The organism is Trichocoleus sp. FACHB-90, from assembly GCF_014695505.1.
GTDB lineage: Bacteria > Cyanobacteriota > Cyanobacteriia > Cyanobacteriales > FACHB-T130 > Funiculus > Funiculus sociatus.
Genome location: NZ_JACJOK010000089.1, coordinates 1 through 186,773, shown reverse-complemented (window position 1 = coordinate 186,773; position 186,773 = coordinate 1). Strand labels below are relative to the sequence as shown.

Genomic DNA, 186,773 nt, shown 5'->3' with positions numbered 1-186,773 from the left:
ATTTACCTTTTGGAGACAAACAAGTATATCTTCAAGTAAACCGGCGTCAAATCAGGTGTGACGGCTGTGGCAGCAAGTTTAGTGAAGAATTAGAATTCGTAAAAAAGAAAAGAATCTACACGGAAAGATTTAAAAACAAAATTATTGAAGAAGTTTTAGAGAGTGATATCAAGAATGTAGCTAGAAGAAATGGAGTTAGTGAACAAGAAGTCGAGACAATGCTAAAAGAATTAGCTGCGGGATTCATTGAAGAGAAACCTCAAGAACTGAAGAAACTAGGAATTGATGAAATCGCCGTAGTCAAAGGTCAGAAAAACTATTATGTAGTGTTAGTAGACTTAGAGAAAAGAGCATTAGTAGGAATGGTGGAAAAAAGGACGACGGCTGAAGTAGAGCAATATGTGTCAAGCTGGGGTGAAGAGGTTTTGAGCCAGATTGAAGAAGTCAGTATCGACTTGTGGAAACCCTATAAAAAGGTAATTGAGAAACTCATGCCACAAGCCGAAATAGTAGCCGATAGATTTCATGTGATGAAGCAAGTCAATAAAGAGTTAGACACTAAAAGAAAGAAAATCAAGAAAGAAGTAGAGAAAGTTAAAGATAAAACTGAAAGAGAGAAAATGCTATTAGCATTAAAAAAAAGTAGATATGTGTTACTCAAGAATGAAGAAGATTTAAAAGAATCAGAAAAAGAAAAGCTCGAATTAATCAGAGATATGCTGCCAGAATTAGCGAGACCACACCGACTGAAAGAGGAATTTAGAAACATTTTTGAAAAAAGTAAAGATTGGGTAGAGGGGCTATTTAATTTAAGTGATTGGTTAAGGGAAGCCCAAAATTATTTTGCAGATAGCTGTGGCACGATCAAAAGATGGCTCGGAGAAATTATTGCTTATTTTGACCAGAGAACTACTCAAGGAGTTGTGGAAGGCATCAATAACAAGCTCAAACTAATTAAACGAAGAGGTTATGGGTTTAGAAACTTCAACAATTTCAAATTAAGAAGTTTTCTGACTTGGCATTTTGCCAGCTAATTTCAGTTTATTTTACATACCATGTTCGGTAGAGCCGTAGTTCTGTAGTTTTGAGCTTAAAAATGACAGCTATTAGTGCAAAAACTTCTGATAAAATAAAACGGTATATCGAAAGTTTTATTGATGGTGTTGTCGATGAATATAAAGGACGTGTGATTGTAAAACCAAGCACGGCAATAGAATACCTATCCCGCATTTCAAATAATGGAGAGTTAAAACCTTTTCAAGCAGCCTTTGTTCCACCAGAATTAATAAGAATAAATCAATTTGAGCGGGGTTTAAGCACCAGATTAGGAAACTCTCTTGAAGAATGCGCTCGGTTAATTGCCCTTGAATATCATCAAGATGCGCGTCGAGGATATGATATAAGAGCAGAAGTAAGTATTGCAGCTTTTGCAGAAGCAGAACGTCAGAAAGAATATTACGAATCAGCGGTTAACAAAGGACAAGATAAACCATCTTTTGAACAGATGATTACAGCCGTTCTTAATGCCCGTCGCTCAGATGATTTAGCAACAAAAAGTGTACGTGCTGACCTTTATATTCTCGCTGATGACGGCACAGAATACTTATTTGAAATTAAAGCTCCCAAGCCGAATAAAGGTCAATGCTTAGAAGTTATCCAGCGGCTGTTGAGATTTCACTTGCTAAGGGGTGCAAACCGTCCGGAAGTGCAAGCTTACTATGCAATGCCGTATAATCCATATGGTGTAACAAAAGCTGATTATAAGTGGTCACAGGCAATAAATTATCTGCCTTTTAATGAGGCTGTAGTTATTGGAGATGAATTTTGGAATATTGTAGGCGGAGCTACTGCTTACGCGGAATTATTAGAAATTTACCTGGAAGTTGGACGTGAAAAAGGTAAATATATGCTAGATGCGTTAGCTTTTGGATTTTAAACGCGATCGCATTCATCTTCACCCAAGCGCAATCGCATTCATCTTCACCAAAGCGCGATCGCATCCATCTTTCTGAGAGTGCGATCGCATCCACATTTGGGAGAGTGCGATCGCAATCTGAATAGAGCATGGTAGAGTATTTATTTCTATATAAGCACAGCAGCTAGTCTCAATATGAGTAGGCAAGATTCACAAACTACATTTCAGAATCAGTGGAATGCAGAACTCTACGATCGTAAACATTCTTTTGTCTCGCAACTAGGATCAGATGTGGTAGAAATGCTATCTCCAAAACATGGGGAATCTATTCTCGATCTCGGCTGTGGAACAGGTCATTTATCCGAAAAAATCACAACTTTTGGTGCTAAAGTAGTTGGCATTGATAGTGCAGCCACGATGATTGAGCAGGCACGAAAAAATTATCCTGCTTTACAGTTTGAGGTGATAGATGCAACTAATTTACAATTTACAGAACAGTTTGATGCTGTCTTTTCAAATGCGGCACTTCATTGGATAAAAGAGCCTGAAAAAGTTGTGTCTGGTATTTATCAAGCGTTAAAACCAAAAGGGCGTTTTGTGGCTGAATTTGGTGGTAAGGGAAATGTTAAAGCAATCGTTACAGCTCTCTATAATGCCCTTCAAGCTGCTGGTTATCCTGTTGAGGAAGCGCTCAATCCTTGGTATTTTCCTAGTATTGGGGAATATGGTGCTTTACTAGAAAAACATAGTTTAGAGTTAACTTTCGCAACCCTGTTTGACCGTCCAACACCTTTAGATGATGGAGAACAAGGGGTGCAAAATTGGATAAAAATGTTTGCAAATAACATTTTGACTGCATTTCCTGCTGAGCAACAAATGAGCATTATTGCTGATATCGAAAAGCAATTGCGTCCAACACTGTATAAAAATGGCACTTGGTTTGCAGATTACAGACGAATTCGAGTAATTGCCATTAAAAATTAGCTCGTTTTAGCTTCAAGTAAGCGATGGCGCTACCTTGGTGTATGTTTCCCAAGCTTGCGATCGCGCAGATTTTTCCCAAAATGCGATCGCATTTACCGAATTGGAGCTATATTAAGCGAATGCCCAAAAAATTGCTTAATTTAAAATTAAATTATATGAAAATTCGCAACTATATCAGTTTGTTAGTGCGGCGAACTTTACCGGAAGTCTACAACACTTATCACGGGTACCAAAAGCTTAAACTTCCCGAAAACATCCAACGCATTAACAATCTAATAATTCAAAAACACGGTTTAGTTGTTCAAAGTGGCCCTTTTGCTGGCATGGTTCATGTAGGGCGCAAGGGAGGTGCAGCATTAGTACCAACGCTTATAGGTTGTTACGAGGAAGAATTACATGAAATTTTAGACTCTGTAATTAAAACAAACTACGACAAAATTATCAATGTTGGTAGTGGCGAAGGTTACTATGCAGTTGGATTTGCTTTAAAGATACCTACCGCCAAAATTTATGCTTTCGAGATTAACCCCATTGCTCGGCGAATGTCTAAGGAAATGGCACGAGCCAATAGTGTTTTTGACCGTATGTTTTTTGCTGGAGAATGCGATATAAAAGCATTGAATGAGGCAATAAATAAAAAATCGCTGGTGTTTATGGATTGTGAAGGCGGTGAACTTGATTTGCTACAACCGGAACTGGCACCTAATCTTAGATACAGCGACGTCTTAGTTGAGTTACACGACTTTTTAAACCCAACCATTTCAGAAACTATTCTATCACGCTTCAAAGACACCCATGATATCACGCTAGTAAGTAGTACAAAGCGCGAGCCAGAAGCATATGCAGCTATTGGTTTCCTCAATGAAGAAGACCGTCAAATTGCTGTTAGCGAGTTTCGACCAGCAGTAATGCAGTGGGCGTTTATGACAGCTAAATCTTATCAAAAATAAGAGTAGATTCAGCAATACCAAGATGAATTATGCCAAAATCAGTACAGCTAAATAGTCTTTGTTGCTGATGAAACGGTTCACAATTTTTCGCTACGCAGCGACAGCATCCGTACTGGCTGTATTGGTATTGGCTTGCCGCGATCGCACTATTCCCGTATCCAGGGCCAATACACCTAGTCCAGATACTTTAAGCTTACTTCAGGTGGAGCCGCCCCCTGCGAAGGCATTTAAGAGCCCGTGGACACCTGAACTCGAAAAAGAATTTCAGCAACGAGCTAAAGAAGTTATTAAGTATTACGCAGGTAAAAAATATGGCAGCACCTATGGAGAGAATGAAAAAGCGTCTTATCCTAATGCCATGTTTGACCTTTTAGATGGAAATCGGGAGAAAGCGATCGCATTTCTTGAAAATGAAGATAACCAAGCCAAAGATAATGCCCACACTGAAGGTATTGACTATTACTATTCTTTCACTCTCAAAGGACAAATTCGCAAATACTTCTTCTTCGGTAAATTCCTAGATCCTACCTACAAACAACGAATGTTTTTAGGTGCAAAAAAGTGGACTCAGCAAGATCCCAATGGTCGTCCTCACCCGATTTATGGGAAAGGCCGTGGCGGTGACGGTTGGGGGCCAGAGGTGCGCGGTAGCTGGGTGGATGGACGCAACACAGATAATCTCAGGGCGATGCGAGAGACCTCCGTTTATCTGATGGCGGAGGAAACTGGAAATGAAGATGTGCGACAGCTATATAAAAAGAGAATTCAGCGGTATGTTTGGGCGCTTTATCATATTGGCATGGGCGAATGGGATTCGGAAAATTATCACGGTCATACCTTAGCTGCCTATCTTAATCTTTACGATTTTGCTAAAGATCCAGAAGTAAAAATATTAGGTAAAGCAGCTTTAGATTGGCTTTGTGCTGCGGGTGCATTGAAGTATTACCACGGCGGTTTCGGGGGGCCATCTAAACGAGATTATGGTAATAGTAATGTAGTTTATGGTTCATCCGCTGCACGTTTGCTATGGCTATATTTTGGTAATAATTCGCTACCTAATCCTAAACCTGAACGCGATTCAATTCACGTAGTTACTAGCAGTTACCGTCCTCCATTGGCAGTTGTGGCATTAGCCAGAAAACAGTTTAAAAAGCCGATTGAATTACTTAGTACCAAGCCAGTTTATGAAAATTGGAAACCTGGAGGTGAAGGTAAACCGGGTTATTGGGAAACTACATTTTTCGGTAATACTTATCAACTGGGTAGCGTTGTTGCAGAGTTTAGTGATGGTGATGTTGGAACTTTCAAATTGATGGCTGAAAATTCTCAGCGTGGGGTGGATTATTTTGTAGCCAATACTGGTGGCGACAGGCTAACGCCTGGAAAAAATAAAGGCGATCAAATAGGACAGTACCGCAATCTTTTGATTTGGCTACGGCCAGCCTCGAAGCAACCATTTTACTTTCAGATTCCTAAAACTGCCGTATCAGAAATTGAAGATGGAATTTGGTTCTTTAAGTTTGAAAAAACTTGGCTGGCTGTTCATCCAATAAACTTAAGTAATTACACAAAAATTGCCATTAAAGGAAAAAAAATAGAGGAATTATACCGCGATGAAGTAATGCTGAAAGCCACACCTAAAGGTAATCAATATGCTGGATTTACTGTGGAAGCGGGAGATAAAACTACAAGCAGTTATGCTAGTTTTAAAGACGCTGTGAAGAAAAAAAGTAAGTTGGACTTGAGCCAGATAGCAGCTGGTACAGTACAGATAAAAGGACTTAATGGCGATCATCTTAAAATAAGTCATAATTCTAAAAATGAGCTGCCAACTATTGTCCGCAATGGTGTCAATTATGATTGGTTTAAAAATTATGATTTATACAAGCCAACTGAAGGAAATAGCCCTATTTCTCTAGGTTGGAAACAAGGTAAACTTCGAGTAGAAGCTGGCGGTTTCGTATTTGAAGAGACAGTTTCAAGTGATGGAAAGGTGAGTTTTTAAACTTCTCATGTCACCTTTTACGTTCTGTAACTAAGGTGAGGCTAACCCATTCCCCTTTATTGTTATAGCTGCGAATTATCCGTTGGCGCAAATCTGGCTGCAATAACCATCCTGCTTCTAGAAAAAAGGCTTGACCACCTTTCACTTGTAGGGGACAGTTGGAAGAGGCACCATCTGGTAATAATAATACTTGAATTGGCTGGGTATTTTGGTCAAACTGAAGAATGGAACCATTAATTTTAGCGGTAGAAGTAATGGTTCTGTCGCCAAAAGTCAATTCCTGAAATAAGCGATCGCTTTCTTTTTGCTCTACCTTCAGCGTGCTAGAATAAGTATCAGAATTTTGATTATCCGGATAAATTGTCACCGCTTCTCCCTGCCATTCTCCCACCAAATCGTTAACAGTTAAGGCTGGGCGTTCTGGGGAGTCTGTTGCAGCTAATTTTTCTCGAATTAAGGTAATTCTATCTAACTTCCCTTCACGGTTAAATAGCTGCACCAAGCGCATCCTTCGGGTGCCATCAATCAAGCCTAATTCTGCCCCAAATTCTGAGAAAGGAGCCTGCTGAATCGAGCCTTGAGAAAATGCCCCATTCTCAAAAAATAAAACGCTTTTTCCTAGAGAACTATATTCTAAAACTTTCTCTTCTGCCTGTTGTCCGGGTGGTAAGCGGCGAATAACTTGGCGAATGGTTTGGTTATTGTTTAAACCTTCTAAGGAGACAACTGTAGGCGTGTCTTCCAGTAACTCTCCTTGGGGTGAAAGCCGGGTAAATGAGCCTTGCCATTCCCCTAGATTTTGTAGTAGAGATTCCCATTGCGATCGCATAATTTAATTTTAGATTTTGAATTGATTATCGTACAGCAAAGCGGCGGACAGCAAACAAACTTCCGATTAAGCCTACCGAACCGCCGAGACACAGGAGAATCACAGGTAACATAAAAATTTGTATTGGACTAAGTTGCAAACCGTTGACGAGAAATTGGATAAAATTCGGTTGAGAAGTAAGCAAGTTATTCAAAGTACGTCCAATGGTGCTGATGAGAAGCCAAGCGATCGCAGCCCCAACCAAACCAAAGGTAATTCCCTGTAAAATAAACGGCAGGTAAATCCATACCGTAGTTGCTCCCACCAGCTGCATTATCTCAATTTCCCGCCGTCGTGCCATCACAATTAGGCGAATTGTTGTTGTAATTACTGCAACTGCCGTCAAAGTAAGTAAGGTGGTGATAGTAAGGCTAACGTAGCTCAGACCTTTATTCAACTGACCTAATCGTTGCAAAGCTTCATCCATATACTGTACGCCATCCACACCTGGGATTTTTACCAGCTTTTGGGCTAAAACTGGCACTATCTCAGAGTTACGAACCTTGACTTTTAGCTCATCTACGAGGGGATTTCCCTGTAGCTGCTGGGTAGCACCATCGATATCGGAAATTAAGAGTTCTTTAACCAGAGATTTCCAAGCTTGCTCTTTAGAAATCGTTTTTATCTCAACCACTTCTGGTATTTTTTCCACAGCCGGGGCGACCATTTCTACTCGCGCCCCAGGATCTAAATATACAGATACTTCCAGTTGGCTGCCAAATTGAGTTAGCAGGCGTTCCATTTGCCAGGATGCTTGGAGACTCATGCCAAATAGAAACAGCAACACGGTGACTGTACTAACCGCCGCCCAGTTCATCCAACCGCCGCGTCGCAAGCCCCGCAAGGTTTCGCGCAGTAGGTAATCTAGTTTACTTAGGAATTTAAACACAAATTTCCTCCTCAACCACAGCCATCATCAGAGAGTTTATAGCACGGTCGTTCGATTCTTTGAAGAGTAGATTTTAGAGCTGCATTAGATTCTACTCTCCCGAACCGCTCCCCATTGCCTCTAATATGTTGTAGTATTTGTAGTATAAATAGCATTCTTAAATGATTCGTGAAGGTGAGATACCGAACTTCTTTAAGAAGTTTGGTATCTGAAGCGGTGGCAATAATTATGGTGAAGTTATGAATCAGTATCACTTTAAACGGTCATTCTCTGCTGACTCCAATTTAAGTAATAAGTTGTTTGACTTGGTTGAAGTCGTGTTTCCTGGATTGGGGGAATTAACAGAATGCGGCAGAAAATTAGGCGCATCGTGGGAAGATGCTTCAACTCCGTTTATTCGCTTCCACGATGACCTAGCTGTTACCCATGTAGGAGTGTTAGAAATTCCTATGCAAATTATGGGAGAAGCGGTCACGGTGGGGGGAGTACATGGAGTATGCACGCGGCCGGAATTTCGTAGGCGCGGCTACTACCGCGAAGTGATAAAGGAGGTGCTGGAATATTGCGATAAACACTATGAAACGCTGGTATTGACAACGCCGAATGCGAAATTTTATAAGCCTTTTGGCTTTCGCCAACTAGAAGAATACGTGTTTAAAATCAGATGGGGTTCCCAGAGTAGCAAGGATGGTTTTAGAATACTGAATTTTGATGATGCCAAAGATTTAAAATTGCTACACCGACTGTTGGAAACGCGGACACCTGTTTCTAATATTGTTGGAGTTGTGAAAGAAAAGGCAGTATTTTCCTTCAATGAAGGAAGTCGCCCTTTATACTATGCAGAAGATTTGGATTTAATCGCTTGCCTGGAGATAAAAGATACCCAACTCCACCTTTTTGATATAGTGGCAACCCAGATATGCCCGTTGAAAGAAATTATCGACAGAATACCCCAAACCATTGAAGAGGTGACGATATACTTTAGTCCTGAACTTTTGGATGCGGGAAATATCAGGGCATTTCCCCACCTATTTGATGAGACGGTGCTGATGGTGAGGGGTAAATTTGCAGCAGAGGGGGAAAAATTTATGCTACCGCGTTCGGCGCGTTGTTGATGGAAGTAGGTGTTGGGGGACGAAAGTAAGGGAGTTAAGTAGTAATTCAGCTAACAACTGAGAACTGTTAAGATATAAGAAAATCGCAATTAAAATTTAGCTGTCTTGCGAGTCACAATACCATGACCATGACGAGTGAAGTTGCCGTCGAAAAGAAAAAGTTAGAAAAACCGCCTTTAGAGATTCACTATATGGGCGATCGCGTCCTGCGTCACCCTGCCAAGCGTATTGCCAAGGTAGACAACGAAATTCGGCAACTCGTGCGGGAAATGCTGCAAACCATGTACAGCGCAGATGGCATCGGTTTGGCAGCCCCTCAAGTGGCAGTGCATAAACAGCTGATTGTCATTGACACCGAACCGGATAATGCCGCTAATCAGCCTTTAGTGTTGATTAACCCGACTATCAAGAAATTCGGGCGCGACTTGTGTATGTTTCAAGAAGGCTGTCTTTCTATTCCTGGCGTTTATATCGACGTGAAGCGCCCAGAAATGGTTGAAGTCACTTACAAAGACGAACAGGGCCGTCCGCGTAGTATGAAGGCAACTGGGCTGCTTTCCCGCGCCATTCAGCACGAGATGGATCACCTGAATGGGGTGCTATTTGTTGACCGCGTAGACAATGCTTTGGTGTTGAATGAAGAGTTGAAAAAGCACGGCTTCTCGGCTCAAGCTGTCAATCCCTCACCCAAGGGATGGTAGTATTCCGTCATGATGACTCCGAAAAGTGGTGTATTTTTGCTCGGTTCATGCGTAGCAGGGATAGCAGCTGTTGGTTCCGTCTTTGAACTTGCTTCTGGAGACCCCCGGCTGGGTAGTCTGACTACGGGAATTATTCTGGCTGCCAGCATTCCCTTAGTGGGATTTCTATTCTATGCCGCCGTTCGAGATGCAAACCAAAATTCATGAAAAGGTGTGGAGATTTTGTATACAGCGTCTCCACACCTTTTTATCGTTAGCCGCAATAGTCGCCCGGTAATTTTTGCCAGAACCCTACTCGATAATCAGCGGTAATTGCTAAGCTAATCGCTAACGCTTTCTCCCAATCTCTAAAAAATGACTGGTCAGAGTTACGCAAATGGGTTTCTCCGGCTACTGTCCAGCGGTGCCACTACTACGCCTTTGCCGCCTTACGCGCTACCTGTAAATCGGGAAGTAACGATAGGGCGCGAACCAAGTTGTCAAATTGTCTTAGATTCCAGCCAGCACGGTATTGTATCTCGTCGGCACGCCACTATTCGTCCTCTCTCGCAGTCGGGAGGCGCATCAGTAGGCTGGGAAATATGCGACATGAATAGTGCCAATGGCACCTATGTAAATGGGACACGCTTGCAGGGATGGCAAAAATTGCTGTCAGGCGATCGCATTATGTTAGGACAAAACGGTGCCGAATTCATGTTTGAGTACCAAGTTGCCTCCGTCAAAACTCAACTGTCCTCGCCACCAGTAACGCCGCCGCCACAACTTCAGACGAAAGCAGTAATTGCGTCAGTAACGCCGCCACCACCCCAGCCAGAGGGGGTAACTTTTACCCAGTTATTTCCCATCCTTTCCACAGGAAGAGATTTAACTAAAAAAGCTTACCTAGTACCAGGCATTCTCACAGTCGCATTTGTGATCTTGCTGTTCGCCGCTGTAGGGACACCAATAGTATTTAATCTGGTGCTGGCATCTTATCTGGCTGGGGCGGCTTATTACTTTGTCTACCAACTTTGCGGCAAACATAAGCCGTGGTGGGTGTTACTGTTTTCAGCTTCAACTACCGCTTTAATTCTCGTCAGTCCGCTGTTACTAGGATTTATCTATGTTTTTCGCGTTATCCTGCCTGGGGACGTAGATACAATACTTAGAGGTGCCCAACAGGTAAGCTTTAGCGAATTTCCCAGTTTACTTGTGCGAATGTTTTTCGGCGCCGGGTTGATGGAAGAATTGCTGAAGGCGTTGCCAGTGCTGGCATTGTATTTAATTGGACGCAGGCTTCCTTCTAAGAAGTGGCGCGATCGCATCGGAGTTTGGGAACCCCTGGATGGTATTCTGCTAGGAACGGCTTCCGCAGCTGGCTTCACACTGTTGGAAACCTTGGGACAATACGTTCCCAACATTATTCAAAACATAACCCTGCAAGCTGGGGAAGGGGCGGGAGAATTGCTAGGATTGCAACTTTTAATTCCCCGGATTTTAGGCTCAGTGGCAGGACACATGGCTTATAGTGGCTATTTTGGGTATTTCATTGGATTAAGTGCGCTCAAGCCAAGTAAGCGTTGGACAATTCTAGTAGTAGGTTATTTCACCGCATCTGGACTCCATGCCCTCTGGAACGCCACAGGATCTGTCAGTGGTTTGCTGTTAGCAGTCGTGGGAGTGCTTTCCTATGCCTTTTTAACAGCTGCAATTCTCAAAGCGCGTGCTTTGTCTCCAACACGAAATTCCAACTTTGCCACCCGCTTTGGTAACTTACCGTAACTTGTTAACGCCAAGGTTCGCAGTTCACCTTTGCGTTAAAAAACTCTAAAATTCGATTCCACGCCCACCAAGGATCAGGATCTTTTGCTTGACTCTGACATTCTCGACTGCTGATGTAGCCGACATGACCACCGTATTGAGTTAGCACTAAGTGGATGTGAGGATTGCGATCGCTTTCCTTCCTCAAATCTGCCACAATTGACGGATCGAACATTGGATCATCGGCAGCATATAAAATCAAAGTTGGTTTTTGCAGGTGAGGCAATATGTGTAAGGCACTGCTAGCGTCATAATACGCCTCCACCGAGGGAAAGCCCAAACGTCCGATTACCAGTTCGTTATCAAAACCCCAAATACTATTAGCCCGTTCTATTGCTGCGGGGTCTAATGCCCCAGGATGAGCATTATACATCCGAATCGCCAGTTTTTTCAATTCTCGTGCGATCGCTTGTTCTAAATATCTCCCCAAGGGATCTTTCACCAAATAGGACAGCGAACGGTTAGAATCCAAACTCGGACAAATAACTGCCGCGCCCCCAATTTCCTCTTCCTGCAACCCTAAATTCTGACCTTCCTTAGTTAACTCCTGTGCAGCTTTCACCGCCCACAGTGCCAGTTGTCCCCCTAGAGAATACCCCGTAAACCAAAACGGTGCCGGACAACCCATTCCCTTCGCCGTTGCCGCAATACGGACAAAATCTTCCCCCTCGTACAAACCATCAGAAGTCAAGGTAGGAGACAACTCTGCTGTTTTGCCGTGCGCCCTCCAGTCAAAAAGTACCACTGCATAACCTTGGGCAAATGCTTTGCGTCCCAGCAGTCTTAGAAACCACTGGTTATCCAAACTGCCCGTAATGCCATAAGTCCCAACAATTGTACTGTGCGCCTTTTCTGGAATCGCCACCCAGCCAAAAATTGGTACGTTATCCGCACCTATAAAAACTGTTTCTCGATAAGGTGGTTCCGGGTCTACAGTAGTCTTTTCCCATTCCTTACCTGCCTGTAAAGCAGTGTAGAGAGTCATCGACAAACCATTTCTTAGCAACCAAGGCGGAGTATAGGGAGGATTCTGCATGAATAAACGCATTTAAAGCCGATTCTTGCCAGCATTGCTTAATACATTTTAACAAAGTAATATTTATTTATTTTTATTTTCTACTGCTGAAAAAATTGTTGCATAAACAGACTAAACGCTTGCCAAAACGTGCCTGCAATGAATACAAAGAACAAAGTAATCGCCCCAGTTAACCCATAGCTGACGCACATCAAAAAACCATCAGCTTCTAAAGTGGCAACGACAAACAACAAAATGCCAACTGCGGGAATCGGATTAGTCAACGGGATGGGTGACATCAACAACACTGTCAACCAAGCAATACACAATCCATTCAATCGCCACGCTTGGGGATTCTCTGCCACCCTCCGAAAACGGGGACGAGTCAATTTTTCCAGCACACCTGTGACTCGTTGCAGGTTTTTCAACAGTTGCAGAATAAACCAGCGAGGAAATTTGAACTGACGAATCCGTTTCGGTAGCCAAGGAGAACGCCATCCAAAAGCCATCTGTAGCGATAAAAGTAAGCTACCGCTACCTAAAACTACGGTAAATCCAGGGGGCATTGGAAACAGAAACGGCAAAGTGAGTAAGCCGATAACCAAGCTAAACCCTCGTTCAGAGGTTTCTGCCAAAATGTCTGCTAGAGTTAGCGGCTGATTGGCTAACCTCTCAAGCAGAGACTTAATATCTTGAGAAAATCTCAGGCGCATTGGGTGTTAGGTATTGGGTGTTGGGTGCCTACTGCGGTTGTCTTGTACCAGCCGATAAATAGTTTTATCCCATTCAGTCCAAACAAACATCAAAGCACTCAAGCAGATGCTAGTAGCAATTTCAAATTTTAGATACGGCGGTTAGCCTTGTCTGTAGTCGGTATCCAAGAAATCTCGCAGCAGTGCCAGGTACATTATTTTCAGTTTTAACATAGTAGTCAAGGTAACAGATCCCACTAAGTAGGGATTTATGGTGGGGCTGGGGCTAGGAACTGGGTACAGGGGACTGGGGGCTAGGAAATAAAGTTCACTTAAAGCGAAAAATCCTCAACCTGTATAGGTTGAGGCGTATGGCGTTTGAGGAACCTCGCCCAACAAATGTTTATGCGTGTTGGGTGAGGTTCCAAAGACCCAACCTACAACTGGGGACTGAGTAAAAGAAGAATGCAACTCTTTCCTCTTCCCAGTCCCCAGTCCCCAGTTCCCAGTCCCCAATATGCCTTATTCCGTATGCTATTTGGCATTCATGTAGCGAATAATCCAATAACTAATTGAAAGAGATAAAAGGGCAATTCCCAACCCAATTATGTCAACTCCTGATGTTTTTTCCAAATCTAAAATAATAATTTTTCGAGCAACGGCGATTATAGAAGTAACAATGACTAACTCAACTTGAATAACGTGCTTTTTTAGATATGCGGTGATATTTTCTAGTATTTCAAGAGCAATTAAAACATTCAAAAATAATCCAAATATTTTGAACAATGTTTTAGTAAAAGGCTCATCTGGTTGACTAATCAGCATTTGTACCAAAGAAAGGCCTAGATTCCAAATTGCTACTAAGATAACTACGATCATAGCAACTGAAAGAACCTTGGAAACTATGCCTTCTATATTTTCCAACCCGTGCAGGAAATTTTCATCTCTGGAAGCGGCTCTGATTTGTTTTGTTAGCTTTTTGCCTATCCGCATTTTGCTAGTCTCTTTTTATAGACAAACCATTGAGATTGCTTGAAAAGCGTTAGTATTTTTTATAATTAACGCGGTAAAAGGCAAAAGGAAAAATAGGGGCGTTATTTATCCTTTTGCCTTGTGTTTTATTCGTCGTGGGCGAAGCGGTTGTAGAGAAAATCCAGAGCGTGATTCCGCAGCTTGTAGTATTGCGGATCTTCCATAATGCGAGCGCGATCGCGCGGACGCGGAAAAGGAATTTCCATCACTTCGCCAATTTTAGCATGAGGCCCATTCGTCATCATCACCAATCGATCTGCTAGAAATAGAGCCTCATCAATATCGTGAGTAATCATCAACACGGTTGCCCGGTTGTCGTTCCAAATTTTCAGCAGTTCTTCCTGTAATTCTTCCTTAGTAATCGCATCCAACGCCCCAAAAGGCTCATCCAAAATTAAGACTTGGGGACGAATCGCCAAAGCACGGGCAATACTTACCCGCTGTTTCATCCCGCCGGATAGTTGAGGTGGCTTTTTGTCCGCAGCGTCTGTGAGTCCCACCATTGCTAGATGATCTCTTACAATCGCCCTTTTTTCGGCTTCCGGCTTGTTGGGATAAACTGCGTTAACCGCCAGATAAATGTTTTCAAACGCAGTCCGCCAAGGCAACAAAGCGTAATTCTGGAATACTACCATGCGGTCTGGCCCCGGCTGAGTGATGCGCTTCGAGCCAACCCGAACCTCGCCGCTGCTGGGCATATTAAAACCCGACACCATGTTCAGCAGTGTCGATTTGCCACAGCCAGAGTGACCGATGAGACAGATAAACTCGCCTTGCTGTACGGTGAGATTAACGTCTTCCAGCACCGTGTAAGGGCCTTTTGGTGTTGGATAAACTTTGGAGACGTTCTCAATCACCAGGAAGGGTGAACTAGGGGACTTTTGAGTTTTGAGTTTTGAGTTTTGAGTTAAAGAAGTTGAGGTTTGAAAGTTGAAAGCTTGCATGACTGTTGAAGAGTTAGGAGTAGGGTGGGATTGTTTCGCTTATTTACTCAGCTTGTAGGCTTAAATTGCCAGAGAACGAACCGCAGAGGCACAGTGAACGCAGAGGAGAGATAGCTTTAACAGAAGCATTTGAGAGAATCAGATAGCTGTGGTTAAAAGGCAAGAGTAAAAACAGGAAATTTTTTTTTCTTGCCTTTTGCCTTTCGTTAAGCTGCTGTCTTCGTCCTTGAATCGATGACAACTTCCGCAACTGAAAAATCCTGTTTAATTGCCAGACTGTTGAGGTAGGCTATCGGGTCATCGGCGTTAAAAGGAGTGCCATCGAACAGTTGAATTGGGCCGCGAGTATAGCTAATATCAAGACCCAGTTCTCGCGCTGCTGTGCTAAACGCACCAACTCGACAGACTCGTTCCAGAATTTCTACCCAATTTCTGGGGAAAGGAGTATCGCCCCAACGAGCCAGTTGTGTCATAATCCAAAGTTGCTCAGTGCGACTGGGACGGTTGACTCCGCCTTCCCCGTAGAACTGGTGATGGGCATACTCGCGCATGGGATGCTCTAAGCTACAAGCAGAGTAGTTTGGTTCTCCCATCTGGATGTAAGCCAAATCGGTACTTACATACTCCCGCCGCGCCAAAATCTCCCGAATTTCTTGGGCATTAGCCGCATCTGCACAGTATTTGCAAGCTTCCAAGAGAGCTTTCACTAAGGCGATGTGGGTGTTAGGATAAGCTGCTGCCCAGTCTTCCCGCACCCCTAGAACTTTGCCTGGGTGTCCTAGCCAAATTTCTAAGTCTGTCGCAATAGTAAAGCCAATTTCTTCCTCGGCGGCGCGGAGGTTCCAAGGTTCCCCGACGCAGTAACCGTCAATCGTTCCGGCTTGCAAATCTACCACCATCTGGGCGGGAGGGATAGTTTTTAGGGATACGTCGCGGTCGGGGTCAATGCCACCAGCTGCCAGCCAGTAACGCAGCAGCAGGTTGTGCATGGAACTGGGATGCACCATTCCCATCCGGTGCTGACCAGGAGTGCGACGCAGATACGCTTTAAAATCTGACAAGCTGTACACGCCTTGGTCGTAGAAGCGCTTGGCGAGGGTGATGGCGTTGCCGTTGCGGGTCATGGTCAGGGAGGTGACGACCGGAACGGGACGGTTCTCATGACCTCCCAGAGTTAACCAGAGGGGCATTCCAGAGGGCATCTGGGCGGCATCCAAATATCCGCCAGTCATGCCGTCGGTGATTCCGCGCCAGCTGGTTTCACGCATCAAGTTAACTTCATCAAGTCCATGCTTGGTAAAGAAGCCTTTTTCTTTAGCGACAGCTAGAGGCGCACAAGCAGTTAGGGGTAAGAAGCCAATATCGAGATTAACTTTTTCTAGACCATGACGCGCGATCGCTGTCGTCTTCCTGGCGCGAATTTTCTTAATCCGTTTCTGCTGATTGAGGAAGTAAATCATCTCACTTCGCAAGCTGTAGTAGCTGGGATGTTCTACCACTTCCATCCGCTTGCGGGGTCGGGGAATATCAACTTCCAGAATTTGACCAATCTTGGATTCTGGCCCGTTGGTCAGCATTACAATTCGGTCAGATAACAGCACCGCTTCATCGACATCGTGAGTCACCATGACGGCGGTAACTTGGTTTTCTTCGCAAATTTTCATCAGCTGTTCTTGCAAGTTACCCCGCGTCAGTGCATCCAATGCACCAAACGGTTCATCTAGTAGCAGTAACTTGGGACGAATCGCGAGGGCGCGTGCGATCGCTACCCTTTGTTTCATTCCACCCGATAATTGACCTGGTGGTTTATCAGCAGCATGACCCAACCCTACCATCTCAATGTGCTGCTCTACAATTGCTTTGCGTTCTCCGGCAGGCAAATCTTTCATCACCGAGTTCACAGCTAACGCAATATTTTCCCGTACCGTGCGCCAAGGCAATAGTGAATAATTTTGAAATACTACCATCCGGTCAGGGCCAGGTTTAGTAATGCGTTGTCCTTCCAACGTCACTACACCTTCAGTTGGCAAATCTAAACCCGCCACCATGTTTAATAGGGTGGATTTACCACAACCGGAGTGACCAATTAGAGAAACAAATTCTCCCTTTTTTATCTGGAGATCAATTCCTTTGAGGGCGACATAGGTGCCACCTCCGGTTAACGAAAACACCTTATCAATTTGGTCAACAGCAACAATAACGCTCATCAACTTGTCCTTTATTCTTTGTCAGTTGTCAGTTTCTAATGGCTAATTGCAATTAGCCATTAGCCATTAGCCATTAGTTACTTCTGTTCTTCGGGTACAATCCGTCTTTCGATCCAAGCCATTGCTTTATCTAGCAGCAGACCAACAACACCGATGTAGATTAAAGCCAAGATAACTTCACTAACTGCGTTATTCTGATAAGCTTCCCAGATAAAGAAGCCAATCCCGACAATACCGGACATCACAATTTCTGCTGCGATAATTGCCAACCAAGCCAAACCGATTGCAATTCTCAAACCTGTGAAAATGTAGGGTAGAGCAGCAGGAATGAGAATATTGAAGAAGTATTCTTTCCGTGAAAGCTGCAAAACTTTGGCGACGTTGTTGTAATCTTGAGGGATTTGCTTCACTCCCACCGCTGTATTAATCAAGATAGGCCAGATAGCGGTGATAAAAATTACGAAAAGGGCGGCTGGTTCGTTTTGGCGCAATGCTGCCAAAGAAATTGGCACCCAAGCTAGAGGCGGTACAGTTCGCAATAACTGGAAGAGGGGATCTAAAGCTTTGGACATCAATTTATTCGTACCAATCAAGATGCCCAAGGCAATACCAATAATCGCTGCTAAGGAGTAACTAATAGCCACCCGTTGTAAACTAGCGAAAATCTGCCAAAACAAGCCTTTGTCCGTACCACCTTTGTCATAAAAGGGATACAGAATCAGTATCCAAGTGTCTTTGATAACCTGAATGGGGCCTGGTAGGGTCGCACCCGGAGTCCAAGAAAACAGCTGCCACACGAGGAGGAAGATAGCGAGCGCGATAAATGGCGGTATCAGGTCGGGAAATTGCTTGTTTAGGCGGGAGAACCAGGCGTTCTGGGAAGTTGAAGCGCGTCTTTGTAGCGTTGTCATTGACAGTCTTCTCCTAAAGCTGGGTAATTGGTCTACTGTTTTTGTCCGTTGTCTGCTATTTGTTATCAACTAACTGCTGATAACAGGCTAAGCTTTCACTTTCTTGATTTTCAGTTGTTTCAGGTAAGCTGTGGGATTTTCTGGGTCGAACTTAACACCATCAAAAAATTCCTCAACGCCACGAGATGTACTTGTCGGAATGTCAGCAGCAGAAATTCCTGCTTCTTTGGCAGCTTCTCTCCAAATATCCTCCCTGTTGACTTTATCAATAATGGTTTTAGCATTTGCCAATGTAGATTCAGGCAAAAAGCCCCAGCGGACGCTTTCTGTGATAAACCAAAGATCGTGGCTCTTGTAGGGATAAGAAACACTACCTTTTTCATCTTTCCAGTAATAAGGTGCCATTGATTTATCGTCAATGACGCGACCATCGCCCATATCGTATTTGCCCACCATTGGGTCTTCAAGAATTTCTGGTGCAAGGTTGAAGTAATTTCGCGAACCGAGAATTTGTACTGCTTCTTTCCGGTTATCAAAATTATCTAACCACTGTTGCGCTTCCATGATACCTTTCAAAATGGCTTTAGTTGCCTTGGGATTTTTATCAACCCAATCTCCTCTTAAAGCCAAGTATTCTTCAGGATGATTTTTCCAAATTTCTGCGGTTAATGCCGCCATGAAGCCAATCTTATCTTTAACAATTCGATAGGGCCAGGGGTCGCCTGTACTGAAAGCATCCATCGTCCCCGTCTTCATGTTGGCAACGGTTTGAGCAGATGGTACGGGAATTAATTTCATATCCGCATCTGGGTCAATGCCGCTTGCTGCTAACCAGTAGCGAATCCAGAAATCTTGGTTAACTTGGGGAAAAGTATGGGCGGCTGTAAACGGAGTGTTTGCTGATTTGAGTTGGTTGAATAATGCAGTTGCACCATCCATTTTTAATGACAGTCCTTTCCCTAGATGCTTGTTAGCAAGGGCAATTCCATTCCCATGAGTATTCAATTGAGCTAGTAAGTACATGGGAATTTTTTGATTACCTTTGGTGATAATACCTTCGGAAATCAAATGCGGCATTGGCATCTGATATTGACCGCCATCAACACCGCCGCCTGCTGAGCCAATCTCGGTGTTATCCCGCATAGAACCCCAGGAAGCTTGCTTGGAAAGTTCAACTTCCGCCATGCCATATTTAGCAAAGAAACCTTTTTCTTTAGCAATAATTAGGGGAGCCGATTCTACAATGGGAACAAATCCTAGTTTTACTTTAGAAGTTTCTGGCGCTTGTTCTGGGCTGATGTTAGCAGCAGGAGCAGCACCAGTATTTGTCTGTGCTTGCGTTGTGTTGCCCGGTTCGGGGGGATTTCCCAAACAGCCTTTTAGCAATACAGAACCTACAGCAGATGCTCCAACAGTTAAGAGAAATTTGCGGCGGGAAACTTGATTGGAAAACTGGCTCATAACATCTCCTCGGAATGGATTCCCTGTGATTTTGTAGGCAGCAGATACTTCTTAAAAAGATGCTTTTTAAACGCAAACAGCTATGCCAATTAGATACAGAAAAGCCCTATTTCCTGTAAGGGTTAAAGGTTTACTGCAATTGATAATTGGTCGCTATAAGCGAGCCGCCAACCTACTTATAGGTGTGCGGCAGTTAGCTTCAAAAAAGTTTGCTAAATTCAGTTGCGTTAACTGCTAGATGTCAGTCAACTCTGCTGTATCTCTGCGTTAAATGTAACTTTATCACCTTTGATAGAGGAATGGTTAACCTACAACCCTAGCTTATGAATGAAAAATCCAATGGTATGTATAGAATTTTTCTTGGGGAGACTAATTTATCAATAAAATTAAGATGCGGGTTAAGTTGGGCTTATCAAAACGATTGAATTATATCTCTTACTGTCTAGGGATCAACGCGATCGCGCAAACTTTCCTCTCTTACTAGACAACCACAAGGTTACGTGGTAATCGTAACCCATTGCTTAAAAGGGCGAACGTATGCCTCCCCACTACAACCTGAAATATAGCAATTCAAGGGTTGGGTGCTATACATCTGTAGGGATATGGCATTGCCATGTCTCTGCCAAAGTAGCCCGAAGGTCAGAACGGCAATATATTCCACCCAACTGAGAAACGCCATATCATGCCTTCTCCTTATCAAAGCCATCAAAATTCAAAATAGTATTTTTCATTTCCTTGAGGCGACAGGAAAAAAGTTACTCAAATTCTAAATATAAATTTTTCTAAAAAATATATAACCGGTGGTATTGATATACTCACCGGTCTTATGGAACGCGACGCACACCACACAGTAGCTAGAGGTGTAAAGTCCACATCACCCATCCTAAGCAAATTGCTCTATATGGTTTTTGTTGATTTAAAAACAAAAGGCAAGTTCCTGACGATCGCTTTTGCGGCTTAAGGCCAATCTCATATGTCAATTAGTCAACTTACTGTTCGCTTTGTGCAGTTAGCTTGTTGAATTCGTTTATTGCATCGTGAGCGATCGCTAAACTCAAACGCGCCTGTTCAGTCTGAGATAACTCACTCCAATCTACTTGGCGGACGTTTCTTACCTCAGCTTCTCGCATAGAGAATGCTAAAGGACGCGCCCATACCTGCAAAACATCTTCACCCCATTCAGGTAAAAGATCCTGAACGCACTGCACCATCTTATCTGTAAGTGACAATTGACTTGACACCACATCTTGGGCTTTTGAAAATATCGTATCCAGCCACTCTTGGGGAACACGAGCTGCAAACCGTTCGGCAATTTTAGCTCTAACCGAGACTGCGCCTGATTCGGTAGCAACTGCTACCGCGGTATCTCTAACCCAGCATTCGTCGAATTTAGCGTACAGCGATCGCGATCTAGCTGTAATTTCCTCATCCAACCAATCAAGCTCAAACCCTTGTTCCAACTCTGCCCAATACGCTTCCGTGTTTGGATCGGCAGGATTCCAGGCATAAGTAGACTCATCTGGCTGTAGGAGTGCTTCCAGTAGGTCGGCTTCCACTTGTGAGCGAGAATCTTCAAAACATTCAAATTCCATTGATTTTACCGCCATTTTGATGCTCCTGTGTGTATTGTTTTACCAACGTCGGCAGGGATAGCTACACTGGCACCTTAACCCGTTCCGTAAACATTAATCATTACTCAATATTGTCTTGAATAATAAATTCCCAGGTTTGTCCCTGGATACTTCCAAACTTTAGCTGGGTTCCAGATTGTAATGGTACTTCCTGATGGAATACTTTTTGCCAACCATTGGGGCCTAAAATAAACGTCCCAAATGTAGAATCATCACTTAAGAAATAAGTAGGTTTACCTCCCCCAAGAGAATCGCGGCAGAAGATTTCAGCGTGTTTGCGAGAAACCTCTTGTTTTTCAATTACCAAGTCATTCTCCCGGTGGCGTCCTACACGCATATGCCCGCCTTCAATTTGCTCAACTTTAGAAAGCCCTCCGATTAAACGCAAATAAGCCGATTGAGTGGTTGATTCAGGCGTTGGTAGAGAATCTACCGGGAATTGCGTGGGGTTCTCCTCAATAGGTCTAATCAGCTCACCATCAAACTGCGGGTGCATATATAGGACTGGCAAAGTCCAAGCTGGTTGATTGAATTTGTAAAGCGTTAACAGCTTCTGCCTTGCCACCGCCACCGCCTCATCAATTGAGTTTTGTGCTGCCAAAGCTTGGGCAAAAGCCTGAATAAAGGAGAGAGCTTCCTCGTCGGCAATTGGCTCCCGCATTCCCAACACTGCTGGGACACCGTGATGGATCAGCACCTCTGCCAAACTACTACGAGGTAGACTGTGCTGGTTGTACCGCTCTGGTTGAGCGCCCCAACAAGCATTAAACACTGCCAGCTTGACATGACAGCGAACTAAAACCTGCGCTAATTCTGTGCCATTAATTCGGGCATCTGATCGCAAAAATAGTAAGCCGCCATCTGGCGCTCGTTCGCCATGACCTGCATAAAACAAGATGTTATATTTTTCATTTTCCAGGCGGGAAATCAGTTCTGCTTTTGTGGGTTGCAGAAGTGTATCCACTTGGCACAGCACTGTGCGGCTGGAATTTTCACCTTCTTGAGAGTCATTTTTGCAACATTCCAGAATTTTAGCTAAAGCTTTTGCCTCTTGTTCAAGCTGCAAAGCGGAAGCTGTTTTATGTCCGCCATTATTCTGGTTTGGGTCAGGATCTCCCAGTATCAGCAGAATATTTAAAGACTGTTCTAAGCGCTGGGGTGGCAGGGGGTCAACATTGCTGGTGGTGCGACTAAAAAGAATTTGTTGCGATCGCGATATCGCTGGTTTCCCTGTCTCTGGTTGCATAATTTCCCAAGGCACAGCGATTAAATCCGGATCGCGAATTTCTAGCCGCAGCCGCAGCTGTTTTTTCTGCCCTCTAGCAAATCCTTCGCTTTGATCGAGACTTCTTTTAATCGCTCCATCAAACAGCCACTTCCAGAGGCTAATTCCTAAATCTTGCATCAACATTGCCGTATACGGAAGCACCTGACCGTTTGCAGAGGGGCTTGTGTTTACGGACTTAGGGGCTAGAGGAGGCAAGGAAGCTTGATGTATCTGGGGAACATCAGGCAGTTCCCGTGTGGAGAACATCTCTTGCCATGCCCGCCAGGACTGCGTTAAAGTCTCGGGCCAAACACACTCGTTGAGGACTTGCCCATTCGGAAAGGGAGCCTTCAGAACCCATATGGCAAAACGTTCTGCCCCAGTAGTGGTTCTGGAGAGAGGATCGATCGCTAAACTAAGGCAGGGATTCTCAGATTGGTGCATTCAAAGCCATCAACCTTAAAATTGGCAATTTATGGGGCTTTTTATTCAGTCTACCTGAACAGCAAGGAAATACTTATAGGATATATCTCTCCAGCTGTTATCGCTCAGCTTGAGAGCAAAGATTTTTATCTAGTGCAGTTCGATAGAAGTTGCTGACTATGATAATCTGCCAATGTTCTAAGGAGAAGGTGATGCTGTGGTGGCTGGCGTTGGTGAGGCAGTTTTAATGGCACATTCACCTAAATTACTAGACGTAGCTGTGAAATTTTGCACCAGTACAGGTGTAAATTCCGACTCTCTTATCCAGCCGAGATCTCCTTGTTTCACTGGACGATAGGTGATAACAGGTGACTTAGAACCAGTTGTCTGTGAGGGTTGCCAAACGACTCCTGGCGGTTGTTTTTTTGGCTCTGGGGCGGCTGGTGGTTTTTGGGTGTCAGCATTTACTTTGGGAGACGGAACTGGAGGTTCAGGGGTAGCAGGTGTTGAGCAAACCTGTACCTGTAGCCAGGTGTCTAGGTTTCCATTTCTTTGAATTGAGCTGACTTGCAAAACACTACCGGGCAAGATTATACCGTTTACTGATTCGTTTTGAGGTTGCTGAGTACCGCGTCTGAGTAAAACGGGAACTTCGTTATCTTGAGAGTTCCTGGTTGTGAAACTGTTAATTTGCACTATAGTTCCCGCTTCTATATCAGCAGCCGGGGTGGGGGAGGTGACTGGTGGTTCTGGTGACTGTGGTATGGTAGTCGGCGTTGTGGCAGTGGGGGTGGGAGTGGAATCCAAACCAATTAGGGGATTCACCCAAGCTTGGACTTCTGGAAGAAACCAGTAAGCGATCGCTCCCCCTACTGCCAAAATAATTAGCATCAGTAGGGGCACCCAGAGACTCCCAGAGGAAGATCGCTGCGGAATAATCTTCGTTTTAATTCTGGAAGAAGCAGCTTGGGGAGAAGCCAAATTTCGCGTTCCCCCAGCTTCAGGTTCTGGAATGGCTGCCATTTGTAGCGCGGTGGCATTTTGTCCAGCCTGAGCCTCTCTTACCTGGCAGTAAACTAGGCCAATAGTAGTATTATCGTGTCCATTTTGGGTATTAGCAATCTCCATTAGTCGCGATCCAGCTGTTGCTAAATCAATCTGACCTTCCAGAACTGGCAGAATCTCTGTTTCCCAATATTGTTCTACTCGGTCGTTGTCACTCAGACCATCCGAGCAGAGTAAAAATATAGAGTCTTCATCCAGAACAAAGCGCTGTACAGTGGGATGCAACATTAATGATGAACCCATACCCAAGGCTTGCACCAGAGAACCAGCGCCTGCTTGTTCCACAGCAGCTCGATAAAGAGAATATCCCAGGCGCACCTCTCGCGAAGCAATGTCATCATCCAGCGTTACCTGACGGCAACCAGTGCGAGTAATCCAGTAAGCTCGACTATCTCCTACATGGGAAATATACATTTCATGAGCGTGGGCTAGTGCCATCACTAACGTAGTTCCCATGCGTTGTCGGTCTTGGCGCTGTTCTAAGTCGTTGCGTTGGCTGATGACATCATTGGCAGCGCAGGCAAAGCTTTCTAATTCCAGATTGATAGTTGTCGGGTTTATATTGTTCGGGTTTTCCAGCAGATGCTCTACCCGCTCCCGGATGGTTTCAATCGCTAGATTCGAGGCTACTTCGCCGCCTTCGTGGCCGCCGATGCCGTCGCAAACAATCGCTAAGGGATGCTCTTGTGTCTCCTGACTACCTGGAGAAGGTGGGTAGCAGGAATCTTCGTTTTGCTTGCGGATGGGCCCGGTGTCGGTACGGGTGACAATTTGATAGCTGTGTGAAAGCGATCGCCCAATTTTAGCGAGTCCCGACTCCAAATGTATCACCAGTTGATCTGATGACGCTATTGTTCCTTGTACCAGCTCCTGAGAAACTTGTGATAAAAAGTTGGCAACTGTTGGGTGTGCGGAACTCACCCATTGCGACCAAAGTTGACCTAATTTTTGCAGCGTGACTGGTTGATTTTGGTCGTCGCGTAATTCCAACAATCTGAAGATTGAACCTTCTATTCGCAGCAGTTTTGGTGTCAGCAAAGTAGAAGCTACGCGGTTGCTTTGTAAAGGCGACCACAAAGAAGCCATCTGCCAGAGAAAGGAAAGTTGGCTCATGGCAGACGCATTTTTCCAGACGCTCACCAATTCTGGCATCAGCTGCCCTTCAACGTTACCAGTGGTGTAGATGGGTGAGTTTTCTAGCAGCCAAATTTCGCTGTTACGTCTTCCCTCGCCCGATGTTATTTGCCCGTATACTTGGGGAACGTGCAGTTGATAGGAAGAAAGCTTGAGATACGGTATGAGGCTATTCGGTATCTCCGGCGGCATCTGTGGCAATAGCCCTGGTCTAGTATCTAGAACAATGCGATCGCTCTTGTGGAAGTATCTCTCAGCAATCAGGGTTCCAGTTTTATAAGCTTCTATTCCTTCACCTATCGCCCACAGATAGCGTTTTGCAAGCGGCGTGCGGCATTGCTGGCAAAAGTTATGGCTCTCAAGGTTTGGAGCCTGACAGTTAGGATTTGAGCAGTGTAGCGTTGCCGCCGGATTTTTCATCAAGGTTATGCGCTCCTATCAGCCAGTTGCGATTTAGCTTGCCCTCAAGATTGGCTGCCCACAAAAAGCAGCTTTTCCTCAAATTGCCAAATCTGAGCGTTACTCTGGATTGTAGCGTCTGGCACCCTATAGATTAGTGATTTTTCAATTAAAATCATTCTTCCCTAATAGAATTTTGCGTTTGTTGGTAATAAAGCTTCATCAATCGGGGCCAGAATAACAAAAAGTATGACATCCAGATGAGGATAGGAATTGACACGCCAACCGTTACCCAAATACTTTTCCCCAGCACCCAAGATGCACCGATTATCGCGATACCAGTCAGCAGGATCGACCACGGCTGACACCACCAAGGTTTATATTTCCAAGGGCTTTCCGACGATTCTTTATACACTATAGTTACGAAATAATCAAGCTATTTATCAGTTTATCGACTCATGGGTAGACCGGGTGCGAGGAAATTTGCACGGTAGCGTTAGATTTGAATTAGGCTGTGTTCCCGGCACTAGCATTTTGGGAAATGCTTGCGGAGCCATCTTGCTTGATCCGTATATCCTCAATTGCAGCTTTCCGTTGATTTTTGTGCTGCTTAACTCTTGTCATACTATCTTCTTTGCGATCGCTATGCCGAAGCCTGAAACCAACACCTCTGGTGAACCGAACTTCACAGACCTTAACTCTCCTGCTAGTGCAGAGATTAAGCAATTAATTTCTAATTTACAGCAGTCTCACCACCTGCGTTCCAAGATGATGAATCTCGAAGCTTGGGCGCTTGCTGAAACGATGGATCATTTTCTTCCTGGGTTTTGGAGCCGCTTTTTGGACAATCGTCGCACGGCTATGAAGCAGTTTTTGGAGCGGAAGCGAACTGAGCGCTCGTCAGAGGCTGCTACAACTAATCCGCCTACGGACGGTATCGGTATTCCCCAAAACCCGCAGGATGCCCTTCCTAAATGAAGGAATTAATCAATACTTGACTTACGCCCGCAGAAAGATGCGATCGCATCTTCATTCTTCTAATCTAAAACAAGAAAACCATAAATTTTAAAATTTTCAGGAGTTTTATGGAAACCCCATCCAAAGATACAAAAAATAGAACTACCAATCCAGGCGATACTATCTCCGAAGAACCTCAAAGCATTGAAGAAAAAAGAGAGCAAATCGCTGTAGATGCACCGGATATCACTGGCGATCATATCGTTGTTCCTACTTACTTTGAAGTAGAAGAACCGGATGGCGAACACAAGGCTCTACACCACGTTAAAGATGCCGAAGAAATATCTGACGTGATTCGCCAATCTCGCGTGGACGAAAATGGCGAACGAGTTTGGTGGTAACTTATCTCAAGTAATTAGTTGTTAGAAGTTGTTTTAAATCCAATTTTATCTAACAACTAATTACTCTTATTACTCAGCGGTTTGAGCGCTTACCTGGGGTAGCCCCATACTGTAATTGAGAACCCGGCTGTTCAGGTTATAACTAATTTGGCCTTCTTGCAGCATGAATCTCATGAAATGCTCTAAATCAGAACCGATGCGGCGCAAATTATATTCTGTCAAGTCTGCACCATTGTAAGCTTCAACCAATTCATCAAACTTGCGATAAATTTTTTGCAGCGCGTCATCATTCCAATTAAATTCATTATCTGGGTCGATATCCAGAGTTAATACTTTATCACTTTCGACCAGTTCGTTGTTCTTAACCTCAGCAGTGTAGATACGGATGTGGCGGGTGGTACACTTCAGCAGCATAGTTGTAAATTCTTCTTAGAAGAAGGACACTTTAAGTATTGTAAATTATTGTAAAAACAATAGCTGTCAACTTTAAAAATTTTGAGTGTGGTATTTTGAGTTTTGAATTAAAAAAATCAACTCAAAACTCATAGCTCATAATTTTTTGACCGCTACCGGGAAATCATCCCTGTCTGACGAGCATAGGCAAAAATTCCGCCAGCATCAATCACCGGGCCTACTTCGCCCAAAGGTTTCAGCGAGTAGGTTTTGCCTAGCGTATGGTTAATCAGCTGATTTTGTTCAAAATCAATTGAAACTTCTTGTCCCGTCTCAAATTCATCGCACAGCCGTTCTACAGATTCCCAAGGGTAGAGTTCTCCGGTTGCTGCACAGTTACGGAAAAAGATCCGAGCGTAACTTAGAGCCACTACTGCTTTTACTCCGCTAGCACCAAGAGCTATCGGTGCGTGTTCCCGTGAAGAACCGCAACCAAAGTTTTCTCCAGCGATAATGATGGGATACTGTGTTTTTATTTCGCCCGGCTTCACAAACTCGCCGTAACGATCTGGCAACCCAACGAGAGCGTAACTACCCAGTTTTTCGTACTCGTCAGGCTTTGAGGGAACCAGAGTCAGGTATTCAGCTGGGATAATTTGATCGGTATCGATGTTGTCATCCAGAACAAAAATTGCGCCGCGAATCAATGCGCCCATGAGCAGTATCCCGGTTTTCCCAATCTTGGAGTTTAGCTATTTCACTTTATCATCCAAGAGCGACATCCGCCCTCTCAAAGAGAACGCAGGCTCTCAAGAACGCGATCGCGCACCACCTAGGGCAAAAATTCGGTTTCCCAGACGAGTACGGTTTTGTCTGACTAGCAGTAAAGTGGGCATGGGCAATCAAACAAAATTTATCTTCGGATCTTAAACAAAAACACTGATACTCTAATAAATAAAAAAAACTCAGGTTGAACTACCGCATCATTTGCTCAAATAAAAATGGTTGATCCGATGGATGACATCGCCAAACAGGCTCGCCAGGGCAGCGTCGCGGCGATTATTCAAATACTCAATGAAAAGCTGGCAGACTCTGGTGTCAGAACCAGAGCGATGTTTGTCGATGGTGTCTTGCAACTTTTGTGTGAGGCTGCTACTCCCCAGCAACTCGAACAATCTACCTTGGTGCAGCGAATTCGGCAAATTCTGGAGTCAATTGCTCCGCACAATATTCGGCGCGTCAATATCAACAGTCGGATTGTCCGAGAGCAACAATTACTCTGGTTAGAAGAAATTAGCCGAGATCCGGACGCTCAACTGCTCTGGTCAGAAGAAATTATCCTTGCCAAGCCAAACATTATCCGCCGTCTAGGGGAGGATTTAAAAAATCGCAAACCTGCCAAAAATAAGGCACCCCTTCCGCAGCCTTCTTCCCGTTCAGGGCGAGAAAAACGCCAATTCTGGCGCGGCATTGTTGGGGGTGCAAGTTTATCGTTATTTTTAGTGCTAGTTGGCTGGGCTATTTATGATTGGCTAGGGCCTTTTACGATCGCTAGGGTACCAACCGGATCGCCAAACTCTCCGGTGCAGCCGACTACACCGCCAGCAACATCCCCCACCCCATTGTCAGCGGCTACCACTACCCCTGTATCTGCCTCGTCTGATCCTTTTGCTGAAGCTGTCCGACTAGCTGAACAAACTGCTGGAGCTGGGAAAGATGCTCAAACTTCGGCTCAGTGGTTGGATTTAGCAGCTAGGTGGCAACGAGCGTCCGATCTGATGGCTGCTGTCCCCCAGACCGATCCCCGCTATCCAACAGCTCAGAATCGGGTCGCAGCCTATCGCCAAAAGAGCGAGATTGCACAACTGGAAGCGCAGAAAAGGCGTTCTTAGTTGGGGATTGGGGATTGGGGATTGGGAATTGGGGATTGGGAATGAGAATTCGGAAAAAGTCTTACCTAGTCCCTAGTCCCTAGCCTCTCGTCTTCAGTCCCCAGCCTCTCGTCCCTAGTCCCTAGTCCCCAGCCCCCAGTCCCCGTTAATTTCAGCCTTTAGGTAGAGGATAAATGCGATCGCGATCGCATTTATCCTCTTAACGTGTCACTGCAATAACTATAGCTATGACTTAAGGTATTTCTAGGTTTCTACCAGGTCAACGCAAGCCGCGATATCTGGTCAGCAAGCCCAAAAATCTCCCGTGCTTGGAGGCGGAGAAGATTCTACAATAATCAGCTCTTTCTGTGGAATGGTTGATAAAACAGTAATTTTCACTCCTTACACTTTGCATTTTGAATCACATCTATTTTGGGGGACTAGGGGTTGGGAAGTTAGATGTAGGTAGTCAAAGTATTTTAAATCACTTTTGACTAAGTGAAATCACGAAAAAATTGAATATGCCAGTTGAGGATGGGGAATATAAGTTCATAACTTTTAGAATTTCGCTAATCAAGCTGGTAGAAAACTGCAAATTCTGGGAATCCTAATCTAGAGAGGGGGAGCTTAGGATCTGGTTTACCCAGTCATAGTTGTTAGAAATTTGCTGCGGAAAGCTCTGTGGTAAACCGCTGCTTCTATTGCCGCTGTGTCGAAAGCCTTGCCCTCTATACAGAAAGAGTGTCTAAGCACTCACTTAACGATCCCCTATTTAAGCTCGGCGAAGATGAATGAGGCACAAGCGGATATGGATGTAGCCCGTGGCATACCGAAGCATATGCACGTTAGCGTTAGCGGATGCGAATCGGTTCCGGAGAATCTAGCGGCTCCGGAAGGGCGATCGCTACTGGCACCTCGGAGGGTAGATTCTTTTACCTCAAAGTTGTCTAGCCCTTCCAATCCAGTTTTCACGCAGGAACATAAGGGCGCAGTCATGAACTATAAGGGCGATCCGATTCAAATCGGGCAACAGATTACTCAAATCCTCCTCAATAGCCCCGATCCGGAAACGGTGTTGCTAAAGATAGCGGATGTTTTGGGCAAGAGTTTTCAGGCAGACACGTGCTTAATTTCATCTGTTGCTAGCCATCAGGCAACACCGCAGACAGCCGTGTGGTGTGCCGATGACCACACAGGTTTAGCGGGAAATTTGAGTGAGGTTCGCTCTAAGCTGTGGATGCTGTTGAACCCTTTGCTAGAAGATAACTTGAGCAATAGCGAGCCGCTAGCCATTTCGGATATTCATGCAATTGAAACTAGGTTTGCTGTAGAAGATCCGGTACGAGCAGTGCTGGTAATTCAAACCAAGTTTCAATCACGAGCCAATGGGTTGATTGTCATAGGGCGATCGCAACCCTTTGAGTGGACAGACGTTGAAAAAGGATTGCTCAAAGCCGTAGCAGATTCAGTAGCGATCGCTATTTCTCAAGTGCAACTCCAGCGCCAGTTACGCGCCGCCACTCAATACCAAATTCTAATTAGCCAGCTAACGATGGCAATCCGTAATGCCATTGAAGTAAATCAGATTCTTCAGATGGCGATCGCTGGTACAGCGCAAGCTCTTGGGGTTGAACGTGGCTTTATTCTGCTGTTGAAATACGTCGATCCCTTATTCAAAACTCGTTCTTTAACAAAAGCCCTTCCCAAAGCGAAGGTTACGGTTGCTTGTGAATACAAAACAGGGGAACAAGCCGCTATTTCGGAGCCGGGGAGCGCTCTAGGGGAGAGTGCTGACAATATCAGCAGCGAACAATCTTCGATAAACCCGCTCTCTTCAACTCTCCCAAGTTCCTTTTTGCTGTCAGACTGTTATCTGTGCCAACAAGCCTTGCAAAAGGCACCTGAGCCAGTCATTATTACCGATAAACAAGATATTCCCACCTCTAATGGTTTTGACCTTTTTGACCTGGAAACCATGCCAGCTTTGCTGATGGTTCCCCTAGAAAGTCAAGGCACTGTGCTGGGATTTCTGGTGCTACAGCATCATCAGCCTCGTTCCTGGCAGTCAGAAGAGTTAGAGCTGGTAAAATGGGTGAGCGCCCAAGCGAGTACGGCAATTATTCAACATCAATCAATACGAGTGAGGCAGGATCTCGTCGAGGAACGCACCGCTCAACTACAAAGGAGTTTAGAAGTCCAAGCGAAGTTGTATGACAAAATGCGCCAACAGGTTGAGCAGCTGCGGCAACTCAATCAAATTAAGGATGAGTTCATCAACGCTATCAATCACGAGTTGAAAACACCGCTCACTACTATGAGTGTAGCGATTCGGATGTTGCGTCAAGCGGAACTGCCGACCGAACGCCGTGCTAAGTACCTGGAAATCTTAGATCAGCAGTGTACTCAGGAAATTAATCTGATTACCGACTTACTGACGCTGCAAAAAGTAGAGTCTAAGAAATCTCCGATTGAGCTGCAAAAAATAGACCTCAAGCAAGTAATTCAGGATTTGGCTGAGCCGTTTGCCAAAAAATGGGCGGATAAGGGATTAACCTTGGAGATAGACTCTCCTACGCGATCGCTGATGCTGCAAACTGATTCTGACAGCCTGAACCGCATTCTAGAAGAACTATTGACCAATGCAGGAAAATTTTCCGAGCCTGATTCTATAGTTAGTTTGCGGGTCGCTCACCAGGTCAGTCAACAAGTTAATCAAATTGTGCTTTGCTTGACAAACACTGGTGCTTGCATTTCACCGACAGAAGTGGAGCATATCTTTGAAAAATTCCGTCGCGGTCAAGTTGCGATCCAAAATGCCATTCAAGGTACTGGGTTGGGCTTGGCTCTGGTAAAGTCTTTAGTACAGCATATAAATGGCGCGATCGCACTCACTAGCTGTTCTATTGAAGATACCCAATCTTGTGAAACCTGCTTTACTCTGACCTTACCTCTAGTTTTTGACCTCACCAAAATCTAAAGTCTAGAAGCCACAAAATTAAGAATTAAAGATGTTAAGTTACAAACTTTTAATTTTTAATTCTTTTCTGACTTCTGGCTTTAATCACCAATATTATGCTTAAAAAGGCGGAGCCTAAACCACTACGTTGGCAACGAAATAAATATTCTCCACTAGCACGACAACTAGACATTTTTGGCTCAGCAGCAGCATTGATGTTTTATTTGTGGTGGGATAGTATATTTAAAAACGATTCCACTTTACATAAGAAACGTCGCGCTCAGTGGTTAGTTAATACTCTGCTAGATTTAGGGCCGACATTTATTAAGATTGGACAGGCATTGTCCACTCGTGCTGATTTGCTACCCCTAGAATATGTGGAGGCGTTGGGACAGTTACAGGATCGGGTTCCTGAGTTTAGCGACATACAAGCGATCGCTTTAATTGAATCCGAACTCGGCAACTCTATTCATGCTTTGTATCGGGATTTCGATCGTTTTCCCATTGCTGCTGCGAGTTTAGGACAAGTACACAAAGCACGACTGCACACCGGGGAAGATGTAATAGTCAAAGTACAGCGTCCGGGATTAGAAAAGTTATTCAAATTAGATTTTCAAGCTTTAGGTAAACTTGTCCGGTTTTGTCGGCGCTATTTGGCTTGGACAAGAAAGTATGAATTAGAAGCAATTTATAGTGAGTTTTTTAACCTTCTTTATCAAGAAATTGACTATATCCAAGAAGGGAAAAACTCCGAACGCTTTGCTACCAACTTTAGCGATTATCCTCGGATTCTTGTCCCGAAAATTTATTGGCGTTACACCACAACCAAAATTTTAACAGCGGACTATTTACCGGGAATAAAGGTAAACGATCGCAAAACAATTGAAGCCTGTGGTTTAGATCCTAAGAAAATTAACCAGCTTGGTATTTGTTGTTACTTGAAACAATTATTACTAGATGGCTTTTTTCAGGCAGATCCCCATCCGGGAAATATGGCTGTCAGTCAAGATGGTAGCCTGATTTTTTATGATTTTGGCATGATGGCAGAGTTGAAGTCACTTGCTAAAGATCAGATGATTAGGACGTTTTTTGCAGTATTAAAAAAGGACACCGACGAGGTACTTGATACCTTAATTGACATGGGGTTAATTGTGCCAGTGGCAGATATGACCCCGGTACGAAGATTATTAACATTTATTTTAGATAAATTTACGGAAAAGCCTATAGATATAAAAGCTTTTAGTCAAATGAGTACAGAAGCTTATGCCATGTTTGAGCAGCAACCCTTTCGTTTGCCGGCTCAGATGACATTTATATTAAAATCGTTGACTACTCTGGATGGCATCGCTAGGTCGTTAGATCCTGAATATAACCCAGTAGCAGCTGCTCAACCTTTCATTAAAAGTATCACTATCTCTCAAGGAAAAGGAACGCTAATCGGGGAATTAGCCAGACAAGCTAGGGATTTCGTTAAATATAAATTGCGACAACCTAACCCAACCCAAATTGTAATCCGGCGTTTAGAAGAACGAATTGAACGAGGTGAATTGCAATTGCGGGTGCGAACAGTTGAGAGCGATCGCGTCCTCAAACGTATTAATCTAGCTATTAAAAGCCTAATTTATGCCTGTTGCACTGGCTTCAGTTTGATAGCTGGCGTGATGCTGCTGTCACTGCCTGGGTATAGTGGCTTGGGTGTAGCTATTATGACTTTATCTGGAATCTGGTTCTTGGTGCTGTTGCGATCGCTACTTCTTCTCGGCGTTAAAGAAAAAATTGACAAACTCACTGAAAAATAGCTTAGGGTGGACGCCTACCCTATATCTATCTAGTTTGTCTGGCATATTCCCTATTCGCCTTTATATAAATTACGTCCCTGTAAGGCTTTAAATTCTTACAGGGACGTGATTTAGATTATTTAGTTTTAGTACCCCCAGGGGAATTCGAATCCCCGTCGCCTCCGTGAAAGGGAGGTGTCCTAGGCCTCTAGACGATGGGGGCCTGTCCTTTGCACTTTTATTAAGATAGCCAATAAAAATGGTTATGTCAACATTTTTGTAGAATTTTTTTCTGGCGGGCGAGGGAAGGATGCGATCGCTACCCAGCAAGAGGTGATTTAAAGCAAGACATGATTTAATAAGACGATCCCTACAATTGCCCTCTCTAGAGCTGTTAGAACAGAAATAGTATTCTATCTCCTCACAGTCAATGCTGACCCATCACCGCAAACCAGTCTGTCTATCACTTGTATCTACCAATCTTCCGGTTTGGTCTACAGTTGAAACCTCTGCCACACTCTATCAAAAAGACAAAGAGCGGTTTCATCTACTGCTCACGGAACCCTCAATCGGAGAATGGGAACCTAGCGCCAAAAAGCCTGCGCCTGGTGACGACCAAACGACGGTAACTCCACGACTCTTGTGGCTAGAAATCTCGCCTTACCGGGTAATTATGACCATGCAGGGAAACGGCAAGTTGAGTTATCGTCACCTGTGGGAGCGGGGCATTTATGGACTGAGCCGCTATTGGTTGCACAGCGAGTCATTAAGCGGTTCTGGACAGCTACGTTTGAGGAATTTTACCCGGAGTTTGACGCTAGAAGGGCGTGTTTTACCGGAGCATCTGCGGCTGGAGTACGAGTTGTGGTCAGAGAAGGTTGAGTTGGGTAGCTATATTTTGAACCTGGAAATTCATCATTAGTTTTTGGCTAATGGCTAATGGCTGATAAACAATTAGCCATTAGCCACTAGCTAAAAACTAAACGTGGTGCGGAGGGTGCCAATAAAAATATCATCATTGGCAGCGTTATGGTCGGGAGCCGTCAGCCAAATTATTCCTGGTGTAAGGGAGATATTATCCGTCAGCTGGTATTGATAGAAAGCTTCCAGATGCAATGAGGTGTCCGGGTCTGTGATACCCAGCTGGCTGAGGCTTTCAGCCTGATTTGTGACTTTCGGCTCCATGCCAATAATTAAACCCGCCAGATTGCCTTTTTTCCCCAAGTCAGGAAAAGCCAGCGTTAAAGCCCAGTTCCAAATACTAGCATCCCCTCGCTCGATTACTCGCGCCGCTGTGTAACCAGCCCATCCCCCCACTACAAACTGGGGACTAATTTGAAAGGAAGCTTCTACGCCATAAGAATTGGTAACAACTGAGAAACCTAGTGGATTTAACAAATTAGCTAGGTTAGCATCATTGCTGCCCGTTTGCAGGTCGTTGTTATAAGCGTGAACATAGGTTAAGCCAATGCTTGCGCGATCGCTTGGCTTAAATAATACTTGTGCTAAGGCACCATAAGAGCTATTAAACAAACCACCGCCAGCAGCAGGATTGTCAGCGTCACCAGCTAAATAGCCTAAACTTAGTTCCAGTTTGTCGCTGAAGCTGTGCCTGACACCCACACCAGCACCTTCAACTTGATAATAAATGGAAGGGCGTGTCCCAAAGCGAGACAAAGCACCGCTGCCACCATCCCCGTCTAGATAAGGATTAACGGTATTGGTAAAATCTGCGGCATCAGCATTAGCAGCTACAACGACTTGCGTGTTGTTGTTAATTGGGAACTGGTACAGCAGCTCATCGATAACCACATCATTACTGGTATCGCCAGCAAAAGCCAAGTCGCCTTCGGGTGTCAGGGTGCGGTTGGAAAGAGAACCAAGTCCTTCTGCCTGAAGTCGCGTCAAGAGTAAGTCTCTACCTGTGAAGCTGGTTTCTAAGTTTAGGCGCGTCCGATGACCGAAAATCGTCGCGTCGTCGATATCTTTACCAATAGCATCTTCTCCTGTGGGAATAGTGGCAACTCCAAAGATGACTTCTCCGGCGAGTTTGGTGGTTTTGGAAAATGCAGTCAGTTCTAGTTCCACAGTCCGCGCAGTTACTGCATCGACTTTCCCGCGCAGGATAGCTAGTTCTAGGGTATATTCTCCTTCTAAGCGTTTTAAAATCGCTAAGTCTTCTTTGCGGATGGCATTCGGGCCTGGGACAGCCAGCACCTGAGTAATCCGATCTAAGGTGGCTTTTACGGCGGCGGCAAATTCATAACGGCTTAAGGATCTGTTGCCCCGAAATGTGCCATCTGGATAGCCGCTAATTATACCATATCTCTCTACTAAAGAGCGCAGCGCTTCATAAGCCCAGTCACCGGGTTGAACATCCCTAAGCTGGGAAATGTTAGTCACTTGACTCATAGGGTCAGTGTCTTGGTCAATTTCTTCCAAGCTTTGTTGGTCAATTTGTTCCAATACTGTTGGTGTTTCGTCGATTGGCTTATCTGAAGCCACCAGAGTCACTGATGTTTCTGCCTCTGGTGGGGTTTCCTCTGGAGGGGAGTATCCGAATGTAGATATATCGCCCCTCTCCCCTAGCGCCTCACGCAGAAAGGGAGAGGAGGCAGAAAATGTCACTTCCCCGTCAGGGGGTGTTGCTGCTAATACTGGATGGAAGATCAAGGTAGGGGAAAGGTAAAAAGGCAAAAGCCAAAATAAATTAGTTGTTACTTTTACTTTGTTGAGAGGATTAGGTAAGATTTGAGACATTTTTAACACCACTTCTCACACTATTCAACTTTCTCGTACATTGTCGATTTTCAGGCTGTTTGTGGCGTTGTGGAGAAATTAAAGAATTTTCTTAAGCGCAGAGACACAGGTACACGAGGCAAATAGGCGCTGTCCCAGCCAATACATCTTTTGATAACAATAAAAAACATCCTTAGAGATTATCCTTGGGAGGCGGGAAATATAAGCGCGATCGCTGCTAAAACAAAGAAAGAACCACCACCATAAAACAACTATGACACCAAAAACTACGCGCCGTGTTTTCTTGGCGACAAGTATGGCTGTGGCGGGGGGAATCGTCGGGGGTGCGGCGCTGAAACAACAATCTACACCAGCATCATCCGATGGGGTGCCAGCGACAGCAACAATGCCAGAACGGGTACTGGGTAGTACGGGGGTGCGCGTTCCTATTCTGGGTTTGGGTGGTGCGGGTCAGACACCGCTATCTTGGGAAGGGAAGGAAAAGGAAGCGATCGCTCTGATTCAACGTGCTTTAGACTTGGGTATTCGCTACTTTGATACGGCAGATAGCTATGGCCCTAGTGAAGACTATCTAGGCAAAGTGCTGCCAGCACATCGGGCGCGACTCTTCCTTGCTAGCAAGACGGCTCAAAGAGATAGAGATGGGGCTTGGCGTGCATTAGAGCGAAGTCTAAAACGTCTAAACACAGATTACCTTGACTTGTGGCAACTCCACCACGTCTCTTTTGAACAAGAACTAGATACAATCTTTGGGCGCAACGGTGCGGTTCAAGCTTTAGAAGAGGCAAAGCAGCAAAAACTGGTGCGTTTTGTGGGCATCACCGGACACCACGAAGGGGCAATTATTGCTGAAGGTTTGCGTCGCTATGCCTTTGATACAGCGCTCATCCCGGTGAATGCCGCCGATAAACACCACCCGCGTCCGTTTATACCTGCTGTGCTGCCCGTGGCGCGAAGCAAGCAGATGGGAGTAATTGCCATGAAGGTTCCAGCCTACGGGCGATTGTTTAAGCCTGGTGTGCTGGACGGAATGCACCAAGCGCTGGGGTATACGCTTTCAGTCCCCGATGTTCATTGTGCTGTTATCGCTGCTGAAGATATTTCACAGTTGGAGTCGAATGTCAAGGTGGCGCAGGCATTTGAACCACTGTCTGAGAATGCGATCGCCCAAATTGAGCAACGCACTGCGGCTGCTTGGGAAGATAACACTTTCTTTCGCGCCTGGACTTGAGTGTTTTTGAAGCATTCCAGGTGCTAAGAGTTGTCGCAATTGACTGATAACCTATTATGGGTTATTTTTTTCTAAGTTCGACAGGAACCTTGTCTTGGGCAAGTTAAAGGTAAGCGTGGCAGTAAAGGATGAGAGAAAAACTACCGCTGGATCGGATTTTTCTGGGAAATTGCATAGAGTTACTTGGCAGTTTGCCAGACGAATGTGTTGACTTGGTGGTATCCTCACCCCCATACAATCTTGGTAAAGAATACGAGGCAAAGCAGGCTCTTGAGATTTATCTAAAAGAACAAACCTTAGTGCTACAAGAGTGTAGCCGAATTCTCAAAAATACAGGGTCGCTGTTTTGGCAGGTCGGTGCTTTTTCGGAGCGAGGGATGTTAATTCCGCTTGATATTCGCTTTTTCCCCATTTTAGAATCATGTGGATTGATTCCAAGAAACCGAATCATCTGGGCTAGACAACATGGACTTCATGCCCAAAAGAAATTTTCCTGCCGGCATGAAACAATCCTCTGGTTCACAAAATCCAATGAATATACATTTAACTTAGACGCGATTAGGGTTCCTCAAAAGTATCAAAATAAAAAGCACTATCGGGGCGATCGCAAAGGACAATTATCATGCAACCCTGATGGAAAGAACCCCGGCGATATCTGGATGTTCCGAAACGTGAAACACAACCATGAGGAGCAAACGATACATCCCTGCCAATTCCCCGAAGACTTAATAGCCCGAATAGTTTTAGCTACCACTCGAAAAGGTGAAGTAGTTTTTGATCCCTATATAGGTTCAGGCACCGTAGCGGTTGTTGCTAGAAATTACGAACGACATTTCATGGGGGCAGAACTAGAGTCAAAATATCATCATGTGGCGCTTCGGCGTTTATGTGGGGAACCTGACGATAACAACTGTTTCCCGAACTTGAAAACTCTTCGGGATTATGTGGAAAAAACTAGCTTGCCAATCGAAAAATTCCGGTTTGATATGCAAGTAGGTAAAAAGCCATCGGAACGAAGCAAGGCAAAGATATACCCTGAAGAACACCACTTGCAGGAGATGCAAGAGCGATTGTTTTATGAAGAAGCTGCTTTCGCTGCCGATTTGCGGGAGCAAGAGCGTCCTATAGATTTAAAGCTAAATGGAAATGGTAAGAAGACACCAGATAAAACAACATTGGGAGAGCAAATTGAGCTGGAATTGTGGAGCTAACCTGTTATGGGTTATCTGAGTTGAAGAACACAACGTCTGCGTGCCGAAAGCCCTGAATTTATCAGGCATTGGCGATATCCCTGTGCCACAATCTTTCTGGAAGTAGGCTTCTCGTACACAGTCCATTTGACTGGTATATTTTCATTTTTTGCCTCGAATAAGCCGACTAGCCTGATTGGTACGTCAAATACTTTATTTTGGGCTAAGGCTGTTAACTGGTTAACAGCTTGTTCGTAGTAAAGACTGCTGTTTGAAGCTGGAAACATCTGGGATTTTGTGACAATAACTACAGCCTTTGTGGGCTGTCCTACAAAGTGCGTCCCAGCCTTAAAAAACAACTCAGATCGTAAGGTATTGTTTGGGAGAAACGCATAGTGGGAAAACTGAACCTCGACAATCGCACCAGTTTTGCCAAAGTCAATATCTTTGCCCAAGAAGTCATACTCTGCTGGAATCAGAATCTTCGACCAGCCAAGCTTGACCAAGGCAGATTTAATGTATTCATTTGTTCCTACTGGGTCGAAGATTGGATTTCCTTCAATTCCCGCCTGGCCGGAAGCTTTAAGATGTAGTGGCATAGTGGTGAGTACACTGTGCAGCTCGTTCCATGTAGCGTTACATTGGCTACTAATGACAGTGTTTGCAGCGTTGAAATCCGTAAACTGAATAAGAATTGCTACTCTCCCTGTTTGTGTCTTAGCAGTTTTTCGATGAAGACTGTCGGGTTGATCTGGAGTGCTTCGGCTACTTGCAAGAATTCGATTAAGTCCAAGCGACGTTCTCCGCGTTCATACTTGGAGACGTAAGATTGTGGGCGTTCTAGCTTTGCAGACAATTCCGTTTGAGTAAGTTTAGCAATTTTGCGAGCCTCGATGAGCATCTGACGAAAGCATTTGTATTCCTCACTGAAGACAGATTTAGGCACAAGTTTTGCCTTCTCTTTGGCTTCACCTAGTTGCTTGCGATCGCAATTAGTCTCGCTTTGCTGCCAGACTGGAAATAAAGCGAGACTATTTGCGCTTACGCAAGTGGTACGAATTAAATCCTAAAACCTGATATGGGATAAACCCAAAATAGGTTATTTCAGCCGAGTTAAAGGAAAACTAAGCGATCGCGTTTTGATTTACTTGACCTAATTTGATATTTCAATTGGATTGCGTAGGTAAATGGAGTTAATTGCTCTTGTGGCTAACAAGACCATCTACAAGGTCTACAACGGATGAGCTATTGACAATAATTGATAATAAATACTCGGAAACAATCGGTTCATGACAGACCGTCCGCACAACAATACTGAATGGAATCGTCGCACATTTCTTAAGGTGGGAATGGCAGGAATCGGTTTAACCGGAGCAGCGATCGCTTTCAAACAGTTATCCCAAGTGAACTCCAAAGCACGGGTAATAATACCGCCTTTGCCCAGCGATGCTGCGATGGCTAGTGGCATTAATCCAATGGCGGTGCTGCGGGATTTTGATTATGGCACGATAAAGCAGGAAAACGGACGGCAAATTCGGGAATTTCGCATTATTGCTGATAATTCCACGCTTCAGCTCAATAGTGCTGTTGCTTTCAACGCCTGGACTTTTAACAATCGCGTACCGGGGCCAACGTTAAGAGCAAAAGAAGGCGATCGCATTCGAGTTCTTTTCCTCAACCAAGGCGGACATTCCCACTCAATGCACTTTCACGGTTTCCATCCCTCAGAAATGGATGGGGTGAAACCCGTGCGACACGGTGCAGCAACAGTTTATGAGTTTGACGCGGAACCTTTTGGAGTACATTTGTACCACTGCCACACCAAACCAGTTACGCGGCATATTGGTAAAGGACTCTACGGGATGTTCATCATCGACCCGCCTAAAAGTCGTCCCCCGGCGGATGAAATGGTGCTGATGATGGCTGGCTATGACATTGACGACGATCGCCACAATGAACTCTACGCTTTCAATGGCCTGCCAGACTACTACATGATGCACCCAATCCCGATTTACCAAAATCAGCTGATTCGGCTATATTTGCTGAACATGATTGAATTTGATGTGGCAGCAACGTTTCATCTTCATGCAAATATGTTTCATGTGTATCCCACAGGAAGGACTCTCAAACCTACTGAGGAAACCGATGTAATTACGATGGGAACTGCTGAACGGCACATTCTGGAATTTAGCTTCCGGTATCCGGGGAAATATATGTTTCATCCCCATCAAGATTACATTGCCGAAGCAGGCTGCATGGGTGTCTTTGATGTCATTGAAAAAGGTAACGCCTAGTGCCTCTATGTTAGTCAGATATTTTTCAAAAACTGTTGACAAAATTATCAACAATTTGGCAATGATTCATACTTAGCTTTTGATAAGCTTTTATAAAAATCAGTGCTAGCACCTCCAAGTTTGATAAGAAATTGTGAAGAATTAATATGAAGTTTATCTTTCGTTTTTTCGCTCTTGCCTTTGCCGTCGTTAGTCTGCTAATTCTGAGCAGCTGTAGTCAGACACCTTCCACAAGTGACACCTCAAAGACAAACACGGCACCTGTTGCTAGTTCCAGTCCGGTCGCCACAACAACCCACAGCAATCATGGCGGACGGAAAATTAACATCAACAGTGCCATCCTGTCCGAGTTGGATAAGTTAGAAGCAAAATTAGGCGTTCCAGCGCTGTCGAATAAAGTTCAGGCGAGTCGTCCCTACGGTAGCACTGAAGAATTGGTTTCTAAAAAAGTGATTAGCCAAGAGCAATTTGACCAAGTTAAAGATATGGTCACAATTGAGGATGTGGTGCTGGCTGGAGAAGCAAAAGATGTTGATTATATGACAAAATTAGGTTTGATGAAAGGTCATCTTGTGGTTGCTAAAGAACTTCTAGATCAGCAAAAACCCGAACAGGCAGAACCTCACATCGGACACCCAGTAGAAGAGATTTATGTTGATGTGGAAGCCCAACTCCAAGAGCGAAATGTCAAAGAGTTTAAGACAACTTTGATCGGGTTGCAAGATTTGGTGAAGTCTAAGCCCAAGGATGCCCAAATAAAGAATAATTTTGAAGCTTCCATGCAGGCGGTTGATGGAGCAATTCAAGGTTTGCCCGAACAAGAGCGCCAGTCACCGGAATTTGTGCTACAGGTAGTTAACGGGTTGCTAGATGCGGCAAACTCGGAATATGGAGCAGCGATCGCTAACGGGAAAGTGTCCGCCGCAATTGAGTATCAGGACTCGCGGGGATTCGTGAACTATGCTGACCAATTGTTAAACAATGTCTCTGACCAAATGGCGAAAGAGAATCCGGAAGCTCAAAAAGCGATCGCATCCAGCATGACTGAACTCAAAACCGCGTGGCCCTCGGCTGTTCCTCCCACTGCACCAGTGAAAACTCCAGAGCAAGTTTCCCAATTGGTTAAAACAATTGAACAAAACGCGCAAAAAGTAATTAAATAAGTTGTAGAGACGCGATATATAGCAATTCAAGGATTGGGTGCGATACATCTGTAAGGTCATGGCAATGCCATGTCCCTACCAAGACCGCCCGAAGGCCCCAATTGCGATATACCTCACCCAACTGAGAAACGCTATATCGCGTCTCTATTCAAAACTCAGACGCGATGTATCACGTCTTTACTAAAAACTGATGAAAGAGCTTGACCAAAAAAAGACCACCGACCTGCTGAACTCAATCATGGAATTTGAGCTAGCTGGTGTCGTGCGCTATACTCACTATTCCCTAATGGTGACTGGCCCAAACCGGATTCCGATTGTAGACTTTTTTAAGTTGCAGGCAACAGAATCTTTAACCCACGCTCAGCAAGCTGGAGAAATTCTCACAGGCTTAGAAGGTCATCCCAGCCAGCGGATTGCTCCCATTGAGGAAACCTACAAACACTCAGTACAGGATATTTTGCGGGAAAGCCTGAACCACGAGAAAAAAGCTTTGGATCTGTATAAAGATTTACTCGAAACGGTTCAAGATGCCAGTATTTATCTGGAAGAATTTGCCCGCACTATGATCGGCACAGAAGAAATGCACAACATTGAAATTAAAAAGATGTTGCGTGATTTTAGTTAAAAGCTAATGGTTTATTGCTAATCGCTAATTGTAACTAGCCATTAGCAATAAACCATTAGCTTTTAACAATTAGGAATTAGCAAATTATGGATTTTACTTCTGCCTTCCCGACATTTTTAATTACCTTGAGAGAAGGTGTCGAAGCCGCTTTGGTGGTGGGAGTTGTGCTGGCTTGTCTGAGAAAAGCTAAACAGAGCCAGCTTAATTCTTGGGTTTATGCTGGGGTTGTGGTGGGACTTGTGGCGAGTGCTTTGGTGGGAGTGCTGCTTGGGGGCGTAAGTCAAGCCCTTTCGAAATCAAACAGCCCCTATGCGCCAGTTATGGAGACCTTGCTGGAGGGTATATTCAGCGTGATAGCGATCGCTATGCTTAGCTGGATGCTCATCTGGATGACGAAGCAAGCACGATTTCTGAAAGCTCAAGTTGAGGGATCTCTAACTGATGCCTTGAACCAAAATACTAATGCTGGTTGGGGTGTCTTCAGTTTAATCTTTATTGCAGTGTTGCGAGAAGGCTTTGAAACTGTTCTGTTTATTGTTGCCAAATTTGAACAAGGTTTGATTCCAGCCTTGGGAGCAATTAGCGGTATAGTTGTTGCTGTTCTTATTGGCGTAGGGTTATTTAAGTGGGGAGTTAAAATTAATATTCGTCTGTTTTTTCAGGTGATGGGCATATTATTACTTTTCATCGTAGCTGGTTTGGTTGTCTCAGCTATGGGACATTTTGACGCAACGGTTGCCACCCTTTCCAAGATGGATCGCAAATCAGCAAGTTTGTGTTTCTATTACGAAAGATTTGCCAAAGAAGCATCGTGTATTTTAGGGCCGATGGTTTGGAATACTACCAAAATATTGCCCCAAGAGAAGTTTCCTGGGTTGCTTCTTAATGCTTTGTTTGGTTATACAGATAGGCTTTATCGGGTGCAAGCGATCGCTTACGTTCTATTTTTAGTCAGCATCGGCGGCATTTATTTGAACAGTTTAAAAGGTCGCCCCAAGGTGGCAGCAGCGAAGCATGAATCAGTGCAAAACACAATCAGTTCCGGACAGGAATAAACTGTTGGTTTTTTGTTCGCCGCTTGCGTCAACCTATAGGTGTTTTTTTGAAAGGGTCGAGTTTTGTGGCTGAAACGCTTATCCCCTTTGAATTTGAGGCGGATGACACCATTCAAGGGGTTGCCGCAAACGCTGCCATCTACACTGTGGCTTGCTTTGAAGGGATTTATAAAAATGTCATCTTGACAACCCGATTCCTGAAACGGTACATTGACTCTAGGTTGACACAAACGAACCTTGAAAACTACATATATCAATACTTCCAGAACCCGGCAGCCGGAAAACCCTTGAATCCCTATCAGGGATTGAAACATCCTAGACCCTAACAACGATGATGAGTTAACGCCGGAAAACCCTTGAATCCCTATCAGGGATTGAAACAGCTCGCGTGGCGGTACGGGATTGTAAGAGTAAGGCCGGAAAACCCTTGAATCCCTATCAGGGATTGAAACCTTGAAAGGGAGAGTTGTTCAGCTCGAATCGGAGGCCGGAAAACCCTTGAATCCCTATCAGGGATTGAAACCAGAGATCAGCGGGTACTAAGGCTACCGGGAAAATAGGCCGGAAAACCCTTGAATCCCTATCAGGGATTGAAACACTCATTTCAGGATGGCGAAGTTATAAAAGTTGCGCCGGAAAACCCTTGAATCCCTATCAGGGATTGAAACTTTTGAGCATTCTGGAGGCGAGATTAGGAAGAGCCGGAAAACCCTTGAATCCCTATCAGGGATTGAAACAATGACAATTGCTTGTGTTTCGACAGTTACCCAGCGCCGGAAAACCCTTGAATCCCTATCAGGGATTGAAACTCAAAGAAACACTCGCCAACCAATGGGGCATTACGCCGGAAAACTCTTAAATCCCTATCAGGGATTGAAACCACGCGCTACAATCTTTTCTTGCTCTGACAATTTGCCGGAAAACTCTTAAATCCCTATCAGGGATTGAAACTGGTGTGTGGCTTATACCGATTGTACTAGGAGATGCCGGAAAACTCTTAAATCCCTATCAGGGATTGAAACAACGGTGAAACCACGGAGCAGCAAGGATTTTGAGCCGGAAAACTCTTAAATCCCTATCAGGGATTGAAACACCAAATCGCGATAGCAAACCGACAGAAGGTACAGCCGGAAAACTCTTAAATCCCTATCAGGGATTGAAACGAATTATTATTCGCTGACTTGCAAGAGGGGCTGCGCCGGAAAACTCTTAAATCCCTATCAGGGATTGAAACAGGGCGCGGTAGTCCATAGAAAATCCCTACAGTAAAAGCCGGAAAACTCTTAAATCCCTATCAGGGATTGAAACACAGCAAAAGGTACATAATGAGGAAATAGTTTTGCCGGAAAACTCTTAAATCCCTATCAGGGATTGAAACTGAAAAGGGTTTCAATCCTCCAGAGGCCTATAGCCGGAAAACTCTTAAATCCCTATCGGGGATTGAAACTCCTTTTGGTATTATTGGAACTATTCCCAGCGGTGAGCCGGAAAACTCTTAAATCCCTATCAGGGATTGAAACAACTTGTAAGAATGTCTACTTGATGTCTACTTGTCCAAGTCGGAAAACTCTTTTTGCCGACCTAGCGATGGAAATGATAGGGGCGCTCATCTTGTAGCGTGTAAGATTAACCATCGGAAATTTGGGGAATCAGTGCCAACATCTTCTCAAATGCCCAATTTGGCGGTAAGTTGACATTGCGGGGGATGGGATGAGACTTTGGCATGAATGCAAATCAAGATTTAATCAGAGCAGCTAAAAAGGGCGACATCAAGCGGATACAAGCATTACTCCACCAAGGCGCTGATGTCAATACTACCGATAGAGAAGGCACCACTGCTTTAATGTTTGCCGCCCAAAACGGCAACACCGAAATTGTACGGATGTTGCTAGACAAAGGCGCTAATATCAACCTTGCCAGAAAACAGTATGGTTTGACGACCTTGATGTTGGCAGCTGCGGCAAATCAGGTTGACGTGGTGCAAACTTTGGTGGCTAGAGGCGCTGACACGAATGCCAAAAACGAAGATGGGAGTACGGCGCTGATGGTAGCGGCGTTCAAAGGTCATGCTTCCGTGGTGCAAATTTTGCTGGATGCGGGTGCTGAAGTAAATGTTAAAGATAAAGTTGAGGATACCGCTTTAATCTTGGCTGTTCAAGAAGGTTATACAGCAATTGTGCAAGCTTTGCTAGATGCTGGTACTGAGGTTAATGCAAGTAGAAATGATGGTGTCTCTCCCTTGTTCCTCGCTGCTGGCTTGGGTCACGCTGACACGGTAAGAATTTTATTAGAACGAGGGGCGGATGCGAATTGTAGGAGAAATGACGGCAGAACTGCCTTAATGCAAGCTGCGGAATTTGGTCGTAAAGATATAGCCCAGTTGTTGTTAGCGAATGGTGCTAATGTCAATGCACAAAACCAAGACGGTGAGACAGCTTTAATCTTGGCAATAGATGAAGGTGACGCTGAAATAGTGCAAGCAATGCTTTGTGCTGGTGCGGATGTGAATGCTAAAAATCCGGATGGTTCAACAGCGTTGATGGCGGCGGCGGCGGTTGGCGATAGCGACATCGTATCAGCTTTGCTCGAAAAAGGCGCTGAAATCAACGCCCAAGATATAGATGGTGAAACAGCTTTAAACTTTGCGGTTGTCGAAGGTTATGACGAAGTTGTGGAGATTTTACTCAACCGGGGGGCTGATGTCCAAACGCGAAACAAGTTGGGGGATACGGCTTTATTAGTGGCGGCGTTGCATGGGAGAAACGCGATCGCATCCTCATTATTACAAAAAAAGGCTGATTTCAATGTCCGAAATTTTGGCGAAACTCCTTTAACGCTGGCAGCATTTCACGGACACAGCGAGACTGTCAAGGTGCTGCTGGATGCTGGTGCGAAGCCGAATACACGCGCCAATGATGGGAAAACAGCGCTGATGAAGGCAGCTATGGCAGGACATACGGGCGTGATGCAACAGCTGCTTTCCTTGGGTGCAGATATCAATCTTCAGGATGATGTCGGTGCGACTGCTTTGATGTGGGGTGTGCAGCGTCATCATGTTCAAGTTGTAAAAGTCTTGCTTGATGCTGGTGCAGATGTGAATTTAAAAAATCAAGGCGGCTACACAGCTTTGATGATGGCACAAATGAATCGATTTCGGGATATAGTGCGATCGCTTAAAGCAGCAGGCGCTGTGGATTAAAACAAAAATAGAGTGCTAGGTATTGCCTAACACTCTAACTGAACTCTAAAAATTTGCGATCGCTTAATCAGTGCTGAAAGCTACTGATTATAATCTTATTTGCGCTTCTTACCGTAGCGCAGTAATGCCAAACCACTCAGCACGATTGCACCCATTGTACCTGGCTCAGGCACTGGTTCCGGAGTTGGAGTTGGTTCCGGAGTTGGGGTTGGGGTTGGTTCCGGAGTTGGGGTTGGAGTTGGTTCCGGAGTTGGGGTTGGAGTTGGTTCCGGAGTTGGGGTTGGGGTTGGTTCCGGAGTTGGGGTTGGGGTTGGTTCCGGAGTTGGGGTTGGGGTTGGAGTTGGGGTTGGAGTTGGGGTTGGAGTTGGTCTTGGTGTACCCTGTCCCGTTCCGCTGTCACCGTTAAAACCATTACCATTAATACTTTGGTAGCGAACCCCGAAGTTACTTAGGGTAAAGCTATTAACGCTGCCGCTGAACGCCAGAATAGGAGAAAAAGTACCAGAATTACCAGTAGTAACACCGCCATTTGATCCCCCTTGACAGGTATTACCATCGGTGAAACATACATCAATATCACCGAAGCCATTAGGAAATGAGCCGCTTCTGTCGTTATCAAAAATTCCAGATACGCGGGTATTTCCAGAACCACTGGGCTGTCCGACTCCCAGCAGGGGCAGGTCAACGTCAAAACCTAAGGCAGAAGTTCTAGAAGTGATACCACCACTAGATGTATTCTTTAGCAATATATCAAAAGCCGCCTCGGTAGTATTTCCAACCGTTGTGAATCCTAGAAAGGTAAATACCGCTTCAGATGAAAGACCAGAAACATTGTTTCTCTCTACGTTGCCACCGAAGAAAACGTTAAAAGATTGATTAATATCACTACTATTAATTGTTACGCTACCCCCGCTGAAGGTAAACGCTGAAGCCGGGAGAGCTACTGCTAAAGAATAAACTCCAACTACAGACAGTGCAGATAGTAAATGTTTTTTGTGCAAGTTAAATATTGTCATCTCTTTTCCTTTGTTTCCGTGCAATCTCTTACTTATGGAACTTTATCCCACTCAAATTAGTCTGTCTATACTTTATCGGTGATTTCATCGTATCTTTACGTAATTCTTTCAGATTACTAACTTTTCATAAACTAATAGCTCTAAGTTTTTATCAGGTTCATTATAAGTTTATGTGAATGTCTGTATTTATGAAATTTCCGTAAAATCAATACGTATTTTGATGATTTGTTTATGAGAAAACATGGAAAGCCCTCGTAAAAACAACTTTTTTACGTAGATTTACGTATGATTTCATTAAGCCATGAAGAGGTAATGTAGTTTTTACTTAAAAAATATAGTCAAAAACTAGGAAAGTTCCGGCAAAGACCTTTCAGGCTAAGTGTATTTACATAACCTGTTAACAGCTACAGCAAAGGATAGTGAGCCAGAAGTAAGCTAGGCTAACCTTTGAGCCTCGCGGATGGTATCAAGCCTGCACAAGCTATAGCAATCCTCGCCAGAGTTGTGATCCAGCCCTTTAGATACGCAACTTCTCTAGGAAGTCGCGTATCTCGCCTTTACGAAACATTTAAGAATGCTATAGATACAGGTAGAAAATAATTAACAAGCTAAGATTTAATGAAAGTAGCCTATAAAATTGGCAATCAGCTAAGCCTTGGGCGTTATCCAGGCTTTCTTCCGGTTGTCTGATACACTATTTTTTCCAAGGCGGTTTTATGAATTTATCTAAAGAGCCTTCTCAGTCGTCTGTCCCCTGGTTCTGGATTGGGATGGCTGGGGTATTTTTGCTGTCAGCGTTTTTGAGGTTTTGGGGATTAAGCCGATTTAACACCCTGGTGTTTGACGAAGTTTATTTTGCTAAGTATGGCAATAACTACTTAACCAATACGCCCTTCTTTGATGTTCACCCGCCCTTGGGTAAATACTTAATCGCCGTTGGTATCTGGCTGAGTCGCCTGCTTCCCTTCGGAAACGATGCACGTAACGAGTTGACGGGTTCTTTGCTTTCTCCTTGGAGTTACCGTTGGCTAAACGCCTTTACTGGTTCTTTAATGCCGTTGGTAGTGGGAGCGATCGCTTATCAGTTGAGTCACCGCCGCAGTTATGCTTTGATTGCAGCCCTATTTATGGCAGCCGATGGTCTGTTCTTGGTAGAGTCCCGCTATGCTTTGATAAATGTCTACCTGATTATCTTTGGGCTACTGGGGCAATTATTGTTCCTGTTGGCGTTGAATAGCGGTGCTGGACGACGCAGGATTTGGTTGGCTTTATCTGGTATCTGCTTCGGTGCTTGCGTTTCTGTGAAGTGGAATGGTCTGGGATTTCTACTTGGTATCTATCTAGTTTGGATATCTGCTTGGGTAATTAGATGGGTAGAAAAGAATAAATATAAAAAATTAAATATTAAAGAAGAAAATTCTGTACTCAATACAGGCGAGGAAATACCCCTACAAGAGTCAGAAAATTTAACTTTCATCCAAAAGCTAACGCAGATTGATTTTAGGCATATGCTTTTTGAGTTGGGTGCTATTCCCGCGGTCATTTACCGCCTAGCTTGGATTCCCCACATACAACTAAATCCAGAACGTGGATTCTGGGAAATGCAAAAGCAAATCCTGGGCTATCATCAACGGGTTGGCGGAGATTTAAGTATACATCCTTACTGTTCTGCCTGGTACACTTGGCCCTGGATGATTCGCCCGGTCGGGTATTTCTTTGAAAAAGTTGGTAAGACTCCAGAACCAGTTTCATCTTTAGTTTCTCCTTTCCCCCCTAGCCCCCCAAAGGTGGTTTACTTGGATGTACACGCTATGGGGAATCCGGCTTTATGGTGGCTTTCAACGGTTGCGATCGCAATATTACTATTGATATTATCCCAGCGAATCATCAGGGCAACTACCAACCATAATCTTTCTTTAGTTCAATCAACGGAGTTTGGGGTTGCCCTATTTTTGATATTAAATTATGTTGCTAACCTGCTGCCTTGGGTAAAAGTGACTCGCTGCGCTTTTCTGTATCATTACATGGGTGCTGCTATTTTTGCCTTTTTGGCGATCGCGTGGATAGTCGATAGCTACCTGCAAAGTTATAATCTCTGGCTTCGGGCTGTAGGAGTCACTATTATCTTTGCGATTTTGCTAGCTTTTGTATACTGGATGCCACTATATTTGGGACTCCCATTGTCTCCAGAAAGCTTTGGAAGTCGTATGTGGTTCCGTTCTTGGATTTAATAGCTAGGGTGGGCATTATCCACCCTACTTATCTATTTATCTGGATTATGAAGTCATTACTGAAAATTTACCAATCTCATAAAAAAGCCCTTTTAGTTCTCTTTGCAACCTGGGCACTTTACTTTTTTCTCATATTTATTCGGATGATTGCATATGAACCGGATGGTTTATATGTTGGGCATAAAAATGTGTGGGGAGACTGGGCGCTACACATTGGCATGGTTTCAATTTTTGCTTACAAAGACCCGCAATATTGGTTTGCTTACCACCCCGTATATGCTGGAGGGAAATTAACTTATCCATTCCTGGTTAATTTTATTTCTGGAATGCTAGTAAGAGTTGGATTTTCGATGGAGATGGCATTTATTATTCCATCGTTGATTTATGTTTTCTTTTTGCTAACTGGTATGTATGCAGTATTTTATATAGTGTTGAAATCTAAAAAGCAAACTCTTGTTGCCATATTTATCTTCTTTCTTTCAGCCGGATTGGGTTTTATCAACTTCTTAAGAGATTTTTCCAACAATCCCAGCCTAAAGATGCTTCTGTATCCAGAACAGGAATACAGTAATGCCATTCCTTATGAAGTATATTCTGGAAATTTTGTTGTCGGGATGCTGATACCGCAACGAGCATTTTTGCTGGGAATGGCACTATCGCTTTGGATAATGACTGGTTTAGTTTATATTCTTTTAAATAGAAAACAAGCTATAGGTAATAGAAGAATCCTGTTTGTATTAGGAACATTAGCGGGATTATTGCCAATTATTCATATCCACAGCTTTATAGTCATTATTGTTGTTACAGGTTCTTTATGCCTTATATCCTATGAAAGATGGAAAGAATTGTTATTTTATGCCGTTCCCGCTATAATTATCTCAATTTTCCTCTATTTGATGTTTATTTCTGGAGGAATTGAGAACCCCCAATTTTTTCAATGGTTGCCAGGATGGACATCTACAGGTGGATTAATTGGTTGGTTAAAAATGTGGATACAGTTATGGGGAATAATGTTACCTATAGCGGTTTTCGGATTTTTCTTGCTGAGAAAGCAGCCTTTAATCATTAAAACCTTCTTTTTTAGCTTTTTCTTATTATTTATACTTGCCAACTTCTTTTTATTCCAGCCCATGCGATTTGATAATACTAAAATCTTTATGTGGGCATATTTAGGTTTTTCCGGTTTAGCCGCTGTTACTCTTTCCTGGGGCTGGAGAAGAGGTGGTAGAACTTTTAGCAGATTTGATGTTGTGTTGATGGCAATTGTACTCACCTTTACAGGTTCGCTGGAACTCATCCGCCTTCAGAGAATTGACCGCAATCAAGTTCAACTGGCTAGCGCTGAGGATATTAAGCTAGGAGCAGAAATCCGAGAAAAAACTGATCCTTTAGCTATATTCCTGACTTCAACAAACCATAATCATCCAGTAATGATGTGGGGTGCAAGATCAATCCTAATGGGCTACCCTGGATGGGTGTTCACCTATGGATTTTTGTATCAGCAAAGAGAAAAGGATGTAGCAGTCATGTTTAAAGGAGGTGCAGAGGCAGAGAAATTATTAAAGCAATATAAAATAAGTTATGTAGCTATTGGCCCTAGCGAGTTAAAAAATCTCCAGGCGAATGAATCTTACTACGCACAAAATTATCCCGTTGCGATTCAGAATCAAAACTATCGGATTTATGATGTGAGGAAATTAGGGCTAAATTCAAACGGCGAACAACAGCTAAATGCTAGGGGCAAAGATTGGAGGGGAAATTATTGAAAATTTTTGTTCCAGGTCGCTTGTGTTTGTTTGGCGAACACAGCGATTGGGCGGGTGGCTATCGCCGGATCAATCCTAATCTAGAAAAAGGCTACACGCTTCTGGTTGGTACAAATCAGGGACTTTATGCCGAAGTTAAGGCAAATCCAACCCAGCTGATTCTACACGCTTCTCTGAGTAACGGCACCCGAAAAACGTTGAATCTGCCGATGGAAACGGAGGTTTTACTTGCGGAAGCTCAAAAGGGCGGTTTTTGGAGTTATGCTGCTGGTGTTGCCTACCAATTTCTTAGTCACTACCAAGTTAAAGGACTTGAAATCGACAATTATCTGACAGATTTGCCGATTCAAAAAGGGCTGTCGTCGAGTGCAGCAATTTGTGTCTTGGTGGCGCGGGCCTTCAATCGCGTGTATGACTTAAAGATGACGGTTCGGGAAGAGATGGAGTTTGCCTATCTCGGTGAAATTACCACGCCTTCGGGATGCGGACGGATGGATCAGGCTTGTGCTTACGGAAATCAACCAATCCTGATGATCTTTGATGGCGATCGCGCTGATGTCATTGAGCTTAAAATACAAAAGAATCTGTTTTTTGTAATTGTGGATCTCGGCGCTGGCAAAAATACGCAGGAAATACTGAGTCAACTAAATCAGTGTTATCCCTTAGCCACCAACGCAGTGCAACAAGATGTACAGAAATATCTTGGTTCAATCAGTTCTCAAATTACCCTACAAGCAGTAGACGCGCTACAAAAAGGAGATGCTGAAGAAATTGGTACTTTGATGGCAATTGCCCAAACCCAATTTGACAAGCATTTAATTCCCGCCTGTCCTTCCCAATTAACCGCTCCTATCCTACATCAAATTCTCAATTATGAGCCACTTAAACCATACATTTTAGGAGGAAAAGGCGTTGGTTCGCAAGGGGATGGCACAGCACAGTTTATTGTGAAAGACGAAGAAAGCCAGCAACAAGTCATCGAAATAATTAACCGGGATTTTCCTCAAATGCAAGCTTTAAGTTTAACAGTTAATTCGGATAAAAAAATTCGCAAAGCCGTGATTCCGGCTGGTGGTTTCGGCACTCGTTTGTTTCCAGCTACCAAAGCGGTGAAAAAAGAACTTTTTCCAGTTATTGATAAAGATGGTCGTGCTAAGCCTGTAATTATGGCGATTGTTGAAGAAGCAATTAGCGGCGGTATAGAAGAAGTTGGGATAGTTGTGCAACCAAGCGATCGCGCACTTTTTGAAGAATTCTTTAAAGCACCACTCTCACCAGAACTTTACAAGAAGCTATCACCCCAAAATCAGGAATACAGCCAGTATCTCCAAGATTTAGGGAGCAGAATTACTATTTTAAATCAAGACGAACCGGAAGGCTACGGTTATGCTGTATTCTGTGCCAAAGAATGGGTAAAAGATGAGCCATTTCTGCTGATGCTGGGCGATCATGTTTACTCATCTGACACTGAAACATCGTGTACTGGTCAAATTTTAGATATTTACGAACAAGCCAATCAAAGTGTTGTTAGTTTGACTACCCTTCCCGCAGAAAGCCTTTATAAGTCTGGCTGTGTTACAGGAACTTGGCAGGAGTTAAACTCAATTCTTTCCGTGACCCAACTCTCCGAAAAGCCGACAATTGAGTATGCACTCCAGCATCTTCGTGTAGAGGGAATTGCAGAAGATCAGTTCTTATGTATATTTGGTTTGTATGTACTAACACCGAAAATTTTTGATTTTTTGGAAGAAAACATCAACAACAACAACCGCGACGTAAAAGGCGAATTTCAACTAACATCCTGTCTCGACAAATTATGTAAAGAGGAGGGAATGACAGGATATGTTGTCAAAGGGAAGTGTTATGACACTGGATTACCAGATCCCTATCGGCAGACGATGATTGATTTTAGAAATGTGTCGTAAATAAAGGATTTGTACTTTCACATGAAAAAGCGCCTGGGAGTCTTGCCGTGTTTCGACCCCAGGCGCTTTTTCTTTTAAACTTGCTCCTCACACAAGAAAAGCATATCGCTGTTCAATTCAAGAATAAGTCTGGAGAGTGACACTTTAGAAAGTGGACACCCTTAAAATTTCTGTCCCATGAAAAAGCGCCTGGGAGTCTTGCCGTGTTTCGACCCCAGGCGCTTTTTCCTTTAAGCTCGCTCCTCACACAAGAGAAGCATATCGCCGTTCAATCTAACAAAATGTATGGTACGTGACACTTTGATAACTGACACTCTTAATGCAAGAAATGACGCATACCAGTGAATACCATCACCAAACCCAATTCATTCGCTGCTTGAATCGAATCTTGATCGCGCATACTGCCGCCCGGCTGAACAATCGACACAATTCCCGCCTCTGCTGCTGTTCGCACCGAATCATCAAACGGAAAGAAGCCATCGCTGGCAAGGGTGGCACCTTGGGACTTTTCCCCAGCTTGTTCTAAGGCAATTTTAACCGAGCCGACGCGATTCATTTGTCCGGCACCAACTCCTAAGGTGGCGCGATCGCGTGTTACTACAATTGCATTAGACTTGACGTGCTTGCAAATCTTCCAGGCAAATAGCAATTCTTCGAGTTGATCTGGAGTCGGTTGCTTTTGGGTGACAACTTGCCACTGGGTGGGGGTTTCCACAACATCATCGGCAGCTTGAACCAGAAAACCACCAGCGATCGCTTTCACTGTATTTTCCGGCCCAGCACCCATATCTGGTAAAGTCAAAACCCGCACCTTAGACTTAGCTGCCAGAATTTCCTGCGCCTCTGGGGTACAACCCGGTGCTACCACACATTCTAAAAATGTTTTCGTTAGCGCTGTTGCTGTCGGTTCATCAATCGGCTTGTTTAGGGCTACAATTCCACCAAAAGCCGAAACTGCATCAGCATTGAAAGCCTTTTCATAAGCCTCAGACAAGCTATCTCCTACAGCCACACCGCAGGGATTCGTGTGCTTGAGAATCGCCGCCGCTGGCTTATCCGTAAATTCGGCAATAATTCGCCGCGCTGCTTCTAAATCGACTAAATTGTTGTAACTCAGTTCCTTTCCCTGGAGTTTTGTCGCCGCCGCCCATCCAGAGGCAACTGTTCCAGTTTGATACCACGCTGCCGCTTGATGGGGATTTTCGCCATAACGTAGAGATTGCAGCTGGTTTCCAGAAAGGGTAAAGCTTGTTCCTTCCCTTTCTTCCCCCTGTTTGCTGGTAAACAGGTGAAGGTAGGATGCGATCGCGCGATCGTAGTCCGCAGTGTGGGAGAATGCCTCGCAAGCACAAGCTTGCCGAAACTCTAAAGATGCCTCTCTACCATACTCTTTTAATTCTTGCAAGTAAGCATCGTACTGAGCTGGATTACACAAAACCGTTAGATGCTGGAAATTTTTTGCAGATGCCCTCAACATAGCAGGGCCACCGATGTCAATCTGCTCAATCGCCTCCGGCAAAGTTACACTCGGTTTAGCAATAGTCTGCTCAAAAGGATATAGATTCACCACCACTAAATCAATCGGACGAATTTGGTGATTTTCCAAATCTGCCACATCTTGCGGCAAATCCCGACGCGCTAAGATACCGCCATGAATCCGGGGATGCAGCGTTTTGACTCGTCCCCCCAAAATCTCTGGAAACCCCGTGTAATCAGAAACTTTCGTTACTTTTAGCCCAGCATCTTTTAGGGCTTTGGCTGTTCCACCACTGCTGATGATATCAAACTCAAATTCCACTAGCTGACGGGCGAAATTGATTAACCCGGTTTTATCAGATACACTCAGCAGCGCTAAACGTGGCATGACGGTAAAACTTTCCCTGTGTCCAACATCATTAAGGATAAATGCGATCGCTCTCCTTTTGCACAAAAAGGCGAACCCTGCCCTCACGGCATGGGCAGGGTTCATTTAGTAGTCTTTAATACTGGAAGGCTTTTGTTATAAAAGGCTTCCAGGCTACTGTTCGCTCTTTTACAGAATTACCCATTAAAGAGGTTCTGGAGGATTTCTACATTAGAAATCAACAGGTAGGCGAATGCCGCGCCGCCAATTCCACCAATCAGAAAACCACTGCCATACTCATTCCAACCTTCCTGTGTTTTCAGGGCAGCGTCGGGAGCAGGTGTTGTAATCGTTTGTGTGGGTTCGGGAGGATTACTAGAGGCATACAGAGATAGGGAAATTGTCAAAATGACAATCAAGCCCACCGTTGACATCAAACCAGCCAAATTCGCCACATCGGTGTCCCGCAGCGGGCCCAGCTTAGCAAACGGGCCAATCAGCCAATAACCATGAGCCATGCCAACTTCTAGTCCGCGGCGGAAGGGTGACAGACCTTTGCGATAGGCTGGCAAGTTATTGATGAAAGCTTTCGTGAAACCGGAAGCATTAATCGGTGTTGCTAAATTGCCATTTTGCGGGTCGCCAGCGATGTGAACAACTTCCCGATTTCTGATATCGCTGGGACGATTTTTTGATTCACTAATTGCTTGTACCATAATTTTCTTCACCTTTAGTGAGGGTAATTTCATTCTATTAGTCATTAGTCATTAAAAGCAGCTAATAACTAATGACTAATGACTAAAAAGCTTACGGCATTGGATGGAAAAGCAGGTCTGGCAAATAGTAGATAAAGAAAGCCAAAAGAGCCGCTTGAACGGATATCCAAACAATACCTAGAACCGGGGCTAGGGAAAGATACTTGATGAAATATTGCAACTGCATGAATTATTCTCCAAAACAAGTCAAAGATTTCAATGAAACCTAGCGAATTGAGACAGGAATCTCATCTTCTTTGGCAGTCAATTTACCAGTGAGTAATTCGTTGACTGCTGCCAAAGGCCAAGTGAAGCCGGAGAGCATCAAGCTTACTGCCCGTGGAACATCAATGATGATTTCTCTCATCTCTGGTGAAGCTTCTTTTTTCACCGATTGGATGTAAGAGCGACCAACCCAACCAATCCAACCTGCGATATATAGAAACAGAATGCCAGGAATGATAAAATCACCAGCACGATTTAGGCGACCATCTACAATTAAGTGGGGTAAACCCTCTGGGCCGCAGTATGCCTGAGCATAACGCTCAAAGCGCTTACGTCCGGAATCTGGGTCGAAGTTAGTCTTACGGGCGTTTTCAGCACGTTGCTGGAACGCTGGGGACTCACTACAAGGCACCAGTCCAGCCACTTCATCAGCAGATGCACTTGGGGCAAAGTTAGCCCAAATACAAATGGCAAAAATCAAAGCTAACAATCGTCTCATAGGATTGTTTCCTTTTGTTACAACTTGACAATGTTTGTGTACAAAACAGGGCGCTCGTTTGTACGAAAGCAATCATGTATCGATATATTAAAGTACCAGTGAATGGCGACCGTATTAGCGATTGAAACAAGTTGTGACGAAACAGCGGTAGCGTTTGTTAAAAATCGTCATATTTAAGTAGCAGTAAATGACAACAGTATTAGCGATTGAAACAAGTTGTGACGAAACAGCAGTAGCGATTGTTAAAAATCGTGAAGTTTGCAGTAGCGTCGTTTCCTCCCAAATCTCTGTCCATCAGCAGTATGGCGGCGTTGTACCGGAAGTAGCTTCGCGTCAGCACGTCGAAACTATTAACTTTTGTGTAGAACAAGCTCTCCAAGATGCTCAAGTTGAATGGGGGGCAATTGATGGAATTGCAGCAACCGCAGCACCGGGTTTGGTGGGAGCGTTGTTAGTAGGTTTGACTACTGCTAAAACTCTTGCTATCGTCCACCAGAAACCTTTTGTCGGCATCCATCATTTGGAGGGTCATATTTATGCTTCGTATCTAAGCGACCCAGCTTTACAACCGCCTTTTTTGTGTCTGTTGGTTTCTGGCGGACACACTAGCTTGATTTATGTCAAAGATTGTGGTGTGTACGAAACGCTGGGGGAAACCCGCGATGATGCTGCGGGGGAAGCTTTTGATAAGGTGGCGCGATTGTTAAATCTTGGTTATCCTGGGGGGCCAGTAATTGACCGACTGGCGCGAGAGGGAAATCCCCAAGCTTATCCTTTACCGGAGGGAAATGTGGGGTTGCCTGGTGGCGGTTATCATCCCTACGATTCTAGTTTTAGTGGCTTAAAGACGGCGGTGTTGCGGCTGGTGCAAAAGTTGCAGCAGCAGGGTGGATTGCTGCCAGTGAAAGATATTGCTGCGAGTTTCCAAGAGAGTGTATCGCGAAGTTTGACTAAAAGAGCGATCGCTTGCGCTGTTGACTACGGTCTTGACACTATCGTTATCGGTGGCGGTGTCGCGGCTAACAGCGGACTGAGAAGCCATCTAGCTGCCGCTGCTGCCACTCGCAACCTGCGGGTACTATTCCCGGATCTCAAGTTTTGCACCGACAACGCGGCAATGATTGGCTGTGCCGCCGCTGAACACCTTAATCGGGGTCATACCTCCCGGTTGACTTTGGGTGTTCAGTCCCGCCTTGCTATTACTGATGTCATGCAGCTTTACTAGGGATTGGGAATTGGGAATTGGGAATTGGGAATTGGGAATTGGGAATTGGGATCAGTAACTCTCTCATTCCCCCACTCTTCCCAGTCCCCAGCCCCCAGTCCCTAGTCCCTTCATCCAATAATGTTTTGTATAGTTTCCGAAAACGGAGACTAGCAGGCAACTTTGCTCAACGCGATCGCTCGATTTCTTTGGGACAGCTGTTGCAGATTTAGCTGATTATCCTCATCTATGAGGTTTTCTTTCTGTAAAAGCTCATAAATAGTTAAACACAGTAGCATTTCCATCTGACTAACCTGTTCGCTAAGCCAGTGATGAGTAGCAGCATTGTCCGGAAATTGGTCGATACATTCCTTGGTGTAGCGGCGAAATTCTCTTACCTGGTTCAAAATTTGTACCAAATAGCTAGGACACTCACAGGCGATCACATCCGCTGCCTCACAAATAGCCAGTAGCTGTTCGTCAGGAAACTCTGGTGAGATTTGGATTGTCTGGCTGGGATCGCTCATAATGCTTAAATCTTTGTAAACTTTTCTTGTTTAACAATTTTAGCTTGATAAAATATAAAGCTGACTTTATTTATGGGTTATATATCTTAAGTCTGAAAGCTAAACAAACCAAAAAGCCCAGAATCCTTGATAAAAGCATAAGAGGCAGTCTTGTCCCAAGGATAGGATTAGCGAGCGCTACACCTACCCTATCTTTGAGATAGTTTATCCTTTCTACGAAGAATGAGCCGCTAGAATGTTGCGAATTTGGGTAGCAACTGTCTCTGGTTGCTCCACCATCGACAAATGTCCGCAATCAGGAATTTCCATGACGTTATAACCGCAAGCTTGAAACAGTGGATGAAAGCTTGCCAGATGACGCACATACTGGGGTTCCATCACCGTATCCTTAGCACCAGCAATGAAATAAACAGGCTGCAATAGGCGCGACACCACTTGGGGTAAGCGGTTCACTTCCGCTTCCGTCGTCGAATCCAACAAAGTCAAGAGCGCCGCCTCCTGGTCAGCCGTGAGGAAATCAATCAGCCGCTGCCGTCCCCAAACCCTAGCAATTGGACGTGCCACCTGCGCCCGCGTAAAGGGCAAATCAATCCCCGGCACATAGCACAGCCAACGCGGGCGCACTTTCAACAACTGCTGGCCAGCAGCCCGAAACCGATCAAATGCTGCCTTGAGATAAATCCCACCGCCAGCATTGATGCAGACAACGCCCTTGACACGATCGGGGTGCTGATCTGCCGTCCAAAGGGCAATGCTACCGCCCAGCGAATGACCAATCAGCCAAGCATTAGAAATATTCAGCTTTTGTAACAAAATGCCCAAATCGCGACCATAGGCAGCTGGAGTGTACTGCCAAAGGCTTAAACTGAGAGATTCTTGATTTTCCCCAGTTTTAGACACAAGCGATCGCGTCTCGGCAAGATTCTCCCTGTTTCTATTTTTTATTGCTTCCTGCCTATGTTCTTTTGGCGGAGGCTGGGAACCCCCAAACCCGCGTAAATCATAAGATAGACACTGATAATCTGGGGAGAGTCGGTCAATTAACGGTTGCCAATACCGACGGCTTAAGAGCCAGCCGTGAATGAAGACCAAGACAGGGGTAGATGTTGCAGTGGGAGCCGTCAAATCGTAGGTGTGCCGAACTCCCAGGATTTCTATAGTTGCCATATATTGATCCTATCCTGAAGTTCCGCCTTCCTTAGTTAACAGGTCAGTCGCTAATGGCTTGTAAAAAGCCATTTACCTATTAGCCGTCAGCTTATTAAAATCTGCGCCCCAGCAATCGCTGTCGCACACTTTCAGCAATTTTCTGCCCCAGATATTCCGGGATTATGCTTTCATTAGGCCCCAATAAGTAGAGAATCAAGCGAGTTCGCCCCCGCCAGACTAGCAAGTTGGCATTGACCACCAGTAAATCCTCTTGCCAGATAGCGTACATCACCTTATAAAACAAACCAGGCTGGTTGTCTGCCTCAATTAACAGCGCTGGCAGATGGAACACAGGATCTACATAAAATTCCGTTTCCACCTGTTCCAAACCAGCGTCCAGGTTAAATTCTACGGCCAGCATCTCTTCTACTTCAAAACGCCCAGCCAAAGCCTCCCGAATGGCGCGGCAGACGTTTTCTGAAGTTTTGTCTGTCAGTGCTTTGCTACCACGAGACACCACAAGTTTGATAAAAACCAGCATGGGCGGGGATATCTGACCGTACAGACTGAGACTGTGGATGGTCAGCCCATAGGCAGCCAGAACCCCAAAAATATCACTTAGTAGAAAAGATTGGTTGCGGTAAGCAAAATGCAAGGCACTTTTATTACCTTCAGGTTTCAGCTCAATTACAGCTCTCCTAGTTTTGTAGAGCCGATAGGCGAGTCTAAGATTTTGTAGCTGGATCTCGCTGCTGACAAACTGCTCATAAAACTGAGGAAACGCCCGATTAAAGCGCTTCAGGAGTTCCATTGTCGATGATTTTAAACCCGCTGCCATAGATGGGGGTCAAGACTCGCTTGCCAGATTAAAAGCATTTTGGGACACAGAGCCAAGTCCTCACCAAAGAACCTTCTCTTCTGGTTAATCTCTCACAAATCCTAAAAAAATTACCTACGCGATACCCGCTTTCGGTAAACTTTCCTAAGTTGGTGCCAATAGCCGTTACGGGTTTTGTTCTAAAACTCCTCAAGGTGAAGTAACTAAACAGTAGTATCATTAGAAGCTGCCCGTACATAATTTTCTTTTTTAAGCCTACTACTTAAGTCATGAGGAACTGGTGCCTTTTGCCCTTCCAACAACAGAGGTAGGTTAGGATTTAGAGAAAAGCTGCGGAGTGTGAACCCTCAAGACCCCAGTCTAACTAAAGTCTTGCCTGATTGCGCTGTACTTGCTCCAACACCGCAAGCGATGTGGATAAGCAACGCTTGTAGTGGGTTAAAAGACAGGGCAATTGTGTTATCATCTATTTCGTGATGTTTGGCTCAGATTCGCAGCAATAAGAGGTATCTCAGATACTGAAACTATCTCACTATCAAAAAGTGTACGCGATTCTGGCAATATCAATTGATTTATTAGATTGCTTCGTTACTCTCATTCGTACATGGGCATTAATACCTGTGAAGATCGGGTGATTGGCGCTAGAAGTTAAGCTTCTTTCAGCGTTAACTGTGATCAGTAAATCAGCAAGTCTCATCTGTAAGGTGGGAATTCTACCGCTTGGTAGGAACAGGAAAATATAAATACCTTAGCCACACCTGCATGGGTTTTTGGAAAAGCTTGTTTAGCGGTTCTGACAGCAGCACCGCGTCGAAGATGACGCCTGGTGAAGGTTATGCTATGGAAGGTGCAGGCGATCGCACAGGCAATGGTTCTCGCATCTTTTTTAGCACTGAGCGCGACATTGACCTGTATGAACTGGAAGAACTCTGCGATGCGGTTGGCTGGTCGCGGCGACCGTTACGCAAGGTAAAGAAAGCTATTGAACACAGTTTCCTCGTAGTTTCAATGTGGGACGTGCGGGGAACTCAGCGACGGCTAGTTGGCTTTGCTCGTGCCACTTCTGACCATGCCTTCAATGCCACTATCTGGGATGTGGTAGTTCACCCAGATTTCCAAGGCAAGGGGCTGGGTAAGGCATTAATGAAGTACGCTATCAAGAAACTTCGCAGCGAAGATATAAGTAACATTACTCTGTTCGCTGATCCTCAAGTTGTGGATTTTTACCGGGGAATAAATTTTATTGCAGACCCGGAAGGGATTAAAGGAATGTTTTGGTATCCAGATTAATTTGAAAATTGGTGATCTAAAAGTCAGCAAGTACGCTATAATAAGCAAAGGTCGCTCGTGCAGTATTAGTACACAAACTAATGTACAAAATATTCAAAATGCGATCGCTCAAATTGAACGGGATGTAGCGCAGCTTGGTAGCGCGCCTGCTTTGGGAGCAGGATGCCGCAGGTTCAAATCCTGTCATCCCGATTAAAATAAAAACCCCAAAACCTAGACTAATCAAGGGTTTTGGGGTTTTTATTTTAGGAGAGCTGGGTCAAAGGATTGGTGGCGTTCTCTTAGGATGAGTATTTTGTTAATCGTTCTGGTAGCAGGCTTGAGAAAAAATCAACAACTGCTAGAGAATGAGTATGCAAGCAATCTCAAGTGATAAAAGCACGGTGGTTGGCTCCGTAGTAGTTGATAGTACAACTGAAAAAATGGCTAGACGCTGCCTAATGAACCTCTCAGTAGCCTGTAAATTGGGTATCAAAAAGGAGTTATTAGCGTAGTAACGCATTCATTACCTTACACGGATTACAAGCGCTATAACGCCTCAATCGTGCGGACATTTAAACTTACAGACCCTTCTTAAATCCGGTCATCCCGATTTTTGGGAGTAAAAAGAATTAGCGCCTCAAGGCAACCGAAATCGGAGAGCTTTCTTATAATTTTGGTGTGTGGATTCCTCAGGATCTGAGCAGCTATGTGACAATCAGATGCGGCCGTGGGAAAAAAGCGGATAACCTAGCGAAGTAGGGGCTGGAACCGAGGCGAAGCTTAGAGAGTCATTGTAAGGTGACAATTCGCCGTCATGACACAGCACTACTACTTAGGAAATCCTATTTTCCAGTAGAACGCATTGAGGATGAGAATATTAGCGATCGCTAATATTCTATTGACATTAGGTGTCAGGAAGTAGTATATGGGGGATTAAAGTATTCAAAAATGGCAGTCGCCACAAAACAGCAGAACAGATACAGTTTAGTTAGAAACAAAATTTGACCCGGATGAACGGGGACGGCTTGAAAGAGGAAACATTTCGCCTGGTCTGGACTCTATTTGGTAAGACGAGGTATCCAAAGGAAAAATTTGAGGGAATTCTGATGAAATCATTAGTTCGTTTGGGCGCAACACTGGGTCTAGTTGGTGGTATCCTCCTGGGAGGACTACCCGCAATGGAAAATCTGCGGGCGATCGCATTGCCAGAAGATCAGGTCGTAAAAAAGCTAGCTGAAGTACCCGTATTTACGCTCACCAATGCTCAAGGTGACTTCGTGGTTCGCTCGATAAAGAACGAAAACCAGACTGTTTCACAGGTGGGCTTTTTTGTCAGCAAGCAGGATGCTCAAAAATTTCTCGACGAACGGCTGAAGAAGGAGAATCCTCAGCTGGCAACCACAATGAAGGTGGTTGCCGTGTCCTTGGGAGACTTTTACACGATGGCTCAAGCCAGTAAAAAGAAGCCAGATGGTACAGTTTTCACTCTAGTTCCCGCGCAGCAACAGGTTGAATTGGCAAGAACGCTGCTTACTCAGAGCGGTCAACAAGGACAGCAATTTAACGGTATTCCCCTCTTTGTACCCAAGTTTAAGAAAGATAATAACTATCTGACTATTCCACTGGGCAATGAGCGGTTTATTCCTTTCTACTTTGACAAACAGCAAGCAGTCGCTCTCATAGACCGCTTCAAGCAAGCTGTCCCTGCTGAAGCAGCTAACACTGAGATTCAGGTAGTGGATTTGCAAAGTGTTATTCAAACTTTGCTAACCAGCAATGATCCTGGTCTAAGCAAAATTGTCTTGTATCCGTCCCAGGAGTCAATACAATTTATCCGCACCCTGCAACCCGCAGCTGGGCAGAATCAAGCTCAGCCAGCAAGACCTCAACAACAACAGCCAGCAAGACCTCAACAACCCAGACGTTGAGATATGAACGATCCGCAGTCGCCAACAGTTTCAGGTGGGGAACTCTTGTCTTGGCGCAACTGGGCAAGAGATGCGGCTAAGTCTGCTGATGTTGACCCGATTGAAGTAGACTGGCTGCTTTTAGAAGTTGCCGATGTAAATCGGTTGGCGCTGCGGTTAGATTCTTTCCAAGGCAGAACCCAGATAAAGGTAAAGCTGCCGTTGTCAGTCTTAACCCAGATGTGGCAACGGCGAATTTGCGATCGCTTGCCGATACAGTACATCGCTGGTGTTACACCTTGGCGTAATTTTTCTTTGGCGGTAACTCCGGCGGTGTTGATTCCCCGACCGGAGACAGAATATCTGATTGATTTGGCAGTTACTGCTGCTAAAGAAAGCCAAGTTACGCAAAGTTTAAAGCAAGGACACTGGGCAGATTTGGGAACAGGTAGTGGCGCGATCGCTCTCGGTTTAGCAGATGCCTTAACACAGGCAACAATTCACGCCGTCGATTTTAGCCCGGAGGCTCTTGCGATCGCCCAATACAATGCCCTTAATCTGGGTTTTGCCACTCGGATTCATTTTTATCAAGGTTCCTGGTGGGAGCCTTTACACGCCCTCAAAGGCAAATTTAGCGGCATGGTTTCCAACCCGCCCTACATTCCTAGCAGTTTGGTGCCTTCTCTACAACCGGAAGTGGCGAAGCACGAACCCCATCTCGCCCTAGATGGGGGCAAGGATGGGCTTGATTGCATCCGCTATCTGGTAGAGAAAGCACCTGACTATCTGCATCCGGGCGGTATTTGGCTAATTGAAATGATGGCGGGACAAGCCGATGCTGTTGTTCAAATGTTGCAAGAACAAGGGCGTTACTACGACATTTCAATTCATGCCGATTTCGCTGGAATTGAACGTTTTGCTCTTGCTTATATTAAAAATGAGAAAATTTCTTGAAATGCCTATTTTTATATGGTATATTTAAATTTATACTAAGCTTTTAAATGATTTTCTTCATAATGAAAATCTAGGAATTTTTCAAAAAAGCGGACAGATTTCCATTATCTAAATATACCATAAAAAGGCTATAGCGAAAAATAAAAAGTTAATAATAGTAAGTTAATTTTAAAGCAGAAAATCAAGATAAATTCAATCCAAAATCGCATGGCACAAGTTTCAATTGATGCCCTAATAAAAGGCGCTCTTTCTGGGTGTTTGGTGAGCTTTCCCACAGATACAGTACCAGCATTGGCAGTACAGCCAGAACACTCAGAGCTAATTTTTGCGGCAAAACAGCGGAGTGGAGATAAACCGTTGATTTTGATGGGAGCAACGCCAGCAGATTTATGGACTTTTGTAACTGGAAGTGCGGCGGAATGGGAGATTTGGCAACAGGTTGCTTTGCAATATTGGCCGGGAGCGATAACGTTAGTATTGCCAGCCTCAGAGTGCGTCCCAAGAACCATGAACCCGGCTGATCCCAGCACAATAGGAGTGAGAGTGCCAAATTGCGCGATCGCTGGGAAAATTCTGGCGCAAACTGGCCCCTTAGCAACTACTAGCGCCAATCGTTCTGGGGAGCCACCCCTCGAAACAATGACCGAAATCGAAGCACAGTTTCCCGATGTCTTAACTCTGCTACCCTCAGAATTAGAAACTGAAAAATTGGCGCTTGGCGTTCCTTCCACCGTTGCCAAATGGACAGACAGTAAATGGGAAATTTTGCGGCAAGGAGCAGTTAAATTGGAAGGAACTGGGAATTAAAGACCCTTGATTAGAGATATTTTCTGATGATTAATTTCTAATTCCCCGTACAGGGTAACTTTTCCCCAACTCTCAAAATCTAAAAACCGATATATGTTTATGCCCCAAGACGCTAACTCAAACTTGGAAGCCATTTTAGAGGAACTCAAGCAAACCCAACTTGCTTGTAACATGGCAACAGAAATGGGCCAGTTTAAGGCAGGTTTTTTGGCGCGGACTTCTCATGAATTGCGATCGCCCTTGAACAGTTTAATCGGTCTACATCAGCTAATTTTGTCAGATTTGTGTGACTCTCCGGAGGAAGAACGAGAGTTTATAGCCCAAGCTCAAGCCTCTGCACTTAAGCTGGTAAAACTTTTAGACGAAATTATTGCCGTTGCCAAAACCCAACATGGCACCAATCGGCTAGAAATTCAGCCCGTACAGATAGCTAATGTTTTTGAGCAAGTCTATAACTTTACGCACCTGCAAGCAGCTAATCGCAGCATTGGCTTAGAAGTATCGCCCCCCGATCCAGAAATTTACGTTTTGGCAGATCCGCGACGGTTACAGCAAGTGGTGCTGAATTTAGTTGATAGCGCGATCGCTCGTATGGACGGAGGTAGCATTCGAGTTTCCGCTTCTCCCTCACCAGCATCTGATCATCTCCACATCTGGATTGACGTTCAAGGAGAGGGAACCTCCCACCCTTGGAACGAGCCTGTGGATTTGCTCAATACGGAGAAAAAGACAGAAGAACAGGTAAAAAATCCAGACAAGCAGCCTGTAAAAGAGCCACTGCTATCAGCAGGGATGAATCTGTTAATCAATCAAACTTTGTTGGAAGTCATGCAGGGACGACTAGAAGTGGTGGCGGGACAACCAGCCGACACCCCTGCTACTTCAGCACCAGCCAATACAACCAGGCTTCAGCTTTCGATTCCTCTGGTGACACCAGAAACTACCTAACCTGGACAGGCATAGGCTCAGCTACCGGCTGGTTATTATACAGCACCATCGTTGTACTGGGATTGCTATATTCAAATCCAATACGGGAGTAAAAGCCTTGTTGATAGGTAGTCAACAAGTAAACGCGCTCTACTCGGCTCAGGCGGGGATGGCTGATAAGTGTTTCCACTAACTTGCGTCCGAGTCCTGCACCTTGGTAGTCCGGGTGAATGATCACATCCCAGATAGTGGCACGGTAGACACCATCGGAAGTGGCTCTGGCGAATCCGATTAAGCGATCGCCATCCCAAACGCTCATGGCCGGCTCACTGTTAGCGATCGCCACTTCTAAATCCTCAATTTTTCGACTTTGCGCCCAGAAGGCTGCTATTTGAAACAACTCCAGCAGTTGTTTGAAGTCGATCTTTGATTTATTGTCACAAAACTGGATATGACGGCAATCCATCGTCATCAGTAACCTAGATTTTCGTACTGGGTCATTTTACTAACCAGACAGCAGCCGATTGGTGTCCAACATCACCGAAATTAAATTGATTTTCAGCTAATTTTAGCTTTACCTATTGCCTCAATTACAGCCAACGAGCAGCATCTTTGGCGTGATAGGTGAGAATCAAATCGGCACCAGACCGCTTAAAGCCAGTCAAAGTTTCCATTACCACTCGCTGTTCGTCAATCCAGCCATTCAAAGCAGCAGCTTTAACCATCGCGTATTCGCCAGAGACATTGTAGGCGGCTACTGGTAAATTTGTTGCTTCCTTCACCCGCCAGATAATATCCATATAAGCTAGAGCGGGTTTAACCATCAGCATATCTGCACCTTCAGCGATATCAAGTTCAATTTCTTTAATCGCTTCGCGGGCATTACCTGGGTCCATTTGGTAGGTTCTGCGATCGCCAAACTGAGGAGCAGAGTCAGCAGCATCCCGGAAAGGGCCATAATAAGCTGAAGCATACTTCGCAGCATAGGAAAGAATCGGTATATCCTCATACCCTGCCGCATCCAATCCTTCCCGAATCGCCTGCACAAAACCGTCCATCATCCCGGAAGGCGCAATAATATCAGCACCAGCCTTAGCTTGAGAAACCGCTGTTTTCTTTAGTAACTCCAGGGTTGGGTCATTCAAAACGCGACCAGACAAGTCGCCAACTTGTAAATAACCGCAGTGACCGTGACTGGTGTACTCGCACAGGCAAGTATCGGCAATCACAACCAAATCCGGCACCGCTTCTTTCACCGCCGTTGCTGCTTTTTGCACAATTCCGCAATCGTGCCAAGCGCCAGTTGCATCTGTATCCTTATCTTCAGGAATGCCAAATAGAATAATACCTGGGATGCCGAGGTCATAAACTTCTTTCGCCTCTTCCACAATTTTGTCTACCGATAGTTGATAGACTCCTGGCATAGATTTCACTTCTTTAGCGATTCCCTGTCCTGGCACCGCAAACAGAGGATAGATTAAATCGCTTGTAGTAAGAACAGTCTCGCGCACCATCCGGCGTAGTTGGGGTGAAGTGCGAAGGCGGCGAGGGCGATGTATAGGGAACATGGCGTTTGGTGTAGTTGTTAATTGTTAAAACTGTTTTTTGCTGGTTTAAAAAGTTTATCGTTTTGTTTCCTGTAGCAACTCTATTATTTCGTAAAGTTCTGTGACATCTAGTTACCAGGCTCACCCTGATAGCGAAGGCGGGCAGGTTCTGCCTCCCCCTAATTTTGGCAAAGTATCCTTTTTGACATTTTGCCCAGTAGGAAATCGAGGCACCTCCTATTTTTGCCACATATCCTTTGAAATAAAAAGGCACCCCGCCGGGTGCCTCTAGATTACCGACAAAACAATTAAGCTTCTGCGGTTGCCAATTCTGCCTCAGCAGGTGCTTCAGCTGCCGCTGGCACTGGGTAAACGCTTACCTTCTTGCGGTATCTTTCCTTTCTTTCAAAGGTGACAACGCCATCGACTAAGGCAAACAAGGTATAGTCTTTGCCGACGCCGACGTTTTGACCAGCGTGAAATGTACTTCCCCGCTGACGCACCAAAATATTACCAGCCCTGACAACTTGACCGCCGAAGCGTTTAACGCCTAGACGTTGGGCATTAGAGTCACGACCGTTGCGCGTACTACCTGTACCTTTCTTGTGAGCCATAGTTTCCTCAATTTTTCTTATCTATTTACTATTGTGCTGTAGTTTTATTCCTCAGTTGCCAGAGTTTCCACAGCTTCTTGAGCTTCTTCTAGCGATGTGGTCAGAGTTTCCACTGGCGCAGACTCTTCAGCATCTGGGTTTTGCTCAACCAGCTCTTGCACAGCTTCTTGAGCTTCTTCTATCGCATGAGCTATGACTTCCACTGGCGCGGGTTCCTCAGCAACAGAATCCTCTACCGCCGGGGTTTCCGGGAGTTCTGATGGGTATGGCGCAGTATCTGGATCTTCAAGCACTGGCGTTTGGGCTGATTCTTGCTGTGAGAATAGCACTGAGCCATTCATGCTGATGGAGTTAATCATCAGCTGGGTAATTTCCTGACGATGCCCTTTCTTCCTGCGGGTTTTCTTTTTGGGCTTCATCTTGTAGACGATGACTTTCTTGCCTCGGCGGTGTCTCATCACCGTTCCTTCTACAGTCGCGCCTTCGATGAAAGGTTGACCGATGGTGACATCGCCATCGTTCTGAACGAACAACACTTTATCGATGGTGATATCCGTGTCTGGCTCGACGTGAAGCAGTTCGACATCGTAAAAGCGGCCTGGTTCGACTCTCAGCTGTTTGCCGCCAGTCTCAATAATTGCGTAACTCATGGGATAGTCCTTGGGGTTGCCGTACAGGTAGCTGGCTCATGTTTAGTAAATGACACCCACACCATCAAGGGTGGGGCTACACAAACGAAGCCTGACGAGAGCAGGCTATGTCAGTGATGCCAGCTTTTGGAATGTCTCAACCTGATCCGAGCAGGAATAGACAGACAATCTACTATCATCGTTGATTTTTCGGGTTTTTGTCAAGAACGCGATCGCATCCTATCCCGTCAAATCTGCTGGCAATTACCCACAACCACTCTTTGATTCCATTTGCTCCGCTTGGCTCGTAGATCGTCATGCAACCTATCGCTTTGTCTAAAAAACTAGGAGATTTATTACCGTAGACCAAAAATAGAACTGAAAGGTTGCGATTTGAGATATTAAACTACACTCCCAAAACTGCTGAATGCCCCAGTGTCTATCCTGTAGGAGTGAGCACAGAGGCAGTTGCGGAATGGCACGAGCAAGCTGTGTCTATGTTGTCAAAACTTGATAATATCTTTCAGCATCCTGGGCGATTTCTTCAGCCTTATCGACACCATTAACGATTTGTCTGGCATTGACAAAATCTCGATTTTCTCCACTAATGTAGTCACTTAACCCAACACCAGTAAAAGAGCCATCACGCATTCCTTCAACCAGGATTGTGGCAGCAATTTCAGGATCGGCGGCTAGCTCTGGATTGCCCACTAGATCGACACCCAGTCTTTCTGACCAATTCGTATAGTTAGCCCTGCCAGTGATTTGCACATATCCTCTACCCTTGAACCGAGGCCCGTCTCCAGGCTCGGTATTTCCCAAATCTTCTCTTCCCTCATATTCCTCACCGCTTGCAAGTTCTTCCAAATATCTCCCCAGAAGTGACTCATGGTCAGCGCTCGCCAGAATATATGCAATTTGTCCTGGATCTGTAACTCCACTTTCTTCAGCTTCACTAAGGATGAGAGGAACAGAGGTCTCAGCATATTCCCGAATCTCAGGATCGACAGCAGAAGAGTTAATAATTTCAGTGACATCATACGATGTAGACCCGGCTGGGGGCGGGACGGCAATGGTATCATTAATACCGTCACTTAGAACATGGACTTCGGTGGAATTTGAACCTGTTCCTGCTGTAACAACACTAAAAAGGTCACTGCGACCGTCCCCGTCATAATCCCCAGTTAGGAATTGTGTCGCAACAGGATTTACTCCAATCGGGGTTCCCTCATGTACTATCCAGTCTTGATAGTTGCTTGCGCCACTCAAAACATGGACTTCGGTGGAATTTGTACCTGTTCCTTGGGTGACAATACTAAACAGGTCACTCTTCCCATCCCCGTCGTAATCCCCAGTTAGGAATTGTGTCGCAACAGGATTTACCCCAATCGGGGTTCCCTCATGCACTATGTAGTCTTGATAGTTGCTGGCAGCACTGAGAACGTGGACTTCGGTGGAATTTGTACCTGTTCCTTCGGTGACAATGCTAAACAGGTCGCTCTTCCCATCACCGTCGTAATCCCCAGTCAAGAATTGTGTCGCAGCAGGATTTACCCCAATCGGGGTTCCCTCATGTACTCTCCAGTTTTGATAGTTGCTTGCGCCACTCAAAACATGGACTTCGGTGGAATTTGTACCTGTTTCCTGGGTGACAATGCTAAACAGGTCGCTCTTCCCATCACCGTCGTAATCCCCAGTCAAGAATTGTGTCGCAGCAGGATTTACCCCAATCGGGGTTCCCTCATGTACTATCCAGTTTTGATAGTTGCTTGCGCCACTCAAAACATGGACTTCGGTGGAATTTGTACCTGTTTCCTGGGTGACAATACTAAACAGGTCACTCTTCCCATCCCCGTCATAATCCCCAGTTAGGAATTGTGTCGCAGCAGGATTTACCCCAATCGGTGTTCCCTCATGCACTATGTAGTCTTGATAGGGCGGTGTACTGGGTCTAGGTGGCGACGTAGGGGGTGGCTCAGCACCAGGAGTCAATATACCCTCAGCTTCCCACCGTTCTAGCAGTTCCTGCGAAGCCTCGAAGTGAGGGGGGTCTTCATTATTCTGAAACGCAGCTCCCCAGTAGAAGCCCTCAGCTTTAAAGTAGGGGTATAGATCCACAAGCCCTTGATAGGTCTGACCGTCCGCTTCTAGATCATAAGCAAAATTGCCAATTCTAATGTCGATGGCTGTTCCCCAAGAATGATTTGAGAACTCGTCTAGAAGTTCGCCTTCTACTGTCCTCTTGGCACGAACGCATAGCATCCCTGCTTCCGTCAACTGGCCATAAAGTTCTGGGTTCTCAACTTCGACCTTGTCAATAATTCTCTGAACGGCGTCAACCACAGGCTTAAGCCCCGTTAATTCAAACGGACCTACATTCTGAGTGACCATAAGCTGCCGGAGTTCAGGATCTGTAACTCCATCCATACCTTCACACTCACCATCTAGTTCACCTGGAATTCCGAGAAGCCCTTCCATAAATTCAACAGATGGGGAGGTTAGTCCTTCGTTGATCGGCACCCCGTTGAAGTCTGATGGGATGGGAACGAGCACGGTGGGGTCGCCTGCTAGCTCTACAAGAAATTCTTTTCCGTTGAGAAAAATAGTCGCACTATCATTCTCAGTTTTTAACGCTGCGAGTTCAGCTCCAGCAATAGTTTCACCTTGAACAAGTCTGGCAAAAATATCTCCCTCATCCCCAGAAGAATCAACACTATTCAACTCTCGATCGACATAATGCCCAATTTCCTCTAGCAATACACCAGCTACTGCTTCGGGATTAGCAACATTTTTAGTCAAGAATTCTTCAGATAGATAAATGGTATCTTCACCAAAAGCACCATTCGCCTTTAAGTTAGCAGCAGGAACAATTTCAATTTTTGGTATTGCCTCACCACTTACCAAATTTTCGATTAAAGCATTGGCTTCTTCAGGTTGCCAATCGTCGCCAAAAGCGAGATTCATTTTGTCAATAAATTCTTCATCACTGGCAAATGATTCTAGTTGCTCCTTAGCCGTAGCAGTGGCTAAATTCAAGAGAGCTTCGCCACTAACCGATGTAACATCTCCGGTTAATGGATCAGAATAATCTGAACTTATGGTAAATTCAGAATTGGTTATAGAAAGTCCAAGTTCAGACGTAGAGTTTCCTAATATATTTTCCTTAAAATAATGATCATATTCAACGGGTTTTATTTCAATGTCGGCAATTACTGCTTTTGTTTGGTTACTAAAGCTTCCGGTTTGATTCAAATTAGTATCAAAAGGTTGTAAGAGGCCACTTAAAAAGAGATTACCTTGCTGTTGTCCTGAAATTGGTAAGGATGAATTGGCAGTAACGAGCTGTAGAAAGTCGTGATTGTCCATATCAATTCTTTTTCCTCTTAGATAAAGCTACTTAGGAGGTTATTTATTTAACAACTTGATGGATTACTTTACTTCAGTCTTGGCTCTTAATTAACAAAATTAACGGCTACTATTTTCTACAACGACTATCGCAGGGATGAGTTTATTTTAAGTAATATAATTTAAACTAATCTGAATTTTAAATTTATTGCATAGTGTCAAGATGCGTTGAGCCAATATTAGGACTTACCCATTGACAGGAAGAGGATTATGTAAGTTAAGTCCTACATTGTGTTTAAAGCTGAGGCATACTAAGGAATATTTGTAAAAGGCGTAAGTCGTAAGTTGTTGATTGAACCGCAGAGAGCGCAGAGGAAATAGGGGTAATGGCAACGCATTAGCAATTGATTACTCACAGCCTGTAAAACCACCTTTGTCGCCGGAGGAGGAAACCTGGGTTGCAGAAATTGTGGGGAAGAAAGAATAAGACTGTCAAGGGTAAAACAAGATATGCAATGTAGATCGCTGACCGTCCAGGCGAAGCATTCGGTGTATTAATCTACACTTTTCCCACAAACTAACTCGCCCGAATGCTTCACCCCTACATCGAGAATGCGATCGCCTTCTGTTCCTCTGCGTCTCTGAGGTTTATCAAAACGCGATCCCCCGTAAGAAATGTTAAAGCCCTTACATGGAGAATGCGATCGCCTTCTCTTCCTCTGCATCTCTGCCGTTTATGAAAACGCGATCCCCGGTAAGAAATGCTAAAGCCCTTACATGGAGAATGCGATCGCCCTCTCTTCCTCTGCGTCCTCTGCGTCTCTGCGGTTTATAAAAACACGATTCCCCGTAAGAAATGTTAAAGCCCTTACATGGAGAATGCGATCACTGTGTCTTCCTCTGCATCTCTGCCGTTTATAAAAACGCGATCGCATCTTACGTCAGAAACAATTCCCGAATTCCAGCACTGCCAATTTCCACCGCCAGTGCTGCTAGAAGAAAACCTAGAAGTTTAGTAATGATAACTGCCCCTTCTGGCCCGATCAAGTGGTCTACGCGAGCAGACAGACGCACAATAAACCAAGTCACGAGCATAGCAGACACAATACCAACCACCACGCTTAGATGAGCATCAGGAGACTCAGACATCAATAGCATCACCGCAGTCAGCGTTCCTGGCCCCGCCAAAAGCGGAAAAGCTAGCGGAGTAATTGCCACATCCCGCGTTTCATCAACGACGGGTGTATCCAGTTCTCCCTGGAGCATTTGTAGGGCAATTAACAGCAACAACAGTCCCCCAGCTACCCGCAAAGACCCCATGCTGATTTCTAAATATTTTAGAATCCATTTACCGCCAAAGGCAAATAGCAGCAGCACGCCCGTTGCCACCACACTAGCGCGGTTCACCACATTGTCTCTTTGCTCTGATTCCATGCCCTTAGTCAGGACTAGAAATATCGGTGCATTGCCCAAAGCATCTGCCAAGACAAACACAGCAACAAAGGTTTTGACCAGAACAGAGATATCCACGATTGAAGTTTACGAAATGTTTCCTCAACCGTAATGCGATCGCTATAAAATTTCCCCATTCCGAAGGTCGATCTCAAACTAACAAGTCAGCAGCCCCCAGCCCCGACTAGCGATCGCCTGTTTCTGATTTTTTACCTTAGCCGCCCTGGATCTTCTTTCCCATCCCAGCGCGTCTACCTGCGGTTACATTTCTCTAATCTTTTCCTGAAGAAGCAGCCCAAACAATCGCTTACCTCATCTTACAGAAGCGATCGCCCTGTTCTTCTCTCTTCCTCTTGCGCCTTGCAGCCTTTCTCTAAGACATCATCACTGGTCATTCTGGTGTGCGATCGCTACCCGCCAGTCATACCAACGCCGCAAGACGCTTTGAGTGCAGCAATTCCCGCGACTCTTGCCGTACCCGACCTTCCATTGCCTCTTTCTGTAAAGTAATAAAAGCCGTAAAGTCCTCGAAATCGTACTTTGTCTGTAAAAGTTGACGCAGCTGATCTTCTGCTTCCACGGTTAGATACCCAGTCGCTAAAGCTTGTTGAACAATTTTACGGATTAGACTCATAGTTATTCCCATCAGAACACGCGAATTTCCTATACAGCATTTTAACTGAAGACCAACCTTGCTTAAGATTTGTTTCGCTTTTCCGGATAGATAGACCATATATCTATCCAAAGGAGTAGGCTAAATATCTATATCTAAAAGCTAGATTGTCTAAACCATCACCTTATTACTGCCCACAGAGGCGGCAAAGTAATAACATATATTTTTATGTTCCCAACATCACCAGCATTTAAGCTGATTTAAATAATCCACGAGAGCCACATGAAGTCCTATCTTGCCGCCGCCATACAAATGACTAGCTTGCCAGACCTGGAAAAAAACCTGGTACAGGCAGAAGAACTGATCGATCTTGCCGTGCGGCAGGGTGCCGAGTTAGTGAGCTTGCCAGAAAACTTTTCGTTCCTGGGAAAAGAGGAAGATAAGATTGCTCTTGGGGATGCGATCGCCACAAAGAGCGAAAAATTCCTCAAAACGATGGCACAGCGCTTCCAAATTACCATCTTAGGGGGCGGGTTCCCGGTTCCGGTTGACAGCCAAAAAGTCTATAACACCGCCCTGCTCATCGATCCTTCAGGGCAAGAACTCGCCCGTTACGAAAAAGTGCATCTATTTGATGTTAACTTGCCCGACGGCAACACCTACCGAGAATCTAACACAGTTATGGCTGGCACTCGCATACCGCCAGTTTATCCCTCAAAGCACTTAGGTAATTTAGGACTCTCGGTGTGCTACGATGTCCGGTTTCCCGAACTTTATCGGCACTTGGCGCAGATGGGAGCGGACATTTTCTTTGTCCCAGCTGCCTTCACCGCCTACACTGGCGCATACCACTGGCAAGTATTACTTCAAGCCAGAGCCATTGAAAACACCTGCTACATTATCGCCCCAGCCCAGACTGGGCAACACTATGCCTTGCGGCAGACTCACGGACACGCGATGATTATTGATCCTTGGGGTGTTATTTTAGCGGATGCGGGGGATGCACCGGGGGTAGCGATCGCAGAAATCAACCCCTCTCGCCTCGAACAAGTCCGCCGTCAGATGCCCTCCCTGCAACATCGGGTTTTCATGTAACTTCCCCTTAACAATACTGGCGATATGCGAATAAAGCTGCTTGCCGCCAGTATTGTTGAATGGAAAAAGTCCCGCGAAGTATTAACACCCACACTTTGCACCTTACTTACCAGGCTTCTTTGGCTTAGTAGTATTTTGGGTGCTAGTATTTTTCGGGGCGCTTCCTTGCCGTCTTGCGGGCTTGCCAATGTTAGAAGGCTGAAACTTTTTATTAGTAGCCATAAAAATAACAAACTCTTGAAAAACAACGATATGCAGTTCTACAAGGTTGTTCTGGTTGGTTCCTGAAAGTTTGCCAAGTCACTCTTCTGATAGACAAAAACGGGTAGCTAAAAAGCTACCCGCCAAGGAAAATTTTCTATTTTAGATTGGAGATTAAGCCAAAATCCAAAACTTGCTTAGACAGTCAAAGCTTTCTTTGTGACAGCGCTCAACTCGCCTTTAGCATACTTAGCAGCGAAATCATCCAAAGACACCTGCTTAATCTTGGTGCCTTGACCAGCTGCGCCAAATTGCTGATAGCGATCGCCACAAACCTTCTGCATATACTTGATAGAAGGCTTGAGGAAGTGGCGGGGGTCAAACTCCTTAGTATCTTTAGCAAGAGCTTCGCGCACTGCTGCTGTGATAGCCAAGCGGTTATCAGTGTCGATGTTCACTTTCCGAACACCGCTCTTGATACCCTTTTGAATTTCTTCTACAGGTACACCGTAGGTTTCCGGAATTGTACCGCCATACTGGTTAATCAGAGCCAGCAGGTCTTCCGGTACAGAGGAGGAACCGTGCATCACTAGGTGTGTGTTTGGCAGACGGCTGTGAATTTCTTCAATGCGGCTGATAGCTAGGATTTCCCCAGTCGGCTTGCGGGTAAACTTGTAAGCACCGTGGCTGGTACCAATAGCAACCGCCAAAGCATCTACTTGAGTTTGTTCCACGAAGGCAACGGCTTCGTCTGGGTCAGTCAGCAGCTGGTCGTGAGAGAGAACTCCTTCCGCACCGTGACCGTCTTCTTTGTCACCCATGCCAGTTTCTAGAGAACCCAGGCAACCTAGTTCGCCTTCGACGCTAACGCCGATGGAGTGTGCAACTTCTACCACTTTCCGGGTTACTTCGACGTTGTACTCGAAGCTGGCTGGAGTCTTAGCATCTGCCTCTAAGGAGCCATCCATCATGACGCTGGTAAAACCGTGGCTCATGGCAGAGTAGCAGGTAGATGGGGAATTACCATGATCTTGGTGCATGGCAATGGGGATGTGAGGGTAAGTTTCCACTGCCGCTAAAATTAGATGGCGCAGAAAGTTTTCTCCAGCATACTTGCGAGCGCCGCGAGAGGCTTGCAAAATCACGGGACTATTTGTTTCATGAGCAGCCTGCATAATTGCCTGGATCTGCTCCATGTTATTTACGTTATAAGCAGGGATGCCGTAATCGTTTTCGGCCGCGTGATCCAACATCAGCCGCATTGGTACGAGCGCCATAATATATGATCCTCCTAGTTAGTGGTCGTCAAGTTAATTTGTTCTAGACGAGCGAAATTATTACGATAATCTTAAGATAGTTTACCAGTCTCTAGGGAATTATCTTAGTTAATTCATAGATTATCCCTGACTACAGCAACTATAAGCTTGTTTTATATACCAAGCGCGAGAAAGTCAAAAGTTCTTTTTTCTGTCTTTTGTCTTTTTATATTGGTTTTTATATTTATATGGGTCGCCCGGGATTCGAACCCGGAACTATTCGGTTAAAAGCCGAGTACTCTACCGTTGAGTTAGCGACCCGAAGAAATTTGTATTTTTCGCACCGTTCATAACGATAACACGAATTACTAGAAATGCAAAACTTTTTTCAGACAAAATTTATGGCTAGGCGCACAAGTGTCTCCAAACTGGCTCCTGGTTCCAGGTGAATTAGTTGCTCACCAGTATTTAGCGCATTGCGGGCCGCACTCCAAGGTTCTATGCAGTAAAAGTCTTTGCCTTTGACCGTCCAGAAGACAAAGGTGGAATAGTTGTTGTCCCAGTTGAGGGTTAGCTGTAGGTGGCGAGCGCGATCGCTAACTGTGGCAGAATTCCCGCTAAGCTGTCGAAAAGCAACATCAATTTCATCAGAGTCTAAGTCAAAGGCACCATTAAACGAATGGGTTTGGTGGGTGCGCTGATCCAGGTATTCGGTACCGGGGATTTCAAAGCCTAGTTGAGTCTTTTCCGGTGTCCAGAAGTAAGGATGCAAACCTGTGGAAAAGGGCATCACTGTCCCTGAGTGATTGGTGTAGCGCTGTTGAATTTCTAGCGTATTGTCCAACAGAACGTAGGTGAAGGCGAGTTGAAAGTCAAAAGGGTAAACGGCACGTGTGGAGTCGTTGCTGTTTAGGACAAGGGTAAGGCTTGCTTTGTCTTGAGTCTCTTGGTCGGTAACTTCCCAAGGCTGTTCGCGGGCAAAGCCATGTTGCTTGAGATGGTATGACTGACCGTTAATAGTGTATGTATTTTCGGGTAAATTCCCGCAAATCGGGAAGAGAATCGGAATCCCACCTCTGACACTCAAGTCTGGATTAGCAAACCGCTCTGCATCTAGGTAGAGGATTTCCTGACCTTTGAGACGTAGGCTGGTGATAATGCCGCCTCGTTCGGGAACAACCTCTAGGTGAGATTGAGCAGATTGGTCTGAGAGGACATAGGTTTTGTATTGCTGCTGCTTAATGGCGATCTCAAACACCGGTTTTGTTTCCCCACTTATCGGGTGATCAGCTACCAGTCTCAAACTTTAACAAACTTTTATACCTATCCTCATTAAGTTTATGCCTTTTTAACAGTTGTTCTTCTAAGCTGTCATTAAGGGATGGGTAATATATTTTACTTCGGTCGAACCCTGGAGTCTCCATGCACAAATCAGCAAGAGCGAACAGTCAATCAGTCACCCCTCAAATAGCTCGCCTTAGCTGTGACCCAAATCACAGGTAAATACCGCCTAAAATCACACTTAATGACCGATTTCAATCAATATCCGCGTTTGAAAAGTATTAGATACTAAGAATACACACTCGAAGGATGCACGCCTACATCATGATTCGCACACTTGTACAATCGGCTTTCCAAACAGGTTGCCTCAGCGTTGCTTCAGAGGGATTGATTCGCCAGGTGCTGGTGAACAAATGCTACCAGTCATCGGATTTAGAAGCTCTTCATTCCCTTTATGAGGCAGTGAATGCAGGTCAGATCAAAAGAGAGGCGGGCGCGGGTGTGGCAATGGTATCTTTAGGAGTCCTGGCTTTCAGGCCCTTAGCAGAGGGCTGCAAAGCGTCCTGATTAATTCATTCAGGGATGCCGCAATACCGGAAAGCTACATATATTGATATATTCATAAAAATTTCCCCGTTCTAGCCGCCGACTTTGCCCAAGAATTATTAGAATGATTAATAAGAACTACCAATTGCAGCTTAGATGCGCTTCTTGGAAAAAACGCGAGTAGTAATGTCAAAATTGATGGCTGCCGCAGCTTGACTTGTTTCCCGTCGCTGCTTTTCTCATCAGTAACCTTCCATCTACTCTACTCAAAGCGCTTGTGTGAGACCCGCAACTATTGTCATTCAAGTTTTTCTAGTCAGCCAATGACCTTGAATGAAGATGGAAGCGAGCTTTTAAGAGAAGCAACTTGGCGTCTAAGAGCTTGTAGCTGGGGAGTATTGTGAAATTACCATCTTAAATACCACAGGATTCAAGCTAAACTTTGAGATTAAATCGGTAACATCATTTAGAACCCTCACCTTGAATTTTTGTCCTTACCCTCAATTCCCACATTTTCCTAGAAATCGGCGCCGGGCAGACCAAAAGGCATCCTCGCCAGCCCAAAAACTGGATTTCCAGCCTGAACCTGGAAAGGAAATCCCACCTGCGAGATTTTGGAGAGCGAGTTGGAGGAAAAATTCTTTTTCCCTGTCTCTGTCAGGGAAAAATCCATATCCTCAAATTCGCTTCAAGATTCAAGAATCTGAGGAAAAGTGGGTAAAGATGAAAAGTGGAACTTGCCAGAAGTGGGGCAGTCAAATCGTATCAAGTTGGAAAGAAGTTGTGTACCCAAAAATTGGTTCACAGGTTTCTTACGGATTAAAAACTTATCAGCTCAGGAGAAGCAACTCATGCTACACCGCAAGATTTATCAACTCTGTTGCGATGGTCGTGAGGTCTGTATTTTCTTGCGGGACCAACAACGCTGGATAGAACGCGCTCGCATTCTTGACATTGAAGGAGATTTAGTAACACTCCGGTATGAAACCGAAGAAGAAGATGAAGTTTGTTCTTGGGAAGAAATGGTTCGCCTGGAAAGCATCGGTGCTGTAACTCAGAAGTTGGCTTCAGTACCGCGAGGGAATGTTGAACCTCTTGTATCTGACGATTGCCCAGAAGCTGAGCAGATTCGTCCGACTTTCCCAGAGTCGAATCCAGACTAAACAGTTAAAAAGGCAAAATTTAACTTTTCAATTTTGCCTTTTTAACAATGCAACTTGAAGCCACCACTATAATCGGTACTCGGATTTGGTGGTTGGTACTTCACTCTTCAAGACTTTCTAAGTCGGTATCAGAGGGTGTAGCGTTGGGATGCGCCGTTTCAAAAACTGGACAGTATCCCTCTGGTGTGACTTTAAAACCATAGAGGGGCGAGTCCTGATTCCAACAGCGTTGTCCCCGTTGGTGCAGGCAATTGCCGCAGCATTCAATACTCAGCGGAACTTTGGCATTGCTGCTCTGACTAAGTAGTTCCCGTTGGGACAAGCCGCGCAATACGAGTTCTTCACCCTGCCATCGGGCTTCTACTAAACCAGTGTCAGAAAAGTTAGTAAAGCGGGGGTCAAGAGCGATCGCTTCTGGTAAAGTAATTGTGACCACGGCTCCCAATTCCGACAGTTCCCCTTCATAGCTGGTTTCTGGTGCCGCAGGTTGCACAAACGTCTCGCCTATCGGGAGTTCTACCAACGTTCCCGCGCCTGGAGAATGCAAGTGGTAGCGGTTATGTAACTCCTCTAAACCAGTTAAATCAGCCAAATAAGTCGGGGAGCCGTGAACAAAAATTACGTGCTGCGGACGGAGATTGTGGATCAATTGGGTGGTTCCCAGACCATCCGAATGCTGGGCCAGTAAATAGTCCTGAGCAATCAGTGCTTCGCCGCCAGTAGTCAGGCTGTAGGGATATGGCATTCCCATGTCCCTACGTTGCTGAGGTTGTAATAATACCCAAGGCCCGGTGCCTGGTTGACAGTATTCCCTTAAATCGTGGCTTTCATCGGTGAGGACGATACAGGGAGACTTACCAATCGAGGAACGCTGTTCTGGAGGCAATCGGCGCACACGAGGACGCACCCGCTCATCCCAAAATAAAGATTGATGTCGGGCAAAATTTTGTACTGATGGTGGGAGAGAGGGCAGCAGTTCCAAATAGGCATCGCAACCAGCTGCAACGTTGCCATCTACCCAAATGTCTAAATTTTGACCAGTGAAGAGATGGTGACTCCGCAAGAGCATTAGGAGTTCTTGTCCTAGCCCTAAAGTCGGGACGGGCATTAAGACAGATTTCGCCCCAGCGATCGCTTGATTAATTCGCTCTGCAAGAATGTTTTCTTGGTTTCGTCTGTGGGGATGACGTGCTGTGCCATAACTGCCTTCCACAATTAGCACATCAGGCTCTAAGCCCCGCAGAGCTTCCAGGGGCAAACCTTCCACCAGCCGGGAATTGGAGAGAAAGAAGTCACCTGTATAAAGTAGCGAGTAGGTGCGTTGTGGAGCAGTGTAGGTAAGCAATATTGCCGCAGCGCCTGGTAAATGCCCAGATGGGAACAATTCTGCCGCCAGTCCGGTTTGGAATTCCACAGGCGATCGCATCGGCAAAGCCTGACACAATTGCGGAATATCCTTAGTATCTACCTCTGGCCAATTGAGTGGCAGTAGTTGGGTTGTCACCTCACTGGCGTAAATCGGCAACTGTGGGAAAGCCTGACGTAACGCCAGCAACCCCCGCGCGTGATCCGAGTGTGCATGGCTGCACAGCACCAAATCTGCTGGAGGATTTCCTGCTTTCAAAAGCGGTGAAATATCCGCCAAACCACAGTCTAAAAGAACGCGGTATGGGCCCAACCGCACCAGCAAACATACCCCTTCGTCGCTATGACCAACGCCATAGGGCAAATAGGCTAGATCATCGTAGCCGTGAGATGATGCCGGGGGAGCTTGACTCATTATTCGATTGATATTTGCAATTTAAAATTGTGGATTCCGACTCAATCCAAATCGGTTTAAAATCCAAAATTAATTAGTGGGCAGAACCGTTTCCATGATAGTTGTCTGAATCGTAGAATCCATTCTTGGTGCCAAAGAACAGGCACGATACAGTAAAAAGAATTGTTAATGCCACTAAAACCAGCTTCACATCCATTTGTTTTTATGTCCCCTAAGGCGTAATTAAGTATATTTACGATGAATTGTATCAAAAATAATCAAGTTGTAGAACTTTCCTGGCTAGAACGCCCATCCACGGAAGTTGCACCCGACCTAATTGGCTGTACGCTGGTACGGCAAATGGCAGACGGAGAAATTATCCGAGGGCTGATAGTGGAAACTGAAGCTTACGGGGAAAACGATCCAGCGTGTCATGCCTATCGGCGGCGAACTGGGCGAAACTCGGTGATGTTTGGGGAGGCGGGACGAACTTATGTTTATTTAATCTATGGGATGTATCATTGCCTCAACGTTGTGACAGACCGGGACGGCGTTCCAAGTGCAGTATTGCTTCGGGCTTTGCAGCTAGAGTTAGTACCCGAATGGATAAATGAGCGCGACCGAGTAAAACCATCACGAATCGCCGCTGGGCCAGGTAAACTCTGCCGCGCCCTGCAAATTGACAGCACTCTCAATGCCCAAGTTCTACAACCCGGTCAACCTCTGTGGTTAGAACATCGCTCCTCAGAATTTACATCTGAAATCCTCCAGACAACCCGGATTGGTTTAACTCAGGGGATTGATTTGCCTTGGCGGTGGTATCTGGGAAACTGTCCGGCTGTTTCCAAACTCTAGAGATAAATTTCCTGTCCTTGGTCTGTGAAGCGGACATCTTTAATCTTCCACGCTTGATTACTAATCAGCGTTTTTCGCAAACTGCCAAAAAGAGCGAATTGTTCGCAAGTTGACAAAGAGACAAACTTCCGTTCTTGATTGGGTGCGAGTCGCAAATCAACAGTAGCAACGCCACTTTTTTGATTAACCTTGACGCGATATCCAGCTAAATTAAAGTCCGCTGTGTCCCTTTCTTCCAAAACTTTACCAACCGCTGCTGCTACTGAATTTTTATCTGAGACAGCTACTTTTTCTGGCACTAATTCCTGACACTGATTATCGGGTTGGTAGATGGTGACAGTGACGGTGTTTTTTGAGGTGGCGGTATTAGTTGTGCTAGCAGCAGTATTGGAAATTGTTGTTGGATTAACTGCATTCTCGGTTTTGGGATCAGCGGGAGTAGTAGTACAACTACTTAGGTTGAGGACAATTACCCCAGTTAAAAGCGGGACGATAGATTTTTTTATAAGTTGCATAATTTTTGAAACCTATATTTGGTATTTGGATAGATTGGTGCGATCGCGCCAATTGTGAAATGCACCTTGAGGGGATAGCATATATTTACTGGCATTGCTTAGCGATATCAGTGTAGATTTCTGCGGAATTTATGGACCGAAGTCCATTAGGTGACAGTAAGAAACTCCTCTAGCGTCTGGTGGGCGATCTAGTCTTTGCCAGCGCGTGGGGAGACTAGGAATAGGAGGAAGAATGCTCACTCAAGAAGGACGTGTTGCACTGTCGGATATTGGCGACTTAAATCAGCTAAAGTCGGAATTGAATGGTTTGCCCGCGGTAGATGTGGGGGATTACATTGTAGAATTGCCCCCAGAAAAGCGGGCGATCGCATTCCGATTACTGAAGAAAGATCCGGCTATTGATGTATTTGAATATCTGCCGCCAGAGGTGCAGGAAGAATTGATTAATTCGCTGCATGACAACCAGGTAGTGCAAATTGTCGAGGCGATGCGCCCTGATGACCGGGCAGAATTGTTTGATGAGTTGCCAGCTGGAGTCGTAAGGCGACTGTTGCAGCAACTCAGCCCTTCAGAACGGCAAGCAACAGCGAGAATTCTGGGTTATCCAGAAGGTACTGCTGGGCGCGTGATGACTACAGAATATGTATGGTTGCGGGAAGGCTTAACGGTGGGAGAAGCCTTAAGCAAAATCCGTCTGAGTGACGAAGATAAAGAAACAATTTATTACGCCTACGTCACTGACAACAACCGCAAACTGGTACGGGTGGTGTCTTTGCGGCAGCTGTTATTTTCCATTCCCGATGCCCTAATCCGGGATATTGCTAGCGATCGCGTTGTCAAAGCTACTACGGAAACGCCCCAGGAAGAAGTCGCGCAACTAATGAAGCGTTACGACCTGATTGCAGTACCTGTAGTTGACCGCGAAGACCGATTGGTGGGGATTATCACCATTGACGACGTGGTGGACATTCTAGAGGAGGAAGCAACTCAAGACATTCAGAAACTCGCTGGGGTGAGTGGTGGTGATGAAGCCGCTTTGTCGCCTCCTCACGTTACGCTTCGCAAGCGACTGCCGTGGTTGTTGGGTAATATTGGTTTGTATATTGGTGCGGCGAGTGCGATCGCGCCCTTCCAAGGTGTAATTTCGGTTGTGCCAGTTCTTGCGGTCATCATGCCAATTTTGTCTAACACCAGTGGCAATGTCGCTATTCAAGCTTTATCCGTGACAGTACGCGGACTCGGTGTAGGTGAAGTGACACCGGAAGATACGTTGAAAATTCTCCGCAAGGAAATCTTAGCGGGGTTAGGTACGGCTTTAGCTTTAAGTTTTGCCCTTGGCATCCTTTCGTTAATTTGGTCGCCGCCAAATGACCGATGGGTGGCTTTAGTTGCAGCAATGGTGATGGCTGTTAATGTTATCGTAGCCGCGACTTTGGGAACTTTGCTGCCAATGGGTTTGAAGCGGGTTAACCTCGATCCAGCTCTAATTAGTGGCCCGTTATTAACTACAATGCTGGATGCAGTGGGATTTTTGACCTTCTTATCGCTGATATCGGTTGCTTTGAAGGTAGTAGCCCACAATTAAAAATGTAAAATTAAAAATTAAAAATGAAAGAACATATCTTGATTTTTTAATTTTTAATTTTTAATTATTTTTCTGATGCCTACTACCAATTGGACTCGTCACCACATTCTTTCCTTGGCAGATTTCACGCCAGATGAATACGACACTGTGCTGCAAACTGCTGCCAGTTTTCAAGAGGTGCTTTCGCGACGCACGAAGAAAGTACCAACGCTACAAGGTCAGGTAGTCGCTAATTTGTTTTTTGAATCTTCTACCCGTACTCGCAGTAGTTTTGAACTGGCAGCAAAGCGCCTCTCTGCTGATACGCTGAATTTTGCAGCAGCAACGTCTTCTTTGACGAAGGGCGAGACAATTCTGGATACGGCGAAAACCTATCTGGCAATGGGTGCGGATATGATGGTGATTCGCCATCGGGAGGCGGGAGTGCCGCAAGCGATCGCCTTGGAAATGGATCGTTTGCGATCGCGGGTAGGTGTCCTCAATGCTGGTGATGGTCAGCACGAACACCCTTCCCAAGCACTCTTAGACTTGTTTACCATCTGCACTCTTTTAGACCCAGACCACCCGCGACTCGAACTCCTCAAAGACAAAAAAATTGTCATTGTCGGCGATATTCTCCACTCGCGGGTAGCCAGATCGAATATCTGGAGTTTGACAGCGACAGGCGCAGAGGTTCATCTAGCTGGGCCACCCACTCTTTTACCCCAGCTTTTTGCCGCCTACGGTAGCGAGATTCAGGGAGAGGCAATTCCCCAATCCCCAATCCCCAATCCCCAACGAAAGCTATTTCTCCACTGGGATTTAGAACCAGCTTTACAAAATGCCGATTTTGTAATGACGTTGCGGCTGCAAAAGGAACGTATGACTCAGCATTTGCTGCCTAGTCTGCGAGAATACCATCAGCGCTATGGGATAACACGCGATCGCCTGAAACTCTGCAAACAGGATGTTAAAGTGCTGCATCCAGGGCCAGTTAATCGTGGCGTGGAAATTAGTTCTGACTTGATGGACGACCCCCAGTTCAGTTTAATCTCCCAACAGGTGACGAGTGGCGTTGCCGTCCGCATGGCACTACTTTACCTGATGGGCAGCGGCAAATCTTAATCTGTGGGTGGGCATCTTGCCATCCCCTCACTGTTGACCTTTTCATGGGCTTAGGGCGCTGGATCGATCACAATAGATCCAGTTCCTTGCTCAGGATTTCAACTTGATGAATGGTGTCACCAGTCTTTTAAACACTCCCACTCAACACCACAAAGGAGACAACTTTGCCATCTCCTTTGCTCCCTTGTCACTGGAAGAAGTTTATGGCTTAGCAGATGACCCAGGTAACGGTGCAATTGTGGTGATGAGTGGAATGGTTCGCAATCAAACCGATGGTAAACCAGTAGTTGCCTTGGAGTATCAAGCTTATGAGCCGATGGCTTTACAAATCTTTAGACAAATTGCCGCTGATATCCGCCAAAAATGGCAAGATGTCAATCGGATTGTAATTCACCATCGCATCGGACGCTTAGAAATTGGTCAAATCAGCGTGCTGGTAGCTGTGGGTTGTCCTCACCGTTCGGAAGCCTTTGAAGCCTGCCAGTATGCGATTGATACCCTGAAGCACAACGCCCCAATTTGGAAAAAGGAACATTGGGCGGATGGTTCTAGCAGTTGGGTGAGTATTGGTGCTTGCGAAACTCAACAAGAGGGTTGCTAATTGGCATTTGTTGCAAAACTTTAAGTTTTTAGGTGTCGTAGATTGCAGTTTGTAACTATTGCTTTATCTCCGGAAAATTATCCTTTAGACTGAGTTGCAATTCATAAATTTGAGATAAGCAGGGTTAGATAAATGCCAAATCTGCACTGGCACGATTATTTACTTTTCGCTTCTTTAGTTGCTAGTATTGCGGGACTTTTTTTACTATCTGATGGCGACTCAACTCAAGCGTCGGAGCTTGAGATAAGTGAGCAAATGCTGTTATCAATGAGCTTTTCTTACTGGATAGTGCACTGCGTCATGGTAGGTATCCTGAAGCTTTGGCATCCTGAGTGGGAAATCTTATCAATTAATTTGAGGTTGACGGCTGCTTTTTCTTACTTGTTGACCTTTTCTTGCATACTGTCTCTCCCGCTACATAGAATGTCAGTACGTCAAGTAGAGTAATGTCAAATTGGGATTTTGAATTGATTCAAAGTATTAGGTTGTTAAGCGTGATTAACGCATCCTATAAATAGAAGGAAACAGCCACTCAATTGAATCTTGTCAAAAAAAATCACCCCATTTCCAAGAAACTTGGTAGAAATATGGGGTGATTTTAACTTAATGAGTTTAGGCTAAGGTACTACGGACAACGGCCGACATTCAATGAGTTTGAACTAGGATAGCCGTAAGAAATCCATCCGGCAACCGGGGCGGTAATTTGTACCCAAGCACGGCGATCGCTATCGTAAGTTAAGTCTGGAGGACTCTTTGCGAGAGTAACACGATCGCCAAGTCTGATTCCACCAACTCTGGTGCCAGTTTTGTTGGGGCCACTACGGATAGCCAAACCCTCACTTCCTCTGTACGTAACTACACGACAGAGGCTGGAAGGTTGAGCAGGGGGAGGATTGTTTGCTCCAGTGCAGGGTTTAAGGTATTGTGCCTGTATGTAACCCGTAGCAGGTGCATTGATGGCGATCCAACCAGCACTACCATTATCTGCTAGAGTAACTGCTTCGTTGGGAGCTAAGGTTCTAATCGTTTGACTGGTGGTTGAACGCTGTGCGTAGATAAAAATCCGCTGCTTAACGGCGCGGCACTGTCCCACAAGTCCCTGTGCTAGTAGCAACTCGCCCTGAGGCTGAATAGAATTTGGTTGTGATTCTTGAATAGAGCTATCTGTGGTGCTGTTAGTGACCGCAGTGGCGGAGACTTTCAAACCCCCTACAGCGGTTAATCCGACAGCAAACAGGGCAACAGGCATTGCCCAGTGGCTCTTTGTTTTCATACGCTACACTCCTCATCTCACCAAAACGTTTGTGTTAGAAGCTTCCACATCGAAAAGCATCCCCGCAGTCGAGACTTGTTTTTCATAATGGTTGACTGATTAGCTGGCGCATCTCTATCAACCCGTCCCTACACCACTAAGCAATAGGATCGTTAAGTTTGCGGAAGCTTCTTAGTCAAATAGCATACAGAAAAATTAGTGCTAAATACATGAAAAAGGGGAATATTGTCAAGCAGTGCGGAGGAAGTGAAGCTATTGGGTAGGCCCGTGTGGGGCAGGCAAGATGCCCCTCATCGTTACAGAATTTTCTTTTAATAAATGAAACCACCCTGGCCTTGCCTAATCAGGAAGGGAGGCAAGGGCAGTTAGGTTCGTCTTATAAGAGGAAGTATGGCATTAAAATTGGGCAGGCAAGATGCCCGCCCTATCAAAAAAACATTTTTTCCCAACTTCAAAAATTCACCCGGACATCAGCCAAACGGCGATTCCGTCCCACCGTGAGAATTGCCGAAGCGGGACGACGAGCTAAGAAAGTTTGCAAGTCTTGAACTCCCCTGAGACGACGACCATTAACAGCAATGATTCTGTCTCCGGGCCTGATTCCGATATTCGCAGCTGGCGATCCTGGCTGTACCCCCACAACTACCAGTGTCCCTGTATCTACAGTCACACCTAAACCACGAGCTGAAGGCAAAGAGGGACTTTGAGCGGTAGTAATGGGGGGAGCGGTTCGGTTACGGTTTTGTTGAATAAAATTTCTGGCAACTGTCGCACTGGTAGCGAACCCAATCCCCGTATTGCCTCCGCCACCGGGACTGAGAATGGCTTTGTTTACACCGATGAGTTCGCCTTGCGAGTTGAGCAAAGGGCCTCCAGAATTGCCCGGATTAAGTGCTGCATCCGTTTGTAAGTCCCCATTGCGACCAACACGGCTTAAGATACCTGTTGTCAACGTTCCGGACAATCCAAAGGGGCTGCCAATAGCAAAGACCCGCTGACCGACTTGAATGCTTGCCGGATTGGACAGCTTTACACTGGGGAAGCGATCGCTTGTATTTAATCTTACTAGCGCTAAGTCATTCGCTCGGTCAGTAGCAATTACTTGCCCGGTATAGCGTTTGCCTGTAGTGGTACTGACGCTCACCACACCACCTCTGGCGCTGCGAATCACGTGATCGTTAGTTAACACCAGTCCTTCTGGACTAACAATAGTGCCAGAACCGGAACCTCTTCCGGTACTGATGGTAACTACCGCCGGACTGGCAGTGCGATAAACATCAATGCTAGTTTGTTCTTCACCTTGAGCTTGGGCAAGAATCGTGGGAACGGGAACACTGCTCACAGCAGGCGTATTGAGCAAACAAAGGGAAGCAGCACACAACAACCAGCGCTCAGGTTTCATGACACTCAAAGGTAAGTAGCCGAATTTAAGAGGGATGACTCAATAAGACTGATGACGCAAATCGACCCAGCGTGTTTCCTTTGTAGGGATGTGTAGATTGCGGCTACTGCCCATACCACGCTGTCAGCGCCACCGCAAGGGCATCTGCGGCATCGTCTGGCTTGGGAATATAGTCTAAATTTAATTCCCGCGCTACGGCTTGCTGCACTTCCGACTTATCAGCATTACCCATGCCAGTCAGCCCCTGCTTAATCTGTGCTGGCGTAAATTCAACATAGGGGACACCGTGCTGTGCCAACACTAACACCATTATCCCCCGTGCTTGAGCCACCAAAATTGTGTTCCCCATCCGATAAAAGAACAATTTCTCAATCGCCACCAAATCGGGTTTCCACTGATCCAGCAGAGTGTGCAAATCGTCGTAAATTGTGCGGAGTCGTTCTCCCATCTCCGTTTTGGCGGAGGTTTGGATAACGCCAAAATCCAGCAATGTTGCCACTTCTGACGCGGTTTGTACCGGGCGCTTGGCGGGAGGAAGATTCGCCACAGCTAAGCAGTCAGGTGGTTTGCAGAGAATTACGCCAAATCCTAATGTGGCAAGTCCAGGGTCTAATCCTAAAATTCGCTTTTCCATTTAGCCTTTACGGGATAAACCAAGCGAGCTTCCGCCTAAAATGGCGACTCAAGCTGACTTCTGATGCAATGTTTATATTAGCTCCCTCTAATTCCTGATTTTGCTGCTGAACGTCGCAAGCGTATCATAAGCTCAGTTAAAAATTTGGAGACAAACTTTATTAGTTTCGTATGTCACATCCCAAGAAGCTGCAAAAAATGTATTCTGATGGGCAAAGGCTCCCTGTTGCTCTTTAAAAGTGGCAACTTAGACACAAGTGTGCCAGTCCAATCAAGTCGTAGAGGCGATTTATGGGAGCGTTCCTATTTCAGTGATTTTGCGCCCTTTCTCGTTAAAGTCGAATCTTGCCTTCGTGTTCCCCAGGAATCAGCAATGTCAAACGCTATTTTTAAACAAGCTTTACGCACCCTGAGACAAGAGTCGCACATCCCCTGGGGTTTGAACTCCAGAACTCCCCACCGAGTCAATAGCTGGTTTAAATGGTTGGCTCCCGGATTGTTGGTAAAACGTTGGTTGGTGATTAGTGCGGGTGGTGTGCTGCTAACCACTTTGGGTTTGGCAATTTGGGTGAAGCTGACGCCGATTTTTTGGATGATTCAGTTCATTGGGGAGCTACTGGAAACGATTACCACCATCCTTCCTAACTATGTGTCTGGCCCCATTGCGATCGCTTTCGGCGTATTTTTGATTTTTTTGGGGCAAACTCGCTCTATGGGAGCGATTACCTCGGTGCTGAAGCCCTCATCAGATGAACAACTGATTGATGTGCTGTTAGCTCATCGTAAACTGAACCGAGGGCCAAAAATTGTCGCAATTGGCGGCGGTACAGGGCTTTCTACTTTGCTTAGGGGATTGAAGCACTACAGCGCCAACATTACCGCTATTGTCACTGTGGCAGATGATGGCGGCTCTAGCGGTCGTCTGCGGCGGGAAATTGGGGTGCTACCTCCTGGGGATATTCGCAACTGTATAGCAGCTTTGGCAGACCAGGAGAAGTTATTAACAGAACTGTTTCAATACCGTTTTAAGGCTGGGGATGGTTTAGTAGGTCACAGTTTTGGTAACTTGTTCTTAACGGCGATGAGCGATATTACTGGGGATTTGGAGAGAGCGATCGCTGCTAGTTCCCAAGTTTTAGCTGTGCGGGGACGGGTCTTACCAGCAACATTGAGTGATGTTCGTCTTTGGGCAGAATTAGAAGATGGGCGGCGGATTGAGGGAGAATCCAGCATCACGGAAGCGGGGGGTAAAATTAAAAAAATTGGTTGCATTCCCAGCAATCCCCCAGCCTTGCCCAAAGCTTTACAGGCAATTCATGAAGCCGATTATATTATCATTGGCCCTGGTAGCCTTTATACCAGCGTGATCCCGAATTTGTTAGTACCGGAAATTGCCGCAGCGATCGCCCAAAAACAAGTTCCGATCATCTACGTCTGTAACATTATGACCCAGCCAGGGGAAACCCAAAGCTACACTGTCTCAGACCACATCCGCGCCATTGACGCCGCCTGCGGTCAACAATTATTTAACGCCGTCCTGGTACATAAAAAAGTTCCCTCTGCTCATACTCTGATTCGATATGCTCAGGAAAGTTCTCATCCGGTTTTCTTAGACAGAGAAGCTGTGGGGGAGTTGGGACGACGAATTGTTCTGGCGAATGTGATGGATGAGGATGAAGAAACAGGTTATGTAAGGCACGATCCTCAACGTCTAGCTAGGATTTTGCTGAGGTGGTATAGTCGCGCTCAAGGGATAGAGTTAGGAGTTGGAAGTTAGGAATTGCAAGTAATTTCTCTGCTAGATGCAACAGCTACGCGATCGCTGGGTGTAAATCTTGGGCGATCGCTAAGTGCTGGTAGTACGATTTTGCTAGAAGGAGACTTGGGTGCTGGCAAAACTACTCTCGTTCAAGGCATTGGTGAAGGATTGGGCATTATCGATCCAATTGTTAGCCCCACCTTCACCTTAATTAACGAGTATCGAGAAGGACGCATTCCTTTGTATCACCTGGATTTATACCGCTTAGAACCTACCGAAGTGACAGCGTTAAACTTGGAAACTTACTGGGAAGGAATTGAAGTCCCTTTGGGAATTGTCGCCATTGAATGGGCGGAACGTTTGCAGTATAAACCGTTAAACTTCTTGAGCATCCAGTTAACTTATTCAGCTGATAATGGTCGTCAAGCTGAACTTGTCCCCGCAGGTGCATTTAATTTCGGGTCATTAAAGATTTAAACGCTTTAGGCAGCAAAGGTAGGCAAAGTTCTTTGCCTACCTTTGCGTTTAAATCTTGCCCTTTAAAAAGTTACACGGTAGGCATCATGCCTACCGTGTCAACTCTTGTTGTATTATTATTTAACTATAATTACAAGAGTTTGTCAAGCAGTTTGTGCGGAAAAGACTGACTAATTTAAAAGTTAGAAATTAGCCAAAAGATAAAGCTTGACCGCGAACTTCTGTATTAAGTTTGCCTCGGTCGTAAACAACCTGAGCGCCGACAATAGTAACAACAGGTCATCCAGTGAGGTTCCAGCCTTCAAAGGGACTCCAACCACATTTAGTAAGTAATTCCTCGCGCAAAACAGGGCGGTAATTGTTCAAATCAACAAGGATTAAATCGGCATCACAACTAGGAGCGATCGCGCCTTTTTTTGGAATATTATAAGCTTGGGCTACAGCCGCCGACATCCAGTTAGAAACTTGGACAACACTACAACGTCCCTGCATAGCCTGAGTTAACATCAGCGGTAGAGATGTTTCAACACCAGGCATTCCCGAAGGAGTATTCGGGTAGACTTGGGCTTTTTCTTCCAAAGTGTGGGGAGCATGATCGGTAGCGATAAAATCAATTACACCATCGAGAAGAGCTTGCCAGAGAACTTCGTTGTCATGAAGCGATCGCAAAGGCGGATTCATCTGCGCCAGCGTGCCAATTTTTTCATAAGCGCTAGTGTTTAGCAGCAAATGTTGCGGCGTTGCTTCCGCAGTCACCCAACTCGGTTTATCCTGACGCAGTAACTGGGCTTCCTCAGCTGTGGACATATGCAAAATATGTAACCGTCGCTGGTATTTTTTAGAAAGATTTAACGCTAGTTGAGTAGCATTAAGGGCAGCTTGATTATCCTGAATTTGGGAGTGAATTGCGGGATAGTTGATTCCGGCAAATTCCTGACGACGTTGATTAATTCGGGCTTGATCTTCAGCGTGAACCGCAATTAAGCGATCACCTTATGCAAAAATCGACTCCAGCGCCGTATCCTGATCCACCAACAACTGACCGTGCATCGATCCCATAAAGAAAAGATTTTAATCCCAGGAGTCGGATGCGCCTCTAAAAGATCCGGCCAAATTTCCGCCGTTGCCCCAATAAAAAAGCCATAATTAACTAAGCACTTTTCTTGCGCCCGCCGCAGCTTGTCATCCAAAGCCGCCTGCGTAGTTGTCAGAGGGCGAGTATTAGGCATCTCCAGAAACGACGTTACCCCTCCCTTGGAACAAGCGCAACTCGCAGTAAACAAGTCTTCTTTGTGTTCCAACCCCGGTTCCCGGAAATGTACCTGCGGATCAATAACTCCCGGCAACAAAGTCAGACCCGAACCGTCTATTTCTTTACCAGAGTCATCTTTTGGGATTTTTGACGCAACCTGGACAATTTCCCGCCACGAGTTTCGACATCCCCAATTAAAAACTCACCATTGGGCAGAAGAATGTTAGCGTTGCGGATAAACAGAGAAGAAGCAGAGGACATGGCAATCAGTGGTTTATGCAATCGTCAAGTGAGCGCGAAAAGTGTATGCTGTGCTTAGACTTTACCGCAATAAGGCGTTTTTTTTTAACTGGGCCAAGACAATTACGGTAAACACGCCAGCCAAATATTTTTAATGATGGCAGGATGTATTTAGGCAAAATTTAGACAAAATATAGGTAGAAACAATGTTTTCCTTGATATAAATCATTAGATGGGTAATCCGTTATATCCCTTTGCTTTGAGTGATTAACCGTTTATGACTGACGTGCAGAATCAAGAACCAGACAGCAAAACCCAACAACAAGTTGAAAATCCCTTTATAGAGGGAATTAAAACGATTGGGCTTAGCGCCATTTTAGCCTTTGGAATTCGCTCTTTTGTAGCGGAAGCACGCTACATCCCTTCGGGATCGATGCTACCAACGCTACAAATCAATGACCGTCTGATTATAGACAAGGTTAGTTACAAGTTTACCTCTCCAGAACGGGGAGACATTGTAGTATTTAATCCCACCGAAGCCCTAGAAAAGCAAAATTTTCACGATGCCTTCATTAAGCGGGTGATTGGTATACCGGGAGACAAAGTAGAGGTGAAAGGGGGACGAGTTTATGTCAACGATCAAGCCTTGCGGGAAAAATATATCGACGAACAGCCTAATTACCGTTATGGCCCAGTGAAGGTGCCACCTAACGCTTATTTGGTACTTGGTGATAATCGCAACAACAGCTACGACAGCCATTACTGGGGTTTTGTCCCCCGCGACAAGATAATTGGTCGAGCGATAGTACGTTTCTGGCCTTTGAATCGCGCCGGAGAAGTGGATCAGACTCCGGTTGATTCCTCGGATAAGCAAGAAAAGCCCTGAACTAAAGTACTCTTCGAGAAGCCGCTTCGCGTCTACGGGGCTAATAGCTAAAGTCATCTAAAGATGACTGGGTAAATGTTTCAACCCGTTAAAACTGACATCTTGCAGCATTCTCAAGAAGTGGGGTTGCAAAGCCGGTAAAAATCTGAAAAAAAGGGCGTAGAGAAAAATTCAACAAATGGTCAATGTTAACCATCCTGAGTTACGCCCAAGGAATAGTCTATAGCCTGATGCAGCTGATGCCGAGTCGGTATCAACAAAACAGCTTGCGAGCTTTACTCGGACTGTTTTTGTCAGCGACGGGTCATAGCTTACCCGAACACAGCCAGACGGTAAGCGCTAGTGCCCTAAGTCGATTTCTCAACCAGTACAACTGGTCAACGCTTGCCGTTATCCGGAGCATACGAGCACAGATAGTGGCACAAATCCAAGCGGAACGACCACCAGGTCGGCGACCCATCTTACAGGTGGTATTCGACATGACCACCATAGAAAAAGTGGGCAAGTTTAAGGGGTTAGGCAAACTCATCCGTGTGTACAACGGGAAACGAGGACTACATCTGGTTGTCCTTTACATCCTGTTGGGAAAGCGACGAATACCGTGGGGATACCGTATCTATCGGGGTAAAGGAGAGTTAACACCGATACAACTAGCACAGCGTCTGATGTTGACCCTTCCCAAGACACTGACACAAACTTTTGAAGTGCGTATTCTTGGTGATACTGCCTTTGGTAGCACCGAGATGCTCACATGGATCAAAAAACGCCAGCGCACTCATGGCATCTTTGGTGTTAGCCGTGACCGACGTTTAGCTGATGGTCGCCACGTCTACAACGTGCTGGCTCGCGGTCAGCAGGTGTATTTGTGGGGACTGGATTTCCCCGTCACACTATCCTGGTATTGGTTGAACAAAGATGATGGCACTAGAGAAAAACGGTTTGTGGTGTCTACCAAACCCCTGTCGGGTATTTACATCACCCTTTTAGGCAGAAGGCGTTGGCAGATCGAGGGCTTTTTCATTTCTGTCTCTGGCTGGCAGTATGGCTAATTGAGAATGGTGCAAGATGTCAGTTCAAACGGGTTTAAGTTTTAAGCCTAAAATTTATTTAAGGCTTTTGCCAGTCTGATGGCTAGTTCATTTATATTAGCCGTGACTCCAATTTTGGACGACGCGACCCTGCAACTGTTGACCTAACCAGGGAGTGTTTAGTGAGAGGGATTTCAGGTTTTGCGTCTCGACTGTCCAAGTTAGCTGGGGGTCAAATAAAATAATTTCCGCGAGTTGACCAGCTGCGATCGCAGCTGGTTTTTGTTGTAAACACTCAGCGGGACGGGTACTCAAAACCCGCCACAGTTCCCAAGAACTCCAGTCGCCATTCTCAACCAGGGTGTGCCAAAGTAGCGGCAAAGCTAACTCTAAACCAATCGCGCCCGGTGGTGCTTCGGCGAAGGCGACGGTTTTTTCTTCGTAAGTGTAGGGAGTGTGGTCAATAGCGATCGCATCAAGTACCCCACTCCGCACACCATCAATTAATGCTCCTTGGTCAGATGGATTGCCCAAAGGCGGTTCCACACGTAAAGAAGGATCATAACTCCCCACATCCTCAGCATTCAGCAGCAAGTGCATCCAAGTGGTACTCGCCGTTATTGGCAAACCCCGTGCCTTAGCATCCTGAATTAGCTTAACGCTGCGACCTGTCGAAACGCGCATGATGTGGACTTTCGTGCCAGTGGATTCTACCACTTCCAACAAAGCAGCCAGAGCAGATGTTTCCGCGATCGCGGGATTTCCTGGCAAACCAAAACGAATTGAAGCCGCACCTTCTCGCATCACCCCATTGGTTGAAAGATGGCGATCGCAAGCCCACAAAGCCACTGGTTTTCCTAAAGGCTGAAGATATTCCAAAATTCTTCGCAGCAGCGCCAAATTTGATATCGGCTTACCATCAGCAAAACCCACCACCCCAGCCGCTGCAAGTTCTGCCAACTCTGTCATTTGCTGGCCTTGCACGCCCAAAGTTAAAGCACCCCAAAATCCAATTTTCGATTGTGTATTTCCGATTGTGGATTGTTGAAGATAGGATAAACCAGCTGGGTTATCGATAGCTGGTAACGTATCCGGCAAAATTGTCAACCGGGTAAAGCCTCCAGCCGCCCCTGCGGAAACAAGCGTTACTAAGGTTTCCCGTTCTTCAAACCCAGGTTCACCGGAGTGGCTGTATAAATCCACCAGTCCTGGCCCCAGAACCAATCCACGACAATCTCGCACCGATATTTCTGCGGGATTTACAGAAATTTGAGTTTCGACTGCTTTTATATAACCATCAGCAATCAGAACATCGGCAATTTGGTCAGTTCCAGAAACAGGATCTATTACCCTTACTTGTTGAAGTAGTTCACTATTCATATATGAGTACGGAGGGCTAAGGACTGAGGACGTTGTTAATTCTGTTTGTTCTCAGCCCTCAGTCCTGAACTTCTCAGCCGTTTACAAAGCACATCTTGCACCAGTTGCAATAACCCGCCAGAGATTTTTCTGGCTAATAGCGAAAGTTTTCTTAAGCCGAATGGCATTAACTTATGCCCTGAACTAAAGTAAAAGCCTCAAAGCTTGCAACCCGTTTTAAAGAGTTGAAAGACTTATTCCGTAAGCTTTAGCTTACTTTAGCTTTAAGCGGGAAATTTATTTCCTGGCTCAATTAAGCGCCATTCCTCTTAAGAGGACTAAAGGCTTACCAGATAAAGATTCCAGTCCATTTTAATAGACTCTCGCTATTAGCCAGAAAATTTATTTCTAGGCTGGTTTTGAGGCTTATTGAGGTGCAAGATGTTAGTTACAACGCACCAGCAGCCGTTTTATCCAGAACACCTCCCCCTAAGTGAGTTGTGATATTCATCGCTTGCAGCACTGGCATACCATCTGGGCCTTGGGGATAATCAATTACGGTGACTGCCCCATTACCCTGCTTAATGCTCCAGAAATTTTCTGGCTTTAAACCTAAAATGTGACAAAGCAAGACTTTGTTCGTGGCATCGTGAGCCACCACTAAACCAGTTTTAGGCTGATCTCCAGAATAAGATGCGATCGCCATTTGCCAAGCGGCTACGCTGCGTTCCCACACCTGCTGCAAATTTTCTCCCTCTGGCATCTGCACGGTCTGGGGGTAATCTCGCCACTGTTCCAACATACCTGGGTACGTTAGCTCAATTTCTTCCTCAAATTTACCTTCCCACAGTCCGTGACTGATTTCTGCTAAAGGTGGCTGTAGTTCAATCTGGACATGGGGATGATATTTGAGAATAATTTCCGCTGTTTCCTTGGGACGCAGCAGTGGACTACTAACAGCAAAGTCAATTTGCACATCTTTGAGAAATTCGGCCGCTTTTCCGGCTTGTTCTCGCCCATTGTCGTTAAGCGGGACATCAATTTGTCCCTGAAAGCGTTTCTGACGATTCCACTCAGTTTCCCCGTGGCGTACCAGCAACAAACGTAACCCCTTATGTCCCGGACGAAAACTGGGCAGAGTTTCGCCCACATGAGCAGTCAAATTCATCGACTCTAATTGAGCAGGTTTGTCCCAGCCATCAGCAAAATTTAGTACGCTGATGCCACAGTTCGACTGCTGAATCGAATGGTAACGCTCAGGGGACATAGCGATCGCATTCGCAATCAAAGCTCGATTGATGCCGTTATGCCCCACTAATAAAATAGTTCCCCCAGCGTGGCGCGGCAGAATTTCCTGCCAAAACTGTCGCGCTTGCTCGTAAAGAGCTAAAACTGGAAAATGTTCTCTCACGCCCTCCGCTTCCTGTATCATCATCCGCAGTTCGTGGGGACGTTCTTGCCAGCAGCGATAATCTTCGGAAAATTTCTCCTTCACCTCAGAAGAAAGCATTTTCGCCCAAGCAGGCAAATCGATTTCCATTAGCTTATCTGACGCTTGTAACGGCGCAGGTGTCGCCAAACAGGATACGATTACCTCTGCTGTCTGTTTTGCTCTTTGTAAGGGACTGGTATAGATTGCATCAAATTTTATGCCACCTAGAGCAGCACCAAGTTGACCAGCAGTGAGACGACCTTTTTCGGTCAAAATTGATTCATCACAGCGGCCCTGAATTCTACGCTCAGTGTTATAGCTGCTCTGACCATGACGCACGAGAATGACACGAGTATTCAGGGTAATATCCTCCGCGAATCGATTTTATATTTTAGATTTTAGACACCCCCTTGATAACGGGGTAGGGGGGATTGGATGCAAGGATTTCTCGTTTTTGGGCTGCTGCCTGAGAACGAGTTGAGCAAGGCTGCTGCCTCAGTCAGTGAACAAAAAAGGTTCAGGAGAATTTTAACCTGTTCGGGACACGTCGCTAAGATATTCTCCAGAGGCGACACGATAGTAAATGTTTATAGGAGAACGCATGACAATTAAGCGGTTGATTTTGGGGTTGCTGACAATTTTGGCTATTGTCCAAGTTACTCTGTCCTTGCAAGGCAGCTGGAGTCAGCCTCAGATTCAAAGTCGTCTGGAATTGTACCAAACGAATCTGCTGCTGCACGCAACTGAGTGGGAGCCGGAAAATTCCGGTGGCTCAAATTTGACGACCGCCCGTAACGCCATCCTGGGTGACGAACCCTTAAAAGCTGCCCAAAAGCAGTATCAGGATGCACTTTCGGAGGATAAAATTACCCTGGAAAAGCTCCAAGGGCAACTGAAAAAGCTGCAAGTTGAAGCTGATACAGATCCAAATAAATTGGATCAGCAGCAATTACTTTTGTCAATAGACAAGTTAAAAAAGGTGATTGATGAGCTGTACTTGCGAGTGGGAATCTTACAGGTGGCAGGAGAAACGGATGCAGCGATCGCAACCTGGAAAGAGACGAGTGAGCGATCGCCCTCTCAAACGGCTGATGTTTTGATCGGGCTTTGGAGCAATCCCCCACGCCCGTTGCCAAATGCCCAAGAGCAAATTGAACAGCATTTAGACGGTTGGTTCCGCTATCGCGCTTTAAGCAAGCTGTACGAATTACAGGGGCGGACAGAGACGCTTTCGGCTCTCAAAGCACAAGAACAGGAAGTAGCCGAACAAGCAGTTTTTAAATTAGCAATGGTCGCTACGGTGCCGCTTTTCGGGGTAATTGTCGGCATAGGGTTGCTGATTTTTCTGTTAGTTGGACGATTGATTAAGGGAAAAGAATCCCTTCTGGCTCACAATGGCGATGTTAAATGGACAACACCTTGGAATGGGGAAACTATCTGGCAAGTGTTTGTTGTCGGCTTTTTCTTTATCGGTCAATTTCTGCTGCCGATCTTTTTCAGCTTACTGCCCCTAAACCGAGCCAGTTTCGATAGTCGGACGCAAGCTTTGTTTGTTCTAGCTACTTACCTATTTTTGGCAATTCCGTGTCTTTTAGTGCTGTATTTCTCCATAAAACAATTTTTTCCCCTGCCTGAAGGTTGGTTTCGCTTGGATTGGCGGGGAAACTGGATTTTATGGGGATTGGGAGGCTACTTGGTAGCATTACCCCTGGTGATTATAGTGTCGCTAATTAACCAAAAACTCTGGCAGGGACAAGGCGGGAGTAATCCGATTCTCCCAATTGCCCTAGAGGGACGGGATAGCGTAGCGCTGACGATATTTTTCTTGACGGCGGCTGTGGCGGCACCGCTATTTGAGGAATTTTTGTTTCGCGGGTTTCTGTTGCCGTCTTTGACTCGTTACTTGCCAGTGTGGGGCGCGATCGCTGTCTCTAGCTTACTATTTGCTGTTGTTCACCTCCACCTCTCAGAAATCCTGCCTTTGGCGACTTTGGGGTTTGTGTTGGGTACAGTTTATACGCGATCGCGCAACCTCCTCGCCCCCATCCTCCTCCACTCTCTCTGGAATAGCGCCACCCTCGTGAGTCTCTTCATCTTAGGCAGTGGCTCTACGTGATGCTTCGTGCTTTATCTGCGCTGGGGGAATCGTTGACCGAACCAGGGGCAACTAACTTAAAAAAAATTCACAATTTTTGCGCCAAGACGCGGACTTTCGCCTAACCTCAAAATAGAGGCGCTAGATTAATCTGGCACTCTTGGTGTCGCGGTAAGTCCCAAATCTATGCAAGTTTCGACCAAATCCGTAGTTGCTACCCCCGAATCGTCGGTAGAGACTATTACCCTCGACGTGGGGGGAATGAGATGTGCAGGCTGCGTGAAGGTTGTAGAAAAGCAGCTAAAAGAGCATCCGGGTGTCATTTCCGCCTGCGTCAATCTGGTGACAGAAGTAGCTGTCGTAGAATGCGAATCTGGCGCAGTAGATCCAACAGCTTTGGCGCAGCAGGTCACTGACGCTGGATTTCCCACCCAGTCTCGTGTAGCTACTACAGGCGATGGAAAAGAGGCTTTGAGTCCAGCCCAGCGACACGCCGAGGAAAATCGTAAGCAAATGCGGCGCTTGATAGTTGCAGGCGTGCTGATTCTCTTCTCCGGAATTGGTCATCTTGGGCAACACTCTTTACTTTTGCCCCAGTTGTCACTGCTGACGAATATTTGGTTTCACTGGGGATTAGCAACAGCGGCATTGCTGTTACCAGGGCGCGAGATATTACTAGATGGCTGGCGAGGTTTGCGGCGAAATGCTCCCAATATGAACACGCTGGTGGGGTTGGGAACCCTGACGGCATACACGGCAAGTTGTGTGGCGCTGTTCTTCCCCCAGCTGGGTTGGGAGTGTTTCTTTGATGAGCCTGTAATGCTATTGGGATTTATCTTACTGGGGCGCACTTTGGAGCAACGGGCAAGAGGTCGTGCTGCGGCTGCGTTTGAGGCATTGTTAGCATTACAGCCAAAAGTAGCTCGTTTGATTGCCAATCCAACTAATTTGGGAAAAGGAGCCGGGGAGAAAAGCAGAGGGGCAGATTTATCAATCCCCAATCCCCAATCCCCAATCCCCAATCCCCAATCAGAAGTAGAAATCCCAGTCGATCAAGTCCGTGTGGGCGAGTGGTTGCGGGTGTTACCGGGTGAACAGATCCCAGTCGATGGGGAAGTGGTGGCTGGTCAGACGACCGTGAATGAGTCGATGCTGACGGGGGAGCCTGTACCAGTAATGAAGCAGCCAGGGGATGCGGTGGCGGCTGGGACGCTGAACCAGTCGGGAGCGATCGCTATTAAGGCAACTCGTACTGGTAAGGACACGACTTTAGCTCAAATCGTGGCATTGGTGGAAGCAGCCCAAACCCGTAAGGCACCAGTACAACGGTTGGCGGATACGGTGGCGGGTTACTTTACCTATGGGGTTCTAGCAGCTGCGGCTTTAACGTTCCTATTCTGGTACTTTATCGGCTCTCAACTTTGGCCTGATGTCTCCATATTGCGGGTTGTTGGCATTGATAGCCATGCTGCAATGCACCACGGTGCCAGCAACCACTCACCAATGTTATTAAGTTTGAAGCTGGCGATTTCTGTCTCGGTCATCGCCTGTCCCTGCGCTTTGGGCTTGGCGACACCCACAGCAATTCTAGTAGGGACTGGTCTTGGGGCAGAACGCGGGCTGTTGATCAAAGGTGGGGACGTGCTGGAACGGGTACACCATCTGAATACAGTGGTATTTGATAAGACGGGAACGCTAACGACTGGTCATCCCACGGTGACAGATTGCTTACCCATAGGAAATTTAACCCCAGAAACTCTTCTCCTCCTGGCGGCGGCGGCAGAAAGTGGCACGACGCACCCTCTAGCTAAGGCAATTTTAGAGGAAGCACATCGGCAAGAATTAGCAATTCCTCCGGCTGTGGAGTTTTATACGGAACCGGGGCTGGGGGTATCGGCTTTAGTAGATAATTCGCGGGTTTTCCTGGGTAACGCTGATTGGTTAACTAAGCAGGGGATTGTGATTAGTGAGACAGCGGCGGATCGCACTTTATCGCTGTTTGCTGCCGGGAAAACAGTAGTTTATGTCGCAGTGGACGGTAATTTAGCTGGGTTGATTGCTGTAACTGATACCCTTAGACCGGATGCAAAGGCTACGGTGGAGCGATTGCGTTCAATGGGATTGCGGGTGATGCTGCTAACTGGGGATAGGATGGAAGCTGCTGTCGCGATCGCATCTCAACTAGAACTGCACCCTGATGATGTTTTGGCAAATGTCCGCCCAGAGGCTAAAGCCACCGCAGTGCAACAGTTGCAAACTTTAGGGCAACGAGTGGCAATGGTTGGCGATGGCATCAACGATGCTCCGGCGTTAGCACAAGCCGATGTTGGAATTTCTCTCCAAGGGGGGACAGATGTTGCTATTGAAACTGCCCAAATTGTTTTAATACGCGATCGCTTATCTGACGTGGTGCAGTCAATCCAACTCTCCCGTGCCACCTTCAACAAAATCCGCCAAAATCTCTTCTGGGCTTTTGCCTACAATACACTCTCATTGCCCGTTGCTGCTGGCATCTTACTACCAAGTTTCGGCATTGTTTTAGGCCCATCTGCCGCCGGAGCATTGATGGCATTTAGCTCTGTAAGCGTCGTCACCAATTCGCTGTTACTCCGTCAAAGCCTGAAAAATCAAGATTGAGGTTTGTCCGGAGTTTGTAGCTTCTCGGTTGTAGTCACTACGGGATCTCTAATAACTACAATATGATAGGGGAACATTGTAACCCAAAAGCACTATCATGCCTGCTGCAACTTGACAATACTGGCTTCAAAGGTGTAGCGGGTGTTACGCTGGAGTCCTGACAACATCAGCCATAGCTACTCTTGTTTTCCTCAAGATAATATCTGGTTGCTGGTTGTCAATCCGGGTGCAGGCACAGGCGCTTACCCCGCCAGTTGAAGATGGTGCCATTGTTAGTTGAAGTAACTGTTTTTTCCCAACCAACCGCTCTTTCTAAACTATTTTTTCAATGCCTTCAAAACTGCATCTGAACCATTTATTGATTATTGAGGATGATCAGGGACGCAAGGAGTTTACCTTAGAAAACCCTGAATATTGCGTTGGCAGAGACCAAAAATGCGATATCCGGCTATACTCACAGTTTGTATCCCGTAGGCACGCAACTTTAGTGCAAAAAATGCGTGGGGATGGCTCCTATTACTACAGGATTGTCGATGGCGACAAAGGCAAGCCTAGTGCCAACGGACTGTTGATTAATGGGCGTAAACTTCAATCCCACGATCTTGAAGATGAGGACGAGATTGTTTTTGGGCCGCAAGTGCGGGCAAGATATTTCCACTTGAAGAAGGAATCAATTCCGACGGGGCCTCCCGATGAATGGGACATCACTCTGATTAGCCCCAACATGGTAGGCGAAGACGAAACTTAAGCTCTCCATATCGAAAGCTCAACCTCCTGCTACCCAAAAGTGAGCGATCGCCTATCCGGCTACGCTTTCAACCAGTTGCCAATGGCGATTTTGGGCGATCGCCTGCTGCACTTGGTGGAACATTTGATGACAGTGGTTGTCAACCTGGAGGGGCAATTCTTCGTTTTTAATCACAAAATTCATCCGCACTTCTTGCTCTGTGGCGGTAGATTTATCAATCAGCACCTCGACCGTCACCAGCTTGGCAAAGGAGACGTGACCTGGTATTTCCCTCGCCATCAGGTAGTCTCCAGTGTTATAGATAATATCGAAATTGCAGGACTCCAAAACTTCTATGAGCACCTGTTGGAGACGCTCAAGGGGAACTGCAATGATAAATGAACAGGTATAGCGAGCCATAAAATAAACCCCCGAGTCATATCCCTAGACCCTCTCATCATACCGAACCTTAGTTTAGGGTCATAATAAGTATGCTTTCTTCTAAGGCTAGAGCCATTAATAAAGCTTTTATCAGCTTCTAGCATACCAGTCATCTCTCCGGAAAGAACCAGAATAGGACGGAGGGCTGAATGTAAAAGGAAAAAAGTGCTGTGATGATGAGAATTGGGTAATGCAGGGCAAGCTGATTGTGTTTGAGGGAGTCGAAGGTAGCGGTAAAACAACCCAGATACAGCGATCGCGCCATTGGCTTCTGGAAAGGATGAATCAAAAGCCATCCAACGTTGTAGTAACCAGGGAACCGGGAGGGACAACATTAGGCAGTCGTTTGCGCCAGTTGTTGCTGCAAGGACACCAGCACCCAATCCAAGACAGGACTGAACTACTGATTTTTGCAGCAGATCGCGCTCAACACGTTGAGGAAGTTATTAACCCGACTCTCTTGGCGGGAGGAATTATTTTGTGCGATCGCTTCACAGATTCCACAATTGCCTATCAAGGTTATGGTCGCGGTCTTAGCCTAGAATTAATCGAGAATATCTGCCAGGTAGCGACCGATGGTAGGACAAGTGACCTTACCCTGTGGCTGGATGTTGATGTCGAAGTTGGTTTAGCACGAGCCTTGGCTAGAGGAACTGCTGACCGGATGGAGCAAGCAGATTTAGCGTTTCATCGGCGGGTGCAGCAAGGCTTCACCGCATTGGCAGCAGCCCATCCGCATCGGATTGTGCGGGTGGATGCCAGTCGCAGCGAGGCAGAAGTACAAGAGCAAATTCAGATGATTTTGACTCAGAAATTTGCCCAATGGTATCCAGACTGATCCTGGGAACGAGAAAATAGATAATCTCTCTCTATTTGCTCCTTTCCCTGCCTTTCTCCACCAGTTTAATGAACTTTTTTGCACCACTTGTAGGACAAAATCGAGCCGTTGAGTTACTAACCCAGGCAGTTGCACAAAATCGGGTTGCACCTGCCTACCTGTTTACTGGGCCAGAAGGTGTTGGCAGAAGTATAGCCGCCCGGTGCTTTGTGGAGCTTTTATTCTGTACCCATTTGGCAAAACTAAATTCCAATTCCCCGACTGACGAGGCAAACTTAAAAGATGGTTTCGCGTTACAAAAACGCTTGGCTGCTGGCAACCATCCCGATTTGCTGTGGGTGCAGCCGACTTATCTCCACCAGGGGGAAAGATTATCTGCCGCCCAAGCAGCCGAAAAAGGTGTGAAGCGCAAGGCCCCGCCACAAATACGGCTGGAGCAAATTCGGGAAATCGGTCAGTTTTTGGGACGTTATCCTCTGGAGGCCTCAAGGAATGTGGTGGTGCTGGAGGCGGCAGAAACAATGGCAGAGGCGGCGGCGAATGGCTTACTGAAAACACTCGAAGAACCGGGACAGGCAACGCTAATTTTGATGGCACCATCAGAGTCGTCGTTGTTACCAACGCTGGTATCGCGTTGTCAGCGGATTCCTTTTTATGGTTTAGATAAGGCGGCAATGAAGCAAGTGCTGCTGCAAACGGGTCACGAAGAGATTTTGAAGCATCCGCCAGTGTTAGCGATCGCGCAAGGCAGTCCGGGGAATGCGATCGCATCCTTCACGCAACTCGCCACCATTCCCCCAGACTTACTCCAAGACGTTACCCAGTTGCCCAAATCTCCTCGCAATGCTCTACAACTCGCCAAAAAAATTGATAAAACCCTAGATACAGAAGCCCAACTGTGGTTAGTTGATTATTTACAGCACAGTTACTGGCAGCAATTCTTAGACAGAAAAATTTCTAAATTGCCCTTACAGCATCTAGAAAAAGCCCGCGAATATCTCCGGAGCTATGCTCAGCCGCGACTGGTCTGGGAAGTGACTCTATTAAACATGATTTAAGCCGCAGAGATTTTCAACGACTGTATCAGGCAAGCTTTCCTCTGGAGCAGTCTTTAGTATGGTGAATATACCCAGTGAACCCAGTAGTGGTGATAAAAACAAAACTGGGTAAGGGTCAGCAAATCTTATGAATCAAGTAGATTATCTCCGTATCAGCTTAATTGACCGCTGCAATTTTCGGTGTCAATACTGTATGCCGGAGGGGGCTGAACTTGACTATATTTTGCAGCAGGAGCTGTTAACTAATCAGGAACTACTTACCCTGCTTAAAGAGGTGTTTATTCCTGTGGGATTTAGTCGGTTTCGCCTGACTGGTGGCGAACCGTTGCTGCGTCCGCGTGTGGTGGAATTGGTAAGCGCGATCGCATCCCTCCCCGAAACCCAAGACCTCTCGATGACCACTAACGCCTTTTTACTCTCCCCGATAGCGCAAGACCTCTACAATGCTGGTTTGCGACGGCTCAATATCAGTCTCGACTCTCTCGATCCAGATACATTTGCCCAAATTAGTGGTAATCGCGGACGTTCCCGCTGGCAAGAAGTCTGGGATGGAATCCAAGCTGCTCATCGTGTCGGCTTTGATCCCCTGAAACTCAATGTAGTAGTGATTCCTGGTGTCAACGACCACGAAGTTTTAGATTTAGCCGCCCTGACACTTGAGCGACAATGGCACGTCCGGTTTATTGAATTCATGCCCATTGGCAACGACCAGCTTTTTACTGGCAAGGGTTGGGTGTCTTCTGCCGATTTGCGGCAACGCATTGGCGACGTTTTCGGCTTGACAGAATCTTCCGTCCGTGGTAACGGGCCTGCGGATGTTTTCCAGATTCCCGGAGCCAAAGGTACGTTGGGATTTATCAGTCAGATGTCAGAGTGTTTTTGCGATCGCTGTAACCGGATGCGTCTCTCAGCAGACGGCTGGTTGCGCCCCTGTCTACTCAATGAAACTGGTCAAATTGACCTGAAAACGGCCCTCCGCACTGGCATTGAAATGGCTGAACTACGAGAGAAAGTGCGGCAGTTGCTCTTTCTGAAACCTGAAATTAACTTCAAGCAACGAGATTCAGGAACGACTGGTGCGTATAGCCGCACCATGTCGCAAATTGGTGGGTAATGGGGGATTGGGGATTGGGGATTGGGGATTGGGGATTGGGAGGACTCTTACCCAGTCCCTTGTTCCTAGTCCCCAGTCCCTAGTCCCTAGCCCCCAGCCCCTTGCTTACGCTTGCCGTGAGTAGTATTCAACCACCAGCAGTTCGTTGATTTGCAGCGCGATCCATTCGCGCTCAATAACGCCATTCACCTTACCAGCCAGCTTGGTTTTGTCGAACTCCAAATGGCTTGGCATATTTGCCAAACCTGGATATTCCAGGTTTGCTTGCACTAAACGACGCGATGCGTCATTGTCGCGGACACCAATCGCCTCTCCAGCGCGACACTGATAGCTAGGAATATTGACTACGCGACCATTAACCGTCACATGACCGTGATTCACTAACTGACGCGCCGCAGGGATCGTGGGAGCCATCCCCAAACGGAAGACGGTGTTATCCAGACGCATCTCCAACAATTGCAGCAATGCTTGACCCGTTGAACCCGTGGCGCGACGTGCCTTACGCACGTAACGCAGCAGCTGCTTTTCACTCAACCCATAGTTAAAGCGGAGTTTTTGCTTTTCCTCAAGTCGGATAGCATACTCTGAACGCTTTTTGCGGGCTTGCCCGTGCTGACCGGGCGGATATGCGCGGCGCGGCGACTTGCGGCTTAAACCAGGCAGTTCACCCAAACGACGCACAACTCTGAGGCGTGGGCCTCTATATCGGGACATATACCTTCCTCTTGGCTATTCTGCTTTAACTTTGCAAAACTTTCATTATACACTCATAAAGAAACTCTAACCAAAAGTTTTTTGCGCGTTCCCAGGCTAAGCGTGGAAACGCCGATAAGCGAGGCTGTGCAGCAATCTGTTTTAGATGAATTTCAGGTTGATTTATGAAAATTTTCTAATAAGTAAAATAATCTTTCTGTTTCCCGTGCCGGGAAAAACTCTAGTTGTAGGGAATCGGAGCCACCCCATCTGCTGTGTTAATAGCGCCTTTGGTGCGTGGCGTTTGCGAAACCTCAGCCAAGAAATTAGCTACTAGCTAGCTGGTGGTAATTTGACAATGGTAAGCCAGAAGTCTTTTATTGACTGCACCACTTGCAGGAACTGTTCAAGGTCAAGAGGTTTGGTGATGAAACAGTTAGCATGGAAATTGTAGCTGTTAAGAATATCTTGCTCGGCTTGTGAGGAGGTGAGAACTACCACAGGAATATGTTTTAGTTCGTCGTCGCGCTTGATTTCTTCTAGCACTTCAATACCGCTTCGCTTGGGTAAGTTGAGGTCAAGCAAGATAATACCGGGACGAATGGCATCTGTATACTTGCCTTCTCTTCGTAGGAAAGCTAACGCCTCAGCACCATCCTTGACGACATTCATGTGATTCCAAACCATACTTTCTCTAAACGCTTCTTTGGTGAGACGAATATCACCCTCGTTATCTTCAACTAGCAGGATTTCCACTGGTATATCACCCGAATTCACCTTTAATGTACTCCTGTTCGGGGAATTGTAAAGTAAAATACACTTCCCTGTCCCACTTGAGAATCTACCCAGATTTGTCCGCCGTGCCGTTCAACGATTTTTTTGCAGATAGCTAAACCAATCCCTGTGCCGGGATAAGCTTCGCGAGCGTGTAAGCGTTGAAAAATCACAAAAATGCGATCGCGCTCTTCGAGATTCATGCCAATGCCGTTATCGCGAACTGAGAATATCCATTCATTCTCTGTTGGTTCGACACCAATATGAATCCGAGGGGGAATATGTTGGTGAAACTTGATGGCATTGCCGATCAGGTTCTGTAACAGTTGACCGAGTTGCGTACTATCTCCCCTGACCGTGGGTAAGGAATCGTAAGTGATGATCGCGTTACTTTCATCAATAGCGAATTGCAGATTAGCGATCGCTTCGTGTAACACATCCTCGCACTCGACGGGATCAAACTCTTTGCCTCGTGTCCCCACTCGCGAATACTCCAGCAAATCTTTGATCAACTTTTGCATCCGGTTGGCACCATCTACGGCGAATGTAATAAATTCGTCGGCATCTTCATCTAGTTTCCCTTTGTAACGCCGAGACAAAAGCTGGGTATAGCTGGCAACCATTCGCAACGGCTCCTGCAAGTCGTGGGAAGCGACATAAGCAAATTCTTCCAATTCAGCATTGGAGCGAGCCAGTTCTTGTGCCTGTTTAGAAAGTGTCTCCTCCATCTGCTTACGCTCGGTAATATCGATGATATAGCAGACACCTTGATATTCATTTTCTTCGAGAAGAGCGCCACCAATCAGAATCGGGACGCGACTGCCATCAGCGCGAAAGAATTCCTTCTCGAACGGGGTACAAATTCCCGTAGCTGCTACCTCTTGGAGTTTTTGCTTATCCAGCTCCTGGTATTCCACAGGTGTCATGTCTTTCCAAAGCACTTTCCCAGAAAGTAAATCCTCCCGCGTGTAGCCAATCATCCCCAAAAACGCATCGTTGGCTTCGGTGACGTTGCCGAAAACATCCCAGAAGTTGATCCCAATCATGTTGGAATCAACTACGCGCCTAAACCGCCCCTCACTTTCTCGCAGCGCTGACTCCATCTGCTTGCGATCGTGAATATCTGTAGAAGTTCCGAGCCACTTGACAATCTGCCCATCATTGTCACGCACAGGCACTATCCGATTTAGGTGCCAGCGATATTGTCCATCAAGCGATCGCTTTAAGCGGTGTTCGCTTTCGTAACTTATGCTCTTGCGAACAGCGTGATACCAGTCGCGGCGAATTTGCTGTCGATCGTCCGGATGCACCGCAGATATCCATTTGTAGCCCAGACTTTCTTCTAGTGTTAATCCCGTATAATCAACCCAGCGCTGATTGAAGTAATCGCAATTACCATCTGGCTGTGCAGAAAACACAATCTGCGGCATCGCTTCAGCCAGAGAACGATAGCGTTGCTCGTTTGCCTGAGCCAACTCACGAGCAGCTTGTTCCCGCAACAAAAGGTGGGCGCGTTCTTCTTCTGAGAGCTTGCGTTCGGTAATGTCCCACCAGGAACCGATAAGTTCTATCGGGTTGCCAGCTTCATCCCGTACCAGTTTTAATTCGTCGTGCATCCAGCGATAGGTGCCATCCGGACGTAGGAAGCGGTATTCATGATTATGATGCCCCTGCTCAAATAGGTTTGACAGCCCAGCAAGGATGTCCGGTCTATCCTCCGGGTGAATATGGTTCATCCAGAAGCCGGAATCCTCGATAAATTCCCGCGCTTCATAGCCAAGTTGCGAGAAGACGTTCTCGCTAATGAAGGTGGCACCGTAGTCATTTGAAGCCTTGCAGCTATAGATTACAGCTGGGCTAGAAGTGAGTAGATGTTGTAGTCGATCCTCGGCTATCTGGCGCTCAAGGATTTCAATTTTTAAGTGTTCATTAGCCAGCGTCAGCTCTTGTGTACGCTCTTTGACTCTGCTCTCAAGCTCTGCATTCAGTTTTTGTAAAGCTTCCTGGGCTTGTTTGCGCTGGGTGATGTCGGTGGAGATGCCACAAACCCCATAAGCGACACCACTAGAGTCATAAAGGGGAAATTTGATGGAAAGATAAGTGTGTATTTCGCCGTCATAGGGAATACTTTCTTCAATCTCTAAAGAAGTTGTGGTTTGAAGTACATTCAAGTTATTTTCGGCAAATAGATCGGCTATCTCCAATGGCCAAATATCGTACAGGCTTTTACCTACGATCTGCTCTTTAGTAATCTGGAACAATTCTTCATACCTGCGATTGACCAACTGGTATTTGTTCTGAGTATCAGTTAAGTAAATGATCGCCGGAGAGTTATCTAAAATTGCCTGTAGGCGCTGTTGGCTTTCTCGCAGTTCCTCCTGGGCCTTTTTACTTTCGGTGATGTCGCTGCCAATTCCCAGAAACCCGGTGATGTTTCCCTCTGCGTCGTATAAAGCTGTCACCGACAGCAGCATTCTGGAACGGCGGCCATCTTTACAGATATAAGTCCATTCCTGCTCGTCTGGTTCTCCGAGACGAGCTTTGGCAACAAGAACCTCGAATAATGGGGATTGGGGATTGGGTATTGGGGATTGCTCCGCTTCTTCTCCAATCAAGAGCGATCGCTGCTTTAATTCCTCTATATCGTGAAATATGGCGGCGGTTGTCCCCACGACTTCTTCGGCAGCATATCCTAATAAGGCAACAGCCGCTCGATTAAAGGTAAGAATTGTGCCATCTAGTGAAGTAGAAATAATTGTGTAATTGGCACCATCTAAAATTGCCCGTTGCAAACTGGTTGTCTTTTGCAAAGCCGTTTCTGCTGCTTTACGTTCTTGTATTTGCTTTTGTAAATCTGCATTGGCTAATGCTAATTCGGCAGTTCTTTCTTGAACGCGAATTTCTAATTCTTCGGCGGCTTTTTGCAACGCTGACTCTGCTTGTTTGCGATCGCTAATATCTTCGGCAATGCCGACAATACGGTAAACTTGCCCTTGGGTGTTGCGAACGGGGAAGGCGCGATCGCGTATCCAGCGTTCTTGACCGTTTGGCTGAATAATCCGGTATTGTTCGTCATACTCACCTGAAGCTTGTTTGGCGAAACCAGCCACGATGCGATCGCGATCTTCCTCATAGATAGAATCCACAAAAGATTTAGGTTCCTCGTAAAGACTCTCTCGCGTGCGTCCCCAAACTTCTTCGTATGCAGGATTAATGTAGATTATCTGGTTCTTATCCGGGTCACTCATCCAGAATACTTCCCGGATATTATTAGTAATCTGACGGAAGCGTTCTTCACTCTCCTGTAGCGCCACTAAAGCTTGTTGACGTTCGACAATTTCACTTGCTAATTGTTCGTTGGAGCGTTTCAATTCTGTCATGTTACGCTCGATTCGCTCCTCCAATTCTGCATTGAGTTGGCGAAGCTCCTCTTCTGCTTTTTGCCGCTGCTCGTCTATAGTATTTAATGAATTGGCATTTCCCCAAATCAAAATACTAAAAATTACCAGATTCATCACTCCAATTACTGTAAATCCTTCTTCGGCATTAACCTTATCGTGACGATAACCGACGAGGATAAACCACGATAAGATTGGCGGAATCAGAATTACAGCTAAAGATAAACGCCTCGCCATCATACCGCCAGCGTTATTGCTGGTGATGACTGCCATCAATCCTTTGTCCGGACAAGCAAATAAAATCCCGATACTCAACAGCATGAACGCGATCGCACTGTGCAGAGCTATTTTGGTATAGACACTAATTCCGTAAAATGAGGAAATGCCATATAAATACCCCAAAAAAGCCAGCCATGCGACTAAAAAAACTGCAATGCTCAATATCTGAGCAAAATGATAATTTGGACGTTTTCTTAATAGTAGTATTTGGGCAACGCCAAGGATGAAAAAATTTAGAGCCGTATTGAATGCCATTCTGCCTGGAGCAAAGCTGTAAATGGCATTAGCTGACTCTTTAATCAGTAATTGATCGATACTGAAGTCTACGCCAAGCCCATATTGTATCAACGTTAATAAACCAATTAAAGCAACGATAAAAGGTAAAATTAAATGGGAAATGGGGATTGACTCTTGAATATTAACTCTTGAAAATCCCTCAGTTTCCAGTTTATTCATTTTTACCTTTCGCCTCTTGCCTTCTTTATACAGGGAAGCACCTGCCAGGATAAACAAAAGTGCTGCGTTGACTTTCATTGTCACAAATCCCGGAAAAACGCTCTTAAGGATGGTAATGTCAAAAATCCATCCGATTATGACAAAACAGCCAATTGCAAATACAATAATACTTGCAGCTTGCGATATTGTTCGCAGGTATTTGCTCAGACGCAAGTTAGTTTGCTGCATAATGGTTTGGCTTTGATAGTGTACGTTGTTGTTTTTATTTGTTATATAAAGGCTTGCCGAAGTTGGAAAAAATAATAAAGTGCAGAGAACGCTAAAAAAGAGAAACAGACGATTTTAGGGAGGATTGAGGATTGTTATAAATAGATGGATATAATTATTATGGATAGAGCGACACAAGCCTTACCCATCGAATCCCAGCCAATAATGGGTTTCTAGCTCAGAGGTTTATTTTAATTATGTCTACATACTCAGTTATTTTCCCAATAATAAGAAGTGATCGTCATCACTGACAATTTATTAATTGGTTACAAAGTAATGAAACAAAAAGAGTTGAAAATTGTCTCTCTTATCCCCAGTGCAACGGAAATTTTGGCGATATTGGGGCTGACTGATGCTATTGTTGGGCGATCGCATGAATGCGACTATCCAAGAGAAATCCAAAATCTACCAGTCTGCACTCAGCCTAAATTTAATCCTGAAGGCAGCAGCCCAGAAATTCACGATCGCGTTACGGATTTGTTGCAATCGGCTCTGAGTGTCTATAAAGTTGAAACCGACATTCTAGAACAGCTGCAACCTACGCACATTGTTACTCAAGCTCAATGTGAAGTGTGTGCTGTTAGTCTGGCAGAAGTTGAGAAAGCTGTTGCCAGTCTTACCCATAGTCAGGCGCAGATTATCTCTTTACAGCCCAATTTCTTAAGCGATGTCTGGGATGATATTGCAAGAGTTGCTGCGGCTTTAGGGGTGGAATCGCAACCAGTGCTGACTGGGTTACAATCTCGGATTGATGATTGTGTGGAAAAGACGCGATCGCTATCCTTAACAACTCGTCCCACTGTTGCTTGTATCGAGTGGATCGATCCGTTGATGGCGGCAGGAAATTGGATTCCAGAATTAGTCAAAATGGCGGGAGGAGAACCGCTGTTTGGTGTTGCGGGAGAACATTCTCCGTGGTTGAAGTGGGAAGAGATAGCGATCGCAAACCCTGCCATAATTATCTTCATGCCCTGTGGCTTCGACTTAAACCGCACCCGTTCTGAAGCAATTGAGATAATTCAGCGTCCCGAATGGCAAAGCTTGCAAGCTGTACAAACTGGCAGAATCTATCTTACCGATGGCAACGCCTACTTCAACCGTCCCGGCCCTAGATTGGTAGACTCTCTGGAGATATTAGCCGAAATTATCCATCCAGAAATCTTCCACTTTGGATACCAAGGCACCGGATGGGAATTTTTGTCAAAATCAGCGTTATAAGCCAATATTTCTCCGGAAAACATCTGTGTGATAAGAAGTTCCAACCGCAGAGGCGCTGCGGAACACACAGGAGTTGGCAATACTAAGATTTTAGTAGGTTTGAGGAAAGGGAGGGAGTGTGGAACAACAAGAGCATCTGACAATTGCGGAGTACCAGGCGACGGCAGAATCTTTCCGGGATGGAACTTGGGATCACGATGTCTCTCAAAATCGCGATGCTCTGGTAGCGGTTATGCCTAAGATACCTGGTAAAATACTTGACTTAGGTTGTGGCCCTGGGCGTGACTTGGTTGCTTTTAAGCGTCAGGGGCATACGGTGATTGGCTTGGATGCTACACCAGCGTTTGTGGAGATGGCGCAACAGGCGGCAGATTGTGAGGTTTGGCAACAGTCGTTTCTTCGGCTTGAGTTGCCTCCAGAAACTTTTGATGGCATTTTTGCCAATGCTTCTTTGCTTCACGTTCCCCGCGCGGAAATGGTTAGGGTGTTAAAAGATTTGCATCAAACACTTGTTCCTGGCGGCGCAATTGTTATTTCTATTTGTCGCGGCGATGATGAGGGTTATAGCGTTCGTCCAACTGGTTATCGTTATGTTGTTGGTTGGGAATATGAAACTTTAACTGCTTGTCTAGAAAAAGCTGATTTTGAAATTTTGCACCACTACTATCGTCCGCCTGGTTTGCCCTGCGAGGCTCAATCTTGGCTGGTGATGGTGGCAAGAAAAAAAGTTTTGAATTGTTAGTAGGAATTGACAGATGACGGCTGAATCATACATTTTTGTAGGTGGGGCAAGTCGGGGTGTAGGTAGAGAAATTGCCAATTACTTAACAGGGGAAAATCAAAAGATAAAGGCAATGTTGCGCTCTGATCAGTCTCGCGCTGATTTGGAAGGGATGGGAATTAAAGTAGTAATGGGAGATGCCCTAAATGTTCCCTCTGTGGAGCAGGCAATGTTGGGAGAACCGATTCATGCTGTAATTAGTACCATTGGCGGTTTACCTAAAGACGGCGAAAGAGCTGATTATTTGGGCAACAAAAATCTCATAGATGCGGCGGTGAAAGCGGGGGTGAAAAAGTTTATCTTAGTTTCTTCTATTGGCAGTGGCAATAGTGTTGTTGCTTTGCCGCCGCAAGCTTTGGAAACTCTAAAATCAGTTTTAATAGAAAAAGAAAAAGCTGAGCAATATTTGATTGAAAGCGGACTTATTTACACAATTATTCGCCCTGGTGGGCTGAAGTCTGAAGCTGCAACTGGTAACGGAGTTTTAACGGAAGATCCGCGAGTTGCGGGAACAATTCATCGGGCTGATGTGGCGCAATTGGTTTGTCGATGTCTTGAGTCTGATGCTGCTAATAATAAAGTTTTGTCAGCTCTTGACAGAAATATGATGTATGGGCAAGCTGAGTTTGAGGAGTTTAGCTTGACTTGAAGGGTTTTAGCCAGCTGCGATAAATTGCTAAGTCAAGGGTGAAACGAGCGATCGCAAACAACAAGATACTCTCAACTCCCAGTACAGCATACAGCCAGAAGGTATCGGGGAAATTTAGTCCAACCTCTATTTGCCCTAATCCCCGCACCAACCCAAAGGCAAACACAGCGCCAGTTTTGAGATGCGAGTTGCGGTCTTCCCGAATAATATAGCGGTAGGTGACACCAAAGAGAAAACCGCTCAAAAGAGCGATCGCTACCTTCACCAGTAAATTAAAACCAGTCACGATCTGTATTTGTGACAGTAAATTATTGCCCAGTGTGACAATACTATAAGTCAGGAAAACGGACACTGCCGCCAGGGTTCCTGCTTTGATAGACTCAATTCGCTCTTTTGGATCAAACATAATCGGGACTAGGGACTGGGGGCTGGGGACTGGGGGCTGGGGACTAGGGGCTGGGTACTAGGGACTAGGGACTGGGGACTAGGGACTAGGGTTTAGGGGCTGAGTAAAATTCTTCCCAATCCCCAATCCCCAATCCCCAATCCCCAATTAAGTGCCATAGAAGTCTCAGATTGAATTATCATATGGCTTGGAGACATTTCGTGATGGTTTTTACATATAGCTATGGATATTTTGTCGTTGGGTTGGGTGACGGTTCTGGTTCTGTTTACGTGGTCGATTGCAATGGTAGTTTGGGGTCGTAACGGCTTCTAAAAGCATCGTGGAAACTTCTGTCGTTAGTGTTTTAGGTCTTGTTACCTTTGCGTTGCTGTTTATAGTCAGTGGCGGTGTCGTTTATCTGACGCTGGCGGAGTGGCGCGATCGCCGTCGTCAGGAGAAAGAAAAACGAGAAAATAAGTTGCCCCTTACTGGTCGTCGTCAGGAGAAAGAAAAACGAGCGGATAAGCCGCGCGATCGCCGTCAGGAGAAAGAAAAACGAGTGGAAAAGGTGCGCGATCGCCGTCGCTAGAGTGTGGCTAAAGGCGAAACTCCAAGGGAACCCTACCCCTACCCTCTCCCCGCTGTTCGGAGATGGGGTAGGGGTAGGGTTCTTTTTTCAATTGCAATTATCGCAGTGTCCGCATCGCCACCCAGCCGCCTCTTTTGCAAAGCCAAAAGCTTTTAACAAAAACTGCCAACGGCACTCTCGTGTAGTAAGATATTGCGTCATTTGAGACTGAAATTGCTGCTGCTGCGCGTTCAATTCGCCAAAGGAGCAAGATTTTCCTGATTGATGGCGAATATAATGAAACGGGCTTTGCCATTCTAATTGTCCGGCGCTGTGGAGTAGGGCGAGAGCAACTGCACCGTCGCGAAATTGCTTCGCCACCGTCGCTACTTCGCCTTGAGTTGGAAGTTTGGAAGCAATAGCTTGAGCTTCTTGGTATTGCGATCGCATCTTTCCCGCAAAAAATTCCCGTCTCTGCTTATCCTCCGGGTTCAGCCACCCCGTAGCCTCGCTAACTAATGTTAAAGCTTCCGCAGGCTTCCCATCTCGTCCAGCTCTCCCAACTTCCTGCACGTACTCGGAAAGCAGCAAAGGCGAATGGTAGTGAATTACCCAGCGAACATCTGGCTTATTGATGCCCATACCAAAGGCACAAGTACAGACAACAAAAGGCATTTTACCACCCAGCCAACTCGCTTCAATTTCGCGACGTTCCTCTGGACTCAACCCTGCATGATAAGCTGCTGTTGCATAACCTTTTTGCCGTAGCAATTCCGTTAATTCTTCGCTATCTCGCCGTGTGCGGACGTAAACTAAGCCTGCTTGGTTTGGTCTTGCCTGAATAAACTTTAACATCCCTTGGCGGCGACCTCTGGGTGTCCAAATAGTTTGAACTTTAAGATGCAGATTTTGCCGATACGGACTTATTTGGAAAGCAGCGGGTTTTTGCAGTTGTAAGACTTGCTGGATGGTTGCTCTAGCTTTTGGATCGGCTGTGGCGGTGAAGGCTGCGATCGCTATTTTTGTCCCAGCTGGCTTTGATTTTAACAGAGCTGGACGCACCGCACCCAGTCGTCGATATGCAGGTCGAAACGTCTCTCCCCACTGCACCAAACAATGCGCCTCATCCAAAATTAACCCATTAATTTCTAGCTGTGGTTGACACAATTTTTCCCACACTGGCGCACTCAGCAAAGTTTCTGGTGACAAATACAATAGCCGTAACTTTTCCAAATTTTGCAGAGTTTTCTTGCGTTCCCAAGTGGGTAATTCACTATGCAAAAGAGCAGCTGGCAACTTGCGATCGCGCAATTCTTGCACTTGATTTTCCATCAGCGCCACCAAAGGCGAAATCACCAACGTTAACCCATTTTGAAGTAAAGCTGGAAGTTGAAAACAAATAGATTTCCCGCCGCCAGTTGGCATCACAATTAAAGCATCATGCTTTTCTAATAAACTGAGAATAATTTCTCCCTGTGGCGGACGAAAATCATCATATCCCCAGATTCTTTTAAAAGCTGCGCGAACCTCTTGCCAAGATGTTGTATCAGAATTATACATAATGGTAGTAGATGCTGAAAATGGTAAATTTATGAATACCCTAATTTTGAATATACCCTCTGCTGTTAAGCTGACAGATGAACAATTTTATCAAATTTGTCTGGCAAATCCAGATTTAAGGCTGGAACTAACTGCACAAGGAGAATTGATAGTTATGCCACCAACTGGCGGAGAAACTGGTAGACGTAACTTTAGCTTAAACGGTCAGCTTTGGCTATGGAATCGCCAAACAAATCAGGGTGTTGCTTTCGACTCTTCAACTGGTTTTAAATTACCCAATGGTGCGACTCGTTCTCCTGATGTCAGTTGGGTAAAGCAAGAACGCTGGGATGCTTTAACTGCTGAACAAAAAGCAGAATTTCCACCACTTTGTCCTGACTTTGTGCTGGAATTGCGTTCTGCAAGTGATTCTCTGTCTAAAGCAAGAGAGAAAATGCAAGAATACCTTGACAATGGCTGTCGTTTGGGGTGGTTAATTGATCCACAAAATCAACGAGTAGAGATTTATCGGCAAGATCGGGAAGTAGAAATTATCCAGTCTCCTACAACTTTATCTGGTGAAGAAGTGCTACCTGGATTTGTGCTAGATTTAACGCAAATTTTCAGTAGTTGAAAGCGCGATCGCGTCCTCTGCGGGTCAAATCATTTCGTCGCCACCACAGCCAAATTCCAGGCAAAACGCTTCAGCAAAGGAAGATTTTTTACTACACTATCTAGCGTTTCTAAGCGCTGATATGTCGCCTTTAATCTTTCCTGTTCAATAATAATTTTTTTCCAGTAACGCTCCTTATTTGGATCGACTTTTTCAATCAAATAGAAGCGCAAGAAAATCCACAGGGTCGCCAGCCAAAACGTATCATAAGACGTTTCTGAAAACTGGGATTTTACAAAATTGACAATATTAATATCCAGTGGTGTTTCATCTTCAGTTCGCACCTTAGTAGCCATCCGCCGATAAACATTAATAACTGGATTGTGCTTCAAAGGGTCCCAAAAACAAGCTTTTCCACCAGGCTTGAGAACCCGGTGCATTTCCCTAATAGCGAGTTTCGGATTAGGCAAGTGGTGCAGCAAATTCGAGGCGTAGACGATATCAAAACTATTATCAGGGCAATCGAGAGCGATCGCATTCATAGTTCGCCCCTCAATCTCCACCCCGTTAGCAGCCGCCAGTTGCAGCGCCACTTCCACCATACCTGGCGAATAGTCAGATGCTAAGCATAGCGCCCCTTTCCTGGCAAAATAGACGCTATTTTCCCCAGCACCACACCCTAAATCTAAAAGTCGCTTACCTCTAATATCCCCTAATTGCTTGAGGATAAATCGATTTTCTGGCGCAGTACAAGCTTCAAAGTAATCTTTAACTTTGATTCCTTCTACATCTATAGTAGATGCCCATTGATCGTGAAATTTTTTCTCTTTGTCAAAAATATCTTCTTTCATGGTTGGTATTAAGAAATAAAAGCAAAGGTACGCAAAGGATTCTCTTACTTTGCGTACCTTGGTGTCAACCTCTGCGCCTGCGTCTACAATTTCTGATAAGTCACGGCTTCCCGCCCTTCCTGAACTTGTAAAGCTGAGTAAAGGCGATTCAGGGCGTTGAGGTAAGCTTGGGCGGAGGCGACGATGATATCGGTGTTCGCCGCATGACCGGAAAATAGCCGTTCTTCGTGCTTCAGGCGAATGGTGACTTCCCCGATAGCATCAATTCCAGCAGTTACAGATTGAACGGAAAACTCAATCAGTTGGTTGGGTACGTTCACCACGCGGTTGATTGCCTTATACACGGCATCTACTGGCCCCGTACCAATGGCGGCATCAGTTAGTTCTTCACCTGCGGGGGTGCGGAGTGTTACTGTGGCTGTGGGCTGGGAATTGCTGCCGCAGGATACCTGCACCAATTCTAAGCGGAAAATTTCGGGAGCTTGTTGGGTTTCGTCGTTAGCGATCGCTTCCAAATCCCAATCGGTGATTTCTTTCTTTTTATCCGCCAATTCTTTGAACTTCAGAAATGCTTTATTTAACTCGCTATCCGTTAGTTCAAAGCCCAATTCTTTCAATCTGGCGCTGAAGGCATGGCGACCCGAATGTTTGCCTAATACAATCTGATTATCTGTTAATCCGATGGATTGGGCATCCATGATTTCATAAGTCAGCTTGTTTTTTAGAACCCCATCCTGGTGAATTCCTGACTCGTGAGCAAAGGCATTTGCGCCGACAATTGCTTTATTTGGCTGCACCAACATCCCAGTCAAATTAGAAACTAATCGGGATGTCTTGTAAATTTGGCGCGTATCAATATTTGTCAGCGGTTCTTCTGAATCCTCTGAACGTCCCAAAAATGGATTGTAATATTGCCGACGCACATGGAGAGCCATCACCAATTCTTCTAAAGAAGCATTTCCAGCACGTTCGCCAATGCCGTTAATAGTACATTCCAGCTGACGCGCTCCATTTTTCACAGCTTCCAAGAAGTTAGCTACAGCCAAACCTAGATCGTTGTGACCGTGAACTGAAATAATTGCTTGGTCAATGTTGGGAACATTTTCTTTAATTCCCCGAATTAAATCCCCAAATTCGCTGGGAGTCATGTAACCCACAGTATCGGGAATGTTAACAGTTTTGGCACCAGCAGCAATTGTTCTTTCTAGCACTTGGTAAAGAAACTCTGGGTCAGAACGTGCTGCATCCATTGGAGAGAATTCTACATCGTCCATGAAGGATTTGGCATAAGCGACCATTTCTTCTGCGATCGCTAATACTTCAGCCCTAGATTTTCTTAGCTGATACTCCAAGTGAATATCTGACGTCGAAATAAACGTGTGAATTCTACCCTTCGCCGCTGGTTTTAGCGCTTCCGCTGCTGCTTCGATATCCGCTTTAATTGCTCTGGCCAAACTACAGATAACTGGGCCATCTTCTGTCCCTACTGTTTTAGCAATTTTCTGCACAGCCTCAAAATCTCCAGGGCTTGCATAAGCAAAACCCGCTTCAATCACATCCACGCCTAAACGCGCCAGTTGTCGCGCAATGCTCAACTTTTCGTCTACATTTAGGGTGGCTCCGGGACACTGTTCGCCATCCCGAAGAGTGGTATCGAAAATTACGATTCTGTCTTGGTTTGATTGATTTTCCATAGTAATTGGTCAGTCCTCAGTTGTTCTCGATCAATTTCTAATAGCTAATTGGTAATTTTTCATCCCCATTAGTCATTAGCTAATATTCAGTCTTCTCAATATGATCCCGAATATCATTTAAGTCTATGTAACGATCTGTGGCGTTTCGCAGTTCTCTAGCTATCATTCCTTCTGTAGAAACCACTGTGATATGAGTATTTTTGGAACGTAATAGTTCGATGGCTCTTTCAAAATCGCCATCCCCACTAAATAAAACTACCCTGTCGTACTGCTCTACTGTATTAAACATATCTACGACAATTTCAATATCTAAATTTGCTTTCTGGGAGTAGCGCCCAGATGTATCATCGTAGTATTCTTTGAGAATTTTAGTGCGAACGGTATACCCTAAACTAATTAGTGCGTCTCGAAATCCCCGCTGATCCTGCGGATCTTTAAGCCCTGTGTACCAGAAGGCATTGATGAGTGTTGTTTCTGGCTGTTCTTTTTTGAAATATTCCAACACCCTTCTAGGATCAAAAAACCAACCATTTTTTTGTTGAGCGTAGAACATATTGTTCCCGTCTACAAAAATAGAAAGACGGTTCATTAAGCAAGCCATAGAAGCTAAGACCTAAAATTTGTAGAAAAGAATTTAATCGGAATGATTTATTCTAGCAATTTGTTACTATAACAGTTTACTTATACTTACTCTAGCGTCAATATACTATATCTGTTTCTCTGTAACTGTATGCCCAAAGACCGACAGTGGCATTCAGGCGGACTTTAGAGCTGTCTTCGGGGAGCAAAATCGGAAAATTGAAGCTGCACACCAAGATCACTCTGACAATTACTGCTTATTTAAACTCTACCTTAGTTCAGGAATTTGTAAATGTCCTACTTGTCACCAGAATGAATATTTAGGACAAGCTATTAGCCACTACTGGCCCTGTAACACTTAGAGGTAGGAACACCAATCGCTCCAGCTGCCAGCATAAAGCTTGCCTGTGTGAATCCCAGCTATTTCAAGAGATAATAGATTAACGCAAGCAGTGACACCAGAACCGCAATAGACCAAAATTTCTTCAGCTTGCTCTAAACCCTTCCATCGTTGGCGTTGTTCTGTCATCAGTCGTAGGTAAGATTGAGTGTTAGAGACATCTTGCCAAGGGTAGTTAAGTGCGCCGGGAATATGACCTGCAATCGGGTCAATTGGTTCTCGTTCGCCTCGGTAGCGATCGCCTTCTCGCGAATCTACAAGCATAACTTGGGGCAAATCTTTCTTTGCTTTCACTGTTTCAATATCCACCACCAAATCTTCTCGCAACTGCACAACAAACTTACCTGGATCTGGTATCGGTAGAACATCTGTAACCGGATGCTCCCCAGCCTTCCATCCCGCAAACCCTCCATCCAATACCACTTGACGATTATGCCCCAGGTAGCGCAGTAGCCACCAGAGACGGGACGCAAAGGCGAATCTGGAATCATCGTAAGCAACAACCAGGGTTTCTTGAGAATTTACCCCGATAGCTGCTAACTTATTAGCTAACTCTTCTGGGTTGGGTAAAGGATGTCTTCCCCCATGCTTTTCAACATTGCCAGAAAGGTCTTTATTTAAATCCAGATAGTAAGCACCTGGTATGTGACTGGTGAGATACTGTTTGTGTCCCAATTCTGGATCTGTCAGGGAAAAGCGACAATCTACAATAACGACTTGGGGATCGTTAAGGTGTTCGCCTAGCCACTGGGCGGAAACTATAAAATTGTTATCAGTCATAACCTGAAAAGTCAATCTAAAACACCAAATAATTGAGATTAGCTTTGTATTGAGTAATGACTATAAAAAAATATGATTGATGCAATTATGAGTAACAATATCTTTACAATTTCCTTATAGGCACAGAGTAATCTTACCAAAAATGATGTTTTTTGTATTGCTCTGGCTAGTTTTCTTGGTACAAACTAACTACTCTAAGCACTTCAGAACACTCAAGGGTAGAGATGGTTACAACGTCTCTACAACATAAGCATCAATTAAGAATAATGGATAATGGCGGCATCTTCACACCACAACTTACAGATGATGGCTCATTCACCTTCTTCTCACAAGAGTTTGGCGAAGCTTTTCACAGTCAGCATGGTGCTAAGCAGGAAGCCGAACTTAAGTTTGTGAATCCTCTCCAACTCAAGGAGAAAGCGCAGCAACCAACATTGCATCTATTGGATGTTTGTTATGGTCTTGGCTACAATACAGCAGCAGCGTTGGAGACGATTTGGGCAGTAAATCCAAATTGTCGCGTTGAGTGGGTAGGCTTGGAATTAGACGCATCTGTAGCGCCAGCTGCGATCGCGCATAATCTCCTCAACAGCTGGAACCCCGAATACATCCAAATTCTCGCTAAACTAGCAATATCTAGACAAGTTAAGACCGAACGTTTACAAGCAAATCTACTCATTGGTGATGCTAGGGAAACAATTAGGCAAGTATATCTCTCTGGCTTTAGAGCAGATGCAATTTTTCTCGATCCCTTTTCGCCCTTGCACTGTCCCCAACTGTGGACAGTGGAATTTCTTGACATTGTTGCCAAATGCTTAAAACCTTCCGGGAGACTTGCTACCTATTCCTGCGCGGCGGCGGTGCGGACAGCTCTTTTGGCAGCTGGATTACAAATTGGTGCGACACCACCAGTAGGGAGGCGATCGCCGGGAACCGTCGCCGCACAAAAAGCCCCATTACCGCCACTATCATTACAAGAACAGGAGCATTTGCAAACCAAAGCCGCTATTCCCTACCGCGATCCGACTCTAAGCGATCCAGCCGATGTAATTTTGCAACGGCGTACAATAGATCAGCAAACCAGTTCTCTAGAGCCATCCTCTCATTGGAAAAAGCGCTGGTTCCAAAAGCAAGATACAAAGTCTTAAATTTAGGTTAAAAATTTATCACACTATTGCAACAAAAATTTGCATAATCCCTCGTGAATATCCGTGGAAAGCCTGATTTTATTATTGAGCGATTCGCTCATACTAAAAACAAATTTCTGGGATAGGCGATTTTAAACTTATTAAATGCTTCTGCTTTTTCGCAAATAAGGTGTTTTTCAGTGAGCTTTATCGATTCTGAATTGCCCAAAGTTCTAGTTGTTGACGATCATCCCTCCAGTCGCATGACAGCAGTAGCACTTCTCTCGGTGGAAGGCTACGAAGTATTAGAAGCAGACAGTGGCCCAGCAGCATTAGAACAAGTGCTGGAAAGCAATCCGGACTTGATTTTGCTGGATGTAATGATGCCGGGGATGGATGGATTTGAGGTGTGTCGCCGCCTGAAGGAGAACGAACACACGCGCCTGATTCCGGTGGTGTTCATCACCGCATTAAATGACAGGCGATCGCGCATCATGGGCATAGAAGCTGGTGGGGATGACTTTCTCACCAAACCCTTCGACCGCTTGGAATTATCTGCCAGAGTGCGATCGCTCGTTCAGCAAAAGCGCTTAAATGAAGACCTGGATCACGCTGAACAAGTTCTTTTCTCAATTGCCCGTACCGTCGAAAGCCGCGATCCCATAACTGGCGACCACTGCGAACGACTGGTGACAATGGGCAGAACCTTCGGAGAATTTATTAATCTTGGACGCAATGAAGTTCGGGATTTAGTGTGGGGAGGCTATCTCCATGATATCGGTAAGGTTGGGATTCCCGACTCTGTGCTGCTCAAAAACGGGAAACTCACCCCCGAAGAGTGGGACGTTATGAAACAGCACGTCACCATCGGGGAGAAAATTTGCAAACCACTGCGAACCATGCGGGGTGTCATTCCCATTATTCGCTATCATCACGAACGCTGGGACGGTACGGGCTATCCGGATGGACTCGTAGGCGATGAAATTCCAATTCTTGCTCAGGTGTTTCAAATTATTGATATTTACGATGCCCTAACCAGTGAACGCCCATATAAAGCGGCTTTCACCCCAGCCAAAGCTTTAGAAATCATGAGCGAGGAAGCCTCAAAAGGTTGGCGCAATCCCCAACTTGTGCAGCAATTTGCTGAATTTATTCAATCTACTCAGCAACCTGAGAACCTGAGTCGGGAGGAAGCGTTTGCTCAAAAATCAGCCCGATAATGGGAAAGCTTTTCCTCAAGTATGAAATTCAACTTTGAAGGTTCACCCTTCATCCTTTATCCTTTTAGCTGGTAGCTGAAGGCTGATAGCTAAACATGGTAGCAGTAGCAATTCTTGCAGCAGGACGCGGAACGCGGATGAAATCGGATCTGCCCAAGGTTTTACACTCTTTGGGAGGGCGATCGCTCGTCGAACGGGTTCTGCATAGTCTGTCTGAAATCAATCCATCTCGGTGTCTTGTCATTGTCGGGTATCAGGGCGATCGCGTCAAAGACTCTCTTGCGCGGGTTATTGATCATTTGCCCCCAATTGGAAGTTTAGAGTTTGTCGAACAAACAGAACAGTTGGGTACAGGCCACGCCGTCCAGCAATTACTTCCCCACCTAGAGGGCTTCGCTGACGATTTGCTGGTTTTAAATGGGGATGTTCCCCTGTTGCGACCGCAAACCATCCAAAATCTGTTGCAGACTCATAAAACAAATCAAAACGCCGCTACCCTTCTCACCGCCCATCTCCCCAATCCTAAAGGCTACGGGCGGGTTTTTTGTAACGGTCAAAATCTGGTAAAAGAAATTGTGGAAGACCGGGACTGCACACCCGCTCAAAAGCAAAATCGTCGGATTAATGCAGGTGTTTACTGCTTCAAGTGGTCGCAACTGGAAAAGGTGTTACCGCAACTGGTGGCGAACAATGACCAGCAGGAATACTATCTCACAGATGCGGTAAAATTCATGGCACCTGTGATGGCTGTGGATGTTGAGGATTATCAGGAAATTCTCGGCATCAACGATCGCAAGCAGATGGCTTCGGCTTACGAAATATTACAAGAGCGGGTGAAAGATTCTTGGATGGCTGCTGGTGTCACTCTGATTCACCCAGACACGATTACGATTGACGACACGGTGCAGCTGTCTCCCGATGTAGTCGTTGAACCCCAAACTCATCTGCGCGGACAAACGGTAATTGGTGCAGGTAGTCGCATTGGCCCCGGTAGCTTGATTGAAAATAGCTCTATTGGGGAAAATGTGACAGTGCTTTATTCCGTGGTGACAGACAGCGTTGTTAAAAATGGCAGCCGCATTGGCCCTTACGCCCATCTGCGCGGTCATGTAGAGGTTGGGGAATCTTGCCGCGTCGGGAATTTTGTGGAATTGAAAAATAGCACTTTGGGCGATCGCACAAATGTCGCTCACCTATCTTATCTAGGAGATGCCACACTGGGTAATAAAGTTAACATTGGTGCTGGGACAATTACGGCAAATTACGACGGGGTGAAAAAGCATCCCACAACCATAGGCGATCGCACGAAAACTGGTTCAAACAGCGTTCTTGTCGCTCCCCTAACATTGGGAGAAGATGTGACTGTTGCTGCTGGGAGCGTAGTTACAGAAGATGTGCCAGATGATTCTCTGGTAATTGCGCGATCGCGTCAAGTAATTAAACCCGGTTGGCGCTTGAACCCAGAAGAATAACTTTACCCGTCTTTGCGTTCCCAGTCTCAGACTGGGAACGCACAAATCGAGAATGTCAATGTTATTCGTCCTCAGCATCTGCAAATAAAGAGCCTAAATTGCGTCTGCCACTCACGACTCGCATGATTTCAATAACATCATCTTTGACTCGATAGAAAATAATGAATCCTTCCAAAGGAAGTCCGCGCAGGTAAGAACGAATCTGAGGATAGCCACGTCCCATCTCTGGGAAACGAACCAACTGTTTACACCTTTCATTGAAGGACTGAAACCAGCGTTCCCCTGCCTCCAAATTGCAAGCCAGAAAATAATTACTAATTTCGTCTAAATCTTGGTTGGCTTCAGGTGCAATAATATGGCGACTCATCCTCGATCTTGGCGAACTTGACGAAATCTTTCTAAAATACGGTTCACAACTTCTTCACCGTCTTGACCTTCGCCTCGATCTAAAGATGCAGCAGCAGCATCTATTTTCTCACGAGTTTCTTGCACCCACTGTTCGTAATCCTTATCCCGTTCTTCCAGCAGTCGAAAGGCTTCTATAATAACCTGATCGACGGTTTGATACTTCCCAGTTTTCAGTTGCTCTTGAATGAATTGCTCTTGTTCTGGCTTTAATGAAATGCTCATAGCGATTGATACAGGAGTTTTTCCTATGATAAAGCGATCGCACTTTGAGGCTCCCTGATAGGCGGCAGCCCTGCCGAATGCCTGCCCTATATGAGTGCAATGCTTTCGGCATGGTGGTGTATAACCAAACCGCCTAACTCTTAATTTAAGCTACAAAGCCTGTGAGGGTGTCTCCAGTCCATTCCAGAGTGTCGCCCATCTTTTCGCCAGTGTGAAAAGCAGAAAGGAGGACTTCACTGGTTTTGCCAAAAGCGATCGCGCCTGTCGCATCAATTCCAATCGCCCCAAAATCTCGGCGGTGGTTATAAGCTTCGCCAAATGATCGCTCAAACGCTTGGGCAAGAGATAGACCATCAGTGACACGTACCACAATCCGCGCCGCCAGACACTCATCAATGATGTCTTCCCCAATACCCGTACAACTGATCGCTGCTTTCTGGGTGGCGTAGTTCCCGGCGGGCATCGCTGAGTCACTGACCCGCCCAATTCGCTCAAAACCCTTGCCACCCGTCGAAGTTCCGGCAGCTAAGTTTCCTTGTCCATCTAGAGCCACTACACCAATCGTTCCAACTCCTGCCTTGCTTGGCTCAACCAGCTCTTGTTCCGCTATGACTCCAGCAGCTTCTTTGATAAAGTTCTCGTCGCGTTCCTGAAGCCATTCCTGCAACCGGATCTCGATCATGGGATTGTAGACTGGAACTTGCAATTCCCGAATTAGTTCCATCGCCCCAAAATCCGACAGCACCCGATCCGCAGAAGTTTGTAAAGCTTGGGCTAACTCAATCGGATGTTGTACCCGCGAGACATTGATTACACCACTGAAACGCTGACTTTCCCCATCCATCAGCGAAGCACTCATGCGAATTTGCCCGTCTGATTGCAGTACGGAACCTGTTCCAGCATTAAAGCGGGGATCGTCCTCTAGCATATGGCAAGCGCTGACAACTGCGGCTGAGGCAGTTGCTCCTGCCATCAGCAACAAGTAAACTTCCTCTACGATTTTGTATAGAGATTGGCGTACTGCATCAACTCCCCCTTTACTCTTGAGAGAGCTTCCGGCACCGCCGTGAATGATAAGTTTGGGTTGCACCTGGTTAACTGACATTCCTTGAACCTTTGTAATGCGTGATATTTAGCGAGGATTGGGGATTGGGGATTGGGGATTGGGGATTGGGGATTGGGGAATTGGGGATTGGGGATTGGGGATTGGGAAGAATTTTACTCAGAGCCTAGTCCCTAGTCCCTAGTCCCTAGTCCCTAGTCCCTAGTCCCTAGTCCCCAGCCCCTAGCCCCCAGCCCTTTTATGAGCGGCGGCGGCGACAGCGCTCCGAACAGTATTTCACATCATCCCAGCAATCAGCCCATTTTTTGCGCCAAGTGAAGGGACGTTGACATACCGGGCAAATTTTTGTGGGTAAGTCGGACTTGGAACGAACACGCTTCATGCTAAGTTGACGATACATTGCTATTTAATTTTACGTAACAATTGAGGCAGGATGGCTACTATCTGTCTAGAGATAGATGTGCTTTTTACTGTTGTCTTAAGTAAGTCATGGATGAAACCACATTAACGAGGGTGCGGATTGTGTTGGTGGAGCCAGCTGGCGCTCGGAATGTTGGTGCTGTGGCTCGCGTGATGAAAAATATGGGGCTGCGTCAGTTGGTGCTGGTGAATCCCCAATGCGATCGCCTCTGTGAAGAAGCTGTCCATATGGCAGTTCATGCCGTAGATGTGTTGGAACAAGCCCAGGTAGTTGCCACAATGCCAGAAGCATTATCCGGGTGTACTCGTGCGATCGCTACCACTGCCCGCGTCCGAAGTATAGAAACTAATCTGGAAAATCCTAGAACCGCTTTACCGTGGTTGATTGCACCAGTGCCATCAGCTTTGATTTTTGGCCCCGAAGATCGGGGGTTAAGTAATGCGGAATTGAATTATGCTCAACGATTTGTACGCATTGCCACCAATCCGGAGTATCCTTCTTTAAATCTGGCAGCTGCTGTTGGCATTTGTTGTTACGAGCTTTATTCGTCAGCAATCAGCGAGTTGTCAAGTTTTCAAGTTGAGTTGTCAGATTTTAATAACTTGACAACCTTTCAATCTGACAATATTGAAACGCCGACTGAAACTGCACCCTTAGAACTCTTAGAGGGGTATTATCAGCAGATGGAAGCTGTGTTACTAAAAATGGGTTATCTGTATCCCCACACTGCGACAAGTCGCATGGAAAAATTTCGCCGCATCTTCAATCGAGGTAATTTAAGCAAAGAGGAAGTAGCTATGCTTAGAGGGATTTTTAGTCAAATGGATTGGGCGCTGCAATTTTTACCCGAATCAGCAAAGCGCGATCGCAAGCAATAGGACGCGCCATAGAATAGGGGATTGGGGACTGGGGACTGGGGACTGGGAAAATTTCCAAATCCAAAATCCAAAATCCAAAATCGATGTCGCCTGTACAGTGGTTGGGCGCTCTTTTTAACAACTAACAGCTAATAATGGTGGAGGAGTTGGGAGTGACTCAGCAGCCTGCAAATCAGTCAGTTGTGCCAGAGGTGTCAGTGGGGAGTAAGTATACAGGCAAGGGGCAAACGCCCGACAAGGTTCGCGCCGCCATCCGCGAACGTCGCCGCCGAAAGGAAAAAAGTCAAATTGCATCGCCAACGCAGCGCGAAGCATCTAGCAGTCCAGTGTCACGACGTACACCCTTGGTAAGGGTGGAAGACAAGCGTCAACCTGGAATTGGGAGTGAGGAATTACGGGCGGATTTAGGGCAGAAAACGGCTTTGAGAACAGAAAGACGGAAATCGTACTTGTCGGCGCGATCGCAAAGCGGTACAGATTTGACTCGTGGAGGGCAACAAGCACGTCGGCGTAGCGGTCGAGTGCGCCAAAGAGCAAATGCCAATCAGTCAATCTTTGCTGCCTCCTCAGAGCCAAGGAATAATGTTACACGCTTGAAAAAACCTTCTGCGTCTCTACCTGTCAATCTGCCAGTAAATAAGTCAACTCGTCGGACAAGACCTCAACGCCCCGTATCGCCTCTGGTATACGCTGCCCGTCTGTTGATTTTGGGGGTGGGAGTAGGCGCGATCGCTGGTACTTTATTATCAGCCTGGGACCCAGCCAAGCGCCAACTAACAGGCGCTGTGAATCCAGAAGTTGCGATCGCTCAAAATTCAGCCGTTGGCGGCGAAGCACTAACTTCAGGACAACCGAATACTCAGAACTTACCACCAACTGCGCTCGCTGTGGGCGAAGAAATCCCAACGTTAAAAGCCAAAGTGCAAGCTTTGGTAACGCAAAATCCCAAATTTCAGCCGGGAGTATTTTTAGTAGATTTGGAGACGAATGCTTACCTCGACTTGTCGGGAAGCGAAGTTTTCGCCGCCGCCAGCACGATCAAGGTGCCAATTTTGGTCGCCTTTTTTCAAGATGTCGATGCTGGCAAAATCCGTTTGGATGAAAAATTAACTTTAGAGCAAAATGCGATCGGGGGTGGAAGCGGCGACTTGCAGTACAAAAAGCCAGGGACGCAGTACACAGCCCTGGAAGTGGCAACCAAGATGATTATCATCAGTGACAACACTGCCACAAATATGCTAATCCAGCGTATGGGGGGCGCTCAGGCGCTCAATCAGCGCTTCCAATCTTGGGGCTTAACAGCAACAGTAATTCACAACCCACTTCCAGACTTGGAAGGAACCAACACTAGCACTCCTAAAGATTTGGCGAATTTGATGGCAATGGTTAATCAAGGAAATTTGATGTCTTTGCCATCACGCGATCGCTTGTTGGACATCATGCAGCGCACAGTAACTAACTCGTTGCTACCAAAGGGACTCGGAAAAGGCGCTACCATCGCCCACAAGACCGGGGATATCGGCTCTCTACTGGCAGACGTTGGTTTAATCGATTTGCCAAGTGGCAAGCGCTACATAGCTGCTGTGATGGTGAAACGCCCCCACAACGATTACAAAGCCTCGGAGTTGATTCGTCAGATTTCTCGTACAGCTTATCAATACTTCAGCGCACCGCCATCAGTCCCTGATGCAACTGAAGTGTCTCCCATACCTAAGCCTGTGACTGCGGGAAATAATACCAGTTTTATTAATTAGGGGACTGGGGATTGGGGGCTGGGGACTGGGGATTGGGAACTGGGGATTGGGTAACACTTTTTACTAATCCCCAATTAGCAATTAGCAATTAGCTATTAGCTATTAGCTATTAGCTATTGACTAACAAGTGTTAACTGATCTAGAGTTTGCCAGATTTCCTGTAATAAAGGGTCTAATCCAATTCGCGCCACTGCTGAAATAGCAAAGACGGGTGCATCAGTCAAAGAACGTAACTGTTGCGCGATCGCTTCTACATCTCGTTCCCCTGGAGCCAACGCATCCACTTTATTGAGTGCTATAACTTGCGGACGTTCCGTTAAACCCCGCCCGTAAGCCTCTAGCTCCTGCTGTATTGTTTGATACGCCTCAATTGGATCGTCGCTGGTAACGTCAATCATGTGCAGCAGTAACCGAGTGCGCTCAATGTGACGCAAAAAGTCGTGACCTAATCCGACACCCGTATGAGCGCCTTCAATTAAACCGGGAATATCGGCAAACACAGTACCATCGCCGTTGGGTTTGCGTACCACGCCCAAATTCGGCACCAAAGTTGTAAAAGGATAATCTGCCACCTTCGGTCTGGCAGCGGAAATCGATGAAATCAGGGTAGACTTACCCGCATTAGGTAAACCAATAATTCCAACTTCAGCTAACAGCTTCAATTCCATACGTAGATGGCGCTTTTCACCAGGCAGCCCATCTAAAGCGTACTCTGGCGCTCGGTTGCGATTGCTCAGGAAATATTGATTTCCCAATCCGCCCTTGCCACCTTGAGCTATACAAAAAGTTTGCTTTGGCTCGACCAAATCAGCCAACAGTTCATCCGTTTCGGCATCATAAATCATAGTGCCGCTAGGGACATTAATAACGCGATCGCGTCCCGCCGCACCAGTCCGATTATTGGGGCCTCCCCGCTCTCCGTCGTCTGCCTTAAAACGATGGTTGAACCTAAAGTCCAGCAGCGTTTGCAAATTCTCTTGAACTACTAGATACACCGAGCCGCCGCGTCCCCCATTACCTCCCGATGGCCCGCCAGCTGGCACATATTTTTCCCGGCGAAAAGCGACAATTCCATCGCCGCCTTTTCCCGCCTCAACTTCAACTTCTGCCTGATCGATAAATTGCATAATTACTAATTGAAAGGTTGCTAATTGCTGATGGCTAATTGTTCATTGTTCATTGCTATTAGCCATCAGCAATTAACAGTAAGTGGAAACATCTTCTCCACAATCATCCGCCAGATAGGATAAAGCCCGGAAGCGCAAACCTACTAACTGTTCGTAGAGAGGATTGAGCTTGCAAAGTGGCGGAATGTGGACAATCTTTTGCCCGAACAGCTTAACATCTCGCTCGAACGGACACTGAGCGGGAATCATTTTACACAAAAATCGGGCTAATCGCTGGTCATGAATTTCTAATCCGTCAAGCCAAATTCTGACAGGTTGCAGCACCACGCGATTTTTGATCCGAGCCGCCGCTCCTGTCTCCAGTTTAGAGTCAATCTGACCTCCTGGGCTGGATTTCAGTGCCTGTCGCAGCACCGACAGAGCTTTTGGCTGCTGTCCCAATGCCTGACAAAACTCGCTCAACAATTGATCCTCGCTGGAGGAATAGACACCATCAGCCACTGCCACCATTACAGCAGTACGCAGGAAATTTTCTGCGGCGCGGGCATCTGTTCCAAAAGCTGCTGCCAGTTCATCGGGTGTAATTTGTTCAAGTGATGGGAAATCACTAGCAAGAGCAAGTTCATCTTGAGCCAGCGATGCAATTAATTTTTGTTCTTCGGCATCAAAGTCGCCGTCTGCCCAAGCAAGCGTCAGCAAACCGCGTATCCAAGCCGTCATTTGCTGGCTAGTGTAGGGAGATTGAAGCACGCTTGTCATAAAACTCTAATTTTGGTTGAATGTACCTTGCGATCGCTTTAAGTCGATTTTAGCTCTGGCTCTGACGCACTTGTTTATCTAAAAGACTCAACTACTTGCTGAACTGCCGTTTTTGGCGAATTTAGCAGAGTTAGGATCGTTTCTCTCTTCGATCCTAACGAGCTTTCCGTACACACGCGGGGGGGTTTTCTGTCAGGAAAACCCTACTTGTGGACTGTTTTTTGGGAATTTTTTGGTGTAGCGATCGCTACCAGTCCGTATACTGGAATACCTTGCCCCTTTAGGGTTTCACTTGCGGCTTTAGCTGTCGCCCCGGTAGTATAAATATCATCCAATAGTAGTACAGAGCGAGATGGACGCGATCGCCTAAAGCCTTTCCCCAAACTGAAAGCTCCAGCTAAGTTTTGTTCTCTCTGAGTACCAGATAAGCTAAATTGAGCTTCAGTCTCCCGAATGCGTTCCAAACCGCATTTTTGTAAGGGGAGGCGGGTGAAGTCGCAAAAGCTTTGTGCTAATAAGTAAGCTTGGTCATATCCACGCTTTTTGCGCTTCTCTGCGTGCATGGGAACGGGAACAACGACCAGAGATGGAGAAGACACAGGAGAATTTAACCAAGCTTGACCTAACCAATGGCCCAAAGGACGAGCTATCTGGGGTTGGTTTTCATATTTTAAGGCAGCGATCGCTCTTTTTATTGCACCTCCATAAACTCCCCAGGCAAATACAGGAAATTCCTCTTCCCACTGGGCATAATTTGATGATTGGCAGCGTTGAAGTTGTCTGTAACAATCGTGACAAAATTCTTTGGAAGTTGGGCGCTGGCAAAGAGGACAGCTAGACTCAATAAAAAGATTTAGCAGGCTTTGGAAAATCTGACGGCTGTTCCCCATTTTCAGCACTCCAACCTAATCAACTATTTTTAATCCTGGCTTAAAATGGTTATCTATAAAGGAATCTAAACCTAAACATAAGAATTATTTATTGCTTTTCTAAAAATCAAGCCACAACTCTCAGGTAATACCATCATCTCAGAGGAAATCTCTTGAACATCAGCTTTTGGTCGCAGCAGAGTGGCCCCATCCTCACCTTAGTAACGATCGCTATCATTGAGCTACTGTCCCAGACTGTATTTTCCATTCCCAACCCAGCTCCAATTTACCTCACCAGTGTAGTATATGCTACATTCAGCGGCAGTTTCCCCTCTGGGTGGATCAGTGCGACGATTACGCTAGTTTATGCTCTCTGGTTCTTTTCTACACCCGGTGAACTATTTCACTACGCAGATGCCAACGCACACAGCGTACTTGTTTTAGCTTTAACGACACCCGCGCTGGTGCTGATGGTTGGTTTCCTGAAACACAGAGTAGAGAAGGCTGTGCAGCTAGAGACAGCAAATACCATTCTCCAACAGCAGCTGGTTGAGATGCAGCAGGTGGAGGTAGAACTGCGAAATGCAAACGATCGCTTTCATCTGGCAGCCGAGGCAGTTAATGGTATTATTTACGACTGGGATATTACTAAAAATTACGCAGAAAGAACCAAAGGGCTGACCGAGGTTTTAGGGTATCAACTCCCAGAAGCTGAAGCTACCCCTGAGTGGTGGGCAGAGCGCATCCATCCGGAGGATAGAGAGCGAGTACAAGAGGAAATTAAGCAAGCGCTTGCTCTAGAGAGCAGTTTTACTATCGAGTATCGGGTTTGCCATAAAAGCGATCGCTACCTGTATGTTTGGGATAGAGGGCTAATCGTCAGAGATGCCTCTCACGCGGCGGTGCGAGTAGTCGGCTGCACCTTGGATATAAGCGATCGCTTCCACGCAACTATGGAACGTGATCGCCTGCTGGAACAATTAGAAACCGAACGCGCCCTCTTAGAAGCAGTTTTGCAACAAATGCCAGCAGGTGCAATAGTTGCCGAAGCACCGTCAGGAAAGCTAATTTTGGGCAACGACCAGGTAGATCGGATTTGGCGGCATCCTTTCTTAACATCTGCGAACATTCAGGAGTACCACGAATACAAAGGCTTTCATCCGGATGGGCGTTCCTACGAGCCGCAAGAGTGGCCTCTGGCGCGTTCCATAAGCACTGGCGAAGTGGTGATGGAAGAGGATATTGAAGTCTTACGTGGCGACGGTACGCGGGGTACGATGCGCGTCAGCTCCTCCCCAGTGCGATCGCGTACTGATGCCATTGTCGCCGGCGTAGTTATTTTCTCCGACATCAGCGATCGCAAACGCAACAAAGCGCTGATGAAGGCGCAAAACACCGTTTTAGAAATGATTGCCAGCGGCGCTCCCCTTTCCCAAGTGCTGGATGTCTTGACTAGATTAATTGAAGAACAATCCGATGGGGCGCTTTGTTCTATCCTACTACTGGACAAGGAAGGGAAAAAACTATTTTTCGCTGCTGCCCCCAGCCTCCCAGAAAGCTATCAACAGGTAATTGCTGATGGTCTTCCCATCGGTGAAAACGCTGGAAGTTGCGGAACTTCGGCTTATAGACGGGAGCCTGTGATTGTATCCGACATTGCCAACGACCCCCTATGGGCAGGATTCAGCCATGTTGCCTTGTCTCACGGACTCCAGGCTTGTTGGTCACTCCCCATATTTGCCACACAAGGAGAAGTCTTAGGCACCTTCGGGATGTATTATCGCACGCCGCGATCGCCCAATTCCCAAGAATGGAAACTAATCGAGATATCAGCTCATTTAGCAGCTATCGCCATTGAGCGCCAGCGTTCCCAAGAGGCACTGGTAAAGAGCGAGGCACGGTTTAGGCGTTTGGCTGAATCTAATATTCTCGGCGTAATTGTCGCCGATTTTAGCGGCAACATTACTGATGCTAACGATGCCTTTTTGCAAATGGTGGGCTACACGCGGGAGGAATTTAATCAAGGGAAAGTGCGTTGGGATACCATGACACCGCCAGAATATCTTCCACTAGATGAGGAGAAAATTTTGGAACTGCAAGCGTCTGGAAGTTCTACTTCTTGGGAAAAAGAATATATTTGCAAAGACGGCTCGCGCATTTCTATTTTGGTCGGTATCGCCCTTTTAGAGGAACCTGAAAATACTTGTGTCTGCTTTGTACTCGACTTAACTGAGCGCAAGTTGTTAGAGGAAAGCTTGCGACAACAGGCACAAGACTTAGAACAAGCAAATCGCATCAAAGATGAGTTTCTAGCTGTAGTTTCCCACGAACTGCGGACACCTTTAAACGCCATGCTCGGCTGGGCGACTCTACTGCGTAGCCGCAAGTTTAACGAAGAAACAACGTCACGGGCGCTGGAAACAATTGAACGCAATGCCAAATCACAAGTGAAACTGATTGAGGATATATTGGATGTCTCGCGCCTGATGCAAGGGAAAATCCGCCTAAATATCTGCCCTGTTGAACTGAAGCCACTAATTGAAGCTTGTATTAATACTGTTCTGCCTTCCTGCGAAGCGAAAGGGATAATTTTAGAGTCGGTCATAGGCCCGGTTGCTGGCTTTGTTTCCGGCGATGCAGAACGCTTGCAGCAAATTATTTGGAATTTACTTGCCAATGCCATCAAGTTTACCAGCGAGGGCGGTCGCGTGACAGTGGAATTGTCAGTAGTTAAGGAAGAGTTAGCAAGTTCTAACAAGTTGACAACATTGCCACGTTTAAATGTGACAACGGGAACCGAAGAGTTGTCAAGCTATCAAGTTGCAGGGTTGGCAAGTTCTAACAACTTGACAACATTGCCACGTTTAAACGTGACAACGGGAACCGAAGAGTTGTCAAGTTCTCAAGTTGCAGGGTTAGCAAGTTCTAACAACTTGACAATCCCATCGGACAACCTTCAAACACCAATAAACTACTACGCTCAAATTCAGATAAGTGACACAGGGATTGGTCTTAGCCCAGAATTTCTACCTTTCATCTTCGAGCGCTTCCGGCAAGCTGATAGTACCACTACGCGATCGCACTCCGGTTTAGGGTTGGGTTTAGCCATTGTCCGCCAGCTGGTGGAACTTCACGGTGGCACCATTAAGGCTACAAGTCCCGGAGAAGGGCTAGGATCTACATTTACAGTGAAGTTACCACTCCAAGAAAGGGGACTCTTGACTAGGGACAAGCAGGATTTCCCAATCTCCAATTCCCAATCCCCAGTTTCCCTCAAAGGTTTGCAGATACTTGTGGTGGATGATGAAGCGGACACCCGTGAATTTCTCACCACAGCCATAACACAATACGGCGGCAAGGTACTAGCTGTAGCATCGACAAGAGAGGCTCTAAAAGCACTGGAACAATTCCAGCCAAATGTCCTTGTCAGCGATATCGGAATGCCCCTAGAAGATGGCTATTCCCTGATTCGGCAAGTAAGGAGCCGTTTGGGAAAACAGCAGTTGCCAGCACTAGCCCTGAGTGCTTATAGCACCGAGACAGATAGCAAACGAGCGATCGCGGCGGGTTTCCATCAACACCTTGCCAAACCAGTCGATGCTACCGAATTAGTAGAAGCGATCGCCAAGCTTCTGCCTTAGAGGATGAGATGCTTAGACCGTGGAGATACTCCTATTTATTGGGACTTGGAGCCGAATTGCACTGATTTATGCCCTGAACTAAAGTTCAAGGCTCAAAGCTAAAACCCGTTAAAACGGGTTGAAAAGCTTATCTAGTAAGCTTTACCTTACTTTAGCTTCTCGCTGTGGAATTTATTTCCAGGCTCTTAAGTAATTTATGGGGATGCTGGCGGGGATAAAACCAACTTTTGACATTTCGGGGACACTCTCTTAGCCGCATTGCAATATAAATTAATAGTTTTTATCTATAGTCTGCTATCAATTGTAACTATCTCTAAAGATAGATTTATGCTGCATTAGATGCCTTTTACCTTTAACCTTTAGGGTTTAGGCTGAAGGCAATAACTATGCGATCGCCTTTATTTAGATTCACAATGGAGGAAGATACGAAAAAGCAAGATATGCGAATACATCGGGATGAACTAGGCTACGGCGTTGCGGTATCGATTTGTACTTTGATTGTGCTAGCGCTATGGCCCGATCTCTTAACAAATCTGTTGGTAGGAAACGGTTTTATCCCACATGGACATTGTTACTTGTGGAAACCACAATTGGTATGGCTCCACGTAGCGTCAGATTTTCTGATCGGGCTTGCCTATGTTTCGATTTCCGGAACTCTAGGCTATTTAATCTACAAAGCCCGCCGAGACATCCCCTTTTATTCAGTGTTCTTGGCATTTGGATTATTTATCATTGCCTGCGGTGCCACACATTTTATGGAAATCTGGACGTTGTGGCACCCGATGTATTGGCTATCGGGAAGCATTAAATTAATTACTGCCATCGTATCGGTAACTACAGCCTTATTACTGCCGCCGTTAGTTCCTCAAGTAATCGCACTGGTTGCAGCCGCCAAAACCTCAGATGAGCGCAAACTGCAACTAGAAACCGCCAACCAAGAGCTAGAGACACTTTACCAAAAACTCAAAGAACTCGACCAGCTAAAAACTCAGTTTTTCGCCAACGTCAGCCACGATTTGCGAACACCACTAACGTTAATTTTAGGCCCAACCGAGAAGCTATTAGCGGACTCCCAAAGCACGAGCATTGAGCAGCGTCACAACCTAGAAGTCGTAAACCGCAACGCCCAAATCTTGCTCAAGCGTGTCAACGATTTGCTCGACGTTTCCAAGCTAGAAGCGGGGAAAATGGAGATCAACTACGCTCCAACTGACGTAGCGCAATTGGTAAGGCTGACAGGGGCATACTTTGAGATTCTTGCACAAGAGCGAAAAGTAGCTTTTTCGCTGGAGACACCCGCATCCCTACAGGCGAATGTAGACGCTGATAAGTTACAGCGCATCTGTTTTAACCTGCTTTCCAACGCCTTTAAGTTCACTCCTTTAGGTGGCAGTATTCGCTGCATTCTGGCGGAATCAGTAGTCACCTCGTCAAGTGGTCAGGTTAAATTTTCAGGTTCTAACAACTTAACAACATTCCAACCTAACAACCTTAAAACACCAACAGACTGTTTTATCCTTACCATTCAAGACAGCGGTTTAGGAGTGCCGTTGGAACTACGCGAGGTAATTTTCGAGCCATTCCGTCAGAGAAATTTAGGTTCCAATCAACTGTTTGGCGGCACAGGACTGGGACTCGCCATTGTCAAGGAGTTTGTAGAACTGCACGGTGGAACTATTACAACTGGCGATGCTCCCGGAGGCGGGGCGATTTTTACTGTCTGCGTACCAAAAACAGCATCTAATGGGGTTCTTAGTATTGGGGCAAAAGAGTTAGGCGAAAATACTAAATTTATCGACAACGTTACTACAGAAAATTCAAACCAAACTACCACAATGGATGGTGAGTTTTGCGGACTGGCGACTGGGGATGAGGGACAAGGGACTGGGGACAAGGGACTAGAGACTACCGACAGGCGACAAGATAAAACTTTTTCCTCTTCCCCAATCCCCAATCCCCAATCCCCAATCCCCAATCCCCAATCCCCAATCCCCAATCTCCAATCCCCAATCCCCAATCCCCAATCCCCACTGGTATTGGTAGTTGAAGACAATCCGGAAATGAACCAGTTCATTGCCGAAACCTTAGCAGGAAAATATCGCGTAGTTACTGCCAGAAATGGACATGAGGGATTGGAGAAAGCGATCGCTCTTTCTCCCGATTTAATCCTCACAGATGTGATGATGCCCCACCTGAACGGCGAACAGATGGTGCGGAAAGTAAGATCCATTACTGCACTGGATGGCATCCCGATTATCCTTCTGACTGCCAAAGCTGACGACAAGCTAAAAGTGCAGATGTTGCGAGAAGGCGCTCAAGATTACCTGATGAAACCCTTCCAAATTGAGGAATTACAGGCAAGGGTGGACAATGCGATCGCTATTAAACAGGTTCGCGAGGTACTACAAAGCGAATTGCAAATTCTTGATGGAGATGTAGCGGTATTAGCAAACGAAGTCGCCAACCGCAAACGCGAACTGCAAAAAGCCAATGATGAATTAGAAATTCGAGTCACCGAAAGAACCCGCGAACTACTAGCAGCTAACGAACTGCTGAAAGCAGAAATCGCCTCTCACTCTTTAGCAGAGGAGTCTCTAAGAGCCAGCGAGAAACGCTTCCGCAGTTACTTTGAACTTCCTCTAGTCGGTATCGCCATCACTTCACCAGAAAAAGGCTGGCTAGAAGTAAACGATAAATTGTGCGAGTTTTTAGGCTATTCTCGGCAAGAACTCAGGGAGGTGACTTGGGAAGATTTAACTCATCCCGATGATTTGCAGTCTGATCTGGATCAGTTCAACAAAGTCTTAGCAGGCGAAACTGAAGGCTATTTGCTTGATAAGCGGTTTATCCGCAAAGATGGTACTGTCATTCACACCAGCATCTCGATTCGCTGCGTTCGTCGTGCTGATAAGTCGATTGATTACTTTATAGCAGTCCTTCAAGACATCACTCTGGCTCTTCAGGCTCTTGAGTCCCTGCGCCAGAGCGAATCTACTCTCCGCAGCTTCTTCGATAGCGCTCCTCTGATGATGGGGATTGTGGAGCTTGTGGATGATGATATCTTGCACATTTCTGATAATCCCACCAGCTCGAAGTTGTTTGAGACAACACCAGAGGCAATGCGAAACCAAAAAGCTAGCAGTTTGGGAGTACCACCGAAATATCTGCGCTTGTGGTTTCATCAATACCAGTTGGCTCAACGCAGCCAAGCTCCTGTACGCTTTGAATATCCTCACAAGATTGGGAGAAATAAGAAGTGGCTATCAGCAACAGTCTGCCCAATCGAGGTATCAACGCTGGCGCGTCCAAGATTTGCTTATGTGGTGGAGGACATCACCAACCGCAAGCAAGCTGAGAAAGAACGGCTCCAGCTCTCCCTTGAACATGAGGCTCGCGTTCAAGCCCAGGAACAGCAGCAGCGTTATCAGCTGATGGCTGAAACTGTGCCGCAGATAGTATGGACAGCAGGCCCGGATGGCGCAGTCGATTACTTCAACCAGCGCTGGACTGACTATACAGGAATGACACTGGAAGAAAGCCTTGGCTGGCAGTGGCAGCCAGTGCTGCATCCAGACGACCGGAACCAGAATATTGAGCGTTGGTTGAGTGCTGTTGATACAGGCGAGACTCACGAAATTGAATGTCGCTTTAAGAGGGCATCGGACGGGACTTACCGCTGGCATTTGATTCGGGCGATGCCGATACGCGATCGCAATGGTTGGGTTGTCAAGTGGTTTGGAACTTGTACGGATATTGACGATCAAAAGCGAATCCTTTCATCAATGCGGTTTTTAGCGGACGCTACTGTGGTGCTGACCTGTTCGCTGGATTATCACGCTACCCTGCAACGGCTTGTGCAACTGGTAGTGCCACATTTAGCTGACTGGTGTACTGTTCACATAAAATCGGCTGATGGCTCCCTGCGCCTGCTTGAGGTCGCGCACGTTGACTCAGAACGAGTGCAGCAAGCATGGGAAGTAGAGAAGCGCTACCCGTGTGACCCACAAATGCAGCATGGTTTGGCAAAGGTGATGCAGACTGGTGTGGCGGAACTTGTGCCGGAAATTCCCGACTCGCCGCCCGATGCGATCGCTGGCGATGAAAACTTTTGCTCATTTTGCAATATGGGTTTCAAATCCTATATGTGCTTACCTTTGGTTGCTCGTGGTACTACCCTTGGCGCAATTACCTTTCTAACTGCCGAATCAGGTCGCCAATACAATGAAGCTGACCTCGCTTTGGCATCGGAACTCACCCACCGGGCGGCAATGGCAGTGGACAATGCCCGACTTTACCAGGAAGCTCAAGAAGCAAGTCGCATGAAGGACGAGTTTCTAGCAATTATTTCTCACGAGTTGCGAACGCCAATCAACTCGGTGCTGGCATGGGCGCAAATGCTCAAGACTCGCAAGTTGAATGAGGCAAAGACGAATATAGCTCTGGATACTATTGAGCGCAATGCTAAGGCACAGACCCAGCTGATTGAGGATTTGTTGGATGTGTCACTGATGATTCGGGGTAATTTGTCAATAGATCGTCGCCCTGTTGACCTAAAAACGGTGATTCAGGTGTCGCTTAATACTTTGCTCGCCTCGGCGCAGGCAAAAGGAGTTGAGATTGAGACGATACTCGACTCGGCTGGCAAACGTGTGGAAGGCGATTCCACCAGATTGCAGCAAGTTTTCTCGAATCTGATATCTAATGCCATCAAGTTTGCAACTGGGGGCGATCGCGTGACGGTGCGATTGTCGGTGGAGAATGAACCAGAGCAACAAACAACTAAGTATGCTCAAATTCAGGTAAGCGACACGGGAGTAGGCATTAGTGCAGAATTTTTGCCTCATGTCTTTGATTTGTTCCGTCAGGCTGATAGTTCAATAACGCGATCGCATGGCGGACTGGGACTCGGTTTGGCAATTGTCCGCTATTTGGTAGAACTGCATGGCGGTACTGTGACCGCCCAAAGTCCCGGTGTTGGGCAAGGAGCAACATTTACTGTGCTGTTACCACTCCAAGAAACCAAGGAAGTAAGGGAAGGGGGAATTACACGTACTGGAACAAGAGGAAGCGATTTTGAAAGCACCAGCATTGGTGAAAGCAGTGCTGGTACTTTCACCAATCGCCGCCAGATATGCTAGTTAGTGATGTTGGAAGGCTATGCCTTGATTCGTCAGGTGCGACACTCTTAAGCCGAGTTACTAGCAGGGGTAGCAAGTTTTGTCAAAAAATGAAAAATCCAAAATTAAGAATTAAAAATTAAGAAGGCTTGCTGTTGAATTTTTAATTCTTATGGATAATCTCCACTGGCTTGAGGAAATTAAATCAATCGACCGGACGCTGGTGGGAGACAAAGCCTTCTTCTTGAGCAGAGTCATGCAGCGTGGCTATCCGGTTGTCCCCGGTTTTGTGGTTCCGGCGATCGCTACCCATGAATTTCTCGAAAGCGTCGAATGGTCAGAACCGCTTGGCTTGGATTTACCTTATTCTTCGCTACATCTGGATGTGGATAATCCCAAACAGTTGCAGCATCTCGCCCAAAAAATTCGTCAAGAAATTACCACTGCTGCTTTACCGGAGTCTTGGCTGGAAAACATAAACTCCGCACAAGAGCGTTGGCATTCCCCAGTGTTGATTTTACGCCCCTCTCTAGCATTAGTGGGAAGTTCGGCATCCGTACTCCGAACAAGCAACTGGTCGCTAGTACAGGAGTCTGGACTTTTAGAATCTCATACTTGTCTCGCGTCGCCAGAGGCTTTGGCTGCGGGGCTGAAACTAAGTTGGGCGGAACTGTTCCGCGCCCGAAGTTTATTTTATTGGCAGTCTTCTGGGATTCAGGTAACTCAGATAAATCTGGGAATTTTAGTGCAACCGCTGATGGAAGCGATCGCTTCTGGTACTCTGCACGTCTTACCCGAACTTTGGGAAATTCAGGCAACTTGGGGTATGGGGAAGGCGTTGTTTCGCGGCGAGGTGGTTCCAGATTCCTACCAAGTGCAACCAGAAACGGGTGAAGTGCAAACCCGCAACTTGGGAATTAAAACCCGTGCCTATCGAGTTAAACAATACTCTACAGACGGGTTTGAAAACAGCACCGACAGTGTTCAGGTGGCAGTAAAGGCTTATGTCGCTGGGTTGATGGCTGATGAAGGTCTAGAGCCTTATCTTCTGGACGAGGAGCAACAAAAAAATTACGCTTTGTCAGAAAAGAACTTAAATGATCTGATAAACCTGGCAAGGCAATTAAAGGCTGAACTCGGGCCAGCTTTTTCTCTGGAGTGGATAATTTCTCCCCATGTAAATGAAGGCGACAAGCTTTATCTTACGCAAGTAAGCATTCAGCAGGCAGCAGTCAACTTGAGGGAGTCGGAAGTCCGAGATAGGCAACCAGCAGTTAGCAGTGATTCATCTATGGCTTCATTCAATTCACGGCCAGCTGTTCATTCTTTATCTTCCCGCTCATCCCCGACTAGCCACAACCCACTGGAAGGCGATCGCGTTGTGGGGACATCTGGGCTAACACCTACAGCATCACAGCAGCAGCACTCAATTAAGGGACTAGCAGCGGCGGCGGGACAAGCGATCGCGATCGCCCACGTATTAACAGAGAACCATCACACGCAGTGGTCACAAGCAGATGGAGTTTCATTACCAGCAGTTAGCGGCAAGATTTTAGTTACCAAAAACATCACTCCTGATTTGCTTCCCCTGCTACGACAAGCTGCGGGGGTGATCGCTGAACAAGGTGGAATGACTTGTCACGCTGCGATTGTTGCCAGAGAACTGGGTATTCCAGCTGTAGTTGGCGCTATCGGTGCTAGACAGCTGATTCAAAGTGGTGACTCGGTGCTACTTGATGGCGATCGAGGAGAAGTATATCGCCTTAGCGATGAAGAGTCATTAGTGATTAGTCAAAAGCCGTTAGCTAAACAACCGCCAATTCCGAATTTCCAATTCCCCATTGCTACTCAACTATTAGTCAACCTGAGTCAGCTAAGTAGTATTGAGCGTGCAGCGAATCTTCCTGTCGATGGAGTCGGCTTACTACGTTCAGAATTGCTGGTGCTGGACTTACTGGAGGGACAACACCCCCACCGTTGGTTACAACAGGGGCGCGATCGCGAATTAGTCGGGCTTTTGTCCCAAAAGTTGTGTGAGTTTGCTGCTGCTTTTGCGCCGCGTCCGGTATTTTACCGTTCTCTGGATTTGCGATCGCACGAATTTCTCTCTCTAATCGGTTCTCGTCAAGTACGAGCCGAAGCCAATCCGATGCTAGGGAACAGGGGAACCTTCAGCGCCACTTCTGACCCCGCCTTGTTCGATTTGGAAATGGCAGCTTTAGCCAGCGTACAGCAGTCTGGCTATACCAATATGCACTTGCTCTTGCCTTTTGTCCGCACCGTTGAGGAGTTTTCCTTCTGTCGCCAGCGCGCGATCGCAGCTGGGTTAACTGAATCTGCCCAATTTCAACTCTGGATCATGGCTGAGGTGCCGTCTGTTTTGTTTCTGCTAGCAGATTACGTCAAAGCAGGCTGCATGGGCATCTCTATTGGCTCTAACGATCTCACTCAGCTGCTTTTAGGAGTTGACCGCGAACACGCACAGATGGCGAGTGCGTTTGATGAGCGTCATCCAGCAGTGATTCAAGCGATCGCGCAACTCATCGCTGGGGCAAAACAAGCAGGTATTCCCTGTTCTATTTGTGGTCAAGCTCCAGCTCAATATCCAGAATTGATTGACCAGCTAGTACAGTGGGGTATTACTTCAATTTCCGTGGAACCGGATGCAGTTGAAAGGACATATAACGCGATCGCTCGTGCTGAACAACGCTTGATTCTAGAAGCCGCCCGTCGTCAACTTGGGTAGTTTGTGGAAGAGTTGGAGGGAGCATCCCGTATTTGCAAATCGCCCACAGGCTGGAAGTCTCGATGCTCCACAAACAACGCCCGCCGACCCAGCCCCAATTAAGTCCGCGCAGGCGGACTTTGTTTGTGTAGCCGCGATTTTCTTTTCTCCTGGTATTTTTGCTGCCTAACCAGTAGCTTTAAAACCGCAAAATTGCGGCTACTTGAGCTTCATCTGGCACTTTTTCCGGTTCCACAGCATAAACTGTGCCACCATTTAAAAGCGTATGCACGGCAGTAAAATCCACCATATCCTCATCATCCGGCTGTGGTTCCGGAGGGCAACTAAAAAAGCTCTACTGAATTTCATTACGGAGTTGGCAAGAGTTAGCAAAGCTACTAACCCTCACCTTGCTAACCCGAAAGCATGGCTTTTTTGAATTCGCCAACAGAGTCGTAATTTACGCGAACACTTCTTTTTTACCCAAACTCCAATACTAATGGGCGTGTCTTCGCTAGATCTACCCCTTCTAAACGGTCAAGCTTTTTCTACCATTGGGCAGGGGCTTCAGCTTGGAAATTTTTTTACGCTTGTTATGTGCAAAACCTGCTTTTATCTCTCTTTAATTTCACCTTAATAAATAATATGAGCTTCCTTTCGATCGAAGAACTGAAAGAACTCGTCGAACAGCCGCAAGGGCTATGTGTATCGATCTACATGCCGACCGTGCAGCTTGGGTCAGAAATTCAGCAAAACTCTGTCCGCTTTAAGAATCTCATTCGGCAGGCAGAAGCAGAGATAGGAAAATACGAATCACCTCCGGCTAATCCAGAGCAATTTCTTCAACCCGCGATTGAGTTGGATGAAGATGACTTTTGGCAGCATCAGGACGCAGGTTTAGCTTTATTCATTTCAGAAGGATTCTTCCGCTTCTATCGTGTGCCGATCGACATGATTGAATTGGTGGTCGTGAACACTAGCTTTCATCTCAAACCGTTAATTCCGCTGTTGAGCGGAGATAACCGCTTCTATATTCTCATGCTTGGTCAGCGCGATGTGCGGCTTTTGGAAGGCAATCGCTATGGCATGACCCGTGAAGTTGAAATCGAAGGCTTGCCGAAGAGTATGGATGAAGCCTTGCAGTATGACGAAGAAACGTCGAAAGATGAACAGCGACGCCAGGGCGCGGGCGCAGGTCGTTCAGCTTTGCAAGCGGGTGGTTCCTATCACGGACATGGCGGCGGGCGTGAAAACGTCAAAGAAGAGTTGCTGCGATATTTTTATCTAGTGGATAAAAGCTTGCATGACTTCTTTCGCAATCGTCGATCACCACTTGTGCTAGCTGGGGTTAACTATTTACTGCCGATTTACCAAGAGGCGAATACCTACAATTTCATTGTGGAAGAAGGAATTCAACACAACACAAAGGAGCAAACAGCACAAGAACTTCATGCAGAAGCCTGGGCGATCGTGGAGCCGCTATTTCAATTAGATCAGCAAAAAGCGATTAATTACTATCATGAGTCGATCGCCGCTGGCAAAGGATCAAACGACTTGGACGAAGTCATTCAAGGCGCGTTTTATGGTCGTGTAGAACAGCTTTTTGTTCCGGTCGGTGTGCAAAAATGGGGACATTTTGATCCTGACTCAATGGAGATTGAAAGGCACAATGAGGCTCAACCGGGCGATGAAGATTTGCTGAATGCAGCAGCAATTCAAACAATCTTTCATGGGGGAACGGTGTACACCGTTGAACCAGGAGCAGTGCCGGATGAGGCACCTGTTGCAGCAGTCTTTCGCTACTAATTGGCCTAATGTTAGGTGGATGCCTAAGCTAGGAAGTCACCCTCCTGGCTCGGCTACAAAACCGTGCATGAATCGTTAGATTCACACAGCTCCTCAATGATTTGGTGCTTGTCAAACACACCGATAAATTCTGAGTTAGAAGGGATTACGGTTGAAGTGACTTCCAGAAAATAAAATATACACTTCCTAAGAATGATAATCATTGTTTGGGGTGGGATAGGCTGCCAACGGCAGCCTATCCCACCCCAATTTGTAGTAAATTCAATCAGGGCTTGACGAACTATTTTTGTATTTTACAGAATCAAAAGTAACGAGTGATTTTATCGTTGATATTTTAGCAGATTTTTGGGAATCAGAAAGTTGGCGATTTCCCGAAATAAAAAGTCTGCTTATTAATCAAGATAATGCAGGAGAAAATAATTCTCGGCGTACACAATTTATGAAACGCATAGTTGAATTTTCTCAGAAATATCAACTGAATTTACGTTTAGCTTACTACCCTCCCTATCATATGAGAAGCAAATCAAGCGTTTAACTGATTCAACTCATGAAACTTTCCCGGATTTAGGGAAATCGTTTATTGATATTCACTATGGAGCAACATAGGTTTAAAAAATAGTTATTAAACTTTTCTATCTTCTAATTAATAATCAAATAGCACTCTTCAGTCAAGCCAGGAAAGTGTAGATTTTTCATGGGTATTTGGGGAGGTCAAGGGTTGCCGTTGGCAACCCTTGACCTCCCCATTATAATGATTATCATTTTTAATAGCTGTATATTTTATTTCTTGGAAGTCCCCAAAGTTTTTAGTTGATCGGTGGACAATATGGTCATATTATTCAGCTCCTTTGGAGGGTATCGCTCAAAGGACAACACAAACTGACAAATTCCAATAACAAGCCGCCCTTAAAGGGAATAATTGTAGTGGCGGCAGATAATTCCTAAAATGCCATCAGCCTAAGTTCATTTCACGTCAACACTGATACTTATTCATCTTTCTTTTGACAGGAAATCTCGTTTTCTCTTTCTCCCGGCTTACACCATCTACCATCACCAACAGCAATCAAATGAAACAGCGGCAAGTAATTGGACTGCTACCAGCAGGAGGACAAGCAACGCGAATTTCCCCTTTACCAGTTAGCAAAGAATTGTATCCAATTGGATTTCGCCGCGTGGAGGATAACAGCTTACGCCCCAAAGTCGTTTGCCATTACCTACTGGAAAAGATGCGGCTGGCAGGTATTACCAAGGCTTACACCGTGTTGCGTCCGGGTAAGTGGGATATTCCTGCCTACTTTGGCGATGGCACCATGCTAAACATGAACATGGGCTATTTAATTATCAGTTTGCCTTTCGGCGCGGCTTACACTTTGGATCAAGCCTATCCCTTTGTGCAAGATGCTGTTGTAGCAATGGGTTTTCCTGACATTCTTTTTCAGCCGGATGATGCTTTTGTGCGGTTACTCGCACGCCTTGAGGCTAGTAATGCGGATGTTGTCTTGGGATTATTCCCTACTGAAGAGCCGCAAAAAGCTGGTATGGTTGATTTTGATGCCGCCGGACGAGTATACAAGGTGATTGAAAAACCACCACAGAGTCAACTGCGATATATGTGGGGTATTGCAGTTTGGACACCAGCTTTTACACAGTTTATGCACGAGCATCTGGCTGCTATCCAGGCACTTAGTAGTTTAGTACCACAGCTAGAGTTACCGATTGGGGATGTGATTCAGGCTGGAATTGACAATGGTTTGCGGGTAGAAGCAGAGGCGTTTCCAGAGGGGACATATTTGGATATTGGCACGCCACCGGATTTAGTTCGTGCAGTTCGCCTCTTTGCTGCTGAGGAAATTTAAGCCAGTTACTGATAACTGCTAACTTTCGACTCCTTTGGCGATCGCGATCGCCAAATTATCCCCAAACTGACTTGCTTCATTAGCCAGTACAACAAAGTCACCACCCCAAAGGTGATCAACATAACCAGCAGCGGCCATTTCCCTACTAAATCATCGACTACGCTTGTCAATAAGGCATCTGGTTGGGTAATCAAGTCCCAACTGTTGAAGCGGAGGAATCTTCCTAGAAAGATGCCAACAGCGCTTAGACCGTGCAACGTCAATTCAACTGCAAGAATATATTTACCTAAACCTTGCCGCTGTAAGTAGTAACCCAGGTTAATTATCGATAAAACGTAGGCTTCAAACCCAGCTAGGATAACTAGCAAATACTGGGGAATCAGAATCAGGGTAATCATCCACACCGAGTTGATAGTGCGAATATCGTGAATTAGGTGAATAATATCCGTCAATAGATAGGGAGCATTGGGCAAAAAAGCCACAAAAACGCACAATCCCACCCACCAGATAAGCGATCGCTTTTGGTTGCTGCGAAATAGCCAAACACTCAAAGCCAAAGGAATAAATGCCAAAAATAGATTCCAAGTCATCCAGCGGCTATTGAGACGCAGAACACGCGCTATATTGACCATCCAGTTAATTAGTTCAAATTTCATAGGCGCTTTCTCTCTCCTTGGCTAATCAATAATATTCCCACAGGCTCTTATCCTGGGGCTATACCAGCAAACCTTGACGCGAGCAGGCTTAATTTGTTCGCCCTTGATAGTCGTCAGGCATTTTGCTTTTCCCCAGTATAGCTACTGTCTCAAAGTTGACCACACTGCCGCAGAGGAATGTTTATCTCAAATGTTGTCCAACCAGACCCAGATAAACATTTGAGTTGTCCTTTGTGCTTTTCTACTATTATTTGATAGCAGATAGACAAACCTAATCCTGTGCCTTTACCAACTTCTTTTGTTGTAAAAAATGGGTCAAATATTTTATTTATTGTCGCCTCTTTTATACCTATTCCATTATCTGATATTCTAATTTGAACCCGATTATTATCTAAAAGTTTAGTGCTGATATTCAAAACATAAGCTTCAAGCGTAAAAACTGAATTAGTGTAATTCTCATTAATAAACATTTTACCTTCGTCTTTCATTCTTTGCTCTAAGGCATCAATGGCATTATTAAGTATATTTAAAAATACCTGATTTAGTTCTCCGGGATAACATTCAACCAGGGGTAATTGCCCATATTCTTTAATTACTTCAATGTCTGGATGCCCTGGACGACCTTTGAGACGACGCTGTAAAATCAGCAAGGTACTATCTATCCCTTCGTGGATATTTACTGGCTTCATTTCCGATTCGTCGAGTCGGGAGAAGTTGCGTAAAGAAATAACAATCTGACGGATGCGTTCAGCACCGTTGTGCATAGAAGACAAAACTTTAGGGAGATCGTCGATTATAAAGTCCAGCTCAACTGTCTCACTTACAGCTTGGATTGCTTTTTCTGGTGTGGGATAGTATTTTTGGTAAAGATTTAAAACGTCAATCAGGTTTTGGGCATAGTTGCTGGTATGGAGGATATTGCCGTAGATGAAGTTAATGGGATTATTAATTTCGTGAGCGATACCGCCTACCAACTCTCCCAAACTTGACATTTTTTCGGATTGAATTAATTGCTGCTGGGTTTGTTGAACTAAAAATAGCGATCGCGCTAATTCTTCATTTTTTTGTTCTAACTCCAGCGTCCTCTCGGTCACTTTCTGATCGAGGTTGTGGGCAAGTTCGAGCAATTGTGCTTCTGATTCCAGCAGCGCTTTCTCAATCCTTTTTTGTTTGCTGATGTCTTGAATCGTACCGATGAGGCGAATTATTCTACCTGATGGCTCCTGAATAATCTCACAACTTCCCTGAACAATGCGCTCTTGATTATCAGGTAGAATAATTCGGAAGTCAGTGCTGAAAGGCTGGCTATGAAAAGATGCCGCGTCTAGCAGCTCTTTGAGTCTTTGTCGGTCGTCTGGGTGAACTGAATTTAAGAAGATTTCCACCGTAGGCTCAAAGCCTTTTGGGGAAAAACCCAAGATGCGATAATGTTCATCCGACCACCGCAATTGTTGTCTAACCAGATCCAAATCCCAGCTGCCTAGATGGGCGATGCGTTGGGCATTGGCTAGGCTGTCCTCGCTCTGGCGCAGAGAAACCTCAGCTTGTTTGCGTTCTGTAACTGTTGCCCCCAGAAAGAGGGCAGTAATGGCTTCCACCCCCATGAAGGTTTGCAGAGCCAGGATCGCCTGGTTGATATTATCTGTCTGTCCAATGAAGGGGCCGCTGCCTTTGGAGGCTCCCCAGATGGCGATACTGGAGACGAACAGGGTTGCCAATACGGTGCCGCGTTGACCAAAACGGAAGGCAGCCCAAATGACTAAAGGTAAGGGTAGGTACTCAATCGGGTAGCGATCGCTCACGATTTTGGTGGACGAGCCGAATACTGCCCAGGATATACCCAGCAACATCAAACACAATACTACTGCCTCAATAACTCGTCGGGGCTGTAAGGTTATCTGATGCCAGCGCGATCGCACTCGGCGTTGTTCGCCCCTAAACCAAGTCAATACCAAAGGTGCTAGGATTAACACTCCCATCGCGTCTCCTACCCACCAAGTCCACCAAATTGCGGCAAACTTACTCCAAGTCTCAAACCCGATCCAGCAGAGGATGGTGACACCCAAAGTGGGGCCAATTATTGTGGGCAAAAGCGCGGATAGCGCCACTAATGCTAAAACATCTCGCAGACGCTCAAGTGAGGGATGCAAGCCAATGCGACGAAGCAGTGTAGCACCAGCGATCGCTTGCAAACTGGGGATAAATGCCATTCCCAAAGCCATATACCAAGGTTGTCCCCCCCCAAGCGAAATAAAGAAATCGCCCAGCGCCACTCCAGGCCATATACCTCGACCAAATAAAAAAAGTGCAGCTTGGCTAATCCCTGCCGGTGGAAACAGTGGTGCCGCAGCTGCCGATATGCTGGGAATAGAAAAAACTGTTTTTCCGGTAACAAAGTAGATAGCCGCGAGTACAGCGACGGTGGCTAAGTATCGCCACAACCGAGGTTGGGACATTTTGGATTTTGGATTTTGGATTGGTTTGCACCAAGCTATCATGCCTTTTACGTTACTCGTTCCCTCGGCGAGTGAAGCTTTCGATAGGATTCGCTCCCATCCCCTCGCTTTGAAGATTTATAACATCAGCGAAATAAGAATAACGTAGAAACTAAAGGAAACGAAACACAAGCAGCCTACTGTGATATTCGCCTAGAATCCCTATTAGGAATTAAAAAAATTAAAAATGACAACTTCAATGCAGGATCAGTTGCAGGAGGCGATCGCACCTTACCGCGATCGCGTAGACTATCTAGAAATTCGCTTAGAGCAGAGTGAGTCAACCTCAATTTCCTTTCGCGGCCCTCAATTGGATGCTGTGGATCGCAATTTTACTCTCGCTGGTGGCATTCGCGCCTGTCACAAGGGCGGCTGGAGCTTTGTTACTTTCAATGGTTTAGCCCAGTTGAATGACCGGATAGCTGAGGCGGTTTCTCAAGCCCATCTGGTCGGTAAAGAAACTACTATGTTAGCCCCAGTTGAGCCAATTCAAGATTATGTGGCGGTTCAGTTAGGGCGCGATCCGCGTGGGGTGAGTCTGGAAGAAAAGCGCCGTAATTTGGCGAAATACAACCAATTGCTGCTGGATTTCGACCCGCGAATTCAGACAACGATGGTGAGTATGAGCGATCGCTTCGGCACTACCTATTTTGTCAATTCCCTCGGCACCTGCATCGCCCAAGAAAGGCTGGATGTTTCCGGCAGATTTGGCGCGATCGCCCGCGAAGAAGGTTCCGTTCCCCGCCAAGGTTTCGAGTCCGTCCACTCCCGCACGGACTATAACATTCTCGAAGGAATTGAAGACCGCGTACTAGGTGCCGCCAAACGCGCTGTCGGGCAGTTAGAAGCAAAATCGGTTAAAGGGGGACAATATACTGTAGTTCTCGACCCCTATCTCGCTGGAGTCTTCATTCACGAAGCCTTTGGGCATCTTTCCGAAGCTGATGGTATCTACGAAAATCCCAAAATGCAAGAATTACTTGCTCTGGGCAAACCTTTAGCTATTAAGCAGTTGAATGTAGTAGATGATGCTACCATGCCCGGTTTACCCGGTTCTCTCAAGTATGACGATGAAGGTGTTCCCGCTCAGCGCAAATATCTAATTAAAGACGGCATCCTCACCCAGCGCCTCCATAACCGCGAAACTGCTGGCAAAATGCAAGAAGCTCCCACAGGCAACGCTAGAGCGCTCAATGCTACTTATCCCCCCATTGTGCGGATGACTAACACTGGCATTGAAACGGGTGAACACTCCTTCCAAGACATGATTAAGGATATTGAGGAAGGTGTTTATGCAGTGCGGATGCTAGGCGGACAAACTAACGGCGAGATGTTCACCTTTGCTGCTGCGGAAGGTTTCATGATTCGCAATGGCAAGTTAGCTGAAAAAGTTAATGATGTCACTCTCAGTGGTAATGTTTTCCAAACTCTCAAAGATATTGAGGCAATTGGTAACGACTCAATTTATGTTAGCGGCGGTTGCGGTAAAGGCGGACAAATGCCGCTTCCTGTAAGCGTCGGTGGCCCTCATCTACGAATCAAAAATGTAGTTGTGGGCGGACGGTAAGAAGGCAAAAGGCAAAAGGCAAAAGTAAAGATTATTTCTTTTGCCTTTTTGGTTTTATATTGATGCGATTACCTGCTCAAATTCTTCTACAGATGCTACGGTAATCGCCCGTTTATGGAGGCTTTTTAGCAGTGCCAGATCATCTATTTCGTTTATGCGATCGCATAAACCTTGTGGCACCGTTTCAAACCGAGTTTCCAAAACTTCGATAATATTCTCACGATGAGCTTGTACCATTCCGTCTATTTCAAACCCAGTGATGTATGGCATCCGATTTTCCTCCTGATAACGCCTCAATTCAGCTCTAAAGCTAAGCTCCAGTCTCGGTAATACCTGAAGTACGGAGAAAACGTCAAGCTGATAGACAACAAAGGGGGATGCCGTAATGCGGCATCCCCCTTCGAGTTTTTTAGCAAGGTATATGGGATGGGTTTCGTGACGGTTACACCCCACTACACCTCCCAAAATGGCAAATTATCACTGCGCTGATGCTATCGGGCTTAGTTGAAGTAGTTGGCTTCTGCTTCCAACTGACGAACTAAGGCTTCGTCACCTTTTGCTCTAGCGACTTCTAAACGATGCTGCAAGCTTTTTTGGATGTTCTCCCGATGAGCCGCCGCTGCATTTTTTCGGTTATCTTGACGTCTTCCGCTCATAATGGACATTCTTTTGGCTCGACTTGAGGTATCTCTTACCTTTTTAATATAGCCTACACTAGGGTAAACGGTAGCCTTTGTTACCGAAAATTCACAAATATCTAGCTAGGGTTATAAGTTGGCTCCTACAAGCGCCAGCGATCGCAGATGCACAAAACCAAAATTCTCACCCTTCTCACTGATTTTGGGTTGAGTGATGTGTATGTGGGGGTGATGAAGGGTGTAATTGCTCAAGTCAACCCAACTCTGAATGTGGTGGATCTGACTCACGACATTCCACCTCAGAACATCGCAGCAGCAAGGTTTTGTCTGATGAGTGCTTACCCGTATTTCCCACCAGGGACGGTGCATATTGCTGTAGTCGATCCGGGGGTGGGGAGTAATCGGAGAGCGATCGCTATTCAATTCGGCGACAGCTTCCTGGTGGGGCCAGATAACGGGATATTTAGTGGCATCATCACAAGTAGCGACGTTACGGCTGTCGAACTCACTAACTCTAGTTATTGGCACACTAGAGAACCCAGCACCACCTTTCACGGGCGAGATATTTTTGCCCCAGTGGGCGCTCATCTTGCCAGCGGCGTTCCCCTAGAACGACTGGGAACAGCAATTAATCCCGAAACCCTGGTGCAGTTGCCCATACCTGAATGCAGCGTTACAGAGGCGGGTTTAGTAGGTTGTATTCAGTATAGCGATCGCTTCGGCAACTTAATTACCAACATTCCCGGTACTCTAGTGCAAGAAAAATCTTGGTTTGTTGAGGTAGATGAATATACCATCCCAGGTATAACAACTTACCATGACAGCCCCCCTGGAAATCTGGTTGCTTTAGTTGGTTCTCATGGTTGGGTAGAAATTGCTGTTAATTGTGGTAATGCTCAGCAGCAACTGCAACTAAACTGGGGAGATGTAGTAGAAGTTATCTTAAGTAAGTAGACATAATTAAACAGCAATAAAGGAAAGCAAAGTATGACTCAGAGTGATGCTCAGTTAGAACCAGTAGTTTATCAAGGGCAGTTTGGAGAGTTTACGTTAACCGGAAGCGATCGCACTGGTGTAATAATCTATCGCACCGGGTTAATGGTAGCAGCTTTAAGCTTTGCCTTGGGTAGCTGGTTAGTATTGGGAACAAATACAGTCCAATTGTCCTTACTAACTCCGTTATATGCTTGTTTTTGTTTAGCATTGGGTGTCAGCTTAGTTACCATCCATATTTACCTAGAACCACTGCATCGACTATTACAAGCTTTTTGGGTAATTGGTGCGGTTTCGGCAACTGTTTTGGCACTCCAAAGTAGCGAACCTCTGGCTTTAACTGTATACAATAACCCAGTTACACTTTTCGGGATTGGCTTTACCTTTGTGTCGTTAACGGGGATCTATTTTAAAGAAGGTTTTTGCTTCCACCGGTTAGAAACAAAAATTCTCACGCCTTTAGTTCCAGTTCTATTACTAGGGCATCTAGCTGGCGTTTTACCAGTTTCAGTAGAACAGAAATTATTAGGAGTTTGGGCAGTGCTATTTATCGTGTTTGCTTTGCGAAAAACTGTTCAACAAATTCCTGATGATATTGGCGACAAGTCGGTTTTTGCTTATTTGAAACAACAGCGTTCAGCGACTTGATATTATTTCTCAATCCCTGGTTAAGTTTGGGAACGAGAATATTTTGAGAAAGAAGCCTACCGACGCGAATGTGCGAAAGTAAGTGCCAACTACTGGAGCCTTTATCTGATGAGTATGCTGGAATCTGAATGGCGACGAGGGTAGGTAATTGGTAGAAGAACGCGCCTTTTGGCTGGCATGGTCGCAAATTCCTAAAATTGGGCCAATTTTGCTTGGACGCTTGCAAAAGCATTTTGGCACACTCTCGGAAGCATGGCTTGCCAGTCCTGCTGCCTTGCGAGAGGTAGAGGGGTTTGGGCGTCAGACAATTGAGGTAGTGGTAGAGAAGCGATCGCGCCTTAATCCGGGACAATTATTAGAGCAACACTCGGCAAAAAATCCCTGTTTCTGGACACCAGCTGATGCAGATTATCCCCGCTTACTCCTAGAGACTCCTACCCCGCCGCCAGTGCTGTACTATCGCGGCAAAGTCCAACTTCTGGAAAATCAAGGCATTACGCCGATGGTTGGCATTGTCGGGACTCGCAAACCCTCCGAGTATGGCAAGCGTTGGACTCGCAAAATCAGCACAGTGCTGGCAAAAAATGGCTTCACAATTGTTTCTGGTATGGCAGATGGAATTGACACAGAAGCACATCGCGCCTGTATAGAAGCTGGAGGACGAACGCTGGCAGTTTTAGGTACTGGCGTGAATGTAGTTTATCCCAGGAACAATAAGTCTTTATACGAACAGATTTTGCATCACGGATTAGCCTTAAGCGAGTATCCAGCAGACACGCCACCAACACGGGAACATTTTCCCCCACGCAATCGAATTATTGCTGGTTTGAGTCGCGCAATTATGGTGATGGAAGCGCCTACAAGATCCGGTGCTTTGATTACTGCCGACTATGCTAATGAGTTTTGTAGAGATGTCTATGCTTTGCCTGCAAGATTAGATGATCAGCAGTCAATGGGTTGTCTGAGATTGCTTAATAAGGGAGCTATGTCGTTTCTTGATGAAGCACATTTGTTAGAAATGTTAGGAGCAATTCCACAACTCGATTCGGTGCAGCAATTAGAATTATTTAATCAATCTTCCTTGCCGGATTTGGAACCGGAACTTAAACAAGTTTTGCAAGCTATTTCCCTTGAACCTGCGCCGTTTGATTTAATTGTGCAGCAGGCTGGTTTAACGCCAGGTTCTGTATCCAGCGCGCTGTTGCAACTAGAATTACTTGGGTTAGTGTCGCAATTACCGGGAATGCGCTATCAAAGATGTTAGAAAAACCACCTCCTAATGGATGAACCAGTAGGGTGAATTGCTCTCACCCGCTTGGATGAGCTGGTTAAGGGAAGCGATCGCGCGATCGCTTCAGTAATTTATAAATACTGATTGCAGTTTTGTAAGGTAGGCAATACCTACAAAATACAGTTTTATAGCTAACACTAAAAACGCAAATTACCAATTACCAAATTTATATGACAGATAATATTGAATTTGGCACCTTTTCCAACTCTGACGAAAGTCAACAGCTTTTAGCATTACTGTGCCAGTGCTTCAATGCTCCACCCAGCGACGATCAATATTATGCCAATCTTATCGGCTTAGACAACTTTCGGGTAATCCACAAAGATGGACGAGTAGCTGGAGGATTAGCCATCCTTCACATGGGACAATGGTTCGGTGGTTCTAGCGTCCCGATAGCAGGAATCGCATCTGTTGGCATTGCTCCTGAACATCGAGGAACAGGCGTAGCGGCGGCGATGATGACACAACTTGTCAAAGAGCTTTACGAAGCGGGTGTTCCTATATCAACACTCTACGCCTCTACGAGTGCGCTTTATCGGAAAGTTGGTTACGAACAGGCAGGGAACTATTGCCGTTTGTCGGTGCCAGTAGACAGTATCCTGCTAAAAGATCGCACTCTCCCCATTTTTTCAGTAGCAGCAAATCAGCACGAAGTTTTTCACGAATTATACCGCCAACGAGCGATCGCATCCAGTGGCAACCTAGATCGAAATCAGGCAATTTGGAAAGGAATAATCGAGTCCAAGGAAGAAACGATTCACGCCTATCTAATTGGTGCTGAAGACAAACCACAAGGTTACGTCATTTTCAGCCAAAAGTGGGGAGAAAAAGGCTACAACCTACTAATTAGAGACATGGTGGCAATAACACCAGCAGCAGCACGTCGTCTGTGGACTTTCTTCGCCGATCACCGCTCTTTAGCAGAGAATGTTATTTGGCGGGGTATGGCAATCGACCCTTTTTTAGGTTTACTTTCCGAGCAAACTTACAAAATTACTGCTTTAGAAAGATGGCTAGTGCGAGTAATTAATGTGCCAAAAGCCCTTTCATTACGCGGCTATCCGGCTGGTGTAGAGGCCGAATTGCATTTGGAAATTCAGGATAACATTCTACCCGATAATAATGGGAAGTTTATCTTAGCAGTTTCCGGAGGTCGCGGTGAAGTAACTAAAGGCGGAAAGGGAGAATTACGCTTAGATGTGCGGGGATTATCGCCTTTATTCACAGGTTTGTTTACACCTCATCAACTGCAAACAATTGGGCAAATTGAAGCAACTGCTGATGCAATCGCCGCAGCAACGCAAATATTTGCGGGTTCGGAACCTTGGATGTCCGATCATTTTTGATAACAAGTTAGAAGTAGCGTAGCAATTAGCTATTAGCCAGAAACTGATCAAAATCTGGTACATCTACCCAGCAACCTGTTTTATGGGATTGATGGGTTAAATCCATTAATAGCTGAGAATAAACCCCTTCTCGCAGCGATGGCGTGACTGCCTTTCCTGCGTCAATTCCTTTCACCCAGTTATCTACAACTCTGATAAATGGTGCCAAACGCCCATCAGTGTAATTTTGGGGAAACAGCAAATGATTAGGGATTTCTATCTCAGCTAGGGATTTACCCACGCCTGCACCCCAGAGGCGAAAACCATGCACGTAATCTTTTTGATTGTCGCTGCCCAAGACTAACGTCCCGCGATCGCCATATACTTCTATCCAGTGGGTTCGGCTTGCATAAACTACGGAACTGATACAAACTTGGCACGGCGTACCATCCGCTAAAAGCAGCATCAACGTACAAGTATCATCAGCATCCACAGCCTTCATTTCCCCCGTCTCTGGAACTGGACGAAAGGGAATCCCCGTAATCAACTGGCCGCATAGTCGCTGCACGGGTGCAAACAACCAACTAATATAATCAAAAGCGTGAGAACCAACTGCCCCCAAAGCACCGCCGCCTTGGTCTTTCCGAGCATACCAGTTCCAAGGGCGCGAGGCATCAGCGCGACTCGACACCAACCAATCTATTTTAATCAGGCGCTTTTCTCCTACATACCCTTGCGCCAATAATTCAGCAAATTTTTGCCATGCGGGGACAAAGCGAAATTCAAAATCCATTGTAGCGATCGCGCCAACCCGGATCGCCATATTGTGCAATTCTCGCGCTTGGGTTGCTGATAAAGCTGTCGGTTTTTCTAATAATAAATGCTTCCCAGCTTGCAACACAGTCTTTGCCATTTCGTAGTGCAAAAATGGCGGCGTTGAGATACTGACAGCATCAACATCCGACAGGGTGACGATTTGTTCTAGGTTGTCGCCAGCGTGAGGAATGTTGTGGGCAGAAGCGATCGCTCTTGCTTTCTCCAAATCCCGGTGATAAACTGCCACTACCTGAGTGCGCGGATGTGCCTGAAATCCGGGAATGTGAATTTTCTGGCCAAATCCCGTGCCTACAACGGCTACGTAAACATTGCTGAGTGTCATGCTATTGCCGATTTAAACTTTTCCACCCATTCAACCACTTGATGACCTAAACGAGTGCTGTTTAGTCGGTCGGCTTCTCGGATACCAGTGGGACTGGTAACGTTAACTTCAGTAAGGTAGCCGCCAATTACATCAATACCAACAAAAATTAAGCCATCCCGTTGTAATGTGGGCGCTAGTTGGGTGCAAATTTCCCGCTCTCGTTCGGTAATTTCCGTCTCGGCGACTCTACCACCGACTGCCATATTACCGCGAAATTCTTTACCTGTGGGAATGCGATTTAATGCCCCAATTGGTTCGCCATTGAGTAAGATAATTCGCTTATCTCCATCTTTAGCGGCAGGTAAATAGGTTTGTACCATGACGGGAACTCGTCCCTGAAGGGTACTCAGTTCAATTAGGGAATTAAAATTGCGATCGCTCGCATCTAAAAATAATATCCCCTCTCCCGCTTTCCCACCCAGGGGCTTTAATACAGCTGTCCCTTTTGCTTCCAGAAATTCGCGAATTACCCCTTTATCGGCACTGACAATCGTTTCTGGAATTGCCTCCGTAAACTGGAGTGCATACATCTTTTCATTTGCCGCTCTCAGCCCTTTGGGGGCATTGATAACCAACGTTTGAGCAGGATCGATATAGTCCAGAATGTACGTCGCGTAGAGGTAAGGAACCGTCACTGGCGGGTCGGTTCGCATGAAAACCGCATCCATTGACTCAAGGGGCGAGAGGGTGCGATCGCCCACAGCAAACCACACCGACTCTCCCACCCACAGTCCGTTCACCAGATGCACTGGTGTCAGTTGCACCGGCTCCAGCACCGCCCAAGCCTTGCCATCCACCACATTCAATAAATTAGCCTGAGTTATCCAAACCTCGTGACCAAGTGCTTGCGCGGCTTCCATCAGCGCCACGCTGCTATCGTGACCAGGATCTAGCCGTTCGATGGGGTCAATGATAAATGCAAATTTCATTTTAGATATCAGCTAGCGGCTTTTTGTTCATTGTCGATTGTCCGTAGACGTGTGAAGAGGAAAGAAAGTTAGAACGTTTCAACTTCCCCACTCTTGACAGACCAATGACTTCTTATTGCAGGAGTTGATCAAGTTTACCTTGAGCCTCTAGGTCATAGGTATCATCGCACCCACCGATGTGCTGATTGTTGATGAAAATCTGAGGTACTGAACGCCGCCCATTCGCTCGTTTTGCCATTTGCGATCGCGCTGCCTCGTCCCCATCAATACAATACTCTGTATACTCAACGCCCTTTTCATCGAGTAAAGCCTTGGCGCGGATGCAGAATGGGCATCTGCTCCAGGTATAAATTTCCACGTTAGCAGCCATCTTGTCCTTAAATATTCATTAATATTTGTTAATCCTAGTCTACCCAAGTACATTAACTTTTCCCTGTCAAAATTAAATCCCTTAAAAAAACGCCTCTCACTTCTCAAGGAAGTGAGAGGCGTTTTAAGTAATACGTATCTCTACAGAAGAAAAAGCTTTCCTTTAAATAGCCTTTGAGACTACTTTTTGATGCCTTTGCGACTTTTGCCGAAACCCCAGGTTACTAAACCTGTCAGTAAGATGGCACTCATTGTATTGGGTTCAGGAACTTCCTTGGTTCCGCCTGTCTTACCATCTGTGTTACTACCTGTCTTACCATCTGTGTTACTACCTGTCTTATCATCTGTGTCACTACCTGTGTCACCACCATCGCTATAGTCAACTCCGCTACCGCCATTGCTGTAGTCAACGCCAGTACTACTGCTAGGAGTGGGAACTGGAGTTGGTGCGGGAGCTGGTTCAGGATTTGTAGCTGGAGTTGGTTCAGGATTTTCAACAGGAGCTGGAACTGGAGTTGGTTCGGGAGTGGGTACTGGAGTTGGTACTGGAGTGGGAACTGGAGTGGGAACTGGAGTTGGTACTGGAGTGGGAACTGGAGTTGGTACTGGAGTGGGAACTGGAGTGGGGGCGATCGCGACTGGATTATTCACAAAGGCTTCACTTCCCTCATTACCAAAGGCTTGGACGTGGAAACCCAAGCGCAGCGCACCACTTGTCAAATCGCTAAAGACATTGCTTAACGTTTTGCCTGGATCTAAATTAAACAGGATACTAACCCATTCTCCAGGATTCACACCCATCTGTGACGTTGGCTGGTTAGCATCCACTACGAAATCTTCTGAAAACTTGACAGTATTCCCGCCCGGCAGATTACCTTTGTTCGCCTCAGAAAACGACACTCCGCTGCCGCTATCGGTAATTGAGATTATGTTCTTCAAAACGCTGGAGTCATCCCAGTAAAGTTGGGTGATCGAAGATAGTTGCGTTCCGATGTTGCTGAACTTAAACAAAACCTGAGTAGCGGAAAGAGTTTCTCCACCGCTAGCGTCGGTGACATCTACAAACAACTGGGATTCCCCAGTTGCCTCGTTCATGGCGTTATTGTGAGTAATGTTGTTAAAGCCGAGCTGAATGGCTTGCGCTTGTGTGGCGGTTAAGACAGAAGATACAACAGCAACACCAGCAGCCAGTAAAGAATGTCCAATTAATGTCGAAAATAACCGTGTCATTGTAATTAAAACCTGAGTTTGTTTGAGAATGTATTGAAGTTGCGCTAGGGGAAGCGTGACCTTTCACTTCCATGCTGGGTTGTAGATAGCAGGAAGGTTAACCCTGATTTCAATAATTGGAACTTGTAGCTTAGCCTTGTTTTAATCAAAGCTAATGTTTACCTAGCTGCTTCAATTTCCACTATAGACACTCTTTTGCTGAGTGTCTATTACTAAAAGTCAATCTTTTTTGTATCTTCATTTACTCTCAAATTTTGATAAAAATACTGTGTAATTTACTGATATAAATTGATGAATATATTTGATATTTATCGGCTGTGTCCTGACTTACGCTTATACAAAAACCACCGAAGCTATTGCAGGAGAAGGCTTCTGAGTCAATCAAAAACTTTTTATAGAAATTTTTTATAACTAATGATTGTAAGTATTACTTATTAACTACAAATCCAAGATCAGCATAAATACGTAAACAAAAACAGTACCAAGGTCTAACTTAGGAAATTTTAAGTATATTCCGATTATTAGTAGCGTTAGATATAAATTAGACTGTGAAAGGACACAAGAAGTTTCATAGCAATCCTTGCGGTGCTTGTAAAATATTTTTTTCGTTTGTAAAGCAAGTATTTCTCCGGCGACAGCCTATGATAGCCAATCCTAGGGTTTACAACCGATTTAGTAAGCTGGTGGAGATTTGATATTCTTAAATTCGTCAATAAAGAAATAGTTAACCAATAAGTAACCGAAGCCCATATTTATGAGGGTATTTACCGAAAAACATGGTATTAAATGAGGCTGCTAAAATTTGACGCAGTATTTCCATGCAGAGGCTAGACTGCTTAGAAATCAACGCTTAGCAGGAAACTACTGATGAGCGATCGCGCTTTAGCAGTATATATTTACGAAAGCGAATTCATAGTCCCTCTGGGAGATTAAAGAGGATCGCTTGGCTCTTTGAGTAAACAACCGGGAAATTACCTAAATTGTTAGGGGTAAGGCATCGAAGAGATAGAGAAAAGGGGTATTGGTGAAGAGGAAGACGAAACAGTTGCATTCTTGTGTTCCACAACGCGGAGCAACGGCCAAAATGCCGATCTAATCGCCTCCGCTCCTCCTCCTCAGTCCCTTTCATTGTCAAACGGTGTCACTCAAATAAGCGATAGACTATAGCCTAGACTCGATAATATCCTTGTAAAAGCTCCATATAGCCTACTGCCGATGTTAATGTTGAAATACAGGTGTGCAGAGCGAGCTGTCCAAAAAAGCAGATTTTTTGCTCTAGCGGGTTATATAAGTTTTGAGAGTGAGCCAAATCACAAGTTTATATTGCACTAAATGGCAGACGTTTTGGCGACTAAACTGCTAAGCTTTTTAAATTAATACCAAGAGCTAGAGTCCTCATTCGGACGTGCGTCCCACAAGAGGCAGTAGCGTCAAAAAAAGTTTCCTCAAGAAACGCTTGGTCTATCGGCACCTGCAATCATGCCAGTGAGCAGTTGTAATTCATACTCAAATTTAAGCATAGGGTCGTCTACCAAAGCACTTTTTAGTATGTCAGTAGAAGTTATACCATTTGGTATAGCTTGGCAACCACGGTTCTACCTAGCGCTTGGGTTAAACAGAGCAGGGCATTTCCACGCGATCGCTCACCTGGATGGCACAAACAATATGCAGAACCGAAAACCTTACTGATGGATCGCAATCGGAACCCTACAGGGAACACCCATGTCTAGCATACAAAACCTGTTCACAATTCACTTTTGGGGCGTTAGAGGAAGTATTGCCTGTCCGGGGCCGGAGACAGTCCGGTATGGCGGCAATACGCCTTGTGTGGAGATGCGCGTGGGTGGTGAACGCCTGATTTTTGATGGCGGCACTGGCCTACGAGTTTTGGGGCAATCGCTCCTGTCCCAAATGCCAGTGGAAGCTTATATGTTTTTCACGCACTCCCATTGGGATCACATTCAGGGGTTTCCCTTCTTCGTCCCTGCTTTTATCAAAGGGAATCGCTTCCACATTCACGGAACGATTGCTCCCAATGGCTCGACGCTGGAGCAGCGCCTGAGCGACCAAATGCACCACCCAAATTTTCCCGTACCTTTGCAGATCATGGGAGCCGATTTAAAATTCTACGATCTGCCAGTAGGTCAAAAGGTGGAGATTGGGGAAATTACGGTTGAGAATGCGCTACTCAACCATCCAGGGGAAGCTGTGGGTTATCGCGTTAACTGGCGAGGCTGTGCGGCTGCTTATGTTACGGATACAGAACATTTTTCAGACACTCTAGATGAAAAAGTTTTGTGGCTGGCGCGGAATGCAGATGTCCTGATTTATGATGCCACCTACACGGATGAGGAATATTCCTCACCAAAATCCTCTAAAGTCGGCTGGGGACATTCCACATGGCAGGAAGCGGTGAAAGTGGCGCGGGCAGCTAATGTGAAAAAATTGGTGATTTTCCATCACGATCCCCTACACAATGATGATTTTCTCGATCGCACTGGCGAGTTAGTAGCTCAACAGTTTCCCGATGCGATCATGGCCAGAGAAGGGCTGTCAATTCAGGTAGCGCCCCCTACTGTGCAGAATGCGATCGCTCAAAAAGAGGCAGGTGTCTCAGCCTGAACAATTCATGGTCAACAGTCAATTAGCAATTGGCTACTGACTAATTACAAAATTATGTAAAGATGTAAAGCGTGTGGGTTACTTCTTCTCCTAACACTGCTATAACACCAACCGCTGTTGCTCTGGGAAACTTTGACGGAGTGCATCGCGGGCATCAACAGGTAGTCAGACCAATTTTAGAGGTTTCTGGCGCTCCTGCTGCCCTGACGCTTCCTAAATCGGCCCTAAATCGGCGGGAGCAAAACCATTGGCTGAGCCTGCGGGAGAATGCTCATCAGTCCTCAGAAACGGGGATGCAAACAGATGAACATCTAATCTCAACGGTAGTGACATTCAATCCGCATCCCAGAGAGTTTTTTACTGGTCAACGCCGAGGCTTGCTGACACCCCCGCCGGAAAAGGTGCGACAACTCAAGACGATGGGTGTAGAACAGTTAGTGCTGTTGCCATTTGACCGGCAATTAGCTTCTTTGAGTCCGGAAGATTTTGTAGAAAAGATTTTGGTGCAGCACCTCAAAGCCCGTCGCATCAGTGTAGGAGAGGATTTTCGTTTCGGGTGCAAGAGAGCGGGAACAGCAGCAGATTTAAAAGCGATCGCAGGCTCCTATGGCATCCCAGTCACCCTTGTACCCTTGGAAACCTGTGAAGGAGAACGTATCAGCAGTTCCATCATTCGTCAAGCTCTAGAGTCAGGAGATTTAGAGCAAGCAAACCGCCTGTTAGGGCGCTCCTACACGCTCACAGGATTAGTAGTAAAAGGGCAGCAACTCGGCAGAACCATCGGATTTCCCACCGCCAACCTGCAATTGCCTCCAGAAAAGTTTTTGCCCCGTTTTGGCGTTTATTGTGTCAGAGTCTATAACGAAGTCGAGAGCCTTTCGCAAGGCACACAGCCACAGGCAACAGGCAATATAGAAACCCAAGCAACTAGCCTCACCACAGCAAAAGAGGCTTCTGTCTTGCCTATAGAAGCCATTGGGGTGATGAATATTGGCTGTCGCCCCACTGTAGAAGGAACTTCTCCGACTGTAGAAGTTCACCTGTTAGATTGGTCTGGGGATTTGTATGGAAAGACCCTAACAGTGAGCTTAGAAAAGTTTTTGCGTTCAGAACAAAAATTTACTTCTCTAGAAGCCCTCAAAGCCCAAATTCATGCAGACTGTGAAGCTGCAAGAGATTTTTTGAGTAGTCATTAGTTATTATCAGCCCGAAAAAGCGATCGCTTGCACCAGTGACGATGAGCATCACAATTTTGCCCTGAAATAAAGCCATGAACTAAAGTTCGAGGCTCAAAGCTAAAGTCAGTTAAAACTGGCTGAAATACAGATTTTATTAAAGAAAGGTTTCAAGTCGTTAAAATCGGTTTACACTTTCTAGTGTGAAATTTATTTCAAAGCCTGTGGTGATAGGTTCAATTGAGGTGAGTAAAGATAACAACTGACAACAGACCATAAATTAATGACAATGGAATAATAACTAATGATTAAAGACTATGAGACAACGTATTGAGCAGCTTAACCAAAATTTAAGCCGTACTATTGTAGGAAAAGCAGATGCCATTCGCTTAGTGCTGGTAGCGGTACTTTCCGGTGGTCATGCTTTGCTCGAAGATGTCCCCGGTGTTGGCAAAACTTTACTGGCAAAATCTCTGGCACGCTCCATCGACGGCAAATTTCAGCGAATTCAATGCACCCCTGACCTTTTGCCTACAGATATTACCGGAACGAATATCTGGAATCCCGCTTCAAGAGAGTTTGAATTTTTGCCGGGGCCAGTGTTTGCTAATGTGCTGCTGGCAGACGAAATTAACCGCGCTACACCCCGCACCCAGTCTGCTTTGCTAGAAGTGATGGAGGAACGACAAGTTACCGTAGATGGGGTTTCTCGCACTGTACCTAGTCCGTTTTTTGTCATCGCCACTCAAAACCCAATTGAGTATCAGGGTACGTTTCCCTTACCAGAAGCTCAAATGGATCGCTTTACTCTTTCCTTAACCTTAGGCTATCCCACAGAACAAGAAGAACTCCAGATGCTGCAACGCCTCGCTGAAGGCGTGACGGTAGAAGATTTGCAACCGTGTATTTCTCTGGAAGATGTGCAGGAGTTACGGCGTTTATGTCAAGGCGTGAAGGTGGAGATATCTTTGCAACAGTACATCCTTGACTTGGTGCGGGCAACAAGGGCAGATGAAGAAATTACTCTGGGTGTAAGCCCTCGCGGTACAGTTGCCTTACAGCGTGGCATCCAGGCGCTAGCTTTTCTGGAAGGGCGGGATTATGCTATTCCCGATGATGTAAAATTCTTGGCACCTCACGTTCTTTCCCACCGTCTCATACCATCTGGTGGTCGCCGTGCTAAGACAATTGTGGAGCGACTGCTGCGCTCAGTTCCCATTCCGTAAGCCAGAAAATGAATATTGAGCAAGCTTTTAATGCTGCCGCAGCAGATTATGATAAGCTACGTCGCACCCTGATTCCATGTTTTGATGACTTTTATGGAACGGCGGTTCAGGTCATACAAATTGAGCGTACAGTACCGCTGAAGGTTCTTGATTTGGGTGCGGGGACTGGGCTTTATTCGGGTATGGTTCAGGCAGCGTTTCCTGTAGCAGAATTTACCCTGATTGACTTAGCGGTTGAGATGTTAGAAATAGCTAAGTCTCGATTTAGCAGCATGGGTAAGTCTCCCAGAATCGTAATTGACGATTATGTTAAGGCTGATTTGGGAGGGCCATATGATTTAGTTATCTCTGGCTTATCGATACACCATCTATGCGATTCTGACAAAGAACATCTTTTTCGGCGAATTTACGATGCCTTGAGTCCAGGGGGGATGTTCGTTAACGCGGATCAGGTACTAGGCACAACTCCTGAATTAGAGAAACTTTATCGACGACAGTGGGTTGACAAAGTTGGCGCTATGGGTATCTCAGATGAGGAACTAAATGCTGCCAAAAAACGTATGGAATATGATCGCATGGCACCTCTGGAGGATCAACTTGGTTGGTTAGAAGCGGCTGGTTTTGTGGACATAGATTGTTGGTACAAGAATTTTAGTTTTGCGGTGTTTGGTGGGCGCAAATGAAGCGACTCTGGAATGCGCTCCCTTTGTGGGCGGGGTTTTGACTGCTAATGCTGCTTTGGAATGGGTTTTGTGAGGATGGGACGAAAAGTTAGATCGACACAACGGCAACAACTAAGGAAAGAAGTAGCGAAAGGTGGGAAACGCAAGCGATCGCTATTTACTTTATTTTTGCTACTTTTAGTCTGGAGTCTTATCTTGGGCTGGGGGCTGGCACAAGCAAGGGATGTCAGCAGTCAGTCGTCAGTAAAGAGCGAACAGAGGTCAAGTTTGAAAGTTGAAACTTTGGTAGATTCTAATAACTTGACAGCTTTCCAATCGGACATCTCTCAAGCGCCAACAAACAACGGACAAGCGACAACTGACCCGGTTTCCGGTCGCCTCCAGCTAGGGCAACAACTTTACCTGGACAACTGTGCCACCTGCCACCTTGCTCTACCTCCAGGGGTTCTCCCTAGCGAAACCTGGCAAAATCTGCTGCAAGAGACGCAGCAGCATTACGGAACCAAGCTACCGCGCATCATCACTCCCACACTTTTACTAATGTGGGACTACCTGCGTACTTATTCTCGTCCACAGTTAGAAAAAGAAGCAGTGCCGTATCGGGTAACAGAATCTCGCTACTTAAAAGCACTCCATCCCCGCGTCAACCTTCCTCAACCAACTACACTCTCCAGCTGCCTTACCTGTCATCCCGGTGCCGAGAAATATAACTTCCGTAGTCTGACCGCTGAATGGGAAAATTCACCCTAACTTGGGTGGGAAGCCCGTACCGTTTCAGCCTGAACGAAAATGATACGATAATTTTAGGTTTTAGATTTTAATCCAAAATCTAAAATCATCGCCAGCGGAGAAACTCCTTCGCCCCGCAAAATCTAAAATTCTTAAGTTCTCTCTATCCTGCTATGTTTAAAAAAATACTGGGCGATCCTAACGCACGCAAGCTAAAAAAATTTCAACCTTACGTTGTAGACGTTAACCTTTTCGAGGAAGAAATCCAGGCGCTGTCGGACGAGCAACTAACAGGTAAAACGGCGGAATTTAAACAGCGCTTAGCAAAAGTTAAAACATCGCGGGAACGCGAAGAAGTGTTAGATGAACTGCTCCCAGAAGCCTTTGCTGTAGTCCGGGAAGCTGGTAAAAGAGTTTTGGGAATGCGCCACTTTGATGTCCAGATGCTGGGTGGCATAGTTCTGCACAAAGGTCAAATTGCTGAGATGAAGACAGGGGAAGGAAAAACCCTGGTGTCTACTCTGCCTGCTTACCTAAATGCACTCACGGGTAGAGGGGTTCACGTAGTCACGGTTAACGATTATCTGGCAAGACGCGACGCTGAGTGGATGGGCCAGATACACCGATTTTTGGGCTTGAGTGTAGGACTGATTCAATCTGGGATGGGGCCACAGGAACGCCAGAAAAACTACGCCTGCGATATTACTTACGCTACGAACAGCGAACTGGGCTTTGACTACCTGCGCGACAACATGGCAACCTCAATGGTTGATGTGGTGCAGCGTCCGCCAAATTATTGCATCATCGACGAGGTGGACTCGGTATTGATTGATGAGGCACGGACACCACTGATTATTTCGGGACAGGTAGAACGCCCCACAGAGAAGTATATGCAGGCGGCAGCGATCGCGGCCGCTCTGGAAAAGGAAGTGGAAACTGATGGTTCAAAGGTTGGGCATTACGAGGTGGACGAAAAAGCCCGTAACGTCTTGATGACCGATGAAGGATTTGCCAGAGCCGAACAGTTGCTGGAAGTCAAGGATTTGTACGACCCGAACGACCCTTGGGCGCACTACATCTTTAATGCGATTAAAGCCAAGGAGTTGTTTAAAAAGGATGTAAACTATATCGTCCGCGACAATGAAGTAGTGATTGTGGACGAGTTTACAGGCCGCGTGTTGCCCGGTCGTCGTTGGAGTGATGGATTACACCAGGCAATTGAAGCAAAAGAGCGGGTGGAAATTCAGAATGAGACGCAAACGCTGGCGACAATTACCTATCAGAATTTCTTCTTGCTGTACGACAAGCTAGCCGGGATGACCGGAACGGCGAAAACAGAGGAAGCTGAGTTTGAAAAAATTTACAAGCTGGAAGTAACCCAAATTCCCACCAATAGAGCTCCCGGACGGCGGGATATGCCAGATGTGGTCTACAAGGCAGAGGCAGGAAAATGGCGCGCGATCGCTGAAGAATGTGCCGAACTGCACAAACTTGGACGACCAATCTTGGTGGGAACGACCAGCGTAGAAAAGTCGGAATTGCTGTCAACTTTGCTTAGCGAACTAGAGGTTCCCCACAACCTGCTGAATGCGAAACCGGAAAATGTGGAGCGAGAGTCGGAAATCGTCGCTCAAGCGGGACGCCAAGGCAAGGTGACGATCGCAACAAACATGGCAGGACGCGGAACCGACATCATTCTCGGCGGTAATTCCGATTACATGGCACGTCTGAAGCTGCGAGAATATTTTATGCCCAAGATTGTGCAGCCGTCAGAAGAAGATAGTTTTGCCTTAAGCTCTGTTCCAGGGGCTTCTGGACGTGCGCCTGCACAGGGATTTGTTCCGGGTAAGAAGGTGAAAACTTGGAAAGTTAGCCCGCAAATCTTCCCGACGCAGTTATCGCGGGAGACAGAACAAAAGCTGAAGAGTGCGGTAGACTTTGCCGTGCAGCAGTATGGCGAACGGAGTTTGGCGGAATTGGAGGCGGAGGATAAGATAGCCGTTGCTTCCGAAAAGGCACCGACTGACGATCCAGTAATCCAAAAGCTGCGCGAGGTTTACAACTTAATTCGCAAAGAGTACGACACCCTTACCGAATCAGAACATGAAGAGGTGATAAAACTTGGCGGTTTGCACGTCATCGGGACAGAACGCCACGAATCGCGTCGGATTGACAACCAATTGCGCGGTCGTGCGGGTCGTCAGGGCGACCCAGGCTCAACGAAGTTTTTCTTGAGTTTGGAAGACAACCTGCTGAGGATTTTTGGTGGCGATCGCGTGGCAGGATTAATGGATCGGTTGCGCGTAGACGAAGATATGCCTATCGAATCCGGAATGCTAACCCGCAGTCTAGAAGGGGCGCAGAAAAAAGTCGAAACCTACTACTACGACATCCGGAAGCAGGTTTTTGAGTACGACGAGGTGATGAATAACCAGCGTCGCGCTATCTACGCCGAACGTCGTCGCGTCTTGGAAGGTCTAGATTTGAAAGAACAGGTGATCCAGTACGCTGAGCGCACAATGGATGACATTGTGGATGCCTACGTCAACCCGGAATTGCCCTCGGAAGAGTGGGATTTAAACAGTCTGGTAGCAAAAGTTAAGGAGTTTGTCAACCTTTTGGCAGACCTAGAGCCATCTCATCTAGATGATATGGGTGTAGGGGAAATCAAAACGTTCTTGCAAGAAGAAGTACGAAAAGCCTACGATCTCAAGGAATCGAACGTAGATCAAATTCAGCCCGGTTTGATGCGACAAGCGGAGCGGTTCTTTATTTTGCAACAGATTGATACCCTCTGGCGGGAACACTTGCAAGGAATGGATGCTCTCCGTGAGTCTGTAGGTTTACGCGGCTACGGGCAAAAAGACCCTCTGATTGAGTATAAGCAGGAAGGTTACGAAATGTTCTTGGACATGATGACGGATATCCGCAGAAATGTAGTATATTCCCTCTTCCAGTTCCAGCCTCAAGCTCAGCCGCAAGCAGTTTAAATATAGATATAGCGGTTCTCAGTCAGAAAGTCGGAACAAGAAAACCCCACGCCAACAGCCAACCGCAGTTGGGAGTGGGGTTCTCTTATTATCGGCAATTAGAAGGATTTGATTGCCGTTGGCAGTAATAAGCGGGTTAAGTAGCGGTTTCCTTCCATCTGGTAGAATTGGAGGTTGCCGCCAAAGGAACGGACAAAGCGTTGGCAAATTTTTAGAGCAGGTAACTTGGGCGCTGCGAGTACCTTAAAGTTAAAGGTTTCGGAATTGGTAATTAATAATTCTAGTAGAGGCGGGGTGACACTACCCGGTCGTGCCGCATGACTAGATGTATCAGATGATGGGAAAAGACCTTGCTCGTTGGCACTTTTAACTTCAGTCTTGATATTTATCCGGCTACCAACTGGGGCCAGACGACCCGCGACGCTGAGAATTTCGCAGAGGACGCATTCGAGTTTGAGGGGGTCGGCATAAACGTCCTGGTTGCTACTAGCGCCCCCGGAACGCACTTGGAGTTGTCGTTCATGGTACAGGGGTGCTAAGAGCAAAAGCGATCGCTTCAACACACTTGTTAGCGTCACCCTGGTCAGATGTTGTCGCAGCTGCCACTGCTCCTCTTGCAGGAGCGGCGTGAATTCTGTCAGGATATTCTCTAATTCCCGCAGCAGTTGCGTCGAGTGCATCCGCACTAAAGACTTATCTGGCTGATTCCCCTTAGCGGGTGATTCTAGTTCATTTAGGCGGTTGATGCGGTCAGTTGTAGCCTGATGCAGGCTTTCTAAAGAGCGATGTTTATACCAGTTGAGCTGTTCTAAGTTTCTTACCTCTTGGTGTAGAGTTGCGCTCAACAAGTTATAGCGGCGAATTCGGGCGAACTGTCGCACCAGAGTTTCTAAAACTGGTAGTAAGTGCCTAGACCACTCGCGCCCCCGATCGTCTGCAAGTATGATGAAACCAGCCAATTTGGGATTTTCGCTCTTCGATTTTGGATTAGGGTCGTCTTCCGACAATCCAAAATCTGAATTCGGTTGCTTTGCAAAATCCGGCAGAGCCATAATTAACAGACAGCCGATGCCGGGACTACTCAGCCATTGCCGAGAAGAATTTGGGATTTGGGTGCCGCGCTTTTCTACAAGACCATCTGTAGCTAAGGCTTCCTGAATTAGGGAATCGGTTGGCGATACAGATAGTCCTGGGGAAAGGGCAAAACGAGGATTAGCCATTACCGCCGCTGCGACCTTCCCGGTTTTGTGGCGTTCCGTTGTGCCTTCCCAGTCCAGAAGCATAGCTAAGGGACATTCCAGCATCTCAGAGAGGAATTGTACCAAGGCGCGATCGCATTGTGCTTGGTCTGACGATGCCGACAAAAGCATTTGCAAACCGTTGTGCAGGTGAAGTTGCGCTGACTCTGAGAGTTTGGTGAGGGTTCTCAGGTTGAAGGTGCGTACTGCCACACTTAACTGTTGGCTAACGATGCCTACTAAGGATCGCTCAGTTTGACTCCAAGTTCGGGGGGTGCTGTGGCAAATAACTAGAAAACAGGAAAAAGAAGTATCCGCTTGCACAATAGGGCATATTAAAAGCGATCGCACGCCCACAACCCCCAAGCTTTCCTTCCAACTTAAAAGTCGCTGGTCTTGTTCCCAATCTTCTATCGCCACCACCGATGGCTCGCTTTGCTCAAATAACTGCTGCTGGGCATCTGTAAGGCGGATCAAGCCTGTCGTCAAGGGTCTTCTGTTAATTGGCTGGCGTTGGTAAACAATTGTATAGGGGCTTGATGATTGGGGATTTGAAGATGGGGAGGCTTGAGGAAAGCTTTCTTTTCCTTCTTGGTTCCCAGCCCCCAGCCCCCAGTCCCCAGTCCCCAATCCCTGGACTATCAAAAAACGTTCCACGCCCAATCGGTTCAGCAGCAACTGAGCGCACTGATCCAACGCTTTACCAGCATCAGTATTATCTGCGATCGCGCGGGCGCACTCAGCAACCAGTTGGGCATCCTGTTGAGTTGAGGCCAGTGTTGTTTCTATCTCCTCACTGCCTGCTCCAAGGGCGATCAGCTGGGCAGCAGCGCGGATATAGTTTTTTTCCGCCTCTTCCCAGATGCGGGCTTCATTGCCTTCTACAGCCAGAAATCCCACCAGTTCTTGCTGCACCAAAATTGGCGCTGCCAGTAAAGACCTTGCCCGCAGTCTGGAGAGCAACTGCCCTGTCACTTCGGCTTTCAGAGGGCTTCTGCCAGCACCAATCGCAATTAACCTATTTTCATTCAGAGCTTGATAAAATTCGCTAACTTCTTGTAAAGTGATGCCAGCAGCAGCACTGGTTAACGGGTTTGTTAGTCCCTTAGAGGTGTGGCGATTGCCCACCCGGTGCCAAAAATAGCGTCGCTCTGGCGAATACCAATAAACGCTGGTGCGCGTTGGTGCAACGAATTGCTGAGTCATGGCTACCACAGCTTCCAAACGTTGCTGCATCGTGGGAAACCGCGCCACCTGGTCTATCACTTGGAACAGGGGTTGGTCGGGGCGCTTGGTAGAGGAATGCTGCCAATCCAGTTCTATCTGGTAAAGTGCAGTGGCTAAGCCCCCGAACAACAGTGACATCTGGGCTTTTTCGCCTGCGCTTTGAGAGCCGCCCCATACGTGTGACCCCAGCAGCACAACACCATAACAACGGTCTTTGGAGCGCAATGGGAAAAAAAGCGCCCCCTGAACCCCAAATTCTTGAGCCGCCCGTCGCCATTCTCCAGCCCGCACTTCTTCGCTCAAATTTGGAACACTCACTGGTCGCTGCTGGATCACTACCTGTTCTAGAAGGTCGCCTGGAGTGAGGCTGAACTTATTTTTAAGAAATTTGGTGTCGGCAGTAGGGGTGATGCCTCCCTTGCCAAACAAACGGTGATCTAATTTATCGTAAAGACTAATCCAAATCAGGCGATATTCAAACTCTGAGACAAGATAATTCAGGGTGGTTTCGATGAGAACGTCAACATTCTCCTCTTCCCGCAGGGTCTGAAGAACGCGCCCCAAGGCAACGATTTGATTTTCGTAGTCTGCTGGACTTTGCTGATGACCCATGTTATTTAACTACGATGCTGCCTTTATACCATTTTGGCTACAAGGATTTTGGATTTTGGATTGTAGAGACGTGATATATGGCATCTCTAAGAGTAGTTTGTTTCAGAAATTGAAGTGTTTTAGGCATAATAGCAAGTGGTATTAATGAATTAAAATTTTAAAATAAGAGATAAATTCGGTTATTATCCATTTTTAATTAGCATTTTTAAGGTTTAATTTTTTTGACCAGTAACCAGCTTTTGGATTAAAGAAAGTGGATATATATCAAGCCGCTATTCGTCCGGTTTTATTTTCTGGGTTGAAAGCCGATCCAGAATGGCTGCATCAGCAAACTTTACAGATGTTTAGTGCCTTAACGCGATCGCATCGCCCTCCTAGTAGTTGGATTCTCTCTCAATTCCAGCAAACCTACTGTCTCCAAGATTCTCGCCTTGAGCAAACTCTCTTTGGGCTAAAATTCCCCAATCCAGTCGGTTTGGCAGCTGGGTTTGATAAAGATGGCGTTGCTGCTGGGATTTGGCAGCATCTCGGCTTTGGCTTTGCGGAACTCGGTACTGTGACGTTGCACTCGCAACCGGGAAACCCCCGTCCTCGCCTGTTTCGCTTGGCCGAGGACAAAGCCGCCCTCAACCGTATGGGATTTAATAATCAAGGAGCAGCTGCAATGGCAGCTAGGCTAGAAACTGTTGGTCATCCCAATTCCCAATTCCCAATTCCCCTCGGCATTAATCTAGGTAAATCTAAGATAACGCCATTAGAGTCTGCTGCGGCTGATTATCTCGGTAGTTTTCGACTCTTGAAGGATTACGGCGATTACTTTGTAGTTAACGTAAGTTCTCCGAATACTCCAGGTTTACGAAGTCTTCAATCAAAAGAGCAGCTGAGTCTGATTTTGGATGCCCTGCAACAAGAAAACCAGGGAGAAAAGCCTATATTAGTGAAGATTGCACCAGATTTGGAATGGGAAGCGATCGCTTCGGTCATCGAACTAGCTCAAAATTACCATTTGGCGGCGATTATTGCCACTAACACCACCATCAGTCGGGATAATCTCAAAACCCAAACAGTTACCTCGACAGGTAAACCAGTTAGCGAAGAAGCTGGCGGTATCAGCGGCGCACCAGTGAAAGAGCGTTCTACTCAAGTGATTCGCTTTATCTCTCAGGAAACCAAAGGTAAATTACCCATTATCGGTGTCGGTGGCATTTTCACCCCTGAAGACGCTTGGGAAAAAATCGTTGCAGGTGCTAGTCTCCTGCAAGTTTACACTGGCTGGATTTACGAAGGCCCCTGGATGGTGCGTCGCATTCTGGAAGGACTGCGGCAAAAATTAAACGAGCAAGGATTAGCTTCCCTCTCTGACGCTATTGGCATTGAAAATCAGCAGTCATAGGTTGGTTAAGCAACGCACACGCCCCGAACTTAAGCTTATTGACAACTGACAACTTGCTAAGAATTGAATGGCACTGACTTCAGCCCTGCGCTTCCTGTATATCCACTTAAACCCGTTTCAAAGGGTTTGAGCTTTGAGAGGTGAAATAAATTTCACCTCTCTTAAGTTAGTGCCATTCGACTAAGAATCTTTGTTTACCAAAATAATGTGATACTTGGAGTCAAAAACAATCTTTTCTTCTTGCTGTAACTTCCCAAGCAAGCGCGTGATTGTCACTCTAGTAACACCGCAGGCGTTGGCAAGGTCTTGATGAGTCAGACGAACACTCAGGCGAGTTCCTTGCGCTACGGGTTCGCCAATTTCCTGTTTCAGCAGCAACAATAAATTCTGTAAGCGATCTTGCAATCGTCGTTGTCCAGAAATAGCTAAAAGTGATTCTGTCTGCTGTAGCCGTCGATTAATTTTTGGTAAAATGCTCTGCGCTAGAGTCGGGGAAGCTGCTATTTCTGCTAAAGAAATGGTAACTAACTCCACGTCCGATAGAGCTGTAGCTTGATAGGTGTGTAGAGTAGTCAAACAAGAACCAAAAAGCATCGAGGGGCCAGCTAACCCTACAAGCACCTCTTCGCAATTTTCACCCATCGTAGTCAACCTTACTAAACCCTGACAAACTAGCCAAAGCTTTTGAGGGTCGAGGGGGACGATTTCCCCTCTAGAATAACGATGCACGACGCGATCGCTTTTGTTGTCGTAGTCATCCTTTCTTAGTACGCCATTCGCCCGCTTGCTGGCAGTGATATCGCGAATCATCCAGCGCAATGTGGCTGGATTGCCCTTGTTATTGAAACTCAGAGCCACTGTCACAGCTGCATCAAAAATTTCTTTATGGCGTGGCTGTATGCGTACTTCCCATTCACGCACTTGCTGCGGCTCGGACAGTTGGTTGAGTTGATGGCGGAAGTCTCGGCGCTCTTGTTGAGTGATGAAAACAGTCAGGGGTTTGCCTACCAGAAACTCGTGAGACACGTTGAGCAGCGCCGCAGCAGCGCGGTTGGCTTCTCTAATTGTTCCTTCTGCATCAGTTATTAAGTAACCCTGCGGTGCGAACTCGAACAGTTCCTGGTAGCGCTGGCGTTCCGCTTCTAACTCCTGGTGTACGCCTGCTAGTTCCTCATTCTGCTGGCGTAGCGTCTCTACAGCTACTTGCAACTCTTCCGACGCGATGCCTAACTCTTTGAATGCCGTCGGCAATAGCTCTGTTTGCCGCAACGGTTCCAATGCGATCGCGCCTTCATACAGATCAGCTAGACGCAAGTGTATGTCTTCTATCTGTTGGCTAAATATGTTTACATTCATCTCAGTTTTCCTATGTTTGCTGGTTTTTAATACGGAGGAATAGAGGCTACTCATACTTTTACCTTAAATTCTCCACTTCTTCTAGCAGTTTTTTCTACTATTCATCACCTTCCCAAAGACGCATTGTTGATTTTTTATTTAATTATCTATCTTCATAAAATATTACGATTTATCCTTATCTTCATCCATTATAGATTTTTTAAATTTAAAATTATCCTAATTTTATACTATTGAATAAATTTTTAATGAGGATTGAGATTTTGTAACTTTACCAAACATTGACACAGGTTTAATACCTAACGTTCGCGTTGTTATACCCATTCTACCAATAATTAAGTCTTTCTAATTAGCAACACATATAACAATTAAAAGCATAGCGATTTCATTTTTTTTTTGTATTTTCAGACGAGTCGCTATTGGTTATTTTTAATAGCTGATGTTGTTACCTGTCACTGTCTACAATTATTTTAAACTTTTTGCAGATGGCGAATATTATTGATGAGAATAAGCAGTTAAATTTAACTTGGCTATCTGAGCGATCGCATAACAGCACCGTACCCAAAATTGCCCTAATTCAGACCCTTATGAAACGGGCAGGGGGAACCGGATGTGTGGCATCACAAAGAAGATTAGTATTAAACTAAGGCAGAATCAGGAAACCGCACCGCTGAACCCGCGTAAATGTATCCATATGAGCAAAATTGCGATCGCTTCATCCGGATAATCTCCTTGTGTCCCGCTAGTTTATCCAGTACCTAATCGTTTTATCATCACTTCCTATGGCATTTCTCAACATCGTCAGAGAAGTCTTGACAGGTTTCGTGCAAGGGTTTCGTATGGCTTGGTGGGTAGAAATTGCTACTACCGAACCTCGCTGCATCTATTATTTTGGCCCTTTCGATAACTCTGCTCAAGCAGCGGCAGCCTGCCCCGGATATATTGAAGATATTTACAAGGAGAAAGCTCAGGGAATCAAAGTTAAGATCAAACGCTGTAAACCGGAGGCGTTGACGGTATGTGATGAAGAAAATGATGAGTTATGAGTTATTAATTGAAAACTCATAACTCAAAACTTTTAAAACTCGATTCCCGGTTGCGCCTTAACACCCTGTTCCCGGAACGGGTGCTTGACGAGAGTCATTTCAGTTACTAAGTCAGCTCGCTCAATTAGGGCATCTGGCGCACCTCTGCCTGTGAGAATAACATGAGACTGGGTTGGCTTCTCTTTCAACCCCGCTAGCACTTCCTCCACACTCAAGAAGCCGAGTTTCAGCGCCACGTTAATTTCATCTAACAGCACCAACTTAAAGTCAGGGTTGCGGATAAAGTTTAACCCAGTTTCCCAAGCAGCGTGCGCTTTCTGGATATCTCGCTCTCTATCTTGGGTTTCCCAGGTGAAGCCTTCACCCATTGCATGGAACTCTAGCTGATCTGAATAGCGGCTAAACACAGCCTTCTCTGCGGGTTCCCAGGCTCCTTTGATAAATTGTACGATCGCTACCCGATAGCCATGACCGAGCGATCGCAACACCATCCCCAAGGCAGCAGTAGTTTTCCCCTTACCATTGCCCGTATTGACGATTATTAAGCCTTTTTCCTGCGAGGCTTTCGCCACCCGTTGATCTTGAACTTCTTTGCGCCGCTGCATTTTCCGCTGATACTGCTCTTGAGTTAGCGATGATGCTGTACTTTCCGGCGAGTCATCAACTTCTAAGCTTTCATTCAAGTCAGTCTGGCTATCAGTTTTCATAAAACCTTTACAGAAACAACTATTGCATTTTTGAAAATTTACCTTAGTTTAGCAACTTTGTTAAAACAAAATTTATATAAACTATCTAATCTTTATGAAAACATTACTGTTTTTTGATTAATTACTACTTACAATAAAGTAATAAAAATTGTTTTTATTACTCAGATTAACCTGGATATACCTAGAGGAAACATTCTGCTTAATAGTAACTTTTCTAGTCAAATTCTCTGAAATTCACTCGGACAATCATGAAAATCTTTCTCCTCCAATCCTATATCATTAATCTGTGCTTCCCCTATGAGGAGTGTTACCCCTTTTTGATAACCTTTAACTTAAGCCGAACTGATTCGGCTTCATTTAAGTGCATACCCGTACGATTTTAAGTTGGTCAATGAAATCTGAACAAAGCGCAAAAAAACTTAATCTAGAATCAACATTACAAGGATTAAACCTCTACGAAGCTTGTATCGAGTTTGATTGCACCACAGAAGACGTTATCAAGCTATTTGAGGAAAATCCGCTGCTACCAGGTTTAATTGTAATGGAGGGGAATCAGCTTGTTGGCATGATTTCCCGACGACGGTTTTTTGAATACATCAGTCGTCGGTACAGCTTGGAATTGGTTGCCAAACGCCCTTTGCGTGAAATTCCAGCTTTGCCTTTTAGCGAATCGCTTTATCAAAGCCATACCCAAATTTTAGTTTTTCCCTCCTACTCTTCGATTACAGCAGCAGTGCGGGAATCTTTGAGGCGATCGCCTGAATTAATTTATGAACCAATTATCGTACAAACCGCACCAGGTGTCTATAAACTATTGGATGTACATCAACTTTTGATGGCACAGTCAGAGTTGCATGAGATAACAATGGCAGCTTATAAGCAGATGGGAATAGCGCTGCAAGAAGCAAAAAACCAACTTTTAGCTGTTTTAGATGCCGTACCAGGATTTGTTTCTTGGATTAGTTCAGATTTACACTATTTGGGAGTCAACCAGCATTTAGCAGAATCATTTAACTTATCCCCAGAAGAATTTATCGGTCAGAAAGTTGGATGTTTTGACAGCAGCAATCACTTTCCTGAATTGATAGAAGATTTTTTTAAATCTCCAGCCCAAACTACTTGCCAAGAAGCGATCGCACAAATTAATGGCAGCACTAGGAATTATCTAATTGTAGCTCAAAAGTATAATCAAAACCAAGCGGCTGTTACAGTAGGCATTGATATTACCCAACGCAAAATATTAGAAGAAGAACTGCGGGCATCCCTAGAGCGGGAAAAAGAACTTGGTAAACTCAAATCTCGCTTTATTTCTATGACCTCCCATGAATTCCGTACTCCCCTTAGTACCATCCTCTCTTCTGCCGAATTATTAGAACATTACAGCCACAAATGGACTGAAGAGAAAAAAATCGTTCACTACGATCGCATTCAATCATCTGTTAATCGCATGATTAGACTGCTAGATGATGTGCTAACGATTGGGAAAGCTGAAACAGGAAGTTTATATTTCAAACCTTCGCCTGTGAATCTAGAACAATTTTGTTTAGAATTAGTAAGAGAGTTACAGCCAACCGAAGGTAATCAGCACGCGATTAACTTTATTAATCGCTGCCAACATACCTATTATTACCTTGATGAGAAGCTGCTGCGCCATATCCTTACAAATTTGCTTTCAAACGCTATAAAATATTCGCAGGAAGGTAGCGAGGTTAAATTAGAAATCTTCCATAAAAAAGGAAGAATAATCTTTCAAATTGAAGATAAAGGCATTGGTATTCCAGACCAAGATCGCCAGTGCCTGTTTGAGTCATTCCATCGAGCCGCAAATGTTGGCAACATCCCCGGAACTGGACTTGGATTGGCAATTGTTAAAAAATGTGTTGAGCTGCACTCTGGAGAGATTACCGTAGACAGTCAACTGGGAGTAGGTACTAACTTTACAGTCACGTTACCAGTTAGCAGTCGGCTTTCAGCTTTTGCGCGCAAGAGTAAGTTGTCACACTATGCTAAACACAAACATTGATTCCACAGCGAAAATCATCACAGCTACTAAAGCAATTCTCATTCATTGTAAACTGTAGCGCGGGCATCACGACGACAGGCTCTGCGGCTGTTAGGTTATGACAAAGATTTTGGTAATTGAAGACGAGACATCAATCAGAGAGAACATTCTGGAGTTGTTGAAGGCAGAGGGTTACAACGCTCTTGCTGCGGAAAATGGTCAGATAGGGTTGCAGTTGGCTACTGAACAACTCCCAGATTTGATTATCTCGGATGCGCGGATGCCAAAACTCGATGGTTATGGTGTATTGACGGCGCTACGATCTAACGCTGTGACGGCGACAATTCCCTTCATTTTTCTCACAGCCAAAGCTGCCAAAACTGATTTGCGTCAAGGGATGGAATTGGGTGCAGACGACTACCTCGCCAAGCCGTTTACTAGAGGCGAGTTATTGAGAGCGATCGCTACACGTTTGGAAAAACAGGCAGCAGTTAACCGACAATCGCAACAGCAACTAAATAATTTACGTACCAATATCACCCTTACTCTTCCCCACGAACTGCATACACCTCTTAATGGAATCTTGTGTGGTTCGCAATTACTAATTGATGAAGCTAACGACCTAGAACCGCAAGAAATCCTAGAAATAGCAGGTGATATTCGTACCTCTGCGGAACGTTTATCTAAATTAGTTCATAATTTTTTACTGTACGCTCAACTAGAACTAATTGCAACCGATCCAGCGCAAATAGAAGCGCTACGACAAAACAGCCGCACCGATTCCGCTAAAAACGCCATAATAGACGCAGCAACTCAAAAAGCCAAGCAAGCTGGTAGAGAAATGGATTTAGTATTAGACCTGCAAGATGCAGCTGTCTCCATTTCTCAGAAAAAACTGCAAAAAATTGTTGAAGAACTTGTGGACAATGCCTGTAAGTTTTCCTCCCCCAAAAGTAAGATTCGCGTCGCTAGTAAGCATGAAAATAGCACTTTTGTGCTGTTTATAACTGACTACGGCAAGGGTATGACAGCAGAACAAATTGCGACGATGGGAGCTTATATGCGATTTGAGCGCAAACTTTCTTCCCAGCAAGGCCCCGGCTTAGGACTGCTAATTGCTAAACACTTAATCGAACTTCACGCTGGAGAATTAGAAATTGACAGTATTCCACAGGAAAAAACTATCGTGCGCGTTGCTTTGCCAATAGCAAATTGAAAATGCTATTTTAATTTAAGAATTTCCGTCTTTAATTCTGCTTCAACCAGGGAAACTGAGAAGCAACATCATCAGGTTCTTCAATTAGAGCAGCCATATCCCCCCGGTAGTTCTTGTTAATGAAAGTCGCTTTGCTCTTCAAATGTTTAGGTACATAACAAAGGTTAACAGGGAGTCCGTGGAAAAGCAGAAATTCTGCTAGATGTTCGGGATGAATGTATATACCCTCCTGATGCAGCCGCCGCAACATTTCCAAAAAAGTAGGCCAACGTTGATTGGGTTGAGGCTGAGGTGATGATGTAACGCTAGATGTATTAGAGGAAATATTGCTGGTCATAGTGTCTCAAGAGATACTAAATTTTTCTCTGGATTTGAGGCATTATAATTGCCTTTTCCTAGTCTACAAAATTTTTAGATTTAGCGAATTGCGGTGATCCCCATACTTATGCTAGATGCGATTTTCGTGTATCGCTGCTATGCGCTAAGCTGTCCTATGCCATTTTTATGGTCTACACAACAATTGGAGTGTGGCAAATGCAACAAATAAGCTAAATCCAGGCAAAATTGAAATGTTAGCCCAATCATAATAGTTTTAAATTTACAAATTCCATGAATTTAGGCAAAATAGCTGTCATTCAAGGTGATATTACCCAGCAAAAGGTAGATGCGATCGCTAATGCGGCGAATACCTCGTTACTAGGTGGCGGCGGTGTCGATGGGGCAATTCACCGAGCCGCTGGGCCAGAATTGTTAGTAGAATGTCGCCAGCTCAAGGGCTGCGCCACTGGTCAGGCAAAGATTACCAAGGGTTACAATCTTCCTGCTAAGTGGGTAATTCATACAGTCGGCCCAATTTGGCAGGGAGGCAACCATCAGGAGGATGAGCTTTTAGCTAGTTGTTATCGCAGTTGTCTAGCTATAGCGAAGCAATACGAGATACGCAGCATCGCTTTTCCTGCTATCAGCACAGGTGTCTATGGGTTTCCGATAGAACGCGCCGCCAGAATTGCTGTGACTGAGGTGAAAAAGTTTCTGGATGAGAATAGCTCAGTCGAACAGGTGATTTTTGTATGCTTTGGGGAATCAACCTACAATTCTTATGTTGGTGCTATCAATGAAATTTTACAGGCAGGATAGCGATCGCTTCTTCAATCCTCTTTACTGTTGCTACTCCAGCTGGGTATCTCCTCCACCATCGCTGGTTATATTGACAATGGCGTTCATTCTTTTGCGAGTATAAAAATGTCCAAATCGGGTAACAAAATCGCACCCGCCCCCATGCCAACGACGATTAACGTCGTGGATCTAGTTGATAATTACTTCAGTGCCTACAACTCCGCTCGTCTGCGGGAAATGTGCCACCTGTTGAGTCGCGAGGTGTTACAAGAAGGTGTCACAGTGGGAGTTAGCCTATCCGGTGCTATGACACCGACTGGGATGGGAGTAGGAATTTTGGCACCACTGATCCGCAACGGCTTTATTGACTGGATGATCAGCACGGGTGCCAATCTTTACCACGATATGCACTTTGGTTTGGGTTTTGACCTTTATACAGGTAATCCGTTTGTTGATGATGTGAAGCTGCGCGAGGAAGGCACCATTCGCATTTATGACATCGTTTTTGGCTACGACGTGTTGCTGGAAACCGATGCCTTCATCCGCAAGATTCTCCAAGCCGAACCGTTCCAGAAGCGGATGGGAACTGCTGAATTTCACCACTTGCTGGGCAAATATGTCTCGGAAGTAGAAAAGCAAGTTGGGGTGAAAAATTCCAGCTTGTTAGCAACTGCTTATGAGTGTGGCGTCCCCATTTATACTTCTTCCCCCGGAGATAGTTCGATTGGGATGAACGTCGCGGCTTTGTCGCTGGAAGGGTCAAAATTAGTAATAGATCCATCCATAGATGTGAACGAGACAGCTGCGATCGCATACTGCGCCCGTGAAAGTGGCAACCCAGATGTAGAAGGCAAAAGCGCTGCTGTCATCATTGGCGGCGGTAGCCCGAAAAACTTCTTGCTGCAAACCCAACCGCAACTTCACGAAGTGCTGGGATTAGAAGAACGAGGTCACGACTACTTCGTTCAAGTCACTGATGCTCGTCCAGATACAGGTGGTTTGTCTGGTGCTACCCCAAGCGAGGCGGTCAGCTGGGGCAAAATTGACCCGGAAGAGTTACCCAGCACTATTGTTTGTTACACCGACAGCACCATTGCCCTACCAATTATCACTGCCTACGTGATGAACCAGTGCCAGCCTCGCGCCTTAAAGCGGTTGTATGACAGGCGGGAAGAAATGTTGGATAAACTGCGTACAGATTATCTGGCGGCAAAAACCCAGCCAATTGAAGAAATCCCGGCTGCTGTTGCTGAGAGTGCTTCTGGTGAGCAACCTGTAGCAACTTATCCCTGCGGCAGGGTGATTCCTAATACTCAGTAGTATTTCTCGTTCCCAGTCTCTGACTGGGAATGTTGATTTTGTTAGCGAAGCGCTGCGTAAGCGCGGTGCCTGATATTTTCTGTCTTACGAGGGAAGGTGAGCCTAGGAACGAGGAAGTTTAGCAGTCACTACATACCACATATTATTTGGTAACGTCCGCTTGTGGAGGAACTTCGCTTCCAGGTCATCTTGCTGCAAAATTTGAATGTCAGATAAGCCTTTTTCTCTCAACCATACTTCCATCTCATTGCTATACATACCAAATAGATATGGCTCACCGATTTCACTGAGTGTATCAATGCTGGAAGCTATACCTGGAACTAAATCGTTTTTGAACCCACATTCCGCACCCGCAACTGGCACATAGACAGCGGCTCCAAGCGTAGAAGAGAATCCCCAACTAAACTATTGAGTATTTATACTTAATAGTTATCCGGAAAATCAGAGCG

General features: G+C 45.8%; 161 protein-coding genes, 3 tRNA genes, 4 pseudogenes and 1 CRISPR repeat array. Of the genes and pseudogenes, 87 read left to right on the top strand and 81 right to left on the bottom strand.

The window, feature by feature from the left end; all coding sequences use genetic code 11:
• Both H6F74_RS26560 and H6F74_RS26555 read left to right on the top strand, forming a co-directional pair.
• On the top strand, nt 1-1,034 hold a 1,034-nt coding region (locus H6F74_RS26560; RefSeq protein WP_190445103.1), incomplete at its 5' end, for an ISL3 family transposase.
• Between the two features lie 62 nt (nt 1,035-1,096).
• Nucleotides 1,097-1,936, top strand: coding sequence for a TdeIII family type II restriction endonuclease (locus tag H6F74_RS26555; protein WP_190445102.1), 840 nt, complete (start codon nt 1,097-1,099; stop codon nt 1,934-1,936).
• An 18-nt stretch (nt 1,937-1,954) separates the two neighbouring features.
• Here the strand turns inward: H6F74_RS26555 and H6F74_RS26550 are convergent, their stop codons facing one another.
• Nucleotides 1,955-2,122: a hypothetical protein gene (locus H6F74_RS26550; RefSeq protein ID WP_190445101.1), complete on the bottom strand. Its 168-nt coding sequence runs from the start codon at nt 2,120-2,122 to the stop codon at nt 1,955-1,957.
• Here H6F74_RS26550 and H6F74_RS26545 point away from each other — a divergent pair.
• From H6F74_RS26545 to H6F74_RS26535, 3 genes are all read left to right on the top strand, one after another.
• Nucleotides 2,111-2,899 (top strand): class I SAM-dependent methyltransferase, encoded by a 789-nt coding sequence (locus H6F74_RS26545; RefSeq protein WP_190445100.1) that lies wholly within the window; start codon nt 2,111-2,113, stop codon nt 2,897-2,899. The two genes, H6F74_RS26550 and H6F74_RS26545, sit on opposite strands and share 12 nt — an antisense overlap.
• 23 nt (nt 2,900-2,922) lie before the next feature.
• A complete protein-coding gene (locus H6F74_RS26540; protein ID WP_190445099.1) occupies nt 2,923-3,849 on the top strand; it encodes a hypothetical protein in 927 nt (308 codons plus the stop codon).
• Between the two features lie 67 nt (nt 3,850-3,916).
• The gene (locus H6F74_RS26535) at nt 3,917-5,854 is read left to right on the top strand and encodes a hypothetical protein (protein WP_190445098.1); all 1,938 of its coding nucleotides are present in this window, start codon (nt 3,917-3,919) and stop codon (nt 5,852-5,854) included.
• 10 nt (nt 5,855-5,864) lie between these two features.
• Here H6F74_RS26535 and H6F74_RS26530 read toward each other — a convergent pair whose 3' ends face one another.
• Both H6F74_RS26530 and H6F74_RS26525 read right to left on the bottom strand, forming a co-directional pair.
• Nucleotides 5,865-6,683, bottom strand: a complete 819-nt coding sequence (locus H6F74_RS26530; RefSeq protein ID WP_190445097.1) for a DUF3598 family protein — start codon at nt 6,681-6,683, stop codon at nt 5,865-5,867.
• Nucleotides 6,684-6,708: 25 nt separating this feature from the next.
• Nucleotides 6,709-7,611: a permease-like cell division protein FtsX gene (locus H6F74_RS26525; RefSeq protein ID WP_190445096.1), complete on the bottom strand. Its 903-nt coding sequence runs from the start codon at nt 7,609-7,611 to the stop codon at nt 6,709-6,711.
• Nucleotides 7,612-7,850: 239 nt separating this feature from the next.
• On the opposite strand from H6F74_RS26525, the gene H6F74_RS26520 reads away from it, so the two are divergent.
• The 4 genes from H6F74_RS26520 to H6F74_RS26505 all read left to right on the top strand — a co-directional run bounded on the left by H6F74_RS26520 (nt 7,851) and on the right by H6F74_RS26505 (nt 11,188).
• Nucleotides 7,851-8,726 (top strand): GNAT family N-acetyltransferase, encoded by an 876-nt coding sequence (locus H6F74_RS26520; RefSeq protein WP_190445095.1) that lies wholly within the window; start codon nt 7,851-7,853, stop codon nt 8,724-8,726.
• A 128-nt stretch (nt 8,727-8,854) separates the two neighbouring features.
• On the top strand, nt 8,855-9,427 hold the full coding sequence (gene def, locus H6F74_RS26515) for a peptide deformylase (RefSeq protein ID WP_190445115.1): 573 nt from the start codon (nt 8,855-8,857) through the stop codon (nt 9,425-9,427).
• A gap of 12 nt (nt 9,428-9,439) precedes the next feature.
• On the top strand, nt 9,440-9,634 hold the full coding sequence (locus tag H6F74_RS26510) for a hypothetical protein (RefSeq protein WP_190425861.1): 195 nt from the start codon (nt 9,440-9,442) through the stop codon (nt 9,632-9,634).
• Nucleotides 9,635-9,781: 147 nt separating this feature from the next.
• Nucleotides 9,782-11,188 (top strand): PrsW family glutamic-type intramembrane protease, encoded by a 1,407-nt coding sequence (locus tag H6F74_RS26505; RefSeq protein WP_190445094.1) that lies wholly within the window; start codon nt 9,782-9,784, stop codon nt 11,186-11,188.
• A 4-nt stretch (nt 11,189-11,192) separates the two neighbouring features.
• Here the strand turns inward: H6F74_RS26505 and H6F74_RS26500 are convergent, their stop codons facing one another.
• From H6F74_RS26500 to H6F74_RS26445, 12 genes are all read right to left on the bottom strand, one after another.
• The gene (locus H6F74_RS26500) at nt 11,193-12,263 is read right to left on the bottom strand and encodes an alpha/beta fold hydrolase (RefSeq protein ID WP_190445093.1); all 1,071 of its coding nucleotides are present in this window, start codon (nt 12,261-12,263) and stop codon (nt 11,193-11,195) included.
• An 80-nt stretch (nt 12,264-12,343) separates the two neighbouring features.
• On the bottom strand, nt 12,344-12,955 hold the full coding sequence (locus tag H6F74_RS26495; protein ID WP_190445092.1) for an exopolysaccharide biosynthesis protein: 612 nt from the start codon (nt 12,953-12,955) through the stop codon (nt 12,344-12,346).
• Nucleotides 12,956-13,468: 513 nt separating this feature from the next.
• On the bottom strand, nt 13,469-13,927 hold the full coding sequence (locus H6F74_RS26490) for a phosphate-starvation-inducible PsiE family protein (RefSeq protein WP_190445091.1): 459 nt from the start codon (nt 13,925-13,927) through the stop codon (nt 13,469-13,471).
• A 125-nt stretch (nt 13,928-14,052) separates the two neighbouring features.
• Nucleotides 14,053-14,910, bottom strand: coding sequence for a nitrate ABC transporter ATP-binding protein (locus H6F74_RS26485; protein ID WP_190445090.1), 858 nt, complete (start codon nt 14,908-14,910; stop codon nt 14,053-14,055).
• Nucleotides 14,911-15,116: 206 nt separating this feature from the next.
• A complete protein-coding gene (locus H6F74_RS26480) occupies nt 15,117-17,117 on the bottom strand; it encodes a nitrate ABC transporter ATP-binding protein (RefSeq protein WP_190445089.1) in 2,001 nt (666 codons plus the stop codon).
• Nucleotides 17,118-17,194: 77 nt separating this feature from the next.
• A complete protein-coding gene (gene ntrB, locus H6F74_RS26475; RefSeq protein ID WP_190445088.1) occupies nt 17,195-18,028 on the bottom strand; it encodes a nitrate ABC transporter permease in 834 nt (277 codons plus the stop codon).
• A gap of 87 nt (nt 18,029-18,115) precedes the next feature.
• Entirely contained in the window at nt 18,116-19,489 is a 1,374-nt protein-coding gene (locus H6F74_RS26470) for a CmpA/NrtA family ABC transporter substrate-binding protein (RefSeq protein ID WP_190445087.1), read from the bottom strand.
• Between the two features lie 496 nt (nt 19,490-19,985).
• Nucleotides 19,986-20,168 (bottom strand): hypothetical protein, encoded by a 183-nt coding sequence (locus tag H6F74_RS26465; RefSeq protein ID WP_190445086.1) that lies wholly within the window; start codon nt 20,166-20,168, stop codon nt 19,986-19,988.
• A 310-nt stretch (nt 20,169-20,478) separates the two neighbouring features.
• On the bottom strand, nt 20,479-21,096 hold the full coding sequence (locus H6F74_RS26460; protein ID WP_190445085.1) for a hypothetical protein: 618 nt from the start codon (nt 21,094-21,096) through the stop codon (nt 20,479-20,481).
• An 85-nt stretch (nt 21,097-21,181) separates the two neighbouring features.
• Nucleotides 21,182-22,831, bottom strand: a complete 1,650-nt coding sequence (locus tag H6F74_RS26455) for a CHAT domain-containing protein (RefSeq protein WP_190445084.1) — start codon at nt 22,829-22,831, stop codon at nt 21,182-21,184.
• 177 nt (nt 22,832-23,008) lie between these two features.
• Nucleotides 23,009-25,429: a protein phosphatase 2C domain-containing protein gene (locus H6F74_RS26450; RefSeq protein ID WP_190445083.1), complete on the bottom strand. Its 2,421-nt coding sequence runs from the start codon at nt 25,427-25,429 to the stop codon at nt 23,009-23,011.
• A 154-nt stretch (nt 25,430-25,583) separates the two neighbouring features.
• Nucleotides 25,584-25,823 (bottom strand): DUF6737 family protein, encoded by a 240-nt coding sequence (locus tag H6F74_RS26445; protein ID WP_347269559.1) that lies wholly within the window; start codon nt 25,821-25,823, stop codon nt 25,584-25,586.
• Nucleotides 25,824-25,879: 56 nt separating this feature from the next.
• Here H6F74_RS26445 and H6F74_RS26440 point away from each other — a divergent pair, with 56 nt between their 5' ends.
• Both H6F74_RS26440 and H6F74_RS26435 read left to right on the top strand, forming a co-directional pair.
• Nucleotides 25,880-26,386, top strand: coding sequence for a hypothetical protein (locus H6F74_RS26440; RefSeq protein WP_206756356.1), 507 nt, complete (start codon nt 25,880-25,882; stop codon nt 26,384-26,386).
• A gap of 107 nt (nt 26,387-26,493) precedes the next feature.
• Nucleotides 26,494-26,766: a hypothetical protein gene (locus tag H6F74_RS26435; protein WP_190445080.1), complete on the top strand. Its 273-nt coding sequence runs from the start codon at nt 26,494-26,496 to the stop codon at nt 26,764-26,766.
• Nucleotides 26,767-26,835: 69 nt separating this feature from the next.
• On the opposite strand, the gene H6F74_RS26430 is transcribed toward H6F74_RS26435, so the two are convergent.
• Complete coding sequence (locus tag H6F74_RS26430) at nt 26,836-27,180, bottom strand: NAD(P)H-quinone oxidoreductase subunit M (protein WP_190445079.1); 345 nt, start codon at nt 27,178-27,180, stop codon at nt 26,836-26,838.
• 152 nt (nt 27,181-27,332) lie between these two features.
• On the bottom strand, nt 27,333-27,875 hold the full coding sequence (locus H6F74_RS26425; protein WP_190417582.1) for a 3-isopropylmalate dehydratase: 543 nt from the start codon (nt 27,873-27,875) through the stop codon (nt 27,333-27,335).
• Here H6F74_RS26425 and H6F74_RS26420 point away from each other — a divergent pair.
• From H6F74_RS26420 to H6F74_RS26405, 4 genes are all read left to right on the top strand, one after another.
• Nucleotides 27,874-28,089 carry a hypothetical protein gene (locus tag H6F74_RS26420; RefSeq protein ID WP_190445078.1) on the top strand — a complete coding sequence of 72 codons (216 nt, stop codon included), beginning with the start codon at nt 27,874-27,876 and terminating at the stop codon, nt 28,087-28,089. The genes H6F74_RS26425 and H6F74_RS26420 overlap by 2 nt on opposite strands.
• 71 nt (nt 28,090-28,160) lie before the next feature.
• Nucleotides 28,161-29,051: a hypothetical protein gene (locus H6F74_RS26415; RefSeq protein ID WP_190445077.1), complete on the top strand. Its 891-nt coding sequence runs from the start codon at nt 28,161-28,163 to the stop codon at nt 29,049-29,051.
• A 766-nt stretch (nt 29,052-29,817) separates the two neighbouring features.
• A complete protein-coding gene (locus H6F74_RS26410; RefSeq protein ID WP_190445076.1) occupies nt 29,818-32,007 on the top strand; it encodes a GAF domain-containing protein in 2,190 nt (729 codons plus the stop codon).
• 95 nt (nt 32,008-32,102) lie between these two features.
• Entirely contained in the window at nt 32,103-33,785 is a 1,683-nt protein-coding gene (locus H6F74_RS26405; protein WP_190445075.1) for an AarF/ABC1/UbiB kinase family protein, read from the top strand.
• 129 nt (nt 33,786-33,914) lie between these two features.
• Here H6F74_RS26405 and H6F74_RS26400 read toward each other — a convergent pair.
• Nucleotides 33,915-33,987 (bottom strand) — tRNA-Glu (locus tag H6F74_RS26400).
• A 207-nt stretch (nt 33,988-34,194) separates the two neighbouring features.
• Between H6F74_RS26400 and H6F74_RS26395 the strand changes: the two genes are divergently transcribed.
• The gene (locus tag H6F74_RS26395; protein ID WP_190417592.1) at nt 34,195-34,686 is read left to right on the top strand and encodes a hypothetical protein; all 492 of its coding nucleotides are present in this window, start codon (nt 34,195-34,197) and stop codon (nt 34,684-34,686) included.
• A gap of 50 nt (nt 34,687-34,736) precedes the next feature.
• Here H6F74_RS26395 and H6F74_RS26390 read toward each other — a convergent pair whose 3' ends face one another.
• Nucleotides 34,737-36,524, bottom strand: a complete 1,788-nt coding sequence (locus tag H6F74_RS26390) for an iron uptake porin (protein WP_190445074.1) — start codon at nt 36,522-36,524, stop codon at nt 34,737-34,739.
• A 253-nt stretch (nt 36,525-36,777) separates the two neighbouring features.
• Here H6F74_RS26390 and H6F74_RS26385 point away from each other — a divergent pair, with 253 nt between their 5' ends.
• Together H6F74_RS26385 and H6F74_RS26380 are read left to right on the top strand one after the other, a co-directional pair.
• Nucleotides 36,778-37,755 carry an aldo/keto reductase gene (locus tag H6F74_RS26385; protein WP_190445073.1) on the top strand — a complete coding sequence of 326 codons (978 nt, stop codon included), beginning with the start codon at nt 36,778-36,780 and terminating at the stop codon, nt 37,753-37,755.
• A 128-nt stretch (nt 37,756-37,883) separates the two neighbouring features.
• Nucleotides 37,884-38,966, top strand: coding sequence for a site-specific DNA-methyltransferase (locus H6F74_RS26380; protein ID WP_190445072.1), 1,083 nt, complete (start codon nt 37,884-37,886; stop codon nt 38,964-38,966).
• Nucleotides 38,967-38,977: 11 nt separating this feature from the next.
• Here the strand turns inward: H6F74_RS26380 and H6F74_RS26375 are convergent, their stop codons facing one another.
• Nucleotides 38,978-39,544: a hypothetical protein gene (locus H6F74_RS26375; RefSeq protein ID WP_242022492.1), complete on the bottom strand. Its 567-nt coding sequence runs from the start codon at nt 39,542-39,544 to the stop codon at nt 38,978-38,980.
• A gap of 98 nt (nt 39,545-39,642) precedes the next feature.
• Nucleotides 39,643-39,891, bottom strand: a complete 249-nt coding sequence (locus H6F74_RS26370) for a helix-turn-helix transcriptional regulator (RefSeq protein ID WP_190445071.1) — start codon at nt 39,889-39,891, stop codon at nt 39,643-39,645.
• A gap of 343 nt (nt 39,892-40,234) precedes the next feature.
• On the opposite strand from H6F74_RS26370, the gene H6F74_RS26365 reads away from it, so the two are divergent.
• From H6F74_RS26365 to H6F74_RS26345, 5 genes are all read left to right on the top strand, one after another.
• Complete coding sequence (locus H6F74_RS26365) at nt 40,235-41,239, top strand: multicopper oxidase domain-containing protein (RefSeq protein ID WP_190445070.1); 1,005 nt, start codon at nt 40,235-40,237, stop codon at nt 41,237-41,239.
• Nucleotides 41,240-41,385: 146 nt separating this feature from the next.
• A complete protein-coding gene (locus H6F74_RS26360) occupies nt 41,386-42,402 on the top strand; it encodes a helix-hairpin-helix domain-containing protein (protein WP_190445069.1) in 1,017 nt (338 codons plus the stop codon).
• Nucleotides 42,403-42,592: 190 nt separating this feature from the next.
• Nucleotides 42,593-43,027, top strand: a complete 435-nt coding sequence (locus tag H6F74_RS26355) for a ferritin-like domain-containing protein (protein WP_190445068.1) — start codon at nt 42,593-42,595, stop codon at nt 43,025-43,027.
• Nucleotides 43,028-43,113: 86 nt separating this feature from the next.
• Nucleotides 43,114-44,082 (top strand): FTR1 family protein, encoded by a 969-nt coding sequence (locus tag H6F74_RS26350; RefSeq protein WP_190445067.1) that lies wholly within the window; start codon nt 43,114-43,116, stop codon nt 44,080-44,082.
• A 275-nt stretch (nt 44,083-44,357) separates the two neighbouring features.
• Nucleotides 44,358-45,677: a CRISPR direct-repeat array (repeat unit 37 nt; unit sequence GCCGGAAAACTCTTAAATCCCTATCAGGGATTGAAAC).
• Between the two features lie 128 nt (nt 45,678-45,805).
• Nucleotides 45,806-47,281, top strand: coding sequence for an ankyrin repeat domain-containing protein (locus tag H6F74_RS26345; RefSeq protein WP_190445066.1), 1,476 nt, complete (start codon nt 45,806-45,808; stop codon nt 47,279-47,281).
• Between the two features lie 95 nt (nt 47,282-47,376).
• Here H6F74_RS26345 and H6F74_RS26340 read toward each other — a convergent pair whose 3' ends face one another.
• Nucleotides 47,377-48,297 (bottom strand): cistern family PEP-CTERM protein, encoded by a 921-nt coding sequence (locus H6F74_RS26340; RefSeq protein WP_190445065.1) that lies wholly within the window; start codon nt 48,295-48,297, stop codon nt 47,377-47,379.
• 716 nt (nt 48,298-49,013) lie between these two features.
• Here H6F74_RS26340 and H6F74_RS26335 point away from each other — a divergent pair.
• The 4 genes and pseudogenes from H6F74_RS26335 (at nt 49,014) to H6F74_RS31220 (ending at nt 54,219) form a co-directional block, all read left to right on the top strand.
• A complete protein-coding gene (locus tag H6F74_RS26335; RefSeq protein WP_190445064.1) occupies nt 49,014-50,528 on the top strand; it encodes a phospholipid carrier-dependent glycosyltransferase in 1,515 nt (504 codons plus the stop codon).
• Nucleotides 50,507-52,294 (top strand): hypothetical protein, encoded by a 1,788-nt coding sequence (locus H6F74_RS26330; RefSeq protein ID WP_190445063.1) that lies wholly within the window; start codon nt 50,507-50,509, stop codon nt 52,292-52,294. The genes H6F74_RS26335 and H6F74_RS26330 overlap by 22 nt, the downstream gene beginning before the upstream one ends.
• 209 nt (nt 52,295-52,503) lie before the next feature.
• Nucleotides 52,504-52,797, top strand: a pseudogene (locus H6F74_RS31225) (GHMP kinase); the annotation flags it as partial.
• Nucleotides 52,798-53,301: 504 nt separating this feature from the next.
• Nucleotides 53,302-54,219 (top strand): UTP--glucose-1-phosphate uridylyltransferase, encoded by a 918-nt coding sequence (locus H6F74_RS31220; protein ID WP_347269560.1) that lies wholly within the window; start codon nt 53,302-53,304, stop codon nt 54,217-54,219.
• A gap of 316 nt (nt 54,220-54,535) precedes the next feature.
• On the opposite strand, the gene purH is transcribed toward H6F74_RS31220, so the two are convergent.
• The 4 genes from purH to H6F74_RS26305 form a co-directional block, all read right to left on the bottom strand.
• On the bottom strand, nt 54,536-56,083 hold the full coding sequence (gene purH, locus H6F74_RS26320; RefSeq protein WP_190445113.1) for a bifunctional phosphoribosylaminoimidazolecarboxamide formyltransferase/IMP cyclohydrolase: 1,548 nt from the start codon (nt 56,081-56,083) through the stop codon (nt 54,536-54,538).
• Between the two features lie 176 nt (nt 56,084-56,259).
• Nucleotides 56,260-56,778 carry a photosystem I reaction center subunit XI gene (locus H6F74_RS26315; RefSeq protein WP_190445112.1) on the bottom strand — a complete coding sequence of 173 codons (519 nt, stop codon included), beginning with the start codon at nt 56,776-56,778 and terminating at the stop codon, nt 56,260-56,262.
• 91 nt (nt 56,779-56,869) lie between these two features.
• Nucleotides 56,870-56,998 carry a photosystem I reaction center subunit IX gene (locus tag H6F74_RS26310; RefSeq protein ID WP_190445111.1) on the bottom strand — a complete coding sequence of 43 codons (129 nt, stop codon included), beginning with the start codon at nt 56,996-56,998 and terminating at the stop codon, nt 56,870-56,872.
• A gap of 45 nt (nt 56,999-57,043) precedes the next feature.
• Entirely contained in the window at nt 57,044-57,541 is a 498-nt protein-coding gene (locus H6F74_RS26305) for a Photosystem I reaction center subunit III (protein ID WP_190445061.1), read from the bottom strand.
• Nucleotides 57,542-57,728: 187 nt separating this feature from the next.
• Here H6F74_RS26305 and tsaD point away from each other — a divergent pair, with 187 nt between their 5' ends.
• On the top strand, nt 57,729-58,766 hold the full coding sequence (tsaD, locus tag H6F74_RS26300; RefSeq protein ID WP_190445060.1) for a tRNA (adenosine(37)-N6)-threonylcarbamoyltransferase complex transferase subunit TsaD: 1,038 nt from the start codon (nt 57,729-57,731) through the stop codon (nt 58,764-58,766).
• Nucleotides 58,767-58,915: 149 nt separating this feature from the next.
• Here tsaD and H6F74_RS26295 read toward each other — a convergent pair whose 3' ends face one another.
• The 3 genes from H6F74_RS26295 to H6F74_RS26285 all read right to left on the bottom strand — a co-directional run bounded on the left by H6F74_RS26295 (nt 58,916) and on the right by H6F74_RS26285 (nt 61,259).
• Nucleotides 58,916-59,272 carry a hypothetical protein gene (locus H6F74_RS26295; RefSeq protein WP_190445059.1) on the bottom strand — a complete coding sequence of 119 codons (357 nt, stop codon included), beginning with the start codon at nt 59,270-59,272 and terminating at the stop codon, nt 58,916-58,918.
• 213 nt (nt 59,273-59,485) lie between these two features.
• Nucleotides 59,486-60,439 carry an alpha/beta hydrolase gene (locus H6F74_RS26290; protein ID WP_190445058.1) on the bottom strand — a complete coding sequence of 318 codons (954 nt, stop codon included), beginning with the start codon at nt 60,437-60,439 and terminating at the stop codon, nt 59,486-59,488.
• Between the two features lie 94 nt (nt 60,440-60,533).
• Entirely contained in the window at nt 60,534-61,259 is a 726-nt protein-coding gene (locus tag H6F74_RS26285; protein WP_190417615.1) for a hypothetical protein, read from the bottom strand.
• 762 nt (nt 61,260-62,021) lie between these two features.
• Between H6F74_RS26285 and H6F74_RS26280 the strand changes: the two genes are divergently transcribed.
• The 6 genes from H6F74_RS26280 (at nt 62,022) to H6F74_RS26255 (ending at nt 67,147) form a co-directional block, all read left to right on the top strand.
• Entirely contained in the window at nt 62,022-62,549 is a 528-nt protein-coding gene (locus H6F74_RS26280; protein WP_190417617.1) for a GNAT family N-acetyltransferase, read from the top strand.
• A 118-nt stretch (nt 62,550-62,667) separates the two neighbouring features.
• Nucleotides 62,668-62,741, top strand: a tRNA-Pro gene (locus H6F74_RS26275).
• 896 nt (nt 62,742-63,637) lie between these two features.
• Nucleotides 63,638-64,459: a Tic22 family protein gene (locus tag H6F74_RS26270; protein ID WP_190445057.1), complete on the top strand. Its 822-nt coding sequence runs from the start codon at nt 63,638-63,640 to the stop codon at nt 64,457-64,459.
• Between the two features lie 3 nt (nt 64,460-64,462).
• A complete protein-coding gene (gene prmC, locus H6F74_RS26265; protein WP_190445056.1) occupies nt 64,463-65,392 on the top strand; it encodes a peptide chain release factor N(5)-glutamine methyltransferase in 930 nt (309 codons plus the stop codon).
• Between the two features lie 207 nt (nt 65,393-65,599).
• The gene (locus tag H6F74_RS26260) at nt 65,600-66,199 is read left to right on the top strand and encodes an L-threonylcarbamoyladenylate synthase (RefSeq protein ID WP_190445055.1); all 600 of its coding nucleotides are present in this window, start codon (nt 65,600-65,602) and stop codon (nt 66,197-66,199) included.
• Between the two features lie 99 nt (nt 66,200-66,298).
• A complete protein-coding gene (locus H6F74_RS26255) occupies nt 66,299-67,147 on the top strand; it encodes a HAMP domain-containing sensor histidine kinase (protein ID WP_199301643.1) in 849 nt (282 codons plus the stop codon).
• Here the strand turns inward: H6F74_RS26255 and H6F74_RS26250 are convergent.
• From H6F74_RS26250 to H6F74_RS26215, 9 genes and pseudogenes are all read right to left on the bottom strand, one after another.
• On the bottom strand, nt 67,140-67,592 hold the full coding sequence (locus H6F74_RS26250; RefSeq protein WP_190445110.1) for a GNAT family N-acetyltransferase: 453 nt from the start codon (nt 67,590-67,592) through the stop codon (nt 67,140-67,142). The two genes, H6F74_RS26255 and H6F74_RS26250, sit on opposite strands and share 8 nt — an antisense overlap.
• 124 nt (nt 67,593-67,716) lie before the next feature.
• Nucleotides 67,717-68,694 (bottom strand): porphobilinogen synthase, encoded by a 978-nt coding sequence (gene hemB, locus H6F74_RS26245; RefSeq protein ID WP_190445053.1) that lies wholly within the window; start codon nt 68,692-68,694, stop codon nt 67,717-67,719.
• Between the two features lie 287 nt (nt 68,695-68,981).
• Nucleotides 68,982-69,287 (bottom strand): 50S ribosomal protein L27, encoded by a 306-nt coding sequence (rpmA, locus tag H6F74_RS26240; protein WP_190445052.1) that lies wholly within the window; start codon nt 69,285-69,287, stop codon nt 68,982-68,984.
• Between the two features lie 323 nt (nt 69,288-69,610).
• A pseudogene (gene rplU, locus H6F74_RS30260) lies at nt 69,611-69,937 on the bottom strand (50S ribosomal protein L21); the annotation flags it as partial.
• A 175-nt stretch (nt 69,938-70,112) separates the two neighbouring features.
• On the bottom strand, nt 70,113-70,235 hold the full coding sequence (locus H6F74_RS30750; protein ID WP_277875869.1) for a hypothetical protein: 123 nt from the start codon (nt 70,233-70,235) through the stop codon (nt 70,113-70,115).
• Nucleotides 70,236-70,411: 176 nt separating this feature from the next.
• Nucleotides 70,412-73,282 carry an FG-GAP-like repeat-containing protein gene (locus tag H6F74_RS26230; protein WP_190445050.1) on the bottom strand — a complete coding sequence of 957 codons (2,871 nt, stop codon included), beginning with the start codon at nt 73,280-73,282 and terminating at the stop codon, nt 70,412-70,414.
• Nucleotides 73,283-73,815: 533 nt separating this feature from the next.
• Nucleotides 73,816-73,986: a hypothetical protein gene (locus tag H6F74_RS26225; RefSeq protein WP_190445049.1), complete on the bottom strand. Its 171-nt coding sequence runs from the start codon at nt 73,984-73,986 to the stop codon at nt 73,816-73,818.
• A gap of 211 nt (nt 73,987-74,197) precedes the next feature.
• Nucleotides 74,198-74,791 (bottom strand): MarC family protein, encoded by a 594-nt coding sequence (locus tag H6F74_RS26220; RefSeq protein WP_190445048.1) that lies wholly within the window; start codon nt 74,789-74,791, stop codon nt 74,198-74,200.
• Nucleotides 74,792-75,134: 343 nt separating this feature from the next.
• Nucleotides 75,135-75,347, bottom strand: a complete 213-nt coding sequence (locus H6F74_RS26215) for a hypothetical protein (protein ID WP_190417640.1) — start codon at nt 75,345-75,347, stop codon at nt 75,135-75,137.
• Between the two features lie 261 nt (nt 75,348-75,608).
• On the opposite strand from H6F74_RS26215, the gene H6F74_RS26210 reads away from it, so the two are divergent.
• Nucleotides 75,609-76,421 (top strand): carbon-nitrogen hydrolase family protein, encoded by an 813-nt coding sequence (locus H6F74_RS26210; protein ID WP_190445047.1) that lies wholly within the window; start codon nt 75,609-75,611, stop codon nt 76,419-76,421.
• 398 nt (nt 76,422-76,819) lie between these two features.
• Here H6F74_RS26210 and fba read toward each other — a convergent pair whose 3' ends face one another.
• From fba to H6F74_RS26195, 3 genes are all read right to left on the bottom strand, one after another.
• The gene (gene fba / locus H6F74_RS26205) at nt 76,820-77,899 is read right to left on the bottom strand and encodes a class II fructose-bisphosphate aldolase (RefSeq protein WP_190445046.1); all 1,080 of its coding nucleotides are present in this window, start codon (nt 77,897-77,899) and stop codon (nt 76,820-76,822) included.
• A gap of 228 nt (nt 77,900-78,127) precedes the next feature.
• Nucleotides 78,128-78,199 (bottom strand) — tRNA-Lys (locus H6F74_RS26200).
• Nucleotides 78,200-78,266: 67 nt separating this feature from the next.
• The gene (locus tag H6F74_RS26195; protein ID WP_190445045.1) at nt 78,267-79,136 is read right to left on the bottom strand and encodes an aldose epimerase; all 870 of its coding nucleotides are present in this window, start codon (nt 79,134-79,136) and stop codon (nt 78,267-78,269) included.
• A gap of 347 nt (nt 79,137-79,483) precedes the next feature.
• Here H6F74_RS26195 and H6F74_RS26190 point away from each other — a divergent pair, with 347 nt between their 5' ends.
• Entirely contained in the window at nt 79,484-79,726 is a 243-nt protein-coding gene (locus tag H6F74_RS26190; protein WP_190445044.1) for a hypothetical protein, read from the top strand.
• 496 nt (nt 79,727-80,222) lie between these two features.
• On the opposite strand, the gene H6F74_RS26185 is transcribed toward H6F74_RS26190, so the two are convergent.
• Nucleotides 80,223-80,378, bottom strand: a complete 156-nt coding sequence (locus H6F74_RS26185) for a hypothetical protein (RefSeq protein WP_190445043.1) — start codon at nt 80,376-80,378, stop codon at nt 80,223-80,225.
• 178 nt (nt 80,379-80,556) lie between these two features.
• On the opposite strand from H6F74_RS26185, the gene H6F74_RS26180 reads away from it, so the two are divergent.
• Nucleotides 80,557-80,868: a DUF6679 family protein gene (locus tag H6F74_RS26180; protein WP_190445109.1), complete on the top strand. Its 312-nt coding sequence runs from the start codon at nt 80,557-80,559 to the stop codon at nt 80,866-80,868.
• A gap of 100 nt (nt 80,869-80,968) precedes the next feature.
• On the opposite strand, the gene H6F74_RS26175 is transcribed toward H6F74_RS26180, so the two are convergent.
• Entirely contained in the window at nt 80,969-82,648 is a 1,680-nt protein-coding gene (locus H6F74_RS26175; protein ID WP_190445042.1) for an MBL fold metallo-hydrolase, read from the bottom strand.
• A gap of 237 nt (nt 82,649-82,885) precedes the next feature.
• On the opposite strand from H6F74_RS26175, the gene H6F74_RS26170 reads away from it, so the two are divergent.
• On the top strand, nt 82,886-83,482 hold the full coding sequence (locus tag H6F74_RS26170) for a DNA-3-methyladenine glycosylase (RefSeq protein WP_190445041.1): 597 nt from the start codon (nt 82,886-82,888) through the stop codon (nt 83,480-83,482).
• Here H6F74_RS26170 and H6F74_RS26165 read toward each other — a convergent pair.
• Complete coding sequence (locus H6F74_RS26165; protein ID WP_190445040.1) at nt 83,479-83,997, bottom strand: hypothetical protein; 519 nt, start codon at nt 83,995-83,997, stop codon at nt 83,479-83,481. The two genes, H6F74_RS26170 and H6F74_RS26165, sit on opposite strands and share 4 nt — an antisense overlap.
• A 232-nt stretch (nt 83,998-84,229) precedes the next feature.
• Here H6F74_RS26165 and mgtE point away from each other — a divergent pair, with 232 nt between their 5' ends.
• From mgtE to H6F74_RS26150, 3 genes are all read left to right on the top strand, one after another.
• Nucleotides 84,230-85,582, top strand: a complete 1,353-nt coding sequence (mgtE, locus tag H6F74_RS26160; protein WP_190445039.1) for a magnesium transporter — start codon at nt 84,230-84,232, stop codon at nt 85,580-85,582.
• A 75-nt stretch (nt 85,583-85,657) separates the two neighbouring features.
• Nucleotides 85,658-86,686, top strand: coding sequence for an aspartate carbamoyltransferase catalytic subunit (locus H6F74_RS26155; RefSeq protein WP_190445038.1), 1,029 nt, complete (start codon nt 85,658-85,660; stop codon nt 86,684-86,686).
• 106 nt (nt 86,687-86,792) lie between these two features.
• A complete protein-coding gene (locus H6F74_RS26150) occupies nt 86,793-87,287 on the top strand; it encodes a molybdenum cofactor biosynthesis protein MoaE (RefSeq protein WP_190445037.1) in 495 nt (164 codons plus the stop codon).
• A gap of 625 nt (nt 87,288-87,912) precedes the next feature.
• On the opposite strand, the gene H6F74_RS26145 is transcribed toward H6F74_RS26150, so the two are convergent.
• From H6F74_RS26145 to ruvC, 3 genes are all read right to left on the bottom strand, one after another.
• Entirely contained in the window at nt 87,913-88,560 is a 648-nt protein-coding gene (locus tag H6F74_RS26145; protein WP_190445036.1) for an SH3 domain-containing protein, read from the bottom strand.
• A gap of 451 nt (nt 88,561-89,011) precedes the next feature.
• On the bottom strand, nt 89,012-89,962 hold the full coding sequence (locus H6F74_RS26140; protein WP_190445035.1) for a trypsin-like peptidase domain-containing protein: 951 nt from the start codon (nt 89,960-89,962) through the stop codon (nt 89,012-89,014).
• A gap of 103 nt (nt 89,963-90,065) precedes the next feature.
• Complete coding sequence (gene ruvC, locus H6F74_RS26135) at nt 90,066-90,596, bottom strand: crossover junction endodeoxyribonuclease RuvC (RefSeq protein WP_190445034.1); 531 nt, start codon at nt 90,594-90,596, stop codon at nt 90,066-90,068.
• Between the two features lie 372 nt (nt 90,597-90,968).
• Here ruvC and H6F74_RS26130 point away from each other — a divergent pair, with 372 nt between their 5' ends.
• Both H6F74_RS26130 and tsaE read left to right on the top strand, forming a co-directional pair.
• The gene (locus H6F74_RS26130) at nt 90,969-92,372 is read left to right on the top strand and encodes a gluconeogenesis factor YvcK family protein (RefSeq protein WP_190445033.1); all 1,404 of its coding nucleotides are present in this window, start codon (nt 90,969-90,971) and stop codon (nt 92,370-92,372) included.
• A 3-nt stretch (nt 92,373-92,375) separates the two neighbouring features.
• Nucleotides 92,376-92,831, top strand: a complete 456-nt coding sequence (gene tsaE, locus H6F74_RS26125; protein ID WP_190445032.1) for a tRNA (adenosine(37)-N6)-threonylcarbamoyltransferase complex ATPase subunit type 1 TsaE — start codon at nt 92,376-92,378, stop codon at nt 92,829-92,831.
• Nucleotides 92,832-93,020: 189 nt separating this feature from the next.
• Here tsaE and H6F74_RS31215 read toward each other — a convergent pair.
• A pseudogene (locus H6F74_RS31215) lies at nt 93,021-94,344 on the bottom strand (dihydroorotase).
• Between the two features lie 256 nt (nt 94,345-94,600).
• On the opposite strand from H6F74_RS31215, the gene lepB reads away from it, so the two are divergent.
• Together lepB and H6F74_RS26110 are read left to right on the top strand one after the other, a co-directional pair.
• The gene (lepB, locus tag H6F74_RS26115; protein WP_190445031.1) at nt 94,601-95,209 is read left to right on the top strand and encodes a signal peptidase I; all 609 of its coding nucleotides are present in this window, start codon (nt 94,601-94,603) and stop codon (nt 95,207-95,209) included.
• 185 nt (nt 95,210-95,394) lie between these two features.
• Entirely contained in the window at nt 95,395-96,258 is an 864-nt protein-coding gene (locus tag H6F74_RS26110; RefSeq protein WP_190445030.1) for an IS701 family transposase, read from the top strand.
• Nucleotides 96,259-96,354: 96 nt separating this feature from the next.
• Here H6F74_RS26110 and H6F74_RS26105 read toward each other — a convergent pair whose 3' ends face one another.
• Both H6F74_RS26105 and H6F74_RS26100 read right to left on the bottom strand, forming a co-directional pair.
• Nucleotides 96,355-97,617 carry a dihydroorotase gene (locus H6F74_RS26105; protein WP_190445029.1) on the bottom strand — a complete coding sequence of 421 codons (1,263 nt, stop codon included), beginning with the start codon at nt 97,615-97,617 and terminating at the stop codon, nt 96,355-96,357.
• Between the two features lie 427 nt (nt 97,618-98,044).
• Nucleotides 98,045-99,388 (bottom strand): histidine phosphatase family protein, encoded by a 1,344-nt coding sequence (locus tag H6F74_RS26100; RefSeq protein WP_190445108.1) that lies wholly within the window; start codon nt 99,386-99,388, stop codon nt 98,045-98,047.
• A 241-nt stretch (nt 99,389-99,629) separates the two neighbouring features.
• Between H6F74_RS26100 and H6F74_RS26095 the strand changes: the two genes are divergently transcribed.
• Both H6F74_RS26095 and H6F74_RS26090 read left to right on the top strand, forming a co-directional pair.
• Nucleotides 99,630-101,144: a CPBP family intramembrane glutamic endopeptidase gene (locus tag H6F74_RS26095; protein WP_190445028.1), complete on the top strand. Its 1,515-nt coding sequence runs from the start codon at nt 99,630-99,632 to the stop codon at nt 101,142-101,144.
• 165 nt (nt 101,145-101,309) lie between these two features.
• Nucleotides 101,310-103,760, top strand: coding sequence for a heavy metal translocating P-type ATPase (locus tag H6F74_RS26090; RefSeq protein ID WP_190445027.1), 2,451 nt, complete (start codon nt 101,310-101,312; stop codon nt 103,758-103,760).
• Between the two features lie 144 nt (nt 103,761-103,904).
• Here H6F74_RS26090 and H6F74_RS30745 read toward each other — a convergent pair whose 3' ends face one another.
• A complete protein-coding gene (locus H6F74_RS30745) occupies nt 103,905-104,030 on the bottom strand; it encodes a hypothetical protein (RefSeq protein ID WP_277873846.1) in 126 nt (41 codons plus the stop codon).
• Nucleotides 104,031-104,088: 58 nt separating this feature from the next.
• On the opposite strand from H6F74_RS30745, the gene H6F74_RS26085 reads away from it, so the two are divergent.
• Nucleotides 104,089-104,508: an FHA domain-containing protein gene (locus H6F74_RS26085; protein WP_190445026.1), complete on the top strand. Its 420-nt coding sequence runs from the start codon at nt 104,089-104,091 to the stop codon at nt 104,506-104,508.
• 51 nt (nt 104,509-104,559) lie between these two features.
• On the opposite strand, the gene H6F74_RS26080 is transcribed toward H6F74_RS26085, so the two are convergent.
• Nucleotides 104,560-104,907 carry a hypothetical protein gene (locus H6F74_RS26080; RefSeq protein ID WP_190417675.1) on the bottom strand — a complete coding sequence of 116 codons (348 nt, stop codon included), beginning with the start codon at nt 104,905-104,907 and terminating at the stop codon, nt 104,560-104,562.
• A gap of 211 nt (nt 104,908-105,118) precedes the next feature.
• On the opposite strand from H6F74_RS26080, the gene tmk reads away from it, so the two are divergent.
• From tmk to moaA, 3 genes are all read left to right on the top strand, one after another.
• The gene (gene tmk, locus H6F74_RS26075; RefSeq protein WP_190445025.1) at nt 105,119-105,766 is read left to right on the top strand and encodes a dTMP kinase; all 648 of its coding nucleotides are present in this window, start codon (nt 105,119-105,121) and stop codon (nt 105,764-105,766) included.
• A gap of 68 nt (nt 105,767-105,834) precedes the next feature.
• On the top strand, nt 105,835-106,824 hold the full coding sequence (locus H6F74_RS26070; protein ID WP_190445024.1) for a DNA polymerase III subunit delta': 990 nt from the start codon (nt 105,835-105,837) through the stop codon (nt 106,822-106,824).
• A gap of 127 nt (nt 106,825-106,951) precedes the next feature.
• On the top strand, nt 106,952-107,938 hold the full coding sequence (gene moaA, locus H6F74_RS26065) for a GTP 3',8-cyclase MoaA (protein ID WP_190445023.1): 987 nt from the start codon (nt 106,952-106,954) through the stop codon (nt 107,936-107,938).
• A gap of 105 nt (nt 107,939-108,043) precedes the next feature.
• Here moaA and rpsD read toward each other — a convergent pair whose 3' ends face one another.
• The 3 genes from rpsD to H6F74_RS26050 form a co-directional block, all read right to left on the bottom strand.
• On the bottom strand, nt 108,044-108,652 hold the full coding sequence (gene rpsD, locus H6F74_RS26060) for a 30S ribosomal protein S4 (protein WP_190417683.1): 609 nt from the start codon (nt 108,650-108,652) through the stop codon (nt 108,044-108,046).
• Between the two features lie 312 nt (nt 108,653-108,964).
• Entirely contained in the window at nt 108,965-109,408 is a 444-nt protein-coding gene (locus H6F74_RS26055) for a response regulator (RefSeq protein ID WP_347269558.1), read from the bottom strand.
• A 2-nt stretch (nt 109,409-109,410) separates the two neighbouring features.
• Complete coding sequence (locus H6F74_RS26050) at nt 109,411-113,766, bottom strand: PAS domain S-box protein (protein ID WP_190445022.1); 4,356 nt, start codon at nt 113,764-113,766, stop codon at nt 109,411-109,413.
• Nucleotides 113,767-114,081: 315 nt separating this feature from the next.
• Between H6F74_RS26050 and H6F74_RS26045 the strand changes: the two genes are divergently transcribed.
• The 3 genes from H6F74_RS26045 (at nt 114,082) to H6F74_RS26035 (ending at nt 116,453) form a co-directional block, all read left to right on the top strand.
• Nucleotides 114,082-115,023 carry a cobalamin-binding protein gene (locus tag H6F74_RS26045; RefSeq protein ID WP_190445021.1) on the top strand — a complete coding sequence of 314 codons (942 nt, stop codon included), beginning with the start codon at nt 114,082-114,084 and terminating at the stop codon, nt 115,021-115,023.
• Nucleotides 115,024-115,141: 118 nt separating this feature from the next.
• Entirely contained in the window at nt 115,142-115,765 is a 624-nt protein-coding gene (locus tag H6F74_RS26040) for a methyltransferase domain-containing protein (protein WP_190445020.1), read from the top strand.
• Nucleotides 115,766-115,778: 13 nt separating this feature from the next.
• A complete protein-coding gene (locus H6F74_RS26035) occupies nt 115,779-116,453 on the top strand; it encodes an SDR family oxidoreductase (protein ID WP_190445019.1) in 675 nt (224 codons plus the stop codon).
• Here the strand turns inward: H6F74_RS26035 and H6F74_RS26030 are convergent.
• On the bottom strand, nt 116,440-116,859 hold the full coding sequence (locus tag H6F74_RS26030; protein WP_190445018.1) for a hypothetical protein: 420 nt from the start codon (nt 116,857-116,859) through the stop codon (nt 116,440-116,442). The genes H6F74_RS26035 and H6F74_RS26030 overlap by 14 nt on opposite strands.
• 222 nt (nt 116,860-117,081) lie before the next feature.
• Between H6F74_RS26030 and petN the strand changes: the two genes are divergently transcribed.
• Entirely contained in the window at nt 117,082-117,171 is a 90-nt protein-coding gene (gene petN, locus H6F74_RS26025; protein WP_190417696.1) for a cytochrome b6-f complex subunit PetN, read from the top strand.
• 7 nt (nt 117,172-117,178) lie between these two features.
• On the top strand, nt 117,179-117,427 hold the full coding sequence (locus H6F74_RS26020; protein WP_190445116.1) for a hypothetical protein: 249 nt from the start codon (nt 117,179-117,181) through the stop codon (nt 117,425-117,427).
• 87 nt (nt 117,428-117,514) lie between these two features.
• Here H6F74_RS26020 and H6F74_RS26015 read toward each other — a convergent pair whose 3' ends face one another.
• Nucleotides 117,515-118,966, bottom strand: a complete 1,452-nt coding sequence (locus H6F74_RS26015; protein WP_190445017.1) for an ATP-dependent DNA helicase RecQ — start codon at nt 118,964-118,966, stop codon at nt 117,515-117,517.
• A 31-nt stretch (nt 118,967-118,997) separates the two neighbouring features.
• Between H6F74_RS26015 and H6F74_RS26010 the strand changes: the two genes are divergently transcribed.
• The gene (locus H6F74_RS26010; RefSeq protein ID WP_190445016.1) at nt 118,998-119,579 is read left to right on the top strand and encodes a Uma2 family endonuclease; all 582 of its coding nucleotides are present in this window, start codon (nt 118,998-119,000) and stop codon (nt 119,577-119,579) included.
• A 29-nt stretch (nt 119,580-119,608) separates the two neighbouring features.
• Here H6F74_RS26010 and H6F74_RS26005 read toward each other — a convergent pair whose 3' ends face one another.
• From H6F74_RS26005 to H6F74_RS25990, 4 genes are all read right to left on the bottom strand, one after another.
• Nucleotides 119,609-120,409 (bottom strand): class I SAM-dependent methyltransferase, encoded by an 801-nt coding sequence (locus H6F74_RS26005; protein WP_190445015.1) that lies wholly within the window; start codon nt 120,407-120,409, stop codon nt 119,609-119,611.
• Between the two features lie 83 nt (nt 120,410-120,492).
• Nucleotides 120,493-122,103, bottom strand: a complete 1,611-nt coding sequence (locus tag H6F74_RS26000; protein ID WP_190445014.1) for a 2-isopropylmalate synthase — start codon at nt 122,101-122,103, stop codon at nt 120,493-120,495.
• A 79-nt stretch (nt 122,104-122,182) separates the two neighbouring features.
• Nucleotides 122,183-122,704, bottom strand: a complete 522-nt coding sequence (locus H6F74_RS25995; protein WP_190417704.1) for an NYN domain-containing protein — start codon at nt 122,702-122,704, stop codon at nt 122,183-122,185.
• 336 nt (nt 122,705-123,040) lie between these two features.
• On the bottom strand, nt 123,041-123,862 hold the full coding sequence (locus H6F74_RS25990) for a sulfurtransferase (protein WP_190445013.1): 822 nt from the start codon (nt 123,860-123,862) through the stop codon (nt 123,041-123,043).
• Nucleotides 123,863-124,086: 224 nt separating this feature from the next.
• Between H6F74_RS25990 and H6F74_RS25985 the strand changes: the two genes are divergently transcribed.
• The 3 genes from H6F74_RS25985 (at nt 124,087) to glmU (ending at nt 127,681) form a co-directional block, all read left to right on the top strand.
• Entirely contained in the window at nt 124,087-125,010 is a 924-nt protein-coding gene (locus H6F74_RS25985; protein WP_242022479.1) for an MnmC family methyltransferase, read from the top strand.
• A gap of 179 nt (nt 125,011-125,189) precedes the next feature.
• Nucleotides 125,190-126,209 carry an HD domain-containing phosphohydrolase gene (locus H6F74_RS25980; RefSeq protein WP_190445012.1) on the top strand — a complete coding sequence of 340 codons (1,020 nt, stop codon included), beginning with the start codon at nt 125,190-125,192 and terminating at the stop codon, nt 126,207-126,209.
• Between the two features lie 95 nt (nt 126,210-126,304).
• Nucleotides 126,305-127,681, top strand: coding sequence for a bifunctional UDP-N-acetylglucosamine diphosphorylase/glucosamine-1-phosphate N-acetyltransferase GlmU (gene glmU / locus H6F74_RS25975; protein ID WP_190445011.1), 1,377 nt, complete (start codon nt 126,305-126,307; stop codon nt 127,679-127,681).
• 61 nt (nt 127,682-127,742) lie between these two features.
• Here glmU and H6F74_RS25970 read toward each other — a convergent pair whose 3' ends face one another.
• The 4 genes from H6F74_RS25970 to H6F74_RS25955 form a co-directional block, all read right to left on the bottom strand.
• On the bottom strand, nt 127,743-128,048 hold the full coding sequence (locus tag H6F74_RS25970) for a type II toxin-antitoxin system RelE/ParE family toxin (RefSeq protein ID WP_190445010.1): 306 nt from the start codon (nt 128,046-128,048) through the stop codon (nt 127,743-127,745).
• Nucleotides 128,045-128,311, bottom strand: a complete 267-nt coding sequence (locus H6F74_RS25965) for a type II toxin-antitoxin system ParD family antitoxin (RefSeq protein ID WP_190445009.1) — start codon at nt 128,309-128,311, stop codon at nt 128,045-128,047. The genes H6F74_RS25970 and H6F74_RS25965 overlap by 4 nt, the downstream gene beginning before the upstream one ends.
• 145 nt (nt 128,312-128,456) lie before the next feature.
• Nucleotides 128,457-129,416 (bottom strand): isoaspartyl peptidase/L-asparaginase, encoded by a 960-nt coding sequence (locus tag H6F74_RS25960; protein ID WP_190445008.1) that lies wholly within the window; start codon nt 129,414-129,416, stop codon nt 128,457-128,459.
• Between the two features lie 196 nt (nt 129,417-129,612).
• Nucleotides 129,613-129,756, bottom strand: a complete 144-nt coding sequence (locus H6F74_RS25955) for a DUF2256 domain-containing protein (protein WP_190417764.1) — start codon at nt 129,754-129,756, stop codon at nt 129,613-129,615.
• 107 nt (nt 129,757-129,863) lie between these two features.
• On the opposite strand from H6F74_RS25955, the gene H6F74_RS25950 reads away from it, so the two are divergent.
• Nucleotides 129,864-130,673: an RNA methyltransferase gene (locus H6F74_RS25950; protein WP_190445007.1), complete on the top strand. Its 810-nt coding sequence runs from the start codon at nt 129,864-129,866 to the stop codon at nt 130,671-130,673.
• A 152-nt stretch (nt 130,674-130,825) separates the two neighbouring features.
• On the top strand, nt 130,826-132,427 hold the full coding sequence (locus tag H6F74_RS25945; RefSeq protein WP_347269557.1) for a serine hydrolase: 1,602 nt from the start codon (nt 130,826-130,828) through the stop codon (nt 132,425-132,427).
• A gap of 113 nt (nt 132,428-132,540) precedes the next feature.
• Here the strand turns inward: H6F74_RS25945 and obgE are convergent, their stop codons facing one another.
• The 3 genes from obgE to H6F74_RS25930 all read right to left on the bottom strand — a co-directional run bounded on the left by obgE (nt 132,541) and on the right by H6F74_RS25930 (nt 135,203).
• Nucleotides 132,541-133,554 carry a GTPase ObgE gene (obgE, locus tag H6F74_RS25940; RefSeq protein WP_190445005.1) on the bottom strand — a complete coding sequence of 338 codons (1,014 nt, stop codon included), beginning with the start codon at nt 133,552-133,554 and terminating at the stop codon, nt 132,541-132,543.
• 72 nt (nt 133,555-133,626) lie between these two features.
• Nucleotides 133,627-134,313 (bottom strand): Mo-dependent nitrogenase C-terminal domain-containing protein, encoded by a 687-nt coding sequence (locus tag H6F74_RS25935; protein ID WP_190445004.1) that lies wholly within the window; start codon nt 134,311-134,313, stop codon nt 133,627-133,629.
• Nucleotides 134,314-134,516: 203 nt separating this feature from the next.
• Nucleotides 134,517-135,203: a ComF family protein gene (locus tag H6F74_RS25930; RefSeq protein WP_190445003.1), complete on the bottom strand. Its 687-nt coding sequence runs from the start codon at nt 135,201-135,203 to the stop codon at nt 134,517-134,519.
• Between the two features lie 152 nt (nt 135,204-135,355).
• On the opposite strand from H6F74_RS25930, the gene H6F74_RS30740 reads away from it, so the two are divergent.
• The 6 genes and pseudogenes from H6F74_RS30740 to H6F74_RS25880 all read left to right on the top strand — a co-directional run bounded on the left by H6F74_RS30740 (nt 135,356) and on the right by H6F74_RS25880 (nt 150,327).
• A complete protein-coding gene (locus H6F74_RS30740; RefSeq protein WP_190445002.1) occupies nt 135,356-138,823 on the top strand; it encodes a PAS domain-containing protein in 3,468 nt (1,155 codons plus the stop codon).
• A gap of 386 nt (nt 138,824-139,209) precedes the next feature.
• Nucleotides 139,210-143,961, top strand: coding sequence for an ATP-binding protein (locus H6F74_RS29530; RefSeq protein ID WP_199301642.1), 4,752 nt, complete (start codon nt 139,210-139,212; stop codon nt 143,959-143,961).
• Nucleotides 143,962-144,112: 151 nt separating this feature from the next.
• Nucleotides 144,113-146,686, top strand: a complete 2,574-nt coding sequence (locus tag H6F74_RS25895; protein ID WP_190445001.1) for a putative PEP-binding protein — start codon at nt 144,113-144,115, stop codon at nt 146,684-146,686.
• A 696-nt stretch (nt 146,687-147,382) separates the two neighbouring features.
• Complete coding sequence (locus H6F74_RS25890; RefSeq protein WP_347269556.1) at nt 147,383-148,471, top strand: hypothetical protein; 1,089 nt, start codon at nt 147,383-147,385, stop codon at nt 148,469-148,471.
• A gap of 274 nt (nt 148,472-148,745) precedes the next feature.
• A pseudogene (locus H6F74_RS25885) lies at nt 148,746-149,077 on the top strand (ISAzo13 family transposase); the annotation flags it as partial.
• Between the two features lie 461 nt (nt 149,078-149,538).
• Nucleotides 149,539-150,327 carry a sugar phosphate nucleotidyltransferase gene (locus H6F74_RS25880; protein ID WP_190444999.1) on the top strand — a complete coding sequence of 263 codons (789 nt, stop codon included), beginning with the start codon at nt 149,539-149,541 and terminating at the stop codon, nt 150,325-150,327.
• Between the two features lie 5 nt (nt 150,328-150,332).
• Here the strand turns inward: H6F74_RS25880 and H6F74_RS25875 are convergent, their stop codons facing one another.
• On the bottom strand, nt 150,333-150,983 hold the full coding sequence (locus H6F74_RS25875) for a DUF1361 domain-containing protein (RefSeq protein WP_190444998.1): 651 nt from the start codon (nt 150,981-150,983) through the stop codon (nt 150,333-150,335).
• Nucleotides 150,984-151,132: 149 nt separating this feature from the next.
• Nucleotides 151,133-153,439, bottom strand: a complete 2,307-nt coding sequence (locus tag H6F74_RS25870) for an MASE1 domain-containing protein (RefSeq protein WP_190444997.1) — start codon at nt 153,437-153,439, stop codon at nt 151,133-151,135.
• A 238-nt stretch (nt 153,440-153,677) separates the two neighbouring features.
• On the opposite strand from H6F74_RS25870, the gene H6F74_RS25865 reads away from it, so the two are divergent.
• Nucleotides 153,678-155,045 (top strand): metallopeptidase TldD-related protein, encoded by a 1,368-nt coding sequence (locus tag H6F74_RS25865; protein WP_190445104.1) that lies wholly within the window; start codon nt 153,678-153,680, stop codon nt 155,043-155,045.
• A gap of 54 nt (nt 155,046-155,099) precedes the next feature.
• On the opposite strand, the gene H6F74_RS25860 is transcribed toward H6F74_RS25865, so the two are convergent.
• Together H6F74_RS25860 and H6F74_RS25855 are read right to left on the bottom strand one after the other, a co-directional pair.
• Entirely contained in the window at nt 155,100-155,315 is a 216-nt protein-coding gene (locus H6F74_RS25860) for a hypothetical protein (protein ID WP_190444996.1), read from the bottom strand.
• Between the two features lie 230 nt (nt 155,316-155,545).
• Nucleotides 155,546-155,701: a hypothetical protein gene (locus tag H6F74_RS25855; protein ID WP_190417777.1), complete on the bottom strand. Its 156-nt coding sequence runs from the start codon at nt 155,699-155,701 to the stop codon at nt 155,546-155,548.
• Nucleotides 155,702-155,848: 147 nt separating this feature from the next.
• Between H6F74_RS25855 and H6F74_RS25850 the strand changes: the two genes are divergently transcribed.
• The 4 genes from H6F74_RS25850 to H6F74_RS25835 all read left to right on the top strand — a co-directional run bounded on the left by H6F74_RS25850 (nt 155,849) and on the right by H6F74_RS25835 (nt 159,961).
• Nucleotides 155,849-156,637 carry an SAM-dependent chlorinase/fluorinase gene (locus H6F74_RS25850; RefSeq protein ID WP_190444995.1) on the top strand — a complete coding sequence of 263 codons (789 nt, stop codon included), beginning with the start codon at nt 155,849-155,851 and terminating at the stop codon, nt 156,635-156,637.
• Nucleotides 156,638-156,670: 33 nt separating this feature from the next.
• Nucleotides 156,671-157,324 carry a DUF2301 domain-containing membrane protein gene (locus H6F74_RS25845; protein ID WP_190444994.1) on the top strand — a complete coding sequence of 218 codons (654 nt, stop codon included), beginning with the start codon at nt 156,671-156,673 and terminating at the stop codon, nt 157,322-157,324.
• A gap of 148 nt (nt 157,325-157,472) precedes the next feature.
• Entirely contained in the window at nt 157,473-158,588 is a 1,116-nt protein-coding gene (dprA, locus tag H6F74_RS25840; RefSeq protein ID WP_190444993.1) for a DNA-processing protein DprA, read from the top strand.
• 197 nt (nt 158,589-158,785) lie between these two features.
• Nucleotides 158,786-159,961: a GNAT family N-acetyltransferase gene (locus H6F74_RS25835; protein ID WP_190444992.1), complete on the top strand. Its 1,176-nt coding sequence runs from the start codon at nt 158,786-158,788 to the stop codon at nt 159,959-159,961.
• A gap of 25 nt (nt 159,962-159,986) precedes the next feature.
• Here the strand turns inward: H6F74_RS25835 and H6F74_RS25830 are convergent, their stop codons facing one another.
• From H6F74_RS25830 to H6F74_RS25815, 4 genes are all read right to left on the bottom strand, one after another.
• Nucleotides 159,987-161,099 carry a Gfo/Idh/MocA family oxidoreductase gene (locus H6F74_RS25830; protein ID WP_190444991.1) on the bottom strand — a complete coding sequence of 371 codons (1,113 nt, stop codon included), beginning with the start codon at nt 161,097-161,099 and terminating at the stop codon, nt 159,987-159,989.
• Nucleotides 161,096-162,070, bottom strand: coding sequence for a glutathione synthase (gshB, locus tag H6F74_RS25825; protein WP_190444990.1), 975 nt, complete (start codon nt 162,068-162,070; stop codon nt 161,096-161,098). Before gshB ends, H6F74_RS25830 begins: the two co-directional genes overlap by 4 nt.
• Before the next feature lie 112 nt (nt 162,071-162,182).
• Nucleotides 162,183-162,440: a glutaredoxin 3 gene (grxC, locus tag H6F74_RS25820; protein WP_190420839.1), complete on the bottom strand. Its 258-nt coding sequence runs from the start codon at nt 162,438-162,440 to the stop codon at nt 162,183-162,185.
• A gap of 179 nt (nt 162,441-162,619) precedes the next feature.
• Entirely contained in the window at nt 162,620-163,669 is a 1,050-nt protein-coding gene (locus H6F74_RS25815; RefSeq protein ID WP_190444989.1) for a hypothetical protein, read from the bottom strand.
• Nucleotides 163,670-165,217: 1,548 nt separating this feature from the next.
• On the opposite strand from H6F74_RS25815, the gene H6F74_RS25810 reads away from it, so the two are divergent.
• The 7 genes from H6F74_RS25810 (at nt 165,218) to secA (ending at nt 173,094) form a co-directional block, all read left to right on the top strand.
• On the top strand, nt 165,218-165,358 hold the full coding sequence (locus H6F74_RS25810) for a hypothetical protein (protein ID WP_190444988.1): 141 nt from the start codon (nt 165,218-165,220) through the stop codon (nt 165,356-165,358).
• A gap of 33 nt (nt 165,359-165,391) precedes the next feature.
• Nucleotides 165,392-166,291 carry an MBL fold metallo-hydrolase gene (locus H6F74_RS25805; protein WP_190444987.1) on the top strand — a complete coding sequence of 300 codons (900 nt, stop codon included), beginning with the start codon at nt 165,392-165,394 and terminating at the stop codon, nt 166,289-166,291.
• A 71-nt stretch (nt 166,292-166,362) separates the two neighbouring features.
• Complete coding sequence (locus tag H6F74_RS25800) at nt 166,363-167,487, top strand: bifunctional riboflavin kinase/FAD synthetase (protein ID WP_190444986.1); 1,125 nt, start codon at nt 166,363-166,365, stop codon at nt 167,485-167,487.
• Nucleotides 167,488-167,783: 296 nt separating this feature from the next.
• Nucleotides 167,784-168,692 (top strand): MoxR family ATPase, encoded by a 909-nt coding sequence (locus H6F74_RS25795; RefSeq protein ID WP_190444985.1) that lies wholly within the window; start codon nt 167,784-167,786, stop codon nt 168,690-168,692.
• A gap of 8 nt (nt 168,693-168,700) precedes the next feature.
• A complete protein-coding gene (locus H6F74_RS25790; RefSeq protein WP_190444984.1) occupies nt 168,701-169,375 on the top strand; it encodes a class I SAM-dependent methyltransferase in 675 nt (224 codons plus the stop codon).
• Nucleotides 169,376-169,450: 75 nt separating this feature from the next.
• Nucleotides 169,451-170,125, top strand: a complete 675-nt coding sequence (locus H6F74_RS25785; RefSeq protein WP_190444983.1) for a diheme cytochrome c — start codon at nt 169,451-169,453, stop codon at nt 170,123-170,125.
• A 152-nt stretch (nt 170,126-170,277) separates the two neighbouring features.
• On the top strand, nt 170,278-173,094 hold the full coding sequence (secA, locus tag H6F74_RS25780; RefSeq protein WP_190444982.1) for a preprotein translocase subunit SecA: 2,817 nt from the start codon (nt 170,278-170,280) through the stop codon (nt 173,092-173,094).
• Between the two features lie 98 nt (nt 173,095-173,192).
• Here secA and H6F74_RS25775 read toward each other — a convergent pair whose 3' ends face one another.
• Complete coding sequence (locus tag H6F74_RS25775) at nt 173,193-176,171, bottom strand: GAF domain-containing protein (protein ID WP_190444981.1); 2,979 nt, start codon at nt 176,169-176,171, stop codon at nt 173,193-173,195.
• Nucleotides 176,172-176,424: 253 nt separating this feature from the next.
• Here H6F74_RS25775 and H6F74_RS25770 point away from each other — a divergent pair, with 253 nt between their 5' ends.
• Entirely contained in the window at nt 176,425-177,564 is a 1,140-nt protein-coding gene (locus H6F74_RS25770) for a quinone-dependent dihydroorotate dehydrogenase (RefSeq protein ID WP_190444980.1), read from the top strand.
• Between the two features lie 180 nt (nt 177,565-177,744).
• Here H6F74_RS25770 and H6F74_RS25765 read toward each other — a convergent pair whose 3' ends face one another.
• Nucleotides 177,745-178,920, bottom strand: coding sequence for a PAS domain S-box protein (locus tag H6F74_RS25765; protein ID WP_190444979.1), 1,176 nt, complete (start codon nt 178,918-178,920; stop codon nt 177,745-177,747).
• A gap of 482 nt (nt 178,921-179,402) precedes the next feature.
• Here H6F74_RS25765 and H6F74_RS25760 point away from each other — a divergent pair, with 482 nt between their 5' ends.
• Together H6F74_RS25760 and H6F74_RS25755 are read left to right on the top strand one after the other, a co-directional pair.
• The gene (locus H6F74_RS25760; RefSeq protein WP_190444978.1) at nt 179,403-179,564 is read left to right on the top strand and encodes a hypothetical protein; all 162 of its coding nucleotides are present in this window, start codon (nt 179,403-179,405) and stop codon (nt 179,562-179,564) included.
• A 135-nt stretch (nt 179,565-179,699) separates the two neighbouring features.
• Nucleotides 179,700-179,963 carry a DUF1816 domain-containing protein gene (locus H6F74_RS25755; protein ID WP_190444977.1) on the top strand — a complete coding sequence of 88 codons (264 nt, stop codon included), beginning with the start codon at nt 179,700-179,702 and terminating at the stop codon, nt 179,961-179,963.
• Nucleotides 179,964-179,995: 32 nt separating this feature from the next.
• Here the strand turns inward: H6F74_RS25755 and cobO are convergent, their stop codons facing one another.
• Entirely contained in the window at nt 179,996-180,670 is a 675-nt protein-coding gene (gene cobO, locus H6F74_RS25750) for a cob(I)yrinic acid a,c-diamide adenosyltransferase (RefSeq protein WP_190444976.1), read from the bottom strand.
• 391 nt (nt 180,671-181,061) lie between these two features.
• Between cobO and H6F74_RS25745 the strand changes: the two genes are divergently transcribed.
• Entirely contained in the window at nt 181,062-182,693 is a 1,632-nt protein-coding gene (locus H6F74_RS25745) for an ATP-binding protein (protein WP_190444975.1), read from the top strand.
• A 97-nt stretch (nt 182,694-182,790) separates the two neighbouring features.
• Nucleotides 182,791-183,888: a response regulator gene (locus H6F74_RS25740; protein WP_190444974.1), complete on the top strand. Its 1,098-nt coding sequence runs from the start codon at nt 182,791-182,793 to the stop codon at nt 183,886-183,888.
• 31 nt (nt 183,889-183,919) lie between these two features.
• Here H6F74_RS25740 and H6F74_RS25735 read toward each other — a convergent pair whose 3' ends face one another.
• The gene (locus H6F74_RS25735; protein ID WP_190444973.1) at nt 183,920-184,225 is read right to left on the bottom strand and encodes a hypothetical protein; all 306 of its coding nucleotides are present in this window, start codon (nt 184,223-184,225) and stop codon (nt 183,920-183,922) included.
• Nucleotides 184,226-184,497: 272 nt separating this feature from the next.
• On the opposite strand from H6F74_RS25735, the gene H6F74_RS25730 reads away from it, so the two are divergent.
• Both H6F74_RS25730 and speY read left to right on the top strand, forming a co-directional pair.
• On the top strand, nt 184,498-185,025 hold the full coding sequence (locus tag H6F74_RS25730) for an O-acetyl-ADP-ribose deacetylase (protein ID WP_190444972.1): 528 nt from the start codon (nt 184,498-184,500) through the stop codon (nt 185,023-185,025).
• A 105-nt stretch (nt 185,026-185,130) separates the two neighbouring features.
• Nucleotides 185,131-186,324, top strand: a complete 1,194-nt coding sequence (gene speY, locus H6F74_RS25725) for a deoxyhypusine synthase (protein ID WP_190444971.1) — start codon at nt 185,131-185,133, stop codon at nt 186,322-186,324.
• 102 nt (nt 186,325-186,426) lie between these two features.
• Here the strand turns inward: speY and H6F74_RS25720 are convergent, their stop codons facing one another.
• Nucleotides 186,427-186,687: a hypothetical protein gene (locus H6F74_RS25720; RefSeq protein WP_190444970.1), complete on the bottom strand. Its 261-nt coding sequence runs from the start codon at nt 186,685-186,687 to the stop codon at nt 186,427-186,429.
• Nucleotides 186,688-186,773 lie beyond the last annotated feature (86 nt).

Coding starts and splice junctions, on each gene's coding strand:
- H6F74_RS26555 (WP_190445102.1), top strand. CDS start 1,097: ATGACAGCTATTAGTGCAAAAACTTCTGATAAAATAAAACGGTATATC.
- H6F74_RS26545 (WP_190445100.1), top strand. CDS start 2,111: ATGAGTAGGCAAGATTCACAAACTACATTTCAGAATCAGTGGAATGCA.
- H6F74_RS26540 (WP_190445099.1), top strand. CDS start 2,923: ATGGCGCTACCTTGGTGTATGTTTCCCAAGCTTGCGATCGCGCAGATT.
- H6F74_RS26535 (WP_190445098.1), top strand. CDS start 3,917: ATGAAACGGTTCACAATTTTTCGCTACGCAGCGACAGCATCCGTACTG.
- H6F74_RS26530 (WP_190445097.1), bottom strand. CDS start 6,683: ATGCGATCGCAATGGGAATCTCTACTACAAAATCTAGGGGAATGGCAA.
- H6F74_RS26520 (WP_190445095.1), top strand. CDS start 7,851: ATGAATCAGTATCACTTTAAACGGTCATTCTCTGCTGACTCCAATTTA.
- def (WP_190445115.1), top strand. CDS start 8,855: ATGACGAGTGAAGTTGCCGTCGAAAAGAAAAAGTTAGAAAAACCGCCT.
- H6F74_RS26510 (WP_190425861.1), top strand. CDS start 9,440: ATGACTCCGAAAAGTGGTGTATTTTTGCTCGGTTCATGCGTAGCAGGG.
- H6F74_RS26505 (WP_190445094.1), top strand. CDS start 9,782: ATGACTGGTCAGAGTTACGCAAATGGGTTTCTCCGGCTACTGTCCAGC.
- H6F74_RS26500 (WP_190445093.1), bottom strand. CDS start 12,263: ATGCAGAATCCTCCCTATACTCCGCCTTGGTTGCTAAGAAATGGTTTG.
- H6F74_RS26495 (WP_190445092.1), bottom strand. CDS start 12,955: ATGCGCCTGAGATTTTCTCAAGATATTAAGTCTCTGCTTGAGAGGTTA.
- H6F74_RS26490 (WP_190445091.1), bottom strand. CDS start 13,927: ATGCGGATAGGCAAAAAGCTAACAAAACAAATCAGAGCCGCTTCCAGA.
- H6F74_RS26485 (WP_190445090.1), bottom strand. CDS start 14,910: ATGCAAGCTTTCAACTTTCAAACCTCAACTTCTTTAACTCAAAACTCA.
- H6F74_RS26480 (WP_190445089.1), bottom strand. CDS start 17,117: ATGAGCGTTATTGTTGCTGTTGACCAAATTGATAAGGTGTTTTCGTTA.
- ntrB (WP_190445088.1), bottom strand. CDS start 18,028: ATGACAACGCTACAAAGACGCGCTTCAACTTCCCAGAACGCCTGGTTC.
- H6F74_RS26470 (WP_190445087.1), bottom strand. CDS start 19,489: ATGAGCCAGTTTTCCAATCAAGTTTCCCGCCGCAAATTTCTCTTAACT.
- H6F74_RS26465 (WP_190445086.1), bottom strand. CDS start 20,168: ATGGCGTTTCTCAGTTGGGTGGAATATATTGCCGTTCTGACCTTCGGG.
- H6F74_RS26460 (WP_190445085.1), bottom strand. CDS start 21,096: ATGGCGGTAAAATCAATGGAATTTGAATGTTTTGAAGATTCTCGCTCA.
- H6F74_RS26455 (WP_190445084.1), bottom strand. CDS start 22,831: ATGCACCAATCTGAGAATCCCTGCCTTAGTTTAGCGATCGATCCTCTC.
- H6F74_RS26450 (WP_190445083.1), bottom strand. CDS start 25,429: ATGAAAAATCCGGCGGCAACGCTACACTGCTCAAATCCTAACTGTCAG.
- H6F74_RS26435 (WP_190445080.1), top strand. CDS start 26,494: ATGGAAACCCCATCCAAAGATACAAAAAATAGAACTACCAATCCAGGC.
- H6F74_RS26430 (WP_190445079.1), bottom strand. CDS start 27,180: ATGCTGCTGAAGTGTACCACCCGCCACATCCGTATCTACACTGCTGAG.
- H6F74_RS26420 (WP_190445078.1), top strand. CDS start 27,874: ATGAGCAGTATCCCGGTTTTCCCAATCTTGGAGTTTAGCTATTTCACT.
- H6F74_RS26425 (WP_190417582.1), bottom strand. CDS start 27,875: ATGGGCGCATTGATTCGCGGCGCAATTTTTGTTCTGGATGACAACATC.
- H6F74_RS26415 (WP_190445077.1), top strand. CDS start 28,161: ATGGTTGATCCGATGGATGACATCGCCAAACAGGCTCGCCAGGGCAGC.
- H6F74_RS26410 (WP_190445076.1), top strand. CDS start 29,818: ATGAATGAGGCACAAGCGGATATGGATGTAGCCCGTGGCATACCGAAG.
- H6F74_RS26405 (WP_190445075.1), top strand. CDS start 32,103: ATGCTTAAAAAGGCGGAGCCTAAACCACTACGTTGGCAACGAAATAAA.
- H6F74_RS26395 (WP_190417592.1), top strand. CDS start 34,195: ATGCTGACCCATCACCGCAAACCAGTCTGTCTATCACTTGTATCTACC.
- H6F74_RS26390 (WP_190445074.1), bottom strand. CDS start 36,524: ATGTCTCAAATCTTACCTAATCCTCTCAACAAAGTAAAAGTAACAACT.
- H6F74_RS26385 (WP_190445073.1), top strand. CDS start 36,778: ATGACACCAAAAACTACGCGCCGTGTTTTCTTGGCGACAAGTATGGCT.
- H6F74_RS26380 (WP_190445072.1), top strand. CDS start 37,884: ATGAGAGAAAAACTACCGCTGGATCGGATTTTTCTGGGAAATTGCATA.
- H6F74_RS26375 (WP_242022492.1), bottom strand. CDS start 39,544: ATGCCACTACATCTTAAAGCTTCCGGCCAGGCGGGAATTGAAGGAAAT.
- H6F74_RS26365 (WP_190445070.1), top strand. CDS start 40,235: ATGACAGACCGTCCGCACAACAATACTGAATGGAATCGTCGCACATTT.
- H6F74_RS26360 (WP_190445069.1), top strand. CDS start 41,386: ATGAAGTTTATCTTTCGTTTTTTCGCTCTTGCCTTTGCCGTCGTTAGT.
- H6F74_RS26355 (WP_190445068.1), top strand. CDS start 42,593: ATGAAAGAGCTTGACCAAAAAAAGACCACCGACCTGCTGAACTCAATC.
- H6F74_RS26350 (WP_190445067.1), top strand. CDS start 43,114: ATGGATTTTACTTCTGCCTTCCCGACATTTTTAATTACCTTGAGAGAA.
- H6F74_RS26345 (WP_190445066.1), top strand. CDS start 45,806: ATGAATGCAAATCAAGATTTAATCAGAGCAGCTAAAAAGGGCGACATC.
- H6F74_RS26340 (WP_190445065.1), bottom strand. CDS start 48,297: ATGACAATATTTAACTTGCACAAAAAACATTTACTATCTGCACTGTCT.
- H6F74_RS26335 (WP_190445064.1), top strand. CDS start 49,014: ATGAATTTATCTAAAGAGCCTTCTCAGTCGTCTGTCCCCTGGTTCTGG.
- H6F74_RS31220 (WP_347269560.1), top strand. CDS start 53,302: ATGCAAGCTTTAAGTTTAACAGTTAATTCGGATAAAAAAATTCGCAAA.
- purH (WP_190445113.1), bottom strand. CDS start 56,083: ATGCCACGTTTAGCGCTGCTGAGTGTATCTGATAAAACCGGGTTAATC.
- H6F74_RS26315 (WP_190445112.1), bottom strand. CDS start 56,778: ATGGTACAAGCAATTAGTGAATCAAAAAATCGTCCCAGCGATATCAGA.
- H6F74_RS26305 (WP_190445061.1), bottom strand. CDS start 57,541: ATGAGACGATTGTTAGCTTTGATTTTTGCCATTTGTATTTGGGCTAAC.
- tsaD (WP_190445060.1), top strand. CDS start 57,729: ATGACAACAGTATTAGCGATTGAAACAAGTTGTGACGAAACAGCAGTA.
- H6F74_RS26295 (WP_190445059.1), bottom strand. CDS start 59,272: ATGAGCGATCCCAGCCAGACAATCCAAATCTCACCAGAGTTTCCTGAC.
- H6F74_RS26290 (WP_190445058.1), bottom strand. CDS start 60,439: ATGGCAACTATAGAAATCCTGGGAGTTCGGCACACCTACGATTTGACG.
- H6F74_RS26285 (WP_190417615.1), bottom strand. CDS start 61,259: ATGGCAGCGGGTTTAAAATCATCGACAATGGAACTCCTGAAGCGCTTT.
- H6F74_RS26280 (WP_190417617.1), top strand. CDS start 62,022: ATGGGTTTTTGGAAAAGCTTGTTTAGCGGTTCTGACAGCAGCACCGCG.
- H6F74_RS26270 (WP_190445057.1), top strand. CDS start 63,638: ATGAAATCATTAGTTCGTTTGGGCGCAACACTGGGTCTAGTTGGTGGT.
- prmC (WP_190445056.1), top strand. CDS start 64,463: ATGAACGATCCGCAGTCGCCAACAGTTTCAGGTGGGGAACTCTTGTCT.
- H6F74_RS26260 (WP_190445055.1), top strand. CDS start 65,600: ATGGCACAAGTTTCAATTGATGCCCTAATAAAAGGCGCTCTTTCTGGG.
- H6F74_RS26255 (WP_199301643.1), top strand. CDS start 66,299: ATGCCCCAAGACGCTAACTCAAACTTGGAAGCCATTTTAGAGGAACTC.
- H6F74_RS26250 (WP_190445110.1), bottom strand. CDS start 67,592: ATGGATTGCCGTCATATCCAGTTTTGTGACAATAAATCAAAGATCGAC.
- hemB (WP_190445053.1), bottom strand. CDS start 68,694: ATGTTCCCTATACATCGCCCTCGCCGCCTTCGCACTTCACCCCAACTA.
- rpmA (WP_190445052.1), bottom strand. CDS start 69,287: ATGGCTCACAAGAAAGGTACAGGTAGTACGCGCAACGGTCGTGACTCT.
- H6F74_RS30750 (WP_277875869.1), bottom strand. CDS start 70,235: ATGACGATCTACGAGCCAAGCGGAGCAAATGGAATCAAAGAGTGGTTG.
- H6F74_RS26230 (WP_190445050.1), bottom strand. CDS start 73,282: ATGGACAATCACGACTTTCTACAGCTCGTTACTGCCAATTCATCCTTA.
- H6F74_RS26225 (WP_190445049.1), bottom strand. CDS start 73,986: ATGCAGAGGAAGAGAAGGCGATCGCATTCTCCATGTAAGGGCTTTAAC.
- H6F74_RS26215 (WP_190417640.1), bottom strand. CDS start 75,347: ATGAGTCTAATCCGTAAAATTGTTCAACAAGCTTTAGCGACTGGGTAT.
- H6F74_RS26210 (WP_190445047.1), top strand. CDS start 75,609: ATGAAGTCCTATCTTGCCGCCGCCATACAAATGACTAGCTTGCCAGAC.
- fba (WP_190445046.1), bottom strand. CDS start 77,899: ATGGCGCTCGTACCAATGCGGCTGATGTTGGATCACGCGGCCGAAAAC.
- H6F74_RS26190 (WP_190445044.1), top strand. CDS start 79,484: ATGATTCGCACACTTGTACAATCGGCTTTCCAAACAGGTTGCCTCAGC.
- H6F74_RS26185 (WP_190445043.1), bottom strand. CDS start 80,378: ATGGATTTTTCCCTGACAGAGACAGGGAAAAAGAATTTTTCCTCCAAC.
- H6F74_RS26180 (WP_190445109.1), top strand. CDS start 80,557: ATGCTACACCGCAAGATTTATCAACTCTGTTGCGATGGTCGTGAGGTC.
- H6F74_RS26175 (WP_190445042.1), bottom strand. CDS start 82,648: ATGAGTCAAGCTCCCCCGGCATCATCTCACGGCTACGATGATCTAGCC.
- H6F74_RS26170 (WP_190445041.1), top strand. CDS start 82,886: ATGAATTGTATCAAAAATAATCAAGTTGTAGAACTTTCCTGGCTAGAA.
- H6F74_RS26165 (WP_190445040.1), bottom strand. CDS start 83,997: ATGCAACTTATAAAAAAATCTATCGTCCCGCTTTTAACTGGGGTAATT.
- mgtE (WP_190445039.1), top strand. CDS start 84,230: ATGCTCACTCAAGAAGGACGTGTTGCACTGTCGGATATTGGCGACTTA.
- H6F74_RS26155 (WP_190445038.1), top strand. CDS start 85,658: ATGCCTACTACCAATTGGACTCGTCACCACATTCTTTCCTTGGCAGAT.
- H6F74_RS26150 (WP_190445037.1), top strand. CDS start 86,793: ATGAATGGTGTCACCAGTCTTTTAAACACTCCCACTCAACACCACAAA.
- H6F74_RS26145 (WP_190445036.1), bottom strand. CDS start 88,560: ATGAAAACAAAGAGCCACTGGGCAATGCCTGTTGCCCTGTTTGCTGTC.
- H6F74_RS26140 (WP_190445035.1), bottom strand. CDS start 89,962: ATGAAACCTGAGCGCTGGTTGTTGTGTGCTGCTTCCCTTTGTTTGCTC.
- ruvC (WP_190445034.1), bottom strand. CDS start 90,596: ATGGAAAAGCGAATTTTAGGATTAGACCCTGGACTTGCCACATTAGGA.
- H6F74_RS26130 (WP_190445033.1), top strand. CDS start 90,969: ATGTCAAACGCTATTTTTAAACAAGCTTTACGCACCCTGAGACAAGAG.
- lepB (WP_190445031.1), top strand. CDS start 94,601: ATGACTGACGTGCAGAATCAAGAACCAGACAGCAAAACCCAACAACAA.
- H6F74_RS26110 (WP_190445030.1), top strand. CDS start 95,395: ATGTTAACCATCCTGAGTTACGCCCAAGGAATAGTCTATAGCCTGATG.
- H6F74_RS26105 (WP_190445029.1), bottom strand. CDS start 97,617: ATGAATAGTGAACTACTTCAACAAGTAAGGGTAATAGATCCTGTTTCT.
- H6F74_RS26095 (WP_190445028.1), top strand. CDS start 99,630: ATGACAATTAAGCGGTTGATTTTGGGGTTGCTGACAATTTTGGCTATT.
- H6F74_RS26090 (WP_190445027.1), top strand. CDS start 101,310: ATGCAAGTTTCGACCAAATCCGTAGTTGCTACCCCCGAATCGTCGGTA.
- H6F74_RS30745 (WP_277873846.1), bottom strand. CDS start 104,030: ATGGCACCATCTTCAACTGGCGGGGTAAGCGCCTGTGCCTGCACCCGG.
- H6F74_RS26085 (WP_190445026.1), top strand. CDS start 104,089: ATGCCTTCAAAACTGCATCTGAACCATTTATTGATTATTGAGGATGAT.
- H6F74_RS26080 (WP_190417675.1), bottom strand. CDS start 104,907: ATGGCTCGCTATACCTGTTCATTTATCATTGCAGTTCCCCTTGAGCGT.
- tmk (WP_190445025.1), top strand. CDS start 105,119: ATGCAGGGCAAGCTGATTGTGTTTGAGGGAGTCGAAGGTAGCGGTAAA.
- H6F74_RS26070 (WP_190445024.1), top strand. CDS start 105,835: ATGAACTTTTTTGCACCACTTGTAGGACAAAATCGAGCCGTTGAGTTA.
- moaA (WP_190445023.1), top strand. CDS start 106,952: ATGAATCAAGTAGATTATCTCCGTATCAGCTTAATTGACCGCTGCAAT.
- rpsD (WP_190417683.1), bottom strand. CDS start 108,652: ATGTCCCGATATAGAGGCCCACGCCTCAGAGTTGTGCGTCGTTTGGGT.
- H6F74_RS26050 (WP_190445022.1), bottom strand. CDS start 113,766: ATGCAGCAAACTAACTTGCGTCTGAGCAAATACCTGCGAACAATATCG.
- H6F74_RS26045 (WP_190445021.1), top strand. CDS start 114,082: ATGAAACAAAAAGAGTTGAAAATTGTCTCTCTTATCCCCAGTGCAACG.
- H6F74_RS26035 (WP_190445019.1), top strand. CDS start 115,779: ATGACGGCTGAATCATACATTTTTGTAGGTGGGGCAAGTCGGGGTGTA.
- H6F74_RS26030 (WP_190445018.1), bottom strand. CDS start 116,859: ATGTTTGATCCAAAAGAGCGAATTGAGTCTATCAAAGCAGGAACCCTG.
- petN (WP_190417696.1), top strand. CDS start 117,082: ATGGATATTTTGTCGTTGGGTTGGGTGACGGTTCTGGTTCTGTTTACG.
- H6F74_RS26015 (WP_190445017.1), bottom strand. CDS start 118,966: ATGTATAATTCTGATACAACATCTTGGCAAGAGGTTCGCGCAGCTTTT.
- H6F74_RS26010 (WP_190445016.1), top strand. CDS start 118,998: ATGAATACCCTAATTTTGAATATACCCTCTGCTGTTAAGCTGACAGAT.
- H6F74_RS26005 (WP_190445015.1), bottom strand. CDS start 120,409: ATGAAAGAAGATATTTTTGACAAAGAGAAAAAATTTCACGATCAATGG.
- H6F74_RS26000 (WP_190445014.1), bottom strand. CDS start 122,103: ATGGAAAATCAATCAAACCAAGACAGAATCGTAATTTTCGATACCACT.
- H6F74_RS25995 (WP_190417704.1), bottom strand. CDS start 122,704: ATGGCTTGCTTAATGAACCGTCTTTCTATTTTTGTAGACGGGAACAAT.
- H6F74_RS25990 (WP_190445013.1), bottom strand. CDS start 123,862: ATGACTGATAACAATTTTATAGTTTCCGCCCAGTGGCTAGGCGAACAC.
- H6F74_RS25985 (WP_242022479.1), top strand. CDS start 124,087: ATGGTTACAACGTCTCTACAACATAAGCATCAATTAAGAATAATGGAT.
- glmU (WP_190445011.1), top strand. CDS start 126,305: ATGGTAGCAGTAGCAATTCTTGCAGCAGGACGCGGAACGCGGATGAAA.
- H6F74_RS25970 (WP_190445010.1), bottom strand. CDS start 128,048: ATGAGTCGCCATATTATTGCACCTGAAGCCAACCAAGATTTAGACGAA.
- H6F74_RS25965 (WP_190445009.1), bottom strand. CDS start 128,311: ATGAGCATTTCATTAAAGCCAGAACAAGAGCAATTCATTCAAGAGCAA.
- H6F74_RS25960 (WP_190445008.1), bottom strand. CDS start 129,416: ATGTCAGTTAACCAGGTGCAACCCAAACTTATCATTCACGGCGGTGCC.
- H6F74_RS25955 (WP_190417764.1), bottom strand. CDS start 129,756: ATGAAGCGTGTTCGTTCCAAGTCCGACTTACCCACAAAAATTTGCCCG.
- H6F74_RS25950 (WP_190445007.1), top strand. CDS start 129,864: ATGGATGAAACCACATTAACGAGGGTGCGGATTGTGTTGGTGGAGCCA.
- obgE (WP_190445005.1), bottom strand. CDS start 133,554: ATGCAATTTATCGATCAGGCAGAAGTTGAAGTTGAGGCGGGAAAAGGC.
- H6F74_RS25935 (WP_190445004.1), bottom strand. CDS start 134,313: ATGACAAGCGTGCTTCAATCTCCCTACACTAGCCAGCAAATGACGGCT.
- H6F74_RS25930 (WP_190445003.1), bottom strand. CDS start 135,203: ATGGGGAACAGCCGTCAGATTTTCCAAAGCCTGCTAAATCTTTTTATT.
- H6F74_RS29530 (WP_199301642.1), top strand. CDS start 139,210: ATGCGATCGCCTTTATTTAGATTCACAATGGAGGAAGATACGAAAAAG.
- H6F74_RS25895 (WP_190445001.1), top strand. CDS start 144,113: ATGGATAATCTCCACTGGCTTGAGGAAATTAAATCAATCGACCGGACG.
- H6F74_RS25890 (WP_347269556.1), top strand. CDS start 147,383: ATGCCGACCGTGCAGCTTGGGTCAGAAATTCAGCAAAACTCTGTCCGC.
- H6F74_RS25880 (WP_190444999.1), top strand. CDS start 149,539: ATGAAACAGCGGCAAGTAATTGGACTGCTACCAGCAGGAGGACAAGCA.
- H6F74_RS25875 (WP_190444998.1), bottom strand. CDS start 150,983: ATGAAATTTGAACTAATTAACTGGATGGTCAATATAGCGCGTGTTCTG.
- H6F74_RS25870 (WP_190444997.1), bottom strand. CDS start 153,439: ATGTCCCAACCTCGGTTGTGGCGATACTTAGCCACCGTCGCTGTACTC.
- H6F74_RS25865 (WP_190445104.1), top strand. CDS start 153,678: ATGCAGGATCAGTTGCAGGAGGCGATCGCACCTTACCGCGATCGCGTA.
- H6F74_RS25860 (WP_190444996.1), bottom strand. CDS start 155,315: ATGCCATACATCACTGGGTTTGAAATAGACGGAATGGTACAAGCTCAT.
- H6F74_RS25855 (WP_190417777.1), bottom strand. CDS start 155,701: ATGAGCGGAAGACGTCAAGATAACCGAAAAAATGCAGCGGCGGCTCAT.
- H6F74_RS25850 (WP_190444995.1), top strand. CDS start 155,849: ATGCACAAAACCAAAATTCTCACCCTTCTCACTGATTTTGGGTTGAGT.
- H6F74_RS25845 (WP_190444994.1), top strand. CDS start 156,671: ATGACTCAGAGTGATGCTCAGTTAGAACCAGTAGTTTATCAAGGGCAG.
- H6F74_RS25835 (WP_190444992.1), top strand. CDS start 158,786: ATGACAGATAATATTGAATTTGGCACCTTTTCCAACTCTGACGAAAGT.
- H6F74_RS25830 (WP_190444991.1), bottom strand. CDS start 161,099: ATGACACTCAGCAATGTTTACGTAGCCGTTGTAGGCACGGGATTTGGC.
- gshB (WP_190444990.1), bottom strand. CDS start 162,070: ATGAAATTTGCATTTATCATTGACCCCATCGAACGGCTAGATCCTGGT.
- grxC (WP_190420839.1), bottom strand. CDS start 162,440: ATGGCTGCTAACGTGGAAATTTATACCTGGAGCAGATGCCCATTCTGC.
- H6F74_RS25815 (WP_190444989.1), bottom strand. CDS start 163,669: ATGACACGGTTATTTTCGACATTAATTGGACATTCTTTACTGGCTGCT.
- H6F74_RS25810 (WP_190444988.1), top strand. CDS start 165,218: ATGTCAGTAGAAGTTATACCATTTGGTATAGCTTGGCAACCACGGTTC.
- H6F74_RS25805 (WP_190444987.1), top strand. CDS start 165,392: ATGTCTAGCATACAAAACCTGTTCACAATTCACTTTTGGGGCGTTAGA.
- H6F74_RS25795 (WP_190444985.1), top strand. CDS start 167,784: ATGAGACAACGTATTGAGCAGCTTAACCAAAATTTAAGCCGTACTATT.
- H6F74_RS25790 (WP_190444984.1), top strand. CDS start 168,701: ATGAATATTGAGCAAGCTTTTAATGCTGCCGCAGCAGATTATGATAAG.
- H6F74_RS25785 (WP_190444983.1), top strand. CDS start 169,451: ATGGGACGAAAAGTTAGATCGACACAACGGCAACAACTAAGGAAAGAA.
- secA (WP_190444982.1), top strand. CDS start 170,278: ATGTTTAAAAAAATACTGGGCGATCCTAACGCACGCAAGCTAAAAAAA.
- H6F74_RS25775 (WP_190444981.1), bottom strand. CDS start 176,171: ATGGGTCATCAGCAAAGTCCAGCAGACTACGAAAATCAAATCGTTGCC.
- H6F74_RS25765 (WP_190444979.1), bottom strand. CDS start 178,920: ATGAATGTAAACATATTTAGCCAACAGATAGAAGACATACACTTGCGT.
- H6F74_RS25760 (WP_190444978.1), top strand. CDS start 179,403: ATGGCGAATATTATTGATGAGAATAAGCAGTTAAATTTAACTTGGCTA.
- H6F74_RS25755 (WP_190444977.1), top strand. CDS start 179,700: ATGGCATTTCTCAACATCGTCAGAGAAGTCTTGACAGGTTTCGTGCAA.
- cobO (WP_190444976.1), bottom strand. CDS start 180,670: ATGAAAACTGATAGCCAGACTGACTTGAATGAAAGCTTAGAAGTTGAT.
- H6F74_RS25745 (WP_190444975.1), top strand. CDS start 181,062: ATGAAATCTGAACAAAGCGCAAAAAAACTTAATCTAGAATCAACATTA.
- H6F74_RS25740 (WP_190444974.1), top strand. CDS start 182,791: ATGACAAAGATTTTGGTAATTGAAGACGAGACATCAATCAGAGAGAAC.
- H6F74_RS25735 (WP_190444973.1), bottom strand. CDS start 184,225: ATGACCAGCAATATTTCCTCTAATACATCTAGCGTTACATCATCACCT.
- H6F74_RS25730 (WP_190444972.1), top strand. CDS start 184,498: ATGAATTTAGGCAAAATAGCTGTCATTCAAGGTGATATTACCCAGCAA.
- speY (WP_190444971.1), top strand. CDS start 185,131: ATGTCCAAATCGGGTAACAAAATCGCACCCGCCCCCATGCCAACGACG.